General features: G+C 72.7%; 209 protein-coding genes, 1 tRNA gene, 4 pseudogenes and 1 riboswitch (2 of these 215 running past the window's edge). Of the genes and pseudogenes, 100 read left to right on the forward strand and 114 right to left on the reverse strand.

Going from position 1 to position 225262, the window contains the following annotated elements; all coding sequences use genetic code 11:
* Positions 1-2231: the 5' portion of a heavy metal translocating P-type ATPase gene (locus ACFYS8_RS18905; protein WP_387642632.1), read on the reverse strand. It extends 109 nt beyond the left edge of the window; 2231 of the gene's 2340 nt are visible here — the first part of the coding sequence; the start codon lies at positions 2229-2231; the stop codon falls past the left edge of the window.
* A gap of 207 nt (positions 2232-2438) precedes the next feature.
* Between ACFYS8_RS18905 and ACFYS8_RS18910 the strand changes: the two genes are divergently transcribed.
* Together ACFYS8_RS18910 and ACFYS8_RS18915 are read left to right on the forward strand one after the other, a co-directional pair.
* The gene (locus ACFYS8_RS18910) at positions 2439-2930 is read left to right on the forward strand and encodes a glutathione peroxidase (protein ID WP_387643029.1); all 492 of its coding nucleotides are present in this window, start codon (positions 2439-2441) and stop codon (positions 2928-2930) included.
* A 143-nt stretch (positions 2931-3073) separates the two neighbouring features.
* Positions 3074-3652 (forward strand): isochorismatase family protein, encoded by a 579-nt coding sequence (locus ACFYS8_RS18915; RefSeq protein WP_387642633.1) that lies wholly within the window; start codon positions 3074-3076, stop codon positions 3650-3652.
* Positions 3653-3728: 76 nt separating this feature from the next.
* On the opposite strand, the gene ACFYS8_RS18920 is transcribed toward ACFYS8_RS18915, so the two are convergent.
* Positions 3729-3983 (reverse strand): hypothetical protein, encoded by a 255-nt coding sequence (locus ACFYS8_RS18920; protein ID WP_387642634.1) that lies wholly within the window; start codon positions 3981-3983, stop codon positions 3729-3731.
* 186 nt (positions 3984-4169) lie between these two features.
* Here ACFYS8_RS18920 and ACFYS8_RS18925 point away from each other — a divergent pair, with 186 nt between their 5' ends.
* On the forward strand, positions 4170-4556 hold the full coding sequence (locus tag ACFYS8_RS18925; RefSeq protein ID WP_387642635.1) for a YkvA family protein: 387 nt from the start codon (positions 4170-4172) through the stop codon (positions 4554-4556).
* A 12-nt stretch (positions 4557-4568) separates the two neighbouring features.
* Here the strand turns inward: ACFYS8_RS18925 and ACFYS8_RS18930 are convergent, their stop codons facing one another.
* Complete coding sequence (locus ACFYS8_RS18930) at positions 4569-5138, reverse strand: GNAT family N-acetyltransferase (protein ID WP_387642636.1); 570 nt, start codon at positions 5136-5138, stop codon at positions 4569-4571.
* A gap of 152 nt (positions 5139-5290) precedes the next feature.
* Complete coding sequence (locus ACFYS8_RS18935; protein WP_387642637.1) at positions 5291-6163, reverse strand: metallophosphoesterase family protein; 873 nt, start codon at positions 6161-6163, stop codon at positions 5291-5293.
* Positions 6164-6463: 300 nt separating this feature from the next.
* Here ACFYS8_RS18935 and ACFYS8_RS18940 point away from each other — a divergent pair, with 300 nt between their 5' ends.
* On the forward strand, positions 6464-7318 hold the full coding sequence (locus tag ACFYS8_RS18940) for a lysozyme (RefSeq protein WP_387642638.1): 855 nt from the start codon (positions 6464-6466) through the stop codon (positions 7316-7318).
* 67 nt (positions 7319-7385) lie between these two features.
* Here ACFYS8_RS18940 and ACFYS8_RS18945 read toward each other — a convergent pair whose 3' ends face one another.
* Positions 7386-8333 carry a GNAT family N-acetyltransferase gene (locus ACFYS8_RS18945; protein ID WP_387642639.1) on the reverse strand — a complete coding sequence of 316 codons (948 nt, stop codon included), beginning with the start codon at positions 8331-8333 and terminating at the stop codon, positions 7386-7388.
* 332 nt (positions 8334-8665) lie between these two features.
* Between ACFYS8_RS18945 and ACFYS8_RS18950 the strand changes: the two genes are divergently transcribed.
* Positions 8666-9463: a GNAT family N-acetyltransferase gene (locus ACFYS8_RS18950; RefSeq protein WP_387642640.1), complete on the forward strand. Its 798-nt coding sequence runs from the start codon at positions 8666-8668 to the stop codon at positions 9461-9463.
* Between the two features lie 228 nt (positions 9464-9691).
* Here the strand turns inward: ACFYS8_RS18950 and ACFYS8_RS18955 are convergent, their stop codons facing one another.
* Positions 9692-10249, reverse strand: a complete 558-nt coding sequence (locus ACFYS8_RS18955) for a TetR/AcrR family transcriptional regulator (RefSeq protein ID WP_387642641.1) — start codon at positions 10247-10249, stop codon at positions 9692-9694.
* A gap of 76 nt (positions 10250-10325) precedes the next feature.
* Between ACFYS8_RS18955 and ACFYS8_RS18960 the strand changes: the two genes are divergently transcribed.
* A complete protein-coding gene (locus ACFYS8_RS18960) occupies positions 10326-11333 on the forward strand; it encodes a DsbA family protein (RefSeq protein WP_387642642.1) in 1008 nt (335 codons plus the stop codon).
* Between the two features lie 15 nt (positions 11334-11348).
* Here ACFYS8_RS18960 and ACFYS8_RS18965 read toward each other — a convergent pair whose 3' ends face one another.
* Positions 11349-11894 carry a Uma2 family endonuclease gene (locus tag ACFYS8_RS18965; protein WP_387642643.1) on the reverse strand — a complete coding sequence of 182 codons (546 nt, stop codon included), beginning with the start codon at positions 11892-11894 and terminating at the stop codon, positions 11349-11351.
* Positions 11895-11962: 68 nt separating this feature from the next.
* Complete coding sequence (locus tag ACFYS8_RS18970; protein ID WP_387642644.1) at positions 11963-12685, reverse strand: hypothetical protein; 723 nt, start codon at positions 12683-12685, stop codon at positions 11963-11965.
* 98 nt (positions 12686-12783) lie between these two features.
* Here ACFYS8_RS18970 and ACFYS8_RS18975 point away from each other — a divergent pair, with 98 nt between their 5' ends.
* Positions 12784-13419 (forward strand): GNAT family N-acetyltransferase, encoded by a 636-nt coding sequence (locus ACFYS8_RS18975; protein WP_387642645.1) that lies wholly within the window; start codon positions 12784-12786, stop codon positions 13417-13419.
* Complete coding sequence (locus ACFYS8_RS18980; RefSeq protein ID WP_387642646.1) at positions 13416-14309, forward strand: PaaX family transcriptional regulator C-terminal domain-containing protein; 894 nt, start codon at positions 13416-13418, stop codon at positions 14307-14309. Before ACFYS8_RS18975 ends, ACFYS8_RS18980 begins: the two co-directional genes overlap by 4 nt.
* A gap of 366 nt (positions 14310-14675) precedes the next feature.
* Here the strand turns inward: ACFYS8_RS18980 and ACFYS8_RS18985 are convergent.
* A tRNA-Leu gene (locus ACFYS8_RS18985) sits at positions 14676-14759 on the reverse strand.
* A 133-nt stretch (positions 14760-14892) separates the two neighbouring features.
* On the opposite strand from ACFYS8_RS18985, the gene ACFYS8_RS18990 reads away from it, so the two are divergent.
* The gene (locus ACFYS8_RS18990; protein WP_387642647.1) at positions 14893-15981 is read left to right on the forward strand and encodes a hypothetical protein; all 1089 of its coding nucleotides are present in this window, start codon (positions 14893-14895) and stop codon (positions 15979-15981) included.
* Between the two features lie 7 nt (positions 15982-15988).
* Here the strand turns inward: ACFYS8_RS18990 and ACFYS8_RS18995 are convergent, their stop codons facing one another.
* From ACFYS8_RS18995 to ACFYS8_RS19005, 3 genes are all read right to left on the reverse strand, one after another.
* Positions 15989-16870 (reverse strand): Gfo/Idh/MocA family protein, encoded by an 882-nt coding sequence (locus ACFYS8_RS18995; RefSeq protein ID WP_387642648.1) that lies wholly within the window; start codon positions 16868-16870, stop codon positions 15989-15991.
* Between the two features lie 4 nt (positions 16871-16874).
* Positions 16875-17558: an O-methyltransferase gene (locus tag ACFYS8_RS19000; protein ID WP_387642649.1), complete on the reverse strand. Its 684-nt coding sequence runs from the start codon at positions 17556-17558 to the stop codon at positions 16875-16877.
* Positions 17559-17747: 189 nt separating this feature from the next.
* Positions 17748-18413 (reverse strand): DedA family protein, encoded by a 666-nt coding sequence (locus tag ACFYS8_RS19005; RefSeq protein WP_387642650.1) that lies wholly within the window; start codon positions 18411-18413, stop codon positions 17748-17750.
* 311 nt (positions 18414-18724) lie between these two features.
* Between ACFYS8_RS19005 and ACFYS8_RS19010 the strand changes: the two genes are divergently transcribed.
* Positions 18725-19627, forward strand: a complete 903-nt coding sequence (locus ACFYS8_RS19010) for an aldo/keto reductase (RefSeq protein WP_387642651.1) — start codon at positions 18725-18727, stop codon at positions 19625-19627.
* A gap of 2 nt (positions 19628-19629) precedes the next feature.
* Here the strand turns inward: ACFYS8_RS19010 and ACFYS8_RS19015 are convergent, their stop codons facing one another.
* From ACFYS8_RS19015 to ACFYS8_RS19030, 4 genes are all read right to left on the reverse strand, one after another.
* Positions 19630-20571, reverse strand: a complete 942-nt coding sequence (locus ACFYS8_RS19015) for an ADP-ribosylglycohydrolase family protein (protein WP_387642652.1) — start codon at positions 20569-20571, stop codon at positions 19630-19632.
* Positions 20572-20627: 56 nt separating this feature from the next.
* Complete coding sequence (locus tag ACFYS8_RS19020; protein ID WP_387642653.1) at positions 20628-21455, reverse strand: alpha/beta fold hydrolase; 828 nt, start codon at positions 21453-21455, stop codon at positions 20628-20630.
* A gap of 122 nt (positions 21456-21577) precedes the next feature.
* Positions 21578-23977 (reverse strand): glycoside hydrolase family 2 protein, encoded by a 2400-nt coding sequence (locus ACFYS8_RS19025; protein WP_387642654.1) that lies wholly within the window; start codon positions 23975-23977, stop codon positions 21578-21580.
* 123 nt (positions 23978-24100) lie between these two features.
* Positions 24101-24538, reverse strand: a complete 438-nt coding sequence (locus ACFYS8_RS19030) for a hypothetical protein (protein WP_387642655.1) — start codon at positions 24536-24538, stop codon at positions 24101-24103.
* Between the two features lie 152 nt (positions 24539-24690).
* On the opposite strand from ACFYS8_RS19030, the gene ACFYS8_RS19035 reads away from it, so the two are divergent.
* Entirely contained in the window at positions 24691-26520 is a 1830-nt protein-coding gene (locus ACFYS8_RS19035) for a hypothetical protein (RefSeq protein ID WP_387642656.1), read from the forward strand.
* Here ACFYS8_RS19035 and ACFYS8_RS19040 read toward each other — a convergent pair.
* Together ACFYS8_RS19040 and ACFYS8_RS19045 are read right to left on the reverse strand one after the other, a co-directional pair.
* On the reverse strand, positions 26508-27788 hold the full coding sequence (locus ACFYS8_RS19040; RefSeq protein WP_387642657.1) for an alpha/beta hydrolase family protein: 1281 nt from the start codon (positions 27786-27788) through the stop codon (positions 26508-26510). The genes ACFYS8_RS19035 and ACFYS8_RS19040 overlap by 13 nt on opposite strands.
* A 167-nt stretch (positions 27789-27955) precedes the next feature.
* Positions 27956-29071 carry a hypothetical protein gene (locus tag ACFYS8_RS19045; RefSeq protein ID WP_387642658.1) on the reverse strand — a complete coding sequence of 372 codons (1116 nt, stop codon included), beginning with the start codon at positions 29069-29071 and terminating at the stop codon, positions 27956-27958.
* 269 nt (positions 29072-29340) lie between these two features.
* Here ACFYS8_RS19045 and ACFYS8_RS19050 point away from each other — a divergent pair, with 269 nt between their 5' ends.
* Complete coding sequence (locus tag ACFYS8_RS19050; RefSeq protein ID WP_387642659.1) at positions 29341-30624, forward strand: hypothetical protein; 1284 nt, start codon at positions 29341-29343, stop codon at positions 30622-30624.
* 12 nt (positions 30625-30636) lie between these two features.
* On the opposite strand, the gene ACFYS8_RS19055 is transcribed toward ACFYS8_RS19050, so the two are convergent.
* Positions 30637-32583 carry a transglycosylase domain-containing protein gene (locus ACFYS8_RS19055; RefSeq protein WP_387642660.1) on the reverse strand — a complete coding sequence of 649 codons (1947 nt, stop codon included), beginning with the start codon at positions 32581-32583 and terminating at the stop codon, positions 30637-30639.
* A gap of 478 nt (positions 32584-33061) precedes the next feature.
* Positions 33062-34075, reverse strand: coding sequence for a LacI family DNA-binding transcriptional regulator (locus ACFYS8_RS19060; RefSeq protein ID WP_387642661.1), 1014 nt, complete (start codon positions 34073-34075; stop codon positions 33062-33064).
* Between the two features lie 742 nt (positions 34076-34817).
* Here ACFYS8_RS19060 and ACFYS8_RS19065 point away from each other — a divergent pair.
* Complete coding sequence (locus ACFYS8_RS19065; RefSeq protein ID WP_387642662.1) at positions 34818-35795, forward strand: ROK family protein; 978 nt, start codon at positions 34818-34820, stop codon at positions 35793-35795.
* A gap of 414 nt (positions 35796-36209) precedes the next feature.
* Complete coding sequence (locus ACFYS8_RS19070) at positions 36210-37544, forward strand: condensation domain-containing protein (protein ID WP_387642663.1); 1335 nt, start codon at positions 36210-36212, stop codon at positions 37542-37544.
* On the opposite strand, the gene ACFYS8_RS19075 is transcribed toward ACFYS8_RS19070, so the two are convergent.
* The 5 genes from ACFYS8_RS19075 to ACFYS8_RS19095 all read right to left on the reverse strand — a co-directional run bounded on the left by ACFYS8_RS19075 (position 37541) and on the right by ACFYS8_RS19095 (position 40267).
* Positions 37541-38200 carry an NAD(P)H-binding protein gene (locus ACFYS8_RS19075; protein ID WP_387642664.1) on the reverse strand — a complete coding sequence of 220 codons (660 nt, stop codon included), beginning with the start codon at positions 38198-38200 and terminating at the stop codon, positions 37541-37543. The two genes, ACFYS8_RS19070 and ACFYS8_RS19075, sit on opposite strands and share 4 nt — an antisense overlap.
* Positions 38201-38335: 135 nt before the next feature.
* On the reverse strand, positions 38336-38860 hold the full coding sequence (locus ACFYS8_RS19080) for a GNAT family N-acetyltransferase (RefSeq protein WP_387642665.1): 525 nt from the start codon (positions 38858-38860) through the stop codon (positions 38336-38338).
* A 58-nt stretch (positions 38861-38918) separates the two neighbouring features.
* The gene (locus ACFYS8_RS19085) at positions 38919-39095 is read right to left on the reverse strand and encodes a hypothetical protein (RefSeq protein ID WP_387642666.1); all 177 of its coding nucleotides are present in this window, start codon (positions 39093-39095) and stop codon (positions 38919-38921) included.
* A gap of 72 nt (positions 39096-39167) precedes the next feature.
* The gene (locus tag ACFYS8_RS19090) at positions 39168-39506 is read right to left on the reverse strand and encodes a winged helix-turn-helix domain-containing protein (protein WP_387642667.1); all 339 of its coding nucleotides are present in this window, start codon (positions 39504-39506) and stop codon (positions 39168-39170) included.
* Positions 39506-40267: a hypothetical protein gene (locus tag ACFYS8_RS19095; protein WP_387642668.1), complete on the reverse strand. Its 762-nt coding sequence runs from the start codon at positions 40265-40267 to the stop codon at positions 39506-39508. Before ACFYS8_RS19095 ends, ACFYS8_RS19090 begins: the two co-directional genes overlap by 1 nt.
* Before the next feature lie 137 nt (positions 40268-40404).
* On the opposite strand from ACFYS8_RS19095, the gene ACFYS8_RS19100 reads away from it, so the two are divergent.
* From ACFYS8_RS19100 to ACFYS8_RS19110, 3 genes are all read left to right on the forward strand, one after another.
* A complete protein-coding gene (locus tag ACFYS8_RS19100; RefSeq protein ID WP_387642669.1) occupies positions 40405-40797 on the forward strand; it encodes a DUF1992 domain-containing protein in 393 nt (130 codons plus the stop codon).
* A gap of 276 nt (positions 40798-41073) precedes the next feature.
* Positions 41074-42210, forward strand: coding sequence for a Cmx/CmrA family chloramphenicol efflux MFS transporter (locus tag ACFYS8_RS19105; protein WP_387642670.1), 1137 nt, complete (start codon positions 41074-41076; stop codon positions 42208-42210).
* 108 nt (positions 42211-42318) lie between these two features.
* On the forward strand, positions 42319-43011 hold the full coding sequence (locus ACFYS8_RS19110) for a hypothetical protein (RefSeq protein WP_387642671.1): 693 nt from the start codon (positions 42319-42321) through the stop codon (positions 43009-43011).
* Positions 43012-43024: 13 nt separating this feature from the next.
* On the opposite strand, the gene ACFYS8_RS19115 is transcribed toward ACFYS8_RS19110, so the two are convergent.
* The 4 genes from ACFYS8_RS19115 to ACFYS8_RS19130 all read right to left on the reverse strand — a co-directional run bounded on the left by ACFYS8_RS19115 (position 43025) and on the right by ACFYS8_RS19130 (position 47820).
* Positions 43025-43804, reverse strand: a complete 780-nt coding sequence (locus tag ACFYS8_RS19115; protein WP_387642672.1) for an SDR family oxidoreductase — start codon at positions 43802-43804, stop codon at positions 43025-43027.
* A gap of 32 nt (positions 43805-43836) precedes the next feature.
* Positions 43837-45198: a cytochrome P450 gene (locus tag ACFYS8_RS19120; RefSeq protein WP_387642673.1), complete on the reverse strand. Its 1362-nt coding sequence runs from the start codon at positions 45196-45198 to the stop codon at positions 43837-43839.
* A 76-nt stretch (positions 45199-45274) separates the two neighbouring features.
* Entirely contained in the window at positions 45275-46267 is a 993-nt protein-coding gene (locus ACFYS8_RS19125) for an NAD-dependent epimerase/dehydratase family protein (protein ID WP_387642674.1), read from the reverse strand.
* Between the two features lie 65 nt (positions 46268-46332).
* Positions 46333-47820: a hypothetical protein gene (locus tag ACFYS8_RS19130; protein ID WP_387642675.1), complete on the reverse strand. Its 1488-nt coding sequence runs from the start codon at positions 47818-47820 to the stop codon at positions 46333-46335.
* A gap of 219 nt (positions 47821-48039) precedes the next feature.
* Between ACFYS8_RS19130 and thrS the strand changes: the two genes are divergently transcribed.
* The 4 genes from thrS (at position 48040) to ACFYS8_RS19150 (ending at position 51696) form a co-directional block, all read left to right on the forward strand.
* The gene (gene thrS / locus ACFYS8_RS19135) at positions 48040-49254 is read left to right on the forward strand and encodes a threonine--tRNA ligase (RefSeq protein WP_387642676.1); all 1215 of its coding nucleotides are present in this window, start codon (positions 48040-48042) and stop codon (positions 49252-49254) included.
* 212 nt (positions 49255-49466) lie between these two features.
* Positions 49467-50105: a hypothetical protein gene (locus ACFYS8_RS19140; protein WP_387642677.1), complete on the forward strand. Its 639-nt coding sequence runs from the start codon at positions 49467-49469 to the stop codon at positions 50103-50105.
* A gap of 174 nt (positions 50106-50279) precedes the next feature.
* The gene (locus ACFYS8_RS19145; RefSeq protein ID WP_387642678.1) at positions 50280-51074 is read left to right on the forward strand and encodes a DsbA family protein; all 795 of its coding nucleotides are present in this window, start codon (positions 50280-50282) and stop codon (positions 51072-51074) included.
* Positions 51075-51078: 4 nt separating this feature from the next.
* Positions 51079-51696 carry a vitamin K epoxide reductase family protein gene (locus tag ACFYS8_RS19150; protein ID WP_387642679.1) on the forward strand — a complete coding sequence of 206 codons (618 nt, stop codon included), beginning with the start codon at positions 51079-51081 and terminating at the stop codon, positions 51694-51696.
* A 46-nt stretch (positions 51697-51742) separates the two neighbouring features.
* On the opposite strand, the gene ACFYS8_RS19155 is transcribed toward ACFYS8_RS19150, so the two are convergent.
* The gene (locus tag ACFYS8_RS19155) at positions 51743-52354 is read right to left on the reverse strand and encodes a TetR/AcrR family transcriptional regulator (RefSeq protein WP_387642680.1); all 612 of its coding nucleotides are present in this window, start codon (positions 52352-52354) and stop codon (positions 51743-51745) included.
* 27 nt (positions 52355-52381) lie between these two features.
* Complete coding sequence (locus ACFYS8_RS19160) at positions 52382-53215, reverse strand: alpha/beta fold hydrolase (protein ID WP_387642681.1); 834 nt, start codon at positions 53213-53215, stop codon at positions 52382-52384.
* Between the two features lie 183 nt (positions 53216-53398).
* Between ACFYS8_RS19160 and ACFYS8_RS19165 the strand changes: the two genes are divergently transcribed.
* The 4 genes from ACFYS8_RS19165 (at position 53399) to ACFYS8_RS19180 (ending at position 55752) form a co-directional block, all read left to right on the forward strand.
* The gene (locus ACFYS8_RS19165) at positions 53399-53899 is read left to right on the forward strand and encodes an SRPBCC family protein (RefSeq protein ID WP_387642682.1); all 501 of its coding nucleotides are present in this window, start codon (positions 53399-53401) and stop codon (positions 53897-53899) included.
* Positions 53896-54213, forward strand: a complete 318-nt coding sequence (locus tag ACFYS8_RS19170; RefSeq protein WP_387642683.1) for an alpha/beta fold hydrolase — start codon at positions 53896-53898, stop codon at positions 54211-54213. The genes ACFYS8_RS19165 and ACFYS8_RS19170 overlap by 4 nt, the downstream gene beginning before the upstream one ends.
* A gap of 159 nt (positions 54214-54372) precedes the next feature.
* Positions 54373-54984: a YbhB/YbcL family Raf kinase inhibitor-like protein gene (locus ACFYS8_RS19175; protein WP_387642684.1), complete on the forward strand. Its 612-nt coding sequence runs from the start codon at positions 54373-54375 to the stop codon at positions 54982-54984.
* 117 nt (positions 54985-55101) lie between these two features.
* A complete protein-coding gene (locus ACFYS8_RS19180) occupies positions 55102-55752 on the forward strand; it encodes a transcriptional regulator (RefSeq protein ID WP_387642685.1) in 651 nt (216 codons plus the stop codon).
* On the opposite strand, the gene ACFYS8_RS19185 is transcribed toward ACFYS8_RS19180, so the two are convergent.
* From ACFYS8_RS19185 to ACFYS8_RS19195, 3 genes are all read right to left on the reverse strand, one after another.
* Complete coding sequence (locus tag ACFYS8_RS19185) at positions 55749-56285, reverse strand: GNAT family N-acetyltransferase (protein WP_387642686.1); 537 nt, start codon at positions 56283-56285, stop codon at positions 55749-55751. The genes ACFYS8_RS19180 and ACFYS8_RS19185 overlap by 4 nt on opposite strands.
* 1 nt (position 56286) lies before the next feature.
* Positions 56287-57138 carry a DNA polymerase subunit beta gene (locus ACFYS8_RS19190; protein ID WP_387642687.1) on the reverse strand — a complete coding sequence of 284 codons (852 nt, stop codon included), beginning with the start codon at positions 57136-57138 and terminating at the stop codon, positions 56287-56289.
* A 115-nt stretch (positions 57139-57253) separates the two neighbouring features.
* A complete protein-coding gene (locus ACFYS8_RS19195) occupies positions 57254-57760 on the reverse strand; it encodes a GNAT family N-acetyltransferase (RefSeq protein ID WP_387642688.1) in 507 nt (168 codons plus the stop codon).
* A 221-nt stretch (positions 57761-57981) separates the two neighbouring features.
* Between ACFYS8_RS19195 and ACFYS8_RS19200 the strand changes: the two genes are divergently transcribed.
* The 3 genes from ACFYS8_RS19200 (at position 57982) to ACFYS8_RS19210 (ending at position 60522) form a co-directional block, all read left to right on the forward strand.
* A complete protein-coding gene (locus ACFYS8_RS19200) occupies positions 57982-58176 on the forward strand; it encodes a hypothetical protein (RefSeq protein WP_014134294.1) in 195 nt (64 codons plus the stop codon).
* A gap of 122 nt (positions 58177-58298) precedes the next feature.
* On the forward strand, positions 58299-59912 hold the full coding sequence (locus ACFYS8_RS19205; RefSeq protein ID WP_387642689.1) for a hypothetical protein: 1614 nt from the start codon (positions 58299-58301) through the stop codon (positions 59910-59912).
* A gap of 235 nt (positions 59913-60147) precedes the next feature.
* A complete protein-coding gene (locus ACFYS8_RS19210; protein WP_073816413.1) occupies positions 60148-60522 on the forward strand; it encodes an RNA polymerase-binding protein RbpA in 375 nt (124 codons plus the stop codon).
* A gap of 146 nt (positions 60523-60668) precedes the next feature.
* Here the strand turns inward: ACFYS8_RS19210 and fxsA are convergent, their stop codons facing one another.
* The 4 genes from fxsA to ACFYS8_RS19230 form a co-directional block, all read right to left on the reverse strand.
* Entirely contained in the window at positions 60669-61238 is a 570-nt protein-coding gene (gene fxsA, locus ACFYS8_RS19215; protein ID WP_387642690.1) for an FxsA family membrane protein, read from the reverse strand.
* A gap of 244 nt (positions 61239-61482) precedes the next feature.
* On the reverse strand, positions 61483-63060 hold the full coding sequence (gene lnt, locus ACFYS8_RS19220; protein WP_387642691.1) for an apolipoprotein N-acyltransferase: 1578 nt from the start codon (positions 63058-63060) through the stop codon (positions 61483-61485).
* Positions 63061-63156: 96 nt separating this feature from the next.
* Positions 63157-64770 (reverse strand): amidohydrolase, encoded by a 1614-nt coding sequence (locus ACFYS8_RS19225; protein WP_387642692.1) that lies wholly within the window; start codon positions 64768-64770, stop codon positions 63157-63159.
* A gap of 26 nt (positions 64771-64796) precedes the next feature.
* Positions 64797-65237 (reverse strand): Lrp/AsnC family transcriptional regulator, encoded by a 441-nt coding sequence (locus ACFYS8_RS19230; protein ID WP_387642693.1) that lies wholly within the window; start codon positions 65235-65237, stop codon positions 64797-64799.
* 207 nt (positions 65238-65444) lie between these two features.
* On the opposite strand from ACFYS8_RS19230, the gene ACFYS8_RS19235 reads away from it, so the two are divergent.
* The 3 genes from ACFYS8_RS19235 to ACFYS8_RS19245 all read left to right on the forward strand — a co-directional run bounded on the left by ACFYS8_RS19235 (position 65445) and on the right by ACFYS8_RS19245 (position 68698).
* Complete coding sequence (locus ACFYS8_RS19235) at positions 65445-65846, forward strand: hypothetical protein (RefSeq protein WP_387642694.1); 402 nt, start codon at positions 65445-65447, stop codon at positions 65844-65846.
* Positions 65847-65922: 76 nt separating this feature from the next.
* Entirely contained in the window at positions 65923-66546 is a 624-nt protein-coding gene (locus tag ACFYS8_RS19240) for a uridine kinase (RefSeq protein WP_387642695.1), read from the forward strand.
* A 316-nt stretch (positions 66547-66862) separates the two neighbouring features.
* Positions 66863-68698, forward strand: a complete 1836-nt coding sequence (locus tag ACFYS8_RS19245) for an AAA family ATPase (protein WP_387643030.1) — start codon at positions 66863-66865, stop codon at positions 68696-68698.
* A gap of 31 nt (positions 68699-68729) precedes the next feature.
* Here ACFYS8_RS19245 and ACFYS8_RS19250 read toward each other — a convergent pair whose 3' ends face one another.
* Both ACFYS8_RS19250 and ACFYS8_RS19255 read right to left on the reverse strand, forming a co-directional pair.
* Positions 68730-69308, reverse strand: a complete 579-nt coding sequence (locus ACFYS8_RS19250) for a MarR family winged helix-turn-helix transcriptional regulator (RefSeq protein WP_387642696.1) — start codon at positions 69306-69308, stop codon at positions 68730-68732.
* A gap of 63 nt (positions 69309-69371) precedes the next feature.
* A complete protein-coding gene (locus ACFYS8_RS19255) occupies positions 69372-70037 on the reverse strand; it encodes a TetR/AcrR family transcriptional regulator (RefSeq protein WP_387642697.1) in 666 nt (221 codons plus the stop codon).
* A gap of 68 nt (positions 70038-70105) precedes the next feature.
* Here ACFYS8_RS19255 and ACFYS8_RS19260 point away from each other — a divergent pair, with 68 nt between their 5' ends.
* Entirely contained in the window at positions 70106-70993 is an 888-nt protein-coding gene (locus tag ACFYS8_RS19260; protein WP_387642698.1) for an SDR family NAD(P)-dependent oxidoreductase, read from the forward strand.
* Between the two features lie 6 nt (positions 70994-70999).
* On the opposite strand, the gene ACFYS8_RS19265 is transcribed toward ACFYS8_RS19260, so the two are convergent.
* The 10 genes from ACFYS8_RS19265 to ACFYS8_RS19310 all read right to left on the reverse strand — a co-directional run bounded on the left by ACFYS8_RS19265 (position 71000) and on the right by ACFYS8_RS19310 (position 79432).
* Positions 71000-71782 carry a hypothetical protein gene (locus ACFYS8_RS19265; RefSeq protein WP_387642699.1) on the reverse strand — a complete coding sequence of 261 codons (783 nt, stop codon included), beginning with the start codon at positions 71780-71782 and terminating at the stop codon, positions 71000-71002.
* A 153-nt stretch (positions 71783-71935) separates the two neighbouring features.
* A complete protein-coding gene (locus tag ACFYS8_RS19270; RefSeq protein WP_387642700.1) occupies positions 71936-72985 on the reverse strand; it encodes a hemolysin family protein in 1050 nt (349 codons plus the stop codon).
* On the reverse strand, positions 72982-74322 hold the full coding sequence (locus ACFYS8_RS19275; RefSeq protein ID WP_387642701.1) for a hemolysin family protein: 1341 nt from the start codon (positions 74320-74322) through the stop codon (positions 72982-72984). Before ACFYS8_RS19275 ends, ACFYS8_RS19270 begins: the two co-directional genes overlap by 4 nt.
* A gap of 237 nt (positions 74323-74559) precedes the next feature.
* Complete coding sequence (locus ACFYS8_RS19280) at positions 74560-75015, reverse strand: PH domain-containing protein (RefSeq protein ID WP_387642702.1); 456 nt, start codon at positions 75013-75015, stop codon at positions 74560-74562.
* A gap of 57 nt (positions 75016-75072) precedes the next feature.
* Positions 75073-75921, reverse strand: coding sequence for an ATP phosphoribosyltransferase (hisG, locus tag ACFYS8_RS19285; protein WP_387642703.1), 849 nt, complete (start codon positions 75919-75921; stop codon positions 75073-75075).
* A 41-nt stretch (positions 75922-75962) separates the two neighbouring features.
* Positions 75963-76235 (reverse strand): phosphoribosyl-ATP diphosphatase, encoded by a 273-nt coding sequence (locus ACFYS8_RS19290; RefSeq protein ID WP_387642704.1) that lies wholly within the window; start codon positions 76233-76235, stop codon positions 75963-75965.
* Positions 76236-76340: 105 nt separating this feature from the next.
* Positions 76341-76826, reverse strand: a complete 486-nt coding sequence (gene ribH / locus ACFYS8_RS19295; protein WP_387642705.1) for a 6,7-dimethyl-8-ribityllumazine synthase — start codon at positions 76824-76826, stop codon at positions 76341-76343.
* A 46-nt stretch (positions 76827-76872) separates the two neighbouring features.
* Positions 76873-78138: a bifunctional 3,4-dihydroxy-2-butanone-4-phosphate synthase/GTP cyclohydrolase II gene (locus tag ACFYS8_RS19300; protein WP_387642706.1), complete on the reverse strand. Its 1266-nt coding sequence runs from the start codon at positions 78136-78138 to the stop codon at positions 76873-76875.
* Positions 78135-78716 carry a nicotinamide riboside transporter PnuC gene (locus ACFYS8_RS19305; protein WP_387643031.1) on the reverse strand — a complete coding sequence of 194 codons (582 nt, stop codon included), beginning with the start codon at positions 78714-78716 and terminating at the stop codon, positions 78135-78137. Before ACFYS8_RS19305 ends, ACFYS8_RS19300 begins: the two co-directional genes overlap by 4 nt.
* A 56-nt stretch (positions 78717-78772) precedes the next feature.
* The gene (locus ACFYS8_RS19310) at positions 78773-79432 is read right to left on the reverse strand and encodes a riboflavin synthase (RefSeq protein ID WP_387642707.1); all 660 of its coding nucleotides are present in this window, start codon (positions 79430-79432) and stop codon (positions 78773-78775) included.
* A gap of 183 nt (positions 79433-79615) precedes the next feature.
* Positions 79616-79743: riboswitch (FMN riboswitch) on the reverse strand.
* A 149-nt stretch (positions 79744-79892) separates the two neighbouring features.
* Between ACFYS8_RS19310 and ACFYS8_RS19315 the strand changes: the two genes are divergently transcribed.
* The 3 genes from ACFYS8_RS19315 (at position 79893) to ACFYS8_RS19325 (ending at position 82402) form a co-directional block, all read left to right on the forward strand.
* Entirely contained in the window at positions 79893-80144 is a 252-nt protein-coding gene (locus ACFYS8_RS19315; RefSeq protein ID WP_387642708.1) for an SCO4226 family nickel-binding protein, read from the forward strand.
* Between the two features lie 42 nt (positions 80145-80186).
* Positions 80187-80825, forward strand: coding sequence for an MSMEG_1061 family FMN-dependent PPOX-type flavoprotein (locus ACFYS8_RS19320; protein WP_387642709.1), 639 nt, complete (start codon positions 80187-80189; stop codon positions 80823-80825).
* 188 nt (positions 80826-81013) lie between these two features.
* Positions 81014-82402 (forward strand): FAD-dependent oxidoreductase, encoded by a 1389-nt coding sequence (locus tag ACFYS8_RS19325; RefSeq protein WP_387642710.1) that lies wholly within the window; start codon positions 81014-81016, stop codon positions 82400-82402.
* A 115-nt stretch (positions 82403-82517) separates the two neighbouring features.
* Here ACFYS8_RS19325 and ACFYS8_RS19330 read toward each other — a convergent pair whose 3' ends face one another.
* Positions 82518-83825, reverse strand: a complete 1308-nt coding sequence (locus ACFYS8_RS19330) for an FtsW/RodA/SpoVE family cell cycle protein (RefSeq protein WP_387642711.1) — start codon at positions 83823-83825, stop codon at positions 82518-82520.
* A gap of 217 nt (positions 83826-84042) precedes the next feature.
* Here ACFYS8_RS19330 and ACFYS8_RS19335 point away from each other — a divergent pair, with 217 nt between their 5' ends.
* The 4 genes from ACFYS8_RS19335 (at position 84043) to ACFYS8_RS19350 (ending at position 88050) form a co-directional block, all read left to right on the forward strand.
* Positions 84043-84993: a cytochrome c oxidase assembly protein gene (locus tag ACFYS8_RS19335; RefSeq protein WP_387642712.1), complete on the forward strand. Its 951-nt coding sequence runs from the start codon at positions 84043-84045 to the stop codon at positions 84991-84993.
* Positions 84994-85153: 160 nt separating this feature from the next.
* A complete protein-coding gene (locus ACFYS8_RS19340) occupies positions 85154-85543 on the forward strand; it encodes a DUF302 domain-containing protein (RefSeq protein ID WP_387642713.1) in 390 nt (129 codons plus the stop codon).
* Between the two features lie 140 nt (positions 85544-85683).
* Positions 85684-87852 (forward strand): MMPL family transporter, encoded by a 2169-nt coding sequence (locus ACFYS8_RS19345; protein ID WP_387642714.1) that lies wholly within the window; start codon positions 85684-85686, stop codon positions 87850-87852.
* Between the two features lie 30 nt (positions 87853-87882).
* Complete coding sequence (locus ACFYS8_RS19350; RefSeq protein WP_387642715.1) at positions 87883-88050, forward strand: hypothetical protein; 168 nt, start codon at positions 87883-87885, stop codon at positions 88048-88050.
* Positions 88051-88132: 82 nt separating this feature from the next.
* Here ACFYS8_RS19350 and ACFYS8_RS19355 read toward each other — a convergent pair whose 3' ends face one another.
* From ACFYS8_RS19355 to ACFYS8_RS19365, 3 genes are all read right to left on the reverse strand, one after another.
* On the reverse strand, positions 88133-88801 hold the full coding sequence (locus ACFYS8_RS19355; RefSeq protein ID WP_387642716.1) for an endonuclease: 669 nt from the start codon (positions 88799-88801) through the stop codon (positions 88133-88135).
* Between the two features lie 100 nt (positions 88802-88901).
* Positions 88902-89594: an HAD family hydrolase gene (locus ACFYS8_RS19360; protein ID WP_387642717.1), complete on the reverse strand. Its 693-nt coding sequence runs from the start codon at positions 89592-89594 to the stop codon at positions 88902-88904.
* Positions 89595-89653: 59 nt separating this feature from the next.
* The gene (locus ACFYS8_RS19365) at positions 89654-90922 is read right to left on the reverse strand and encodes an ADP-ribosylglycohydrolase family protein (RefSeq protein ID WP_387642718.1); all 1269 of its coding nucleotides are present in this window, start codon (positions 90920-90922) and stop codon (positions 89654-89656) included.
* A gap of 102 nt (positions 90923-91024) precedes the next feature.
* Here ACFYS8_RS19365 and ACFYS8_RS19370 point away from each other — a divergent pair, with 102 nt between their 5' ends.
* Both ACFYS8_RS19370 and ACFYS8_RS19375 read left to right on the forward strand, forming a co-directional pair.
* Positions 91025-91813 (forward strand): phytanoyl-CoA dioxygenase family protein, encoded by a 789-nt coding sequence (locus tag ACFYS8_RS19370; protein WP_387642719.1) that lies wholly within the window; start codon positions 91025-91027, stop codon positions 91811-91813.
* A 50-nt stretch (positions 91814-91863) separates the two neighbouring features.
* Complete coding sequence (locus tag ACFYS8_RS19375) at positions 91864-92064, forward strand: hypothetical protein (RefSeq protein WP_387642720.1); 201 nt, start codon at positions 91864-91866, stop codon at positions 92062-92064.
* A gap of 7 nt (positions 92065-92071) precedes the next feature.
* Here the strand turns inward: ACFYS8_RS19375 and ACFYS8_RS19380 are convergent, their stop codons facing one another.
* Both ACFYS8_RS19380 and ACFYS8_RS19385 read right to left on the reverse strand, forming a co-directional pair.
* On the reverse strand, positions 92072-92815 hold the full coding sequence (locus ACFYS8_RS19380; RefSeq protein WP_387642721.1) for an SOS response-associated peptidase: 744 nt from the start codon (positions 92813-92815) through the stop codon (positions 92072-92074).
* A 69-nt stretch (positions 92816-92884) separates the two neighbouring features.
* Positions 92885-93856, reverse strand: a complete 972-nt coding sequence (locus ACFYS8_RS19385; RefSeq protein ID WP_387643032.1) for an aldo/keto reductase — start codon at positions 93854-93856, stop codon at positions 92885-92887.
* 114 nt (positions 93857-93970) lie between these two features.
* Between ACFYS8_RS19385 and ACFYS8_RS19390 the strand changes: the two genes are divergently transcribed.
* Positions 93971-94633, forward strand: coding sequence for a (2Fe-2S)-binding protein (locus ACFYS8_RS19390; protein ID WP_387642722.1), 663 nt, complete (start codon positions 93971-93973; stop codon positions 94631-94633).
* Between the two features lie 18 nt (positions 94634-94651).
* Here ACFYS8_RS19390 and ACFYS8_RS19395 read toward each other — a convergent pair whose 3' ends face one another.
* Both ACFYS8_RS19395 and ACFYS8_RS19400 read right to left on the reverse strand, forming a co-directional pair.
* The gene (locus ACFYS8_RS19395) at positions 94652-95746 is read right to left on the reverse strand and encodes a serine hydrolase domain-containing protein (protein WP_387642723.1); all 1095 of its coding nucleotides are present in this window, start codon (positions 95744-95746) and stop codon (positions 94652-94654) included.
* Positions 95747-95831: 85 nt separating this feature from the next.
* Entirely contained in the window at positions 95832-96620 is a 789-nt protein-coding gene (locus ACFYS8_RS19400) for a helical backbone metal receptor (RefSeq protein WP_387642724.1), read from the reverse strand.
* A 217-nt stretch (positions 96621-96837) separates the two neighbouring features.
* Here ACFYS8_RS19400 and ACFYS8_RS19405 point away from each other — a divergent pair, with 217 nt between their 5' ends.
* The gene (locus tag ACFYS8_RS19405) at positions 96838-97293 is read left to right on the forward strand and encodes a hypothetical protein (RefSeq protein WP_387642725.1); all 456 of its coding nucleotides are present in this window, start codon (positions 96838-96840) and stop codon (positions 97291-97293) included.
* A 201-nt stretch (positions 97294-97494) separates the two neighbouring features.
* Here the strand turns inward: ACFYS8_RS19405 and ACFYS8_RS19410 are convergent, their stop codons facing one another.
* Both ACFYS8_RS19410 and ACFYS8_RS19415 read right to left on the reverse strand, forming a co-directional pair.
* Positions 97495-99054, reverse strand: a complete 1560-nt coding sequence (locus ACFYS8_RS19410; RefSeq protein WP_387642726.1) for a sensor histidine kinase — start codon at positions 99052-99054, stop codon at positions 97495-97497.
* The gene (locus ACFYS8_RS19415) at positions 99044-99739 is read right to left on the reverse strand and encodes a response regulator transcription factor (protein WP_387642727.1); all 696 of its coding nucleotides are present in this window, start codon (positions 99737-99739) and stop codon (positions 99044-99046) included. Before ACFYS8_RS19415 ends, ACFYS8_RS19410 begins: the two co-directional genes overlap by 11 nt.
* A gap of 175 nt (positions 99740-99914) precedes the next feature.
* Between ACFYS8_RS19415 and ACFYS8_RS19420 the strand changes: the two genes are divergently transcribed.
* The gene (locus tag ACFYS8_RS19420) at positions 99915-101249 is read left to right on the forward strand and encodes a DUF2079 domain-containing protein (protein ID WP_387642728.1); all 1335 of its coding nucleotides are present in this window, start codon (positions 99915-99917) and stop codon (positions 101247-101249) included.
* 90 nt (positions 101250-101339) lie between these two features.
* Here ACFYS8_RS19420 and ACFYS8_RS19425 read toward each other — a convergent pair.
* The 3 genes and pseudogenes from ACFYS8_RS19425 to ACFYS8_RS19435 all read right to left on the reverse strand — a co-directional run.
* Positions 101340-101648: pseudogene (locus ACFYS8_RS19425) on the reverse strand (ATP-binding cassette domain-containing protein); the annotation flags it as partial.
* A 99-nt stretch (positions 101649-101747) separates the two neighbouring features.
* The gene (locus ACFYS8_RS19430) at positions 101748-102545 is read right to left on the reverse strand and encodes a hypothetical protein (protein ID WP_387642729.1); all 798 of its coding nucleotides are present in this window, start codon (positions 102543-102545) and stop codon (positions 101748-101750) included.
* 110 nt (positions 102546-102655) lie between these two features.
* Positions 102656-103675, reverse strand: coding sequence for a transglycosylase SLT domain-containing protein (locus tag ACFYS8_RS19435; RefSeq protein ID WP_387642730.1), 1020 nt, complete (start codon positions 103673-103675; stop codon positions 102656-102658).
* A gap of 311 nt (positions 103676-103986) precedes the next feature.
* Between ACFYS8_RS19435 and ACFYS8_RS19440 the strand changes: the two genes are divergently transcribed.
* A complete protein-coding gene (locus ACFYS8_RS19440) occupies positions 103987-104256 on the forward strand; it encodes a GlsB/YeaQ/YmgE family stress response membrane protein (RefSeq protein WP_387642731.1) in 270 nt (89 codons plus the stop codon).
* Positions 104257-104465: 209 nt separating this feature from the next.
* On the opposite strand, the gene ACFYS8_RS19445 is transcribed toward ACFYS8_RS19440, so the two are convergent.
* The 3 genes from ACFYS8_RS19445 to ACFYS8_RS19455 all read right to left on the reverse strand — a co-directional run bounded on the left by ACFYS8_RS19445 (position 104466) and on the right by ACFYS8_RS19455 (position 107111).
* The gene (locus ACFYS8_RS19445; protein ID WP_387642732.1) at positions 104466-105800 is read right to left on the reverse strand and encodes a hypothetical protein; all 1335 of its coding nucleotides are present in this window, start codon (positions 105798-105800) and stop codon (positions 104466-104468) included.
* A 283-nt stretch (positions 105801-106083) separates the two neighbouring features.
* Complete coding sequence (locus tag ACFYS8_RS19450) at positions 106084-106287, reverse strand: DUF397 domain-containing protein (RefSeq protein WP_387642733.1); 204 nt, start codon at positions 106285-106287, stop codon at positions 106084-106086.
* Positions 106284-107111, reverse strand: coding sequence for a Scr1 family TA system antitoxin-like transcriptional regulator (locus ACFYS8_RS19455; protein ID WP_387642734.1), 828 nt, complete (start codon positions 107109-107111; stop codon positions 106284-106286). Before ACFYS8_RS19455 ends, ACFYS8_RS19450 begins: the two co-directional genes overlap by 4 nt.
* Before the next feature lie 106 nt (positions 107112-107217).
* Here ACFYS8_RS19455 and ACFYS8_RS19460 point away from each other — a divergent pair, with 106 nt between their 5' ends.
* The 3 genes from ACFYS8_RS19460 (at position 107218) to hemC (ending at position 109691) form a co-directional block, all read left to right on the forward strand.
* Positions 107218-107730, forward strand: coding sequence for a hypothetical protein (locus tag ACFYS8_RS19460; protein WP_387642735.1), 513 nt, complete (start codon positions 107218-107220; stop codon positions 107728-107730).
* 526 nt (positions 107731-108256) lie between these two features.
* Entirely contained in the window at positions 108257-108769 is a 513-nt protein-coding gene (locus tag ACFYS8_RS19465; RefSeq protein ID WP_387642736.1) for an NUDIX domain-containing protein, read from the forward strand.
* Positions 108723-109691, forward strand: a complete 969-nt coding sequence (gene hemC, locus ACFYS8_RS19470; protein WP_387642737.1) for a hydroxymethylbilane synthase — start codon at positions 108723-108725, stop codon at positions 109689-109691. The genes ACFYS8_RS19465 and hemC overlap by 47 nt, the downstream gene beginning before the upstream one ends.
* An 80-nt stretch (positions 109692-109771) precedes the next feature.
* Here the strand turns inward: hemC and ACFYS8_RS19475 are convergent, their stop codons facing one another.
* Positions 109772-110590 (reverse strand): NAD(P)H-binding protein, encoded by an 819-nt coding sequence (locus tag ACFYS8_RS19475; RefSeq protein WP_387642738.1) that lies wholly within the window; start codon positions 110588-110590, stop codon positions 109772-109774.
* Positions 110591-110693: 103 nt separating this feature from the next.
* Between ACFYS8_RS19475 and ACFYS8_RS19480 the strand changes: the two genes are divergently transcribed.
* Entirely contained in the window at positions 110694-111113 is a 420-nt protein-coding gene (locus tag ACFYS8_RS19480; RefSeq protein WP_387642739.1) for a winged helix-turn-helix transcriptional regulator, read from the forward strand.
* Between the two features lie 37 nt (positions 111114-111150).
* On the opposite strand, the gene ACFYS8_RS19485 is transcribed toward ACFYS8_RS19480, so the two are convergent.
* Positions 111151-111876, reverse strand: a complete 726-nt coding sequence (locus tag ACFYS8_RS19485) for a substrate-binding domain-containing protein (RefSeq protein ID WP_387642740.1) — start codon at positions 111874-111876, stop codon at positions 111151-111153.
* Positions 111877-111998: 122 nt separating this feature from the next.
* On the opposite strand from ACFYS8_RS19485, the gene ACFYS8_RS19490 reads away from it, so the two are divergent.
* The 9 genes from ACFYS8_RS19490 to ACFYS8_RS19530 all read left to right on the forward strand — a co-directional run bounded on the left by ACFYS8_RS19490 (position 111999) and on the right by ACFYS8_RS19530 (position 119971).
* Complete coding sequence (locus ACFYS8_RS19490) at positions 111999-112766, forward strand: IclR family transcriptional regulator (protein ID WP_387642741.1); 768 nt, start codon at positions 111999-112001, stop codon at positions 112764-112766.
* Positions 112767-112892: 126 nt separating this feature from the next.
* Positions 112893-114110 carry a 4-hydroxybenzoate 3-monooxygenase gene (locus ACFYS8_RS19495; RefSeq protein WP_387642742.1) on the forward strand — a complete coding sequence of 406 codons (1218 nt, stop codon included), beginning with the start codon at positions 112893-112895 and terminating at the stop codon, positions 114108-114110.
* A 49-nt stretch (positions 114111-114159) separates the two neighbouring features.
* Entirely contained in the window at positions 114160-115188 is a 1029-nt protein-coding gene (locus ACFYS8_RS19500) for an amidohydrolase family protein (protein WP_387642743.1), read from the forward strand.
* 18 nt (positions 115189-115206) lie between these two features.
* On the forward strand, positions 115207-115893 hold the full coding sequence (gene ligK / locus ACFYS8_RS19505; RefSeq protein WP_387642744.1) for a 4-carboxy-4-hydroxy-2-oxoadipate aldolase/oxaloacetate decarboxylase: 687 nt from the start codon (positions 115207-115209) through the stop codon (positions 115891-115893).
* Positions 115894-115896: 3 nt separating this feature from the next.
* A complete protein-coding gene (locus ACFYS8_RS19510; protein ID WP_387642745.1) occupies positions 115897-116823 on the forward strand; it encodes an amidohydrolase family protein in 927 nt (308 codons plus the stop codon).
* A gap of 5 nt (positions 116824-116828) precedes the next feature.
* On the forward strand, positions 116829-118130 hold the full coding sequence (gene ligA, locus ACFYS8_RS19515; RefSeq protein ID WP_387642746.1) for a protocatechuate 4,5-dioxygenase subunit alpha: 1302 nt from the start codon (positions 116829-116831) through the stop codon (positions 118128-118130).
* 1 nt (position 118131) lies between these two features.
* Positions 118132-119091 carry a Gfo/Idh/MocA family oxidoreductase gene (locus ACFYS8_RS19520; RefSeq protein ID WP_387642747.1) on the forward strand — a complete coding sequence of 320 codons (960 nt, stop codon included), beginning with the start codon at positions 118132-118134 and terminating at the stop codon, positions 119089-119091.
* 149 nt (positions 119092-119240) lie between these two features.
* Positions 119241-119555, forward strand: a complete 315-nt coding sequence (locus ACFYS8_RS19525) for an ArsR/SmtB family transcription factor (protein WP_387642748.1) — start codon at positions 119241-119243, stop codon at positions 119553-119555.
* Positions 119552-119971 carry an SRPBCC domain-containing protein gene (locus ACFYS8_RS19530; RefSeq protein ID WP_387642749.1) on the forward strand — a complete coding sequence of 140 codons (420 nt, stop codon included), beginning with the start codon at positions 119552-119554 and terminating at the stop codon, positions 119969-119971. Before ACFYS8_RS19525 ends, ACFYS8_RS19530 begins: the two co-directional genes overlap by 4 nt.
* A gap of 59 nt (positions 119972-120030) precedes the next feature.
* Here ACFYS8_RS19530 and ACFYS8_RS19535 read toward each other — a convergent pair whose 3' ends face one another.
* Genes ACFYS8_RS19535 through ACFYS8_RS19550 form a run of 4 tightly spaced genes read right to left on the reverse strand, consistent with a single transcriptional unit; the run spans position 120031 to position 123826 of the window.
* Positions 120031-120486, reverse strand: coding sequence for a MaoC family dehydratase (locus ACFYS8_RS19535; RefSeq protein ID WP_387642750.1), 456 nt, complete (start codon positions 120484-120486; stop codon positions 120031-120033).
* A gap of 21 nt (positions 120487-120507) precedes the next feature.
* Positions 120508-121989 carry a long-chain fatty acid--CoA ligase gene (locus ACFYS8_RS19540; RefSeq protein WP_387642751.1) on the reverse strand — a complete coding sequence of 494 codons (1482 nt, stop codon included), beginning with the start codon at positions 121987-121989 and terminating at the stop codon, positions 120508-120510.
* A gap of 17 nt (positions 121990-122006) precedes the next feature.
* Complete coding sequence (locus tag ACFYS8_RS19545; protein ID WP_387642752.1) at positions 122007-122873, reverse strand: amidohydrolase family protein; 867 nt, start codon at positions 122871-122873, stop codon at positions 122007-122009.
* A complete protein-coding gene (locus ACFYS8_RS19550) occupies positions 122870-123826 on the reverse strand; it encodes an SDR family NAD(P)-dependent oxidoreductase (protein ID WP_387642753.1) in 957 nt (318 codons plus the stop codon). Before ACFYS8_RS19550 ends, ACFYS8_RS19545 begins: the two co-directional genes overlap by 4 nt.
* Before the next feature lie 71 nt (positions 123827-123897).
* Here ACFYS8_RS19550 and ACFYS8_RS19555 point away from each other — a divergent pair, with 71 nt between their 5' ends.
* Complete coding sequence (locus ACFYS8_RS19555) at positions 123898-124338, forward strand: MarR family winged helix-turn-helix transcriptional regulator (RefSeq protein ID WP_387642754.1); 441 nt, start codon at positions 123898-123900, stop codon at positions 124336-124338.
* A gap of 4 nt (positions 124339-124342) precedes the next feature.
* Here ACFYS8_RS19555 and ACFYS8_RS19560 read toward each other — a convergent pair whose 3' ends face one another.
* From ACFYS8_RS19560 to ACFYS8_RS19575, 4 genes are read right to left on the reverse strand one after another with little or no spacing between them, the layout of a single operon-like run.
* Positions 124343-125728: a carboxylesterase/lipase family protein gene (locus ACFYS8_RS19560; protein WP_387642755.1), complete on the reverse strand. Its 1386-nt coding sequence runs from the start codon at positions 125726-125728 to the stop codon at positions 124343-124345.
* A 20-nt stretch (positions 125729-125748) separates the two neighbouring features.
* Positions 125749-126810, reverse strand: coding sequence for a 5'/3'-nucleotidase SurE (gene surE / locus ACFYS8_RS19565; protein WP_387642756.1), 1062 nt, complete (start codon positions 126808-126810; stop codon positions 125749-125751).
* Between the two features lie 25 nt (positions 126811-126835).
* Positions 126836-128602 carry a glycoside hydrolase family 3 protein gene (locus ACFYS8_RS19570; RefSeq protein ID WP_387642757.1) on the reverse strand — a complete coding sequence of 589 codons (1767 nt, stop codon included), beginning with the start codon at positions 128600-128602 and terminating at the stop codon, positions 126836-126838.
* Positions 128603-128650: 48 nt separating this feature from the next.
* Positions 128651-129883: an MFS transporter gene (locus tag ACFYS8_RS19575; RefSeq protein ID WP_387642758.1), complete on the reverse strand. Its 1233-nt coding sequence runs from the start codon at positions 129881-129883 to the stop codon at positions 128651-128653.
* 237 nt (positions 129884-130120) lie between these two features.
* Between ACFYS8_RS19575 and ACFYS8_RS19580 the strand changes: the two genes are divergently transcribed.
* Positions 130121-130762 (forward strand): TetR/AcrR family transcriptional regulator, encoded by a 642-nt coding sequence (locus tag ACFYS8_RS19580; RefSeq protein WP_387642759.1) that lies wholly within the window; start codon positions 130121-130123, stop codon positions 130760-130762.
* A gap of 153 nt (positions 130763-130915) precedes the next feature.
* Here the strand turns inward: ACFYS8_RS19580 and ACFYS8_RS19585 are convergent, their stop codons facing one another.
* Genes ACFYS8_RS19585 through ACFYS8_RS19605 form a run of 5 tightly spaced genes read right to left on the reverse strand, consistent with a single transcriptional unit; the run spans position 130916 to position 136175 of the window.
* Complete coding sequence (locus tag ACFYS8_RS19585; protein ID WP_387642760.1) at positions 130916-131731, reverse strand: ABC transporter ATP-binding protein; 816 nt, start codon at positions 131729-131731, stop codon at positions 130916-130918.
* Entirely contained in the window at positions 131728-132702 is a 975-nt protein-coding gene (locus ACFYS8_RS19590; RefSeq protein WP_387642761.1) for an ABC transporter ATP-binding protein, read from the reverse strand. The genes ACFYS8_RS19585 and ACFYS8_RS19590 overlap by 4 nt, the downstream gene beginning before the upstream one ends.
* Before the next feature lies 1 nt (position 132703).
* The gene (locus tag ACFYS8_RS19595) at positions 132704-133573 is read right to left on the reverse strand and encodes an ABC transporter permease (RefSeq protein ID WP_387642762.1); all 870 of its coding nucleotides are present in this window, start codon (positions 133571-133573) and stop codon (positions 132704-132706) included.
* Positions 133570-134517, reverse strand: coding sequence for an ABC transporter permease (locus ACFYS8_RS19600; RefSeq protein ID WP_387643033.1), 948 nt, complete (start codon positions 134515-134517; stop codon positions 133570-133572). Before ACFYS8_RS19600 ends, ACFYS8_RS19595 begins: the two co-directional genes overlap by 4 nt.
* Complete coding sequence (locus ACFYS8_RS19605) at positions 134517-136175, reverse strand: ABC transporter substrate-binding protein (RefSeq protein ID WP_387642763.1); 1659 nt, start codon at positions 136173-136175, stop codon at positions 134517-134519. The genes ACFYS8_RS19600 and ACFYS8_RS19605 overlap by 1 nt, the downstream gene beginning before the upstream one ends.
* A gap of 169 nt (positions 136176-136344) precedes the next feature.
* On the opposite strand from ACFYS8_RS19605, the gene ACFYS8_RS19610 reads away from it, so the two are divergent.
* Both ACFYS8_RS19610 and ACFYS8_RS19615 read left to right on the forward strand, forming a co-directional pair.
* A complete protein-coding gene (locus tag ACFYS8_RS19610) occupies positions 136345-137427 on the forward strand; it encodes a LacI family DNA-binding transcriptional regulator (RefSeq protein ID WP_387642764.1) in 1083 nt (360 codons plus the stop codon).
* Positions 137428-137498: 71 nt separating this feature from the next.
* On the forward strand, positions 137499-138896 hold the full coding sequence (locus ACFYS8_RS19615) for an NAD(P)/FAD-dependent oxidoreductase (protein ID WP_387642765.1): 1398 nt from the start codon (positions 137499-137501) through the stop codon (positions 138894-138896).
* A gap of 46 nt (positions 138897-138942) precedes the next feature.
* Here the strand turns inward: ACFYS8_RS19615 and ACFYS8_RS19620 are convergent, their stop codons facing one another.
* Positions 138943-143661: a multicopper oxidase domain-containing protein gene (locus ACFYS8_RS19620; RefSeq protein ID WP_387642766.1), complete on the reverse strand. Its 4719-nt coding sequence runs from the start codon at positions 143659-143661 to the stop codon at positions 138943-138945.
* A gap of 294 nt (positions 143662-143955) precedes the next feature.
* Between ACFYS8_RS19620 and ACFYS8_RS19625 the strand changes: the two genes are divergently transcribed.
* Together ACFYS8_RS19625 and ACFYS8_RS19630 are read left to right on the forward strand one after the other, a co-directional pair.
* The gene (locus ACFYS8_RS19625; RefSeq protein ID WP_387642767.1) at positions 143956-144621 is read left to right on the forward strand and encodes a response regulator transcription factor; all 666 of its coding nucleotides are present in this window, start codon (positions 143956-143958) and stop codon (positions 144619-144621) included.
* Positions 144611-145597: a sensor histidine kinase gene (locus ACFYS8_RS19630; RefSeq protein WP_387642768.1), complete on the forward strand. Its 987-nt coding sequence runs from the start codon at positions 144611-144613 to the stop codon at positions 145595-145597. The genes ACFYS8_RS19625 and ACFYS8_RS19630 overlap by 11 nt, the downstream gene beginning before the upstream one ends.
* 20 nt (positions 145598-145617) lie before the next feature.
* Here the strand turns inward: ACFYS8_RS19630 and ACFYS8_RS19635 are convergent, their stop codons facing one another.
* From ACFYS8_RS19635 to ACFYS8_RS19660, 6 genes are all read right to left on the reverse strand, one after another.
* The gene (locus ACFYS8_RS19635) at positions 145618-148671 is read right to left on the reverse strand and encodes an alpha-mannosidase (RefSeq protein WP_387642769.1); all 3054 of its coding nucleotides are present in this window, start codon (positions 148669-148671) and stop codon (positions 145618-145620) included.
* Positions 148672-148743: 72 nt separating this feature from the next.
* A complete protein-coding gene (locus tag ACFYS8_RS19640; RefSeq protein ID WP_387642770.1) occupies positions 148744-150699 on the reverse strand; it encodes a glycoside hydrolase family 5 protein in 1956 nt (651 codons plus the stop codon).
* Between the two features lie 71 nt (positions 150700-150770).
* Positions 150771-151616, reverse strand: coding sequence for a carbohydrate ABC transporter permease (locus tag ACFYS8_RS19645; RefSeq protein WP_387642771.1), 846 nt, complete (start codon positions 151614-151616; stop codon positions 150771-150773).
* Between the two features lie 7 nt (positions 151617-151623).
* Positions 151624-152589: a carbohydrate ABC transporter permease gene (locus tag ACFYS8_RS19650; protein WP_387642772.1), complete on the reverse strand. Its 966-nt coding sequence runs from the start codon at positions 152587-152589 to the stop codon at positions 151624-151626.
* Positions 152586-153866 (reverse strand): ABC transporter substrate-binding protein, encoded by a 1281-nt coding sequence (locus ACFYS8_RS19655; protein WP_387642773.1) that lies wholly within the window; start codon positions 153864-153866, stop codon positions 152586-152588. Before ACFYS8_RS19655 ends, ACFYS8_RS19650 begins: the two co-directional genes overlap by 4 nt.
* Before the next feature lie 306 nt (positions 153867-154172).
* The gene (locus tag ACFYS8_RS19660) at positions 154173-155348 is read right to left on the reverse strand and encodes an ROK family protein (protein WP_387642774.1); all 1176 of its coding nucleotides are present in this window, start codon (positions 155346-155348) and stop codon (positions 154173-154175) included.
* 127 nt (positions 155349-155475) lie between these two features.
* Between ACFYS8_RS19660 and ACFYS8_RS19665 the strand changes: the two genes are divergently transcribed.
* The 4 genes from ACFYS8_RS19665 (at position 155476) to ACFYS8_RS19680 (ending at position 161016) form a co-directional block, all read left to right on the forward strand.
* Positions 155476-157602, forward strand: coding sequence for an alpha-galactosidase (locus ACFYS8_RS19665; RefSeq protein ID WP_387642775.1), 2127 nt, complete (start codon positions 155476-155478; stop codon positions 157600-157602).
* Positions 157603-157757: 155 nt separating this feature from the next.
* Positions 157758-158906: a PP2C family protein-serine/threonine phosphatase gene (locus ACFYS8_RS19670; RefSeq protein WP_387642776.1), complete on the forward strand. Its 1149-nt coding sequence runs from the start codon at positions 157758-157760 to the stop codon at positions 158904-158906.
* A gap of 59 nt (positions 158907-158965) precedes the next feature.
* Positions 158966-160765: a BTAD domain-containing putative transcriptional regulator gene (locus ACFYS8_RS19675; RefSeq protein ID WP_387642777.1), complete on the forward strand. Its 1800-nt coding sequence runs from the start codon at positions 158966-158968 to the stop codon at positions 160763-160765.
* Positions 160766-160782: 17 nt separating this feature from the next.
* Positions 160783-161016, forward strand: coding sequence for a CopG family transcriptional regulator (locus ACFYS8_RS19680; protein WP_387642778.1), 234 nt, complete (start codon positions 160783-160785; stop codon positions 161014-161016).
* A gap of 121 nt (positions 161017-161137) precedes the next feature.
* On the opposite strand, the gene ACFYS8_RS19685 is transcribed toward ACFYS8_RS19680, so the two are convergent.
* Positions 161138-161506, reverse strand: coding sequence for a hypothetical protein (locus ACFYS8_RS19685; RefSeq protein WP_387642779.1), 369 nt, complete (start codon positions 161504-161506; stop codon positions 161138-161140).
* Between the two features lie 158 nt (positions 161507-161664).
* Here ACFYS8_RS19685 and ACFYS8_RS19690 point away from each other — a divergent pair, with 158 nt between their 5' ends.
* Entirely contained in the window at positions 161665-162675 is a 1011-nt protein-coding gene (locus tag ACFYS8_RS19690; RefSeq protein WP_387642780.1) for a hypothetical protein, read from the forward strand.
* A 137-nt stretch (positions 162676-162812) separates the two neighbouring features.
* On the opposite strand, the gene ACFYS8_RS19695 is transcribed toward ACFYS8_RS19690, so the two are convergent.
* Complete coding sequence (locus ACFYS8_RS19695) at positions 162813-163109, reverse strand: PIN domain-containing protein (RefSeq protein WP_387642781.1); 297 nt, start codon at positions 163107-163109, stop codon at positions 162813-162815.
* Between the two features lie 116 nt (positions 163110-163225).
* Entirely contained in the window at positions 163226-163423 is a 198-nt protein-coding gene (locus ACFYS8_RS19700) for a hypothetical protein (RefSeq protein ID WP_387642782.1), read from the reverse strand.
* A 358-nt stretch (positions 163424-163781) separates the two neighbouring features.
* Here ACFYS8_RS19700 and ACFYS8_RS19705 point away from each other — a divergent pair, with 358 nt between their 5' ends.
* The 12 genes from ACFYS8_RS19705 (at position 163782) to ACFYS8_RS19760 (ending at position 174949) form a co-directional block, all read left to right on the forward strand.
* On the forward strand, positions 163782-164837 hold the full coding sequence (locus ACFYS8_RS19705; RefSeq protein WP_387642783.1) for a radical SAM/SPASM domain-containing protein: 1056 nt from the start codon (positions 163782-163784) through the stop codon (positions 164835-164837).
* Positions 164834-165502: an iron-containing redox enzyme family protein gene (locus ACFYS8_RS19710; protein ID WP_387642784.1), complete on the forward strand. Its 669-nt coding sequence runs from the start codon at positions 164834-164836 to the stop codon at positions 165500-165502. Before ACFYS8_RS19705 ends, ACFYS8_RS19710 begins: the two co-directional genes overlap by 4 nt.
* Positions 165499-165702, forward strand: coding sequence for an aroma-sacti cluster domain-containing protein (locus ACFYS8_RS19715; protein ID WP_387642785.1), 204 nt, complete (start codon positions 165499-165501; stop codon positions 165700-165702). Before ACFYS8_RS19710 ends, ACFYS8_RS19715 begins: the two co-directional genes overlap by 4 nt.
* Positions 165689-168754: an adenylate/guanylate cyclase domain-containing protein gene (locus ACFYS8_RS19720; protein ID WP_387642786.1), complete on the forward strand. Its 3066-nt coding sequence runs from the start codon at positions 165689-165691 to the stop codon at positions 168752-168754. The genes ACFYS8_RS19715 and ACFYS8_RS19720 overlap by 14 nt, the downstream gene beginning before the upstream one ends.
* Positions 168754-169608, forward strand: coding sequence for a S8 family serine peptidase (locus ACFYS8_RS19725; RefSeq protein WP_387642787.1), 855 nt, complete (start codon positions 168754-168756; stop codon positions 169606-169608). Before ACFYS8_RS19720 ends, ACFYS8_RS19725 begins: the two co-directional genes overlap by 1 nt.
* A gap of 40 nt (positions 169609-169648) precedes the next feature.
* Entirely contained in the window at positions 169649-170224 is a 576-nt protein-coding gene (locus ACFYS8_RS19730; protein ID WP_387642788.1) for a GAF domain-containing protein, read from the forward strand.
* Positions 170225-170281: 57 nt separating this feature from the next.
* Positions 170282-170467: a hypothetical protein gene (locus ACFYS8_RS19735; RefSeq protein ID WP_387642789.1), complete on the forward strand. Its 186-nt coding sequence runs from the start codon at positions 170282-170284 to the stop codon at positions 170465-170467.
* Positions 170468-170482: 15 nt separating this feature from the next.
* Positions 170483-170641, forward strand: coding sequence for a hypothetical protein (locus ACFYS8_RS19740; RefSeq protein WP_387642790.1), 159 nt, complete (start codon positions 170483-170485; stop codon positions 170639-170641).
* Positions 170642-170646: 5 nt separating this feature from the next.
* Entirely contained in the window at positions 170647-170802 is a 156-nt protein-coding gene (locus ACFYS8_RS19745; RefSeq protein WP_387642791.1) for a hypothetical protein, read from the forward strand.
* Positions 170803-170836: 34 nt separating this feature from the next.
* Positions 170837-170992: a hypothetical protein gene (locus ACFYS8_RS19750; RefSeq protein ID WP_387642792.1), complete on the forward strand. Its 156-nt coding sequence runs from the start codon at positions 170837-170839 to the stop codon at positions 170990-170992.
* Positions 170993-171186: 194 nt separating this feature from the next.
* Positions 171187-173757: a class III lanthionine synthetase LanKC gene (gene lanKC / locus ACFYS8_RS19755; protein WP_387642793.1), complete on the forward strand. Its 2571-nt coding sequence runs from the start codon at positions 171187-171189 to the stop codon at positions 173755-173757.
* Positions 173758-173845: 88 nt separating this feature from the next.
* Positions 173846-174949: a helix-turn-helix transcriptional regulator gene (locus ACFYS8_RS19760; protein ID WP_387642794.1), complete on the forward strand. Its 1104-nt coding sequence runs from the start codon at positions 173846-173848 to the stop codon at positions 174947-174949.
* 4 nt (positions 174950-174953) lie between these two features.
* Here the strand turns inward: ACFYS8_RS19760 and ACFYS8_RS19765 are convergent, their stop codons facing one another.
* Positions 174954-175664, reverse strand: a complete 711-nt coding sequence (locus ACFYS8_RS19765; protein ID WP_387642795.1) for a TetR/AcrR family transcriptional regulator — start codon at positions 175662-175664, stop codon at positions 174954-174956.
* Positions 175665-175757: 93 nt separating this feature from the next.
* On the opposite strand from ACFYS8_RS19765, the gene ACFYS8_RS19770 reads away from it, so the two are divergent.
* Complete coding sequence (locus ACFYS8_RS19770; RefSeq protein ID WP_387642796.1) at positions 175758-176753, forward strand: aldo/keto reductase; 996 nt, start codon at positions 175758-175760, stop codon at positions 176751-176753.
* 85 nt (positions 176754-176838) lie between these two features.
* The gene (locus tag ACFYS8_RS19775) at positions 176839-177390 is read left to right on the forward strand and encodes a GNAT family N-acetyltransferase (RefSeq protein ID WP_387642797.1); all 552 of its coding nucleotides are present in this window, start codon (positions 176839-176841) and stop codon (positions 177388-177390) included.
* Positions 177391-177501: 111 nt separating this feature from the next.
* On the opposite strand, the gene ACFYS8_RS19780 is transcribed toward ACFYS8_RS19775, so the two are convergent.
* The 3 genes from ACFYS8_RS19780 to ACFYS8_RS19790 form a co-directional block, all read right to left on the reverse strand.
* Positions 177502-178320: a methyltransferase domain-containing protein gene (locus ACFYS8_RS19780; RefSeq protein WP_387642798.1), complete on the reverse strand. Its 819-nt coding sequence runs from the start codon at positions 178318-178320 to the stop codon at positions 177502-177504.
* 622 nt (positions 178321-178942) lie between these two features.
* Entirely contained in the window at positions 178943-179629 is a 687-nt protein-coding gene (locus tag ACFYS8_RS19785; protein WP_387642799.1) for a response regulator, read from the reverse strand.
* Positions 179626-181206 carry an ATP-binding protein gene (locus tag ACFYS8_RS19790; protein WP_387642800.1) on the reverse strand — a complete coding sequence of 527 codons (1581 nt, stop codon included), beginning with the start codon at positions 181204-181206 and terminating at the stop codon, positions 179626-179628. The genes ACFYS8_RS19785 and ACFYS8_RS19790 overlap by 4 nt, the downstream gene beginning before the upstream one ends.
* 234 nt (positions 181207-181440) lie before the next feature.
* On the opposite strand from ACFYS8_RS19790, the gene ACFYS8_RS19795 reads away from it, so the two are divergent.
* The 7 genes and pseudogenes from ACFYS8_RS19795 (at position 181441) to ACFYS8_RS19825 (ending at position 190570) form a co-directional block, all read left to right on the forward strand.
* A complete protein-coding gene (locus tag ACFYS8_RS19795) occupies positions 181441-182265 on the forward strand; it encodes an ABC transporter ATP-binding protein (RefSeq protein WP_387642801.1) in 825 nt (274 codons plus the stop codon).
* Positions 182255-183115 (forward strand): ABC transporter permease, encoded by an 861-nt coding sequence (locus ACFYS8_RS19800; RefSeq protein ID WP_387642802.1) that lies wholly within the window; start codon positions 182255-182257, stop codon positions 183113-183115. The genes ACFYS8_RS19795 and ACFYS8_RS19800 overlap by 11 nt, the downstream gene beginning before the upstream one ends.
* 46 nt (positions 183116-183161) lie before the next feature.
* A complete protein-coding gene (locus ACFYS8_RS19805; RefSeq protein ID WP_387642803.1) occupies positions 183162-184217 on the forward strand; it encodes an ABC transporter substrate-binding protein in 1056 nt (351 codons plus the stop codon).
* Positions 184218-184630: 413 nt separating this feature from the next.
* A pseudogene (locus ACFYS8_RS19810) lies at positions 184631-184867 on the forward strand (hypothetical protein); the annotation flags it as partial.
* A 395-nt stretch (positions 184868-185262) separates the two neighbouring features.
* A complete protein-coding gene (locus tag ACFYS8_RS19815) occupies positions 185263-186528 on the forward strand; it encodes a ThuA domain-containing protein (protein WP_387642804.1) in 1266 nt (421 codons plus the stop codon).
* 314 nt (positions 186529-186842) lie between these two features.
* Positions 186843-188267, forward strand: a complete 1425-nt coding sequence (locus tag ACFYS8_RS19820; protein ID WP_387642805.1) for an RICIN domain-containing protein — start codon at positions 186843-186845, stop codon at positions 188265-188267.
* 107 nt (positions 188268-188374) lie between these two features.
* A complete protein-coding gene (locus ACFYS8_RS19825) occupies positions 188375-190570 on the forward strand; it encodes an RICIN domain-containing protein (RefSeq protein ID WP_387642806.1) in 2196 nt (731 codons plus the stop codon).
* Between the two features lie 294 nt (positions 190571-190864).
* Here ACFYS8_RS19825 and ACFYS8_RS19830 read toward each other — a convergent pair whose 3' ends face one another.
* From ACFYS8_RS19830 to ACFYS8_RS19840, 3 genes are all read right to left on the reverse strand, one after another.
* Positions 190865-191596 carry a hypothetical protein gene (locus ACFYS8_RS19830; protein ID WP_387643049.1) on the reverse strand — a complete coding sequence of 244 codons (732 nt, stop codon included), beginning with the start codon at positions 191594-191596 and terminating at the stop codon, positions 190865-190867.
* 248 nt (positions 191597-191844) lie between these two features.
* Entirely contained in the window at positions 191845-192132 is a 288-nt protein-coding gene (locus ACFYS8_RS19835) for a hypothetical protein (protein ID WP_387642807.1), read from the reverse strand.
* Between the two features lie 141 nt (positions 192133-192273).
* A complete protein-coding gene (locus tag ACFYS8_RS19840; protein WP_387642808.1) occupies positions 192274-192441 on the reverse strand; it encodes a hypothetical protein in 168 nt (55 codons plus the stop codon).
* Positions 192442-193211: 770 nt separating this feature from the next.
* On the opposite strand from ACFYS8_RS19840, the gene ACFYS8_RS19845 reads away from it, so the two are divergent.
* Positions 193212-194012: a hypothetical protein gene (locus ACFYS8_RS19845; RefSeq protein ID WP_387642809.1), complete on the forward strand. Its 801-nt coding sequence runs from the start codon at positions 193212-193214 to the stop codon at positions 194010-194012.
* A gap of 918 nt (positions 194013-194930) precedes the next feature.
* Entirely contained in the window at positions 194931-195383 is a 453-nt protein-coding gene (locus ACFYS8_RS19850) for a hypothetical protein (protein WP_387642810.1), read from the forward strand.
* 163 nt (positions 195384-195546) lie between these two features.
* On the opposite strand, the gene ACFYS8_RS19855 is transcribed toward ACFYS8_RS19850, so the two are convergent.
* Positions 195547-198114 (reverse strand): collagenase, encoded by a 2568-nt coding sequence (locus tag ACFYS8_RS19855; RefSeq protein ID WP_387642811.1) that lies wholly within the window; start codon positions 198112-198114, stop codon positions 195547-195549.
* A 431-nt stretch (positions 198115-198545) separates the two neighbouring features.
* Here ACFYS8_RS19855 and ACFYS8_RS19860 point away from each other — a divergent pair, with 431 nt between their 5' ends.
* Positions 198546-199946: a uracil-xanthine permease family protein gene (locus tag ACFYS8_RS19860; protein ID WP_387642812.1), complete on the forward strand. Its 1401-nt coding sequence runs from the start codon at positions 198546-198548 to the stop codon at positions 199944-199946.
* Positions 199947-200014: 68 nt separating this feature from the next.
* Here the strand turns inward: ACFYS8_RS19860 and ACFYS8_RS19865 are convergent, their stop codons facing one another.
* Together ACFYS8_RS19865 and ACFYS8_RS19870 are read right to left on the reverse strand one after the other, a co-directional pair.
* Positions 200015-200659, reverse strand: coding sequence for a response regulator (locus ACFYS8_RS19865; RefSeq protein ID WP_387642813.1), 645 nt, complete (start codon positions 200657-200659; stop codon positions 200015-200017).
* Positions 200660-200742: 83 nt separating this feature from the next.
* Positions 200743-201882 (reverse strand): sensor histidine kinase, encoded by a 1140-nt coding sequence (locus ACFYS8_RS19870; protein ID WP_387642814.1) that lies wholly within the window; start codon positions 201880-201882, stop codon positions 200743-200745.
* Positions 201883-202005: 123 nt separating this feature from the next.
* Between ACFYS8_RS19870 and ACFYS8_RS19875 the strand changes: the two genes are divergently transcribed.
* Positions 202006-202689: a class I SAM-dependent methyltransferase gene (locus ACFYS8_RS19875; RefSeq protein ID WP_387642815.1), complete on the forward strand. Its 684-nt coding sequence runs from the start codon at positions 202006-202008 to the stop codon at positions 202687-202689.
* Positions 202690-202816: 127 nt separating this feature from the next.
* Entirely contained in the window at positions 202817-203527 is a 711-nt protein-coding gene (locus ACFYS8_RS19880; RefSeq protein WP_387642816.1) for a lytic polysaccharide monooxygenase, read from the forward strand.
* A gap of 77 nt (positions 203528-203604) precedes the next feature.
* Here ACFYS8_RS19880 and ACFYS8_RS19885 read toward each other — a convergent pair whose 3' ends face one another.
* The 7 genes from ACFYS8_RS19885 to ACFYS8_RS19915 all read right to left on the reverse strand — a co-directional run bounded on the left by ACFYS8_RS19885 (position 203605) and on the right by ACFYS8_RS19915 (position 212785).
* On the reverse strand, positions 203605-206418 hold the full coding sequence (locus tag ACFYS8_RS19885) for an ATP-binding protein (RefSeq protein ID WP_387642817.1): 2814 nt from the start codon (positions 206416-206418) through the stop codon (positions 203605-203607).
* A gap of 206 nt (positions 206419-206624) precedes the next feature.
* A complete protein-coding gene (locus tag ACFYS8_RS19890) occupies positions 206625-207503 on the reverse strand; it encodes a helix-turn-helix domain-containing protein (protein ID WP_387642818.1) in 879 nt (292 codons plus the stop codon).
* Between the two features lie 577 nt (positions 207504-208080).
* Complete coding sequence (locus ACFYS8_RS19895) at positions 208081-209526, reverse strand: cytochrome P450 (RefSeq protein WP_387642819.1); 1446 nt, start codon at positions 209524-209526, stop codon at positions 208081-208083.
* A gap of 126 nt (positions 209527-209652) precedes the next feature.
* Entirely contained in the window at positions 209653-210270 is a 618-nt protein-coding gene (locus tag ACFYS8_RS19900; protein ID WP_387642820.1) for an ATP/GTP-binding protein, read from the reverse strand.
* The gene (locus tag ACFYS8_RS19905) at positions 210251-210604 is read right to left on the reverse strand and encodes a DUF742 domain-containing protein (protein ID WP_387642821.1); all 354 of its coding nucleotides are present in this window, start codon (positions 210602-210604) and stop codon (positions 210251-210253) included. The genes ACFYS8_RS19900 and ACFYS8_RS19905 overlap by 20 nt, the downstream gene beginning before the upstream one ends.
* 13 nt (positions 210605-210617) lie before the next feature.
* Positions 210618-211025 carry a roadblock/LC7 domain-containing protein gene (locus ACFYS8_RS19910; RefSeq protein ID WP_387642822.1) on the reverse strand — a complete coding sequence of 136 codons (408 nt, stop codon included), beginning with the start codon at positions 211023-211025 and terminating at the stop codon, positions 210618-210620.
* Positions 211022-212785, reverse strand: a complete 1764-nt coding sequence (locus ACFYS8_RS19915) for an ATP-binding protein (protein WP_387642823.1) — start codon at positions 212783-212785, stop codon at positions 211022-211024. Before ACFYS8_RS19915 ends, ACFYS8_RS19910 begins: the two co-directional genes overlap by 4 nt.
* 433 nt (positions 212786-213218) lie before the next feature.
* Here ACFYS8_RS19915 and ACFYS8_RS19920 point away from each other — a divergent pair, with 433 nt between their 5' ends.
* The 4 genes and pseudogenes from ACFYS8_RS19920 (at position 213219) to ACFYS8_RS19935 (ending at position 216370) form a co-directional block, all read left to right on the forward strand.
* The gene (locus ACFYS8_RS19920) at positions 213219-214778 is read left to right on the forward strand and encodes a CehA/McbA family metallohydrolase (RefSeq protein WP_387642824.1); all 1560 of its coding nucleotides are present in this window, start codon (positions 213219-213221) and stop codon (positions 214776-214778) included.
* A gap of 188 nt (positions 214779-214966) precedes the next feature.
* Positions 214967-215320, forward strand: a pseudogene (locus ACFYS8_RS19925) (RHS repeat-associated core domain-containing protein); the annotation flags it as partial.
* A 114-nt stretch (positions 215321-215434) separates the two neighbouring features.
* Positions 215435-215725: pseudogene (locus ACFYS8_RS19930) on the forward strand (DUF6973 domain-containing protein); the annotation flags it as partial.
* Positions 215726-215860: 135 nt separating this feature from the next.
* The gene (locus ACFYS8_RS19935) at positions 215861-216370 is read left to right on the forward strand and encodes a hypothetical protein (protein ID WP_387642825.1); all 510 of its coding nucleotides are present in this window, start codon (positions 215861-215863) and stop codon (positions 216368-216370) included.
* Between the two features lie 46 nt (positions 216371-216416).
* Here ACFYS8_RS19935 and ACFYS8_RS19940 read toward each other — a convergent pair whose 3' ends face one another.
* From ACFYS8_RS19940 to ACFYS8_RS19950, 3 genes are all read right to left on the reverse strand, one after another.
* Positions 216417-218612 carry a WD40 repeat domain-containing protein gene (locus tag ACFYS8_RS19940; RefSeq protein ID WP_387642826.1) on the reverse strand — a complete coding sequence of 732 codons (2196 nt, stop codon included), beginning with the start codon at positions 218610-218612 and terminating at the stop codon, positions 216417-216419.
* A 114-nt stretch (positions 218613-218726) separates the two neighbouring features.
* Positions 218727-220100 (reverse strand): tyrosine--tRNA ligase, encoded by a 1374-nt coding sequence (tyrS, locus tag ACFYS8_RS19945; RefSeq protein ID WP_387642827.1) that lies wholly within the window; start codon positions 220098-220100, stop codon positions 218727-218729.
* A gap of 648 nt (positions 220101-220748) precedes the next feature.
* The gene (locus ACFYS8_RS19950; RefSeq protein ID WP_387642828.1) at positions 220749-221075 is read right to left on the reverse strand and encodes a DUF6191 domain-containing protein; all 327 of its coding nucleotides are present in this window, start codon (positions 221073-221075) and stop codon (positions 220749-220751) included.
* Between the two features lie 311 nt (positions 221076-221386).
* Between ACFYS8_RS19950 and ACFYS8_RS19955 the strand changes: the two genes are divergently transcribed.
* Entirely contained in the window at positions 221387-222061 is a 675-nt protein-coding gene (locus ACFYS8_RS19955) for a DUF5995 family protein (protein ID WP_387642829.1), read from the forward strand.
* A gap of 98 nt (positions 222062-222159) precedes the next feature.
* Here the strand turns inward: ACFYS8_RS19955 and ACFYS8_RS19960 are convergent, their stop codons facing one another.
* From ACFYS8_RS19960 to ACFYS8_RS19970, 3 genes are all read right to left on the reverse strand, one after another.
* Positions 222160-223599 (reverse strand): GuaB1 family IMP dehydrogenase-related protein, encoded by a 1440-nt coding sequence (locus tag ACFYS8_RS19960; protein WP_387642830.1) that lies wholly within the window; start codon positions 223597-223599, stop codon positions 222160-222162.
* A gap of 190 nt (positions 223600-223789) precedes the next feature.
* Positions 223790-224419 carry a hypothetical protein gene (locus ACFYS8_RS19965; protein WP_387642831.1) on the reverse strand — a complete coding sequence of 210 codons (630 nt, stop codon included), beginning with the start codon at positions 224417-224419 and terminating at the stop codon, positions 223790-223792.
* Positions 224420-224765: 346 nt separating this feature from the next.
* Positions 224766-225262, reverse strand: partial view of a BTAD domain-containing putative transcriptional regulator gene (locus ACFYS8_RS19970; protein WP_387642832.1) — the end only. It continues 1441 nt past the right edge of the window; the window shows 497 of its 1938 coding nt (coding positions 1442-1938); its start codon lies beyond the right edge, outside the window; its stop codon occupies positions 224766-224768.

Raw genomic sequence — 225262 nt, forward strand, 5'->3', positions numbered from 1 at the left:
GCGAGGGCGCCGGTGGGTTCGGCGTGGGTGAGGTGGGTGGTGATGCGGTGGGCGAGGCGGTGGATCTCGGTGTGGGTGCGGCTCATGGTGGCGGTGGTTTCGGGGCCGCCGAGGGCGTCGGCGAGGGCGGGGTAGAGCTCGTGTTCCTCGGCCTCCTCGTGCGGGAGGAGCCGGGTGGTGAGCAGGTGGTCGACGTGCCGGACGGCGGCGAGGGCGTCGGCGGAGCCGGGGTCGGCGGCGGTGAGCCGGTCGGCGGCGTCGCGGACGGCTTCCAGGACGTCGCGCAGGTCGTCGTGTTCGGCGGCGAAGCGGCGGACCAGTTCTTCGGTGTCGGCGGTGATCTCCGGTCCGACGCCGGGCCCGGGGCGCAGGGCGCGCAGGGCGTTGAGGATGACGGCGATGTCGATGAGTTCCTGGAGCAGGGCGCCGGCGGCGGGCGGTAGCAGGCCGAATCCGGCGAAGCCCATGGCGACGAGGGAGAGCAGCATGCCGCCGAGCGCGGACTGGACGGCGATCCGGCGGGAGCGGGTGGCGATCTGGGCGGCGTCGGCGAGGCGGTCGACGCGGTCGGCGGTGAGGACGATGTCGGCGGCTTCGGAGGAGGCGCTGGCGCCGCGGGCGCCCATGGCGACGCCGACGTCGGCGGCGGCGAGCGCGGGGGCGTCGTTGACGCCGTCGCCGACCATGACGGTGACGGCGCGTTCGCGTTCGGCGCGGACGGCGGCGACCTTGTCGGTGGGCGACTGACGGGCGCGGACCTCGTCGAGGCCGACCACGGCGGCGATTTCGCGGGCGGGTTCGGGGCGGTCGCCGGTGATCATGACCAGCCGGGTGACGCCGGCTCCGCGCAGGCGGCGGACGGTGCGCGGGGCGTCGTGCCGGACGGGGTCGCGGAGCAGGACGGCGCCGATCGGCCGGTCGTCGACGGCGACCCAGGCGACGGCGGCGCCGTCGAGCGCGGCGCGGTTGTCGGCGGCGCGGGCCCAGGCGGGCAGCTGCGAGGTGTCGCGTTGGCCGACGGTGGCGGTGCTGCCGTCGGCGAGGGTGGCGCGGGCGCCGTGGCCGGGCTGCTCGGTGACGTCGTGGACGGGGGGCAGGGTGAGGCCGCGTTCGGAGGCGGCGGCGATGATGGCTTCGGCGAGGACGTGCGGCGAGTACTGGTCGACGGCGGCGGCGAGCGCGAGGACCTCGGCGGGGGTGCGGCCGGGGGCGGTGGCGATGTCGAAGGCGCGGGGGCGTCCGGTGGTGAGGGTGCCGGTCTTGTCGAGGCAGACGGTGCGCGCCCGGCCGAGGGTTTCCAGCGCGGCTCCGTCGCGGACCACGACGCCCTTGCGGGCGGCGCGCGAGATGCCGGAGACGATGGCGACGGGTGCGGCGAGCAGCAGCGGGCAGGGGGTGGCGACGACCAGGACGGCGACGGCGCGGACCGCGTCACCGGAGATCAGCCAGGCCAGGCCGGCGGCGGCGAGGGCGAGCGGCAGGAACCAGGCCGCGTAGCGGTCGGCGAGGCGGATGACGGGGGCGCGTTCGGCGCCGGCCTGCTGGGTGAGGCGGACGATTTCGGCGTAGGTGCTGTGTTCCTCGGTGGCGGTGGCGCGCAGCTCGAAGGCGCTGCCGGCGTTGACGGCGCCGCTGCGGACGGGGTCGCCGGCCGCGCGGGCGACCTGGGCGGATTCGCCGGTGAGCACGGATTCGTCGAGGACGGCGCGGCTGCCGGTGATCCGGCCGTCCACGGGGACGGTTTCGCCGGGGCCGACGATCAGCCGGTCGCCGATCCGGATGTCGGCGAGCGGGACGGTCTCGGTGGTGTCGCCGGTGCGCCGACGGGCGGTGCGGGGGGCGTGCCGGAGCAGTTCGCGCAGGTCGCGGGTGGCGCGGCGTTCGGCGGCTGCGTCGAGCCAGCGGCCGCCGGAGAGCATCAGGGCGATCAGCGCGCCGGCCAGGTACTCGCCGGTGGCGAGGGTGCCGACCAGGGCGAGGACGGCGATCAGGTCGACGCCCGCCCGGCCGCGCCGCAGGGCCTGGACAACCCACATCAGGGCGGGGGCGATGGCGGCGGCGGTGGCGACGATCCAGCACTGGTCGGCGAAGCCGTGGGCGCCGGCGGCCCAGGCGATCAGGCCGACGGCGGTGGCGACGGCGACCGCGCCGAGCAGGACGGGTTCGATGCCGCCGCCGCTGAGCAGCTGTCGGGCGCCGCCCTGTTCGCTCGGCGCGGTGTGCGGTGCCATGGGGGTCTCCTCCGTCGGCCTGCGGTTTTCCCTTCCAGTGCACCTCGCTCCGCCCGGTCCGGCCAGGGGCCGATCGGCCCGGGCGGCCGGGCCACAAGATCCCGAGATCCTGGGGCGGGTGGGCCGGGCGGGGTAGGTTCGGGGTGTTGGTGTTCCCGTCCGGTGTCCCGCGGTGTCCGGGGGCCGGCGTACAGAGGGCAGGTGGGTATGGAGTCGCTGTTCGAGCTTCCGATCCGGACGCTGGCGGGCGAGCCGTCGTCGCTGGCGGACTACCGGGGCAAGGTGCTGCTGCTGGTGAACGTGGCGTCGAAGTGCGGGCTGACGCCGCAGTACTCGGGTCTGGAGCGGTTGCAGCAGACGTACGGGGAGCGCGGGTTCACCGTGCTCGGCTTCCCGTGCAACCAGTTCGCGGGGCAGGAGCCGGGGTCGGCGGAGGAGATCCAGGAGTTCTGCTCGACCACGTACGGGGTGTCGTTCCCGCTGTTCGAGAAGGTCGACGTGAACGGGGACGGCCGGCACCCGATCTACGCGCGGCTGACGGAGCTGGCGGACGCCTCGGGCGAGGCCGGGGACGTCCAGTGGAACTTCGAGAAGTTCCTGGTGGGTGCGGACGGCGAGCCGGTCGGCCGGTTCCGGCCGCGGACCGAGCCTGAGTCGGCGGAGCTGGTGGCGGCGATCGAGGCGCAGCTGCGCGGCTGACGGCGGGCAAGGTCCTCGGGTCCGGGCTGTCCGGTTCCGCCCACGGGCGGAGAACTGTACAGATAACCTGCGCAGTAAGGCTGGGCAGTCCGGGCCCGTTCCGGCTGCCCCCGTCACGACCGTCACGACGAAAGGCACCCCCCGTGTCCGTCACCGCGCTCGACCCCGCCACCGCCCTGGTGGTCATCGACCTCCAGCAGGCCTTCCTCGGTTTCCCCGGCAGCCCGTATTCGGTGCGCGAGGTGCTGGACCGCAACGTCCGCCTGGCCGAGGCGTTCCGCGCGGCGCGGCTGCCGGTGGTGTTGGTGCGGGTGTCCTTCGCGCCCGACGGCGGGGACGTGATGCCCGGCCGCACCGAGCAGCCCCGCCCCTCCGTGGCCCACCCCGAGGGCTGGGACGCTCCGATCCCCGAGCTCCACGAGCCGTCCGACCTGGTGGTGACCAAGCACAACTGGGGCGCGTTCCACGGCACCGACCTGGACGTGCAGCTGCGCCGGCGCGGGGTGACGCAGATCGTGCTCACGGGTGTCGCGACCAGCATCGGCGTGGAGTCCACCGCCCGCGCCGCCTACGAGCACGGCTACCACGTGACGCTCGCGGTCGACGCGATGACAGACACGGACGCGGAGGCGCACCGGGGCAGCGTGGGGCGGATCTTCCCGCGCCTTGGCGAGACCGGTACCACCGAGGAGATCCTCGGCCTGCTGGCCGGCTCCCGCTGAACCCACTCGGACAGGACGGAACCCGCCGGGCGGTCGCACGGGCGGACCGGGCCGGCGGGTTCCTGGGCAAGTCCGTTCAGGCCTCGCCGGGGTGCCAGGCGGGCCACTGCCAGGGGCGGTCGTCCCAGTGCACCCGGACGGGGTCGTGCGGGTCGAGGTCGGGGAAGTGGTGTTTCACCTCCGGTTCGAACTCCTCGGGGGCGAGCGGTTTCCATCCGGCGTCCTTGAAGTGGACGAGGCGGTAGCGGCTGTCGGTGCGGAACTCCGCGACCCGCACCAGGGGCTCGTCGGCCGTCCCGGTCCCGTTTCCGGTGTTGCTTTTGGTCGTCATGCCGCCAGCTTCGGCCGCGTCCCGGTGCCGCGCGCGCTCGCACCGCCGATGCCGCCGCAGGTGTCACCGTTCGGCCCCGATCGCACCGGGGGTGTCACGGACGGGCCCCGGTCCGGCACGGACGGTGGGAAAAGTGGGCAGTCCCGTACCGTGGAGGGGAGTTCGAGGGTTCCTCGGGAGGACCGCATGGGCAAGGGCAAGGCGGCGGCGCGGGTGCGCGGGCTGGACGGCCTGGCGGTGACGCGCTCCGCGTGGGGGCTGTACCGGGAGACCCGGCAGCCGGGCGCGCCCGGGTTGGCGGCGCGGGTGTGGGCGCTGCCGCGCCTGGTCCGGGACGTGCTGTTGCGCCGCTACTCGGGGGTGGGGCCGGGCAAGCTGCTGCTGCTGACGTTCGTGGTCGCGGTGTACCTGGTCAGCCCGATCGACGCGATCCCGGACTTCATCCCGGTGCTCGGCTGGAGCGACGACACCGGTCTGCTGCTGTGGTTCCTGGTGGGCCTGACGCGGGAGTCCGGCCGGTACGTGGAGTGGACGCGGCGCGCCGCGGCCGGCGAGCTGCCCGCCGGCGGCTGACCACTGCTTCCGTTACAGCGACTTGATCAGCTTCTCGAAGCGCAGGTCGGGCCTGCGCGGGAGGCCGAACCGCTCGTCCCCGTACGGGAACGGCTCGTACACGCCGGTGCGGGTGTAGCCGCGCCGCTCGTACCAGGCGATCAGGTCGGGGCGCTGTTCGATGACGGTCATCTCCATCGTCGTGACGCCCCAGGCGTCCCGGGCCCATTCCTCGGCGCGGGCCAGTACCTGGCGGCCGAGGCCGCCGCCCTGGGCGGCCGGGGAGACCGAGAACATGCCGAAGTAGCCGTTGGCGCCCCGCCGTTCGACGTGGCAGCAGGCCAGCAACCGGCCGTCCTGTTCGGTCAGCAGCACCACCGATTCGGGGTGGGTGAGCAGTTCGGCCACGGCGGCCTCGTCGGTGCGCTGGCCGTCCAGCAGGTCCGCCTCGGTGGTCCAGCCGGCCCGGCTGGCGTCGCCCCGGTACGCGGACTCGACCAGTGCGACCACCTCCGGCACGTCCTGCGCCCCGGCCGGTCGGAAGGCCGGCCCGGAGACGGCGTCGAGGTCGGCGGGACGGGAGGCGGTCGGCTCGGCGATCATGTGGTGCGCTCCTTACAGGTGCTGGAACGGCCATCGTGCCACAGCGCCCTGCCCGGCCCCGGGGGCCGTCCGACGACCGGACGTACGCGTGAAACGCCAGCTCAGGCCGGTCTTGGCACGCGCCCGGCAAGATCGGCCGGACAGGCCCTGGCTCAGGCCGGCTCGCTCGCGGGGACGGGCTGCTCGGCCGGGCCGGGGTAGGGCAGGATCTGGCGGAGCAGTCCGCGCGGGTGGCCGCGGCGGCGCCACTCGCGAGGGTAGCCGAGCGAGACCTCTTCGAAGCGGACGCCCTCGTACCAGGTGGTGCGCGGGATGTGCAGGTGGCCGTAGACCACGGCGGCGACGTTGAAGCGGCGGTGCCAGTCGGCGGTGAGTTCGGTGCCGCACCACTGGGCGAAGTCGGGGTAGTACAGGACGTCGGTGGGGCGGCGGTCCAGTGGCCAGTGGCTGACGAGTACCAGCGGCAGTTCCGGGTCGTGTGCGGAGAGCGCTTTCTCGGTGGCTTCGACGCGTTCACGGCACCAGTCCTCGACGCCCGCGTACGGTGCGGGGCTGAGCCGGTACTCGTCGGTGCAGACCACTCCGTTCTCGCGGGCGCGGGCCAGCGACTCGGCCTTGGTGTGCACGCCGGGCACCCTGAAGCTGTAGTCGTAGAGCGTGAACACGGGGGCGATGGCGCAGGGGCCGCCGGGGCCGGTCCAGACGGGGTACGGGTCCTCGGGGGTGACGACGCCGATCTCCCGGCAGCGCTCGACGAGTTGGCGGTAGCGCTCGGGGGCGTCGATGGGGACGGGATCGCGGGTGGTGCTCCACAGTTCGTGGTTGCCGGGCGTCCAGATGACCTTGGCGAAACGTCCGGCAAGGAAGCGCAGGGTGCCTTCGACGGCGTCGACCTGTTCGGCGACGTCACCGGCGACAATCAGCCAGTCATCCGGGCCTGTTGGTCGGAGTGCGTCGAGGACCGGCCGGTTCTCGGCGACGCCGACGTGGAGGTCGCTCACTGCGAGCAGGCGTCCGTCCGCCACCGCTCCCCCAGTTCGTGTCCACCGGCGCACCGGTTCCGCTTCGCCGGCGCATCCCGGCAGTGGAACGCGCGTTGACACGCTACCGCCGGGGGGTCGGCTACGCCAGCAGGAAGGGGTTTCTGTCGTAGTGTCAACATCCAGTGGAACCCCCGGTGTTCAGCAGTGACGCCTATGTCTGTCCGCTCTACATACGTTCTGACGATGTGTGGCTTCTACACTCTGTTGACTGACGGGTCCATGACTATATGCTCCGCAGCGGCCGAAAATCGGCCTCCCCCTTCACCCCACTGAGGACTCGTCATGCCCGCTTCCGGCACCAGCCGCACGTTCCGTCGCGCCGCCACCGCGGTCGCGTCCGCCGCCCTGCTGGTCGGCGCGGTCGCCGCCGCCTCCCCGGCCCAGGCCGCCAAGCCGAGCACCCCCGCCAACTTCCACCCCGAGCTCGACTACGCGGGTTCCACCGTCGCCGCCCACGAGGGCAAGGACACTTCGACCTCCACCGCGAACTCCGTCGCCGCACTGGCCGCCACCCAGACCAAGGGCATGGACGTCTCCAACTGGCAGGGCAGCGTCGCCTGGAGCACCGCGTACGCCAACGGCGGCCGGTTCGCCTACGTCAAGGCCACCGAGGGCACCACCTACACCAACCCCTCGTTCGCCCAGCAGTACAACGGCTCCTACAACGCCGGAATGATCCGCGGCGCCTACCACTTCGCGCTGCCGAACGCCTCCTCCGGCGCCACCCAGGCCGCGTACTTCGTCGCGCACGGCGGCGGCTGGTCCAAGGACGGCAAGACCCTGCCGCCCGCGCTGGACATCGAGTACAACCCGTACGGCGCGACCTGCTACGGCCTGAGCCAGGCCGGCATGGTCAGCTGGATCCGGGACTTCTCCAACACCGTGCACACCAAGACCGGCCGCTACCCGGTGATCTACACCACCACCGACTGGTGGACCACCTGCACCGGCAACAACAGCTCCTTCGGCGCCACCAACCCGCTGTGGGTGGCCCGTTACGCCTCCACCGTCGGCACCCTGCCGGCCGGCTGGTCCTACCAGACCATCTGGCAGTACGCCGACTCCGGCACCCTGCCCGGCGACCAGAACTGGTTCAACGGCGCCCTGGACCGCGTCCAGGCCCTCGCCAACGGCTGACGATCCGTCAATTCACCTGCCTGCGACCGGACTTTGCCCCGCTCCGGTCGCGGGCAGGGCCTTGCTTTTACGTGGTGGGAACGGTCAACTCCCAGGTGTCGACGGCGAAATCGAGCACCATGCCGGCGTTGCGGTACAGCGCGGGCGCGCCGGTGGCGTTGTCGGTGTCGACGCCGAGGCCGACCCGGGTGCGGCCGCGGTCGGCGTAGAACGCGAAGTAGTGGCGCAGCAGGTAGCTGCCGAGGCCCCGGCCGCGCAACTCGGAGCGCACGCCGATCTGGGTGGCCCAGGCCATGTCGGACCGGTCGTCGCGGGTGCGCAGCACGGCGACGTCGCCGTGGCCGTCGAGTTCGGCGATCCACACCAGAGACCAGTCGGCGGTGTCCGCGCCGGTGTCGGCGCACCACTTCTCGTAGCTGCGGGGCTGGAAGTCGAAGTGCTCGGCGAAGGTCTCGTGGATCAGCCGGTGCGCGGTGCGCCGGTCGTCCTCGGTGGTGCAGGCGCGCAGCCGCAGGCCCGCCGGGGCATCCGGGAACGGGTCGGTCTTCGGGTCGACGGTGCGGTTGAGCGCGTGGTGGCGGCGGACGTGCTGCCAGCCGCGACCGGCCAACGCGCCGGTGTCCAGGGTGGGTTGGGAGTTGAGCATCAGGTGCAGGACGGCGCGGTCGGCGCCGTTGCCGCGGGCGAGTTCGGCGCCGCGGGCCTCCATCAGCGCGAACAGGTGCAGGCCGGCGTCGGTGTACCCGGGCAGCAGGTACTGGTCGAGGTTGATCCGCTCCCCCGCCGAACGGTCCCGGACCAGGCCGTAGCCGACCAGCCGGCCGTCGGCGTCGTGCAGCAGCCAGGAGTCGCGCTCCAGGTCCACCGAGGGGTGGCCGAGATCCTCCTCGACCTCGTGCAACTCGGTGAAGGCGCGGCCCACTTCGATCTCGTCCACCTGATTGAGCAGCGCACACACGGCCTCGGCGTCCTCAACCACCGCCGGGCGCACCGTCATTCCGTCCGGGAGTGCCATGTCCCCCTCCTCCGCTGTCGGCTCCGCTAACAAACCCAGCCTTTCTACCGGCTCCAACGGCCTTGCCCCAAGCGGTTTTTGAGCGCGATACGGGGGCCGGACACGACGACGGGCGGCCCGGTCCGCTGCTCCAGGCCGCCCAGTTGCACCGTCGGCGGGTGCTACCAGCTCAGGTCCTTCAAGTGCGTCGCGAAGTAGATCTTGGCCGCCCAGCGAGAAAGGCATCCGCTGGGGCGGCCGTCTCCCGACGCGTGCCGCGTGATCAGTCACGTCTGCGAGGAACAGGACAGAACTCGATGGCGAGGCCGCCCACCTCATGCTGGAGTGGGCGGATGGATCATGAAGAAGTGCTCGCCCTGTTCGACCGCCAGATGAGGCGCGACGCGCAGCCCGACGGTGCCGGAGCCCGCGTCGAGCGTGACGGCGACGTCGTGCGGCAGGTCGGCGAGGAGCACGACTGGAACGGCGTCCTCTGGTCGGACCTCGACGGTGCCACGGCGGATGCGGCGATCGCGGCGCAGGTGGGCTACTTCGGCACGCTGGGGCGTGAGTTCGAGTGGAAGGCCTACGCCCACGACCGGCCCGGCGATCTCGGGAGGCGGCTGCGGTCGGCTGGGTTCACAGCCGAGCCCGAGGAAGCGGTGATGGTCGCCCGGATCCAGGATCTGCCGGCCGACATCGCGCTGCCCGAGGGCGTCCGCCTGCTCTCGGTGACCGATCCCGCGGGAGTGGATCTCGTGGTGGACGTCCACGAGCAGGCCTTCGGCACCAGCGGCGCCGGTCTGCGGCAGCGGCTGCTCGCCCAGCTGACCCAGGACTCGGAAACGGTCAGCATGGTCGTTGCGATGGCCGGCGACCTGCCCGTCTGCTCGGCGCGGATGGAACTGAACCCGGGCACGGAATTCGCGGGCCTTTGGGGCGGCGGCACTGTGACCGCCTGGCGAGGCCGGGGCATCTACCGGGCCTTGGTCGCCCATCGCGCCCGGATCGCCGCCGGCCTCGGCTACCGCTACCTTCAGGTCGACGCAACCGACCAGAGCCGCCCCATTCTGCAACGACTCGGGTTCACCATCCTGAGTACCACGACTCCATACGTCTACCCGCCCCAGCGCAACGACCGCGAAGCGTAGCGCGGCAACGCGGCCATCGGGCACACCCGGTGAACCTTCTCGGTCGCAGCACTAGTGAGATGCGCCGGCCGAGGAAGCGGAATCTCCTCGACCGCTCGAGGAGCTCATGTGTCGACGGTGCGCCCTCGCGCCCGTTCGGCAGAGAGTTGGCCGCTTTCGACCGCAGGCGGCTCGATCTGTACCTGCACATACACCGGCACAAGCCGACGAATCGTCAAACACGCTCACTCAGGCGCGGAACAGCCGCCAGAACGCCGCCGCCAATTCGGAGGCGGGAGCGGGGCGTTCACCGGTGATCCAGTGCGTGACGACGCCCAGCAGGGCACCGGCCAGGTAGGCGGCGTGCACGTCCGCCGGGACGTCGTCGAACCCGGCGGGGCGCTTGCCCTCGTGGAAGCGTTCCGCCAGGGCGGCGGTCACCTGCTCGCGCATCCGGCCTGCGAAGCCGGCGCTGCCCTGGTCTCCCAGGGCGCACCGGTAGACGGCGGCCCGGGCCGCGATGTGCTCGAACAGCCCGGCCAGGGCCTCGGGGGCCCGGTCTGGCGGCGCGTCGGCCGGGCACACGCGCACCGCCCGGGCGACCTCGGCGATCGGGCCGTCCATCGCGTCCACCACCAGCGCGTGCACGTCCGGGTAGTGCTGGTAGACCGTGGCCCGGTTGATCCCGGCGCGATTGGCAACGGCGGAGATGGTGATCGCGTCCAGGTCCTGCTCGGCGACCAGCTCCAGGATCGCCTCCCGGAGCCGGGCTCGGGTGCGCTGCACGCGCGGGTCGTCCAGGTTCATGGGGCTCACTGTACGACGTCCGTCGCGTAACCGACGAGTGTTGCTTAAACGACAGACGTCGCTTACTGTCATGGGTATGCGAATCGAGATCTGGGCCGACCCGGTCTGCCCCTGGGCGTACATCGGCAAGCGACGGCTGGACAAGGCCCTCGCCGACTGGGACGGCGAACCGGTCGAGGTGCTGTGGCAGCCGTTCCGCATCGACCCGACCGCGCCCGTCCCCGCCACGCCGTTCGAGGGCTCGGCGGCGGACGAACTGCTCAGCGACCTCGGCATCCTGGGCCGCCAGGACGACGCCGGGGCCGCCTGCGCCATCGGGCCCGGCCCGGCGACGCAGACGCCCCCGATCTCCGAGATCGCCGCCGCCGAAGGGCTCGGACCGAACTGGGGCGCCGCCTGGCGCGCCAGCAGCCACGACGCACACCGGCTGCTCGCCCTCGCCCACCGGCACGGCGGCGCCGAACTCCAGCACACCCTCGCCGAAGCCGTCATGAAGGCGCACTTCACCGAGGGCCGCGACATCAGCCACCCCGAGACACTGGCGCAGCTCGCGACCGACGCCGGATTCCCCGAGGCCGCCGCGCTGCTGGCCGACGGCGCCGCCGACCAGCAGGTCAAGGAACTGCTGCTGATCGGCAAGGCCCGCGGCGTCGCCACCTCCCCCACCCTGGTCGTCGCCGGCCAGGCCCTGGCCGGCGCCCAGTCGCCGGAGACCATCACCCGCTTCCTCCGCGACGCCGCCGGCCAGCAGCCCCGACAGCTCCCCGCCGAGGTCGAACGCCTCCGCTACGCCGAAGCCCTGATGGACAAGCGCGACCCGCTCGGCGCCCTGACCCTCCTCCGCCCCCTGCTCGACGAGTACGGCGACGAGCCCAGCGTCCGCCTGCTCGCCGCCCGCGCCTACTTCGCCTCCGCCCAACTCGGCCGCGCGGCCGCCATGCTGGAGGAACTCGTCGCCCAGTCCCCCGACGACTCCTACGCCCGCCTCCTGCTCGGCCGCACCCTCACCCGCCAGGGCCGCACGGAGGAGGCCGCCGTACACCTCGCCCTGGCAGGGGCGATGACCCCCGAGTACGCGAAGTGACCTGCGGCCGACGCGTCAGCTGACGCCCGGCTCCGGCCGGGGCAGCTCGTCCAGGTCGAGCGTGTAAGTCCGCCCATCGGCCAGCTCGATGGGCAGCTTGCCCGAGCCGTACTTGTGCGTGAACGCCGCGATGTAGCCGGAGCCGGTGGGGCGGGTGTGGACGACGACCTCACCGGCATACGGGTCCACGACCACGTAGACCGGGATGCCGTAGCGGCCGTACTTCGCGGTGCAGTCGTCGTAGTCCTTGCGCGCCGAGGAGACCGACACCACCTCGGCGATCAGCAGCACGTCCTCGAAGCTGTAGCGCTTGCCCTGCCGTTCCGCGTCCTCCCGAAGGATCGCGAAGTCCGGGGCGGAGTTTTCGTCGGCCGGGAAGTCCAGGTACACGTCGGAGGCGGTCTTCGCGCGCCTGCCAAGCGAGAGCGAGTCGATCTGCATCGACTTGATCGTGCTGGAGTGCTCAAAGCTCTGCGGAGTCATAACCACCTTCCCGTCCGTGCCGAAAAAGACCACATGCCCCGGAGGGAACTCGGTGCGCATGACCGCGTCCACGCTCATCAACTGCTCCTTTCCGTCGCTCTCAGGGTATGGCGCCCCAGCCCCGCATGGGGCGCCGCGGGGGCGCGCTACGGGCTGGCGGGCGCCCCGATCTCTCGCCACCACTGACGGTCGCCGGTGTCGTGGACGACCAGGCCGAGTCTGGCCAGTTCGCGGCGGAGTTCGCCGATCTCCTTCTCCTCGCTCTTCTGCAGCGCCTCGGCCCGCGCCTTGAACAGCACGTTGCCGCCGGGTGGCAGGCCGGGCATGCCGTCGACCCAGCGGCGGTACGCGTTCTGGTACGGGTCGCCGTCGGGCAGCCACGGGTAGCCCTGGGCGCGGAAGGCTTCGGCGAGTTGGGTGAGCGACGGGAGGTCGGCGCCCTCGTTCTTGTACTCGGCGAGGAGTTCCTCGCCCTGCGCGCCGAGCACCACCAGCCGCTTGCGGTCGGCGAATACGCCGCTGACCGCCACCCGGGGGGCACTCTGGGTGGAGTCGCCGCGATCCGTGGTGATCCGGTCCTTCTCGATGGTGACGGTGACGTAGCCGCGCTCGGCCAGTACCACGACGGCGACGCCGGCCAGGGCGCCGAGCACGAGACTCCCGATGGTGGCGGCCGGTTCGGGCGCCTTGGCGATGAGGTCGACCGGCCCCTTCCACGGGATCCACGGCCAGGTGGACGCCCAGTGCGCCAGGAGTTTCAGCAGGAATCCGGCCCCGGCGCCCAGGACCGGAAATCCGGCCGCCACCAGAACGCGGTCCGAGGTTTTCTGTCGAACCGTGATCGCCGCATCTTGGTCGGTCTTGCTCATACGCCCCTCCCCGAAGTACAAATCTATCGAACGTGAAACGACCGTTCTCAGAACGAGCGTACTACGCCTGTCGTGGACGACGAGCAGCGGAGGAAGCCATGGGCGCACCGAACGAACCGGCGGCACCCGGTCCTGAGCTTCGGCGGGGGATCCCCGAAGGGGCCGAAGAGCAGGTCGCCGCCCTGTACTGGGAGGCGTTCGGGCGCAAGCTCGGCCCGGCGCTCGGCCCGCCCGAGACGGGCCGGGCGTTCCTCGCCGCCCACCTGCGGCACGACCGCGGCATCGTCGCGCTCGACGGCACGGGCGCGGTGGTCGGTGTCGCCGGCTACCAGCTCGCGGGGCGCGGCCTGACCGGCGGCTCGGCGCGCGACGTGCTGTCCGTGTTCGGCCCGTGGGCGGGGCCGCCGCGGCTCGCCCTGCTCGCGCTGCTCTCCCGGAAGCCCGCCGAGGGCGAACTCGTCATGGACGGCATCTGCGTGGCGGCGGCGCAGCGCGGCGCCGGTATCGGAAGCCTGCTGCTGGACGAGATCGCGGCCGTCGCGGCCGAGAGCGGCTGCACCCGGATCCGGCTGGACGTCATCGACACCAACCCGCGCGCCCAGGCCCTGTACACGCGTCACGGTTTCCGCGCCCTGCGCACCCAACGGACGCCGTTCCTGCGGACGTTGATGGGGTTCGGGGCCGTCACCACCATGCACCGGGCTGTCGGCCCACTCAGAAGGGCGCACCTGTGAACCTTTCCCGGCCGGAGATCCCCACCCGGCTGCTCGTGCACGCGCTGGTCCGTGAGGACGGGACTGTCGATGCCGGTGAGCTCTACACCGTCGCCGGACTGCTCGGGATGACCGATCAACAGGTCCGACTGTGTGTCAAACGCCTGGTCAGCGAGGAGAAGTTCCGCCAGGACGGGCGCGGGCGCCGGGCCGTCCTGCGGAGCGTGTCCGACGCGGCGGACGGCGGACTCGCGCCCGACGCGGCAGGTGGCGGGCTCGCGCCCGACGCCGACCACATCCGGTACGCGTACCGGCAGGACGCGGGGCTCGCGCCCTGGGACGGCACCTGGCACCTGTTCGCGTTCGCCGTACCGGAGGCCCGCCGCGCCGTCCGCGACGCGCTGCGCGAAACCCTCCTGCACCTGGGCGCGGCGCCCGTCCAGGGCGGGCTGTACGTCGCGGCCAACCCGATCGGCGAGCTGGTCGAGGCCCGGGCCCGGCAGCTCGACGCGCTCGACTCGGTCACCTTCCTCACCAGCACCGACCTGCGCATCGGCGACCTCACCGACCCCGCCCAACTGACCGCCCACATCTGGCCGTTGGACACCATCGCCGCCCGCCACGAACACCTCGCGGCCTTCGCCACGTCCTGCACCGAGAGGGCCGCCGGTTCGGCCCTGCCCGAAGCCGAACGGCTCACCATGGCCGTGGAACTCGCCTCCGAGTTCAGCGCGGCCATGACCCCGGACCCGCTCCTCCCCCCGGAACTCCTGCCCCCGCACTGGCCGGGCCGCCACGCCCGCCACCTCGCCCGACAGTGCTGGGCCACGCTGAGCGCCCTCCCGGCCCCCGCCACCCCACTGCCTCGCCTGTTCCGCCTCTACGAAGACGCGTTCGCCGCACCCCGGTGAACGCGGGCGCCGACGGCCCGTCCAGCTGAGTCGAGTCCGGCGCCGGTCGCGAGCGCCTCTGCGAAGTGCGGGCACGTCTCGGCGTCGGGGACGGGCGGGGGCCCGGCGTGCGGGGGCGCCCGGCGTACGGGCGAGCTCCGCCCGGGTGTGGCCGACCGTGACCGTCATCGCGGCGTTCAGGACGTCCATGGCGAGGTCGAGCGGCACGTCCTGATGGACGCCATGCTCCGCGGCTGGATCGCCGACGCCGAAGCCACCGGCGTCCGACCCCGGTTGCGCCCGTGCTGCTGACGGCGAACCGGATCTGAGGAGACCTCAAGGGAACGAGAAAGCCCCGCAGATCCGAAGATCTGCGGGGCTTCGCTGTGCGCGAGGGGGGAGTTGAACCCCCACGCCCTTTCGGGCACTGGAACCTGAATCCAGCGCGTCTGCCTATTCCGCCACCCGCGCAAGGGTGTAGTCGCCGGTGGCTCACTTGCTCCGTTCGACCTGCTGAGAAGCTTACCCCATCTCCGGGGGCCGTTCTGACCGGCCCGGAGCCGTCGCGGACCGGGCGGGGGTGGTGGGGCGTCACAATGGCCGGATGAGAGTGATCTTCACCGTGGCCGGAGTCGCGCTGCTGGTCTGGACGGCGGCCAGCATCCTGCGGACGCTGGTGGTGCCGCGCGGGCTGTACTCGGCGATGGCGATCCGGCTGTGGTCCTCGCTGCGGGTGGTGGTGCGGGTGGTGGCGGCGCCGTTCGGTGGGTACCGGGCGATCGACCGGGCGCAGACCTGGCTGGCGCCGCTGACCCTGCTCGGGATGCTGGGCTGCTGGCTGCTGTTCACGTTGACCGCGTACACCCTGCTGTTGATAGGGACGTCCGAACTGCCGTGGCACGTGGCGTTCCGGGAGGCCGGGTCGAGCCTGTTCACGCTCGGCTTCGCCAGCGGCGACCGGCTGCACCTGTCGGTGCTCGACTTCCTCGCGGCGGCCAACGGCCCGCTGATCATCGCGCTGCTGATCGCCTACCTGCCGACGCTGTACTCGGCGTACAACCGGCGGGAGTTGGAGGTCACGCTGCTCCAGTCGCGGGCGGGCGAGCCGGCCTGGGGGCCGGAACTGCTGGCCCGGCAGACGCTGGTGGGGACGGAGGCCGGGCTGCCGGAGCTGTACCGGGACTGGGAGCGGCTGGCGGCTGATCTCGGCGAGGGGCACTCCAACTACCCGGTGCTGATCGCGTTCCGCTCCCCGCAGCCGTACCGCAGCTGGATCGTGGGCCTGATCGCGGTGATGGACGCGGCCGCGATGCAGTTGGCGCTGAACCCGCGCTCGGCCCCGCCGGAGGCCCGGCTGATGCTGCGGGCCGGGTTCACGGCGCTGCGCGACATCGCGACCGCGCTGCGGATCCCGTTCGAACCGGACCCGGAGCCGGAGGAGCCGATCCGGCTGACCTTCGCGGAGTTCGACGCGGCGGTGGCGATGGTGACGGCCGCCGGGGTGCGGCTGGAGCGGCCGATCGTGGACGCCTGGCCGCACTTCCGCGGCTGGCGGGTCAACTACGAGTCGATCGCCTACGAGTTGGCCCGCCGCGCGGACGCGGTGCCGGCACTGTGGACGGGGCCGCGGGACTTCCCCGCCACCCCGATCCCACCGCGCCGCCCGGCGGACCGCCGCCCGGCCAACCCCTGAATCGGTTCTACTTGACCAGCAGTTCCTCGGCCTGCGCCAGCACCTCCACCACCCGCCGCCCGAACCGGACGTCGCACGGGTGCGGGGTGCCGGTCGCGGCAGACGCCAGCAGCGCGTCCAGGGCGCGGCCGTACGCGGTGGTGGGCGGGCCGTCCCGGTCGGGGAGGCGGGTGACGCCGGAGGCGCCGCGCAGTTCGGCGCCCGCGCCGAGCGCGGAGGCCTCGGGCGGGGCGGTCAGGCTGAGCGTGACGGTGCTGGACGCGCCGCCCTCGTGCCGCAGGATCAGGTGCGCGGTGTCGCCGGGGCCGGGCCCGGCGGTGACGTGTTCGACGTCGCCGAGGGCGGGCATCAGCACCGACAGGGCGTGCGGGCCGACGTCCCACAGCGCGCCCTTCTGCTGCCGCCACGGGGAGGCCGCGTAGGGGCTGTCGGTGGTGAACACCGAGCCGATCCAGTGGCAGTGCGCGGTGAACCAGCCACCCCGCTCGGCCTGTTCGTCGATCCAGGGGCCCTGCACACCGTCGAACCGGACGGTGAAGAACACCACCGAGGCGACACCGGCCGCGGCGGCCGCGTCCTCGACGGCGCGGGCGGCGTCCACCGTCGCGGCGACCGGCTTGTCGAGCAGCAGGTGCTTGCCGGCCGCGGCGGCGCGCACCGCGTACTCGGCCTGCACGTCCGGCGGCAGCGCGATGGCGACGGCGTCCACCGCCGCCAGCAGGTCGTCCACCGCCGCGTACCCGGGCACGCCGTGCGCGGCGGCGAGTTCGGCGGCGGCCTCGGGGCGGCGGCCCCACACGCCGGCGAACTCGACGCCGGGGTGGGCGGCCAGCGCCGGGGCGTGCACCAGGCCCGCCCAGGGGCCGGTGCCGAGCAGTCCGATCCGCACGGGCTCAGCCCTCCACCCGGATCAGGGTGAAACCGTCGTAGCCCTTGCGGCCGACGGTCTGCACCGTGGTGGCGTCCAACCGCTTGTCCCCGGCGAGCAGTTCGTGCAGCTGCTGGACGCCGCGCACGGCCTCGTCGCTGCTCTGCTCGTCGGCGAGCCTGCCGCCGCGCACCACGTTGTCGACCACGATCACCGAGCCGGGCCGGGTGAGCGCCAGCGACGCCTCCAGGTAGTGCGGGATGTTCGGCTTGTCGGCGTCCACGAATACCAGGTCGTAGGGCTCGACGCCCTCCTCGGTGAGTTGCCGCAGGGTGTCGCGGGCCGCGCCGAGCCGGACCTCGACCCGGTCGGCGAGGCCGGCCCGGCGCAGGTTGGCGGTGGCGACCTCGGCGTGCGCCGGGTCGATCTCCAGCGTGGTCAGGGTGCCGCCGGCGGGCAGCGCGCGGGCCAGCCAGATCGCGCTGTAGCCGGCCAGGGTGCCGATCTCCAGGATCCGCCGGGCGCCCTGCATCCGGGCCAGCAGGTGCAGCAGCTTGCCCTGGTTGGCGGCCACCGCGATCTGCGGCAGCCCGGCCCGGTCGGCGGCCTCGAGCGCCGCGTCCAGCACCTCGTCCTCGCCGATCAGCCGGGCGGCGGCCCAGTCGTCCACCGCCGTCCAGAGCTGCTGCGGGTTGTCCTGCGGGCTCATTCCCCACCTCCGTGATCGCTTCGCGGTGCGACCCTACTCCCTGCCCTTTGGGTCGCGACGCCGGACGCGACGAGGCCACCACCGCTTTGGGCCCGGACGCGACGAGGCCACCACCGCTTTGGGCCCGGACGCGACGAGGCCGCCGCGTCCGGTGCGGACGGGGCGGCCTCGGTCGGGCAGCGGAAAAGATCAGTCGACGAGCGTCTCGGAGAGCGGCTCACCGCTCTTGCCGCCGGACTGCTCGGGATGCGCGGCCCGGGACTTCTTGGCGCGCCACTTGAGCACCAGCGCCGATCCGACGCCGAACACCGCGGCGGCGGCGAGGCCGATGTACGAGGCGCCCTTCAGGTACTGCTCGGCGACCTTGCCGACCTGGTAGACCAGCAGCGTGGTGCCGCCCGCCCAGACCACGCCGCCCAGCACGTTGGCGATCAGGAACTTCCAGTACGGCATCCGCAGGGTGCCGGCCAGCGGGCCCGCGAAGATGCGCAGCAGAGCGATGAAGCGGCCGAAGAAGACCGCCCACATGCCCCAGCGGTGGAACGCGCGCTCGGCGGTGGCCAGATGATCGGGTCCGAAGTGCTTGGGGAACCTGCGGCCGAGTTTCTCGAACAGCGGCCGGCCGCCCTTGTGGCCTATCGCGTAGCCGATCGAGTCACCGATGATCGCGCCGGCGATCGCGCAGCCCGCGACGCCCCACGGGCTGACGATGCCCTTGGCGGCGAGGAGGGCGGAGGAGACCAGGGCGATCTCTCCGGGCAGCGGAATGCCCAGACTCTCCAGTCCGATGATCAGGCCGATGATCACGTACACCGAGGTCGGTGGAACGCTCTCGATCCACTGGTCGAGGTGCAAGGCGGAGTACCTCCGTCGGGGCAGGGACAGGCGGCCGACACGCGGCGGCACACGGGAAAAGCTTCGGTAAAGGCCCGAACCGGGCCAGCCTAGCCGCTCCCGGGCCGCAGGCCGAGCGGCTGCCTGCACCGCACGTCAGCGACCGTCCGGGGTGCTCCCCACCCGCTCACCCACACCCGGTCCAACTCCCGGCCCCGGCCGATTCGTTCCCGCTCGGCGGGTGACATTCCGCGCACCCGCCGGGCCTGTTCCCGGCTCCTCCTAGCGCCCCATACTCCGTCTCCGAACAGCAGCAATCCCGGGGAGGACGCATGACGATGGCAGCGGCGGCAGGCACCTGGCAGCTCGGCGATCTGGAGGTGAACCGGATCGGCTACGGCGCGATGCGGCTGACCGGCAACGGCATGATGGGCAACTCCGACGGCGCCCCGATCGACCGCGGGCACGCCGTCCGGCTCCTGCACACCGCGTTCGAGCAGGGCGTCAACCACGTCGACACGGCCTCCTTCTACTTCTCGCCGCTGCGCTCCGCCAACGAGTTGATCAACCGGGCGCTCGGCTCCTGGCGGGGCCACGAGGTGGTGGTGGTCACCAAGGTCGGCCCCGGGCGCACCCCGTCCGGCGAGTGGCAGACCATGGCGCGGCCGGACGAACTGCGCGGCCAGGTCGAGGAGAACCTGCGCCAGCTCGGCCGCGACCACCTGGACGTGGTCAACCTGCGCCGCAACGGCCCCGACTGCGCCTCGGTCGCCGAGCACTGGGGCGCGCTGGCCGAACTGCGCGAGGCCGGGCTGATCCGGCACCTCGGGCTGTCCAACGTCCGCCCCGAGCACATCCGGGAGGCGCGGAAGATCGCCCCCGTGGTGTGCGTGCAGAACTCCTTCGGGCTGGACTGGCGGCGGGCCGAGGACACCGGGGTGCTCGGGCTCTGCGCCGAACTGGGCATCGCCTTCGTCCCGTTCTTCGCCATCGCCGGCCTGCACCGCGAGGCCGCCGCGGCCGCCGAACAGGACCGCCGGGTCGCCGCCGTCGCCACCGAACTCGACGCCACCCCCGCCCAGGTCCGCCTCGCCTGGACCCTGCACCGCGGCCCCCACGTCCTCGCCATCCCGGGCACCACCAACCCCGCCCACCTCGCCGAGAACCTCGCCGCCGCGACGCTTCGCCTGACCCCCGCCCAACTCGCCGCGCTGGACGCCGACCCGACCGCCTGAGCTCAGCCTTCCGCCACCCAGGCCGGCAGGCCCTCTCGGCGCTGGAGCCACGCGGGCGGGACGTCGGCCAGGCCGGTGCGGGCGGCGACCACGCCGCCGGTGATGGCGCAGGTGGTGTCGACGTCGCCGAGGCCCTCCGCGGTGGTCCAGAGTGCGTCGGGGAGGCTGTCGAGGTGGTGGGCGGCGGACCAGAGGGCGAACGGGACGGTGTCGGAGGCGCGGATCCGCTGCCCGTTGCCGAGCAGGTCGGCCGCCCGCCAGGGCTCGGTGGCGGCGGGCAGTGCGGCGGCGGCCGCGACGCCGTCGCGGATCAGCCCGTCGGGGGTGCGGGCGGCGACCTCGTGCAGCAGGTCCGCCCCGGTCGGGCCGTCCCCCAGCACGCGGCCGCGGGCGGCGAACGCGGCGGCCAGGGCGACGGCGACGGCCCCGGCGATGCCCTCGGGGTGGGCGTGGGTGACCTCGGCGGAGTACTCGGCCTGCTCAACGACCTCGTCCAGGTCCTCGGCGAACCAGGCGCCGAGCGGGGCGACCCGCATCGCCGCGCCGTTGCCGAGGCTGCCCTGCCCGTCGAACAGTTCGCGGGCCTCCGTCACCCACCGCTCGGGGTGTTCGGCGAGGACGGGCAGCAGCCGCGTCATGCCGTAGCCGTAGCGGCGACCCGGGTCGGCGAAGTACGCGGCGCCGAACATCGCGGCGAGCTGGGTGCGGTTGACGCCGTCCTGGTCGATCAGTGCGCGGTGGACGGCCAGTGCCATCGCGGTGTCGTCCGTCCACTCCCAGGGCGACTCCTCGGGAGTCCGGCGGGCCCTGATCTGCTCGATCGCCTCGGCGGGCGCGCGGAACCGCTTGAACCAGCGCTCACCGAACGCGTCGCCGAGGGCCACCCCCTCCAGGGCGTCGCGCGCAGCCTGCCGGGCGGTGATGGCGGTGGTGGTGGTCGTCATGGCGGTCATCCTGGCAGCCGCTCCCCCGCCTGCCCACCGCATTTCCCGCCCGCCCGTCAGGACTTCAGGAACTCGATCAGGTCCTGGTTGAAGCGCTCCTTGTCGCCGGTCACCATCGCCAGGCCGTGCGACCCGCCCTCGTACACCTTGAGCACCGCGCTGCGGACGAGGGCGGCGGTCTTGCGGCCGGTCGCGTCGATCGGGACGACCTGGTCGTCGTCGCCGTGCACCACCAGCAGCGGGATGTCGAACTTCTTCAGGTCGGCGTGGAAGTCCGTGTAGCCGAACGCGTCCACGCATTCGACGGCGCCCTTGATGGTCTCCGCCATCCCCATGGACCAGAACGCGTCCAGGTTGCCCTGGGTGGCCTTGGTGTGGACGCGGTTGGCGCCGAAGAAGGGCACGGCGGTGTCCTTCCAGAACTGGGCGCGGTCGCGCAGGATGCCGGCCTTGAGCGAGTCGAGGACGCCGGCGGGCACGCCTTCGGGGTTGTCCGGTCCCTGCGCCAAAAGTGGGGTAATGGCGGAGAGCAGGACGGCGGACTTCACCCGGGAGGTGCCGTGCCGGCCGATGTAGCGGGCGAGTTCGCCGCCGCCCATGGAGTGCGCGACCAGGGTGACGTCCCGCAGGTCGAGGCTGGTGAGCAGGTCGTTGAGGTCGTCGGCGAAGGTGTCGAAGTCGTAGCCGTCCCAGACGGGGGTGGAGCGGCCGTGGCCGCGGCGGTCGTGCGCGATGCCGCGGAATCCGGCGTCGGCGACGGCCTTCAGCTGGTCCTGCCAGGCGTCGCCGTTGAGCGGCCAGCCGTGCAGGAAGACGACGGGGCGGCCGTGGCCCCAGTCCTTGTAGAAGAGCTCCACACCGTCGCGGGTCGTGCAGTGGGGCATGTGCGTTCTCCGATCCTGGGCCGGTGCCCGCTCCCGTACGGAACGGCGGGCACCTCGCCCATTCAAGGCAGAACCGGGCCGGGCCCGCACGGCGGCTCAGCTCAACGGCCGCACCCGCGCGGTCACGACGGCTCGACGCAGAACACCGCCTGCCGCACCTCCTCGGCGCTCGGGGTGCCCGCGCCGTGCACCCCGATGGTCACCTGCTCGCCGGGGAGCAGCGTGATCAGGCCCCGGTCGGCGGTGGCGGCGGGGTGCAGGCGGTCGGGCTGGAGCAGCAGGTCGCGGAGCAGTGTGCGGGCGGTGATCCGGACGTCCACCGCGCCGTCCCCGGCGTCCGTCACGTCGAGGTCGAACTCGGGCTGCGGGTAGGCGAATTGCTTGTCGGGGACGGGGAGGTGCACGGCGCGCAGGCCGTCCGCGTCCGCCACCAGGTACTCCTTGGTCGCCCCTTCGTCCGTCAACATGCCTTCCGGCAGCGGAAGTTCGTGGACGGCGCGCGGCGCGACGGTGACCTGTTCGGTGTGCTCGGTGAGCAGCCGGCCGGCGGTGTCGAGGCGGCGCAGGTGGAGGGTGGTGGTCCACGGCTCGGCGGACTGGTTGACCAGGGCGGTGCGGGGTGCGCCGTCGCGGTCGGCGGGCTGGAGGGTGAGCAGCCGGTCGGCGTACAGGCGGCGCAGTTCGTGGTGCAGGGGCTTGAGCCGGCCGTCGCCGTCGATGGCGGCCCAGGAGGAGACCGGCCAGCAGTCGTTGAGCTGCCAGACGATGGTGCCGGCGCAGTGCGGCCAGTGGGAGCGCCAGTGTTCGATGCCGGTGGCGATGGCGCGGGCCTGGGTCACCTGGGTGAGGTAGTGCCAGCGGTCGAAGTCGGTGGGGACGTCGAAGTGCCGTTCCAGGCCGCGGCGGAGTTTGCCGTTGCCGTCGCCGGCCTTCTGGTGGTGCAGCATGCCGGGCGAGTCGGCGGCGAGGGTTTCGCCGGGCAGGGCGCGGCGGAGGGTGGCGTGGGCGGGTGGGGCCTGCCAGCCGAATTCGGCGACGAACCGGGGGACGGTGGCGCGGTATTCGGCGTAGTCCTCGCGGTTCCAGACGTCCCAGGAGTGGTGGGTGCCGTGGTCGACGTCGTTGGGGTGGTGGTCCCAACTGCCGGACCAGGGGCTGCCGGCGGAGTAGGGGCGGGTGGGGTCGAGTTCGGCGACGATCCGGGGCAGCAGGCCGAGGTAGTAGCCCTCGCCCCAGGAGTCGCCGTTCAGCTTCTCCTCCCAGCCCCAGTCGCGGAAGCCCCACTGGTTCTCGTTGTTGCCGTTCCACAGCGCCAGCGAGGGGTGCGGCATCAGGCGGACCACGTTGTCGCGGGCCTCGGCCTCGATCTCGCCGCGCAGGGGCTGTTCCTCGGGGTAGGCGGCGCAGGCGAACGGGAAGTCCTGCCAGACCAGCAGGCCGAGTTCGTCGCAGAGGTCGTAGAACGCGTCCTGCTCGTAGATGCCGCCGCCCCAGACCCGGATCAGGTCGACGTTGGCGTCGACGGCCTGCAGCAGGCGGGTGCGGTAGCGGGCGGGGGTGACGCGGGTGATCAGGGTGTCGTCGGGGATCCAGTTGGCGCCCCGGACGAACAGCGGCTCGCCGTTGACGGCCAGCGTGAAGGGGGTGCCGGCGGCGTCGGGGGTGCGGTGCAGCTCGACGGTGCGGAAGCCGATCTGCCGCTGCCAGGTGTCGAGTTGGTTCTCGCCGTCGCTGAGGGTGAGGGCGAGTTCGTAGCGGGGCTGGTTGCCGTGGCCGCGCGGCCACCATCGTTCGACGTCGGCGGCTTCCAGCACGAGCACGGCGGTGTCGCCGTCGAGGGTCGCCGCTGCCTGCGCACCCGCGACGGTGGCGCGGGCGGTGAGCGGACGGCCGGCGCCGGTGGCGGTGCGTTCGACGGTGAGGTGCAGTTCGACCCGGCCGGTGGTGCCGTCGGCGGTGATCAGCGGGCGGACGGTCGCGATCCGGGCGGTGGACCACCGCTCGAACCGGACGGGCTTCCAGATGCCGGCGGTGGGCAGCGTCGGGCCCCAGTCCCAGCCGAAGCTGCTGGCCATCTTGCGGATGTACTGGAACGGCTCCGGGTACTCGTTGGGCCGCTCACCGACCAGTCCCCGGACCCGCTCGGCCTCCGTGTAGGCGCTGGTGAAACGCACCGTCAACTCGCCTGCCAGGCCGGTGGCGTCGAAGCGGTGGCTGCGGTGCATGTTGCGGGTGGTGCCGAGTTCGACGCCGCCGAGGGTGACGGTGGCGACGGTGTCCAGGCCCTCGAAGACCAGGTCGGTGCGCTCGTGGGCGCCGCCGTCGGCGGGCACGTCGAGGCTGTACGTCCAGTCGCGGCGGCCGACCCAGGCCACGGCCAGCTCGTTGTCGCCCAGGTACGGGTCGGGGATCAGCCCCGCCGCCAGCAGGTCGGTGTGGACGCAGCCGGGCACCGCAGCGGGCAGCAACTCCCCGTCGTGGTGCAGGTTCCAGCCCTGGTCGAGCGGGGTGGTGTCCATCATCGGGGCGGCTCCTCGATCGCAGATGTGCAGCGCGAGCAGCACGGTAACCCCGCCCCGTCAGGCCTGTCCACGAACCGGTCGGGCCGTCGAGCGCGGCCGGGCCGCGACGCCGTCCCGGTCGCGCTACGGCGAGACCTCCGGGTCGTCCGGGAGCGGCCACGGCCACTTCAGGTCCCGGGGAACGGCCAGTTCGCACGGGTAGCACAGCGTGAGCGTGATCCGCCTCCCCTCGCGCCTGAGGCCGACCGCGCCGCACCGCTCGCAGATCGACGCGCTGCGGGCGGCGAAGGTCTCGACGATTGTCCGGAGGCGATCGGAGTCGGCGCTGCTCCGGTTGCCGCCCTGCTTCCACGGCCTCGGCGAGGCCTGAAAGGCCAGCACGGCGAACTTCTGCTTCACGGCCCCGAGTTCGTAGTCGGGGAACTCCGCGACAACCGCCCGATGACAGTCGATCACCAGCTGCCGCCAGCCGGGCCCGATCTCGGGGCGGGCCGACGGCGTCGAGAAGTGCGGCCCGAGCAGCTCCAGAACAGCTTGCTCCGCCGGTACGGTCCCAGTCATTGTGTGCCCCCCTTGTTGATCACCTGGACCAACTCTCCACCCTGGCGTTCCACTTGCGCACCCGAATTCGATCCGTCAGTGCTGTCTGCGCCGCTGTCCTGACCCCCGGATAGGGTTCCGGCCGTACCCGATCCACCCGAGGAGTGCGCAGCATGAGGTCGCCGGACGAACTCGACCAGGTCGACTGGGCGGAACTCTCGCACGCGTACGGCTCGGCCGAGGACGTCCCCGAGTTGATCTGCGGCCTGTACGCGTCGGAGCCGGCGGCGCTCGACGAGACGGTGTACGAGCTGTTCGGCACGGTCTGTCACCAGGGCGACGTCTACGCGGCGTCCGGCCCCGCCGTCCCGTTCCTCGCGCACGCCGCCCGGCACGGGGCCGGCCGCCGGGTCGATGTGCTGTTGCTGCTCGCGATGATGGCCGATCACGAGCCTGGCCAGGTCGGTTCGGCCCGCTGGGAGCGCAACCCGGTGTCCGGGGTCTGCGCGGAGCTGTGCCGGGTGCTGCCCGACCTGCTGCCCTGCCTGACCGACGCGGATCCGGAGCTCCGGCAGGCCGCCCTGCGGGTGGTCGCCGCCGTCGCCGACCTCCTGCCGCCGGACCTCGCCGCCGACGTCACGGCCCGGATCGGCGAGCTGTTCGAGAACGACCCCGTGCCCGAGGTGCGCGCCGACGCGCTGCTGACCCTCGGCACGCCGGGGCGGGCACCGTCCGCCTCCGACGTGCCCGAAGTGCGGCTGGCCGCCGCCGTGTTGACGGCCGAGCTCGACGGCCCGCCGTACCCGCCCGAGCTGGTCGAGACCTTCGCCGTCGACGGTGCGCGCCCGCCGTGGGACATGCCGTGGGCGAACTGCCGGACCCTGGACGACCGGCTGACCCGCCTGCTCGCCCGCGACCCGGACGCGGCACTGGCGGTCGCGGCCCGCTGGATCGCCGCCGGCGACCAGGGCACCCGCGGCACCTGGCTGGCCGAACGCATCGCCGAGACCTGGCGCGACCGCGAACCCGAGGCCCTGGATCTGCTGTTGGCCGCCCTCCCCCACCAGCGCGACGGCATCTCCGCCCACCTGCGCACCATCGCCCACTGGATCGAGCGCCTGCCCGCCCCGAACGCCACCCTCCGCGACACCCTGTTCGCTCACGCGGCCACCGACCCGTCCGCCCTGCTCGGCCTGGTCCGCGCCCGCGACCCGCGCGCCCTCGATCTGCTGTCGCCCCACTCCGATCCCCAACTGCTGGCGGAGGCAGCCCGGTTGATGCCCTCGGGCCGGTTGGTTCCGCTGATCCGCCGCCGGCTCGCCACCGCCCCCGACCTGCACCTGATCGCCGCTCTCCCCGCGCTCGGCGAGCCCGCCCGCGCGGCCGTGCCCGAACTGCTCGACTGCCTGCGCAAGGGCACCAGCTACCTCGCCGTCGCCGCGGCCCGGGCGCTCGGCCAACTCGGCACCCTCGGGCCGGAGTTGCTCGACCACCTCGCCACCGCCGCCCGCAGCGAGGACTCCTCGCTCCGGATCGCCGCCACCGTCGCCCACCACCGCCTGACGGGCGACGCCGCACCCGCGCTCGCCGCGTTCCGCGAGCTGCTCACCTCATCCCCCCAACCCCGTTGGTGCGCCGACGAGTTGTCCTCCCTCGGCCCGGCCGCCGCACCGCTCCTGCCGCTGCTCGAACCACTGCTGACCGCCCGCGACTACATCCGGTTCGCCGCCGCCGACGCCCACCACCGCCTGTCCGGCTCCCCCACCCTGGCAACTCCCGTCCTGGCCGACCTGGTTACCCCCACCGACCTGGGCCTCTCCGCCCTCCGCTCCCTCGCCACCACCGGCCACCTCCCCGACTCCCTCCGCCCCGCCCTCCGCGCCCTCGCCTTCTCCCCGCACCGCCTGATCCCCGACGACCCCCTCGCCTCCACCGGCGGCGGCCAAGCCGACCACCAACTCCGCACGCTGGCACTTGACTTGCTGGCCGGTCAGGGCTCGTAGACCATCTCCGGGAAGCTCCCCGAGGGCCCGTCCAGCAGGTGGTCGTCGTGGCCGCGCAGCCAGCGGTCGAAGAAGCTGCCGACGTACGTCCGGGTCGCGAGCACCGCCCGCTCGGGTCGGATGTCTCCGATGTCGCCGTGCAGCGCCTCGGTGGAGATCGCACCCTGGCGGGCGAGCTGCGGCAGCAGGGATTCGGCGTCGGTGTACGAGCCGTGGCGGGAGCCGTCGAGGGTGAAGTCGGCGTGCCAGCCGGTGCTGTGCTGCCACAGGGCGTCCCAGCCGGGCTGGTTCTGGTAGGGACCGGAGTCGTCGTTCCGGGTGCCGAGCAGCAGGAACGGGCGGTCCAGGCCCTTCTCGGCCACGTCGGTCAGGTAGACGCCGGTGTGCCCGTCCGGGCCGGGGAAGTGCAGCTGCCCGTCCATGTTGACGGCCGCCTTGATCCGCGGATCGTCGTGCATGGCCTGAAGCGCGGTGGAGCCGCCGCCGGAGTGGCCGACCATGCCGATCCGCTCGAGGTCGAGCGCGGCGCCGACGCCGGGCGGCAACGTGCCGGAGTTCTTCAGCCGCGCCAGCTCGTCCAGAACGAACTTGGTGTCGTCCACCCGAGTGCCGATCATTTTGCGCAGCAGCGCGCCGACGTCCAGGCCCGGCTGACCGAACATCCCCGCGACTATCGAGGTGGCCAACTCGCCGTTCGGGAGCGACACTTCGGACGCCTCCCAGGTGTGGTCGACCGTCACCACGACGTAGCCGCGCGACGCCAGATCCTCCACCAGCCCGGTACCCCAGGTACGCGGATCCCCCAGCCCCGCCGAGTACAACACCACCGGCCGGGCCTTGCCCGGCAAGGCCGGCACATCGACCCGAGCGTGCGTGCGCACACCCGACCAGTCGGTGCGGTCGGCCTCGAAGCCCTTGCTCATCTGCCCAGCACTCCCGGCACTACCGAAGTGCGCCCCCGCGTCGGGCGTCATGTACGCCGCCCGCTCACCGCCCGGCGCGGCCCGCCCGGTCGGATACCAGATGCTGATCATCAACTCCCGGGCCCGCCCGGCCTTCCACGGATCCTCCCGCCCCTGATCCACCAGGTGCACGCTGGTGGTCCCCACCGCGAACGGCCCCGTCGGCACCGGCAACGCCGCCGTCGCCAACCGCCCGCCCGACCCCGGCGCCTGCGCCACCGCCACCCCACCGGAAGCCCCGACCACACCCAGCGCCACCGTCGCCGCCAGCACCACCGCCGCCATCGCCCGTCCCCGCCTGCGCATCGCCCGTCCCCTTGCTCTCGTTCCCCGTGCGCTCTTCGGCACGGGTGAGAAGGTACGGGTGGGACGGGTACGAAGCCGTCATACTGCGGAGCCAACTCGCCTGGGGCTACTCCGGTATGACACTCCTGCGGCACCGGTCTTCGCCGAAGCTCCCGGCGTGCTCACAGCTACCCGTCGAACCGCTGCCATTGCAGGCCGAGTTCGAGCAGTGGATGGAGTGCGCTGCGGTGGCGGGCGCCGATCCAGACGTCGACCTCGTCCTCGTTGAAATAGCTCGGCGAGACGCCGGCAACGATGCCCGGTCCGACCAGGAAGTCGGTCGGCGCGACGGGAGCCATGAACGTCCGTAGCGGCACGCCCTGCAGGCAGGGCCCCAGCACGGGCAGCAGGTGCTTGGGGAAGTTCCGCAAGGCAGCGGTGAACGGGGCGGTCGAGGCCGCCTCGTAGAGCGAGAATTGCAGCAGGTACCTGCTCAGCGGCTCCTGCTCCAGAACGGCGGCCCCGCCCAACTCGCCGACCCACACCGCCGGGTCGCTGTTCGTGGCATCGACCTCCCACGGGATCGACCAGTCCCACCCGCCCTGGTTCTCGTCCGCGAAGACCAGGAAGCCCGCACTGCTGTCGGGACGCACCGCGCCGACCGACCTGATCCGGTTCTGGCCTCCCAGGATGCCCGGGTACCTCGCCGCGAGCCGGTAGAAGTCGGCCAGTGCGGGCGGAATGGAGCGGGGTATCTCGCCGACCGCCTGCGGTTCAACCGCCTCCGGGTGCCAGCCCGTGACGAAGAGCTCCAGCGCCCATCCCGGCTCCGAGTCCACATGGTCGAGCCAACCGAGCCCCGGCAGGCCGGGTGGTGCGACGGTCGGGCGGACGATGTCGAGAATCTCGCGGCTCAACGGCGGGTCGATTGCCAACTCGCAGCTGTTGAGCTCGCCGTCGGTCCACGCACTCCCCGAAGGGCGAACGAGGCCGAGGTAGCAGCAGAGTCCGTCCACCCGAGCGAACAGGTGAACCGGCAGATCGGTGTCCAACTCGGCGCTCCCACAGGGCACCACCCCGGTCAGCCTGGCTGCGGCGAGCACAGGCGCCGGACCCTGTAGGCGCAGTTCCTGGTCGTTCCACACGCCGCCGGCCGCCGGGTCGTCCACCGCCCCCGCGATCACCACGGTCGCCGCCGTCCCGAGCGCAACCGTGGCCCCGCCGACGGCGAACACCTGCGGCTCCGCACCCGCGAGGTCGAACGCCGCTCCCACATCGACCAGGTCCGAACGCTTCAGAGGCACCCGCGGAGCATATCGACGACAATGTGCCCGCCGCGTCGCCCGCGGCGGGCAGGACTTGCCGGTCCGACACCACACATCAGCACATGCCCACCTCAAACACACCCACCGCCACCACATGAAGCGCACAACTCTCGACCACCAAAAGCAACATGATGGATCATCAGTCACCTAAATCGGCCGGATCAGTAAACGTTTCGATCTTCCAGAACGTCATACCGATCGGACGGCCCGCCAGCCGGGCGGCCGTACGGCGGAGGGGACGGCGAGCGATGACGGACGGCAAGCGGGCGGGCAGCAGGGGGCGGGTCAGATCGGCTCAGGTCGCGGCGGGTGTGGTTGCGGTCGGGGCGGTCACGGCGCTCGCGGTGGGGCTGACCACGGGTGGCAGTAGCGCCCCGGTGCAACAGTCGCTCTCCGCGACCAACCCGGAGACCACGGCGCCGGGCACCGCCTCGCCCCCGGCGAGCCCGTCCCCATCCCCTTCCTGGGACGGCAAGGTGAGGCTGCTGGGCGACGGGTCCACCTCCGACGCGGGGCCGCAGCCCAATCAGCTGAAGATCGAGAAGCTCAAACCCGGGGAGAAGCCACCGCAGTTCGTGGTGTTCTCCTGGGACGGCGCGCTGGAGAACGACGACCACCTGTTCTCCCGGTTCCGGAAGCTGGCGAAGGAGAACAACGCGACCATGACCTTCTTCCTCTCCGGGATCTACCTGCTCCCGGAGAAGAAGCACGGGCTCTACCGGCCGCCGCAGCACGACGCGGGCAGCGCGGCCATCTCCTTCCCGACCGATCAGCACGTGAAGGACACGCTCAATCAGCTGCGGCTGGCCTGGCAGGACGGCGACGAGATCGGCACCCACTTCAACGGCCATTTCTGCGGCCCGAAGGGCGGCGGCGACTGGAGCACCGACGAGTGGCGCAGCGAGATCGACCAGGCCGTCTCGTTCGTCACCGACTGGAAGACCAACACCGGGTTCACCGGCGAGGCGCCGCTGCCGTTCGACTACCGGAAGGATCTCGCGGGTGGCCGCGCGCCGTGCCTGGAGGGGCAGAAGAACCTGATACCGGCCGAGAAGGAGCTGGGTTGGCGGTACGACGCGAGCTCTCCGGGCGAGTTCCAGGTGTGGCCGTCGAAGAACAGCGGGGTGTGGAACTTTCCGCTCCAGCTGCTGCCGTTCGGTGACACCCAGGTGCTGTCGATGGACTTCAACTTCCTGGCCAATCAGTCCGGCGACAGCACCCACGGCGATCCGAAGAAGTACAACGCCTGGGAGAAGCAGACCCGCGACGGTTACCTGGACGGGTTCGCGCGGGTCTACAACGGCAGCCGGGCGCCGCTGTTCATCGGGAACCACTTCGAGACCTGGAACGGCGGCATCTACATGCAGGCGATCGAGGACGTGATGAAGTCCGTCTGCAAGAAGCAGGACGTGCGCTGTGTGTCGTTCAAGGAGCTCGCCGACTGGCTGGATGCCCAGGACCCGAAGGTCCTGGACCAGCTCCGCCGGCTCGATCCGGCCCAGGCGCCGGACTGGCCGACCTACCTCAAGTAGCCTGCGGCGGCATCATCCTGTCGCTTTCATGTAGGCGGCCCAGATCCCGGCGGGGGTGGTGTAGTCGGGGGTGGTCGGGGCGGCTCCGGCCACCCCGGCCAGGGGGAGGAGTTCGAGCGTCTTGGTGTCCATCCGGAACAGTGAGACGGCGGTGGTGACGGCGCCCCGGTAGCCGACGAACCAACCTGCTGTCCGGGCCTGGTTGACGCCGGTCTTTCCGGCGGCGCCGGGAACGGCCTGGCCGACCTCCTTGCCGCTGCCGTCCTTGACCGCCCCGCGCAGCGCGTTGTCGACTTCGGTGGCGACGCGTGCGGGGGCGGCCCGGACGGCGGTGGGGCGTTCGACGGCGAGGCCGTCGCCGTTGCGGCTGATCCGGTCGACGGAGTAGGGGTCGGTGCGCATGCCCTGTCCGCCGAAGGCGGTGTAGGCGTCTGCCAGCCGGATCGCGCTGGGCGTGGAGTTGCCGAGCGAGAAGCCGGGGGTCATGTCGCCCAGGCTGTCGGGGAGGAGCCCGAAGCCGAGGGCGCTCTTGCGGACGTTGTCGAGGCCGATGTCCATGCCGAGTTGCTGCATCGGGCCGTTGACGGACTGTTCGACGGCGGTCCGCAGGCTGATGGGGCCCCAGTTGCGGTCGCCGTCGTTGGCGGACTTGGCCTTCTTCCCGTCGCGTGCCCAGTAGGGGCCTTCGGGGGTCTGGAGGTCGACGCCGTTGTCGCCGTTGTAGCTGGTGGTGGGTTGCACGGGCGCCCTGGGTCCTTGCCGTTCGCGTTGGACGCCCTGGTCGAGGCCGGCGGCGTACACCAGCGGGGTGAAGGCCGAACCGGCGGGCACGTTCACGGTGTTGGCGTTGTTGAAGCCCTGTTTCAGGTAGTCGGGTCCGCCGTAGACGGCCAGGATGCGCCCGTCCGCGTTGACGGAGGCCGCGCCGAGGTGGACGTTCTGGTCGGCAGGGCGGTGCTCGGGGTCGAGGTTCTTCGCGGCGTCCTGGACGGCCTGGGTGAGCGCGGTCTGCCGGGGCTTCTCGAAGGTGGTGTAGATCTGGTAGCCGCCGAGGTCGAACTGGGCCGGGGAGATGTCGGCGTGGCTCTGCGCGTAGCTCTTCGCCAGGTCGACCAGGTAGCCGGTCTGCCCGCTCAGGCCGGCCTGTTGCGGCGGGGCCTGCGGTTCGGGGAAGACGGTGTAGCGGGCGCGTTCCTCGGCGGACAGCTTCCCGATCTTGACCATCCGGTCCAGGATCCAGCCCCACCGTTCCACCGCCCGGGCCCGGTTCTCGCCGCCGAGCGCCGGGTCGTACAGCGACGCGCCCTTCAGCACGGCGGCCAGGAACGCGCCTTCGCTGGCGTTGAGTTGGTCCACGTCCTTGCCGTAGTAGGCCTGCGCGGCCCGCTCGATGCCGTAGCTGCCGCGGCCGAACCAGCTGATGTTCAGGTATCCGCTGAGGATGTCCTGCTTCTCGACCTGCTGGTCGAGCTTGAGGGCGATGAACGCCTCGTCGAGTTTGCGGGAGAAGTCCTGGCGCTGGTTCAGGTAGGCGTTCTTCACGTACTGCTGGGTGATGGTCGAACCGCCCTGGGTGTCACCGCCCGACCCCATCCGGTAGAACGCCCGGGCGATGCCCTTGACCGAGACTCCGGGGTCGGAGTAGAAGTCCTCGTTCTCTGCCGCGAGCACCGCCCACTGCACCTGCTCGGGCACCTGCTCCAGCGGCACGTCCTGCCGGTTGACCAGGCCGATGCGGGCCATCTCGGTGCCGTCCGCCCAGTAGAAGACGTTGTTCTGCTGGGTGGCGAACGCGTTGAGGTCCTTGGGAATGTCCGTCCGGATGTACATCACCACGGCCGCGACGGTCAGCACGCCGACGCTTCCCGTTGCCAGCAGCAGCAGTTGACGCCACGACGGGAGCCAGCGCCGTAAGCCGCTGCGGCCGGTGCGCGGGTAGTCCGGGCGCAGCTTCGACAACCGACGCCGCGCGCCCTGTTCGGCACCCTCGTGTCCCGCGTCCCGACGCGGTCTCGACTTCGGTGTCCGGACGGGCCATCGCCTGGCGCGTACCGCCGACCCGTCCGTTTCCGTTCCCTCTGCCCCGACCGCTTCGTTCGGCTCGCCGGACACCATGCGTTCCCCGATCTGCTCGACTGGCAAATCTCTCCCTCACTCTGGACGCGCCCAGCACCCCGCAGGTGTCAACCCGTCCGGTGTGATCATCACCACGCCCACCCGTCAGGCTCCGGCCCTCACGGCCCGCCCGCCGCCTCTGGTAGCGTCGCGCGCTTCGCCGCTCGCGCCAGGCGACGGACGTGCTGAAGGTCCTGGAGACGGCGGCCACGACGACCCGGCACCCTCATCCCCGTGGCTGCTCGACCTGCCGGCGGGCCGGATCCGCGCGGACCAGCGGCACTGGCTCGACCTGGTCATCTCCCGCGCCGGACAGGACACATCAGGGGCGGATCTCGCCCGAGCCCCGGGGAATCAGCGTGGTGGGGAGCTCCAGCCGGGTGGGCGCACCGGCGTCCCCGGCCAGGCGGGCGAACAGGCGGCGGGCGGCGAGGGTGCCGAGGGCGGCCGGGTCCTGGGCGACCACGGTGAGGCCGGGGGTGAGCAGGTCGGCGAGCTCCAGGTCGTCGAAGCCGACCACGGCCGGGCGGTGACCGGCGGGGAGGTGGTGCAGAGCGGCCAGGGTGACGCGGTTGTTGGCGGTGAACAGCGCGGTGACGGCGTCCGGTCCGGTGGTGAGACGGCGCACCGCCTCGCCGACCCGGGCGCGGTCGGTGGGGCCGCAGTCCACCCAGCGTTCGTCCACCGGAAGCCCGGCCCCGGCCATCGCGGCACGGTAGCCGCGTTCGCGTTCGGCGGCGGTGTGGATGGCCCGCTGGTCGCCGATGTAGCCGATCCGACGGTGGCCGTGGGCGATCAGGTGCTCGGTGCCGCAGCGGGCGCCGCCCGCGTTGTCGCTGAGCACCGCGTCCGCGTCGATGCCGCCGGCGGGGCGGTCGAGGAACACCACGGGCGTGCCGGACTCGATCTCCGGCAGCAGGTACCGGTGGTCGTCCCCGGCCGGCACGACGATCAGCCCGTCCACCCGGCGAGCGCAGAACGCGAGCGCCAACTCCCGCTCCCGGTCGGCCTGTTCGTCGCTGGAACCGGTGAACAGCAGGCACCCCTCCGCCGCCGCGACCTGCTCGACGGCCCGGGACAGCGCGGAGGAGAACGGGTCGCTGATGTCCTCCAGCAGCAGCGCGACGCTCGCGGTGCGCCCGGTCCGCAGCAGCCGCGCACTGTCGTTGCGCCGGAACCCGAGCGCCTCGATCGCCTCTCGCACCCGCCCCGCCGTCCCGGCCGTCACCCCGGGCTCCCCGTTGACCACCCGGGAGACGGTCTTCAGCCCGACCCCGGCCGCCGCGGCAACGTCCTTCATGGTCGGTCGGACACCGGTGCGGAGGCTGCTCGTCATGCCACGGAGAATAGTGCGGGTACCTCCGGCCCGCTCCGATCGGGCCTCAGCCTGCGGTAACCGAACCTGCCCGGCGTGCTTCGCTTCGGCGTGCTTCGCTCCGGCGAGGACGGAGTCGCGCAGGCCGGGGAACAGCTCGTCTCGGCCTCGCCCCAACTCGGCCACCCGCCACCCACCCTGACCTGGCACCCTGGCCCGTCACCTGACCGCCACCCGCCGCCGACGGCGCGCCCCGAGCATACGACCACAGGCTGACCCGGTCCGCCGCCAACGGCCGCGCACGCGCCTGCCCCCGCGACACCGCCCCCGCTCCGGCCTCACCCCACCCCAACTCGGCCACCCCGCCACCCACCCTGACCTGGCACCCCGGCCCATCACCTAACCGCCACCCGCCGCCGACGGCGCGCCCCGAACACACGACCACAGGCTCACCCGGTCCGCCACCAACGGCCGCGCACACGCCCGCCCCCGCGACACCGGCCCCACTCCGGCCCCACCCCACCCCAACTCGGCCACCCCGCCACCGCCCTGACCTGGCAGCTTGCCGCTCGACCATGGGCTGACGCGTCCGCCACCGCCGACCGTCCATGCACCCGGCCCCGGCCCCGGCCCCAGCCTCGGCCCGCGGCAGCCGACTCGCGCTGGACAACGTTGTCAGAGGCGGTCAGAATCGCAGGACCCGATCCGACGGCGCCCTGCCACGCACCACGGCGCTCCCCGTCCCACCTGTGGAGACGTCACCATGAGCCACCCCCCGGCCGGCACCGCGACCCCCGACGAACCGCTGCTCGCGGCGCTGGACATCGGCGGCACGAAGATCGCCGGCGGCCTGGTCGACACCCGGGGCACCCTGCTGCACCGTCTCCAGGTGCCGACCCCGGCAACCGGCGACCGGCACCAGCTGATGGCCGCCGTCACGCGCGTCCTGGACGACCTGGCCGGGCGGCCCGAGTGGGGCCGGGTGCGGGCGCTCGGCATCGGCAGCGCGGGGCCGGTCGACATCGCCGAAGGCACCGTCAGCCCCGTCAACCTGCCGGGTTGGCGCGGCTTTCCGCTGCGCGCCGAGGCCGCCGCGCACCCGGCCGTCGGCGACCTGCCGGTGGTTCTCGGCGGGGACGGGGTCGCGATGACCGCCGCCGAACACTGGCGCGGCGCGGCCCGTCCGTACCGCAACGCGCTCTGCCTGGTGGTCTCCACCGGCGTCGGCGCCGGACTCGTCCTGGACGGACGGTTGCACACCGGCACCACCGGCAACGCCGGCCATCTCGGCCACATCAGCGTCGACTTCGAGGGCCGCCCTTGCCCGTGCGGCTCGCGCGGCTGCCTCGAAGGGCTCGCCTCCGGCACGGCCATCGCCCGCACCGCCACCGAGAGCGGCTGGCGCCCCGGCCCGGACGGCGACACCACCGCCACCGGCGTCGCCCGCGCCGCCGAGTCCGGCGACCCGCTCGCCCTGGCCGCCTTCGACCGCGCCGCCCGCGCCCTCGCCGCCGGCATCGCCGCCACTGCCACCCTGGTCGAACTCGACGTCGCCGTGATCGGCGGCGGCGTCGCCAACGCGGGCGACGTCCTCTTCGCACCCCTCGCCCGCCACCTCTCCTCCTACGCGGCCCTCCCCTTCACCCGCCACCTCACCCTCGCCCCCGCCCACCTCGGCACCGACGCCGGCCTCATCGGCGCCGCGGCCCTGGCCCGCCCGAGCCTGCCGATCAGCATCTGACCCCGACGACGCCCGACCGCAACTTCCTGCCGCACCGACCAGCCACGCGCCCCTCCCACCCCCCTCACCCCACCCGCCTCTCACCCCACCCGCCTCGGCGCCGCCGGCCATCTCGGCGCCGCGGCCCTGGCCCGCCCGAGCCTGCCGCACTTCCCCTGACACTCCCCCGTCCAAACCCAACGGCGCCAATCGACCGCATTTTCGTGCCGCGCCGATCAGACACTTCCCGAATGCGCGGTGTTACGTTCTGTATTGAATCGGCCGATTCAGCCCCTTTGCGTGGGCGCTTCCGCCTTGCCGATTCACAGAACCGCCCCTCCGGCTAGGGAGAACACCAGCATGCGCCAAGCACCCTTGGAAGCGGCCGATATTGCGCCGGGGCAGATTGTCCAGTGGAATATCAGGTCCTCGGGAGTGGCGTACGCGGACCGCCACGGCGAAGAAATCGACAAGAACGCGTCGTTCAATCAGGACAAGCACCACTCACTCATCGACGAGACCCGCAACAGCCGCGAGCCCCTCGCCTCCTGGCTCGCCGTCACGTTCGAGATCGAGGGCCCGCTCGACCGCCCGGCCCTGGAGTCGGCGCTGCGCCACCTCGTGCAGCGGCACCACGTCCTGCGCTGCGAGTTCCAGCGGCTCCTGGGTGACCTGTCCTGTGCGGTGCACCGGCCCGAGGACATCGAACTGGAATCCGTTCACCTGGGCGAATTCGACACCTCGCAGGAGGTCCGCGACTTCCTGAACGACAGCTTTCAGAAGCAGATCGACACACTGGAGTGGCCGCCGTACACGGTGGGAGCCGTCCTCCGGAACATCGGCCCCACCACGGTCTACCTCGCGTTCGACCACATCGTCTCCGACGGTATGTCAATGCCGAATGTAGTCCGCGACGTACAAATGGCATATGCCGCCTACTCCGCCGGAAAGGACCCCGACCTCCCGCCCGCCGGAAGTTACGTGGATTTCGCCCGCGAGCAGCGCCACCGCTACGCATCCATCGACGCCGACGACGACCGCCTCGCGTACTGGAAATCGTTCATCGAACGAAATGACGGTATCTTCCCGCATTTCCCGCTGGACCTCGGCACCGAGCCCGGCCGCCTGTACCCGGCGGTCAACGAATCCGCGACGCTGCTGGACGACCGGCAGACCGCGGCACTGGAGGCCCGCTGCCAGGACGCGGGCGGCAAACTGTTCATGGGACTCTTCGCCGCCGTCGGAACCGCCCTGCACACGGAGGGCGGCCCGGACCTCTACCGCGCCCTGCTCCCACTCAGCGAACGCGGCCGCGGCACCTGGCGGGACTCCCTCGGCTGGTTCGTCAACACCCTGCCGATCGAGTTCTCCGTCTCCAGGGAGCTCGACTTCCCGCAACTCCTCGCCGGAGTCCGGGACGGGTTCACCACCATGATGGAGAACATCGACGTGCCCTTCGTCCGCGCCTGGGAACTCCTCGCACCCGAGCACTTCACCGGCCGCTGCTGGCCGTTCCCGGTGAACTTCCTCTCCTACATCGACATGCGCAAGTGCCCGGGCGCCGAAAACCACGCGCGCTGGCGCCCCATGGCCCACGTGTGGGTCTCGCGCGTGAACGGCACCACCTCGTGGTTCCAACGGGACGCCGACGGCCTGCACATCAACTCGATCTACGTCGACCTCCCGCAGGCCCACCGCACCATGGCCGGCCTCCACCGCACCCTGCGCGAGACCCTGCTGACGATGTCCGCCGGCACCGACCGCAGCTAACCGACCAGCGCCGAAACCGCCTCGTCCACGGGCGAGTTGCCGCCGATCAGCTCCAACGTCAGCCCGGCCGTCCGCGGTTCGGCCAGCAGCGCGGCAAGGACGGCCGCCACGTCGTCGCGCGAGACCGACCCGCGCCCCGTGTGCTCGGCCAGCTCGACCGTTCCGCCGCCCGGCTCGTCGGTCAGCCGGCCCGGCCGCAGGACGGTCCAGTCGAGGCCGGGGCGGGACCGCACGTCGTCGTCGGCCGCCGCCTTGGCCCGCAGGTACGCGGCGAACACCGGATCGGTCCCCGCCGGCGGCTCCCGGTCCGCCCCCATCGAGGACACCACCAGAAAGCGCCGCACGCCTGCTGCCTCCGCCGCGTCCGCGAACAGCACGCAGGCCCCACGATCGACCGTGTCCTTCCGCGCCGCCCCGCTACCCGGCCCCGCCCCGGCGGCGAACACCACCGCGTCGGCACCCTCCAGGTGCCCGGCCACCTCGGCGACCGACGCCGACTCCAAGTCGCACACCACGGGTTCGGCACCCGCCGCCAGCAACTCCCCCGCCTGCTCCGGCCGTCGGATGATCCCCGCGACCTCGTCTCCCCGCGCGCCGAGCAGCCGTTCGAGCCGAAGCGCGATCTGACCATGACCACCAGCAATGACAATCCGCATGCGCCCGACCGTACGCCCCGCCGATCACTTCCCGTCGGAGCCCAGCCGATCCGCCATGCATACGGGTGAGTTCGGCCCGCACCCGATGCGACGTCAACTACTCCTGAACCCGCGCGAGAATGTCGAGGACGCCTGTCACTCGAGGAGCCGCTCCCACAGCAGTGAGTCGTGCCACCGCCCGTCGAGCAGAATCGACGAATGCGCGACGCCGTACGAGCTGAACCCGTTGCGGCGCAGCACGTGTTGGGACGCCAGGTTGTCCAGATTGGTGGACGCCTCGACCCGGTGCAGCCCGAGTTCGTCCGCCATCACCTTCAGCGCCAGGCCGACGGCGCGCCCGGCGTGGCCCTGGTTCTGGGCGGTGGTGGCGATCCAGTAGCCGAGGGAGGCGCGGCGCAGGTGCGGCTGCGGAAGGATGCCACTGACGGTGGCCTGCCCGATCACCTCGCCGTCGGCGAGCACCACGCCCGGCCAGACCGTCCCGGCGCGGTGGGCGGCCAGCAGTCGGTCGATCCGCTCGGCCTGGCCCTCCGGGGTGAAGAACGCGGCGGGTTGGGCCGGTTCCCACCGCCGGAAGGCTTCGACGTCCCGCGCGCGGTGCGCGGCTATCGGTGCGGCGTCGGCGGTCTCGATCAGGCGAACGGTGGTGCGGCTGCTCATGGTTGAGTCCTCGTCGCAGAAGGTCGGACGGGACGGCAGCCTACGCGCGACGGAAGCGCTAGCGGACGGAGGCGTCGGGGGTCCGGCCCTGTTCGGCCTGTTGGACCCGGGCCACGAACATCCGGGCGAGGGACACCACGGCGGGCTGGTCCCAGCTGTCATCGGGGTTCTGGAGTTCGTAGGTGACCGCGACAACCGCCGTACCAAGGTGGCGGCGGGTGTTCGCATCCACCATCGGCCCGTTCGGCAACCGAACGAACACCACGCAGCCGCGCCGTCCGCCAACTGCCCACCGCCCGAACGGAAATCAGGACGCCGATCCCGAACTACCGCTCTCGATCTGCTGGATGAGCCGCTTGAGCTGGGCAACCTCGTCCTGCAGCGCCCGGTCACCGGCGGGAGTGAGGGTGAGCCAGGTGCGGGCGCGGCGACCCTCGTAGCCCTTCTCGATGGCGATCAGTCCGGCCTTCTCCAGCACCGTCAGATGCTGGCTGAGGTTGCCGGCGGTGAGACCGAGTGCCGTGCGCAGGAAGCCGAATTCGACCCGGCGCGCCTGGTGGGCGACGGTCAGGATGCCCAGGCGGACGCGTTGATGAACGACGTCGTCCAGGCCGATTGCGGGGTGCTGTTCGGGCTGTTCGGTCATCACGCGGCGCGCCCATCGGAACGCCCACCGAACCGCCCCCCGGACCGCTCCGCCAGCGCAAAACCGACCGCGCCGAGCAGCAGGAGCGCGCCGGGGACGGCGTACTGCGGCAGGAAGGCCCAGGGCGAGGTCATCGGGATGCCCGCCCAGCCGGGCGTGAGCGGTACCAGCTCGACGGCCAGGTACAGCGCGGCGAGCAGCAGCAGGGTGCGGCTGCGTTCCACCCGGGCCAGCACCAGCAGCGGCAGCCCGACGGCCAGGGCGCCGCCCGTCAGCCGGGAGAGGAACCTGGCCGCCGGGGACGAGGGGGCGAGGTGCAGGCCCCAGAAGTCGAGCGGCGCGCCGGGCTGCGGTATCCCGTTCCGGGTGACCCAGAGCGAGGTGGCGGCCACCACGGCGAGCAGCGCGAGTCCGGTGAGGACGTAGGGCCGGACGGCCGTGCCGACGCCCCGGCGACGGGCGCGGCGGACGTAGAAGATCGCGGTTGCGAGGTAGGCGAGGGCGAGGCCGATCGGCCAGTAGAGCGGCGAGCCCTGCCGGACGAGGGTGCAGTCGGCGCCCGCGGCGGGTTCGGGGCAGGGGACGGACAGGATCTGGTAGGTGAGGCGGCTGACCAGGATCCCGCCGAGCGTGAGCCCGCCGAGCAGCAGCAGCGGGAACCAGGTGCCGCGCTGGGCGGCACGCACCTTGCGGGTCAACTCGCCCAGGCCGGCGAGGACTTCGTGCGGTGTGCCGTTCGAGGGCACCGTTGCGTCTGTCATGCCATCAGGTTTGCACGACAAACCAGTTGCGACAAGAGACCGTGCGCATCATTTCCCCTCCCCAGTCGCCGAGTTGGGCGAGGACGTAGGCTGGTGGGAGCAGCCGTCCGCACACGGAAGAACGGGAGGAGCCGGCCATGACCGACCGCAAGCCCCCTGGCGTCACCTTCGAGAGCTGGGTCGATCGGCAGATCCGGGAGGCCACCGAGCGCGGCGAGTTCGACAACCTGCCGGGCGCGGGCAAACCGCTCGCCCACGAGAACCGGCCGTACCACGAGATGTGGTGGCTCCGGGAGAAGCTGGAACGCGAGGGCCTGAGTTCTCTGCCCCCGTCTCTCGTCCTGCGCAACGAGCTGCACGAGGCACTCGACGCCGCCCGCCTCGCACCCACCGAGGCGCTGCTGCGCAAGCGTCTCGCCGAGCTCAACTCCCGTATCGACGCAGCCCTCCGCCGCCCCGTCGAAGGCCCACCGCTCGGCGTCGCGCCGGTGGACATCGAGGCCGAGGTCTCCAACTGGCGCCACACCTGAACCGGAAGCCGGAAACCCGTTACCACTGACGCACGTTGGCGGCCGAAGATGACCGCACGGCCGGCGTTCGGTAGTGTGCGCAGCGTGGTGAGCCCCGAGTCGGACGAGGTGGGGGTCTTCGGCCCCGCCGTCGGCCCCTGAGCACCTGAGTCCGCCCTGCCGGGCCGCGCCTGCCCCGCCGAGGGGCCGCGCGGCGCTGAAACGCGACCACAGTTCCTGGACTCCTGGTGACGAGACGGCTGTCCGTTTCCGCTCCTCACCCCGGAGTTCCGCGCGATGCCTCTTGCCCTGTACCTGCTCGCCCTGGCCGTGTTCGCCATGGGTACCTCGGAGTTCATGCTGTCCGGCCTGCTGCCGGATCTCGCCGCCGAGCTCGGCGTCCCGGTCGGCACGGCCGGCCTGTTGACCTCGGCGTTCGCGGTCGGCATGGTCGCGGGCGCCCCGCCGATGGCGGCGCTGGCCCGCCGCTGGCCGCGCCGGGCCGGGCTGCTCACCTTCCTCGTGCTGTTCGCGGCGGCCCACGTCCTCGGCGCCACGGCCGCATCGTTCCCGGTGCTGTGTGTCAGCCGGGTGGTGGCGGCGTTCGCGAACGCCGGGTTCCTCGCTCTGGCGGTGACGGCGGCGGCCGACCTGGTCGGGCCCGAGCGGCGGGGGCGGGCGGTGGGTGTGCTGCTGTCGGGGACGACGGTGGCCACCGTGGTCGGGGTCCCGGCGGGGGCGTTGCTCGGTCAACTGCTGGGCTGGCGTGCCTCGTTCTGGGCGGTGGCGGTGCTCTGCGGGCCGGCCGCCGTCGGGGTGCTGCGGGGCGTCCCGGGCGGAGGCGGATCCGGGCGTTCGGCCCTGCGCGCGGAACTCGCCGAGCTCGCCCGCCCCCGGCTCCTTCGGGTGCTGCTGCTGGGCGCGCTGGTGAACGCCGGGACGTTCGCGGCGTTCACCTTCCTCGCCCCGGTGGTGACCGGCCCGGCCGGGTTCGGGCGGCACTGGGTGCCGGTGGTGCTGGTGCTGTTCGGTCTCGGCACGGTCCTGGGCGTGACCGTCGCGGGGCGGCTCGCCGACCGGCATCCGCTGCGACTGCTCGCGGTGGCGGGCCCGCTACTGCCGCTCGGCTGGGCGGCGTTGGCCGCTTTCCCGATCGCACTGCCGGTCCTCGTACCCGTGCTCGGCACGCTCTCCTTCGCCGTCGGCGGCACCTTGATCACCTGTGCCCTGGCCACCGCCACCGGCGCACCCACCATGGCCGGGGCCTACGCGACGGCCGCCCTCAACCTCGGCGCCACCGCCGGCCCTCTCCTCGCCGCCGCCACTCTTCCCACTCCGACCGGCCCGCTGTACACCGCCGCAGCCCTCACCGCGGTCGCCCTCGTGCTCACTCCGACGCTCCGCAACCACGCCCCGGCCCGTGCCAACACCTGACCAGCCACCAACGCTCCCAGCCCCCGCGTCGCCCCTGGTCAGCGTGCTTGTAAAGTGCTCGCCATCGTTCGATCGGACGATCTGATTTCAGTTCAGTCGGGGGAGCCAGTGACCGGTACCGCGCAGCATCCGCAGTCGGGGTGCGACAGCCCGCGGGCACTCTGGGCGGCGGACGAGGAGCCGCAGCCGCCGGTGCCGTGGTACCGGCAGCTGACGGCAAAGCAGTTCGACGTCGGCGTGGGGGCGGCGGCAGCTCTCGCGCTCGCCGTACTGGCCGCCGGGGCGATGGACTCGGGGGTGGAGCGGCGCAAGGTCGCGCTGCCGGCCGAGTTCGCGGGCCTGTCACGGGTGACGGAGGATCGGGAACTGGCCCAACTGCGGGCCGCGTACGAGTCGGACGACGCCAAGCGCTTCGTGCCCCGCAGCATTCAGGTGGTGGCGTACGGGCCGCCGGGGGCGACCGGCTTCGCGCAGGCGGAGTTGCTGGCGGTGGTGATGAGCGGTTCGGTGCCGGACTCCGACCAGGCGGCCGCCTGGATGCTCCGAGGCTACTCCCACACCGACACCACCACCCTCCGCGACAGCACGGCCGTCACGGGCCTGCGCATGTTCGAGCCCGGCCCGCTCGGCGGCGCGATCGCCTGCGCGGCGGTCTGGGACGACAAGCGCGAACTCCCGGTCTGCGCCTGGGCGGACGGCTCCTCCCTGGGCAGCCTGACGGACGGCACCGCCGGCCTCTCCCTGGCCGAACTCGCCGCCCGCACCCGCGAGTTGCGCGAACGCTCCGAGCGGAAGGCCTGAACACCGCCCACCGTCACACCCCGCGAAATCCCCCGTCGCTCCGCAACAGTTGACCGTTGACCCACTGCCCTGACGGCGAGCAGAGGAAGTCGATCAGCCGGGCCGCGTCCTGCGGCGTACCGAGTCGGGCCAACGGCGTGCGGGCGAGGACGTCGGCGCGGAGGGTGTCGTTCATCCAACCGGTGTCGGTGGGGCCGGGGTTGACGGCGTTGGCGGTGATGCCGAGGTGGGCGAGTTCGTGGGCGGCGGCCAGCGTGATCCGGTCGAGTGCGCCCTTGCTGGCGCCGTAGGGGAGGTTGCCGACGGTGTGGTCGCTGGTGAGGGCGACGATCCGGCCGGTGCCGAACGGGCCGGTGAAGCGCCGCCCGAGCTCGCGGATCAGCAGCCAGCTCGCCCGCGTGTTGACGGCGAAGTGCCGGTCGAAGCTCTCCACACTGGTGTCGAGCAGCCCGGAGTCGACGGATTCGGCGTGGCTCATCACCAGCGCGGTGACGGGGCCGAGTTCGGCCTCCACCTGGTCGAACAGCCGGGCGGGCGTCCCGGGGTCGGCGAGGTCGGCGGGCACCGCGAGCTGCCGGGCGCCGTGCGCGCGGATCGCCGCGCCGACGGCCTCGACGGCGTCCTTTTCCACACCCCAGGGCATCCGGGTGTCGTACGGCGTCCAGTGGGTGTGCGCGATGTCCCAGCCGGAGGCGGCGAGTTGCTCGGCCACGGCGGCGCCGATGCCGACCGTCCGGCCGACTCCCGTCACCAGCGCGACGGGACGGGACGGGGCATCCGAATCGGTCTTCATCAGCGCCGATCCTGACGAACCCGCCGCCCCGCTCACAAACGGTTTTCGTCCCGGTCCCTCGCAGCCCGATCTCCCGCAGCCGGATCCCCCACCGCCCGGTCCCCCGCAGCCCGGTCCCCCGCATCCCGCCGCAGCACCGCCCGGATCGGCCCGTCCGGGTGGACGGTCAGCCGGTACCCGGCCCCACCGGGCCGCTCGCGGATCTCCGGCCGGACGGCGGGCAGCAACTCCTCCAGCAGCAGCGTCATCTCCCGCACCGCGAACTGCGCGCCGATGCAGGCGCGCGGCCCCAGGCCGAACGGGAAGTACGTGCCGGGCGCGGGGCGCCGTTCGGCGGTCAGGAAGCGCTGCGGCCGGAACGTCTCCGGGTCGGGCCACAGCGCCGGGTCGCGGTGCGTCAGGTAGGGGCACAGCAGGACGGTCGCGCCGGCGGGGACGGTCCGGCCGCCGACGGTGCCGGTCTCGGCGGCGTGCCGGGGCATCAGCCAGGCGACGGGGTACAGCCGCAGCGTCTCGTCGATCAGCGCCCGGATCGCGGCCGCCCGTTCCGCGGAACCGGCCGGGCCGGCGGACAGCGCCCAGTCGCGCTGCTCGGGGTGGGTGTCGAGCAGCAGGAACAGCCAGCCGAGGGTGGTGGCGGTGGTCTCGTAGCCGGCCACCATCAGGGTGAGCAGTTCGTCGCGCACCAACTTCTCGTCGTAGCCGGGCAGTTCGCCGGCGGCACGGAGCAGCACGGCGATCAGGGTGGGTTCGTCGGCCTTCCGGGCGAGCGCGATGGCGTGCTCGGCGGCCCGGTCGGCGTCGGCGACGGCCTGGCTGAAGTCGGCGGCGGTCTCGCCGGTGGCGGGGGCGAACGCGGGGATCGCGGCGAGGCTGTCCCCGGCGGCGACCAGTTGCCGGTAGGTGGGTTCGTCCAGCGCCTGCGCGGTGAGCGAGCGCCAGATCACGTCGAGCGAGAAGTACCGCAGGTCGGCGTCGAGTTCGCGCGCCTCGCCGCTGTCTGCGGCGGCCCGCCACCGGTCGGCGAGCGCCGCCACCGCAGCGCGCAACTGCGGCTCGTAGGTGCGGATGCCGCGGACGGTGAACTGCGGTTGCAGCAGCTTGCGTTGGCGCCGCCACGGCTCTCCGGCGGCGCACAGCAGGCCGTCGCCGAGCAGCACCTTCGCGCGGTGCCCGTGCTTGACGTACGTGTCGGGGTTGCGGGCCAGCACGTGCTGGACCTCCTCGGGCCCGGTGACCAGCACCACCTGCCGGTCGCCGATCCTGAACCCGGCTACGGGGCCGAGCCGTTGAGCGGCCGTCAGCAGGTCGACCAGCCGCCCGCCGCCGGCCCGCCAGCGGACGAGTTCCTCGGCGTCGAGCTCCGGAAGGGTGCTGTCCGCTGCCGTCACCATCACGTCTCTCCCCTGCTGGCCCGCCCGGTCGAGCAACCACCCTAACGGAGCGTGGGCGCCGCGCGCCGGTCCGCAATCATCCGGCGTTCAGCAGCCGTTCCTCCTCCGCCGCGCTGAGGCCCTCCTTGTCGGGGGCCGGTCCGCCGCGGGCGGTGTCCCAGGCCAGGGTGTCGGCGAGGGTCTCGGCCAGCGGGCGGAACGTCAGCCCGGCAGCCAGCGCACGGGAGATGTCGGACCGGTTGGCCGCCGCGTAGTCCGGGTCGCCGTTCCACAGCGGGACGCCCATCCACGGCGCGACGCCGGCCTTCAGCAGGGTCTCGGTGCCGATCCAGACCGTCTCCACGTCGGAGCCCGCCACAGCCTGGCAGGCGGTGAAGAACTCGCCGATGGGCATGCTGTGGCCGGTGACCAGGTGGATTCCGCCGCGCTGCCCGGTGGCGCAGCCGAGGATCCACGCCGCGAGGTCGCGGACGTCGATGAACTGGGTCGGGTCGGCCGGGTCGCCGGGCAGCAGCACCCGGCCGCCGCGCCGGAACCGCCGCGGCCAGTACGCGAACCGGTCGGTCGTGTCGTACGGGCCGACGATCAGTCCGGGTCGGACGATGCTCGCGCGCTCGCCGTACGCGTCCAGCACGATCCGCTCGCAGGCGGCCTTGTTGGCGCCGTACAGCTGGATCGGCGGCAGGCCCTCGACGAGCTCCAGCACCTCGCCGTCCTCGTCCTGCACGGTGGACAGGTCGGCGAGCACCGAGATCGTCGAGACGAAGACGTACCGGCCGACGCGATCCCCGAGGGCGGTGACCGAACGCTGCACCACCTCGGGCAGATACCCCGCGACGTCGATCACGGCGTCCCAGCGGCGCCCCTCCAGCGCGGACAGGTCCGCGGTGCGGTCGCCGATCAGCGTCTCGACGCCCGCCTCGGCGAACAGCCCGGGGTCGCTGAGACCGCGGTTGAACATCGTGACCTGGTGGCCCGCGGCCAGCGCGGCCTCGACCACGGCCCGGCCCACGAACCGCGTGCCACCCAGCACGAGCAGGCTGAGCCGGTCGGCGGAAGTGTTCTGCATGGTGAACAACACCCTCTCGGTGACCCGTCATTGGCACTCACACAAATAGCACCGCGCTCACCCCGTCAGCGAGGAATTTCCAACCGGTCCAGCAGTTCGCCCATCTGACGTTCCGTCAGATGGGCACTGGCAGCGGCCCCTTCCCGCAACTCGGGCGCGGCGTCCGGATCGGCGAGCAGCGCGGCAACGGTGCCGACCGGCGTGCGGGGGTTCGCGGCGGCGGCGCGGCGGACGCTCGGGTCGGGGTCGGCCAGCAGCGCGGCCAGGTCGCCGTCGAACTCCGGGTCAGCGGCGGCGAGTTCGCGCACCTCGGGATCGTCGTGCCGGGCGAGTTCGGCGGGCACGCCCCGGCTCGGAAACGTGTCCCGCAGGCGCAGCCGGAGGCGGTGTTCGGGGACGGCGAGATAGGTCTCCAGCAGCAGGGCCGGCGGAGCATCGGGGTGGCACAGGGCGAGCAGCTGACGCACCTCGGGGTCGGGGTCGGCGGCGAGCAACTCGACCGTCGGGGCGTCGAGTTCGGGGCAGGTGGCGGCGGCGCGGCGCAGCAGCGGATGCGGGGAGCGGGCGCAGGCGTGGTACCAGTCGAGGGCGGGACGGTCGAGGGAGTTACGGAAGATCCAGCGATTGGCGCTCGGGTAGGAGTAGTCGACCCAGTTGACGGCCAGGGTCTCGGCGCGCCTGCGCGGGGCGGGTTCGACCTCGGCACGCCGGCGGACGCCCGGGTCTGGGTCGGCAGCGAGCAGGGCGATCAACTCGGGGGTGAGGTCGTCGCGTTCGGCGACGCGGTGGCGCACGTGCGGGTCGGGGTGGGCGGCCAGGCGGTGGATCTCTTCGCGGGTGAGGTGCGGATTTCCGGCGAGGTTGTAGGCGTAGCCGTCGGCGAGGCCGGCTTCGAACAGCTCGGGCGGGACGAGGCGGGTGGCGTACCAGTAGGCGCGGTTGCGGTCGGCGCCGGCGTGGGCGAGGTCCTCGGCGGTCAGCGCCATGGGGGCGCGGTAGCGCCGGGCGGCGGCGCGGACCTCCGGATCGGGGTCGTCCAGCAGGGCCGCGCGCTGCTCTTCGTCGAGCGCGTCGAGGAAGTAGCTTGCCTGGAGGCGCAGTTGGGGTGACGGGTGGCTGGCCGTCCGGCGGCGGAAGGTGGCGGTGATGGCGCCGCAGCGGTCCAGTTCGCCGACGATCTCGTTGAGGGTGAGGTGCGGCGCGGTCCGCTCGAAGGTGGCGAGGTGGATCCGTTCGAGCACCGCGTCGGACAGCGGGCGGGGTCGCCGTTCGGCGTACTTGCCGGAGAAGAGCCTGACCGCCACCAGATCGTTCGGGTCGCCCGCCAGCCTCAGGCACTGCTCGTCGCTGAGCCACGGGTTCCCGGCGATCGCCCTCCGCACGCCCGCGTCGGGGCTGCGCAGCGCCGCCTCGACGAACTCGTCCGGCAGTCGACGCTGCGTGAACACCGGCCACGCGGCCTTGGCCTCGGACGCGAGCAGGCGCAGCAGGACGGCGGTGGGCGCGCCGGGGTTGGCGGCGATGCCGCGCAGCAGGGGCTCGTTGTCGATCACCGGCCCATCCTGGCACGCCCGTTGGCGTACAAACGCCGTGCGTCCCGCAGCCCGTCCTGCTACCGTTCCGGCCATGAAGCGCGCTGCGATGCTGACGACGACGCCGGAGAGTGTCCCGGCGCGCTGACTGCTGTTCTGATCAAGCCCCGGGGCCGAGCGCCCGGGGCTTTCGCATGTGCGGCCGTGGCGGCTCGTCCCCCTTCCGGTGAGGAGACCGCCGTGTTCGACCATCGCAAACTGGGCCGCGAGCTGGACCTGTTCGACACCGATCCGCTGATCGGTTCGGGTCTGCCGTTCTGGCTGCCGGACGGCGCCGTGGTGCGGCAGAGCCTGGAGGATTTCATCCGCGCCCTGGAGCGGCGCGCGGGCTACCGGCACGTGTATTCGCCGGTGCTGGGCAAGCGTGAGCTGTACGAGCGTTCGGGGCACTGGGCGCACTACCGCGACGACATGTTCCCGCCGCTCTCGATGGGCGAGGACGACCAGCTCGTCCTCCGCCCCAGCCTCTGCCCGCACCACGCCGTGATGTTCCGTTCCCGCCCCCGTAGCTACCGTGAACTACCACTACGCATGGCCGAGTTGGGCGGCATGTACCGCTCGGAGCGGTCGGGGGTGCTGGGCGGGCTGACCAGGGTGCGGGCGATCCAGCTGAACGACGGGCACATCTTCTGCACCCTGGACCAGGTCGCGGAGGAGGCGCGCGGCGCACTGGAGCTGATCGCGGTGGCGTACCGGGCGATGGGCATCACCGCGTCCCGTTACCGGCTGTCGCTGCCGGGGGGCGGCGGGAAGTACGTGGCCCGGCCGGAGTTGTGGGAGCGGGCGACCGCGCTGCTGGTGGGGGTGCTGGACGAGCTCGGTGTGCCGTACGAGGAGGGCGTCGGCGAGGCCGCGTTCTACGGACCGAAGATCGACGTGCAGGTGGTGGACGGTGCGGGCCGCGAGTCGACCCTGTCCACCGTGCAGGTCGACTTCCATCAGCCCGAGCAGTTCGACCTGCACTACATCGGCCCGGACGGGGCGAAGCACCGGCCGGTGATGGTGCACCGGGCGATCCTCGGCAGTGTGGAGCGGGCGGCGGCGCAGCTGATCGAACAGCACGGCGGGGCGTTCCCGGCGTGGCTGGCGCCGGTGCAGCTGGCAGTGCTGCCGCTCGGCGAGGAGCAGGAGGGTGCGGCGCGCGAGCTGGCCGCCCGCTGTCTGGAGCTCGATCTGCGGGCCGGGGTGCTGGGTGCGGACCGCGGTTCACTGGGCGCCCGGGTCCGGGAGGCCCGGCTCGCGCCGTACCAGGTGGTGCTCGGTCCGCGCGAGGCCGCCGACGGCACCCTCGCGGTGCGGCTGCGCGACGGCCGCCGGCTCGACCCGCTGCCCGCCGAGGAGCTGCTGGCGCAGATCGACGCGAGGGTGCGGGCGCACAGCGCCGCTCTCTGGTGAACCGACCGGCCGGGAGTGTGGCGCAGACCACAACAGGAGCGTGACAAGACCCACGCCGCACCCCCGGCCGACCAGGCACCAATCGTCCCGGCCGCAGCCCCAGCACACGCCCAAGTCCCCTTTATCCAGGGCTTATCCGCAGGTCGGACGGCCATCGCCGGGGCCGAAGGGCCCTCGTGCCCGGGACCTTCGGCGTGGCATACTCCGGAGCCATGACCGGCATTCACGCGACCAGAGCCCTGCGGGGCGCGGTGTTCACCGCGCTCGCCGTGCCGCTGGCCGCGTTCGGCCAGGTGGTGATCACCGGCCGTGCCCTGCCGCTCACCCTGGTCGCAGTCGCCTGCGTCGCGGTCTTCCTGCTCGCGGTCCTGCTGGACGGCGCACGCCGCCACTTCCTGCTGCTGTCCGCGGTGCTGGTACCGGTCGAACTGCTGCTCAACACCGTCTTCAACCTCGGCCAGGACGCCTGTTCCCGGCCCATGCACGGCGTGGACCTGCTGGTCTGTGGCGGCGACCGGGTCAGCGGCTCCGAACTGTTCGCCGAGTGGACGCACAACTCGGCGAGCATGCTGCGCCTGCTGGTGCTCGGCGTGCACCTGGTGGTCGCACTGGCCGCCGCGGCCTGGCTGCGGCTGGCCGACGCCGCCCTCGACGGGGTCGGCGAGGCCCTGCGCACGGTGGCCCGGCTGCTGCCCGGCCACTGGCGCGCGCTGCTCCTGGCGGCCCGCCCGGCCTGCCCGGCCGAGCTGCTGCCCCCGGCCGGCGTCGAGCCCGCCCCGCGCCGTCCGCAGGACGCCGTCCACACCCCCGCCCCGCGTCGCGGACCGCCGCAGCTGGCCCTCGCCTGCTGACGGCCCCGCCACTTCGCACGACGCGTTCCGCGGCCGTCTCCGGGCATCCCGCTGCCCCTTCACTTTTCATGACCCGCACCCCGCCGGGCCGCCGCCCGCCCCTGCTCCCGTCCAGGTGAGACCACCTGGGAGCCGGGCCGCGCCGCCCGCCGGGTGCAGAGGAGACGGATCACCATGCCCAGCACCCACAAGTCCGCCAAGACGGTCTCGGCCCGCGAGCGCCTGAAGCAGGCCCAGCAGGCGGAGGCGCTGCGCGCCAAGCGCCGCCGCGCCCTCACCATCGGCATCTCGGTCGTCGCGGCCGTCGCCGTGATCGCGGGCGGCACCACCCTCGCCGTGAACGCCTCCAAGAACTCCGACTCCGCGAGCGGCCCGATCGCCGTCCCGGCCAACGCCACCGGCCCCGACAGCACTGTGGTCGTCTACGGCAACCCGGACGCCCCGCACACCCTGGCCGTGTACGAGGACTTCCGCTGCCCGGTCTGCGAGGCCTTCGAGACCTCGTCCGGGCCGGCCGCGAAGGAACTCGCCGACCAGGGCCAGTACAAGATCGAGTACCACATGGCCGCGTTCCTCGACAACAACCTCGGCGGCAAGGGCTCGAAGACCGCGCTGGCCGCGGCCGGCGCCGCGCTGAACGAGGGCGTCGACAAGTTCAAGCAGTTCCACGACGTGCTCTACGCCAACCAGCCCGCCGAGAGCTCGGACGCCTTCGGCGACGTCAACCACATCCTCGACCTCGCCGGCCAGGTCCCCGGCCTGAAGACCGAGGCCTTCACCAAGGCGGTCACCGAGGGCACCTACAAGAACTGGGCCACCAAGGTCGCCGCCGCGTTCAACAAGAGCGGCGTCACCGGCACCCCGACCGTCAAGCTCGACGGCAAGACCCTCGACGTGATCGGCAAGGACGGCAAGGCGCTGAACGGCGAGCAGTTCAGCGCGTTGGTCAAGCAGACCCTGGGCGGGTGACGCGATGACCACGGCCCGGGACACCACCCCAGCAATCAAGGGCGCAGCGAGCCGCCGCTTCTCCTGGCTGATCCTGCTGAGCGGACTGCTCGGCCTGGCCGCCTCGGCGCAGCTCACCCTGGACAAGATCCGGCTGATCGAGAACCCGGCCTTCCAGCCGAACTGCAACATCAACCCGATCATCAGCTGCGGCTCGGTCATGCGCACCGAACAGGCCGAAGTCTTCGGCTTCCCCAACCCGATCCTCGGCCTGGCCGCCTTCGGCGCCCTCGCCGCCATCGGCGCGGGCCTGCTCGCGGGCGCCTCCTACCGCCGCTGGTTCTGGCTCGCCCTCCAGGGCGGCAGCCTCGTCGGCCTCGCCTTCGTCGCCTGGCTCATCCGCCAGGCCCTGTACGAGATCGGCGCCCTGTGCCCCTATTGCATGGTGGTCTGGGCCGTGGTCATCACCCTCTTCTGGTCCACCACCATCCACAACATCCGCACCGGCATCCTCCCCACCCCACCCACCGTCCGCCGCCTGGCCACCCTCAACCACCAGTGGCTGGTCCCGGCCGCCGGCTTCCTGCTGATAGGCCTGCTCATCCTGACCCGCTTCTGGTACTACTGGTCGACGCTGCTCTGAGGCCCTGAAAAGGGCCGGCCCTCCGCGGGCCGGCCCTTTCGGCTTCTCACGGCACCCTTGGCGGGGAGGCCAGCGCGGCCGACACCAGGGCCTGGACGCCCCGCTCGTCGAGGTCGCCGTCGAGGACGATGCCGCGGAAGAGCATCAGGCCGGCCCACATGTCGAGCAGGGTGAGGACGTCGGTGTCGGCAGGGAGGACGCCCCGGGTGACGGCGCGGCGCAGGACGGTGGCGGAGCGGTCGCGGCGGGGCTGGATGAGCTCGGTGCGCAGGCGGTGGGCGAGTTCGGGGTCGGTGGCGGCGTCCGAGATCAGCGCAGGCAGAATGGCCCGGACCTGTGGGGCGCCGTAGAGGCCGGCCAGCGCCTGGGCCACGGCGAGGATTTCGCGCGGGCTGTCGCCGAGGTCGTCCACCGGGATGTCCGGCAGCCGGGTGCGTACGGCGTCCAGGGTGAGTGCGGCCTTGTGCGGCCAGGACCGGTAGACGGTGGCCTTGCCGACGCCGGCCTCCTGCGCGATGCCGCCGACCGTCGCCCTCGCGTAGCCGACCCGGGACAGCACCCGCAGCGTGGTCTCCAGGATCCGTTCCCGGGCCGCCAAGTCCCTTACGGGCGCGCCCTGTTCCTCGGACAGCGGGAGCAGATTCCGCTTCTCCCCCATGAGTGTCCTTGCCTCCGTCTGTTCTCGTCAGCGCCCGGCCAGCCAGCCGGTGATCAGTTCGGCGATCCCGCCGCCGGAGCGGGCCCAACGGACGTGGTCGGCGGATTCGCCGTTCGCGGGCGTGTGGTGGCGGCGCTCCACCTGGGCGGCGGGGAGCTTGGCGACCAGGCGGTCGACCGCGCTCGCGGGGGCGAGGTGGTCGCCCGGGAGCGAGACGGCGAGGACGGGCAGGGAGAGCGCCGCCAGGGCCTGTTCGTAGTCGAGGTCGGCGCCGGCGGGCGCGAAGCGGCCGGTGCGGCCGAGGCGGGCCCAGTCGCGCATCAGCCGGGCGGGCTGGCGGCCGCCGAAGCCGAGCCGGTGGCCGGGCCAGTAACCCCACAACGTGGCGATCAGCGCGAGGAGTTGGGTGCTGGCCAGTACCCGCAGGCGGGCGATGCCGGTGAAGCCCCGGAAGTCCACGGTGCCGGAGGCGACGAGCACCAGGCCGTCCACCGCCTTGGGTTCGCGCGCGGCGGCCAGCACGGCGGCCTGCCCGCCGATGCTGTGGCCGAGCAGGAACAGCGGCACGTCCGGCCCGAACCTGGCCCGGGCCGCCGCCGTCACCGCCGGGAAGTCCCGGGCGGCCAGCGCGTGGTAGCCGTGCGTCGAGCGACGGTCGGCGGGCGGCCCGCTCTCGCCCTGCCCGCGCAGGTCCGCCGCCACCGTGGCGACGCCGCGCGCGGCCAACTCGGCGCAGAACGGCGCGTAGTAGCCGGCCGGCACCCCGAGCGCGGGCCACAGCACCAGCACCGCCGTGGGTACACCGTCCGGCACCGTCACCGTCGCGGCCAGCGCCTCGGCGCCCGGCACCGGTATCCGCACGATCCACCCTCCCGTCTCCACTCGCCCCACAGCTCGGAACGAGTCGTCTCGTTCCAAGCTAGCGAGCACTCTCCCGAACCGTCAAGTACCGTCCCCACCAGCACTTTTGGCGACACCCGCCGCTCTTGCGCCGCTCTCCGCGCACCGATTACAGTCCGGACCCCCACCCCATCGGAGGTACGCATGACCCGCCAATGGACCCTTCGGGAGAGCGTGACGGTGCACGCCTCCGCCGAGTCGGTGTACGCCGCGCTCCGCGACATCCGGAACCTGGCCCGCTGGAGCCCGGAGTGCTTCGCGATCCGGACGCTGGGCCGCGGACCGGTCACCGAGGGCACCCGTTTCCTGGGCTTCAACCGCAAGGGCCCGTTCGTGTGGTTCACCGACTGCCGGGTCAGCACCGCCAGGGCGCCGCAGGAGTTCGCCTTCCGGGTGGCCATCTTCGGTCTCCCGGTGGCCAGTTGGGGCTACCTGATCGAGCCGGACGGGCCGGACGCCGTCCGCGTCACCGAGTACTGGGAGGACCTGCGCACCGGCCGGGGCTCCCGCCTGACCGAGTTCCTCGGCCGTGCCTTCACCGGCACCCGACCCACCGACCGCGCGGAGATCAACCGCGCCGGCATGCGCGCCACCCTCGAACGCCTCCGCGCCGCAGTCGAGTCGACGCACCCTGCCCACCCGTGACCACCTCGATCGTGCTGGTCCACGGCATCCGCCTGTCCGCCACCATGCGGCGCCCGCACGTCCGCCGCCTCACCCCCGACTTCCGCGTCAGCGCCGCGGACCTCCCCGGCCACGGCACCCTCGCCGCCCGCCCGTTCACCCTCGACGCCGCAGGCGCCGCCGCGCACGACGCCGCCCTCGAGACCCGCGAGGCGACCGGCCGCCGCCCACCGCTGCTCGATATGTCCACGCCGCCACCCGCCACTCCCGCCTGTTCCGCACCCCCGGCGGCCACCTACTCTCCCTCCAACACCCGGACCGCCTCGCCACCTTGATCCGCCGCGCCCACCGCACCCTCCACCCGGCCGGCAGTTGTCGCGCCACGAGATCCTCAGTGCGCAAACTCTTGACCGCCCGCCGAATGGCCGGTTAGCTGACGGCCGCCGCACAGCCCGTACCTGACGGTGCGTCAAATCAACGACACGGGGGTCAAGTTGATCATCTCTCGCCTGCCCGCGCTGCGCACGGCCGCCATCGCCGCTGCCGCGCTGACCATCAGCTGCACGCTCACCGCCGCCGCCCCGGCGTCGGACACCTCCTCGACGGCCCGCCTCACGCCGTTCACCCTCACCAGCCCGGACTTCCGCGACGGCGGCAAGCTCCCGGCGTGGACGGAGTTCGGCTGGCCGGGCATCGAGGACTCGCCCTGCCACGGCAAGAACCTCGCGCCCCGACTGGACTGGCGCAACTCCCCTGCCGGCACACAGGGCTACGCGCTGCTGGTGAACGACCCGGACGCGCCGCGGGCCGGCGGCTGGCACCACTGGGTGCTCTACGACATCCCCGGCTCCGCCCGCCGCATCGACGGCCACGGCACTGCCCAGTTCACCCCGGGCGCCAACAGCTTCGGCGACCCGATAGTCGGTTGGGGCGGCCCCTGCCCGCCCGCCACGGGCCAGCCCCACCACTACGTCTTCACGCTCTACGCGCTCTCCACCCCGACCCTCCCGACCGCGGGGCTGACGTACGAGGAGGTCACCGCCGCGATCCAGCCGTACGTCCTCGGGGCCACCACCATCGTCGGCACCTTCACCCGGACCCCCTGACGCCCGCACAACACCGCTGAGCGCAAACGCCGTTCCCCGGTGTGGCGCTCCGGCGGCCGCGGACACCGCCCCTACCATGGGCGGTGTCCGCACCAGTCCCGCCGCCGGAGGTGCCCCATGACCAACGCACGGGAACTGTACGAGCGCACCGTCGCCGAACTCGCCCCGGCCGCCGCCCACAACCGCCTCGTCGAACTGGTGGAGGCCGGCACCGCACCCGTCGAGGCACTGCGCCGGATCGCCGGCGAGGAGTACCGGATCATCCACAGCGACCGCCGCTCCTTCGCCCTGATCGCCGCCCGCCACGCCGACAGTTCCCCCACCTCCGCCGCGTTCTTCCTCGGGCTCGCGGAGGGCGAAGGCCAGGCACTCGACCTGCTCACCCCCTTCGCCACCGCCGTCGGCCTCCCGCCCGCCGACCTGGCCGCCTACCGCCCCCGCCCGGCCGCGCAGACCTACCCGCACTACCTCGCCTGGCTCTCCCAGAACGGCCGCCTCGGCGAGACCGTCCTCGCCCTCCTCGCCAACTTCGGCTTCTGGGGCGGCTACTGCGCCCGCCTCGCCAAGGCCCTCCCCGTCCACTACGGCCTCTCCGCCGAAGCCACCGCCTTCTTCCGCTACTTCGCCACCCTCCCCCCGGACTTCGAACCCACCGCCCTCGGCCTCCTCCAACTCGCCCTCGACGAGGGCGAATCCGCCGAGGACGCCCGGCACGCCGCCGTCATGATGCAGGCGTACGAGGCGTCCTTCTGGGCAGCACTGCTCTAGCGCTTCAGCCGGTACACCACCGTCCGCCGGTGCTCCCCCGGCGGCAGCGTCACATCCTCGAAGTCCGCCGCCGGGTCGTACGTCATGCCCAGGCGTTCCGCCACCGCCCGCGACGGAGCGTTCCCGGCCGCGATCAGTGCCAGGATCTCCGGCAGCGCCAACTCCTGGAATCCGTACCGGAGTACAGCCCGCGCCGCCTCCGTCGCGTAACCGTGGCCCCACGCGTCCCGGTGCAGCCGCCAGCCTGCCTCGACGCCCTCGACCGGCGCCTCCTCGTCCACCGGATCGAGCCCGGCGAACCCCAGGAACCGCCCCCCGTCCCGGAGTTCGACGGCCCACCAGCCCCAGCCACGTTCGGCGAGCTCCGCCCGGAACGCCTCCAGCGCCCCCGCAGACTGCTCCCGGGTCATCACCGCACCGAAATACCGTCGCACCTCGGGGTCGGCGTTCAACTCCGCCCACCGGTCCAGGTCGCTGTCCTGCCACTGACGCAACAGCAGCCGGGGCGTGGTCAGTTCGACGAATGCCGCCATCTCAGACCCCCGCCCCGGCCAGCACCTCGACCGCCAGCTTCTCCGCCGCGTCCAGCACCGCACCGAGCGCCGCCGGGTCGGTCCCGCCAGGGGCGAACAACGCCTGTGCCCGCCGCTCGAAGTCCGGTGGCGCGGAAGGGAGTTGCCCGGCCGAGGCGATCGCCCCCTTCTCGTTCACCAGCCACCGCCCGTCCCGCGCGTGCAGCGCGTGCACCAGCAGACCGACCGCCCGGAACAGGCAGCCCTGCACATAACCGGCATCGCCGCGCCGCGCCCCCTTGCGCGCATTGGCCAGCACGAACGGCACCTCCCACCCGGCGTCCGCCTCCAACCGCCTCGCCAACTCGGCCGGGAATTCCCGCACTTCACCCTGAAGCGCGGCCAACGACCCGTCCCGGTCCGCCAGCACCCGTCCCATCGCCAACTCGCCGACGTACGCGTACGACGGCACCCCGTACGGATGCCCGGCCTGCTGGCCCTGAACGTAACGCCCGCCCCGCGCCTCGGCGGCGTACTCGCGGACCCGGGCAACGTCCCGGTAGATCCAGTCGACCCGCACCGGGCCCAGATCCAGCCACGCCCCGCCGTCCACCCAGGGACCCCAGCCGCCGGGCTCGGTCACCTCGACGGGCCCGCCGCAGAGTTCGGCCGCCAGCCGGCGCAGCGCATCGGTGTCCAACTCACCGGCCCGGTAGTACAACCCCAAGTCGTAGTCGGAACCCGCAACATGCGCCCCACGCGCCCGGCTACCGCCCAGGCAGACGCCGACAATTCCCTCGACCGCCACCAGCCGCGAGGCGATCCGCCCGAGCTCGGCCTCGCTCAACTCGCCATGCCCACTGTTCTCGTTCATCGCCCGCCACGATGCCGCACCGCCCCCTCCCCCGCCAGACGTTTTCGCCCGAACGGCCGCCCGGAAGGCGCGGTGCGGCATGAGCCGAACTCAACCGGCCGTGAGAACCCGAAAGTTACCGTGCGCCGGCGCTCAAGCCGGCCTCCGCGCCGACGAGTTCCTTGCCCATGCAGATGCTGAGCTCGTGGTCCTTGTAGTAGCCGAACTTGCGGATCTCGACGTACCCCTCGGAGCTGTACAGCCCGACCGCCTCGGGCTGCAGGGTGCCGGTCTCCAGCACCAGCCGTGTCCGCCCCGCGGCGATCGCGGCCTGTTCGAGGTGGCGCAGCAGGGTGCGGGAGTAGCCCTTGCCGCGGGCGGCGGGGACGACGTACATCCGCTTGAGTTCGGCGTCACCGTCGCGCAGGCCGTCCGCGTCGCGCTCCTTGACCCGCCATCCGCCGCAGGCCACCGGCTCGCCGTCCACGTAGCCGATCACGAACAGCCCGGTGGGCGGGTCGAAGTGGTCGGTGTGCATGGCGGTCTGGTCGCCGTCGCCGTAGCGCAGGACGTACTCCTGCTGGACGTCGGCGGCGAGCTTCTGGGCGTCGGGGTGTCCGAAGCCGGTGGTGCGGATCTCCATGTCGGTCAAGGGTACGGGCCGCTTCCTGGCGGCCTTTCGGCGGGCGCCCGGCCCCGCGCATCCGGACGGCCGTTCAGGGTGCGCCCGCAAACCGCCGTTCAGGCGATTTCCGGGCGGGCGCCTCGGGGTCAACCCGTTTGCCGCACACCATCATCTATTACTTTTTGTCACCATTAGGGCACTTTCTGTCAACTTGTCCCCGCCCCCGTGAGGAGCATCCCGTGATTCTCTCCATCTCAGGCATCGTGCTGTTCGGCGTCATCGCCTTCCTGTTCTTCCGCCGGGACGGGCTGAAGATCTCGCACGCCCTGGTGTGCGCACTGTTCGGTTTCTACGTCGCGGGTTCCTCGATCGCCCCGAGCATTCAGGCGGGCGGCGCGAGCCTGGCCAGCCTGATCGGCGGCCTGAAGTTCTGACCGGCCCCACCTCCTTGCGGCCCGGGCGCGGAGGTCCCACCGCCCCGGGCCTTTCGCCGACCCGGGCCGTCCCCGCCGGCGACCGACCGACCGTCGAAACACCACCCGCCTCGGGAGCCAGCATGTCCCTCATCCGCCACTTCCACCGGGGCCGCGACCTCGCCCGCACGGCCGGCGACCACGCCGCCGACGTGTTCACGCCGCTGACGCTGATCGGCCGCGGCCTGCTCCGCCACGCCGACTGGGCCAAGACCCGCTGGGCGGCCACCCCGAAGGAGCGCCGCGGCCCGACGCTGCTGGTCGGCGCGGCCGTCACGCTCGGCGTCTTCCTGCTGCCGCACGGCCCACTGATCGCACTGATCGCCCTGGTCGCCTCGGCCGCCTGGGTCGGCCGCAGCCCCAAGTCCGCCGCCGAGCCGCAGCCGGACCACGCCGACGTCAAGCTGACCGCGCTGTACGCGGCGCTCACCCCCTACCTCGGCGGGTTCGACGAGCCGTTCGCGCTGTACCGGCTGGACGGCGAGTGGCGGGCCGCGTTCTCCGGCTGGGAGTTCGACCCGGACGGGCGGCTCACCGCACTGGAGATCTCCTACCCGGCGTACTTCACCGACACCGAGCCCGCCGCCCGGGCCCGGATCGAGCAGGTGGTACAGGGCAAGGCGGGCCGTTCCAGGGAGTACCGCTTCGACTGGGACGAGGAGATCAACCGGCTGCGGGTCACCTCGCTCGCGCCGCTGCCGGCCGACATCGTGGCGCAGCGTTTCGTCACCGCGCCGGGCGAGATCGTGCTCGGCTTCACCGACGGCGCGGGCAGCCACCACCGCACCATCCCGGTCGAGCAGGGCGGGGTGACCGAGCAGCAGCCGCCGGTGGTGTGGCGGGTCGGCCCGCGCTCGGCCGAGCCGCACCTGCTGGCGCTGGGCGCCGCCGGTTACGGCACCTCGACGCTGCTGCGTTCGATCGCGCTGCAGGCGCTGCCGTACGGCGACCTGGTGGTGGTGGACGGCGCGAGCACCGGCGAGCACGCCTGCCTGGTGAACCGTCCGGGCGTGTACACCGTGGAGACCAGCCTGCACGGGGCGCTGGCCGCGCTGGAGTGGGTGGCGAAGGAGACCGAGCGCCGGCTGATCGCGCTGAACGCGGCCCGCCACCACGGGGTACCGGCGCCGGCGGACGTCACCCGGCCGCTGTGGATCCTGCTGGACCACCTCACCGAGCTGTCCGAACTCGCCCACGCCGAGGGCCGCACCGACCCGCAGGAGCTGCTGGAGGTGCCGCTGCGGCACGGCCGGGCGGCGCGCGTCACGGTGGTGTTCGTGGACGACCTGGACGCCCGGCACCGGATCGCCGCCACCGTGCACACCTGCACCCGGGCCCGGATGGTGCTCGGCCCGGTCACCTCCGAGTCCGGCTCGGCCGGGCTCGGCGTCCCACTGGACATCGCGCCCGCCGCGCACACCCCGCCCGGCCGCGGCTACGCCCGGCTCGGCACCGCCTCCCCGGTCCGGGTCCAGGTCCCGGTCACGGTGGACCCGCTGGACGACGAGGCCCCGCCGGCCCTGCGCGAGGCGGTGATCGCGCTGCTGCCGCACCGCGACAGCCCGATCGAGGCGCCCGCCCCGACCGCGGCCGAGCCCGCCGAGTCCGACCCGGAGGTCGCCGTTGAGGTGGCCGCGGAGGTTGCCGCGGTGCAGCTGACCAAGGACGCCGCCCCGACACAGTCGCGTCCGGCCTGACGGACCCGCGCGGTTGCCCCCGATTCACGCCGACCAGAAGTGCACAAAATGTGACACGCCGGGTGATATCACCGCGCAGATGTGACAAATCGGGCGACCATGGGTACAAACAGGGGCGGCACGACAGGCGACGTATGTCCCGGACGGGAATCTTCGTCGGAGGTCGAGCGTTGGACCCATCGACGAAGACAGCGACCACTAGTCCTGTGGGCAAGAAGCCCGGGAGGCACGATTCATGAGCGAGCGAGCTCTCCGCGGCACGCGACTCGGGGCGACCAGCTACGAGACCGACCGCGGTATTGATCTGGCACCGCGCCAGACCGTTGAGTACGCATGTCAGAACGGACACCGATTCGAGGTGCCGTTCTCGGTCGAGGCGGAGATCCCCGTGGTGTGGGAATGCCGCTTCTGTGGCCAGGAGGCCGCACTCCTCGACGGTGAGGAGCCCGAGGAGAAGAAGACCAAGCCCACGCGCACCCACTGGGACATGCTGATGGAGCGCCGGACCCGCGAGGAGCTGGAGGAGGTTCTGGCCGAGCGCCTGGCCGTACTCCGTTCCGGTGGGATGAACCTGGCGGTCCACCCGCGGGATTCCCGCAAGTCCGCCTGACGGACCGCGACACCGCACCACTGCCGAAGGGCCCCGGAAGTTCCGGGGCCCTTCGGCGTTCCCGGCTCCGGAGCGAGGAACAGAAAACTCCCCGCTCCGGAGCGATCCGAAGCGGGGAGAGTGAGAAGCGGGGAGAGTGACCGGGGTCAGGGGGCGATCGGCGGCCGGTACTCGGTGTCCGGGCCCTTCGGGCCGGCCGGCGGGTCGACGACCTCGCCCTGGACGACCTTGCCGTCGGGGCGGTGGATGCGCAGCTGCTCCTGCAGGCGCATCGCGTCGGCGAACCGGTCCGCGCCGACCGGGGCGGTGGAGCGCAGCACCGTGCCGGTGAGCCGGCGGGCGGCGGCGCGCCACACGGCGCGGGTGGGCGGGAGCAGCAGGGTGGCGGCCAGCAGGTCGGACAGGAAGCCCGGCAGGATCAGCAGGACGCCGGCCAGCACCGTCATCGAGGTGCCGGTCTGCGGCTGCGCGGACTGCGGGTCCTTTGACAGTTCGACCGCGGCGCGGAACGCCCGTACCCCGGCGCGCTTGATCACCGTGCCGCCGAGGAACACTCCGGCGAGCAGCAGCACCAGCGTCAGGAACCAGCCCACCCAGCCGGCCACCACGGTGACCAGCCAGATCTCCAGCACCAGCCAGGCGGCGATCATCAGCGGCACGAATCGGGCGATGCGCCCGCGCCGGGTCGGACGGGCCGAGGTTGCTTGCTGGGACACGGTACGGATCCACTCCATCGCGGTGCTCTCAGCGGCGGCCGGCGACTCCGGCCGCGTTCACGGCACCACCCTGGACAACGGCCCGGCACCGCCGGGTGTTCCGCCGCCCCGGCCCTGACCTGGACGGAGCCGGGTGTTCCGCCGCCCCGGCCCTGACCCGCCGCTGACCGGCTCCACGGAGGCCCAAAACGGCCGGGCGCGGCCCAGCACGCGCCAGGACCGCCCCGAGCCGCCGAACGCCCGCTCAGGCCCGCTTGGCCGCCCGGCGCCGCTGCCACCCGGCCGCGGCGGCGAAGCCGCAGGCCAGCAGGCCTCCGAGGGCGAGCACCCACTCCGGCCCGGCGCCGACCTTGTCGGCGACCGTCTGGCCGTCGCGCAGCGGCACCACGGCGCTCAGCACTTCCTGGTCGAGCTCCTTGGTGCGCTGCTCGACCACGCCGTCCGGGGTGATCACCGCGCTGACGCCGCTGGTGGCCGCGATCAGCACCGCCCGGCCGTGCTCGACCGCCCGCAGCCGGGACATCGCCAGCTGCTGCTCGGTCTGCCCGGTGTTGTTGTAGGTGGCGTTGTTGGTCTGCACCACCAGCACCCGGCCGCCCTGGTTGACGGTGTCGCGGACGATCTCGTCGTACGCCACCTCGAAGCAGATCACGTCGCCGATCCGGGCCGGGCCCAGGTGCATGACGCCGCTGCCGGTGCCGGGGTAGAAGTCGCGGGCGACCCGCTGCAGGCGGGTGATCACCTTGGAGAGTTCGGCGCGGAACGGTACGTACTCGCCGAACGGCACCGGGTGCTGCTTGGTGTAGGACTCCCCCGGGCCGGAGTTCGGGTCCCACACGATGCCCTCGTTGCGCACGTGCTGCTGGTCCGGGCCGTCGACCAGGGCGCCGACCAGGGTGGGGACGCCGATGGTCTTCACGGCCTGGTCGATCCGGGCGTAGGCCGCCGGGTCGGTGAACGGGTCGAGGTCGGAGGCGTTCTCCGGCCAGATCACCACGTCGGGCTTGGGTACCCGGCCGGCCGCGACGTCCTCGGCGAGCTGCTCGGTGGTCTTGGCGTGGTTGTTCAGGACGAGCATCGGCCGGCCGAGGAAGTCCATGCCGGGGCGGTCCACGTTGCCCTGGACGATCGCGACCTTCACGGTGTCGGCGGCCGCGGTCGGCACGGGCACCGCGTAGCCGACCAGCACCAGTCCGACGGCCGCCAGGCTGCCCGCGGCGGTGCGCCACGGCAGTACGGCGGTACCGGCCCGGCGGGCCCGCAGCACGCACAGCGCCGCCCAGGCCAGCAGCGCGCCGCAGGAGGCGACCGCGAAGGTCACCAGCGGGGCGCCGCCGAGCGCGGCGAGCGGCGTGAACGGGCTGGCGGTGTTGGCGAACGCCAGCCGGCCCCACGGGAAGCCGCCGAACGGCAGCCGGTCGCGCGCCCACTCCTGGGTCACCCAGAGCATCGCGCCCCACAGCGGCCAGCCGCGCAGCTTCGAGGTCAGCGCCAGGCCCGCGCCCATCAGCGCGAAGAACACCGACTCGATCGCCGACAGGCCGACCACGCCGTCCCAGCCCACCACCCGCAGCCAGGACAGCAGCACCACGAAGAACGGCAGCCCGAACACGTAGCCCAGCCAGGCGCCGTGCCGGGCCCGCCGGCCCCGGGTCAGCAGCGTCAGCGCCGCCACCCCGAGGATCGACAGCGGCCACACGTCGTACGGCGGGAACGCGAACGCCATCGCCGTCCCGCACACCGCGGCCAGGCCGGTCCGGGCCCACCATCCCCCGCGGCCGCGGCGCGCCGGCGCCCCGTCCTCCGGCTGCTGCCCGGTCACGGGGCGCTCCTGCGAAACGGGCAGTGCCACCTGCGCACCATCTCTCTACTCCGTACGACGTCCCCCGAAAGGTACATCACGCGTAGAGAGGGCCTGCTAGGCCTGGTGGGTGTGCACCGTCCGCCCGCGGACGACGGTGCGCAGGCAGGTGGGGAGGGGCTCGCCGGGGGTGAGGTCGGGGAGGCCGGGGGTGCCGGAGCGCGGGTCGGTGGACCAGCCGGCGATGCGGTTGTCGGGGGCCTGGACGACCAGGTCGGTGGTGGCCCAGACCGCGTAGGAGGCGACCGCGCCGGGGACGAGCACGCCGTCGGTGTCGTGGCCGAGGGCGCGGTGGCCGCCGCGGGTGTGGGCGGTGAACGCGGCGCGCACCGAGATCTGGTGCTCGGGGGTGCGGTGGAACGCGGCGGCCCGGACGGTGCCCCACGGGTCCAGGGGGGTGACGGGCGCGTCGGAGCCGAAGGCCAGCGGAATGCCGGCCCGCAGCATCGCCGCGAACGGGTTGAGCTGCGCGGCGCGTTCGGCGCCGAGGCGCTCGGCGTACATGCCGTCGGGGCCGCCCCAGGTGGCGTCGAAGGCGGGCTGGACGGAGGCGGTCAGGCCGAGTTCGGCGAACGCGGCGAGGGTCTCCGGGGTGAGCGCCTCGGCATGCTCGACGCGGTGCCGCATCGCCTTGACGCGTTCGGCGCCGAGCTTCTCCCCGGCGGCGCGCACGCCCTCGACGACGGCGGTGATCGCGGCGTCGCCGATGGCGTGAAACCCGGCCTGCAGGCCGGCCTCGGTGCAGGCGGCGACGTGCTCGGCGATCTGCTCGGCCGTCAGGTAGGCGACGCCGGTGTGATCGGTGTCGGCGTAGCTGTCGTGCAGGCAGGCGGTGTGCGAGCCGAGCGCGCCGTCGACGAACAGGTCGCCGCCGGCGCCGACCGCGCCGAGCCGCTTGGCGGTCTCGACACCCGCGGCGCCGAGCTCGCCCCAGTAGCCGAAGACCTCGGGGCCGTCGGTCTCGGCGGCCAGCGCGAGCAGCGCGGCGAGGTCCTCGGCGGAGGAGATGTCGGGGCCGGCGCACTCGTGCAGCGCGCCGATGCCGAGTTCGGCGGCGCGGCGCAGCGTGGCGAGCTGGGCGTCGCGGCGCTGGGCGGCGGTGAGGTGGGCGAGGGCGGCGCGGCGGACGGCGTGGTGGGCGTCCTGGGTGAGCGGGCCGTCGGCGGAGTACCCGGCGCAGTCGGCCAGCGTCGGGACGAGGGCGCGCAGGGCGCTGGTGGCGAGGCCGGAGTGGACGTCGGTGCGGGACAGGTAGAGCGCGGCTCCGCCGGCGGCGGCGTCGAGTTCGGCGAGCGACGGGGCGCGGTGCTCGGGCCAGCGGGTCTCGTCCCAGCCGTGGCCGAGCAGGATGCCGTCGCCGAAGCCGTCGGTGAAGGAGGCGATCGCGGTGAGCGCGTCGGCGAGCGAGGCGCAGGCGGTCAGGTCGAGGCCGGTGAGGGCGAGGCCGGTGGAGGTGGCGTGCACGTGGGCGTCGACGAACGCGGGGGTGACCAGGGCGCCGGCGAGGTCGACGATCTCGTCGGCGACGTCGGCGTACGCCTCGGCGGCTCCGTCGCTGCCGACCCAGGCGATGTGTTCGCCCTCGACCAGCATGGCGGTGGCGAAGGGGTCGGCGGGGCTGTAGACGTTGCCGCCGCGCAGCAGGACGGTCCGGTCGGTGCGTTCGGTCATGGCGACCAGTCTCGCACCACGGACGGTCAGAGCTTCGGGGGGCGGGCCTCGTACGGGGTGGAGAGGACGACGGTGGTGCGGGTGGAGACGCCGGCGGCGGAGCGGATCCGGGCGAGCAGGTCCTCCAGGTCGCCGGGGCCGGGGACGCGGACCTTGAGGATGTAGTTCTCGTCGCCGGCGACGCTGTGGCAGGCCTCGATCTCGGGGAGGCCGACCAGCCGGTCGGGGGTGTCGTCGGGCGCGCTCGGGTCGAAGGGCTTGACCGAGATGAACGCGGTGAGCGCCAGATCGACGGCCTCCGGGTCGACGATGGCGGTGTAGCCGCGGATGACGCCGCGCTGCTCGAGGCGGCGCACCCGCTGGTGCACGGCCGAGGTGGACAGGCCGGTGGCCTTGCCCAGGTCGGTGTAGCTCATCCGTCCGTCCTGCAGCAGCAGCCGGACGATGCGCTGGTCGAGTTCCTCCACAAGGCGTCAACCTACTCGATCCTTACCGGGCTGTGCAGCGAGCTCGCTGGGGGCGCATTCGGGGGGCACATGCCAACGGAATGTGGCGAGGAACACATGTGGTGCATCACCGTGCGCCGGAGCGCAGGGTTATGACACGCCGTCAGCGGGAAGTGCTGCTGGTGGCCCGGACAACGAGTGACTCCGGCCCGATCCGAGGGGGATCAGATGCCTTCCACCGACCAGCGTTCCGACGTCGAGGACGAACCCGGCGCGCCCGAGCTGTCCCTGGGGACGGACGCGGGTGCGGCCGACAACTGGGAGATCGTCCGGGTGCACTGCCCGGCCTGCGACCGTCCGATCGCCCTGATCGGGGACGAGGAGCGGCTGCCGCAGCACGCGGTGCTGCCCTCCGCGTGGAACCCCTTCCAGTCGGCGATCTGCCGGGGCACCGGCGCGCCGACGGCCGACCTGCCGGAGTCCGAGGAGCAGCCCGAGCAGGCCGGCCCGGAGAACCTGGTGACGCTGCCGACGGCGCTGGACTGGCGCACCCAGCCGTTCTCGCACGCGGGTGCCCACCGCGCGGTGCGGGCCCTGGTGCCCGCGCAGCGCGACCGCCGGGCGGCCTGAGCCGCCGGATCCCGTCGAGGGTGCCGCGGGCCGGCGCCCTCCGGGAGAGCCCTTCCCGGCCACGTAGGCTGGCCGGATGAGCGATGCCTTCCCCGACCTGTCCGCGCTGGCCGCGGGCCTGCTCGCGCTGCCGCCGTCGCTGGGCCCGGTGCGGCTGGTCGCGGTGGACGGGCACGCCGGTTCCGGCAAGACCACCTTCGCGGGGCGGCTCGCGGCGGCGCTCGGCGGTGCGCCGGTGGTGCACCTGGACGATCTGGCGACCCACCGGGAGCCGTTCGGCTGGGTGGGCCGCCTGCGGGCCCAGGTGCTGGATCCGCTGGGGCGGGGCGAGGCGGCCCGACACGGCGTGTACGACTGGACGGCGCGGGAGTTCGGCCCGGTGCGCGAGGTGCCGCCGGCCCCGGTGGTGCTGCTGGAGGGGGTGGGCGCGGGCCGGCGGGCGGTGCGTCCGGCGCTGGCGGCGCTGCTGTGGATGGAGCTGGACGCGGCGGCGGCGCGGGCGCGCGGGGAGCTGCGCGACGGTCCGGAACTGGCCGAGTTCTGGGCGGGTTGGGCGCCGGCGGAGCGGGCGCATTTCGCCGCCGATCCGAGCCGCCCGTTCGCTTCGCTGCGGGTCGACGGGATCACCGGGCGGATCGTCGGGGACACCCTGAGTGAACCGGTTGAACCACTCTTGACCTGCGGCGTCGTCAGGATCTAAGTTCTGCTTGTCGCGGAAATCAGTTGAATCCGCAACCATAGACCGGCGTCTCCGACTTGTTCCCCCGTGAGTCGGAGACGCCGTTTTCCTTCGCGCCGGGCGGCGCCCCGCGCCCCAACACCCGATCGTCTCGCGCCATTTGACACGCGCGGCACCCTTACGGATCAGCTCCGCGCCGGTACCATGCCCACGCAGGCCCGTTTGTAAGCGGCCCGAGGTCTGGCGGGGGGCGTCAGTGACGGTGGAGAGTTCCGGCGGCAAGGGGCCCGCCGCGGCGGGGCCGGATCCGGAGGCCGACCGCTCCTGGTCGCGTGCCATGGACGCCTACACGGCCGGCTCGTACGCCCGCGCCGAGGAGGAGTTCCGGGCGGCGGTGCGGATCGATCCCGGCATGGCGGACGCCTGGTTGGGCCTGCACGCGCTGCGCAGCGACACCGCGGGCGCGCTGCTGGCGATGCACCGGCACCGGGAGCGGTTCGGCGAGCAGCGCGAGCGGCACCGCCGTCCGCTCAGTTCCTGGTACTGGCTGGGCTGGTGGGTGCAGCCGGTGTTGGAGAGCGCGCAGGATCTCGCGCTGGCGTACGCCTCGCACTGGCTGGACGGGCGTCATCTCACCGAGCTGGACCAGGCGTTGACGGAATGTCCGACGCCGGAGCAGGAGCCGGCGGTGCGTTTCCTGCACGCCTGCCGCTGCTACCTGTTGAAGGACTGGGAGCAGCTGATCCGGGACACCGACCGGTTGTTGGACGATCCGGTGCTGGGCATCGAGGCCGGCCTGTTCGCGGGGATGGCCCGGGTCCGGCTCGACATGTGCGCGCAGGCGCAGCGCCCGCTGGCGGCCTCGCTGGCCCGCTGCCGCTCCGAGCAGCCGCAGCGCAAGGAGTTGCGCTACTGGCTGGGCCGGGCGTACGAGGGCGCGGGGCGCACCGCGGCGGCGCTGCCGCTGTACCGGGCGGTGCACCGGACCGATCCGGCGTTCATGGACACCGAGCAGCGGCTGGCGGCGATTTCCGCCGAGGACGGGCTGCTGGACGGCGCGGCGTACGGCGAGTCGTACGGCGAGTCGTACGGCGAGTACCGGGGCGCCGCGGTGGAGGCCGCCGTCGAGTTGGCGGATGCCGCGTTCGATCCGGCGGAGGACGGCGGGCCGGAGCGGGCCCAGCCGCCGGCCGGGGAGCCGCGCGGCGGGCAGCTGGCCGAACGGGCGTCCGGCACTTCGCCGTTACCCCTGCGGCTGGGCAACTGGCCCGCGGCGGCGGCGATTCCGCCCACCGGGCCGAATCCGGGGCCGGCCGCCCGGCTGGAGCTGGACCAGGCGCTGGCGGAGCTGGAGGCGATGGTCGGCCTGGACCCGGTGAAGCGTCAGGTCCGGGCGCTGTCGGCGCAGTTGCGGATGGCGCGGCTGCGCGCGGACCGGGGGCTGCCGGTGCAGCCGCCGAAACGGCACTTCGTGTTCTCCGGGCCGTCGGGCACCGGCAAGACCACGGTGGCGCGGATCCTCGGCCGGGTCTTCCACGCGCTCGGGCTGCTCTCCGGGGATCATCTGGTGGAGGCCCAACGAGCCGACCTGGTGGGCGAGTTCCTCGGGCAGACGGCGGTGAAGGCGAACGAGCTGATCGACTCGGCGCTGGACGGCGTGCTGTTCATCGACGAGGCGTACTCGCTGGCCAACTCCGGCTACAGCAAGGGCGACGCGTTCGGCGACGAGGCGCTGCAGGTGCTGCTGAAGCGGGCCGAGGACAACCGGGACCGGCTGGTGGTGATCCTGGCCGGTTACCCCGAGGGCATGAACCGGCTGCTGGCGACCAACCCGGGCCTGAACTCGCGGTTCACCACCCGGGTCGACTTCCCGTCCTACCGCCCGGCCGAACTCGCGGAGATCGGCGCCCAGTTGGCGCGGACGGACGGCGACGAGTGGGACGTGGACGCGGCCGAGGAGCTGACCTCGATCTGCGGCCACGTGGTCACCGAGGGCTGGATCGACCAGCTCGGCAACGGCCGGTTCATCCGCACCCTGTACGAAAAGTCCTGCGCCTACCGGGACTTGCGGCTCTCCGGCCAGCGCGGCGTCCCCTCCCGGGAGGATCTGGCGACGCTGCGGCTGCCGGATCTCCTCCAGGCGTACGGCGAGCTGATCGACGGGCGGCAGTGACGCCACCCGGCCACGCGCCAGGCCTGAGCCGTCAGTTCTCCTCGGCGAGACCGCCGGCGGCCCCGGGCCGGACGTCTGCGGCCTCGGGCTGGACGTCTGCGGCCCCGGGCTGGGCGTCAGTGGCGAGACCGTCAGTGGCCTCCGGCTGGAAGTCGGCGACGAGACCGGAGGTGGCCTCGCGCTGGAGGCCGGCGGCGCGGCGCAGGAAGTCGAGGATCGTGGCGAGTTCCGCGTCCGGGTACTGGTGGTGGAGTTCGGCGACACCGGCGGCGAAGGGCGCGAAGAGCGGGGCGAGCACGACTTCGAGGCCGGGGACGGTCTCCAGAAGCACCCGGCGCCGGTCCTTGGCGTCCCGGGACCGCTGAATGAAGCCCTTGCGTTCGAGCCGCTCGACCAGCCCGGTGACGGTGGCGGGGGCGAGTCCGGTGCGCGCGGCCAGATCGCCGGCGGTCAGTGGGGCGTCGCGCCGGACGAGGTCGAGCGTCTTCTCCTCGGCCGTGCTCAGGCCCAGCAGTTCACTGACGGCCGCGTGGTGCATCACCGCAGCGTTGCTGAACTCCCGTCCCGCGTCGGCGAGTTCCGAGAGGAGTTGATCCCTTGACGGCTGCACGCGCCCTCCATGCCTTCAGTTCGGCCGAACGAAATGCTACTGGAGGGGCCGCGGCGCACCGTCTCACGCCGCAGGGGCGTCCGGCGCCGTGCCGGTGAGGTAGGCGGCGAGGATGCGGCGCAGCCGGGGTTCGACCTCGACGATCGCGTGGCCGAGGCGGGGGTCGCCCGCGTAGAGAGCCTGGAGGCGCGGGCCGGGGGTGGCCATCTGCCACAGGGCGCCGGCCATGCCGGTGGCGGTGGCGGCCAGGTCGAGCACCTGCTGCTCCGTCAGGCCGAGCAGGCGGTTCAACTCAACGCCTATCAGGGCGACTTCGTCCAGCGTGACGAGCTTGAAGGTGCGCACCGCCTCCAGCGAGACGTTGCGCTCCAGGTTGAGCGGGGCCTGCGCGAGCAGGTCGCAGAACATCGGGCGGGCCGACAGCGTGGCGGCGAGCAGCTCGGCGACCTCGGCGGGCGTGGCCCGCTCCCGGGCCTCGAGGCCGGCGCGCAGCGCGCCGGACCACTCCCGCCAGCCCTGGGCGGTGAGTTCGAGGAAGATCTGCTCCCTGGTCTCGAAGTACCGCAGCAGCGCCGACTTGTGCATGCCCACCTCGGCGGCGATGTCGGTGAGCGTGACGTCGCGGATGCCGCGCCCCTCGCCGAGCACCCGGGCCGCGTCCAGGATCGCCCCTTCGCGCGCCTGCTTGGCCTCGGCACTGCGGGCACGTTGGAAGGCTGGCTGAGTCATGGGGCCATTCTAGGAGTCGCTAACGCAACGGCGTTGCGTTAATAAGAGAACAGTGTTGTACTAAACCCATGAGCGAAGAAACGCGCACCACCCAGCAGCAGGTCTGGTTCATCACCGGTTCGTCCCGCGGCTTCGGCCGCGCCCTGGTCACCGCCGTCCTCGACGCGGGCGACCTGGTCGTCGCCACCGCCCGCCGCCCCGAGCCGCTCGCCGCGGAACTGGCCGAGTACGGCGACCGCATCCTCACCGTCCCGCTGGACGTCACCGACCCCACCGCGGCGCAGGCGGCGATCGACGCCGCGCTCGCCCGCTTCGGCCGCATCGACGTGCTGGTGAACAACGCCGGCTACGCGAACGTCTCGCCGGTGGAGACCTCGGACGACGCCGACTTCCGCGCCCAGTTCGAGACCAACTTCTGGGGCGTCTACCACGTGACGAAGGCCGCCCTGCCCGCCCTGCGCCGCCAGGGGTCGGGCACCGTCGTGCAGTTCTCCTCGGTCGGCGGGCGGGTCGGCGGCTCCCCCGGCATCGCCTCCTACCAGGCCGCCAAGTTCGCGGTGGACGGCTTCACCCGCACCCTGGCCGCCGAGACCGCGCCGTTCGGCATCCGCTACCTGGTGGTCGAACCGAGCGGTTTCGCCACCGACTGGGCCGGCGCCTCGATGACCGCACACCCCGTCCCCGAGGCCTACGACCAGACGGTCGGCGCGATGAACCGCCGGATGCGCCAGGGCGAGGCCGGCACCGCCGGAGACCCGGAGCGCGCCGCCGAGATCATCGTCCGCACGGTCCGCGGCGGCGAGCTCCCCAGCCACCTGCTGCTCGGCGTGAACGCGGTGACCATGGCCCTCGAGTACTCCCGCCGCCAGCTCGCCGAGGCCACCGCCTGGGAGCAGGTCAGCCGCTCCGCCGACTTCGCCGAGCCGTACCCGGTGGAGCTGCCGGCGGCGCGGTGAGCCCGTTCAGGAGTGGCAGTTGACGGCCAGTACCACGGCGTCCGGGTCGATGGCGTCCAGGTAGGCGTCGACGTACTGCTGGTAGCCCTCGGGATTGTCGTGGGGCCAGTCGAGGTAGTCGGTCCAGGTGCCGTCCAGCCGCACCAGCGCGTAGCCGGCGACGGCGGAGGCGCGGGCCCGGGCGACGGTCTCGGCGCGGCTCCCGGCGAATCTGACCGGCCACTTCATCGGATCGTCACCGCGGCCGGGCAGCCACGCGTCGTAGTCCTCCCCGGCGCGCCGACCGAGGGCGTCGCGCAGCGCGTCGAAGTCCAGCAGGCCGCGCGGGCCGCCGTCGCAGCGCCAGGGCAGCCCGCGCAGCGGGTCGCGGTCGGGGTATCCCTCGAACCAGCTGTTCCACAGCCGCGGGTCGCCGGCCGCCTCCGGCCGGTGCAGGAAGTACCGGCCCTCGAGCCGGCCCTGGAGCTTGCGGTCCCACTGGCCGTTCGGGTTCCACTCCCGCTGCCAGAACCCCCGGCCGTTCCCGTCGAGGTACAGCGCCTTGTGGTGCGGCAGTTCGTATCCGTGGGCCGCGTTGTACGCGTCGGCGACCTGTGCCCAGGTCAGTTCGACGTCCTGCGGCAGCGCTCCGCCCGCCCTCAGCTCCTCGACCCAGGGGACGCCGTTGGGGTCCTCCTCGTCGTACCTGCCGTCCTGGGCGTTGTACGGCTCCATCACCTCGGCCAGTGCGGCCTCGTACTGCTCGGGCGGCATCGGCGGCAGGACGACGAGCACGTCGAAGCTGGACATCGGGGTTCCTTCGGTGGCGGACCGGCCGGTCCGTGGGCAATCGGCCGACGCAGTATGTCAGCGGCCGATCGGGCCCCGCACCCCGTTTAGGGCAGGCCCCCGGACACGCCTCGGCCCCGCCGCAGCTGACTGCGACGGGGCCGGGGCGGGTGGTCAGCGCTGGGTGGCCGACGGGGGGCGGTGGTCGGGGTCGTGGACCTCGCCCACCAGTTCCTCCAGGACGTCCTCCAGGGCGACCAGGCCGAGCTGGTTGCCGTCCGCGTCGACCACCGCGGCCAGGTGGGCGGCGGCGCGGCGCATCGCGGCGAGCGCGTCGTCCAGCGGCAGGCCGGGGCGCAGCACGGTGATCGGCCGCCACAGCCGGTCGGGAACGGGCGCGGTCAGGTCGTCGACCTCCAGCGAGTCCTTGACGTGCAGGTAGCCGAGCACGGCGTCCTGTTCGTCGGTGACCGGGAAGCGCGAGAAGCCGGTGCGGACGGCCAGTTCCTGGATCTGCTCGGCGGTGACGTCCCGACCGACGGTGACCAGCTGGTCGGCGGGCAGCAGCACCTCGGTGACGGGGCGGCTGCCCATCTCCAGGGCGTCCTCCAGGCGTTCGCGGCGGGTGTCGTCCAGCAGGCCGGCCTCGCCGGAGTCGGCCAGCAGGTGCAGCAGCTGTTCGCTGGTGAACACCGAGTTGACCTCGTCCTTGGGCTCGACCCGGAACAGCCGCAGCACGCCGTTGGCGAAGGCGTTCAGGAAGCTGATCGCCGGGGCCAGCCAGCGGGCGAGGCGGTCCAGCGGCGGGCCGAGCCACAGCACGGCCTTCTCCGGTCCGGCCAGCGCCAGGTTCTTCGGCACCATCTCGCCGATCACCATGTGCAGGAACACCACCAGGCTGAGCGCGATGGCGTAGCTGAGCAGGTGGATCGCCGAGTCGGGCACGCCGGCCGCGTGGAAGGCGGGCTCCAGCAGGTGCGCGATGGTCGGCTCGGCGAGCGCGCCGAGCAGCAGCGAGCAGACGGTGATGCCGAGCTGGGCGGCGGCCAGCATCGCGGAGACGTTGGACAGCGCGTGCAGCACGGTGCGGGCGCGCTTGTCGCCGGCCTCGGCGAGCGGTTCGATCTGGCTGCGGCGCACCGAGATGACGGCGAACTCGGCGCCGACGAAGAACGCGTTGCCGAGCAGCAGGAACAGCGAGAAGGCGAGTTGCAGGGCGCTCATCGGTGACCGTCCTGGTCGTCGTTCTCGTTCTCGGAGTGGATGCGGCGCACCTCGACCCGGCTGGTGCGGTGCCGGTCGACGGCGGTCACGGTCAGCTTCCAGTCCGGCAGTTCGGCGCTCTCGCCGACGGCGGGGAGCTTGCCGAGCAGGTCGGAGAGCAGTCCGCCGAGGGTCTCGTACGGTCCGTCGGGGGCGTGCAGGCCGATCTTGGCGAGCTGATCGAGCCGGGCCCGGCCGTCGGCGTCCCAGACCGGCAGTCCGTCCTGCGGCTCGAGCGGGCGCAGGTCGGGCGTGTCCTCGGGGTCGTGCTCGTCCTGGACCTCGCCGACCACCTCTTCGACGATGTCCTCGATGGTGGCGACGCCGGCGGTGCCGCCGTACTCGTCGACCACCACGGCCATCGGTTCGCGGCCGCGCAGCAGGTCGAGCAGCCGCTCGACGGGCAGCGTCTCGGGGACCAGCAGCGGCGGAGAGGCCAGGTGCCGGACCTTGGTGTGGTCGCGGCGCGCGGCGGGGACGGCGAGGGCGTCCTTGAGCGTGACGGTGCCGGTGACGTTGTCCAGGCTGTCGCTGTACACCGGGAAGCGGCTCAGCCCGGTGGCCCGGGTGAGGTTGAGCACGTCGCCGGCGGTGGCGTCCTCCTGGAGCGCGGAGACGTCGATCCGCGGGGTCATCACGGATTCGGCGGTCAGCTCGCGCAGGCCGAGGGTGCGCACGAACAGGACGGTCGACTCCTCGTCCATCGCGCCGGCCTGGTAGGAGTGCCGGGCGAGCGCGACGAGTTCGTCGGCGGTGCGGGCGTGACCGAGTTCCTCCTGCGGTTCGACGCCGAAGGCCCGGACGATCCGGTCGGCGGAGCCGTTCAGGAACGCGATCAGCGGGCGGCAGGCGGCGGAGAACACGCGCTGCGGTCCGACCACGGCGTAGGCGACCTGCATCGGGTGGGAGATCGCCCAGTTCTTCGGGACGAGTTCGCCGATCACCATCTGCAGCACGGTGGCGAGCACCAGGCCGACGATCAGCGCGGTGCCGCGGGCCGCCGCGTCGGGCAGGCCGACGGCGGTGAACACCGGCGAGAGCAGGGTGGACAGCGCCGGCTCGGCGAGCATGCCGACCACCAGTGAGGTGATGGTGATGCCGAGCTGGGCGCCGGAGAGCTGGAAGGACAGCTGGTGCAGGGCCTTGGAGAGGCTCTTCGCCCGGCTGTCACCGGTGGCCGCGGCGCGTTCCACGGTGCCGCGGTCAGCGGTCACGAACGCGAACTCGGCGGCCACGAACAGGCCGTTGGCGAGGATGAGCAGGAATGCCGCGAGCAGCAGGAGCCAGGCGGTGGTCATCGGGCCGCCCGCCTTTTCTGGCTCGGAATGTGCGTGGCGGCGCGGGTACTACCGGACGGATCGTCCATCGAGGGGAGGTGTCACTCCTCAGGTCGCGGGTGGGCGCGGAAAGCTGGACACATGGGGGCTTTGCCGCGGTTTTACCAGCGTAGACGATACCGGAACGGTTCTCGGGGCCTGCTCGGCGGACGGCCGGGGCCCGCGTCAGGCCCGCTCGACCGCCTGCCGGGGGGCTCGTCAGGCCTGCTTCGCGCCGTGTTCCTCGACCAGGTCGCGCAGCGTGCGGGCGGCCGTGACGGCCTGGTCGCGGCCGCCGGCGGGCTGGATGCCGACGGCGGCCAGCGCGGTGCCGTCGGCGAGGTCGAGCATCACCCACGGGTCGCCGTGCTTGAGGTTGACCCGGACGATCTCGGCCCAGGACAGGCGGCGGCTGCGGACGAAGTTGACCACGGTCAGCCCGTCGGCGTCGGCGACCACCTTGGGCCGGGCCAGCATCAGTCCGACCCCGGCGAACAGCAGTCCGCTGATCACCATCATCGCCCGGTCCCTGAACAGCCAGTTCTCCGGCAGCGCGACGGCGAGCACGGTGAACAGCACCACCATCACGGCGCACAGCGTGAGCAGCACGGCGCGGTTGCGGCGGGGGGCCCAGGTCACGGGCAGGACGGCGGAGGCGGGGGTGGACACAGACACGGGTGGCTCCCGGAAAAGGGCGGGGCCACCGGAGAGGTGGACCCGCCCGAGGTCGGATCAGATGCGGCAGGCGTGGATGTTGGTGACCAGGATGGCGCGGGCGCCGATCGCCCACAGGTCGTCCATGATCCGCTGGGCCTCCTTGCGGAGCACCATGGAGCGGACCGCGACCCAGCCCGCGGTGTGCAGCGGCGAGACGGTCGGCGACTCCAGGCCGGGGGTGAGCGCGACGGCCGCGCCGACGTTCTCGGCCTTGATGTCGTAGTCCATCAGCACGTAGCGGCGGGCCACCAGCACGCCCTGCAGGCGGCGCAGGAACTGCTCGACGGCGGGGTCCTCGCCGGCGCCCTTGGGCCGGATCACCACGGCGTCGGAGACCAGGATCGGGTCGCCGAACACCTCGAGGCCGGCGTTGCGCAGGCTGGTGCCGGTCTCCACCACGTCGGCGATCACCTCGGCGACGCCCAGGTGCACGGCGGTCTCCACGGCGCCGTCCAGCTTGGTGACGGTGGCCTTCACGCCGTGCTCGGCGAGGTGCTGCTCGACCAGGCCGGTGTAGGAGGTGGCGATCCGCAGGCCGTCCAGGTCCTGGACGGTGGAGATCTCGGCGCCGACCGGCCTGGCGAACCGGAAGGTCGAGGCGGCGAAGCCGAGCGCGAGCACCTCCTCGGCGACCGAGGCGGAGTCCAGCAGCAGGTCGCGGCCGGTGATGCCGACGTCGAGCCGGCCGGAGCCGACGTAGACGGCGATGTCGCGCGGGCGCAGGAAGAAGAACTCGACCTGGTTGTCCGGGTCGACCAGGACGAGTTCCTTGGCGTCCTTGCGCTGCCGGTATCCGGCCTCATGGAGCATCTCCGCCGCGGGACCCGAGAGCGAACCCTTGTTGGGGACGGCGATGCGGAGCATGAGAGGCGAACCCTTCGTCGACTGCGTGCGGTGGTGGGGATTTACAGGTACTTGTAGACGTCTTCGAGCGTCAGCCCGCGGGCGATCATCATCACCTGGGCGTGGTAGAGGAGCTGGGAGATCTCCTCCGCCGCTTCTTCGGGCGACTGGTATTCCGCGGCCATCCAGACCTCGGCGGCCTCCTCGACGACCTTCTTGCCGATGGCATGAACGCCCTGCTGCACGAGCTGGGCGGTGCGGGAGGTCTCGGGGTCGCCGGTGGCGGCCTTCTGCTGGAGCTCGGTGAAGAGCGCCTCGAATGTCTTGGAAGCCATGATGACCTCACCTTACGGGGTGCGGGCTGACGGGCGGTAAACGGTTCCGCACCGTGGACAGTCCGTTGGACATCGGAACGGACCGTCCACGGTGCGATGACCATTTCAACGCCAGGGCTCGACCACCTCGCGCAGCGCCGCGGCGGTGGCGACGGCGGCGGTGGCCGCCTCGTGGCCCTTGTCCTCGACGGAGTCGGGCAGCCCGGCGCGGTCCAGCGCCTGCTCCTCGGTGTCGCAGGTCAGCACGCCGAAGCCGATCGGGACGCCGGTGTCCACCGCGACCTGGGTCAGGCCGAGCGTCGCGCCCTGGCAGACGTAGTCGAAGTGCGCGGTGCCGCCGCGCAGCACCACGCCCAGCGCCACGATCGCGTCGTACCCGCGGCCGGCCAACTGCTTGGCGGCGACCGGAAGTTCGAAGGTGCCGGGGACCTGCACCACGGTCGGCGCCTCGATCCCGACCTCCTTCAGCGCGCGGTGCGCGCCGTCCAGCAGTCCGTTCATCACCTGCTCGTGCCACTGCGCGGCGATGATCGCGACCCGCAGGTCGGCGCAGTTCTTCAGGGACAGGTTGGGTGCTCCGTGGCCGGCCATGTCACGATCCTCTTTCGACGGTGCGTCAGGACTCTTGTTACTACGGTTACTTGCTGTCGTCCTCGAGCCACGGCAGGTCGTGACCCATCCGGTCGCGCTTGGTACGCAGGTAGCGCAGGTTGTGCGCTCCGGTGGCGGTGGGCAGCGGGCGGCGCGCGGCGACCTTCAGGCCGTGCTCGGTGAGCGCGGTCTGCTTGGCCGGGTTGTTGGAGAGCAGGGTGAGCGAGCGCACGCCGAGGTCGGCGAGCATCTGCGCGGCGATCGAGTAGTCGCGGGCGTCGACGGGCAGCCCCTGGTCGAGGTTGGCGTCGACGGTGTCGCGGCCCTGCTCCTGGAGCTCGTAGGCGCGCAGCTTGTGGGCCAGGCCGATGCCGCGGCCCTCGTGGCCGCGCAGGTAGAGCACCACGCCGCGGCCGGCGTCGGCGACGGCGCGCAGCGAGGCGTGCAGCTGCGGGCCGCAGTCGCAGCGCAGCGAGCTGAACACGTCGCCGGTCAGGCACTCGGAGTGCACCCGCACCAGGACGTCCTCGCCTTCGGGGATCTTCCCGTCGGCGTCCAGGCCGCCGGCCACCAGGGCCAGGTGCTCGGCGCCGTCGAGGGTGCCGCGGTAGCCGACGGCGGTGAACTCGCCGTGGTCGGTGGGCAGTGCGGTGACGGCGGCGCGGTCGACGTGCAGTTCGGTGCGGCGCCGGTAGGCGATCAGGTCCGCGATGGAGATGATCGCCAGGCCGTGCTCGCGGGCGAAGGCGTGCAGTTCGGGCAGCCGGGCCATGCTGCCGTCGTCGTTGACGACCTCGGCGATCGCCCCGGCGGGGGCGAGGCCGGCCAGCCGGACCAGGTCGACGGTGGCCTCGGTGTGCCCGGGGCGCACCAGCACGCCGCCGTCCACGGCCCGCAGCGGGAAGACGTGGCCGGGCCGGGTGAGGTCGCCGGCTTCGGTGCCGGGCGAGGCCAGCAGCCGGACGGTGCGGGCCCGGTCGGCGGCGGAGATGCCGGTGTCCACGCCCTCGCGGGCGTCCGCCGAGACGGCGTAGGCGGTGCCCTTGCGGTCCTCGTTGACGTGGGTCATCGGCGGCAGCTTGAGCCGGTCGAGGTCCTCGCCGGTCATCGGGACGCAGATCACGCCGGAGCTGTAGCGGACGGTGAAGGCCATCAGCTCGGGGGTTGCGGCGGACGCGGCGAACATGATGTCGCCCTCGTTCTCGCGGTCCTCGTCGTCGACCACGATCACGGCGCGGCCGAGCGCGATGTCGGCGATGGCGCGTTCCACGGGGTCGAGCGCGAGGGGTTCTTCGGGCTGGTCGGCGCTCATGCGGCAACTTCCTTCGCGAGCGGGACGGTTCGGACGGTACGGGCCTTCGTCCACCAGCTGACCAGGCCGGCCACCACCAGGACGAAGTAGATGGTGAAGGTGAGCGCGGAGAACACGTAGCCGTGGGCGTAGCTGTACGGCACGCTGATCACGTCGACGGCGATCCAGGCGAACCAGAACTCCACCCAGCCCTTGGCCTGCGCGTACATCGCGGCCAGCGTGCCGGTGAAGATGTACGCGTCCAGCAGCGGGTTCCAGGACAGCTTCGGGTAGGCGTTGAACAGCGCGGCGACGGCGGCGGTGCCGGCCGCGGTGGCGGCGATCAGCACGATCCGCTCGCGCCAGCCGGCGAAGCGGACGGCGATCTCGCCGGTGTCACGGCGGCCGCGGCTCCACTGGGTCCAGCCCCAGATCGCGGCGACCACGACGATCGCCTGCTTGCCGATCAGTCCGGGGACCTGCGCGCCGAGGTACACGCTGATCAGCACGGAGCCGGCCAGCAGCTGGGCGGGCCAGGTGAGCACCGAGCGGCGCCAGCCGAAGGCCAGTCCGGCGAGCCCTATCAGGTTGCCGATCATGTCGGCGACCTTCACCTGCTCGTCGAAGGCGTTGAAAGTCCAATTGGCGATCGCGCTCACTTGGATTCCCCCAGGGTGTCGGGCAGTGCACGGTTTTCGAGCAGTCGTTCCACGTACTTGGCGAGCACGTCCACCTCCAGGTTGACGGGGTCGCCCACCGCCTTCACCCCGAGCGTGGTCAGGGCGAGCGTGGCGGGGATCAGCGAGACGGTGAAGGTGTCGCGGGCGGCCTCGACCACGGTGAGGCTCACTCCGTCCACGGTGATCGACCCCTTCTCCACCAGGTAGCGCGAAATCGGCTGCGGCAGGGAGAAACGCAGCACCTCCCAGCGCGGATTCCCGTCCGCGTCCAGGTCGCCCGGGTCGCGCGAGAGCAGGGTGCCGGTGGCGTCGACGTGGCCCTGCACCAGGTGGCCGCCGAGCCGGTCACCGAGCGCCATCGCCCGTTCCAGGTTGACCCGCGAGCCGGGGCGCAGCGCGCCGAGGCTGGAGCGGCGGAGCGTCTCGCGCATCACGTCGGCGCTGAACTCGCCCTCGTGCTTGGCCAGTTGTTCGCTGTCGTCGACGACGGTGAGACACACGCCGTTGACCGCGACGGAGTCGCCGTGGCGGACATCCGCGGTGACCAGTGGGCCACGTAGGCGGATTCGCGAGGATTCGCCGATCTCCTCGATGGAGACGACCTCGCCGAGCTCTTCGATGATGCCGGTGAACACCCGGGTTCTCCTCGCGCTAGGGGCGCGGACTCCGGGGCGGCGATAGGGAGTTGACTGCGGACGTGGCAAGCCGGGAACGCCCCCGCGGAGCCCCGACCGGCATGGTCGTGGCACGGGTTCGACGCCGAAAAGCCGTGCGTCCGCACCCCGGCCCTGGGCCGTGGTGTGAACACACCTGTCCGCCGCGCACGCCTCCCATCCGGACTTTAACCGTCGGTCCAGGAATTTCACCTGGTCAACCGGCCGCTGGCTGCGGACGGGTCGCGGACTGTAACCGCCGGCTCGGAATTTCACCGACCCCGGAGTGCGCTGAACGTCACTGCTACTTCACCAGCATTCTTGCACGCGCATGGACGTCCTAGGCAAGAACGTGTCCTGTGGCCTGCTTCACGTCGCGGTCGCAGGGTGGGAATGAGCCACTTTTCGCACCGGTGGCTCCCGGCCGAGGAGTTGAGCCACGATGACGACGATGTACATGGACGTCCACCACGGGATGAAGGGCATCACCGCCGACCAGTTGAAGGCCGCGCACGAGGCGGACCTGGCGGCGCAGGCGCAGGAGGGTGTGAAGTTCCAGCAGGCCTGGGCCGACCCGGAGTCCGGCACCGTCTACTGCCTGTCGTCCGCGCCGTCCAAGGAGGCCGTCCAGCGCGTGCACGAGCGCACCGGGCACCCGGCGGACGAGGTGCACCCGGTTCCGCTGCAGATCTGACCCCCTCCCGCAGGCGGGTGGGCGGGGGTAGTGTCGGATCACGTGATCTTCGACGCCCTCGCCGCGGACGCGATCCGCGACCCGGCCCGCCTCCGGGACATCTACGAGCAGCCGAGCGAGCTGGTGCGGCGCAAGCAGGTCGACCACCTGCACGACGCGGCGCGCCGGCTGATCGGCTGCTCCTCGCTGGTGTTCCTCGCCACCGCCGACGCGGACGGCAACTGCGACGCCACCCCGCGCGGCGGCCCGCCCGGTTTCGTCTCCGTCCTGGACGAGCGGACCATCGCCGTCCCGGACGCCACCGGCAACAAGCGCCTCGACAGCACGCACAACATCATCGCCACCGGAAAGGCCGGGTTGATCTTCCTCGTCCCCGGCCGGGCGTCCACCCTGCGCGTCAACGGCCGGGCCTGCATCAGCGAGGACCCGCAGCTGCTGGCGCAGTTGACCGCCGTCGGCAAGCCGCCGCGCACCGCGATCGTGGTCGCGACGGACGAGGTCTACCAGCACTGCCCGAAGGCGCTCATGCGCAGCTCGGCCTGGCGCCCGGAGCAGTGGCTGCCCGCCGACGCGGCACCCACGTCCGCCGAGGTCACGCTCTCCCACCTGGGCGACCCGGCGCTGACGCTGGAGCACATCCTGGCCGCAGAGGAGGAGTCGCTGCGGCTGCGCTACGAGTGAGCCGCACCCGCCGGAGGGGTGGTGCGGCGGCTCGTGCATGCTGGAAGGCACAGAGGCGCTGCATAGGCAGAACTTTGGGGAGACATAGCTTCGACTTATGACCACATAAGCCGAAGCACCGTACCGGGCGCGCCCGCACGCCGGAAGGCTGGCGGTACGCGCCCAGAGCCGAACAGGAGTACCTGCCCATGTCCCGCCCCGTCCGGGTGGCCATCGTCGGTGCCGGCCCCGCCGGGATCTACGCCGCCGACGCCCTGCTGAAGTCCGAACTGGCCACCGCCCCCGGCGTGTCCATCGACCTGATCGAGCGGCTGCCCGCCCCCTTCGGCCTGATCCGCTACGGCGTCGCCCCCGACCACCCGCGGATCAAGGGCATCGTCACGGCCCTCCACCAGGTCCTCGACAAGCCGCAGGTCCGCCTGCTCGGCAACGTCGACTACCCCGGCGACCTCTCCCTCGACGAACTCCACCGCTTCTACGACGCCCTGGTCTTCGCCACCGGCGCCGAGGCCGACCGCGACCTGGCGATACCGGGCATCGAACTCGACGGCTCCTACGGCGCCGCGGACTTCGTCTCCTGGTACGACGGCCACCCCGAAGTCCCGCGCGAGTGGCCGCTGGAGGCCGAACAGGTCGCCGTCCTCGGCGTCGGCAACGTCGCCCTGGACGTCGCCCGGGTGCTCGCCAAGACCGCGGACGAACTGCTGCCCACCGAGATCCCGCCGAACGTCTACGACGGCCTCTCCGCCAACCGTGCCGTCGAGGTCCACGTGTTCGGACGGCGCGGCCCCGCGCAGGCCAAGTTCTCCCCGATGGAACTCCGCGAACTCGACCACTCCCCCACCATCGAGGTGATCGTCGACCCCGAGGACATCGACTACGACGACGCCTCGATCGCCACCCGGCGCGCCAACAAGCAGGCCGACATGGTCGCCTCGACACTCGAGAACTGGGCGATCCGCGACATCGGCGACCGGCCGCACCGCATCCACCTGCACTTCTTCGAGAACCCCGTCGAGGTCCTCGGCGAGGACGGCCGGGTCGTCGCCCTGCGCACCGAACGCACCGCGCTCGACGGCACCGGCAACACGGTCGGCACCGGCACCTTCCGCGAGTGGCCCGTCCAGGCGGTCTACCGCGCGGTCGGCTACCGCTCCGACGAGCTGCCGAAGCTGCCGTTCGACGCCCTCTCCTCGACGGTCCCGCACGCCGCCGGCCGCGTCCACGAGAACGGCACCCACCTGCCGTCCGTCTACGTCACCGGCTGGGTCAAGCGCGGCCCCGTCGGCCTGATCGGCCACACCAAGGGCGACGCCAACGAGACCATCGCCTGCCTGGTCGCCGACCACGCCTCCGGCTCCCTGCGGCCGGCTGCCGAGCCCGCCGAGGACGCCGTCGTCGACTTCCTGCGCTCGCGCGGCGTCGACTTCACCACCTGGGAGGGGTGGCAGCGGCTCGACGCCCACGAGAAGGCCCTCGGCGCTGCCTCGGGCCGCGAACGGGTGAAGGTGGTGGACCGGGTCGCGATGCTGGACGCCTCGGCGAGCGACCGGGTTTCGGAGCGCAACCCGCAGTAGCCGCGCGACGAGCGCAGACCGGTCCGTGAGGTCGCCAGCACGTGCAAGTCATTGTCGTGCGTCGCGATCTTGCGGTCCGGTCCTTCCGTTTCGCGCAGTTCCCCGCGCCCCTGGCTTACGCCAGTTGTGCTCGGCCGGCCGCGTCGGAGAGCTTGATCAGCAAGGCCGTGAGCAGCCAGTTCGCCGTCAGTGAGGAGCCGCCTGCGGCGAGGAACGGCAGGGCCTTGCCGGTGAGGGGTATCAGGCCGGTGACGCCGCCGACCACCACGAAGACCTGGAGGACGACCGCGGAGGCCAGGCCGGTGGCGAGGAGTTTGCCGAACGGGTCCGTGAGGGCGATCGCGGTGCGCAGGGCGCGCTGGACGAAGAGGCCGTAGACCAGCAGGACGGCCATGGCGCCGGCCAGGCCGAGTTCTTCGCCGATGGTGGTGAAGATGAAGTCGCTGCGCCCGGCGAACCCGATCAGGAAGGGTTTGCCCTGGCCCAGGCCGGTGCCCAGGAGGTGGCCGCTGCCGAGGCTGAACATCGCCTGTGCGGGTTGGTCGGAGATGAGCGCGGGGTCGTGGTGCTCCTTGTAGTAGTCGAGCGGGTGCAGCCAGGCCTCGACGCGGCCGTGCACGTGCGGTTCCAGGTCGCCGACCACGGACGCGCCGGCGGCAGCCATGAGCAGGCCGATCAGTACCCAGCCGGTGCGTTCGGTGGCGGTGTAGAGCATCACCACGAACACCCCGAAGAAGATCAGCGAGGTGCCGAGGTCGCGTTCGAAGATCAGCACCAGCAGGCTGACCGCCCAGATCGCCAGTACCGGCCCGAGGTTGCGGCCGCGCGGCAGGTTGACGCCCCAGACCTTGCGGCCGGTGAGTGCGAGCGCGTCCCGGTTGGCGGTCAGGTAGCCGGCGAAGAACACCGCGATGGCGACCTTGACGAACTCGTCGGGTTCGAAGGAGAGGCCGCCGAGCCGGATCCAGCGCTTGGCGCCGAAGCTGTCGCCGGGGAAGAACGCGGGCGCGGCCAGCAGGACGAGCGCGCCCGCCATGATCAGGTAGACGTACTTCTGGAACAGTCGGTGGTGCTTGACCACGGCCAGCAGCACGCCGGCCACCACCATGGCGATCACCGTCCACTGCACCTGGCTGGGCGCGGCGGGGATCTTCTGCCAGTCGCCCTTCTGGGCGTGCCAGATCGCGTACGAGTAGTCGAGGCGGTCGAGCAGGACCAGGCCGAAGCCGGTGAGCAGCACCGCCAGCGCGAGGATCAACGGGTCGGCGTAGGGGGCGAAGCGTCGCACGACGAGGTGCAGGACGGCGGCGAGGGCGGTCAGTCCCGCGCCGTAGGGCAGCAGGCCGGGCGGGAGGGTGCCGCGGAGGGCCAGGTTCGCGGTGCACCAGCCGACCAGGCAGACCGTCACCGCGAGTGCCAGCATGCCGAGTTCGATGTTCCGGCGGCGCGTGGCAGCGCGGCTGCCGGCGCTCCGTATCGCGCGTCCCACCCGGCCCCCCTCTCAGTTTTTTCTACAGGCGTGTAGAACTTCAATGCCGGATCCTTGCACGGACCCGGCGCTGCGACGACGCCGGGCATCCCGCTCCGGTTCCGCCCGCCGGGCGCCGCGGCCGAGAGCGAGAGCAAGGAGAGCCACCGCCATGTCCCACCCCGCGGCCGTCGCGCCCTGGCACTGGTCGGCGCTGGCCGACACCTGGACCCTGGAACCGGCGGTCGCCGCCCTGACCGTGCTGCTGGCCGGCAGCTACCTGGTGGGCGTCCGGCGGCGCGGCGGCTGGCCGTGGTACCGCACGGCGGCGTTCCTCGGCGGGCTGGCGGTGTGGGTGTGGACCACCAGTTCCGGCCTCGGTGTGTACGAGCGGGTGCTGTTCACCGACCGCGCCGTGCAGTTGGTGCTGCTGCTGATGCTGGTCCCGCTGCTGCTGGCGCTCGGCGCCCCCGTCTCGCTGCTGGCCGACACCCTGTCGGCGGCCGGCCGGGAGCGGCTGCGGGGCGTGCTCGGCGGCCGGACGTCCCGGGTGCTGATGTTCCCGCTGGTGTCCACGGTGCTGCTGATCGTGCCGCCGTGGCTGCTGTACTTCACGCCCTGGTACACCGAGACGCTGACCAGCACGGCCGGGAACATCGGCTTCCACCTGGTGCTCGTCCTGCTCGGCCTGCTGTACTTCTGGCCGCGCCTGCAGCTGGACCCGGTGGCGCGCGAGTATCCGCTGATGATCGGCGTGGTGATCAGCTTCGTCGAGGTGATCTTCGACGCGGCGCTGGCCCTGGTGCTGCTGTACGGCGGCCACGTGATCGCCGAACCGTACTACGCGGGCGTGGCCCGCGACTGGGGCCCGTCACTGGCCCGCGACCAGTTCGTCGGCGGCAACGCGATCTGGATCCTCGGCGACGTGGTCGGTCTGCCCTTCCTGGTCGCCCTGATCCGCCGCCTGATCGTCACCGGCCGCACCGAGACCGCCGCGGTGGACGCCGCACTGGACGCCGCCGAACAGGCCCGGACCGTGGCCGTCGAGACCGGCGAGGCCGAGGCGGGCGACCGCCCGTGGTGGCTGGACGACCCCAACCTGCGCCACCGCTACGGCCGCTGATCGCCGCCCGGCGGCCGGGTGAGACGCAGCTCACCCGGCGCGCCCGGGAATGCGCCTCCCACCCCTCGGGTTGCAACCGACGTACGCTGAAATACCCTCGGGGGTATCGAAGCCCCACAACACGGACAAACCGCGGCACTGACCAGAGAGGCTCGGCGACATGACCGACGACTTCACCGCCATCCTGAACGGCCCGTTCAAGGACGCGGCCGACCGGGTCCGCGCGGCCCTCGCCGCGCAGGGCTTCGGCATCCTCACCGAGATCGACATGACGGCCACCATGCAGGCCAAGCTCGGCGTCGGGATGGAGGACTACCTGATCCTCGGCGCCTGCAACCCGCCGTTCGCGCACCGCGCCCTGGAGGTCGACCGCCGGGTCGGCCTGATGATGCCGTGCAACGTGGTGCTGCGCGACATCGGCGGCGGCATCCTGGTCGAGGCCATGGACCCGCAGCTGATGGTGCAGTTCACCGGCCGTCCCGAGCTCGGCGAGGTGGCCGACGAGGCCGCCGCCAAGCTGCGCGCCGCGCTGGCCGCACTGAAGGCCTGACGCCAAAACCTCGGCAGGGGGCGCCCCCACGCCCCCCGCCTCCCCACGTATGTGCACCTGGCCCCCGCCTGCCCCCGCATATACCCCCCTAGGTATTACCCTTGATTCGGCGGACCCCCCGCCCGCTTGGAGAAGCACCTGTGAACCGCTCCGCCCCCGCGCCGGCCGCCTCCGCGCCCCCCGCCGTCGCCCCGCCCAAGGACGGGCTGCTCGGCCGCCTCGGCGTCTGGTCCGTCCACCACTTCAAGACCGTGCTGGTCGGCTGGCTGATCATCGTGATCGGCCTCGGCGCGTTCGCCCCGAAGGTCACCACCGCGCTCTCCGGCGCGGGCTGGCAGGCCAACGGCTCCGACTCGGTGAAGGTCCGCACCCTCGCCGAGGAGCACTTCGCGGGCAACGCCTCCTCCGCGATCCAGATCGTGGTGCACGCCGACCGCCCGGTGACCGACCCCGGCGTGCAGCAGGTGGTCGACCGGGCCACCACGCTGGCCTCCGCCGACTCCCGGATCTCCACCGTCGTCCCGCCGCAGCCCGGTGCGACGATCAGCCAGGACGGCCGCACCGCCGTGCTGCTGGCCGGCGCCAACGCCTCGCCGGACGACATGGTGCGCGCCGCCGACGACCTGAAGGAACCGCTGCGCGAACTGTCCGGGAACGGCGTGGACGTCACCGCGACCGGCGCGTCCGTGCTGTGGAGCGACTTCAACACCGCCAACCACGACGCGATGATGAAGTCCGAGATCATGTCCTGGCCGGTCACCCTGGCCATCCTGGTGCTGGCGTTCGGCTCGCTGGTCGCCGCCGGACTGCCGCTGCTGCTGACCATGGCGGGCCTCGCCGCCTCGGCCGGTTCGCTGGTGCTGATCAGCCACCTGTTCCCGGTCTCCATCTGGGCGATGAACTTCGCCATGATGTTCGCCCTCGCGCTGGGCATCGACTACGCCCTGTTCCTGGTCGTCCGGTTCCGCGCCGCACGCGCCAACTCCGAACGCGGAAGCGACAGTTCACGGGCGGTCGCGGAGACCATGGACACCGCCGGCAAGGCCGTGCTGCTCTCCGGCGCCACCGTGCTGGTCAGCCTGTCCGCCGTGATGCTGGTCCCGTCCCCCGCGTTCCGCTCGATGGCCGGCGGCATCATGCTGGCCGTGCTGTTCGTGCTGGGCGCCACCCTGACCCTGCTGCCCGCCGTCCTCGGCAAGCTGGGCCACCGCGTCGACGCCGTCTCGCTGCCGTGGGCCAAGCGTGAGGCGCAGACCTCGCCGCGGTTCGCCGCCTGGGGCGAGCGGCTGTGGAAGCAGCCGCTGCGCTGGGGCGCGCTCGCCCTGGTCGCGCTGCTGGCACTGGCCGCGCCGGTGATCGGCCTGCGCACCGCGATGCCGTCCATCAACGTGCTGCCCGGCGACGCCAGCGCCCGGGCCGGCTACACCGCCGTCCAGGAGGCGTTCGGCGCCGGCGCCCCCGGCACCCTGCAGATCCTCACCCCCACCGACCAGGCCGCCGCCACCGCGCAGACCGTCGCCGGCACCCCCGGAATCGCCGGTGTGATGCCCGCGATGCCCGCCGCCGACGGCACCAACCTGTCGATGATCCAGGCCGTCCCGTCCGTCGACCCGTCCGACCCGCAGCTGGGCCACACCGTGAACACGCTGCGCGCCGAACTGCCCGACCACACCCTGGTCGGCGGCGCGGCGGTGGAGAACCTCGACCTGCAGCACCTGCTGACCGAGAAGACCCCGCTGGTCATCGGCGTCGTGATGGTGCTCGGCTTCGTCCTGCTGCTGTTCGCGCTGCGCGCCCCGCTGATCGCGGCGCTCGGCACCGCCGCCAGCCTGCTGTCCACCGGCGCGGCGTTCGGCGTCGCCCGGCTGGTCTTCCAGGACGGCCACGGCTCCGGACTGCTGGGCTTCACCCCGCAGGGCTTCCTGGACGGCTGGGCACCGGTGTTCTTCTTCGCGATGATCTTCGCGATCGCGATGGACTACACGGTCTTCCTGCTGGCCTCCGCCAAGGAGCAGTACGAGCGCACCGGCGACCCGCGCAAGGCGATGGTCGGCGCACTGGCCCACTCCGGCCGGGTGATCTTCGCGGCGGCCGCCGTGATGGTCGCGGTGTTCTTCACCTTCGCCATCTCCGGCCCGCTGCCGCCCAAGGAGATGGGCATCGTGCTCGGCGTCGCCGTGCTGCTGGACGCCGCCCTGGTCCGCCTGGTGCTGCTGCCCGTCCTGCTCCGCCTGACCGGCCGCGCCGCCTGGCACACCCCCCGCTGGCTGGACCGCGTCCTCCCCAACATCCCCTTCTCGCACTCCTGACACCCCCCTCCCCCGAAAGGACCCACCCCCATGTGCCGTCGTACCACCTGCAAGACCTGCAACAAGCCCTCCTACGCCGGCTGCGGCATGCACGTCGAGCAGGTCCTCGCCGGAATCCCCAAGTCCCAGCGCTGCTCCTGCACCCCGGCCGACAAGGCCGCCTCCGGCTCCTGGCTGAGCCGCATCTTCGGCCGCTGAGCCCCGCCTTCGGCCGCTGATTCCCCCGAACCGCGCCCCCGCCCACCGTCAGGGCGGGGGCGCTCGGCGTTCCCGCCCAGGGTCAGACGGCGGCGGGCTCGGTGGTGTCGGGGGAGGCGGCGAGGACGCGGGCGGCCATGGCGGGGTCGAGGGCGGCGCGGACCAGGGCGTCGGCGAGGCGGTGGAGGTCGGCGGGGTCGATCAGGGTGGCGAGTTCGGCGGGGTCGGTGGGGAGGCCGAGGCGTTCGGCGCCCACGGTGGCGCGGGCGTCGAGGGCGGGGCGGAGGTGGGGCCAGACCGCCTGGGCCTCGCGGCAGAACGCGGCGGCGCCGGCCGGGCCGATGCCGGGGAAACGTTGCAGCAGGGCCCGGGTGCGCTCGGGGCGCCCCTGGGCGGCGGTGGCGAGTTTGCGCAGGTCGCCGCCGTATTCGCCCTGGGCGAGCCGGGCGCATTCGCCGAGCCGGGTCGCGGTGCCGTCGGCGAAGTGCTGGTAGCGGCCGGCGATCAGCGCGTCCTTGCGCTGCTGCCAGTCGAGTTCCAGCGTGCCGGCGGGGGTGCCGGCGCCGGCGGCGACCAGGGAGGCCGTGCCGGTGACGGCGATCTCGGCCTGGATGCGGGCCGAGACCAGGTTGCTGAGCATCAGCAGCTGCCACAGTTCGGCGGGCCGGTCGGCGATTTCGATGCCCGCCTGTTCGGCGAATGTGGTCCCCGCCTCCGCCACCAGTGCCGTCACTCGTTGCCGCGCGTCCATACCGGCCTCCCTGGATCGCTTCGCTGACGAACAGTCAGCCCTCCGGGCCGACGCTACGCGGAGGGGGGCCCGGGCGGCCCGGAGCCACGCCGCACAGGGTTCAGCCCAGCAGTGCGGCGACCTCGGTGAGCGTGCGCACCCGGGGGACGGTGACGTCCGCGCCGGTGGGCTCGCGTTCCAGCCAGATGCCGAGCAGTCCGGCCTCGGTGGCGGCCTGCGCGTCCACGTCCAGCCGGTCCCCGACGTACGCGGCGCGCTCGGGGGCGACGCCGAGGGCGCGGCAGGCCAGGTGGAAGATCGCCGGGTCGGGCTTGGCGCAGCCCGCCTCGCCGGAGGCGGTGGTGTGCGCGGCCAGGGCGCCGAGGCCGACGGCGCGCAGCTTGTCGCGCTGGATGTCGCCCTCGCCGTTGGTGATCACGCCGAGCTGCCGGACCGACCCCAACTCGCGGACGGCGCGCGGCACTTCGGGGAACGCCCGCCAGGAGCGCCGGTACCTGCGGAGGAATCCGGCGAACCAGGCGTCGGCCCGCTCGTCCGACCACTCCCCCAGCCCGAGGTGCCGGGCCAGGCCGATCGCACGGCTCCTGCGCTGCTGCTGCACCGTCAACTCGCCTGCCAGGTAACGGTCGTACTCGCGTCGTTCCAGCTCGCGCCAGAACCGCAGCAGCCCGTCGCGGTCCAGCGGGCGTCCGGGGAGTTCAGCGGCGGCGCCGGCCAGCACGGCGGCCTCGGCCGCGCCGTCGTGGTCCATCAGGGTGCCGTCGAGGTCGAACAGCACCGCCTCGATGCGCATCCGCCACTCCTCCACCGTTCCACCTGGACCGTCACCCTATCCGGCGGGCCGACGGGCCGTCACCAGGGGCCCGGCGGCAGGGGGCCCCTGGTCTGGAGGTGGCCTTCCAGCTCCATGACGGTGGACAGCAGGGCGCCGGAGAAACCGGCCCCGTTGTAGTACGACGGGTGCGCCTCGACCTCGGCGGAGACGGCGCGCTGGCCGCCGCCGGACGGGGCGACGCGGATGGCGGCGACCTCGTCCCCGGAGACGGCGAAGTGCAGGTGCAGGACGCCTTCGTCGGCGCGGGCCACCCAGCGTGCCGCCCGGTAGCCAGCCCGGTAGCGGTTCCACTGCTCCTCGGCGAAGAACATCCGGTCCGGGACGGGGTAGGGCCGGGGCAGCCGCATCGGGGTGAGGTGCGGCAGCGCGGGCGGGATGCTGCCGGGGGCGGGGAACGCCCAGGCGGGCAGCGGTTCGCGGGCCGCCAGCCAGGCGGCCGGGATGCCCGCAGTGCCGGTGCGGGCGGCGACCACGCCGCCGGTGATCGCGGCGACGGTGTCCATGTCGCCGCCGGCGCCGATCGCCGAACGGACGGCCGTCGGGTAGTCGTCGAGCCACCGGGCGGCGCACCAGAGCGCGAACGGGACGGTGTCGAGGGCGCTGGTGCGGCTGCCGTTGCCGAGCACGGCCGCGACCTCGCGGGCGTCGGCGCGGTCGAGCAGTTGCCGGGCCTGGTACAGGGCGCGGCGGACGGGGCCGTCGGGGGTGAGGTCGGCGACGGCGGACAGGAAGCGTTCCGGGGAGCAGCTGCGGGTGCGCCGGCGCACCGCGTGGGCGGCGGCGACCGCCACCGCGATCGCCCCGTCCACCGCGTCCGGGTGGGTGTGGGTGATCACCGCGGTGTCGGCGGCGGGCCGGACGGCGGCGGCCGGGTCGTCGGCGTACGCGGCGCCGAGCGGGGCCACCCGCATGGCGGCGCCGTTGCCGAACGAGCCCTGGCCGTCGAAGAGTTCGGCGGCCAGGCGGCGGGCGTCGCCGCCTTCCCGGATCAGCCGCAGCAGGCGGTTCGCGGCGGGTCCGTAGCCGCGGTCGAAGTCGTGGCGGTACGCGAAGGCGTGGGTGAGGTCGTAGCTGTCGATGGCGCCGCGTTCGGTCTGCGCGGCGTACACCGAGCAGGCCATCTCGGTGTCGTCGGTCCACGGCCAGGGGCCGGGCGGGACGGTGCCGGCGGCGAAGTGGGCGCGGGCGGTCTTGGGGACGAAGAACTGGGCGCCGAGGGCGTCGCCGACGGACAGGCCTTGGAGGGCGTCGAACGCGGGGCCGGTGTGCGGGGCAGGGGTGGTCATATGGCTCCCACCGAAGCGTGCGGAGCACCGGCTCGTCAAGTCCGCACCGGTGGAGAGTAATTGGTTTGCGGCGCCGGGTGGACCGGCCGAGAATCCGCTGCCATGGGTGTCCTTTCCGAGCAGCAGATCGAGGGTTTCGTCACGGACGGCTTCGTCCGGTTGGAGGGTGCGTTCTCGCCCGAACTGGCCGCCGAGTGCCGGGAGTTCCTGTGGCGGGAGATGGGCCTGGACCCGGACGATCCGGCGGGCTGGACGCGGCCGGTGGTGCGCCTGGAGGGGTACGGGCAGGAGCCGTTCCGGCGGGCCGCGACCTCCGAGCGCCTGCACGGGGCGTTCGACCAGCTGGTCGGCGAGGGCCGCTGGAAGCCGCAGCCGTGGCTGGGCAGCTTCCCGATCCGCTTCCCGCACCCGGACGATCCGGGCGACGCCGGCTGGCACATGGACGCGAGCTTCACCCCGGACGGCGAGCAGGGCTATTGGCTCAACCTGGTCTCGCGCGGCCGGTCGCTGCTGATGCTGTTCCTGCTCTCCGACGTGGACGAGGCGAGCGCACCGACCCGGATCAAGGTCGGCTCGCACCTGGACCTGCCGCGCCTGCTGGAGCCCGCCGGGGACCAGGGCGTGGAGATGTTCTCGTTCTGCGCGGAACTCGACCGGGCCGGGCTGCTGGACCACCCGGAGCGCAAGACCGCGCTGGCCACCGGACGGGCGGGGGACGTGTACCTGTGCCACCCGTTCCTGATCCACGCCGCGCAGCCGCACCACGGCACCGAGCCGCGCTTCCTCGCCCAGCCGGCGCTGCTGTCGACGGAAGACCTGGTGCTGGAGCGCGCCGACGGGGCGTACTCGCCGGTGGAGCGCGCCGTCAGGCTCGGACTGGGTCAGGCGTAACGCCGTCCCCGCCTGCGATGATCGGAGCAGGTCCGCGGGAAGGGGAAGCCGTGATCGGCGTGGTGCTGGTGGTCGTGCTGCTGTTGGTGGTGGGTGGCTGCGGCTGTGTGGTGTGGGCGGAACGCGGCGGGCCCGGCTGGGTCCGCATGGTGGCGCGGGCGACGCTCGGCGCGGGCGAGTTCGTCCGGCGGGACGCGCGGCGCCGACGGATCGAGCAGCGCCGCAACAACAGCTCGGGCGACCTGGATTGACGCTGCGTCAGTCGGCGATCCCCAGCGGGTCGGGGGTCTCGGCGAGCAGCTGGGGGCCGTTCTCGGTGACCCGGTTGACGGCCGTGGGGACCGCCCGGACCAGGATGTTGCCGTCGGCGGGTTGGTGCAGCAGGTGGTGCAGGTCGGCCCGGTCGCTGTGTGCCGGGTCGAGCCAACTGCCCAGGTCCTGGCGGGAGATGGTGAGCGGCATCCGGTCGTGCACCCGCCCCGCGCTGTCGGTGGCGTCGGTGGTCAGGATGGTCGCCGTCGCCAGCCAGGCCGCCGGGTCGTCCTCCGGCAGGCTCGCGTCCCGCCAGAACTCGTACAGCCCGGCCATCAGCATCAGTTCGCCGGTGCTCAGGAAGTACGGCTGCTTGTACGCCTTGCGGCCGTCGCCGGCCGGGACGGGACGCCACTCGTAGTAGCCGTCGGCGGGGATCACGCAGCGCCGGGCGGCGAACGCCTTGCGGAAGGACGGCTTCTGGTCGACCGTCTCCGAGCGGGCGTTGATCAGCCGGGCCGCGCCGGAGCGGTCCTTCGCCCAGGACGGGACCAGGCCCCAGCGCAGCGTGCGCAGCTGGCGGACCACCTCGCCGGTGTCGTGGTCCACCCGCTCCAGCACCGCCGGGACTGGGTCGGTCGGCGCGACGTTCCAGCTCGGCGCGAGCGCCTCGGTGGGGTTCCAGCGCGCGACATTGAGCAGGGCGACCAAGTCACCGGGCTCGGTGGTGGAGACGAAGCGACCGCACATGCGCCCCACCCTGCCACCGAACCCCGACAACCGCACGCACCCCACGCGCCGCCGGACGGCTCGGGAGCCTCAGGAGTAGAAGTTCCGGTCCCAGCGGTGCCCGGCCAGCACCTTCAACTCGCCCTCGCCGAGCGGCACTCCGTCGCCGACGGCGGCGTTGCGCTCGACGTTGCGCACCGAGCGCATTCCGGGGATCACCGTGGACACGGCGGGCTCGCTCAGCACGAAGCGCAGCGCCGACTCCGCCAGTCCGTCCGCCTCGATGCCCAGGTCGGCGGCGATCGCGGCGGCCCGGCGCTCGACCTCCGCCAGCCGCTCGCCGCGGAAGTAGCGCCGCCGGAAGTCGCCCTCCGGGAACACCGTGTCGGCGTTCAGCCGGCCGGTCAGCCCGCCCTCGTCCAGCGCGACCCGGACGATCACGCCGACGCCGTGCTCCCGGCAGGCCGGGAACAGCTCGTCCAGCGGCGACTGGTCGAAGATGTTGAAGATCACCTGCACCGCGTCGACCATGCCGCTGCGCACCAACTCGACGGCGCTGTGCGGCTCGTGGTCGTTGATGGAGACGCCGAACAGGCCGATCGATCCTTCGCTCTTCAGCTCGGCGACGGTCTCCAGCCAGTCGCCGCGGCCGAGCCACTCGTCGTGCCAGACGTGGAACTGCACCAGGTCGAACCGCTCCAGGCCACTGGCCCGCAGCGAGGTCTGGACGCTCTCCCGGATGTGCGCGCCCGGGAACGTCTCCGCCGGGTCCACCCCGGTGCGGGCGGGCCACTGGCGGTTCAGCGGCGGGACCTTGGTGGCCACCCGTACCTGCTGCCCGGCCGCGGCGCGCTCCCGCACCACCCGGCCGACCAGCCGCTCGCTCTCGCCGTAGCCGCGGGCGGTGTCGATGAAGTTCACCCCCAGGTCGATCGCCCGGTGCAGCGCCGCCAGCGACTCGTCCTCCTGCGCGCCGATCCAGCCCTCCGCGCCGATCCCCCACGCCCCGAAGCCGACCTCCGACACCTCGACCCCGCTGCGCCCCAACTGCCGGTACCGCATTCGCCGTTCCTCCTCCGTGCGGGTGATCACGCCGTGCGCGACGATAGGTGGCGGGGCCGCCGGACGCCACGCGTTTTCCGGGGCCCGGTCGGGTCCGAACTAGACTCTCGCGGCATGACCGTTCCGCCGCTGTCCGCCCTGGGCCCGTACTTCGCGACGCTGGCCGGCCCGCCGCCCGCCGGGTTCCGGCCGTTGCGTGAACTGTCGGCGGCGGACGGGCCGTTGGCGGGACGGGTCGCCGAGGTCGGGCGGGTGCTTGGTACGGACGAGGTGCGGGTCGCCGCGTCCACCGCGCACCTGGGCCTGGCGGCCCGGCTCTGGTCGGTGGCCCTCGGTACGGCCGTCACCACCGGGCGGCTGCCCGATCTGGACGGTGCCCGCTTCACGCTTCCGCCGCAGGGGCCGTTCGACCTGTGGCTGCCCGCGGCGCCCGGACCGGAGGCGACACCGGCCGCGCTGCACGAGCTGGTGATGGACCGCCACCTGCACCCGCTCGCCGACGCCGTCCGCGCCCTCACCCCGCTCGCCGCCGGCCTGTTGGCGGGCAACGCCGCCTCCGCGCTGGTCGGCGCGGCCCGCCGGCTCGCCACCGCGCCCGCTACCGCGCTGGCCCGCGCGCTCCTCGCGTTTCCCGACCTGGCCGCGACCGGTACCGCCACCCCGCCGGACCGCCCGCTCGCGTTCCGCCGAGCGTCCTGCTGCCTCTACTACCGGACGCCCTCGGGTGGGCTGTGCGGGGACTGCGTGTTCACCCGGGTGCCGAAGTCCCGCCGCTGACCGGGCAGTTCCGGTGACTCAATCGGTGCTGATCAGGGCGCCGATCCGCTCGACCGCGGTGGCCGGGCCGGGGAAGAAGCGGTTCCTGGTGAGAGCGAACGCGATGCCGGTCGCGGTGTCGGCCCAGGCCGCGCTGCCGCCCATGCCGGGCATGCCGAAGACGGACAGGGTCTGCTGCGGGTCGGCTCCGGGGCGGCCGAGGTTGTAGCCGAGGGCGCGGGGGGTGGGGAAGCCGACCATGCGGTCGGTCTCGGCGGTGGCGAGGGCGCTGAGTTCGCGCAGGCGGGCGTCGGGGACCAGGCGGACGCCGTCCACCTCGGTGAGCAGGGCGGCGTACATCCGGGCCACCGCGCGGGCGGACATCGTGCCGCCCGAGGGGATGTCGGAGGTGAGCACGGCGGGGTTGTTGCCGTAGGCCGCGCTGGGGGTGAGGGCGGGCGGGGTGGCCTTGAACAGGGGCAGGTCGGCGGGCATCGCGGCCATCATCTCGGCGGCGCCCGGCGCGTCCACCAGCCGGGCGAGGCGGCCGAGTTCGGACTCGGGGACGCCGAAGTACAGCTCGTCGGCGACGCCCAGCGGCTCGGCCACCTCCTGCCGGAGCACCTGCGAGATCGTCCGGCCGGTGGCCCGGCGGACCAGTTCGCCGATCACGTAGCCCCAGGTCACCGCGTGGTAGCCGGTGCCGGTGCCGGGCTCCCACCAGGGCGCGGAGTCGGCGATCAGGGCGCACATGGCGTCCCAGTCGGCGAGGTCGCGCACCGTGAGGTCGGCCGGCACGGCCGGGACGCCCAGCGAGTGGGTCAGCGCGTGGCGGACGGTCGCCTTCTCCTTGCCATGGGCGCCGAACTCCGGCCAGAGCTCGACGATCGGCGTGTCGTAGGCGAGGGCGCCGCGCTCCGCGAGGACGTGCACGACGGTCGCCGCCACCCCCTTGCCGGTGGAGGCGCTGAAGAACGGGGTGTCCGAGGCCACCGGCCGGCCGGTGTCCGGATCGGCGACGCCCGCCACCGCGTCCACCACCAGTTCGCCGTTCCGGTACACGGCTACCTGGATCCCCAACTCCTCTCCGGACTCCACCAGTTCGTCGATGGTCTGCTGAACGAGCTGCTGCATGACGGTCATTCCTTCTCGGTTCTCGGCTGCGGCGCTCGCGGGCGCCGTTCACCCGACAGTCGGGGCCGCCGGCCGGATCTCTACATCACCGTCCGGGCAATTTTCTGGCGGCGAGTTGTGCGGTGAGGACGGCGGGTGCCTCGGCCAACGACGGGCCGTACCAGGTGAGATGGCGGCCGCTCAGCAACGCGTACGGGAGGGCGGGGAACGCGTCGGGGCCGTCGGTGGCGGTGAAGCGGTAGGGCTCGTCGGGGAGGACGAGCAACTCGGCTCCCGCGTCCAGGAGTTCGGGGAGCGGGACGCGGGGGTAGCGGCCCGGGTGGCCCGCCGTCACGGCGGTGACGCCGAGGCGTCGGAGCAGGTCGGCGGCGAAGGTGTCCGCGCCGAGTACCATCCACGGCCGGCGCCAGATCGGCACCAGCGCGGGCACCGGAACCTTCGGCGGCGCGAGGTCGGCCCATGCTTGTTGTGCGGACAACAGCCAGTGGGGCTCCGGGAGTTGGCAGGCGTCGACCAGCAGGCGGCGCAGCGACGCCAGCGCCTGGTCGAGGTCGCGGATCCGGGTCGTCCACACCGCCGCCCCGGCCGCGCGCAGTGCGGCGAGGTCGGGGGCGCGGTTCTCCTCCTCGTTGGCGATCACCAGGTCGGGGCGCAGCGCGAGGATCCGAGCCACGTCCGGGTTCTTGGTGCCGCCGATCCGGGCCACGTCGAGGTCGACGGGGTGGGTGCACCAGTCGGTGGCGCCGATCAGCAGGCCGGGGGCGGTGGCGGCCACCGCCTCGGTGAGCGAGGGGACCAGTGAGACGACCCGGTGCACCTCCCCGAGCCGCACCGGTTCACCCTCGTCGTCCGTCAACTCCCGCTCCGCGCCCATGAATGCCACGTTACCGCCCCGTATTTCCATCCTCCGGGCGCCCGGGCCAGGGCCGATGGAACGCATACGTACGTTCATCGGCGCACTGCGGGGGCGGACCCCCGGCGGCTGACCTAGCGTGGGGCTCGCCCCGGTGATCCGGGGTGGACATTCGCAGGCGGGCGCCCCCCTGTCACCCAAGAACACTCAGTCGTTCTCTCAGTGAAAGTGGTTAGACATGGCATTCGGAAAGATGCTCGCCGCCATCGGTACCGCCTCCGCCCTGGCCTTCACGGCTGTCGGCACGGTCAGCTCCGTCGCGTTCGCGGACACCGCTCCCGCGACCCAGCCCGCGAACCAGCAGGCGAACCTGCCCGTGATCACGCCGGATTCCGCGGGCGCCAATGAGGTCCAGACCCCGGCGGTGGAGATGGCGAGGCCGTCCAACCTGCCGGCCGTGCACTCCGACGGGTCGATCACGAGCATCACGCCGCTGAACCTCGTCTGCGGCAACTTCAACTTCAACGGGCCGTCCTTCACGGAGACCTGTAACGGCCAGCTCTGGCAGCCCTTCGTGGACTGCTCGGACGGCAACCGGTACGTGTCCACCGTCCTCTTCTCCGGCCTGTTCCGCGTACGTCTGACCTGCCCGGTCGGTGTCGCGGTCGCCGGCGGCGCCTTCGACCTCTCGTAAGCGCCGCTGACGTACCGGACGGTCCTCCCGGCACGCGCGAGCGGAGCCGGATGACGCGCGCGGCTGCGGCCACCCCCTCCGAGTGGACGCGGCCGCGCGGGTCGGACCCGGCTCTCGAGCGCGTGCGGGACTCCCGTCCGTCGATCGGCCCGCTCGCCCTCAACCGCGTTTCCTCCGGCGCTCGTTGTGGCGAGCGGTGCCTCAGGCCGTCGGCCCTGCCCCACCGGGCACGGTCGGCGGCCTGATCCCGTTGTGGGGGGCCACCGGGAGCCGGACCACCAGCCGGGCACCGGGCAGCCGGGTGGGTGGCTTGGCGGCGACCGTGCCGCCGAGGCTGTGGGCGATGGTGCGCACCAGGGCCAGGCCGAGGCCCGCGCCGCCGCTGTGCCGGTCGCGGGCGTCGTCGAGGCGGACGAAACGTTCGAAGACCCGTTCCCGGTCGGCGGCGGGGATGCCCGGGCCGTCGTCCTCGACGGTGAGGTGCGCCCAGCCGCCCGCGACCGTGAGCCTGACGGCGACCCGGCCGTGCGCGTGCCGGGCGGCATTGTCGAGCAGGTTGCGCACCAGGCGGGCCGGCAGCGTCTCGCGGCCTGCCAGCACTGCCTCCTCGAGCTCGCTCTCGTACGTCAACTCCCGTCCACCGTACTGCCGTTCGGCGAGTTGTTCGGCGATCAGGTCGTGCAGGTCGACGGTGTCGTCGGAGCGGTCGGTGTCGCGTTCGGCGCGGGCCAGCAGGAGCAGGTCGTCGGCGAGGTCCTGAAGGCGTTCGGTGTCGGCGAGCGCGCCGCGGACCACCGTCGGCCAGTCGGCGGCGGCCGGGTGGGCGAGCGGCACTTCGAGCGAGCTGCGCAGGGTGGCGAGCGGGCTGCGCAGTTCGTGCGAGGCGTCCGCGACCAGGCGGCGCTGTTCGTCCAGGGCGTGCTGGAGCCGGTCCAGGGTGTCGTTGGTGGTGCGGGCCAGCCGGTGGATGCCGTCCCGCGCGCGCGGGACGGGTACCCGCTCGTGGAACGCGCCGCCCCGCACCACGGCCATCTGGCGGCGGATCGACTCGACCGGGCGCAACGCGAGGCCGGTGGCGAGCCAGGCGATCAGCGCGACGAACAGCGAAGCGACAGGGGCCACGTAGTACATCAGCACGCGAGTGACGGCGGAGGTGGTCTCGTCGGCGATGACCGGGTCGACCAGCACGTAGATGGTGAGCCGCTGCTCACGCATCGCCGCCGCGGAAAGACGCCACTCCGGAGCGAGCAGGGCGAGTCGGTCGCTGCTCACCGGTTCGGTGAGCACACGCAGGAAGGTGTAGGTGCGAGGCTCGGGCGAGGCCAGCCGGTAGTAGGGGGAGATGCCGGCCGGATAGCGAATGGTGACGGTCTCGACGACCGGCACGGATGGCTGCGGGTCGGCGCCGGACGCGGGCTGTGCGAGCCGAAGGGGCGTCAGGCCCACCGCGGGATCGTCCAGGCGGTGATCCGCGAGGTACGCCCCAGTCAGCCACTCGCCCTCCTCGGTGAGGGCCGCGAACGCTTGACCGCCCAGGAGTTCACCGTCGGCGCCGTCCCGGATCCTCGCCTCGATGTTCAGCATGGCGTGCGTGGCCTTGATCTCGGCCTCACGGTAGAGCAGCGCGTGGACGGCGTCGCCGACCAGCGGCGCGGCGACCACGAACGCCAGCGCGGAGGCGACCAGCGCGGCCACGGCGGCCCGGGCCCGCACGCCGAAGGCGGGCCACCAGCGCCACCAGCGCCGGGGGTCAGTCGACATCGGCGGGCGCCGGGACGCTCGGGGTGAGCCGGTAGCCGATGCCGCGGACGGTGTCGATCCGGGCGTGCGCGCCGGCCCGGTCGAGTTTGCGGCGCAGCGCGGCGATGTACACCTCGACGATGTTCAGGTCGCCGCGGAACGCCGAATCCCAGACGGCGTCCAGGATGTCGGTCTTCGGCACGGCCTGGTCCGGGCGGCGCAGCAGGCTCTCCAGGACGCCGAACTCCTTTGCTGTGAGCCGGAGTTCGGCGTCGGCGACGGTGCAGCGGCGGGCCGCCGGGTCGATCCGCAGGTCGGCGACGGCCAGAACAGCGGGTCGCCCTGCTGCGCCGCGGCGCAGCAGGGCGCGCAGCCGGGCCGTGAGCACCACGAAGGAGAACGGTTTGGCGAGGAAGTCGTCGGCGCCACAGTCCAGTGCCTCGGCCTCGTCGTATTCGCCGTTCTTCGCCGTCAGCATCAGTATCGGCACGGAGTTTTCCTCCGCCCGCAGTCGGCGGCAGATCCGGAAGCCGTTCAGGCCGGGCAGCATCAGGTCGAGCACCACCAGGTCGTACCTGCCGGAACGTGCCTGCTCCAGGCCCGTGAGGCCGTCGGCGGCCACGTCCACCGCGTAGCCCTCGGCCCGCAGGCCCTGGCTGAGCGACTGGGCCAGCCTTTCCTCGTCCTCGACCATGAGTAGGCGCATCGGGTAAGAGTAAGTCAATTTGCGCGGTGGAAAACACCGTTGACCGATGTGCCGGTTTTCTCCGGGCTGAAGAAATCCTCAGGTTCTTTCAGAATCGGCTCAGCCGGTCTTTCCTAGCGTCGGTCGGGTGCGAATACCTTTCCGAGTCCGTCCCTGTTTGCTGCCGGTACTGCCCGTGGCGCTGTTCCACCTGGCGCTGTCGCTGCCGAAGCACTGGCGGATGCAGACCACCGGCTTCGACCTCGGCATCTTCGAGGAGGCGGTGCGCGGCTACGCGTACTTCGAGCGGCCGGTGGTGACGCTGAAGGGCGCCGGGTTCGTGCAACTGGGCGACCACTTCAGCCCCGCGCTGGCCGTGCTGGCCCCGTTCTACCGGCTCTGGCCGGCCCCCGAGACGCTGCTGGTGGCGCAGGCGTTGCTGCTGGCGCTGTCGGTGGTGCCTGTGACGGGGCTGGCCGTGCAGTGGCTGGGGAGGGCCCGTGGTGTGCTGGCCGGGCTGGCGTACGGGCTGTCCTGGGGGCTGTGGCAGGCCTCGGGGTTCGACTTCCACGAGATCGCGCTGTCCGTCCCGCTGATCGCGTGCGCGACGGTCGCGCTGGCCCGGGGGCGGTGGCGGGCGGCGGTGTGCTGGGCGCTGCCGCTGCTGCTGATCAAGGAGGACCAGGGACTGCTGCTGGCCGGCGTCGGCGGCTACGTCCTGCTGGTCGGGCGCCGGCGGGGGCTCGGGGTGGCGACACTCGCGGCGGCCGCGCTCGGGACCCTGCTCACCATTCTGGTGCTGATCCCCGCCGCCAACCCGATCGGCACCTACGCGTACGGTGCGACGGCCGCGCCCGGGGGCGGGGATCCGTTCTCCAGGCTGCTGCTGCCCACCGACAAGTGGTGGACGCTCGCGGCGCTGTTCGCCCCGACCCTGCTGCTGGCGCTGCGCTCGCCGCTCGCCCTGCTGACGGTGCTGCCGCTGGCGGCCCGCTACTGGTCGTCCAATCCCGTGTACTGGAGCACCGGTTGGCACTACAACGCGGTGCTGATGCCCATCATCTTCGTCGCCGCGATCGACGGCCTGCGGCGTCTGCCCGGACTCCCTTCGCTGCGGTACGCGCCCGCCGTGATGCTCACCATTGCTCTGCTGGCCGCCCCCGTCCCCGACCTGTCCCGCCCCAGCCCCGACGTCCTGACCGCCCGCCAGGTCCTCGCCACCGTCCCCGACGGCGCGAGGGTCGCCGCCGCGAACCGGCTCGCCCCGCAACTCACTTCCCGCTGCACCGTCTCGCTCTTCCCGTTCCTCACCTTCCCCGCCGACACCGGCTCCACCTACTTCTCCCCCGACGGCCGCGACCCCCTCTTCCGCCCGGTGGCAGAATGGGCCGCCACCCTCGACACCCCCGGCGGCTTCCCCACCTCCACCGCCGACGACCTCACCGCCCAACGTGCCCTCCCCACCGCCGGCTACCGCCCCGTCGCCCAAGGCGCAGGCATCACCATCTGGCACTGGGAGCCGGGGCGTTGACCGCGGGGAGAGAGGTGCCACGCAGGCACGGGGCGCGGCGACCGGCACCGAAGTGGGAGGATGGCGACATGGCCGAGTTCCGTGTTGGTCGACCGTTTTCCGGCCCGTCAACCCGGCGTCGGCGGACAGCTGTTGGGACACGTAGCCGAGCAGGCGGCGCACCGCTATGGGCTCGGCGCGGCAGTCGTGGCCGAACACCGCGACCATGCCGCGGGCGGTGGGCAGCAGGGTGGTGATGGCCCGGATGGTGGTGGTCTTGCCCGCACCGTTCGGCCCGAGCAGCCCGAACACCTCGCCGGCCCGCACCGTCAGGTCGATGCCGTCGACCGCCCGGGTGCCGCCGCCCTTCTTCCGGCCGCGCTCGAAGGTGCACGTCAACTCCCAGGAGGTGCGCGGCAGGCAAGATCCTGGTCGGCAACGGGCAACGGGCAACGGGCCGACCTCCCGGAAGGGTGGCCGGCCCGTCGAAAACGGGTTCCGCTGCTGGTCGGTGGGAGATCAGCAGTCCTTGAAGGCGGTGCAGACCGGCTTGGCGATCGCGCTCAGCACGGCGCTGTCGGCGGGCGCGGACCAGGCGGTCTTCGGGTGCCCGCCCTTGGCTGCCTGCGCGTGCAAGGTGAGTTCGACGAGCGCGCCGCCGGAGGTGGTCAGGTACTCGTGCACCGTCACGGTGCCGCCGTCGGCCTGCGGCACCGTGACGGTCGCGACCAGGTGCTCGCTCTCGTCCACGGTGATCTCGGCCTTGGCGCCGGGCGCGGTGGTGGCGCAGTGCTTCACCTCGTCCTTGACGGCGCCGAGCAGGCCGAACGCGGACTGCACGGCCGCGCTGCTCTTGTTGGCGTCGCCGAAGGTGACGATGCTCTGGTCGGCCTTCCAGTCGTCGGGCGCGCCGCCCAGCGAGGCGGTGTCCACGCCGGGCACGGTGTCCGCCCAGTCGGCGGAGCGCTTGCTGTGGCAGAGCTGCTCGATCTGGAACTGGCCCTTGGCGCCCAGGCTCTTCGCCGCGGGCGCCGTCCAGTGCAGCGCCGCGTTCAGCGGCACCTGCTGCGGGTTGATCCAGGCCGCCGCCGGAACGGTCGAGGCCTTCCCGCCACCGGCGGACTGCGCCGCGCTCGGGTCGGTCTTCGGGCTGCCGGACTCGGTCCCGCCCGCGGACGGCGCCCCGCTGGCGGCGGGCGGCGCGGCGGCCGTCTTCCCGGCGTCGCCCCCGTCCGTGTTGTCGGGGTCGCAGGCGGTCAGAACGGCGACGGCGGTCAGGCAGGCCACCGCGGTGGCGGCGAGGCGGAACGGACGCACGTGGATCCTCGGATTCGAGAAGGAAGAGAAGGGCGGACGGTGGATCGTTCGGACCCCGCGAGCCGCCGCCCGCCGTGAACGGTCGGGCGCGGCGCGCGGGTTGACGACGATCAGTAACCGCGGTGCGGACGGTTCGGGTCGGCCTGCTGCACCTTGGACGCCAGGTCGTGGCCGTCCGGCGAGACGTGGTACCGGTCGCGGATGTAGTTCATCGAGGCCGCGACGTTCGCCACCGGGTCGTAGATGTCGGTGGAGGTGCCCTTGACGTGGTACGCCGCGAAGGTGGACGGAATGGTCTGCCAGCCGCCGCGCGAGCTGTTCAGCGGCGCGCCGTCGGCCTGCTTCGCACCGTGCGCGTTGGTGTCCCACAGGTTCACCTGCGAGGTGGGCGCGTTGAACGACGACTCGCGGTCGGCGATGGTCAGCATGCCCTTCGTCCACGCCGCGCGGGCCGCCGGGTCGGTCACGCCCATCGCGTCCAGCGCCTGCGCGATGTACTCGCGGCAGGCGGCCTCGCCGCTCTTGTACTGGCCCTTGCCGCCGTACGTGACCTCGCCGGTCTTGATCGCTCCGGCATGCGAGATCTCGACCTTCGGGTCGTTGCCGTGCCCGCTGCCGCCGCCGTGGTCGCCGCCGCCGCTGCCGCCGCCGTGGTCGCCGCCCTTGTTCGGGCTCTTCGGCATCGGCGCGCTGGGCTTCTTCGGCGCGGGCTTCTCCGTCGGCTTGTGGTCGCCGCCCTGGCCCGGGCTCTTCGGCATGGGCTGCGTGGGGGCCGGCTTGCGAACGCCCTCGTGGGCGCGCCTCTCGGCCTCCTCGTACCGCTTGATCACGATGCCGATCTTCTTGGTGTCCTCGGCGAGCTCCTTGGTGAGCTTCGCCTTGGTCGCCTCCAGCGCCGCGACCTGCTGGTTGATCGCGTTCACCTGCTGGCGGACCTGCGAGACCATCTCGGCGAACCCGAGGATGCTGCCCATCGCGCCGGCGGCCAGGTCGGTGCTCACCGCCTTCGCGATCGTGCCCTGGATCCGGCCGGTCTGCTGCGTCATCTCGTTCATGCGCTGCTGAATCATCGCGAAATCCCGCTGGATCTTCGCGAGCTCGCCCGCCTTGAAACCGAAGCCTGCTGCCATGTCGTGTCTACTCCCCCGTCGAACCTGACGCCCGTTCAGTCGTTTATCCCACCACAAGGCGTCTCGCGGCAATCACCGGCCCCCACCGCGTGCGCGACTACCCACGGGGCCCGCCGGGCAAACCACCCGCCGGGGGTATTGCCTCGACGCTCGGCTGCCGAGATGCCGGAGTGCGACCGGCGCGCGACCATGGCAGGCGTGGACCGTCCGCGTGCGGTCCACCTCCGATCCGCCTCCGACCGCACCACCGCGACTCACTGCCGAGAGCCGCAGCCGACCGGCCGGTGTCCTACCGGAAAGGCTGGGATTCGATGTTCCAACTCCTCTGGATTCTGCTGATCGGCTTCGTGCTGGGCGTGCTGGCCAAGCTGATCCTGCGCGGACCGCAGGCCATCCCGTGGTGGCTCACCATGCTGCTCGGCGCGGCCGGCGCCCTGCTGGGCAACGCGGTGGCCGGCTGGATCGGCGTCCGCCACACCTCCGGCATCGACTGGATCCGCCACCTGCTCCAGCTCGGCTTCGCGGTCGCACTGGTCGCCTTCGCGTCCCCCGCGTGGGCCAAGTCCCACCCCAACAGATGACACACCGCCCCCGCCGGTCGCCGCTGCCACCGCCGCCGCCCGTCGACCACTGCGCTCGGCGGGCGGCGGCGTGTTTCGGCGAGGGCGCGTCACGAGCTGTGCACCGGGCCGGACGAACGGATCCGGTCGCGGCTACCCGGCTGCCCAGGCCACGACGACGCGAGCGCCAACGCCGCAGCAGGCGAAACCACGCAAGCGCCGGCGCCGCGTCAGGCGAAGCGGGAGCTGCGCACCGGGCCCGACGAGCGAATCCGGTCGCGGTTGCCGATCGCCCAGGTCGTGGTGGCGCGGGTGGCGAAGGCTGCGAGGGCCTCGTTCGGGTCGGGTGGGGTCTGGCCGTCGCCCTCGTCCGGGGCGGCGGTGGCGGTGCGGATCCGGTCTGCGAGTTCCGCCGCCGGGGCGTCGTCGGCGGGCCCCTGCTCGACCTGGCCGTCCTCGTCGACCCGCAGGCGCGGCTCCCACGGCGCGGCCACGTGCTGCACCAGCAGGCCCGAGATGTCCGCCGAGACGGCCGGCGAGTCCGTCCAGCACGTCGCGTGCTCGTACAGCAGCTCGCCGGGCGCCCGCTCGTACAGCGCCTCGACGAGCTCCTGGTCGCATTCGTTCAGGTCGTACGCCACCACCAGCGCGTCCGCCGTCGCCGCGCCCGGACGGTACGGGGCCGCGGGCAGTCCGAACAGCGCCGCGGCTGCCAGGCCCAGCGCCTCGCTGCCCCGATCCGGCAGCAGCGCCACCGAGGACGGGCGGCGGCCGGTCGCGGCCAGCACGGTGCGCAGCCGCTCCAGGCTGTGGTGGCAGTTCTCGTAGCTGTCGCCGAGCATCGCCCAGCGGCCCGTCATACCGGCCTGGAACCCGTGGGTCGAGAGCGTGGCCAGCAGGCCGCCGGTCAGCGTGTAGTGCCAACCCCGCAGGTCCGTCGGCCCGGCGGGCGGGACGGCCGCGGCGCGGGCCAGCGAACGGCGGATCCGGTCGGCGGCGGGCGCCCAGGTGTCGCCGTCCGGCGCCTCCAGCGCCTCGAACACCTCACGGGCCAGCTCGACCCGGCCGTCCATCAGCGCGTTGTGCGCCAGCAGGTACCCGTCCGGCCAGTCGCCGGTGATCGCCCGGTGCTCCTGCAGCACGGCGACGGCCTCGGCGTGCCGCTCACCGTCCTCCAGCGCGACGGCCAGCTCCAGCAGTACCTGACGCGGGTTGACCTGCCGCCCGCCACCCCGCCCGAACAGTTTCCGCTTCGCCGGCACCGCACCCGCCCGCAACGCCTCGCGCAGCGCCGGGACGGCCAACTCCGAGAGCCCGTGCTCGATGCACGCGTACCCGTACGCGTACAGCGCGCCCGCGCCCGCGCCCGCGTCCGCCGGACGACCCGCGAGGGCGCCGGCCGCGTCTGCCAGCTCGTCGATGCCGACGGACTCCGCCAACTTCCTTACCACCGGCGCGAGTTCGGCGGCCGGAAGATTGTCGGCCACCCTCCGGAGCTCCCGCACAGCACCCTGCGGGTCACCGGCATCGAGCAACTCCCACGCCTTGGCGAGGTCGGAACGCAAAACAGTCTCCTCGTGAACGGACGGGCGCCCCCGGACCACCCGGTTCGCACACCCGCCCGATCATCGCTTTCGCGCCGCCACCCCGCCAACCCGATTTCGCCTCCGGCCGTACGAGGATCACCGCCGTGAACCACGCCGGCGGATCGAGCACGGACGACCTCCTCGCCCTGGTCCGCGAGGCCCCCACGAGGCAGGCCCGCCCCGGGGCGTATCCGCCCTCACCGCATAGAAACAGCGAAGCCCCCGGCGAAGGCGTCGGGGGCTCAACTGCGGGGTGTTGCGGTCACACGTTGCCGAAGCGGCCGGCCTTCACGGCGTCGATGAAGGCGTCGAAGCTTGCAGGGCCAAATCGGAGGTGCGCCCCCTCCGGGTCCTTACTGTCCCGAACAGGAACGATGCCCTCGGCGGCAACCAGGTTCCGCGCCACCTCCACGCACTCCCCGCCGTTGCTGCTGTACGACGACTTGAACCACACGGGCTCGGTCACGGCACTTCCCTCCTTAGCTGGCCGATCAGGGCCACAGACTCAGCCTGTGAGAGTGCTGTGGTCTGTAGCTGATAGTAGGCCGTCAGCACCGGTAGGACTGCACCGGTTTCTCGCTCAAGATGACCTTGTTGCGCGGACTCTGCGTAGGACATGAGGGACCTGTCCGGCAGGGTGAGCACATACACAGGAAGATCGAAGGCCCGGTCCTCGCCTATGGCGAGAGGGGCAATCTGCAACACGGTGTGCGGCATCCCGGCGAAAGTCAGCAAAGCATCCAACTGATCGGCCATGACCGCTGGCCCGCCGACCGGGCGGCGAATACAACTCTCATCCAGAACCGCATGGATCTGTGGTGGCGGTTCCCGGCGCAGGGCCGCTTGCCGACGTGCGAGGTAGGCCACCCGTTCATCGGCCTGGCCCTGCGTGATGCTGCCTCGACGGACTGCCCCTGCGGCGATGGCTCGTGCGTAGTCGATGGTCTGGAGTACTCCGGGCACGATGCCCAGGGTGAACAGGCGCAGTTCCACGGCACGAGACTCGTGCGCGACGTACTCAGGGAAGCCTTCAAGCAGTACCGAGCTGTGCAGATCCTGCGCTCGACGCTGGAATACGTTTTCGGTACCCAAAGCCTTGTCAAGTTCCCGAGAAAACCTGGGAGTTGGGGGGCGCCTGCCATTCTCCACGGCAGACACGTGCGTCCCCGAGTAGCCGGTGTGTTCGCCCAACTCCTCCTGAGTCCACTTCCTTGCCTCGCGTGAGCTGCGCAGGAATGCGCCGAACGCTGCTTCGGGCGACTCGGCGGGGTCCAGCTCAGACCGGTTCACCGTCTCAACTCCTTACTCTCCGAGCAACTTTGACAAGTTGAACACTTTGCGGCGCTGGGCCACAGTGAAGCCCCTCGGTAGTGGCTCGACTACGGAAGGGCACGACGTGATGGACGTGGACTCTAGACCCGAACCGCCGTTGGCGAAGGCCATTCGTCAGCAGCGAGCAGAGGCGCGCGCGGCGTGTGACGCCCTGGCCGAAGTTGCCGATGCATTCGACATTGAGTTGCCGGAACTCGGCGTCGACCGGTCCGAGCTCTTCACCGGCGAAGTGCTGGTGGACGTGGGTCGGATGCGGGTGGAATCGGTGCGGTTGCTGGCCGAACACCTGCAACTCCTCAATCAGCATTGGGACACGATTGCTGCCGCCGTCGCCGAGCCCGTCACGCCCGCCGTCCCGCTGTTCCGCCCGAACGTCGGGGACCTGGTGGTGGACACGGCGACGGGCCGAGCCGGCGAGTTCCGCGGCGAGGATGGCGACACGTGGTGTCTCGCCGCGGTGTCCGGTGACAGCGAGCCGTGGACGGCCGACCCGCTCACGGTGCGAACGGCGACCGTCAACGAGCTGGTGCGGGTAGGCATGACGGCGAGGATCAACCGTCAGCCGAAGGCGGGGTGAGCCGTGACGCGCGTGACGCTGGTGACGGGCGTGCTGGTGTTCGGCGTCGGGGCTGTGGAGAAGCCCCGATGACCGACCCGGCAACGGCCCCGCGCACGTGAACTACACCCGGGCCGACGGATACCTGTTGGAGATCGAGGGGACCGTCGAGAACCCGTTCGTCATGTAGTCCGACGCGATCACGCACACGAAGTCGTGCGCCGAAGACGCGGTGCGCAAGGTGCTGGGCATCCTCGCGGACGAGCCGGTCACTCTCCGCATCACCACCGATGACGACTGGCTGTTCGCACGAACGGATGCGGTGGAGCTGGCCGACGACTGACGTTCCACCAGACCCCGCCGATGCCACTCGGCGGAAGGGCGCGTTCTCTCCTGCACGCGCCGCAGTCCCGGTCCGTCCCGACGGCACCGGGCCGGGGCTGCACCTCTCGACTCCCGGCGGGGCCTGTGCCCCGTCGGGCACCAAGACCCCACCCGGTCCCACGCGCCCGGGGCGGGCACCACGAACCGATCCAGTGGAGGAACGTTGGGCACCGCGCCCGGCCACCCGGTCACGTCGTACGTCCTGTGCACCGGTTCCGGTGACCGTCTGCTGATCGTTCAGGCCGCAGGTCTCGGAATGTGGCACCTGCCTGGCGGTGTGGTGGAGGCGGGCGAGTCTCCGCTTGACGCGGTTCGCCGCGAGGCTCGCGAGGAACTCGGCCTGGCGCTCGATCTGTTGCCGGACGATCTCCTCGGGACGGTGTGGGTGCAGGCCCGCCGCGAGGGCGCTCGGGGCCGCATCGTGTTCCTGTGGGCGGGACCGATGCTCAGTGCCGCCGACACCGACCGAATCGCCTTGCAGGAACGGGAGTTGTCGGCGTGGCGCTGGGCGGGCGCGGACGACGCCCACCGACTGTTGCACCCTGCCGTGGCTGCTCGAATCCGGACGCCTCTCCAGTGGCCCGGACGCGTTACCTATCAAGAGACCCGAAACGGAAGGACAGACCCCAATGACGGCCGAGTTCCCTGCCAGGACCCTGCGCATCGGCACGCGTAGTTCGCCGCTCGCCCTGGCCCAGACGGACATGGTGATCGCCGCCCTGCGCGCGCACGTCCCCGAGCTGGTGACCGAGATCGTGCCGGTGACCACCGAGGCCGACCTGTGGCAGGGCGACCTGGCGCAGCTCGGCGGCAAGGGCCTGTACACCAAGCAGATCGACGCGATGCTGCAAGCGGGCAAGGTGGACATGGCCGTCCACTGCGTGAAGGACGTGCCCGGCGACGTGCCCTTGCCCCGCGGGTTGGTGTTCGCCGCGTACATGGAACGTCCGGACGTGCGGGACGTGCTGCTGTTCCCCGAGGGTTCCGAGTGCCGCACGCTCGCCGACCTGCCGCCGGGCGCGATCATCCTGTCGTCGGCGGTCCGCCGGAAGGCACAGATCCTGCGCGCCCGGCCGGACTTGAAGGTCGTCCGGGTTCGCGGGGCCGTCGGGAGCCGGTTGGAGAAGCTGGACGGCACGAGGAAGATCGACGTCCAGGCGCACGGCATGATCCTCGCCACCGCGGGGCTCGCCCGGCTCGGCATCGAACGGCCCGGCCACGTGCTCGGCCTCGACGAGATGCTCCCGGCCGTCGGCGCGGGTGTCCTCGGGCTGGAGTGCCGCCAGGAGGACCATGCCGTCGCCGCGCTGCTGGAGAAGGTCAACCACCCGCGCACGCAGCGCGAGGTGACGGCGGAACGCGTCATGCTGCACGGGCTCCGCGGCCACTGCAACAGCCCCATCGCCGGACACTGCACCACCGAGGCCGACGGGCAACTCTCCCTGCGCGGCATGGTGTTCGACCGCGAGGGCAGCAAGTTCGCCAACGCGATGATGTGGGACGAACACCAGGGCGACCCGGCCGTCCTCGGTGCCCGCGTCGCCGCCGAACTCCTCCGCCAGGGCGCGCGAGAGATCATCTCGGGAATCCCGCACTGACCTGACGCCGCCTGGCCCCGTCCGCATGAGCAGTAGCGTACGGGGCCTCGCCGCGCAGCAGGGCCAACTACCGCCCCCACCTACACGTTCACCACCGGCCGCACCGCCGACGCCACCCCTGCGGCCACCGCCAGCGGGTCCCGCAGCGGGCGGCCCAGCAGCTTCGCCAGGGCGGGTGAAGTCCCGGCAAGGAAGCCGTGGCGGATGGTGGTGGCGAGGGAGCTGAGCATGGGGGGTTGGAAGGGGAGCAGGGCGGGGGTGGCGAGCAGGCGGGTGCGGTAGGTGGCGAGGGGGAGGGTGTGGTGGGGGACGCCGAGGGTGGTGGCGACGGCGGGCGCGGTGAGGGGGGTGCCGGTGAGGTCGTGGATGAGGCCGGTGTGGGGGGTGGGGTCGGCGGCGACCTTTGCGGCGGCATCGGCGAGGTCGGCGCGGGCGACGGCGGCCAACGCGCCGTCACCGAAGGGGGATTCGAGGCCGGAGGAGGTCCAGGTGAGGAGGCCGCCGAAGAGTTCGGCGTAGAGGCCGTTGCGGAGGATGGTCCAGGGAAGGCCGCTGTCGCGGATCAGGAGTTCGGTGGCGCGGTGGGCGGCGGCGAAGGCGAGGTGGTCACCGGCGGTGGTGAGGCTGGTGTAGACGACGTGGCCGACACCGTCGCGGACGGCCGCGTCGAGGACGGCGGTGTGCCGGGCGATGACGACGTCGTCCTCCGCGTAGCCGGCGGAGATGAGCAGGAGGGTGGTGACGCCGCGCAGGTCGAGCGTGGCGGGGTCGTCGAAGTCGAGGTGTCGCATGCCCTCGCGAGGGGTGCGGCTGCCGCCGAGTGAAGGCACGCCGGCCAGGCGCAGTGCGGCGAGCGTGGCCGCGCCGAGGTTTCCGTTCGCTCCGGTCACCAGAATCATGATCAGTCACAGCCTTTCGCGCCGTCGGCCCTGGTTCTTTTCGGTAACCAGTCGTTACGGTGATCCTCGGCCGCGCGACGACCGTCCACAAGGAGGCAGTTCGATGTCACTGACGCACACCGCGGTAACCACCCCCGCCGAGCTCGAATCGTGCGGGCGGCAGGATCATCCGGACTGCGGGATCCGGGACGTGCTGGACCGGATCGGCGACAAGTGGTCGGTCCTGGTGATCGTCGAACTCGCGGGCGGGCCAAGAAGGTTCAGGGATTTGCAGCGCGCCGTCGAGGGCATCTCGCAGCGGATGCTGACGCTGACCGTCCGGCGGCTGGAGCGCGACGGGCTGGTGCTGCGCACGGTGTATCCGACCGTCCCGGCGCAGGTGGACTACCGGCTGACGGAGACCGGCGCGGGCCTGACGCACCTGGTGAAGGCGCTCGCCGACTGGTCGCTGGCGCACCGCGCGGTGATCGCCGAGGCCCGGCACGCGTACGACCTGGAGCACCCGGAGAACGAGATCCGGTGACCCGGGAGGGCGGCAACAAGCCCTCCCGGGCGGTCGGTCAACCGGAGGTCGGGCGGTCCCGCGCGGGCGGCCGGGCGGCAGGGCGCATTCCCCTTGCCCGGGCGGTCTCCGCGGCCTCCTCGGCGGCCAGCAGGTCCAGCACCTCGCCGGCCGGGCCGGGCCGGGCGGAGGCGGTCAGGACGGCGCCGGCGAAGGTGGAGCTGATGCCCGCGTCGCCGGGTAGCGGGCCGACCACGCGCACCCCGGGCAGGTCCATCAGCTCGCTGTGCTGCTGGAAGGCGAGGTCGGCTTCGCCGGAGGCGAGCAGCGTGCCGGCCGGCACCCCGGGCGGTGCCTGGACCAGACGGTCCCGGAGCGCCTCGGCGAGTCCCTGACGGTTGATCAGGTCAAGCACGGCGGTGCCGCTCGGGCCGGTCGAGTAGGCGATCCGACTGGCCGTCAGCAGTGCGGCCCGCAGGGCCTCCTGACTGTCGATGGCCGGTGCCGGGGAGCCCTCGGGGACGGCGGCGACCACCTGGGAGACCCACAGCGGGCGGGCCGTCGCGGCGAGCACCAGACCCTCGGCGGCGAGCGCTGCCAGCGCGTCCTCGGCGAGCACCAGCACGTCGCCCGCCGCCCCTTCCCGGACCCGCCGGGCCACCTCCACGCCGCCTGCCGACTCGAACCGTACCGGTATGTCGTGCGCACGCCCGATCCACTCGGACAGCTCGGCCAGGATCGGCCGGGTCGCCATCGAGGACAGGCCGACGATCTCTTCGTCCACGTCTGCTCCTTGCGTCCGGCAGATGCTACGACGGGCGATCGGGCTGTTCAACGGCGGTCTGCCACACTGCGCGGTTGACTTCCTCCCCGGCTGAAGCCGGGGGTATCCACGAAAGGACCCTGATGAACACCACCCCGAGCACCGCCGCCGGAAAGGTCCTGGACGTCCTGGCCGTCTTCGACCGCGAGCACCCGGTGCTGACCCTGTCGGAGATCGCCCGGCGGGCGGGCCTGGCCGTGAGCACCGCGCACCGGGTGGTGTCCGAACTCGCGGCGTGGGGCGCGCTGGAGCGGTCCGAGGACGGCTCCTGGCACGTGGGACTGCGGCTGTGGGAGGTCGCCTCGGGCTGCCCGCGGACGCAGATCCTGCGGGACGCGGCGCTGCCGTTCATGCAGGACCTGTACGAGGCGACCCACGAGAACATCCAGCTCGCCGTGCGCGAGGGCACCGAGCTGGTCTTCGTGGAGCGGATCGCCGGGCACCGCTCGGTGGAGCTGCTGACCATGGTCGGCACCCGGTTCCCGGTGGCGTCGACGGGCATGGGCCGGGTGTTGCTGGCGCACGCGCCGGCCCAGCTCCAGGAGGAGGTGCTCGGCGCTCCGCTGCCGGCCTGGACGCCCCACACCGTCACCGAACCGAGGACGCTGCGGGCGCAGTTGGACCTGATCCGCCGCGAGCAGGTCTTCGTCAGCGACCGGCAGTTGTCGCAGAGCACGGTGGCGGTGGCCGCGCCGGTGCGGATCGGGCGGGACGGGCCGGTGAGTGCCGCGCTGGGCATCGTGATCGCGGCGCGGGACGCGGACCGGGCCCGGGGGCTGCGCGAGCCGCTGCTGCGGGCGGTGGGCGCAATCTCGGCGGAGCTCGGCCGGCGGGCCCGCACCGGGCGGTGAGCAACCGGGCCCGCACCGGACAGTGAGCAGCAAGCTTTCCGCCTGACGGAAAGCCGGGAGACCGGCCGCGGGTCGGGCTGCCAGCGTTCGGGGGAGGAAATCCCCCGCCGCTGTTCTGGAGACGCCATGGCCGACGCCATCCCCGCCGCCTCGATCGACACCGTCACCCGGGCCCCCGTCGCGATCGTCGGCGCCGGTCCGGCCGGTCTGATGCTGGCTCACCTGCTGGGCCGCGCCGGGGTGGAGGCCGTCGTCCTGGACACCCGGACCCGGCACGAGATCGAGACCACCCAGCGGGCCGGCATCCTGGAGGCCGACGTGGCCCGGGACCTGGTGGAGACCGGGGTCGGTGACCGGATCCTGCGCGAGGGCCACGAGCACACCGGCGTCGAACTGCGCTTCGGCGGCCGGGCGCACCGGATCGACTTCCAGGGCCTGGTGGGCGCCTCGACCTGGCTCTACCCGCAGACCGACGTGTTCATCGACCTGGCCGACGCCCGCGAACGCGACGGCGGCACCGTGCACTTCGGGATCCGCGACACCGAGGTGCTGGACGTCGACACCGCGGCGCCCAGGGTCCGCTGGACGGCGCCCGACGGCACCCGGCACGAGGTGCGGGCCCGGTACGTGGTCGGCGCGGACGGCTCGCGCAGCATGTGCCGGGACCTGGTGCCGGAGCGGAGCCGGGTGCGCTACGGGCACGAGTACCCGTTCGCCTGGTTCGGCATCATGGCCGCGGCCCCGATGAGCTCCCCCGAACTCGTCTACGCCCACTCCGAGCAGGGTTTCGCGCTGATCAGCCAACGCACCGACACGGTGCAGCGGATGTACTTCCAGTGCGATCCGCAGGACTCGGTGGACGCCTGGACGGACGACCGGATCTGGCAGACGCTCCAGGCCCGGGTGGCGGGCGAGGACGGCTTCCGGCTCCAGGAGGGGCCGGTGCTGGAGAAGAGCGTGCTGCGGTTCCGGTCGTTCGTGCAGGAGCCGATGCGCTGGGGTTCGCTGCTGCTGGCGGGCGACGCGGCGCACACCGTTCCGCCGACGGGGGCGCGCGGCCTCAACCTGGCGCTGCACGACGTGAAGGTGCTCGCCCCGGTGCTGCTGCGGGCGCTCGGCGCCGAGGGGGCGGCCGCGCTGGACGACTATCAGCCGCGCGCCCTGGCGCGGGTGTGGCGCGCCCAGCACTTCTCGTCCTGGATGACCAGGCTGCTGCACCTGGCGCCCGGCGCGAGCGCCTTCGACCTGCGGCGCCAACTCGGCGAGCTTGACAGCGTGGTGGGCACCCGAGCGGGTCGCGGCTACCTGGCCGAGCAGTACACCGGCTGGCCGACCCGGGGCTGACCCGGGGCTGACCCGGACCGCTGACGCCCCATCGAAAAAGGACCTTCACGTGATCATCGACTGCCACGGCCATTTCACCACTGCCCCGCCGCAGCTCGCCGCCTGGCGCGAGCGCCAGCTCGCCGCCCTCGACTCGCCGTCCGACGCGCCCGACCCGGCCGGGCTGCGGATCTCGGACGACGACCTGCGGGCGGCGATCGAGCCGAACCAGCTGCGGCTGATGGACGAGCGCGGCACCGACCTGACGGTGTTCTCGCCGCGGGCCAGCTTCATGGCGCACCACCTCGGCGACTTCGCGGTGTCCGCCGCCTGGGCGCGGATCTGCAATGACCTGGTGCACCGGGTCAGCACGCTCTACCCCCGGCGCTTCGCGATGGGCGCGATGCTGCCGCAGTCCCCCGGCGTCGACCCGGCGACCTGCCTGCCGGAGCTGCGGCGCGCGGTGGAGGAGCTGGGCGCCGTCTCGGTGAACCTCAACCCCGATCCCTCGGGCGGGCGTTGGACGGCCCCGCCGCTGACCGACCGGTCCTGGTACCCGCTGTACGAGGCGCTGGTGGAGTACGACGTGCCGGCCATGATCCACGTCAGCACCTCGTGCAACCCGGCGTTCCACACCACCGGCGCGCACTACCTGAACGCGGACACCACCGCGTTCATGCAGCTGCTCCAGGGCGACCTGTTCGCGGACTTCCCGACGCTGCGGTTCGTCATTCCGCACGGCGGCGGCGCGGTGCCCTACCACTGGGGCCGGTTCCGCGGGCTGGCGCAGGCCCTCGGCGGGCCGCGGCCGGAGGACCTGCTGGGCCGCAACGTCTTCTTCGACACCTGTGTCTACCACCGGCCGGGCATCGACCTGCTGACGTCCGTCGTCCCGTCCGAGGGCGTGCTGTTCGCCAGCGAGATGATCGGCGCGGTGCGCGGGATCGACCCGCTGACGGGCCACCACTTCGACGACACCCGGCGGTACGTGGACGCCACCGACCGGCTCTCCGACGAGCAGCGGGCGGCCGTGTACGCCGGCAACGCGCTGCGCGTCCACCCCCGACTGGCCGCCCGCCTCGCCGCGTCCGGCCGCTGACCCCCAGGAGCGATGCACATGCACACCGAACTCGGTGTCGTCCGCACCACGATCGAACGGCCCGATGCGGCCGCGGTGGCCGCGCTGTCGGCGTTCGGCACGGCGACCGTCCACGAGGCGATGGGCCGCACCGGCCTGACCCGCCCCTACCTGCGGCCGGTGTACCCGTCGGCGCGGCTGTGCGGCCCGGCGGTCACGGTGCTGCTCCAGCCCGGCGACAACTGGATGCTGCACGTCGCGGCGGAGCAGATCCGGCCCGGCGACGTGGTGGTGGCGGCCTGCACGACGGAGAGCGAGGACGGGTTCTTCGGCGAGCTGCTGGCGACCTCGTTCCGTTCCCGGGGCTGCGCGGGCCTGGTGATCGACGGCGGCGTGCGGGACGTCGCGGACCTCGCGGCGATGGACTTCCCGGTGTTCTCCCGGGCGATCAACGCGCGGGGCACGGTGAAGGCGACCCTCGGTTCGGTCAACGTGCCGGTGGTGTGCGCCAACGCGCCGGTGCGCCCGGGCGACGTGATGCTGGCGGACGCCGACGGCGTGGTGGTGGTGCCGCGCGAGCGGGCCGCCGAGGTCGCCGAGGCCTCCGCCCGGCGGGAGGCGGCCGAGGCGGGCAAGCGCGAGCGGCTGCGCTCGGGCGAGCTGGGCCTGGACATGTACGGCATGCGCGGCCCGCTGGCCGCGCTCGGACTGCGCTACGAGGACTGAGCCATGACGACCGATCAGCAGAAGACCCCCGGCTGGCTGGACTGGCACCCCTCCCCCGCCCGTCCGGCGCTCGCCCTCCCGGCCGGCGCGGTGGACGCGCACTGCCACGTGTTCGGCCCCGCCGCGCAGTTCCCGTACGCGCCGGAACGCAAGTACACGCCGTGCGACGCCTCCGCCGAGCAGCTGTTCGCCCTCCGCGACCACCTGGGCTTCGCCCGCAACGTGATCGTCCAGGCGACCTGCCACGGCGCCGACAACCGCGCCCTGCTGGACGCCCTGCACCGCTCCGGCGGCCGGGCCCGCGGCGTGGCCACCGTCAGGCCGGGGGTGAGCGACGCCGAGCTGCGGGAGCTGCACGCGGCCGGCGTGCGCGGGGTGCGGTTCAACTTCGTGCGCCGCCTGGTCGACGTGACGCCCCGCGCCGAGCTGTGGGACGTGGTGGAGCGGATCGCCCCGCTGGGCTGGCACGTGGTGCTGTACTTCGAGGCGGCCGACCTGGCGGAGCTGCGCGAGTTCTTCCTCTCCATTCCGGTGCCGCTGGTGATCGACCACCTGGGCCGGCCGGACGTCTCCAAGGACCCGGACGGCCCGGAGTTCGCCGGGTTCCTCTCCTTCCTGCGCGCCCGGGACGACATCTGGTGCAAGGTGAGCTGCCCGGAGCGCCTGTCGCTCACCGGCCCGCCGGCCCTGGACGGCGAACGGGACGCCTACCGGGACGTGGTGCCGTTCGCCCGCCGGGTGGTCGAGGAGTTCCCCGACCGGGTGCTGTGGGGCACCGACTGGCCGCACCCCAACCTGAAGGACCACATGCCGGACGACGGCCTGCTGGTCGACTTCCTCCCGCACATCGCCCCGACCGAGGAGCTGCGCCGGCGGCTGCTGGTCGACAACCCGAACCGCCTCTACTGGCCTTCCCCGGAAGGGAGTTGACGACCATGGCAGTCGACCGCACGTACCGGCTCGTCCCCGGGACCACCATCTTCGACGCCGACCAGTCCGCAAAGGGCTACCACCTCAACCAGTTCTGCATGTCGCTGATGACGGCCGAGAACCGCGCCGCGTACCTGGCCGACGAGCGCGGCTACCTGGACGCCTGGCCGCTGCGCGAGGCACAGAAGCAGGCGCTGCTCGACCGGGACCTGAACGCGGCGATGCGCGAGGGCGGGAACATCTACTTCCTCGCCAAGTGGGGTGCCACGCTGGGGTTCTCGTTCCAGCAGATGGCGGGCTCGATGACCGGCATGACCGAGCAGGAGTACCGGGACATGATGGTCTCCGGCGGCCGCTCGGCCTCCCTCCCCGGCAACCGGATCGACCGCGCGGTGCTGGAGGCCGCCCACGCCGACCAGTCGCCGCCCGTGGCACACGCCGCCGTCTCGGCCGCCGTGTTCACCTCGCACGTCCCGGCGATCGGCGCGGCGATGGACCACGGAAAGACCGAAGAACCGTACTGGCAGCCGGTGTTCGCCGGGTACGAGCACTCCCGGCAGTGGGCCCGGGAGAACGTCCCCGACGTGGTGATCCTGGTCTACAACGACCACGCCAGCGCCTTCGACCTCTCGCTGATCCCGACGTTCGTGCTGGGCACCGGCGCCGCCTATCCGACCGCCGACGAGGGCTACGGCCCGCGCCCGGTGCCGGGCATCGAGGGCGATCCGGAGCTGGCCGCGCACCTCGCGCACTGCCTGATCCGGGACGACTTCGACCTGACACTGGCCAACGAGATGCCCGTCGACCACGGGCTGACGGTGCCGCTGTCGCTGATGTTCGGCGACGTGGAGCGGTGGCCGTGCCGGGTGATCCCGCTCCACGTCAACGTGGTGCAGTACCCGGTGCCGTCCGGGGCGCGCTGCTTCGCGCTCGGGCGGGCGCTGCGCCGGGCGATCGAGTCCTACCCGCGGCCACTGAACGTGCAGGTCTGGGGCACCGGCGGGATGAGCCACCAACTCCAGGGCCCGCGCGCCGGGTTGATCAACCGGGAGTGGGACAACGCGTTCCTGGACCGGCTGGTCGCCGACCCGGCGGGCCTGGCCCGGGTGCCGCACCTGGAGTACGTCGAGGAGGCCGGCTCGGAGGGCATCGAGCTGGTGATGTGGCTGATCGCCCGCGGCGCGCTGAGCGACGTCGACGACGGCGGCCGGGTCGACGTCGAACACCGCTTCTACCACGTGCCGGCGTCCAACACCGCCGTCGGCCACCTGATCCTGAACAACCACCCCCGCCTCGAGGAGAACTGAGATGACCACCCAGCAGCCCCTACGGATCGCCCTGGCCGGCGGCGGCGCGTTCGGCGCCAAGCACGCGGCGGCCCTGCGCCGGATCGAGGGCGTGGAGCTGGCCGCCGTGGTCTCCTCCTCCCCGGAGAGCTCCCGCAGGTTCGCCGCCGAGCAGGGCGTCGACCGGGCGGCCGGCAGCCTGGACGAGGTCCTGGCCATGGACGACGTGGACGCGGTGATCCTGGCCACGCCGACGCCGCTGCACGCCGCGCAGACCCAGGCCTGCCTGGCGGCGGGCAAGCACGTGCAGGTGGAGATCCCGGTCGCCGCCTCGCTGCCGGACGCCGAGGCCTGCGTGGCCGAGGCGGAACGCACCGGACTGGTGGCGATGGCCGGGCACACCCGCCGGTTCAACCCCAGCCACCAGTGGGTACGCCGGCGGATCACGGCGGGCGAGTTCGCGATCCAGCAACTCGACGTGCAGACCTACTTCTTCCGCCGCACCAACCTCAACGCCCTAGGCCAGAAGCGCAGTTGGACCGACCACCTGCTGTGGCACCACGCCGCGCACACCGTCGACCTGTTCGCCTACCAGACCGGTTCGCCGATCGTGCAGGCCAACGCGATCCAGGGGCCGGTCCACCCGGAACTGGGCATCGCGATGGACATGTCGATCCAGCTGAAGGCGGCGAGCGGCGCGATCTGCACCCTCTCGCTCTCCTTCAACAACGACGGCCCGCTGGGCACGTTCTTCCGCTACATCGGCGACACCGGCACCTACCTGGCCCGCTACGACGACCTGTTCACCGGCGCGGACGAGCCCGTCGACGTCAGCGGAATCGACGTCTCCCTGGACGGCATCGAACTCCAGGACCGCGAGTTCGTCGCGGCGATCCGCGAGGGCCGCGAACCCAACGCCTCGCTCGCCCAGGTACTGCCCTGCTACCGCACCCTGGCGGCCCTGGAGCAGCAACTCGCATGACGGCGTGAACCGCCCCGGGCCCGGGCCGCGCTCTGCGGCTCGGGCCTGCGGCGTCCCTGCCGTCGGCCCGGGCCGCACGAACCGCCGCCACGCAGGGGCGCGTCGGAGATTCTTGACGCGTCGGACTTTTCCGACGCATAGTGGTGGCCATGCGAACCGATGTGTTCGGCGCGCTGGCAAACCCGGTGCGCCGCCGACTGCTCGAAACCCTGCGGGAGGGTCCTCGCTCCACCGGGGAGCTGGCCGGCCTGTTCGAGCTCGGGAGGCCCGCGGTGTCCGAGCACCTGGCGGTGCTCCGAGCCTCCGGGCTGGTGAGCGAGGAACCGCGCGGACGGCACCGCTTCTACCGCCTCGAACCGGCGCGGCTGGCCGAGGTGGGCGAGTGGCTGCATCCGTTCGAGCACTACTGGAAGCAGCGCCTGGAAGCGCTGTCCGATCTTCTGGACGAGGACGACGAGACGTGACCGAGAACAACACCATCACCTGCGAGAAGTTCCTGCCCCACCCGCCGGCGGCGGTGTGGAAGGCCCTGACCGACCCCGGGCTCCTGGCCCGCTGGTGGGCCGCCGGGGACATCAGGCCGGTCGTCGGCCACCGCTTCGCCCTCGACATGGGCAACTTCGGCAGCCAGCCCTGCGAGGTGACCGAGGTGGACGACCAGCGACTGCTGGCCTACCGGTTCGCCGAGGGCTCGCTCGACACCACCATCACCTGGGCGCTGCATCCCGAGGGCCGGGGAACCCGCCTCGTCCTCACCCACGCGGGCTTCGACCTCGACTCCCCGATGGGCAGGCAGGCGTTCGACGGCATGGGCCACGGGTGGCCGCACGTCCTGAGCCGCCTCGACTCCGTCCTCGGCGACGCCTCTCCGTCCGTGTGACACGCAGGCCAACGAGGCGTCGGGACCGGAAGGTCCCGACGCCTCGTCATTTTCGTTGGTCAGGCGTAGAACCGGGAGACGCTCTGGAGCACGGCGGCCGGCTTGGTGGCGCCCTCGATCTCCACCGTGCCGTCCACGGTGATCTGCACTCCGCCCGGCACCTCCTCGACCTCGGCGAGGCGGGCGAGCAGGCGGATGCGGGAGCCGACCTTGACCGGCGAGGGGAAGCGGACCTTGTTCAGGCCGTAGTTGACCTTGGTGGTGACGCCCTCGACCTCCAGCAGTTCGGTGAACAGCGGGATGAACAGCGACAGCGTCAGGTAGCCGTGCGCGATGGGGGCGCCGAACGGGCCGGCGGCGGCCCGTTCGGGGTCGGTGTGGATCCACTGGTGGTCGTCGGTGGCGTCCGCGAAGGTGTCGATGCGCTGCTGGGTGACCTCCAGCCAGCGGCTGGTGCCGAGGTCGGCGCCGGCCAGCGACTTCAGCTCGTCGAGGCCGTTGACGGTGAGTGCCATGGGTGTTGCCTTTCGGTGGGTTCAGCTGCCGTGCCGGGCACGGAGCCGGTGCTTGAGGATCTTTCCGGAGGCGGTGCGCGGCAGTTCCTCCGCGAGCACCACCGATTTCGGGAGCTTGTACTTGGCGAGCACCCCGGCCAGCGCGGCGAGCAGCGCCGCCGGGTCGAGGTCCGCCCCGGCCTCGGGGACCACCACGGCCCGGCCGACCTCGCCCCACTTGGCGTCGGGGACGCCGAAGACGGCGCACTCGGCGACGCCGGGCAGGGCGAGCAGGGCGTCCTCCACCTCGGCGGGGTAGACGTTCTCGCCGCCGGAGATGTACATGTCCTTGAGCCGGTCGGCGATGGTGACGTAGCCGTCGGCGTCGGCCCGGGCGGCGTCGCCGCTGCGGAACCAGCCGTCGTGGAAGGACTGCGCGGTGGCCTCGGGCAGACCCCAGTAGCCGGGGCCGACGTTGGGCCCGTGGACCAGGAGTTCGCCGATCTCGCCCGGCGCGGCCGGCCGGCCGTCGGGGGTGAGCAGCCGCACGTCGGTGAAGAAGTGCGGGACGCCCGCGCTGCCGGCCTTGGCGGCGGCGTGTTCGGCGTCCAGGAAGAGCACGCCGGGTGCGGTCTCCGTCATGCCGTAGCCCTGGAGGAAGGCCAGGCCGCGCCGCAGGTAGGTGTCGATCAGCGTGGTCGGCACGGGGGCGCCGCCGCAGTTGAGGACCCGCAGGCTGCTCAGGTCCGCGCTCTCCCAGCGTTCCTGAGCGGCGATCAGGTGGTACATGGTCGGCACGCCGAACAGGTAGCTGATCCGCTCGCGTTCGATGATCTCCAGCGTCGCGGCGGGGTCGAAGGACTCCACCAGGTGGCAGGTGCCGCCCTTGAGCAGGACCGGCAGGGTGAGCATGTTGAGGCCGGCCGTATGGAACAGCGGCGCGCTGACCAGGGCCCGGTCGTCGGCGGTCAGGTCCACGTCCACCAGCACGTTGTACGCGTTCCAGGTCAGGTTGCCGTGGGTGAGCACGGCGCCCTTGGGACGGCCGGTGGTGCCCGAGGTGTACATGATGATGCAGGTGTCGTCGAGCGTCACCGGCTCGTCGATCGGGGTGGGATCGGCGGTCAGCAGAGCCTCGTAGGCGGGGCCGACCTGCACCGTCAGCGACGGGCCGGCGCCCACCAGGCCCGCGCAGTCGGGGGCGTGGATCAGCGCCTTCGCCCCGCTGTCCGTCAGCTGATAGGCGATCTCGGGTGCGGCGAGCCGGGTGTTCAGCGGGACGAAGACCGCGCCGAGCAGGCCGGTGGCGAACAGGGTCTCCAGGAAGGCGGGGTGGTTGGGCCCCAGGTACGCCACCCGGTCGCCGCGGCGCAGTCCGGCGGCGCGCAGGGCCTGGGCGAGGCGGGTGGTGCGGTCGGCCAGCTGGGCGTAGCTGACGGTGTGTCCGTGGTGGACGAGTGCGGTGCGGTGCGGGGTCTTCCGGGCCCGGCGGGCGGGCCAGGAGCCGATTCCCTCGTTGCGCATGGGCGGTTGGGGCCCTTTCAGCTCAGCCCGAGCAGCCGGGCGGCGTTGTCCTTGAGGATCTTCGGCCGGACCTCGTCCTTGATCGGCAGCTTCGCGAAGTCGGCGAGCCAGCGGTCGGGGGTGAGGACCGGGTAGTCGGAGCCGAACAGCACCTTGTCCTTGAGCAGGGTGTTGGCGTACTGCACCAGCTGCGGCGGGAAGTACTTCGGGGACCAGCCGGAGAGGTCGATGTGCACGCCGGGCTTGTGGGTGGCGACGGCCAGCGCCTCGTCCTGCCAGGGGAAGGACGGGTGGGCGAGGATGATCTTCAGGTGCGGGAAGTCGGCGGCCACGTCGTCCACGTGCATCGGGTTGGCGTACTTGAGCCGGATGCCGCCGCCGCCGGGGACGCCCGCGCCGATGCCGGTCTGGCCGGTGTGGAACAGCGCGACGGTGCCGGTCTCCTCGATCAGCTCGTACAGCGGGTAGGCGAGCCGGTCGTTGGGGAAGAAGGCCTGGATGCTCGGGTGGAACTTGAAGCCCTTGACGCCGTACTCCTCGACCAGGCGCCGGGCCTGCCGGACGCCCGCCTTGCCGCGGAACGGGTCGATCGAGGCGAACGGGATCAGCACGTCGGCGTTGGCGGCGGCGGCCTCGGCGATCTCCTCGTTGGGGACGGGCGGGCGTCCGGTGGCGTGTTCGGCGTCGACCGTGAACACCACGGCGGCCATCTTCCGCTCCCGGTAGTACGCGGCCATCTCGGCGACGGTGGGCTTGCGGTCGCCGGCCACCTTGAAGTAGCCGCTGGAGGCGTCGTTCAGTTCCTCGTCCAGCGAGGCGTGGCCGTGCGCGGAGACCTCGGCATGGGTGTGGACGTCGATCGCGGTCAGCTCGGCGAGGTTCACTTCGCGCTCGCGGGGACGACCGGGGCGGGGATGCCGACGCTCTGCGGTTCGCGGCCGACCGAGCCGGCCCAGACGGCGGCGATCGTCTCGGGGCTCCAGCCGCCGTCGGCGTACGCGGTCGCCACTTCCTGCGGGTGCGACCACAGGGCGAGCTTGTCGCCGCCGATGCCGATGCACTGGCCGGTGATGCCGGCGGCGGCGTCCGAGGCGAGGAAGGGCAGCAGCGCGGCGCAGTCCTCGGCGGTGCCGAAGCCCTCGCCCTTGCGCAGGAAGTCCGGCAGCGGCGCGCCCTGCTTCATCGCCTCGATGTAGGGGGCGAAGGCGGGGATCGTCTCGGTCATCGCGGTGGCGGCGACCGGGACGACGGCGTTGACGGTGATGCCGGCCCGGCCGAGCTCCATCGACCAGGTGCGCACCATGGCGGCGATGCCGGCCTTGGCGGCGGCGTAGTTGGTCTGCCCGAAGTTGCCGCGCTGTCCGGCCGGGGAGCCGATCATGATCAGCCGGCCGCCGTCGCCCTGCTCGCGCATCCGGACGGCGGCGGCGCGGGCGCAGGTGAAGGTGCCGCGCAGGTGGGTGGCGATGACGGCGTCGAAGTCGTCGTCGGTCATCTTCCAGAGCACCTTGTCGCGCAGGATGCCCGCGTTGGTGACCATCACGTCGAGCCGCCCGAAGGCTTCGACGGCCCGGTCCACCAGCAGTTGGGCGGCTTCGGTGGTGCCGACCGCGGCGGCCTGGGCGACCGCCCGGCCGCCGGCGTCCCGGATGGTGGCGGCGGCCTGCTCGGCGGTGTCGGCGTCCAGGTCGTTGATCACGACGGCGGCGCCGGCGTGGGCGAGGGCGGTGGCGTAGGCGAGGCCGAGGCCGCGCCCGCTGCCGGTGACGACGGCGACCTTGCCGGTGAGGTCGAGGGGCTTGGCCGGGGTGGCGGAGGATTCGTTGCTCATGGCCATTGAAGCTAAGAACAATGATTGCTCTTGTCAATGATTGCTGAGGACCCAGATTTCCGGGCATGATGGGCCCCATGAGTGACGCCCCCTGGATGCACAGCCTGCAGACCGACGCCGGATACCTGCTGTACCGGCTCGGCCAACGGGCCGGCAGCCTGTTCAACGCCGCCCTCGAGCAGCACGGCCTGCGCCTGCGCCACCACGCGATCCTGCGCTTCCTGGCCACCGTCGACGGCGCCCGCCAGCGCGAACTCGCCGACCGCCTCGGCTACGACCCGAGCGCCGTCGTCACCCTGCTCGACGACCTCCAGCGCCTCGGCCTGACCGAACGCCGGGCCGACCCCGCCGACCGCCGCAACCGCATCGTGGTGCTCACCGAGGCCGGCCGCGAACTGCTGCGCACGGCCGACGCCGACAGCCGCCGGGTCACCGACGACCTGCTGCACCCCCTCGACGCCGCCGACCGCGCGACCCTCCTCACCCTGCTGCGCCACCTCGCCGAACCCACCCCCTGACGGGTCAGCCGGCCCAGATCTCCCGGACGGCGCGCAGCGGGTCGCGCTCGACCCGCGCCTCCGCGCCCCACCGCATGGTGGCGCGGCCGTCGCGGTAGGGCGGCCAGGCCGGGTCGAGCTCCCGGACGAAGGCCACCCAGGCGGTGTGCACCGCGTCGGCGAGGGCCTGCGGGGGCCGGGCGCCGAGGGCCTCCTCGACGCCTTCGGCGGCCAGCGCGTCGAAGGCGAACGGCAGGTCGGTGCAGTGGTAGGCCTGACCGGCGCGGCCGGGGGCGCTGCCGGTCCACTCGAACTGGTAGAGCCAGGTGGGGCGCCCGAGAGCGACCCGGGCCTCGGCGAGGGCCAGCGCGGGGGCCCGGAAGAGCCAGTCGGTGAGCACCTCACCCGAACCGGCCCCCGGGTTCTCGGCGTGGAACCGGGCGGCGCGCTCCGGGTCCAGGCCGAGCGCGGCGAGCATCGCGTCCACCTCCGGGCCGCCCGGTGCGGCAGGCCCGGGCGCGGCGAACTCGTGCGCGGTGAAGCCGAGCAGCAGCGGCACCTCGGACTCGGCGACCGCCTCGGCCACCGGGCGGGTCACCAACTCGCCGTCCACGCACGGGGCGAGGGCCAGCAGCGAGTCGCCGTCGTCGCCCAGCGCGTCCTGGAGCGCGAGCAGCTGCTCGTCGCTCGCGTCCTGGAGGGCTTCGGCGGTGAGCACCGCTCCGGTGCGCTCGGCCAGCGTCCGGGCGACGGCCGGGGCGTCGGGTTCGAGCACCGCACCGGAGGCGGAGATCGCGGCGCGCAGCAGCCCGCGCGCCGCGGGCACCGCCAGCAGGGTCTGCACCGCGCCGCCGCCCGCCGACTGCCCGGCGACGGTGACCTTCGCGGGGTCGCCACCGAAGCCGGCGATGTTGTCGCGGACCCACTCCAGGGCGGCGACCCAGTCCCGCACGCCCCGGTTGTCGGGCGCGTCCGGCAGGTGCAGGAAACCCTCGACGCCGAGCCGGTAGCCGACCGTGACCAGCACCACGCCGTCCCGGTTGAACGCCGCGCCGTCGTACCAGGGGCTGGCGGCGCTGCCCGCGACGTAGCCGCCGCCGTGGATCCACACCAGCACCGGCAGGCCCGCCGACGGGTCGGCGGCGGGGGTGAAGACGTTCAGGTTGAGGGTGCCCGCGCCGGGGATCGTCGGCTCGGGGATGGTGGTGACCTCGGCGAACGGCCGCCGCTGCGCGGTCGGCCCGTACGCGGTGGCGTCGAGCACCCCGCTCCACGGCTCCGGCGCCACGGGCGCGGCGAACCGCAGCGCCCCGACGGGGGGTTGGGCGTACGGGATGCCGAGGAAGCACGCGCTCCCGTCGGCGCGGCGCTCGCCGCGCACCGGGCCGCTGCGGGTGGGGACGACGGTCATCTGTTCTGCTCCTGGACGGGTCACGGGGTGGGCCCCTGGTGTTCGACGTAGTGGCGGACGCGGTTGAGCTCGGCCGGATCGGCCGGGCGCGCGCCGTAGGTGCGGTCGGGGGTGACGGGGGTGACGGAGATCCGGTTGTCGCGCAGCAGCGCGGTGGCGTCGGCGTCCGGCACGGTCTCGGTGCAGCGGTCACCGGGCCGGTGCTCGCACCAGCCGAGGCCGATGGCGTAGGCGCCGCCGGTGGTCGGCTCGTAGGCGTGCCAGACCTCCCGGCCGTGGCCGACGGAGGTCCACCGGGCGGGCCCGGCGGGGCGGTCGGCGGTGATGTCCGGGTAGTCCACCTTGAGGGCGAACGTGCGGCTGAGCAGGTCGTGTCCGCGCAGGCCGGCGATCAGCCGGGCGGCGTAGTCGGCGGTGGCCCGGTAGTCCGCGGTCGGGAAGTACTCGCCGCTGTCGTCGCCGGTGGTGGAGAAGGCCAGCGCCGGAACGCCGTCGTCGACGGCGGCGAGCGCCGCGCCGACCGTGCCGGAGTCGTTGACCTGGGCGCTGACGTTGGCCCCGGAGTTGATGCCGGAGACCACCAGGTCGGGCCCGCCGGACCAGCCGGTCCGGTCCGCGAGGGCGGCCCGCAGGGCCAGGTGCACGGTGTCCACGGGGGTGGCGGAGGGGCTGCCGGGCCGGCACGCGTCGTCCAGGCAGACCCCGTACACGGCCCCGCCGGACGGGGCGGCGGCGCAGTCCGCGCCATACCCGGCGGGCAGCTCGCCGCGGCGGGCCAGCGCCAGCGTGCCGCTGTTGCTGACCGCGGTGCCCTTGCCGGACTGGACCTGCCAGGGCGCCATCACCACCACGTCCGCGCCGGCCGCGCACAGGGCGCGGCGCAGCTCGTACAGGCCGAGGCCGTCGGACTGCGAGGCCTTGGCGGCCCGCATCGAGTCGTCGTTGGTGAGCAGCACCCGCAGGCCCGCCAGCGGCCGGACGGCCGGTGCGGGGGCGTCGGGCGCGGCGGCGGCGGAACCGGTCACGGCCAGGGTGCAGGCGGCGGTGGCGGCGGCGAGCAGGCGGCGGGCGGTGCGTCTCACGTGAGGTTTCCTCTCTGTCCGCGGGTCACAGGTCGAGCCCGTGGCCGAACGCGAAGACCGGGTCGGCGGTGTCGTTGGGCACGTCGGGGCGGGAGGCCGCCACGGCGGCCATCGAGCGCGGCAGTTCGAACGGCAGGCGGCCCTCGGGGCGGGCCCGGCCGAACACCACGTCGAGCAGGGCGTCGTCCTGCGCGCCGTAGTCGGCGACCAGGGCGTGCGCGCGCTCGGCGATCTCGGGGAGCACGGCCGGCCGTTCCAGGTTGATCAGCACGACGGTCGGCACGGCGTCCAGGACGGCGAGGATCCGGGCGAGTTCGTCCGCCGGGAAGTCCAGGTGCCCGGAGTGGAACAGCGACTCGAAGCGGTTCGGGCGCTGCTCGTACGGCGTGTACAGGCGCAGCACGGCGAGGTCGGCCTCGGCCGGGTCCTGGACGGCCCGGCCGTACCGGGCGACGACGGCCGCGTCCAGGCCCTCGGTGTAGAGGCGGGGCGCCGGACGGGTGACGGGCAGGGTGGCGTCGCGGTTGACCAGGACGGTCAGCGAGCGGCGCTGCGCCGCGGCCCCCTCGGCGCGGAACTCCGGGTTGCCGACGATCAGTTCGGCGGCGTCGGGGTCCACGTACCGCCGCTCGTCGAACAGGCCGAGGACGAACTTCTCCCGCAGCAGCCGTCGCACCGAGGTGTCGAGCCGCGCCTCGGTGATCCGCCCGTCGTGCAGCAGGGCGAGCAGCAGTTCGGGGCACTCCTCGCCGCCGAACTGGTCGACGCCGGCGTCGAGCGCCTTGGCGGCGCGTTCGGCCGGGGTGAGGTGTTCGACGCCCCAGGCGCGGGCGCGGTGCGGCTCGCCGAAGATCTCGTCGTCGTTGAGCAGGCCCCAGTCGGTGCACACGATGCCCTGGAAGCCGAGCTCTTCGCGCAGCAGGCCGGTGACCACGTCGCGGTTGAAGCCGAATCCGACCTCCTCCCAGTCGGTGCCGATCGGCTGCCCGTAGTAGGGCATCATCTGGGCGGCTCCGGCCGCGACGGCGGCCCGGAACGGGGCGAGGTGCAGTTCGCGCATCCCGCCGGGGTAGACCTGTTCCTTGCCGTGCGGGAAGTGCGGGTCCTCGCCGTCCTTCTGCGGCCCGCCGCCGGGGAAGTGCTTGACCATGGCGGCCACGCTGTCCGGGCCGAGCCGCTCGCCCTGGAGGCCGCGGATGTACGCCTCGGCGAGTTCGGCGGTGAGGGCGGCGTCGGAGCCGAAGGTGCCGGTCTGCCGCGACCAGCGCGGTTCGGTGGCGAGGTCGAGCTGAGGGTGCAGGGCGACCCGCAGGCCGACGGCGAGGTACTCGCGGCGGGCGATGTCGGCGAAGCGGTGCACCAGTTCGGGGTCGCGGACGGCGGCCAGGCCGATCGGCTCGGGCCAGGCGGAGAACGCGCCGGCCCGGATCGAGGCGCCGATGTTGGCGGTGAAGGAGTGGCGGGGGTCGGTGGAGAGGGTGACCGGGATGCCGAGCCGGGTGCCGTGGGCGATCTCCTGGACGGCGTTGTGCCATTCGGCGATCCGGCGCGGCTCGGCGGTGCCCACCAGGTTGAAGTGGCTCAGGCCCTGGTCCCGGATCAGGCCGGTGGTGTCGGCGGGGAAGTCGCTGTCGTCGCCGTCCTCCACGGGCCGGCCGTCGGCGTGCATCGGCAGCATGGTGTGGAACATCAGGCCGGCCTTCTCCTGCGGCGTCATCCGGCCGAGCAGGTCCTCGACGCGTTCGTCCACCGGCCGGGCGGGGTCCTGGTAAGGGAGGGGGGTCTGGTGCATGGTGTTTCTCCGAGTGCCGGGGGGGGTGAGGGTGGGGGCGAGGGGCGGTCAGCGGACGCCGCGGATCGGGACGACGGCGAGCGCGCCGCCCAGGATGATCAGGGCGCCGGCCAGGTAGAGCGCGTCGTAGCCGGCCAGGCTGACCACCGCGGAGGCGACCAGCGGGGCGAGGATCTGCGGGCCGGCGTTGGCGATGTTCAGCACTCCCAGGTCGCGGGCGGCGTCGGCGGCGCTCGGCAGCACCTGGGTGACCAGGGCGGTGTCCACGGCCATGTAGCAGCCGAACGCGATCCCGGCGAGCACGGTGTACAGCAGGATGCCGGTCCAGGTGGGCATCAGGACGGGGACGGCCATGGTGGCGGAGGCCAGCACGCAGGAGATGGCGATCAGCGGCTTGCGGCGGCCGAGCCGGTCGGACAGCCAGCCGCCGAGGACGGTGGCGGCGAGCGTGGAGACCGCGTCCACCGGGGCGAGGTAGGTCTGGGCGCCGGGGGCGTCCATGCCGTCGGGGAGCCGGATGTGGTCCTGCAGGATGTAGAACTGGAACAGCGAGACGGCGAAGAAGCCGAGCATCATCAGGAACCGGCCGATGAACGCCCAGCGGAAGTCGGCGACCTTCAAGGTCTCGGCGAACGCGGCGAGTTGGCGGCGCAGCGGGACGGGTTCGGTCTTCGTCGGGCGCTCTTCGCGGACCAGTGCGGTGAACAGCACGGCGGCCAGCGCCATGACGGCGCCGATCAGCAGGTAGCCGGTGTCGAGCGAGTCGGGGACGAAGTGGGCGGCGAGCAGGATGCCGACCACCGAGCCGATCGGGGTGCCGATGCCGACCATCGCGGAGGCCACTCCGCGGCGTTCGGCGGGCACCCGGTCGGGAACCACGGCGGTGATGGCGGCCTGGAAGCAGTTCATGGTGGCCTGCACCAGGCACCAGACCAGGGTGACCAGCAGGATGGTGCGGACCTGGCCGAGCAGGGCCAGCGCGCCGAAGGAGGCGAGGCCGCCGCCGAGGATCCACGGGTTGCGGCGACCGGAGCGGTCGGAGAGCAGCCCGGCGAGCGGGTTGAACAGGGTGGCGAACACGGCGGCGATGCCGGAGACCAGGCCGAGGCTGCCGACCTTGCCGTCCGGGTCGAGCAGTTCGATCTGGGCGGGCAGCAGGACGCCACCCACCCCGAGGTAGACCAGGTACAGCGCGGAGTTGCCGAGGGTGAGCATCGGCAGCAGCGCCCGGCCGGCGCCGGTGGCTCTCGGGTGGTCGACGGCGTCGTCGGCGGTGGTCATGACCGGCCTCCTGGGGTGGCCACGGTCCCGTGCGGCGGGAGGGTGAAGGGTGGGGGTGCCCCGCACGCGGTGCGGCACGGCGAACGGGCGGCACGTCAGGTGGCCGTCCGGCCCGATCGGGCACGGCGGCGGGGCCGGACCAGCAAAGCACGAAAACCGAGTGGTCAGTAGGTATTCATTTTGTGACCTGGGTCACATCGGGTGGGGCTCCGTGGAGGGTTGGCTAAGGTGGCAGCCATGGACGTGAAGCACGAGCCGGCCCGCCGCGGCAGCTACGCGGTCGGCGACGAGCGCCGCACCCGCATTCTGGACACCGCCGTCGCGCACTTCGCCCAACTCGGCTTCCGCGGCACCTCGCTGGCCCGGATCGCCAAGGACGCCGGGCTGACCCAGGGCGGCCTGCTGCACCACTTCCGCACCAAGGAGGCGCTGCTGGTCTCGGTGCTGGAGGCCAGTGACGAGCACGACATCGAGCGGTTCTTCGCCGAGGAGTGCGCGAGCGTCGCCGAGTGGTTCCACCGCCTGGTCGACCTGGCCGCGTACAACGCCCGCCGGCCCGAACGCACCCGGATGTTCAACGCCCTGGCCGGCGAGTCCGGCGACCCGGAGCACCCGGCGCACGCCTTCTTCGCCCGCCGCTACCGTGCCCTGTCCGCCGACGCCGCGCAGTCGCTGCACCGCGGCGTGGACAGCGGGGAGCTGCGCGCCGACACGGACTGCCCCGCCCTGGCGCGCGAACTGCTCGCCGTGATGGACGGGTTGCAGCTCCAGTGGGTGCTCGACCCGCAGGCGGTGGACATGCCCGCGCACCTGCGCCGCTACCTCGACCGGCTGTACCGCGCCCTGTCGAGCACCGGCGCGCCGCTGCCGGGCGCCTGACGGCCCGGGGCGCGGCCCCCGGGCGTGCACCCTCCGGGGTGGGCCGGAACCAGGATTCGAGCACTGTGAGGCTCCGGATCTTTCCGAAGTCCCGTTCCCCTTCGCGCAGTTCCCCGCGCCCCTGGTTCCGCACCCACTCGCGTCCCTGCTCCGTCAGGCCGGTGCGGACTCTTCGGCGGTGAGCCTGCGGCGGTCCTCGGCGATCCGGTCCGGGTCCCAGCCGCGGTGCGGCACCGAGTCCAGCAGCAGCCTGGTGTACGCGTGCGCAGGGTCCGTCAGCACCTGCCCGGTGGGGCCGGATTCGACCACCCGGCCGTGCCGGAGCACCACGACCCGCTCGGTGAGGTGGCGCACCACCGCCAGGTCGTGGCTGACGAACAGCAGCGCGATGCCGCTCTCGCGGCGGATCCCGGCGAGCAGGTCGAGGATCTGCGCCTGGATCGACACGTCGAGTGCGGCGACCGCCTCGTCCAGCACCAGCACCTTCGGCCGGGCGGCCAGCGCCCGGGCGACGGCGACACGTTGGCGCTGGCCGCCGGACAGGGCGCGGGGCAGCGCGGCGGCCTCGCGGGGGCCGAGCCCGACCTGGTCGAGCAGTTCCGCGACGCGGGTGTCGGACCGCCCGCCGCCGTGCAGGCGCAGCACCTCCCGGACGGCCTCGCCGACCGGGATGCGCGGGTCGAGCGACAGGTACGGGTCCTGGAACACCAGTTGGACGCCGCGGGCGTGCGCCAGCCGGGCGGCCCGGCCGCGCGGGCGGACCAGCCGGTCCGCGCCGTCGAGGTGGACGGTGCCGCCGTCGGGCCGTTCCAGGCCGACCAGCATCCGGGCGGTGGTGCTCTTGCCGCAGCCCGATTCGCCGACCACGCCGAGCGCGCCGCCCGGCTCCAGCGCGAAGGACACTCCGTCGACCGCCCACCGGTCGGCGAAACGTTTGCGCAGCCCGTGCACGACGAGTCCAGTGGTCACGGCAGGATCCCTTCGTCGGCGCGCAGGCAGGCGGCCAGGCCGTCGCCGTACGGGAGCAGCGCGGGTTTCTCGGTGCGGCAGCGGGGTTCGGCCAGCGCGCAGCGGTCGGCGAAGGCACACCCGGTGGGGGCCTCGGCGAGCGACAGCGGCCGGCCGGGGACGGGCCGCGGCGGTGGCGCACCCGGTTCGATCCGGGGCGTGCAGGCGACCAGCCCGGCGGTGTAGGGGTGCCGCGGGCGGGCGAACAGCTCCTCGGTGCGGCGGGTCTCGACGATCCGTCCGGCGTACATGACGTAGATGCGGTCGCAGACGGCGGCGGCGAGTTCCAGGTCGTGGGTGACGAACAGCATCCCGGTGCCGCGCCGCCGCTGCAGCCTGGTGAGGACGGAGATCACCTCGGCCTGGGTGGTGACGTCCAGCGCGGTGGTGGGCTCGTCGGCGAGCAGCAGTTCGGGCTCTCCGGCGAGCGCGGCGGCGATCACCACGCGTTGCAGCATGCCGCCGGAGAACTCGTGGGGGCGGCGGTGCAGGGCGGCGGCCGGGTCGGGGATGCCGACCGCGGCGAGCAGTTCCTCGGCGCGGGCGCGGGCGGCGCCCGCCGGGGTGCCGGCCGCGCGCAGGCCCTCGGTGAGGAAGTCGCCGATCCGGTGCAGCGGGTTGACGGCGGCGCGCGGGTCCTGGAACACCATGGCGACCCGGCGTCTGCGCACCTCGCGCAGCGCGGCCGCGTCCAGGGTGAGCACGTCGCGTCCGCCGACCAGGACCCGGCCGGTGGCGGTGGCCTTCTCGGGCAGCAGGCCGAGGACGGTGCGGCAGGCGACGGATTTGCCGGAGCCGGATTCGCCGACCAGTCCGACGGTCTCCCCGGCGTCGACGTGCAGGCCGACGCCGTCGAGCAGCGGGCGGGCGGCGCGGCCGCCGGGGAGTGCGACGGTCAGGGCGTCGAACTCCAGCAGGTGCGGGGCTGTCATGTCAGTTCTCCCGTCGGGCGAGCCGGTCGGCGATGCCCTCGCCGACGATCCCGAAGGCGACCACGGCCAGCACCAGGCACCCGGAGGGCGCGAGGGCGGGCATCATGGCGCCCTGCTGGAGGGCGGACTCGCCTTCGTTGATCATCGCGCCCCAGTCGGCGGCGGGCGGTTGGACGCCGAAGCCGAGGAAGGAGAGCGCGGCGAGGTCCATCAGCGCGTAGCCGAAGTTGATCGCGGACTGGGCGAGGACGGTCGGGGCGAGGTTGGGCAGCAGGTGGCGCAGGCAGATGCTCCACCCGGACCAGCCCTGCACCCGGTAGGACTCCAGGTAGGGCCGGGCCTTCTCCTGCTGGGCCAGCCCGCGCACCAGGCGTCCGACGTACGGCGTGTAGGCCACCGCCATGGCGATCACGGGTGCGGTCATGCCCGGTCCGGAGACGGTGACGAACATGACGGCGAGCAGCAGACCGGGGACGGCGAACACCAGGTCGAGCGAGCGCGAGAGCAGCATGTCGGCCCAGCCGCCGCACCAGCCGGCGACCGTACCGAGCAGCGCGCCGGCGGCGGTCGACAGGGCGATCACCAGCAGCGGCCCGAGCAGTCCGGTGCGGGCGCCGTACAGCAGCCGGGACAGCACGTCGCGGCCGGACTGGTCGGTGCCGAGCAGGTGGTCGACGCTGGAGCCGGCCAGCGGGTTGCGCAGGTCGACGGCGTTCGGATCGTGCGGAGCGAGCACCGGGGCGAGCAGGGCGACCAGCACCAGCAGGACCAGCAGCGCCGCGGAAGCGGTGAACAGCGGCCCGCCGCCCAGCGAGCGCAGCCGGCGCAGCAGCGGCCGGCGGACCGGTGCGGTCAGTGCGGCGGTGGTCATGCGGCGCCTCCCCGGGCGGTGCGCGGATCGACCAGCGGCCCGAGCAGGTCGACGCCGAGGTTGACCAGTCCGAAGCCGAGCACCGTCAGCAGGGTGACGGCCTGGACCACGGGCAGGTCCTTGGCGGTGACGGACTGCACCAGCAGCGAGCCGACGCCGGTGGTGTTGAAGGCGGTCTCCACGATCGAGGTGGACACCAGCAGCCCGGCCAGCGTGGTGCCGCCGACGGTGACGATCGGGCCGAGCGCGCCGCGCAGCACGTGGCGGCGGATCACCTGCCGCTCCGGCACCCCGCGGGAGCGGGCCACCTCGACGTGGTCGCGGCCGAGTTCGTCCAGCATCGCGGAGCGGGTGACCCGGGCCAGCAGGCCGGCCAGCGTGACGGCGAGCGCGAAGGCGGGCAGGGTCAGGTGGTACAGCCGGTCGCCGAGGCCGCCGCCCTGCGAGCCCGGTCCGGGGAACCAGTGGAGCTGGACGGCGAACAGCGACACCAGGCCGATCGCGCTGACGAACGGCGGGGTGGCGGTGGCGACACCGGTGCCGAGCAGCACCAGCCGGTCGACCGGGCCGGGTCGCAGCGCGGCGAGCGCGCCGAGCGACACGCCGCCGACGCACACCAGGACGGCCGCGTAGCCGATCAGCAGCCCGGTACCGGGCAGTCGGGAGGCGATCAACTCGCCGACGTCCTGCCGGAATTGCACGGACCGGCCGAAGTCGCCGTGCAGCGCGCCGCCCAGCCACTTGCCGTACTGCACCAGGAACGGGTCGTCGAGGTGGTACTGGGCGGCGATCGCGGCCCGCGCCTCGGGGGTGGCCGGGTGGCCCTTGAGCAGGAAGGACACCGGGTCCCCGGGGGCGAGGTGCACGGCGCTGAAGACCAGGAAGGAGGTCGCCAGCAGCACCGCGGCCAGCGCGAGGACCCGGCCGAACAGGTAGCGGGCCATCAGCGGGCGGCGCCGATCGTCGCGGCCCACGGGTAGTACAGCTGGGCGATGCCGGCGGGCGCGCCGGTGATCCGGCTGCCGAGGAACACCGAGAACGGGGCCTCGTACAGCGGGATGCTGGGCAGTTCGCGCACCGCGATCTGCTGGAGCCGGGCGGTGAGGTCGGCGCGGGCGGCCGGGTCGGTGGTACCGACGGCCTGGTCGAACAGGCTGTCGTACTCGGGGTCGGACCAGCCGGCGTAGTTGGCGAAGTCGCCGGTGCGCAGCGACTGGTAGAACTCCAGCGGGTCGGGGGTGTTGTCGTAGCCGTTGGTGACCACCAGGTCGATGCCGGCCCGGGCGCCGGGGTCGGTGAACAGGGCGGTGTAGGCGTCGGGCGCGACCGGCCGCAGTTCGACGTCGAGGCCGATCTCGCGTCCGGCGGCCTGCACGGCGTTGCCGACGACGCTGATCTCCGGGGCCAGCGAGCTGGTCGCCATCACCAGGTGCTTGCCGCCGGCCCCGGCCTCCGCGATCAGCTGCTTGGCCTTGGCCACGTCCTGGACGGGGTCGGGCAGTTGGGAGAAGTACCCGGCGGTGCGCTCCGGGGCGAGCCCCCAGGCGTCGCGCGCCGCGGGCGCCTTGGCGGGGACGCCGACGCCGCCCGCCGCGGACTTGATCAGGCCGGGCCGGTCGATGGCCAGCGACAGCGCCTGCCGGACCTTCAGGTCCCGCAGGGTGCCCTGCAGGTCGAGCACCGCGAGGTCGGCGGCGGCGGTGTTCGGGCCGAAGTACACCTTGCCCTTGTCGGTGCCGCCCAGTTGGGCCAGGGAGGCGGAGGGCACCATGTAGCCGCCGTCCACGGCGCCGGACAGCCAGCCGTTGGCGCGGGCCGCCGAGTCGCCGATGAACACGAACTTGACCTTGTCGGCCTTCGGCGTGAGCGCGGTGTCCCAGTAGTCGGGGTTCTTGCGCAGCGTGATGCTGTCGCCCTGGGTCCAGCGGTCGATCGCGTAGGGGCCGGTGCAGTCGACGCCGCCGGACGGGCTGCCGTAGTCCTTGCCGGCCTTCTCCAGGTACGCGGCGCTCTCCACGGTGCCGGGCGAGGCGGCGAGCAGTTCGTTGAGCAGCGCGTCCGGCTTGCTGAGGGTGATGGTCACCTGCATCGGCCCGGTCTTGCTGACGGCGACCACGTTCTTGAACGCGGTGCCCCAGGCGGAGCCGGTGGCGGGCAGCAGGTGCCGGGTGAGCGAGGCCACCACGTCGTCGGCGGTCATCGTCGAGCCGTCGTGGAACTTCACGCCCTCGCGCAGGGTGTAGACCCAGGTCCGCGGGTCGGGGTTGGTGAAGCCGGTGGCCAGCCCGGGTTCGATCTTCATGTCCGGGGTGACCCGCAGCAGTTGCTCGCAGACGTTGGCGAGCACGGTGTTCGGCGGGTAGTCGTAGGCGAGCGCGTAGTCGAGGCTCTGCGGCTCCGCGTACAGCGACCAGGTGAACGAGGCGACGGCGCCTTTGCCCGGTGGGGTGAGCGCCGTGGTGGCGAAGCCCGTCCCGTCGGCGGAGGCGGGCGGACCCGGTTTGACGGTGGCGCCCGAACAGGCCGTCAGCAGCAGCGCGCCGGCGGCGAGCAGGGCGATGGTTCCGGAGGCAGATCTGGGGGAGCGCGGCAGAAGGCGCACGGAAGAACCCACCCCTTTCCGAGTCGTGGGGGCTGTGGGTGCTGTGGAGTATTGATGCGGGAACGTTCCCGCACAAGGAGTTTCGGGAGTGCGGTTTCGTCACGGCGCGGAAGGCCCGCCGCTGCCCGAGGGGGTGACGGACCGTCACCGGTGCTGGCAGCATCGGCCCATGAGCGTCGCGCGGCCCGCCGAGGGCCCCCTTCCCCGTGTCCGGCTGGTCGACGTGGCCCGCGAGTCCGGCCTGTCCAAGACCACCGTCTCCGCCGCGCTGAACGGCACCGGCCGGATGTCCGAGGAGGTGCGCCGCCGGGCCCGCGAGACGGCCCGCCGGCTGGGCTACCGGCCCAACGCCACCGCCCGGCTGCTGCGCGCCGGGCACGCCCGGCTGATCGGCTACGCGGTCGGCGAGTTCGCGGGCGAGCCCGGCACGTACCTGACCTCCCCGTACTTCGCCCGGCTGACCAGCGCCACCACCGCGGCCGCCCTGGAGCACGGCTACGCGCTCGTCCTGCTGCCCTCCCGGTGCGGCCCCGAGGAGTGGGCGGACCTGCCGCTGGACGCCGCCATCGTCGCCGACCCGGTCGACCGCGACCCGCTGGTCGAGGACTTCCTCGCGGCCCGGATCCCGCTGTTCACCGACCGCTCCGTGGAGGGCCGCCCCGGCGCGCACTGGGTGGACGTGGACACCGAGGGGGCCGTGCGCGAGGTCCTCGACCACCTGTACGCGCAGGGTGCCCGGCGAATCGCGCTGGTCCTCCCCGGCACCGTCATCCGCTTCCACCGGGCGGCCTCCGACACCCACCGCCGCTGGTGCGACGAGCGCGGACTGACGGCCCGCCAGGCCCGCACCGACGGGGCCGGCGACGGCCCGGTGATCACCGCCGTCGAGGCCGTGCTGTCCGGGCCCGAGCCGCCGGACGCGCTGTTCGTGCTGGCCGAGGCCGGCCCGCCGCTGGTGCTGGAGGCGGTGCGCCGCGCGGGCCTCGCCGTGCCCGAGCAGCTGCTGCTGGTGTGCGCCAGCGAGGAGTCCTCCGCCGAGCACACCCGGCCGGCCGTCAGCACGCTCAGCCTGCAGCCCGCCGCGGTCGCCGAGAAGGGCATCGAGCTGCTGATCGCCGCCCTGGAGAGCGGCAGCCGCGAGAGCACCGGCGCCCTGGTGCCCACCCGGCTGGAGATCCGCGCCTCCTCGCTGCGACGCTCCCCGGGCCCTTACGACAACACGGTTGACCTTGGTGGGCCGGGAACGGTCTGATGACGGCATCCGGGCCCCGCACCCCCGCTCCGGGGCCCGGCGTCCCCCTGCACCGCCGAAGGAGCGCCGCCATGGCCGACCCCGTCCACGCCCTCCGGGACGCCCAGCCCGTACCGTTCTGGCTGGACTCCCCCGACCGGCCCGCGGCCGAACCCGCCCTGGTCGGCCAGACCCGCTGCGACCTGCTGGTGGTCGGCGGCGGCTACAGCGGACTGTGGACCGCGCTGATCGCCAAGGAGCGCGACCCGTCGCTGGACGTGCTGCTGATCGAGGGCCGCGAAGCCGGCTGGGCCGCCTCCGGCCGCAACGGCGGCTTCTGCGAGGCCAGCCTCACCCACGGCCTGGCCAACGGCCACCAGCGCTGGCCCGGCGAACTCGCCGTCCTGGAACGCCTCGGGCAGAGCAACCTCGACGCCATGCAGGAGACCGTCCGCCGCCACAACATCGACTGCGACTGGCGGCGCAGCGGCGCCCTCAATGTCGCCACCGAGCCCCACCAGGTGGACGAGCTGCGGGAGTTCGCCGAGCTCGCGGCCCGCTACGGCAGCCACCTCGACGTCCTCGACCAGGACGCCGTGCGCGCCGAGATCGACTCCCCCACCTTCCTCGGCGGCCTCTGGGACCGCGACGGCGTCGCCATGCTCGACCCGGCCCGCCTCGCCTGGGGCCTCAAGCGCGCCTGCCTCGACCTCGGCGTCCGCATCCACGAGCACACGCCCGCCACCGCCCTCGCCGACACCCCCGGCGGCCTGGCCGTCCGCACCCCCTACGGCCGGATCACCGCCCGCCGCGCCGCGCTCGCCACCAACGCCTTCCCGTCGCTGCTGCGCCGCCACCGGCCGTACACCGTCCCGGTCTACGACTACGCGCTGATGACCGAACCGCTGACGGACGCCCAACTCGCCTCCGTCGGCTGGCAGAACCGGCAGGGCTGGTCCGACAGCGCCAACCACTTCCACTACGTGCGGCTGTCCGCCGACAACCGGATCCTGTTCGGCGGCTACGACGTCGTCCACCAGTACCGCGGCCGGGTCAGCGCCGAGCGCGACCAGCGGCCGGAGACCTTCGCGACCCTGGCCCGCCACTTCTTCCGGACCTTCCCGCAGTTGGCGGGCCTGCGCTTCACCCACGCCTGGGGCGGCGCGATCGACACCTGCACCCGGTTCTCGGCCTTCTTCGACCTGTCCCACCGCGGGAAGGTCGCCTACGCCGCCGGGTTCACCGGTCTCGGCGTCGGCGCCACCCGGTTCGGCGCCGAAGTGATGCTCGACCTGCTCGCCGGGGAGCGCACCGAGCGCACCGCGCTGGAGATGGTCCGCCGCAAGCCGCTGCCGTTCCCGCCGGAGCCGGTCCGCTCGGTCGGCATCGGCATCACCCAGTGGGCCCTCACCCGGGCCGACGCCAACGCCGGGCACCGCAATCTGTGGCTGCGCACCCTCGACCGTTTCGGCCTGGGCTTCGACAGCTGAACGCTCCGGGAGGGCGGCGCAAGGGCCGCCCTCCCGGAGCGGGGCGTCAGCCGGGGATCCGCCGGATCCCGTTGCCCGCCGCCGAAACCTGCAGCGGGTCGGAGACGGACTTGACGGTCATGCTCGGGAACTGCCCGCCGTAGCCGACGGTGTTGAGCGCGACCACCCGGTAGCTGTACGAGTTCGTCGCCGCGGACGTCATGTCGACGAAGGTGCGGCTCTGATGGATGTTGGGCTGGTCGAGCGGCGAGGCGATCGTCCCGACGTCGGTCCAGTTCGTGCCGTCGGTGGAGCGCTGGACGGTGAACGAGGTCTCGGTGATCGAGTTGTCCTGCCACTGGAGCTGGACCTTGGCGTTGCTGCCCTGGCCGACCACGGCGGCGCTCAGTCCGTCGGGTTTGGCCGGGGGCAGGGCGAGCGATTCGGGCCGCATCATGTCCATCTCCTCGTGGCTGAGGATGTGGCAGTGGATGACGTACTCCCAGCCGAAGTTGACCAGTTGGTTGGTGATGGCGTTGGTCGGGTTGCCCTGCGGGTCGGTGTTGTTGAACATCGAGGTGTCACCGGCGGGCATCGCCGGGTCCAACAGCCGTACCGAGTTGGGTACTTCGAAGGGCACGGTGGGCACCACGGGTCGCAGCGCGACGATGGTGTCCTCCAGTGGGCTCATCCGTACGGTGTCCTTCCAGCCGAGTTCGTTGGCGTCCGGCCGGATGATGATGTTGTCCCAGGTCACCCGGTTGAGCACTTGGACGTCGTAGAGGTGGAAGTGGATCGGATGGGTGTCGACGCCGTTGTGGGTGAACCGCCAGATCTGGGTGCCGTCGGCGGCGTTTCCGATCGGGGTGACCTTGACGTCTCCTCTTGGTAGCGAGGTGCCGTCGATCAGTTCGGTCTGTGGGTTGATGTAGGGGTACAGGGTGACGTTCTGGGCTCCTGGGGTGGGTGGTTGGGCTTCGACGCCGAGGGTGGCCTGCATGCGGCCGTAGGCGTCGAAGGTGGTGGCGTTCATCTCGTCGTGGATGGCCTTGGGTTGGAGTGGCAGGGTGGTTTTCGACGTCGGCGCTTTGAGCGTGTTGAAGTTGAACGCCGTGGTGTCGTTGACCCGGACCAGTCCGTCGCAGTTGTTCTGCGTCGAGTTCGCGGTGTTGCAGTTGCTGCCGGCGGAGAAGCTGGTGCCGTAGGCCGAGTTGTAGGCCGCCTGGCCGACGATCACCGGGTGCTGGCCGGATTCGAAGACGCCGGAGCCGTCCGCGTGGTGGCGGAAGGCGGCCTGGAGCTTCGACAGGTTGAACGCGGGGGCGGGGGCGGTGTTGGCGACGGTCACCTGCATGACGGTGCGGGTGTTGGGGCCGTAGCCGGGCATGATCTTCGGGGCGCCGGCCGGGGCGAGGTCGGGGGCGCCGGTGTAGTAGTCGTAGGAGGCGACCCGGGCGGGGTACGCGGCGGGCGCGTCGTTGTAGAGGATCAGGGTCTTGCCCGCGAACTTCGCGAAGTCGACCAGCACGTCGGCCCGTTCGGCGGGGGCGAGGGTCAGGGAGTGCTTGTCCACGTTGCCCACGTCGAAGCGGGTGGGGTCGGTGATCCAGGTGGTCGGCTGCTGTCCGTCGATGACGGCGGGGGCGGGCAGGAAGCCGCCCTCGCTGGCGATCTGGATCCAGCTCGGCCCGGCGGCCGCGTTGTGCGCGTCCTTCGGAGTGGGCGACACGTTGGGGTCGGTCTGGGCGGCCTTCAACTCATCGGGGTTGAGGGCGACTTCGGTGGTGCCGTCACCCTGGTTCGGGTCGGCGGTGTACCACTGGAAGTTGAAGAACCGGTCGTTGGCGGCGTTGAGCATCCGCATCCGGTAGGTCTTCGGCTGGACGGTCAGCTTCGGGTAGGCGACGCCGTTGACGATGGGGGTGTCGTTGAACTGCTCCATGCCCATGGAGATGTTCGGGGTGCCGGGGATCTGTTCCGGCTCGCAGTAGGGCGCGGCCTGGTACTGCCAGGTGGTCGGGTCGTCCAGCTTGCAGTGCGGGTCGTGGTACGGGTTGGGAATCGGCCCGTACGTGGTGTTGCCGGCCGGCGGCCAGAACCACGGCCCGTACATCCAGCGCCCGTAGGAGCTCATGCCGCTGGAGTCGCCGGGGTTCTGCGCGGGCATGTAGACGTGGTGGTACCAGAAGCTGCCCTTTCCGCCCCAGCGTTTGGCGTCCCAGGTCGGGTCCTGGCCGTAGGTGACCCGGTCGCCGCCCGCGTCGAACTGGTCCTTGAGCTGGGTGTCGTCGGGCACGAAGGTGCGGTCCTGGACCAGCAGCGGAATGGTTGACGCGGCGTCGGGGATGGTGCCGCTGCTGATCAGCGCCTTCTCGGTGTCGTCGGTGATGGTGTAGCCGGCCGCTTCGCCCGCGTACACGTTCAGGCGGGTGATGCCGTAGGAGTGGTCGTGGTAGAACATCAGCCGCGCGCTCTGCTGGTTCGTGTAGTAGAACGTCGAGCAGCCGTCGTCGGCGGCGGCGCACAGGGTCGCGCCGGAGCCGTCCACCATGTCGGGCACGTTCTGCACGCCGACGCCCTGCGGCCAGTCGGTGTGCTCGCCCGCGGGGGTGATCCACTGGTGCGGGGTGCCGTCGCTGATCCACGGGGTGATGCCGCCGTGCAGGTGCAGGTTGGCCCGGTTGTCCGTGTAGCAGCCGGACTTGGCGTTGGTGCAGGGCGGGTTGCGCACCTCGTCGGTGACGGTGGAGCTGTTGCCGGGGGCGGGCATCGTCATCGGGCCCATGCCGGCGCCCATTCCGGTGCTGTCGGACGGCAGGAACAGGTCTCCGGCGGCGCCGGTGGGCAGCAGGTTGCGGAACACCACCCGCACCGGCCGGTCCTTGGTGGCGGCGATCAGCGGGCCCATCCACTGCGGTGCGGCGACGCCGGTGTACGGCAGTTGCTGCCGGGTGCCGTCCATCAGCTCGTTGTACAGCGGGACCTTGCGGCCGGGCACCGCGTCGGTGGAGAGCTGGACGTAGCCGCGCACCAGGGTGGGCGGCAGGTCGGAGGAGAACCGGGTGCGGTACTGCACCAGGGCGATGACGTACTGGTCGGCCTGCTTGCCGCCGGTGGTGACGGTCTCCGGCACCGCCTCGGGGATGAACTTGGCCGCCGGGTCGGTGCTCGGGTCGGTCAGCTGCTGCACGTCCGGGCAGCCGGTGCCGTTCGCACCCGGGTTGCAGGTGACGGGCAGCTTGTCCTGGAACTTCTTGATGCCGGGCGTCAGGTAGCCGGCGCCGGGGCTGGTGACGCTGATCGAGCTGATCGCGCCGAGGTTGGTCACGGCGCTCGCCGTGGCCCCCGAACCGCCGTGGCCGGTGGGGTCGGTGACGGCGACGTCGGGCGTCGAGGCGTAGCCGGAGCCGGGCGTGTCGACGGTGAGCGTCAGCAGCTTCAGGCCGCTGGCGGCGGCGGCCGGGGTGGCGCCGGCGATCGGATCGGCGAGGGTGCCGTTGCGGATGGTGACGCCGGGCGCGGCGGTGTAGCCGCTGCCGGGGTCGTCGACGATCACCTTGGCGACGCCGCCGCCCGGGGTCAGGTCGGCCGGGTCGACGTGGCCCTTGGCCACCGTGCCGTCCGGCTGGGCGGGCAGGTCGAAGTCGACGGTCGGCATGGTGTAGCCCGCGCCGCTGTCGGTGACGTTCACGGCCGCCACGCCGCCGGACGCGGTGGCCGCGGCGCCGCTGCCGCCGCCGCCGGTGACGGCGACCTCGAAGCCGCCGTAGCCGCTGCCGCCCGCGCCGACCTTGTAGTCGACCACGCTGCGGGTCTGCTGGATGGCGGCGGTGGCGGTGGCGGCCGTGGTGCCGCCCTCGACGGTGACGGTGGTCGCGCCCTCGGCGTAGCCGTGGCCGGGCGTGGTCACCTCGATGCTCGCGATGCCACCGGTGCGCGGGTCGACGGTGGCGGTGGCCTCCGCGCCGCCGCCGCCGCCGGCCAGCGCGACCTGCGCGCCGAAGGAGTACGTCCGGTCCTGCGTGGCGTAGCGCTCCCAGCCGGGCGCGCCGACGGTGAGGGTGGCGTCCTTGGCGGGGGCGACTCCGGTCGCCGGGCTGGTGCTGTTGTCCGCGCCGGCCGGGTACACCAGGGTGTCGGCCGGGTGCTCGACGCCGGTGTCGACGGGGACGCCCTCGCCGTAGAAGGCGATCAGGTCGCCGGCCTGGACGGGCGTGTCCGGCATGTCGTACGTGGTGATCTCGCCGCCTGCGGTGCCCGCCGCGGGCACCGTGCGCAGTCCGCTGTCGGCGACCACCGTGTACGTGTCGGCGGTGCCGGTCGGGCGCAGCACGTAGCCGTGGAACAGGCCGCCCTCGGAGCTGCTGGGGCTGTTGCCCGGGGTGGTCTGGTTCCAGCTGCGGAAGTTCTTGAGGGTGCCGGCGGGCAGCGGGGTGCTCGTCAGGATGACGAACACCGGCCCGAGTTGGCCCTTCGGGGTGGCGTAGTCGGTGGCGTAGGCCCGGGCGGTCAGCGGGTTGCCCACGGCCACGGTGGTGACGTTGCTGCTGATGTGGACCTTGGCCCGGGACGTCGTGAGCGGGCTGTTCGCCCAGTTCGGCCAGGGGCCGAAGTAGTGCGGGACCTTGCTCTGGTCGGTCGGCCCGGACGGGCCGGCGGCGGCCGCCTGCTGGGTCTGGGCCGGGGGCAGTCCGAGCAGGGCCGCGACCACGGCCCAGACGCCGGCCATCGCGACGAGGTGCCGCCGCTTGCGGCCTGGCGGCCTCGTTGTCTGGCGCGTGAACACGCCTTTTCTCCTTCCGTCGGCACCCGGCCGCCGTCGCGCGGGTCCGTCCCTTCCGGCTCGGCGGGAGCGGCGGGTGCCACGGGGGTGTGCGGGCCGCGTCGCCGGCCGGCCACGAGCGGCGGCGGATGCGGCCCCAGTGTGGGGACGGCCGCCGGGTGGGCCGGGGAAGATGACATTCCTGTCATGAAGCCGTCATGACGGCACATCAGCTCCGCAGCGCACACACAAAGTGCGATAATCATCCGCAACTTGGGCGCGATTGCCGCCCAGCGGGCGGGGGAGGCAGTACCGAGCATGGCACGACTGCTGGTCGTCGAGGACGAAGCCCGCCTGCGGGCCTACCTGACCCGCACCCTGAGCGCGGACGGCCACCTCGTCCACGGCGCCGCCACCGGCCCCGAAGCCGTCCAGCGCCTGCGCGACCAGGCGTACGACCTGGCCGTGCTCGACCTGATGCTGCCCGGCTTCGACGGCTTCGAAGTGATGCGCCAGACCTTCGAACTACGCCCCGAACAACGCGTGTTGGTACTGTCCGCCGTGGTCGACGTGGCCACCCGGGTGCGCTGCCTGCGGATCGGCGCCGTCGACTTCCTCGGCAAACCCTTCGCCACCGCCGAACTGGTCGAACGCGTCCGCTCCCGGCTGCGCACCGCCCCCGCCGGCGCACCCCAGCGCTGGCTGCGGGTCGGCGACGTCGCGCTCGACCTCGAACGGCAGGCGCTCGGCATCGACGGGCGCCAGATCCCGCTCTCGCACCGGGAGTTCATGCTGCTCGGCCACCTGATGCGGCAGGCCGGACAGGTGTGCAGCCGGCACGAACTGCTGGCCGGCGTCTGGGGCTACAGCGACGACCTGGCCAGCAACGTGGTCGACGTGACGGTCCGCCGGATCCGCGGCAAGGCGCCGCGGCCGATCATCGAAACGGTGCGCAACGTCGGGTACGCGTTCAGTGCCTGCTGACCGCACCGCGCGGGATCGCGCTCTCTTCGCGGGCTGGGTGCTGTTCGTCGCCTGCACCCAACTCGTGCTGCTGGTCGCGCCCGAGCTGGAGACGGTGGCGTTCCACCTGGTGTGGATCAGCATGTCCATCGTCTACGGCTTCCAGGCCTGGTCCACCCGCCGGACGGCCGTAGTGCTCACCACCGTCGCCCTGGTCACCGGCGGCACCATGGCCGGGTACGCCGCACACGGCCACCTCGGCTGGGACGAACTCGCCGAAGTCCCGCTGATGGCACTAGTGTTCCTCGCCATGGCCTGGCACGTCCGCCGCCGCGCCGCCGCCCTCGCCGAGGTCCGCGCCGCCGCCGAACGGGAGCGCCGCGCCCAGCAGGACAAGGAACTGTTCGTCCGCACCTGCTCGCACGAGATGCGCACCCCGATCACCGTCGCCCGCTGCTACGCCGAACTCGTCCAGGGCGAACTGCCCGCCGGGGCCGGGCGGGAGGACCTCGACGTGGTCCTCGACGAACTCGACAAGCTCGCCCGCCTGTCCGGCCGGCTGCTGGTCCTCGCCGACGCCTACCACCCCGCCGAACCCGAGCACGGCCCCGTCGACCTCGACGCCCTGGTGCACCGCACCGTCCAGCGCTGGCGGCCCGCGACCGACCGCCACTGGCACCTGGACGCGCCCGCCGTCCGCATCGAGGGCGACGAATCCCGCCTGGAGGCCGCCCTCGACGCCCTGGTCGAGAACGCCGTCAAGTACACCGCCCCCGGCGACGCCATCACCCTGCGCTGCCGCACCGGCCGGGACGGCGCCGAACTCGACGTCGAGGACACCGGCGTCGGCTTCGCCCACTCCCCCGCCACCGGCCTGTCCGGCACCGGCCTGGGCCTGGCCATCGTCCGCGCTGTCCTCGACGCGCACGCCGGCGACCTCACCATCTCCCCCGCCCCGCACGGCGGTTCCCTGCTCCGCCTGCGCTTCCCCGGCTGAGCGGCCGCCGGGCACGGCCCTCAGGACCCGGTGGCGAGGGCGATCCGCAGGGTGCGGATCTCGAACGGGCGGAGGGTGAGGACCGGCCCGGGCCGGTCGGCGGCGTGGACGGGCTCGGCGTCCGGCAGCGGCCGCTCCAGCAGGTCGGTCTCGGTGACGGTGCGCCAGGGGACGGAGACGGCCAGGGTGGTACGGGCCCGGCCGCCATGGGCCTCGTAGAGGCGGACCACCAGGTCGCCGGACGCGTCGTCGGCGAGTTTGACGGCCTCGATCACCACGGCGTCGTCCGCGACGGAGACCAGCGGGGCCACCGCCGTACCACCGGGCACGGCCCGCTCTGCGAGGTTGAGGGCGTAGCCCTCGCGGACGGCGTCGGCGACCGAGGCGCCGAGCAGCAGGCCGTACCGCAGGCGGTGGGTGCCCTGGTCCGCGTCCGGGTCGGGAAAGCGCGGGGCGCGCAGCAGCGACAGCCGCACGGTCGTGGTGGTGCCACCGTCGGGGCGCACGTCGCGGGTGACGTCGTGGCCGTAGGTGGAGTCGTTGACCAGGGCCGCGCCCCAGCCCCGTTCGCCGACGTGCAGGAAGCGGTGGGCGCAGATCTCGAACCTGGCCGCGTCCCAGCTCGTGTTGGTGTGGGTGGGGCGCCGGACGTGGCCGAACGGGATCTCCGCGGTGGAGTGGTCGGCCCGCACGTCCAGTGGGAAGGCCGCCTTGAGGATGCGTTCGCGCTCGTGCCAGTCGATCTCGGTGTCGATGTCGAGGCGCCGGGCACCCTCCCGCAGGGACAGCCGCTGCCGGATCCGCGAGCTGCCGAAGCTGCGGCGGACCTCGACGCCGCCGGGCACGGCCGTCACCTCGTCGGCCACGTCCAGGTCGCGGACGGTGTTGCGGTAGAACGCGTCGAGGTCCCAGGCGTCGTACTCGTTGGGGAAGTCCTGGTGGAGCTGGAGCAGGTTGGCCGCGGCGCCGGGCGGCAGGGCCTCGCGGCCGGCGGCCAGGTCGACGGCGGAGACCACCAGGCCGCGGGCGTCGACGGTGAACCGGACCAGCCCGTTGTCCAGCACCAGGCGGCCGTCCCCGTCCGGCACCGGGTCGACCTCGGGCGCCGGCTCCCCCGCGCGCGGCGCCGAGCCGAACGCGGGGACGCCGCCGCGGGCGTGCGGCGCGCCGTTGAAGACCACCGTGCCGTCCCCGGGGCCGGCCAGCGCCCGCTGCGCCGCATCGACGATCCCGGTCAGTTCGGCGTGGACGGCGGCGTACGTCTCCTCGGCCTGCCGGTGCACCCAGGCGATGGACGAGCCGGGCAGGATGTCGTGGAACTGGTGCAGCAGGACGGTCTTCCACAGCCGGTCGAGCGCCTCGTACGGGTACGGCAGGCCGCGGTGCACGGCGGCCGTGGCGGACCACAGTTCGGCCTCGCGCAGCAGGTGCTCGCTGCGCCGGTTGCCCTGCTTGGTGCGCAACTGACTGGTCAGCGTGCCCCGGTGGAACTCCAGATAGAGCTCGCCGAGCCACACCGGCGCGTCGGGGTACTCGGCGTGGGCGCGCGCGAAGAACGCGGCGGGCGGTTCGATCTCGACCCGCGGCGAGCCCTCCAGGTCGGCGAGCCGCTCGGCGCGGGCCAGCATCTCCCGGGTGGGCCCGCCGCCGCCGTCGCCGTACCCGAACGGCAGCAGCGACCGGTTGGCGGGCCCCTTGTCCTGGAAGTTGCGGACGGTGTGGGCGAGTTCGGCGCCGGTCAGCTCGCCGTTGTAGGTGTCCGCGGGCGGGAAGTGGGTGAAGATCCGGGTGCCGTCGATGCCCTCCCACCAGAAGGTGTGGTGCGGGAACTTGTTGGTGGTGTTCCAGGAGATCTTCTGGGTGAGGAACCAGCGCACCCCGGCGAGTTTCAGCAGCTGCGGCATCGCCGCCTGGTAGCCGAAGGTGTCGGGCAGCCACAGCTCCTCGGTCTCGACGCCGAACTCCTGCGCGTAGAACCGTTTGCCGTGGACGAGTTGGCGGACGAACGCCTCCCCGCCGGTGATGTTGGTGTCGGGTTCCACCCACAGGCTGCCCACCGGGAGGAACTGCCCGCTCGCGGCCTTCTCCCGGACCCGGGCGTAGAGCGCCGGGTGCTGCTCCTTCAGCCAGGCCAGCTGCTGCGCCTGGGACATCGCGAAGCGGAAGCCGGGGTGATGATCCATCAGGTGGGTGACGTTCGAGACCGTCCGGGCGACCTTGCGGGCGGCCTCGCGCAGCGGCCACAGCCAGGCGGTGTCGATGTGGGCGTGCCCGACCGCGGAGATCCGGTGGGCGCCGGCGGTCGCGGGCGCGGCCAGGGCCGGGCGCAGGACGGCCCGGGCGGCGGCCGCGGTGGCCGGGACGTCCTGCACGTCCACGGCGTCCAGGGCCCGTTCGAGGGTGTGCAGGAGCTGCCAGCGGCGCTCCGCGCCCTCGGGCAGGGCGTGCATCAACTCGCCGAGCACGTCGAGGTCCTGGGCGAGCTCCCAGACCTCCCGGTCGAAGACGGTCAGCTCGGCCCGGCGCAGCCGGTAGAGCGGGTCGCCGCCGGCGGCCGCCGCGCCGGTCAGCCAGGCCGGCCGGTCCCCGGCCCGGGTCGGCGCGTGGTGCGCCTCGCCGGGCAGCGGCACGGTCGGGTTGGCGGCGGCCTCCACGTAGTACGTGAAGCGCTCGCCGCCGCTCGCCGGGTCGGCGACGGGGATCCAGGCGTTGCGCGGATTGAGCGCCTTCACCACGCTGCCGTCGGGGCGGTGCACCAGGCCCTCGGTGGAGAAACCGGGGCCGGTGACGTCGAAGCCCAGGTCGAGCACCGCCTCGATCCGCTGCCCCGCCCAGTGGGCGGGGACTTCGCCGCTGATCCGGAACCAGCTGGTCGACCAGGCCGGCCCCCACCGGTGCCCGACCGCGACGGGCCGGTACGGCGCGGCGATCGCCTGCGCGGCGGGCACCGGCTCTCCGGGGGCGTTCCAGATCTCCACCGTCAGCGGCAGCGCGCGGGCGTGGACGGCCGGGCGGACGCGCTGCGACAGGACGCGGGCGAGCCGCTGCTCGGTCAACCGCTGCTTGCTGTGCACGGGGGTGCTCCCTTCGGGGCGGGGCGGGGCGCGGGCGTGGGCGGGTCGGTTCGGTTCCGTTCGGTGGACGGGTCAGTTCAGCGGGCGGCACAGCAGCGCGTCGGGCACGCCGCCGTGGTTCCACTTCCAGGTGTAGGCGACGCCCGCCAGGTACTCGTTGTCGGCGCACTGGCCCTTGTAGTAGCCGGGCGCCCAGTCGCTGGCCGCCGAACCGCCGGTGGCGGGCCGGTTGTCGCCGCTGTCGAACCACACGTTGCGCCCGGTCAGGGGCAGCGCGTTGGCGGCGGGCGCGCACAGCAGGGCGGACATCGCGTTGCGGTTGACGCTGTAGCCGACGGCGAAGGTGTTGTCCGGGCACTGGAGCTTGTTGTAGCCGCTCGCCCAGTCCCCGTGGGTGACGTAGCGCTCGTCGGTGACGGTCGTCCAGGCGCCGGCACCCTTGGCCGGCCGGCCGGCATCGGTGCACAGGCCGCGGCTGTCGCTGCGGCCGAGGCCGGCCAGGCGCTGGGTGTCGGGGCAGTTGCCCTTGCGGTTGCCGTAGGACCAGTCGGGCCCGGCCAGCATGGCGGCGGACAGGTTGGCGTCGTAGTGGTCGAGGTTGAGCATGTTCCAGCGCGGGCCGTCGGCGACCGGTCCGCTGCGGGCGGGGGCGCCGATCAGCTTGTTCCAGTCGGCGGCGCGCCAGTCGCCGGTGTCCATGACGCCGAGCCGGGTGCCGTCCGCCGTGTAGTTGACCATCGCCCAGTTGTCCTGCGGCGTTCCGGTGTTGTCGCTCCAGCCGACCAGCGGCCAGATCGCGAAATCGGTGTCGTTGCGCACCAGGATGTCGGTGAAGTTGTCGAACCAGGCGCGTTCGCGGGCGTCGGCGGGGCCGCGGCCGGCGGCGCCGAACTCGCTGATCCACACCGGTGCGGTGAAGTGCTGGCCGGTGCGGGTGACGAACAGCGCCTCGTCGTCGACCGCCTGGGCGAGCTGGTCGGGGGTGAGTTCCTCGTAGCGCGGGTCGTGGGTCTCGCCGGTGCCGGTGGCGCCGGTGTGCCTGGGGCCGGTGTAGCCGTAGAAGTGCGCGGAGTAGACGAGTTTGTCGGAGCGGATCAGGGTGTTGGACAGGGTGGCGACGGGGGTGAGCATGGGGCGCCAGTGCGGGGTCAGGTCGGTCGGGATGCCCTGCCAGTTGATGCCTTCCATGACGATCAGCAGGTCGGGGTCGGCCTGCAGGATCCGGTTGCCGGCGTCCTCCAGCGCCTGGTTGAGGTCGTGGTCGTCGCCCCAGCCCCAGTTGGCGTCGTTCCAGGTGTCGCGGCGGACCTCGTTGCGCAGGTCGGCGCCGACCACCCGCTTGTTGTCCTGGTACCGCTTGGCCAGGAACACCCAGTCGTCGATCCACTGCTGGGTGGACTGCCCGCTGTTCCAGCGTTCGTTGCCGTCCAGGCCGCAGCAGAACCGGTAGCTGGTGGTGTGGTTGTTGAGGATCACCGCGAAGCCGTCCGCGGTCAGCGCCGCGACCACGGCGTCCATCACCTGCAGCGGTGTCTTGCCCCTGAGCTGCGGGTTGGCCGCGACGGCCGAGTCCGGGACGGCGGTGGTGTCGTGGACGAGCGCGTTGGCGAACGGCAGCCGGATGCTGTTCAGGCCCATGGTGTGGAAGTCCGCCAGGATCCGGGCGATCGGGGTCCGGTCCAGGCCCAGCGGAATGTTGTTCGACATCTGCCGGGCCTGGTGGTTCGCCGGGTCGCGGACGTCGCCGCTGCCCTGCCAAGTGCCTTGGGCTCCGGCCCAGTTGCCGGACTTGAGCTTGAACCGGTCGCCGTTCGCGTCGACCACGTACCGGCCCCGGGTGGACAGCGGGCCGGCCCAGGAGGCGGCGAGCTGCGGGCCGGTGAGGACGGGCGCCGCGACGGTCGGAGTGTCGGCGGCGGACGTGGTGGGCGCGGCGGACGCGGTGGGGGTGAGGGTGCCGAGCACGAGGGCGCACGCCGCGGCGAGGGCGGCGGACGTGCACCGGAGCACGGTGGGGCGAGGTTTCACGGAACGCTCCTGACGAGGGGGAGAGGTGCGTCTTACCTTGCGCGATGCGGTGGTGCGGTGGTGACGCCGGGTCAGCCCTTGAGGCCGCTGGAGGCGATGCCTTCGACGATGTACCGCTGGGCGACCAGGAACATGACGACCAGCGGCGTGATGGTGACCACGGCGCCGGCGAACAGCCCGGGAAGGTTGATGGTCTGCGAGGTGAGGAAGGTGGACAGCGCGATCTGCGCGGTCCAGGCGGACGGGTCCTGGCCGATCACCAGCGGCCACAGGAAGGCGTTCCAGCTGTCGATGAAGGCCAGTGCCCCGAGCGAGGCCAGCATCGCTCCGGAGCTGGGCAGCGCGATCCGCCGGTACAGGCCGAGCCAGCCGAGGCCGTCGAGCCGGCCGGCGTCCTCGATCTCGCTCGGGAACTGCAGGTAGAAGTTGCGGAACAGCAGCACCGCGAACGGGTTGAACAGGCCGGGCGCGACGATGCCCCACAGCGTGTTGACGCCCCCCATCGAGCCGACCACGACGAACGTCGGCACGAAGGTCGCCGAGCCGGGGATCATCAGCGTCGCCACCACCAGCGCCAGCACCACGCCGCGCCCGCGGACGGGAATCCGGGCCAGCGCGTACCCGGCGGCCGAGGCGAGCAGCGTGGACAGCGGCGCGGTGACGGCGGCGACCAGCAGCGAGTTGCCGAGCGCCGGGCCCATCGCGACGGACGGGTCCTGGAACAGCGCGGTGAAGTTGTCGAAGTGCATGGTGGACGGCCACCACGTCCACTCCGGCGCCGTCAGACCCCGGCTGTCCATCAGCGCGTTGCGGAGCATCAGGTAGAAGGGCGCCAGGAAGACCGCGGTCAGCAGGCCGATCAGCAGGCCGCGGACGGTGACGCGGGCGGCCCGCAGCGGGGCGGACAAGGTGCTCATGCGGCGCTCACTCCCCGGCCCGGCCGAAGCCGGTGACCCGGCCCTGGATCAGCGTCACCCCGACGATCAGGGCGGTCAGCAGAAACGCCCCGGCGGAGCCGACGCCGTAGTTCTGGCTTCCCAGCGCGGTGTTGTAGAGGTGGACCAGCGGGGTCTGCACGGGCGCCGTCCCGGTGCCGGACATGCCGCTGCTGAACAGGTTGTAGAACTCGTCGAAGGCCTGGAACGCGGCGATGAACAGCAGCATCAGCACGGCGACGGAGGTGTTGCGCAGCATCGGCAGGGTGACGCCGGTCAACAGCCGTCTGCCGGAGGCCCCGTCGAGCGCCGCGGCCTCGTACACCTCCCGCGGAATGGCTTGCAGGCCGGCCAGGAACAGCACCATGTAGAAGCCGACCTGGAGCCAAAGCCGCAGCGTCACCAGCACCACCCAGTACAGCGGTGGCGAGACGGTCTGCAGCCAAGGCACGGGCTCGGCGCCGAACCAGCCGCCGATCAGGTTGGCGACACCGGTCGGCAGCCCGTTGAACAGGCACATCTTCCACAGCAGCGAGGCCGCCACGTACGAGACGGCGGTCGGGATCAGGAAGGCGGTGCGCAGCAGTGCCCGGCCGCGCCGGACGCGGTGCACGAGCAGGGCGAGGCCGAGCGAGGCCGCGAAGGTGACCGGCACGATGAACGCGGTGAACAGCAGGATCGTCAGCAGCGAGTCGCGGAAGGCATGGTCGGCCAGCAGCGTGCGGTAGTTGTCGAGTCCGACCCAGTGGCCGAGGGCGATGCTGCCGCGCGCCTCGCTGAGGCTGAGCAGGAAGCTCCAGCCGATCGCCAGGTACTTGAAGAGGCCGAGCCCGATCAGCATGGGCGCGGTGAGCAGGGCGAACGCGAGCCGGCCGGAACGGCTCGCCCGGGCGGCCCGGGCGGTGCGGGCCCGTCGGCCGGCCGCGGGACGGGTCCTGTCGAGGGCGGGGATCATCGGCCGAGCTGCTTGTCGATCTCGCTCTGGGCCTTGCCCGCCGCGTCGGCGAGCAGGGCGGCGGGGTCGCCCTGGCCGGTGGCGATCTTCGCCGCGGCCGCGTTGAAGGCGGTGCTGACCGCGGTGTTCCAGGTGCCGGGGTTGTGCCGGCCGTACTTCAGGGCGAGGTCGACGGTCTCCTTCGCGGGGCCGGTGGTGAGCTTGGTCGCGGTGGCGGCCACCGAGGTGCGCGGCGGCACGTGCAGGCCGTAGCTCTCGGCGAAGTCCCGCTGCAGGTCGGAGTTCTGCACCCACAGCCACTGGACGAACTTCTTCGCCGCGTCCACGTGCTGGCCCTTGGCGTTGACGCAGCTGGTCCAGCCGCCGACCCGCAGCACGGGGGTGCCGCCTTCACGGAACGCGGGCCACGGCATGACGCCGAAGTCGTCGCCGAGCGCGGTCCGGACGGCGGGCATCGCCCACAGGCCGCACCACTGCATCGCCGCCATGCCCTGGGTGAACGCGGACGGGTCCCACCAGTCGGTGGTGAAGCCGAGCAGCAGCGACTTGTCGTCGTGCAGGCGCTTGAAGGCGGTGAGCGCCTCCAGGGCCTGCGGCGAGCCGAACGCCACCTTGCCCTCGCGGGTGACCAGTTCGCCGCCGGTGGACATCACGGCGATGGCGGGGCCGTCGCCGGTGCCGTCGGTGCCCAGGTACAGGCCCTTGGACTTTCCGGTGCTCAGCGCCTTCGCGGCGGCGGCCAGGCCGTCGAAGGTGGTGGGCGGGGTGATTCCGGCCGCGGCCAGGACGCTCTTGCGGTAGTAGACCATCAGCACGTCGTCGATCATCTTGACGCCGTACAGCTTGCCCTCGACGGTGACGGTGTCGAGGGCGGCGGCGTTGAAGTCGGCCTTGGCGTCGCCGTAGAGGTCGTCGAGCGGGGCTATCTGCCCGCGGTGGGCGAGGCCCTCGTCGAAGTCGCCGATCTCGAACACGTCGGGGGCCGCGTCTGTCAGCAGGCTGGCGTAGAGCTTGCCCGCGTAGTCGCCCGGGACCCAGGTCACCTTGACCGCGATGTCCGGGTTGGCCTTGGTGAAGGCGGTGGCGTAGCGGAGCACTGCCTGCTGGGTGCCGGCCTCGCCGTAGGCGTGGTACCAGACGTTGAGGGTGGTCCTACCGCCGGAGGACCCGCCGGTGGGATCGGTACTGCAGGCGGTGCTGACGACCGCTCCGGCGGCGATCAGCAGCGATCCGGTGAGGAACCTGCGTCGGTCGATCTGGGGCGCGGGGGTGTTCATGGGGCGCGTGTCCTTGCTGTGAGGGGGTTGCAGGGCACTTGCTCACCCCGACCGGCTCGTCGCCGCTGCCTGCCGGCCCGGGCGGGCGGCGGGCGGAGGTCGGGGGTCAGGAATCGGGGGCCGAAAGGTCGGCGGTCGGACGGTCGGGAAATCGGTGGACGGGGGCCGGCGGTCAAGGGGCCGAGAGGTCGGCAGTCCGGCGGTCGGCAGTCGGGAATCGGTGCCGAGGAGTCAGCGGTCGGGCAGTCAGAGACCGGGAAGTCGGGGGCGGGGTCGGGAAGTCGGAGGGTCGGGCGCGGCTGCGGGTCAGCCGCCGGCCGGAGGTTGCGGGAAGAGCGCCTGGATGGCCACCGCCGCGCCGCCGCGGGCCCATTCCTGCCAGGGCAGCGGGCGCAGCGACAGCGGGCAGCGGGAGGCCGCGCCGAAGGCGTGCGCCGCGTACGCGTCCTGGATGTGACGGCTGAACAGGTCGTAGGCGTCGACGCCCTCGCCGCTGACCACCACCCGCTCCGGGCCGATCAGGTTGACCAGCGCGGCAATGCCGGTGCCGATCGCCTTCCCGGCCCTGGCGAACGCCTCGCGGGCCTCGGGCCGGCCCTCGCGGGCCATCCGGACCACCTCGGGGAAGGTGAGCCGCGGATCTCCGGCCGCCTGCCGGACGGTGTCGAGGATGACGTCGATCGATCCGATCGCCTCGACGCAGCCCCGGGCGCCGCACCGGCAGCGCGGCCCGGCCGGGTCGACGCACAGGTGGCCGACCTCGCCCGCGACGCCGTACGCGCCGCGCATCAGCTGGCCGTTGACGACCAGGGCGGAGCCGATGCCCGAACCGATGGTGACCAGGGCGAAGTAGCCGGTGCCGATGCCTTCGCCGAACCAGTGCTCGGCGACCGTCAGCGCCCGCACGTCGTTCTCCACGGTGACGCTCAACCCGGTTGCGGCCTCCAGTAGTTCGGCCAGCGGGACGTTGCGCCAGCCGAGCAGGCCGGAGTGCCGCAGCCGTCCCCGGTCGCGGTCCACGTCGCCGTTCACCGCGATCCCGAGGTGGCGGGTGCGGGCCCGGAACCCGGGCTCGGAGTCGAGCAGTTCCTCGACCAGTTCGGCGAGCAGCGCAGTGACGGCCTCCGGGGTGCAAACCTCCACCGGCCGGACTGCGGTGTCCCGGATGCCCGCCCTCAAGTCGCATACCGCGCCGAAGAGTTGGTCGGCGCTGATTTTCACGCCGAGGAAGTACTCGCGGTCCCGGTCGACCGCGAGCGGGTACACCGGCCGGCCCGCACCGGGGGCGGTGCGCTCGGGTGGCAGTTCGTACAGGTAGCCACCGTCGATCAGTGGTCGGGCCGCCTTGGTGACGGCCGTCGAGGAGAGCCCGGTGCGGCGCGCCAACTCGACTCTGCTGAGCGGCCCTTCGGCCAGCAGACGGGAAAGGATCGCGGTCTCGGCCGGGGCGCTGACAAGGGGTTGCGAGCGTTGTCGGGACACGTGGGCAATCTAGAGCAAATAAATAACTTCCGACAGTATTGATTCGGGAACCGGGACCGCCCTACGCTCGGGAGCCGCCTCCGGCCGGACGCCACCCAACTCCCTTCGCGCGTCAGGGGTTTCACTCGTGCCCGCCACGCCTCCGCCCGTCAGCTTCGACCCCGACCGCGGCCTCGCGGTCCTGCGCACCCCGAACAGCGTGTACGCCCTGCGCCTGCACCCCGACGGCAGCCCCCGGCACCTGTACTGGGGCGCCCCGCTCGACACCGCCGCCCTGGCGGCGCTGCCCGCCGCCGGCTCCCCCGCCGACAGCAGCTTCGAGGACGACGCCGCCGCCGACGAACTCGCGCCGCAGACCGGCGCGCGCTTCGGCCCGGCCGGCCTCCAGGTCCGCTTCGCCGACGGCACCCGCGGCGCCCAGTGGCGCTTCACCGGCCACCACGTCGACGGCGGCGAACTGCGGCTGCGCCTCCAGGACCGCCGCCGCCCGCTGCGCGCCGAACTCTGCTACCGCGTCCGGCCCGACAGCGACGTGATCGAGCGCTGGACCGAACTGACCCACCTCGGCCCCGCGGACGGCCCCGACGAACCGATCACCGTCGACCGGCTCGACTCGGCCGCCTGGCGGACCCCCGCGCTGGCCGACTACCGGCTCAGCCACCTGGTGGGCGGCTGGAACAGCGAGTTCCAGCTGCGGCGCGACCGGCTGCCGGTCGCCGAGACCGTCCTGACCAGCCGCCGGGGCCTGACCGGGCACCACGCGAACCCCTGGCTGGCCGTGGACGACGGCACTGCGGCCGAGGAACACGGCGAGGTGTGGAGCACCGCACTGGCCTGGAGCGGCAGTTGGCGCATCACCGTGCACCGCGACCCGGTCGGCCGCACCGGCTGGACCGGCGGCTTCGGCCACGACGGCACCGCCTGGACGCTGCGGGCCGGCGAGCGGCTGCACACCCCCGTGTTCGCCGGCCTGTACACCGCGCACGGCTTCGGCGCGTCCAGTGCCGCCTGGCACGACCACGTACGCAGACACGTCCTGCCGCGGCCCGAACAGGACCGGCCGGTGCTGTACAACTCCTGGGAGGCCACCGGCTTCGACGTCTCCGAGGCCGGCCAGCTCCGCCTGGCGCGGCTCGCCGCCGGGCTCGGCGCCGAACTGTTCGTGCTGGACGACGGCTGGTTCGGCACCCGGCGCGACGACCGCTCCGGGCTCGGCGACTGGACGCCCCGGCCCGCCGCCTTCCCCCGCGGGCTGCGCCCGCTGGCCGACGAAGTGCACCGGCTCGGAATGGAGTTCGGACTCTGGGTGGAACCGGAGATGGTCAACCGCGACAGCGAGCTGTACCGCACCCACCCCGACTGGGTGGCGCACTCCCCGCACCTGGACGCCACCGAGCTGCGCCACCAGCTGGTGCTGAACTTCGCCCGGCCGGAGGTCGAGTCCTGGGCCCACGGCACGCTCGACGCCCTGGTCCGCGAACACGCCGTCGACTGGCTGAAGTGGGACGCCAACCGGCCCTTCACCGAAGCAGGTTGGGACGGCCACCCGGACCCGGACCGGCTGTGGATCGAACACACCCGGGCCGTCCACCGGATCATGGACCGGCTGCGCGCCGACCACCCGGGCCTGCGCATCGAGGCCTGCGCGGGCGGCGGCGGCCGGGTCGACCTCGGCATGCTCGCCCGCACCGACCAGGCCTGGACGTCCGACAACACCGACCCGGTCGACCGGATCGGGATCCAGCACGGCTTCTCACAGCTCTTCCCCGCCCAGGCGATGGCCGCGTGGGTCACCGACAGCCCCAACCCGGCGACCGGGCGGAGCACCCCGCTGCGGTTCCGCTTCCACGTCGCGATGGCCGGGGCGCTCGGGATCGGCGGCGACCTGACGTCCTGGTCGGCGGAGGACCTCGCCGAGGCCGCCGAACTCGTCACCCGCTACAAGCAGATCCGCCCGCTCGTCCAGCGCGGCGTCCAGCACCGGCTCGCGCCGCCCGGACCGGTGGGCGCCGTCCACTACGCCTCCCACGACGGCCGGGACCACGCGCTCCTCGCCTGGCGCCCCACCACCCGCTTCGGGCACCCGCCCGCCCCGATCCGCCTGCCCACGCTCGACCCTGCCGCCAACTACCTAGACCTGGACCGGAACCGGGAGTACAGCGGCGCCGTCCTGGTCCACCACGGCATCGAGCCACCGCTGCCGGCCGGCGACTACGCCAGCTGCCTGGTCCGCCTGTGCCGCGCCGACGACTGACCACCGGCGGCTGACCGGCTGCCGCGCAGCGGTCTGCCGCGCAGCCGTGTAACGCGCAGCGGTCTGCCGCGCAGCGGTGTGGCGGCGCGCCCAAGGCCCCTGCCTCGCGGGAGGATTGCGCGGCAGTTGTGCGGGCGGGTGGGAGGTGAGTGCCGGTGTGGACCGACCGCGGTGAGGACGGCGCGGGGTACGGGGTCGGCAGGGTGGGGCGGGTGGTGTCGCTGGGGACCGCCGTCCTGATGTACTGCGTGATGGTCGGCCTGCAGTTCGCGCCGGACGGCTGGCAGACGCCGTCGGTGGTGGTCGCGGTGCCGGCCCTGGTGTCGATGGCGTTCCGGCCGCCGATGATCCTGGCGTCGGCGGTGCTCGCGATCGGCACCCGCTGGGCCTTCGTCCCGGACGAACCGGGCCGGATCGGCGCCGCGATCGGCACCACCTCGGTGATCGTCATCATCGCCGCGCTGGGCGTCTACCTGGTGCACCGTCGCGAGCAGGCGGCCGCGCACCTGGTGGAGGTCAGTTCGGTCGCCGAGGCCGCCCAGCGCGCGATCCTGCGGCCGCCGCCGCCCGTCGTCGGACCGTTCCGCACCGCCGCCGCGTACCGGGCCGCCGCACAGTACGCCCGGGTCGGCGGGGACTTGTACGCGGTGGCGGACACCGCGTTCGGCGTCCGCGCCCTGATCGGCGACGTCCGCGGCAAGGGCCTGGACGCCGTCGCCACCGCCGCCGTCATCCTCGGCTCGTTCCACGAGGCCGCCCAGGACCACGCCCGCCTCGACGACCTCGCGGACCGGATGGACACCAGCCTGCGGCGCCACCTGAACGACTCGGAGGCGTTCGGCACCGCCTTCCTGGTCGAGATCGCCGCCGACGGCACCGCCCACGGGCTGTCCTGCGGGCACCCGCCGCCGCTGATCCTGCACGGCACCGGCGTCGCCGAACTCCCGGTCTCCCCGCGCCCGCCGCTCGGCCTGAGCGGCCTGCTCCCCGACCCGGTGGCCGCGGAGCCCGCACCCGCCGTCCCGCTGGGCCCCGGCGACACCCTGCTGCTGTACACCGACGGCCTCACCGAGGCCCGCGCCGCCGACGGCGCCTTCTACCCGCTGCTCCCCCGCCTGACCGCCCACCTGGAGTCGCAGCCCGACGGCCCCGACCCCGTCGCCCTGCTGGACTGGCTGCACCGCGACTCCCGCGCCTTCGCCACCGGCGGCGCCGACGACGACGCCGCGCTGCTCGCGCTGGCCTGGCCGCGGGTCGTGGAACATCCCAGAAACCTGGGATACCCGGAGCGCCCACCCCTCTGACAGGCTGACCTGTCATGGACGCGCGCAGCAACGATGCTCCGTGCGGGTGAGGAGGCTTCGTGATCGCCGGACTGAATCACCGCCCCGCCACCCCGAACCCCGAGCGCCCACCGCTGCGCTTCCGCCTGCTCGGCCAGCTCGCCGCCGAGACCGGCCACGGCCCGCTCGCCCTCGGCTCGCTCAAACAGCGCGCCGTCCTGGCCGCCCTGCTCGGCCACCCCAACACGCTGCTCTCCACCGACCTGCTGACCGAGGCCGTCTGGGAGGACGAACCGCCCCGGTCCGCCCGCAAGAACCTCCAGGTGTACGTCTCCGGCCTGCGCGGGGCACTCGGCGCAGGGCGCCTGGTGCACCGCCCCGGCGGCTACGAACTGCACGTCGCCGACGAGGAGTTGGACACCCTGCGGTTCGCCGCCCTGGTCCGGTCCGGCCGGGAGGCGGCGGCCCGGCAGGACGACGAACAGGCCGGCCGGCTGCTCGGCGAGGCACTGCGGCTGTGGGCCGGCCCGCCACTGCCGGAACTGCGGCACTCCTCCGCACTGCGGGCCGTCGCCGAACGACTGACCGCCCGCTACCTCGCGGCCGTCGAGGACTGGGCCGAGGTCGAACTGCGGCTCGGCCACGCCGGCCGGGTCGCGGGCGCCCTCACCGACCTGACCGACCGTCACCCCCTGCGCGAACGCCTCCAGGCCGTCCACCTGCTCGCCCTGCACCGCGCCGGGCGGCGCGCCGAAGCACTCGCCGCGTTCGCGCAACTGCGCCAGCAACTCTCCCGCGAACTGGGCCTGTCCCCCGGCCCCGAGCTGGAGGCCTGCCACCGCGAACTGCTCGCCGACCGCCCGACGCCCCCGCCTCCGCCTGCCGCCGCGCGCTCGGGCCGGACCGTGCTGCCGCCGGACACCACCGCGTTCACCGGACGGGAACAGCAGGTCGCGGAACTGGTCCGCGCCGCACGCCGCGCCGAACGGCCGGTGGTGCTGACCGGACCGATCGGCGTCGGCAAGACCGCACTCGCGATCCGCGCCGCCCACGCACTGCGCGACGACTTCCCCGACGGCCGCCTCTTCATCCACCTGCGGGACGCCACCGGCCGCGCCCGCGAACCCCGGGCCGTCGCCGCCGACCTGGCCCGGCTGCTCGCCACCGACACCGCCGACCCCCTGCAGACCTGGCGCGAATGGCTGGCCGAACACCGGGCACTGGTCGTCCTGGACGGCGCCTCCGACGACCACACCACCCACGCCCTGCTCCCACCGCCCGGCCCCGCCGTCGCCCTGGTCACCGGCCGCACCCCCCTCCCCGGCCTCGGCGCCACCCACCGCACCGACCTCGCCCCCTTCACCCTCCCCGAAGCCCTCGCCCTGCTGTCACTCCTCGTCGGCACCCACCGCGTCGACGCCGCCCCCACCGCCGCCGAACGCATCGTCACCGCATGCGGCCTCCTGCCCTCCGCCGTCCGCCTGGCCGGCTACAAACTCGCCGCCCTCCGCCACCTCCCCCTCGACGAATTCGCCGACCGCCTCACCGACCCCCACCGCGCCCTCGACGAACTCGCCGTCGGAGAAACCCGCCTCCGCGACCGCCTCGACACCCAATGGCACGCCCTCACCCCCGACCAACGCACCACCCTCACCCACCTGGCCCGCCACCCCTGGACCCCCACCTTCGACCTCACCCACGCCCGCCACACCCTCGACCTCCCCCCCGCCCCCGCCCTCGCCGCCCTCGAACACCTCATCCTGGCCGGCGTCCTCCTCTGCCCCACCGAAGAAGCCCCCGCCCACATCGCCCACTACTCCCTCCCACGCCTCACCCACCTCCACGCCCACCTCCAACAGCCCGCGCCTGACCGACCGTGAGCACCAGAATGAGGAGCATGAGCGAGCCCACCCAGAAGCACTCGATCACCACGCCTCGCGACATTGCCGAAGCGGCCCGACCCGCAGCGACCCCTCCGGCTGTCCGCCGGCTCGAACGGGACAACCTCGACGAGCTCATCACCCTCGCCGAGGCCGAACACGGCCCGATCACCCCCGAAGAGATCCACGAGCGTCGCGACCTGCTGCGCCGCACGCGCGACGAGCAGCGCGCCTCCGACACGAGCAGCTGAACGTCATGCCTGGCGAGCCCGGCCTCACCACTTACACGCCCACCCCGGCCCGCGTGACGGAACGCAAAAGCGCCGACCACCGTTATGGTGGCCGGCGCTTTGCGGCTGGTGGGCGGGGCCGCTACTGGACGAAGAGGACGCTCTGGCCGAGCGTGAGGTCCTTGGTCTCGCCCGGCAGCATGGCGCCGAGTACGTGGCCGGTGCAGTCGGGTGCGTCGAAGATCAGGGCGACCCCTTCGGTCTGGTTGGTGACGGTGGAGGGGGATGTGTCGGCCTTGACGCAGCTCTTCGCGTCGGCGTCCTCCGTCTGCGTCCCGGCGGGGTCCTGAGCCGGGTCCTGAGCCGGATCCTCGGCCGGGGTCTGCGTCCCGGCCTCAGCCGGGGCCGGGGCCTGGTCGGGCTGCTGGGGGATGTCCGCCGACGCTGTCGGGCCGGCGGCCAGGACGGCCGCGCCGAGGGTGGTCGCGATGAGCATGCCGATACGACGCATGAAGAACCGCCTTCGAGTACGAGGGGAATGGTTCGAGACCGTTCCCCGCCGCGAACGGCCCGGTGCGGGATCCGCCCCGTGGTCACCCGCGCGCCGTGCAATCGCCCACCGAACGGATCCCGGGCCGGTGTCGGCGGCGGGCGCTACGGTGCGTCGCCATGAGCGCTGATGATCTTGACCAGTACGACGGAGAGTGGGCGGACGTCATCGCGAGCTGGCAGGTCGAGAAGGACACCGCCGCGACCTGGGAGGAACACCGGCCGGAGTTCCACGTGGACACCTCGCACGACGTACGGACGGTCATGGCCGCGATGGCCGCCGAGGTCAAGGACGGCCCGCAGTACGACGCGGTGCCGTGGGACTGGTTCGACGGCGCCGAGATCCCCCACCTGCTGGAGCAGATCCGCCACGGCGACACGGAGAGCGCCGACCGGGCGCTGTCCCGCCTGTGGAACAGCGTCTGCCATCAGGGCACCCCTTCCACAGCCGGCACCCTCGCCGTCCCCTTCCTGATCCGCACCGCCCTCACTCGTCCCGACCCCGATGTCCTCCTCCTGGTCGGGAGTCTCGCCCGCCGCCCACACTTCGGAAGCGGCTCCCGCACCGGACTGCTACGGGCCGGCGAACCTGCCGACCGCGTTGTCTTCGATTGCAGCGGCCACAACGCCAACTGGTCCGTCCAGGCCGCCCAGCAGGCCATCGCCGACGACACGGACCTGCTCCTGCCCCTGCTCGACCACCCCACCGCGACGCTCCGCGCCGTCACCGCCTACGCCCTCGCGGCCGCCGCCGTCCCCGCCCGCGACCGGATCACGGCCGCCCTGCACACCCGCTTCGCCACCGAGACCGACCCGATGACCCGCGCAAGCCTGGTCCTCGCAATCGCCCAACTGGCCTGGGAGACACGCGATCCCACCACAATCGCCCACACCCGCACCTGGTGGCAGGACCCCACCCGGCCGACGGAGGTACGAGTGAGCGCGGCCATCGCCTGGCTCTGCCTCGTCGACGACCCCATCCCCGCCGAACTCGACCCCCTCCTCGACGCCGCGGCCGCCGACGAACTCATCGACACCGTCCGCTGGATCCACGACGCCGACGGACTGCGCAACATCCTCGACCAAATGCGCAACCCCGACGACCACCCCTGGATCGCCCACCTGCACTGAAACCCCGACCCGGCCCCCACGCCCTGGCGGTCGCGTGCACTCGATGGACCGCCCCGCGCACCCTGGCGGCATGCGACGCGCCCAACTGCTGCGGTTCGTAAGGTCGTTCGCGCCCAACAGTGCGCCCGGAGGAGTAGCTACTCCGCGCCGAGGATGCGCAGGCCGTGATGGGCTCGGAAGTCCTCGTAGTCCTTGAGGTTGAGCGTGGCGAGCGGCAGGTCGTAGGTGAGGGCGCAGGCCGCGATCCACATGTCGTTGATCGGGCGTGGGCGTCCGCGCTGGATGCCCGCGGCTGACAGGCGGCCCCAGGTCGCGGCGACGGCTTCGTCGCCGGGCAGGAGCGGCATTCCGGAGAGCCAGTCGGCGAGTTCCTGGCGGCTGCGGGTGCCCCAGTGGCGGATCTCGGTCCACTTGGCCAGTTCGCCGAAGGCCACGAAGGTGATCAGCGGCTTGCGGCGATCAACCTGGTGGCGAGCGGGCCGGTGAGCTTGCGCTTGTGGGAGAGCGAGGCGACGTCGGTGTCGAGGATGACAGGTTGCACGGCGGCGGCTCAGGCGACGTCGCGGTGACGCTCGGCGTACGTGAAGGCCAGGAACTCCTCCAGTTCCTCGTCCGACTCGAAGGTGTCGGCGGCGAGGTCGTCCAGGGACCGGATCGGCTGGGCGTTCTTCGCGGCCAGCAACTCCTCGACCGAAACGCGGGGCCGCAACGGCGGGTAGCCGGAGTAGTCCGCGTCGAGTGTGCTCATCGGGGACCTCCAGCAGGGACGGGACATGGCTACCGAGGCCAGCGTACGGGGGACTGCCCCGCGCTGACACCGACCTTCACCCCATGGAGCTGCTCTCCGAACACAGGTGCTCCCGCCCTCGCGGGCATTGGCAGGACGGTGGATCGACGGCCTCCGGCCCGGGGCGGGACCGCCCTCGAGCAGGCGTCCGAACAACCATGCGCCGCCGGCCCGGAGCAGCCTGCGCGGCCGCGCGACGCTGTTGTACGGCAAGGTCACCGAACGGCCCGATGTACCGCCCCTTATGCGGCCCTGTACCGGCCCGCAACCGGCGCCCCCCACAGTCCTGGTGACACTCGCTCGGAGGGGAGGGACGGACGTGGAGCTGTCGGAGATCCTCGGTCTGCGTCCGGAGCCGGCCGCCGGGTTGTTGGTTGCTCTGACCCGGCGGTGCCCGTTGAGTTGTGCGCACTGTTCGACGGCCTCCTCGATGGACTCGGCCGAGCATCCGGACGGTACACGGCGCGTTCAACTCCTGCGGTTCGTAAGGTCGTTCATGCCGGAGCAGCGCCCGGAGGTGGTGCTGCTGACCGGCGGTGAGCCGCTGCTGCTGCCGGGGCTGGCGTACGAGCTGACGCGCGCGGCGCAGCACACCGGGGCGCGGGTCTCGTTGCTGAGTGGGTTGTTCTTCGCGCGCGACGGCGGTCGTATCCCGGCGCCGATCCTGCGGACGATCACGGCGCTCGACCACTTCTCGGCCAGCCTGGACGCCCCGCACGAGCGCGAGGTTTCGCGTGCGGACGTGTTCCGGGTGCTGGCGCGGGTGCTGGACGCGGGGGTGGCCGTCAGCCTGCACCTGACGGGTAGCGGCCCGGACGATCCGTACCTGGCGGAGGCGACGGCTGCGGTGGTCAAGGAGTTCGGCGATCGGGTGCCGATGCTGGTCAACGAGGTGCGCGCGGTCGGCCGCGCCACCAGCGGCCGGACGGTGGCGGGGCCGGGCGGGCCGTGCGCGATGGCGGCGTGGCCGACCGTCGCGCCCGACGGGACGGTGCTCGCCTGCTGCAACCAGCGGACGGTGGACCTGCGGCCCGTCCCGCCGCACCTGCGGCTCGGGCACATCGCGGAGGACGACTGGCCGACCGTCCGCCGCCGCACCCTGGACTCGCCGCGGCTGCGGCTGATCCGCACCCTCGGGCCGGACCAGTTGCGTGCCCGCAGCGGCGCCGACCCCGCCGAGGGCGGCTACTGCGCCGGCTGCCGCGCCCTCCCGGCGGCGCCGGGCCCGGACGACGCCGCCGCGGCCGGCGCGGCCGGCCGGCTGCTGGACCAGCTCTCCGCCGCCCGCCTGCGCGCCCAGGGCCCGGTGGCCCTGCTGCGCCGCTACGGCTGCGCGCCGTACGCGCATCTGGTGCGGCCCGGGAGCCCGGTGTGAGCGTCCCGGCCTCCCGCGCACTGGACGCCCGGCTGGCGCTGGTCGCGCCCGCGCTGCATCGGGCGAGCTCCCGACTGTGGCGGCCAGAAGGCGATCTGACAGGCCGCTACATCGACTACCTGTGGGCGATGCACGCGCTGACCGTCGCCTCCGTCCCGCTGCTGGAGCGCGCCGCGGCGGCCTGTGCGCGGCTGGACGAGGAGTGGGCGCCGCGGTTGGCGGCGTACTTCGCGGTCCACGCGGAGGAGGAACGGGGGCACGACGCCTGGCTGTTGGCGGATCTGGTGGCGGCCGGGGAGCAGCAGGAACCGCCGTTGCCGCCGCCGCTGGTGGTGGAGCTGGCGGGCGCGCAGTACTACCGGATCGAGCACCGCCATCCGGCCGCGCTGCTCGGCTATCTCGCGGTGCTGGAGGGCCATGCCCCGTCGCCCGCCCTGGCGGGGGTGCTGGCCGCCCGGACGGGGCTGCCGGAAGCCGCGTTCCGGACGGTGCGCGAGCACGCGGCGCTCGACGCGGGGCATCTCGCCGAGGTCCGACGTCAGCTCGACCGGCTCGAGTTGACAGCTGCGCAGCAGACCGAGGTCGCCGTCAGCGCCCTGCACACCGCGGGCATCCTCGCCCGGCTCTTCCACCAGCTCGCCGCGGATCCAGGAGGACAGCAATGACTGACCGCACCGACCCGGCCCTGGCGGCCCTGGCTGCCGCCGGTTTCGACCTGAGCGGCCTCACCGAGGAGCAGCACGCGGTGCTGCGTTCGCTCACCGAGCAGGAGCTCGGCCTGCTGACCGATCTGCGGGGCCGGCTGGAGGAGGCCGGGCCGGAGGTCCAGGGGCATGCGGAGGTGGCGGGCGGTGCTCTCTTCTGACGTGTTCGGCCCGGATCCGGCGGGCGGGCGCTGCCCGGGGTGCCACCGTCCGCTGCCGGTGGAGGCCCGGTTCTGCGCGGCGTGCGGGACTCCGCGCGCCGACGCCCGGGGTCCGGAGACGGCCGGCCGCAAGATCGTCACGGTGCTGTTCTGCGACCTGGTCGGTTCGACGGCGCTGTCGGGGACGCTCGATCCGGAGGCGCTGCGCGGGGTGACGCTGCGCTACTTCGACGCGATGCGGGCGGCGATCGAGGAGCACGGCGGCACGGTGGAGAAGTTCATCGGCGATGCCGTGATGGCGGTGTTCGGCGTGCCGTCGGTGCGCGAGGACGACGCCCGGCGGGGGCTGGCCGCGGCGCTCGGGATGCTGGCGGCGCTGCGGGCGCTCAACGAGGAGCTGCACGCCGAGTTGGGTCTACGGCTGACGGTCCGGATCGGCGTCAACACGGGCCGGGTGGTGACGGGTTCGGACGCGTCGGCGCGGCAGGCGCTGGTGTCCGGCGAGGTGGTGAACGTCGCGGCGCGGCTGGAGCAGAACGCCGGGCCGGGCGAGGTGCTGATCGGTCCGGACACCCTGCGGGCCGCGGGCGAGGGGGTGCGGGCGGTCGAGGTCGGGCCGCTGCGGCTCAAGGGCAAGGAGCAGGAGGTGACGGCGCACCGGCTGCTCGGGCTGGAGCTCAGGGCGCCGGAGCGCCTCGACCTGCCGTTCGTCGGCCGCGAAGCCGAACTGGCGCTGCTGGACACGGAGTTCGAACGCACAGCCACCGAGCGAACGGCCCGCCTGCTGGTGCTGGGCGGCGAGCCTGGTCAGGGCAAGACCCGGCTGCTCCGGCACTGGCTCGAACTCTCGAGCAACTCCGGCCGGTTCGGTGCGGGCCGGTGCCGCCCGCCGGGCGAGCAGGCGGGCCTTCAGCCGCTGGCGGACGCCGTCACCGCGCTGCTGGCCAAGGCCCCCGACCACCGGCAGCTGCCCGGCCTGGAGGTGCTGGCGCAGGGCCTGCTCGCGGACGGCACGCCGACGCCGTCGCCGGAGGACACCGGCGCGGCGCTGGTCGAGCTGCTGGGCGCGCTGGCGGGGCGCGCGCCGCTGGTGCTGGTGATCGACGACGCGCACTGGGCGGCCGCGTTGCTGCTCGACCTGCTGGACCGGGTGGTGGCGGCACTCGCGGACGCCCCGGTGCTGGTGGCGGTGCTGGGCCGGCCCGAGCTGCTGGACGCCGGCCCGGCCGGTCCGCACCGGGTGCTGACGCTCGGTGCGCTGTCCGACCGGGAGGCGCGGCAGTTGGCCGGGGCGCTGGGCGGGGCGGCGCCCGCGCACCTGCTGGAGCGGGCGGGCGGCAATCCGCTGCATCTGGAACAGCTGCTCACGGCCCCGGCGAACAAGAGCGAGCGCGGCGACGGGGTTCCGCTGACCCTGCAGACGCTGATCGGAGCCCGGCTGGACGCGTTGGACCCGGCCGAGCGGCGGGCGGTCGATCTGGCGTGCGTGCTGGGCCGCGAGTTCGCCGCCGATGAGTTGGCGGCGCTGGACACCGCCGGTCCCGATCTGTCGGCGGCGCTGCGGCGGCTGGGGCGGCACCGGCTGGTGGTGGCGGACGGTGCGTCGTTCCGGTTCGCCAGCGGCGTGGTGCAGGAGGTCGCGTACGAGTGCCTGTCCAAGCAGGGCCGGGCCGAACGGCACGAGCGGGCGGCCGCGCTGCGTTCGGTGCGGGCGGGTGGCCCGGCGGTGGTCGGCGGCCATCTGGAGCGCGCGCACCGGTACCGGGCCGAGCTGGGTCTGCACGGCGAGCGCACGGACGCGCTGCGGCGGGGCGCGGCGGCCGCGCTGGCCGAGGCGGGTGCCCGGGCGGCGGCCCGGACCGACCCGGGCTGGGCGGTGGAGCTGCTGACCAGGGCGACCGCGCTGCTGCACCCGGGCGAGGACGGGCGGCTTCCGGCGGCCCGCCGGCTGGGCGAGGCGCTGCTCGCGCTGGGCCGGATCGAGCCGGGCCGGGTGCTGCTCGCCGAGGTCGGTGCGAGTGCGGACGATCCGGTGGAGGCGGCGCACGCGCGGCTCAGCCTGGCGGCCGTCGGCCAGCAGCGGGCGCCCGCGCCGGTGGCCCGGGAGACCCTGCCGGTGTTCCAGCGGGCGGGCGACCAGTTGGGTCAGGCGCGGGCCTGTCTGCGGCTGGCGCAGCAGGAGCAGATCGACGGGCGGCACGCGGCGGCGACCCGGTTGCTGGCGCGGGCGCTGCGGCATGCCGAGCGTTCGGACGGCGAGCAGGAGCGGGCGTCGGCGCTGGGTGCGATCGGGGTGTCGCTGTGGCGCGGTCCGGTGCCGGCCGCCACCGCGATAAAGCGCTGCCAGGACCTGCTGGCCGCACAGGGCCGGGGGCGGCGGGCGGTGCGGGTGACGTTGAACTGTCCGCTGGCGGTGCTGCTGGCGCTCGGCGACGACCGGGCGGGGGCGGCGGCCTGCCTGGCGGAGGCCTCGCACCACGCCGAGCGGCTGGGGTACGCGGAGGCGGCGGCGTTCCTGCCGCTGTTCGGCGCGACGGTGGCGGCGCTCGGTGGTCGGCCGAGGGAGGCGCTGGAGTTGCTGGCGGCGACGGCCGCGGCCGCCCGGGAGTTGGGCGGGGGTGCGCTGCTGAGCGGTGCGCTGCTCGACATGGCACGCCTGCACCTGGACCTGGACGAGCGCCGGGCCGCCAGGGCCGCGCTGGCCGCGCTGGAGGAGGAGCGGGCCCGCGCCGGCGGCCGGTTGTCGTTCGCGACGCTGGCGGAGCGCGACGGCCTGCGGGCCCGGCTGGCGGCCGCCGGCGGCGACCGGGTGCCCGCGCTGCGGCTGGCCCGCGGCGCGGTCGAGGTGGCCGGCCGGACGGATTCGCCGATCCTGCAGGGCCTGGCCGCCGCCGACCTGGCCCGTACCGCCGCGCTGCTCGGCCTGGACCAGCAGCGTCTGCTGTCCGCCGCCGCGGCCGGCGGCCGATTCGCGGCCAAGGGGCACGGCCCGGGCGTGCGGCTCGCCGAGGCCCTGGCCGGCCACCATCCCCGCAGAGAGGCAGTTTCGTGATGACGACCGTGCCCCACGCCGTGCCCCCGCGCGGCCTGACCTGGCGCCTCGCCGGCCGGACCCCCGAGGACGTCCGGACGGAGGCGGACGCGCTGCCCGAGCGGCCCGCGGCGGGCACGCTGGTCGGGGGTTCCGGGCGGGGCGTGCGGGTCTGCGTGGTCGACTCCGGCGTGGACGGGTCCCATCCGCTGGTCGGACCGGTGGCGGGCGCGCACGTGGTGCGCAAGGACGAGGCCGGGACGATCCGGGTCGAGGCGCTCGGCGCGGACGACCCGGGCGACGTCTCCGGCCACGGCACGGCCTGCGCGAGCATCGTCCGGCGGGCCGCGCCGGACTGCGAGATCCACAGCGTCCGGGTGCTCGGCGAGCGCTTCACCGGCAGCGGCGACGTGCTGCTGGCGGGGCTGCGGTGGGCGATCCGGCAGGGCTTCGACGTGATCAACCTGAGCCTGTCGACCACCCGCACCCGGTACCTGGAGGACCTGCACGTGCTGGCCGACGAGGCGTACTTCGGGCGCAGCACGATCGTCGCGTCCGCCCACAACGCCCAGGTGGAGAGCTTCCCGTGGCGGTTCTCGTCAGTGATCTCGGTGGGCAGCCACCGGGAGGACGACCCCGATCTGCACCTGTACAACCCCGAGCCGCCGGTGGAGTTCTTCGGCCCCGGCGTCAACGTCGAGGTGGCCTGGCTCGGCGGCGCCACCTTGCGCAGCAGTGGCAACAGCTTCGCGACGCCGTTCGTCGCGGGCCTGTGCGCCCGGATCCTGTCCGAGCGGCCCAGGCTGACGCCGTTCCAGCTGAAGCACGCCCTGTACCTGTCCGCAGCGAACGTCCATGTCGGCGGCACCCGGTGAGCGCCGGGCCGCACGTCGTGAGAAAGGGACCGTGGTCGAGATGACCCAGTCAACCGCCCCCGCCGCGCCGTCGACCGATCCCGTGGTGGCGGAACTCCTGCAGTCGGTGGTCGATGTGGCCCGCGCCATCTTCGGCGCCCAGGCCGGTTCGATCCTGCTGCTCGACCACCAGTCCTTCGAGCTGGTCTTCCAGGCGGTGTCCGGCCAGGGGCAGGAGTTCCTGATCGGCCGCCGCTTCCCCGCCGGCCAGGGCATCGCCGGCTGGGTGGCCGGTTCGGGCGAGCCGATGATCGTCGACGACCTGCGCCGCAGCACGTCCTTCGACCAGGAGGTCGCCGAGTCCACCGGCTACGTCCCGGACGCCCTGATGGCCGCCCCGCTCATTCACGGCGACCGCGTCCTGGGCGTCCTGGAGGTGCTGGACCCGGCCCCCGGCCCCACCCGGGCCTGCCTCCCGGAACTCGACCTGCTCGCCCTGTTCGCCCGCCAGGCCGCGGTGGCCCTGCGGGTCGCCGTCGACGGCCCGGCCCCGGCACTCGCCGCGGGCGACCGCGACCGGGCGGTACGACTGCTCGCCGAGGTGCAGCGGCTGATCGGCGACCGCGCCGACTGGTGATGTACCGGCCCTGAACCGGCCCTGAAGCGGCGCCAACTACCCTTTCCGCCAAGGCAGTTGAGCCATCTGAGTGACGAGGAGACCGCGATGGGCACCGACGACCGCACCCCCGAGGACAGCGCCACCGAGTCCGAGGCCGTCCTCTCCCTCCAGGAGACCGCCACCGCCGACGACATCGAGGCCCACGGCCTGGTCCAGAGCGTGTTCTGCTCCCCCGAGACCATGACCATCACGGTCGCCTAGCCTCCGGAGGCCAATATGAGCACCGACCGCATTCCCGAGGACGCCGCCGCCGAGGCGGAAGCCGTCCGCTCCCTCCAGCAGGCACCCGCCGCCGAGGCCGAGGACGTCGAGGGCCACGTCTTCAGCGTCCTCAGCGTGGCCTGCAACACCATCATCGTGACCGAGACGCTGTAGGGCCCGTGAGCACCGACGACAGCGCCGCCGAGGCCGAGGCCGTCCGCGTCCTCCAGGAAGCGCCCGGCGTCGCGGACGACGACGTCCGGGCCCACGCCGCGTTCAGCGTCCAGACCGGCGACCTCACCAGCTTCACCGCCACCCACCTCCCCCAGGCCTGACCGATCCACCCCCATCCGAACACGGGAGACCGCGATGAGCACCGACCGCACCCCCGACCACGACGCCGCCGAGACCGAGACCGTCCTCTCCCTCCAGGAGACCGCCACCGCCGACACCGGCGACGACGTCGAGGCCCACGACACCGCCTGCCACAACTGCTGGCCGCCGACCACCGAAATGGTGTTCTAGTGCCGCGTCAGGCAACCTTCGCCCCGTCGCGACGCCCGGCACGCACTCTCGCCGCACCGGTCGAAAACCCAAGTACATCCAGTACGAGGGCTTCCGTCCGGCACGCCGATAGCACGCACCGGACGCCGCTCCTTGACGGGCAAAGGCTGCCTGACGCGGCACTAGCTCCCGCCATCACCCGACAGGAGACGTTCATGGCCGAGGCGCCGGCGGAGTTCACCGTCGCGGACCGGGAGTACTACGCGCCGCTGGACACCGCCGCGCCGAAGGGCGACCCGTTCACGCCGGGCCGGCCCGCCGAGGGCTGGCTGGGGGTGGCGAGCGGGGTGTGGACGATGTGGCACCGGGAGGGGATGCCCGCGCTGCCCGCGGACGGCTGGAAGGTGCACGTCTCCGCGCGCCGGTCACGCGCGGCCGCCGTGCTGGACACCGTCGCGGAGATCTGTTTCGCGCAGGACGTCGCGTTCAAGCATCTCGCCACCGACCACTGGTACTGGTGGATCCACCGCAAGCACGCGTCCCGGCCGCAGAGCGGCAAGTTCATCGTCGCGTACCCGGCGGACACCGCCGCCTCCCGCCGCCTGATGGAGGCGCTGCGGGAGGCGCTGGACGGCGAGCAGGGGCCGCTGATCCTGACGGACCGCCGTTTCCCGGGCAGCGAGACCGTCCAGTACCGGTACGGGGCGTACCGGACGCGCGAGCGGCTGGACGCGGACGGCACCCGCACCCTGCTGACCCGCGGTGCCGGTGGCGAGGAGGTGCCGGACCGGCGCGGTGCCTCGTTCCAGCTGCCGGCGGGCATCGCCGACCCGTTCGCGGTGCGCCCGGTCCCGGCCCGCCCCGAGGGGCCGGTGGTGCTGCGCGGCTTCTCGGTCGGGGACGCGATCGTCCACTCGAGCGGCGGCGGCGCCTACCAGGGGGTGGAGGTCGCCACCGGCCGGAAGGTGTTCGTCAAGGAGGCCCGACAGTTCCACGGTCTGGGCGAGGGCGAGGACGACGCGGTCTCCCGGCTGCACCGGGAGTGGCGGACGCTGACCGCCCTGCACGCTCTCGCGCCCGGCCTGGCGCCGGAGCCGATCGCTCAATTCCGGGCGGGTGGGCACGAGTTCATGGTCACCGAGTTCGTCGGGGGCAAGGCGCTGAACCGGATCCCGCCGACCGGCCACCCCGGGCTGAAGACCGGCAGCACCGCCGAGGAGTTCGCGGCCTACTACGCGCGGTGCGAGCGGATCCTCGCCGCGATCGAGGCCGCGATGGAACGCCTGCACGCCCTCGGCTGGACGTTCGTGGACGTCAGCCCGGCCAACGTGCTGGTGACGCCCGACGACGGCATCAGGCTGATCGACTTCGAGACCGCCTGCGGCCCCGGCGACACCCCCGGCCGGATGGGCACGCCCGGGTACGTCGCGCCGCGGCACGTCGTGGAGCGTGACGGCCGCACCGCCCACGACGACTTCGGCGTCAGCGGCCTGGCGATGCTGCTGCTGGGCTGCCTGCCGAACACCCCCGGCCGCACGCCCGACTCGCTCACCCACTTCCACCACGACCTGACCGGGAGCGCCCCGATCAGCGAGGTGCTGTGGAAGCGCGCCACCCGCTACCACCCGCCGAGCGAGAACCCGGCGCTGCCCTCGCCGGAGGAGGTCGCCGCCGACCCGCAGCGCCACCTCGCCGAGCTGCGCGACGCCACCGCTGCCGGGCTGCTCGCCGCCGCCGACCCGGCGCACCCGGCGCGGACCTTCCCGACCGTCCCGCAGGGGTACACCGCCAACACCCTGTGCGTGCTCTACGGTGCGGCCGGCGTGCTGCACGCGCTGCACCGCTGCGGCATCGCCGCCCCCGAGGGCGCGCTGGAGCGGCTGCGCCGCGACGCCCTCGCCGCCGGCCCGGAGCTCGCGCCCGGGCTCTACGTCGGCCTGGCCGGGATCGCCTGGGTGCTGGCCGAACACGGCCTGCTGGACGAGGCCCGGAGCCTGCTGGACACCGCCGACGCGCACCCGCTGACCGGGCGGAGCGCCACCCTGTCCGGCGGCGCGGCCGGCCTGGCGATGGGCCACCTCGCGCTGTACCGCCGCACCGGCGACGCACACCACGCCGAGCGCGCGCACGCCCTGCTGACCGCCCAGCCGGACGGGGCGGACCTGTCGCCCCGGCTCGGCCCCGACGACGCCACCGGCCTGCTGCACGGGCGCGCCGGACTGGCCCTGGCCCACCAGCAGTTCGCCCGGGTCACCGGCGACACCTCACTGCTGCCGAGGGGCCTGGCCCTGCTGCACGCCGAACTCGACCGGGCCACCGACCCGGACGCGCCGGGCCTGCTGTTCCCGGTCTCCGCCGAGGACCGGCGCGCCATGCCGTACCTGGACTGCGGCTCGGCGGGCCTGGCCCACGTCGCCGCCCGGTACCTGCGCACCGTCGCCGACGAACGGCTGGCCGCCGCCGTGCCGCGCCTGCTCGCCCCGCTGCACGGCACCCACACCGCGCTGCCCGCCCTGTACAACGGTGCCGCCGGGTTCGCGTTCGTCCTCGCCGAGCACGCCCTGCTGACCGGTGACGAGCACTCCCGCACCGGGGCCGTCCGCGCCGCCCGCGGGCTGTACAAGCACGCGGTGCCGCACGACGGGACGGTGCGCTTCCTCGGCATGGGCCTGCTGCGGTACAGCACCGAACTGTGGACCGGCTCGGCCGGCGTCCTGCTCGCCCTCGACCAGGTCCTCGCGCCGCGCGCCGACCTGCTGTTCACCCTCGACGCCCCGGCCGGGTGAGCCGGTGGCCCGCACCGACACCGTCGCACAGTGATCAGCTGCGCACACACCGTCGCCACAACCCGAACACGGATGCTAGCGTCCGCCCATGGGATTACGCGGACCGCAGCGCGCCGCCGCGCGCGCGGCGATCGAAGGCCTGCGGGAACTCACCGCGCAGCGCCTGACCACCAGTCAGCTGTTCCGCCATGCCGATGAACTCCTGCGCCCCGTACTGGAGTTCGACGCGGTCTGCTGGCACACGACCGACCCGGCCACCGGGCTGGTCAACTCGGTGCAGAGCGACGACCTCAACCTCGGCCAGTTCGAGGACGCGGTGCACCTGGAGGTGTGGGCGGACGACCTCGCCACCTTCCCGAAGATCCGCAGCAGCGGGGTGCAGGCCGAGACGCTCAGCCGGGCCAGCCGCGGCGCGCCGCAGAACAGCATCCGCTTCCGCGAGCAGATCTCCCGGTACGGCTTCGGCGACGAGCTGCGCGCGGTGTTCGACGCGGCGGGCGGCATGTGGGGCTGCGCCGCCTTCATGCGCGCCACCGACCGCGGCCCGTACCCGGCGCGGCAGCGCGAACTCGCCGACACCGCAGCCCGGTTGCTCGGCCAGGCGCTGCGCACCAGCCACCTCCCGCCGACCGGTCCGGCGCCCGCCGACCCCACCCCCGCCGTGCTGCTGCTCGACCGGCACAACCGGCCGCGCACACTGTCCGGCCCGGCGGAGGAACTGCTCTCCCGGGTCGCCGACCCCTCCCCCACCTCGCTCGACGTGCCGACCGCGATCGCGATGGCCGCCGAGCACGCCCGCCGCGCCGCGCACGGCTTGCCGACCCCGCAGATCCCGGTCCGGATCCGCACCCACGACGGCCACTGGTACCTGCTGCACGCCTCACCGGCCCGCGACGCCCGCGACGCCCGGGCCGGCGGTTCGGCCGCCGACGAGGTCACCGTGGTCGCCACCCCCGCCTCCCCCGCGCACGTCATCCCGCTGCACCTGGCCGCCTACGGCCTCACGGCGCGCGAGCAGGACGTGGCGCTGCTGCTGATCCGCGGCGCCGACACCCGCGAGGTCGCGCAGCGCCTGGCGATGGCCCCGTACACCGTCCAGGACCACCTCAAGTCGGTCTTCACCAAGACCGGGGTGAGCCGCCGCCAGGAGCTGACCGCCCTGATCATGCTGGCCCTCAACCCCGGGCCCTGAACGGTCAGTCGGCCTCGCCCATCAAGCGGTTCAGCCACTCGCGCAGCAGCGCCGTCTCGGCCGCCGTGAACCGGTTCGGCCGCTCGGGCAGGGTCGCGTCCAGGGCGATGGCGAGGGCGGCGGGGGTGAGCTGCTCGGGAGCGGGGGCCGGGGCGCAGGTGATGGCGGCGAGGACGGTCTCGCGGGTGCGGACGGACAGCGCGACGTCGCGGGTGGCGGGCGGTTCGGCGATCAGCGTCAGGGTGACGCCGAGGGCGGCGGCGCGGAGCATCTGCGCGGCCATCGGCACGGGCAGGCGCAGCCGGCCGTCGCGGGCGACGCGTTCCAGCATCGCGGTGAGCATCCGGCCGGCCCGTTCGGCGGCCTCGACGGCCTCGCCGGGGCGGGCGGCGTTGTACATCAGCGTGTAGAAGGCGGGCTGGGCGAGGCCGAATCCGACATGCAGGTCCCAACCGCGGCGCAGGTCGTCGACCGGGTCGGAGCCGGGCGTGCGGGAGGCCTTCTCGGCGAGGTAGCGGGCGAAGCCGTAGTTCACCACGGCGTCCAGCAGGCCCTGCTTGTCGCCGAACAGCCGGTAGAGGGTCGGCGCCTGCACGCCGGCGGCGGCGCCGACGGCGCGGGTGGACATGGCCTCGCTGCCGCCCTGGGCGAGGAGTTCGGCGGCGGCGGCGAGGATGCGTTCGCGGGGGTCGGCGGGGGTGTCGGCGCTGCTCATGTGGAGCAACGTTACCGGAATCTTGTTAGCGCTGGATTATCAGTGCTACGGTCCTCTCGTTAGCATTGATACCGAGCGAACGGGGAACCTCTCATGGACACGCGCACCCTCGGCACCGACGGCCCGGTCGTCTCCGCCCTCGGACTCGGCCTGATGGGCATGTCGGACGCCTACGGCGCCGCCGACGACACCGAATCCGTCGCCACCGTCCACGCCGCGCTCGACGCCGGCATCACGCTGCTGGACACCGGCGACTTCTACGGCATGGGCCACAACGAGATGCTGCTGCGCGACGCCCTGCGCGGGCGCGACCGCGACAGCGCCGTGATCAGCGTCAAGTTCGGCGCCCTGCGCGACCCGCTCGGCGCCCCGCTCGGCGTGGACGCCCGCCCGGCCGCCGTGAAGACCTCGCTGGCCTACTCGCTGCGCCGCCTCGGCACCGACCACATCGACATCTACCGCCCGGCCCGGCTCGACCCGGCCGTCCCGATCGAGGAGACCGTCGGCGCGATCGCCGAGATGGTGCGGGCCGGACTGGTCCGCCACATCGGCCTGTCCGAGGTCGGCGCCGAGACGCTGCGCCGCGCCCACGCCGTGCACCCGATCGCCGACCTGCAGATCGAGTACTCGCTGCTCTCCCGCGGCATCGAGGCCGAGATCCTGCCGACCGCCCGCGAGCTCGGCATCGGCATCACCGCCTACGGCGTGCTCTCCCGTGGCCTGCTCTCCGGCCACTGGAGCCGGCAGCGCGAGCTCGGCGAGCGCGACTTCCGCGGCTTCAGCCCGCGCTTCCAGGGCGAGAACCTCGACCACAACCTGGCCCTGGTCGAGGCCCTGCGCGCCGTTGCCGACACCAAGGGCGCCACCGTCGCCCAGGTCGCCATCGCCTGGGTCGCCGCCCAGGGCAAGGACGTCGTCCCCCTGGTCGGCGCCCGCCGCCGCGACCGCCTCGCCGAGGCCCTCGCCGCCGGCACCCTCGACCTGACCGCCGCCGACCTCACCGCCATCGAACGGGCCGTCCCCGCCGACTCCGCCGCCGGCAGCCGCTACGCCGCCCCGTTCATGGCCCAGCTCGACAGCGAACGCTGACCGCCCCCGAGGCCGTCGCATGGCCGCCATAACAGCAGGCGTAAGTCAGTTGATCACCTGCCGCCCGTGCCGATACCAATTGCCCGTGATTCAAGGCGAATTGATCGGGCTGCGCGCCCGACACGACAGCGACATCCCGGTCCTGCACTCCGAGCTGTACGAGGACGTGGCCACCCGGTCACGCGCCGACTCCCGCCCCTGGCAGCCCATCTCCGCCGCGTCGGGCCACTCCCCGTTCGTGGTGCCCGGGCCGTCCGACGAGGCGGCCTGCTTCTCCGTCGTCGAGCTGGAGTCGCAGGAACTGGCCGGCGAGGCCCTGCTCTGGGGCATCGACACCCACAGCCGGACGGCTCATCTCGGCCTCGCCCTGCGCCCCGCGTTCCGCGGCCGCGGCCTGGCCGTCGACATCGTGCACACCCTGTGCGAGTACGGATTCCTCGTCCGTGGCTTCCAGCGCCTCCAGCTCGAGACACTGACCGACAACACCCCGATGCTCGCCGCCGCGGCCCGCGCCGGATTCGTCCTGGAGGGAACCCTACGACGCGCCGCCTGGGCATACGGCGGGTACGCGGACCAGGCCGTCCTCGGCCTCCTCTCGGACGAGTGGAAGCCCCGCGAAATCAAGCCCACCCGATAACGAAACAGCCTCGGAAGCAGCCCCGGGCACTCCCCTGCGGAGTGTCCGGGCACGCTCTGCGATCCGGCCGGTCCGGTGGTTCCCCAACAGGTCGCAACCGTGTCCGCGTGCTCAGCCGGGGCGGTGACCCACGGCGGCGAACATCGTCACCGACAGGTGAAAGGCGCCCCGGTCGGCGGCGGCGGTGAGGTCGGCGTACAGCCGGTCGCGCTGTTCCTCGGAGATCAGACCCCGGTCCAGGGCGGCGGTGGCGAGGCCCTGCACGATCGGCAGGCTGACAGTGCGCGGGTCGTGCAGGAGGACGTCGGCGCCGGTGCGGTCGACGGTCAGGCCCGCGTCGGTGAGCCACTGGGTGAGACGGCGTCCGGCGTCGGAGGTGGCGGCGGTGCCCTGGGCGATGGTGGCCAGCGCGGGCAGGACCGCCGGGTCGACGGGGTGGAGCACGAAAGTGGACCAGTCGGTGTCGAGCAGCGCGACCCTGCCGCCCGGGCGCAGAACCCGGGCGATCTCGGTGACGGCCCGCGCCGGTTCGGACAGGTGCTGGAGGACGCGCTCGCACCGGACGGCGTCCAAACCCGCGTCGGGCAGCGACAGGGCGAGCGCGTCACCATCCACGAAGCGGGCCCGGCTGCCGGCCTCCGCCGCGCGCCGTTCCGCCTCGGCGCGCAGGCCCGGGTGGGGTTCCACGCCGATCGCGGAGCCGTCCGGGCCGACGTCCTCGGCGAGTACCTGGGTCTCCGAGCCGGTGCCGGAGCCGATGTCCACCGCCCGCTCGCCCGGCATTGCGGCGAGGCCCGCGCGGGCCCAGGCACGCAGCCGACGCACGCCCGGGTTGGCAGCCTGGGCGTCCAGCGCGGCGATCAGCCGGTCCGTGACCGCCGGGTCGGTGTTGGCCGCGTGGAACGCCGATGTGGGGCGCCGATCGGTCATGGCTCCACTGTAGGCATGCCCGCACCGGCCGGCCCCGCGCCTCCAGTGCACAGGCGCGGTGACGCGCCTCCTCCGCCTCGTTCAACCGCTTCGCATCCCGTCCCGGCGCGGCCGTGCGCGCCCGGGCCGCAACCGGCGCACCCACTCCCGCAACCACATCGAACGCCTGCCGGTGAGCACCTTCGAGCGCTCCCGCTCCCAGGCCCGGCTGCCACTGCGGCGGCCGTGGACCGCAGCCCGCCCGCAACGCCGGGTGCGCCGCAGGAGTGCTGACCGGAGCGTGAGTGCGGGAGCCCGAGGCGGAACTGCTGAACCGCGTGCTGCGGGACGCGCTGGCCGCCGTCGAGGAGGGCGTGCTCGTCCGCAGGTGAGCTGCGGGCTCAACCGGTGAGCCGCAGCTCCTCGGCCCGGCAGCTCGGGTGGAGGAGCTGCCCGTGCCGCTTGACCGCGTTCCCGGCGACCAGCACGGTGTTCACGACGGCGCGGTCCATGGCACAGACCACCGTGCCCACCGGGTCGTGCGCCGGCAGTACGCCCGACCGTCCGGGGCGCCGCCGAGATGCAGGGCGGAGCAGCGGGAGACCTGGCGGGCCATCAGTCACGGGACAGCCTTTGGTCGGCCTCAGCGGGTGGCGAGCAGGTATTCGTGCTCGGGGCGGCCGGTGTCCCCGTAGCGGAGGGACAGGCGCAGTCGGCGGTCGCGGGCCAGGTGCTTGAGGTAGCGCTGGGCGGTGGAGCGCGACAGGCCGGTGGCGTCGGCGACCTGCTGGGCGGACAGTGGCTGCCCGGCGTCGCGCAGGGCCCCGAGGACGAGGTCGGTGGTGGGCGCGCTGTGGCCCTTGGGCAGGGCGGTGGCCGGAGAGGCCGCGGTACGCAGGGCGGCGAACATCCGGTCGACCTCGTCCTGGGAGGTCTCCCGGGCGGCGGGTCCGGCCAGGGCGTGGCGCAGGTCGGCGTAGGCGGTGAGTTTGTCGCGCAGGCCGGCGAAGCTGAATGGCTTGACCAGGTACTGCAGGGCGCCGTGTTGCATCGCCTCGTGGACGGTGGAGACGTCGCGGGCGGCGGTGACCATCATGACGTCGCAGCGGATGCCGGCTTCACGCAGGCGTCGGACCAGGGCCAGGCCGCTTTCGTCGGGCAGGTGGTGGTCGAGCAGCACCAGGTCGACGGGGGCGCGTTCGAGGACGGCCAGTGCCTGGCCGGCGCTGTGCGCGGTCCCGGTGACCCGGAACCCCGGGATCTTCGCGACGTACGCGGCGTGTACGTCCGCGACCCGGAAGTCGTCGTCGACCACGAGGACGTCAATCATGCGTTCTCCACGGTGTGCAGGGCCTCGGGCAGTTCGACGGTGAAGCGGGCCCCGCCGAGAGCTCCGGTGCCGACGGCGAGTCGCCCGCCGGAGCGTTCGACCAGGCGGCGTACCAGGGCGAGGCCGAGGCCGCGGGGGCGGTGCGCGGGGGCGCCCTTGCTGGTCCAGCCCTCCTCGAAGATCCGCTCGCGCAGGTGCGCCGGGACGCCGGGGCCGCTGTCGGCGACCTCGGCCAGCACGGTGGGGCCGACGGCGCGCAGCCGCACCTCGACGGCGCCGCCCGGCACCGCGTCCAGGGCGTTGTCGACCAGGTTGCCGACCACGGTGACCAGGGTCCGGGCGTCGACGGCGGCGTCGGGCAGGTGGCTGTCGGAGGTGACGGTCAGCCGGATGCCGCGTTCGGCGGCGACGGCGGCCTTGCCCGCCAGCAGGGCAGCCAGGTGCGGGTCCTGGACCTGTGCGCCGATCCGGGCGGCGAGCGCGGCGTGCGAGCCGGACTGCTCGGAGATGAACGCGGCGGCCTGGTCGTGTCGGCCGAGTTCGAGCAGCCCGAGCAGGGTGTGCATCCGGTTGGCGTGCTCGTGGTCCTGCGCCCGCAGAGCCTCGGTCAGCCCCCGGGTGTGGTCCAACTCCCTCACCAGGTACTCCAGTTCGGTGCGGTCGCGGAGGGTGATGACGGCGCCGCCATCGGCGGGGGCGGTCCGGTTGACGACCAGCACCCGCTCGTCGCGGACGGCCGGCAGGTCGGCGCCCTCGATCCGCCCGGTCAGCGCGTCGGCGAGCCGGCCCGGCGGCAGGACCTCGTCGACGGTGCGCCCGGCGCAGTCGGCCGGCAGCGCGAGCAGGCGCAGCGCCTCGTCGTTGGCCAGGCGGATCCGGCCGGAGGCGTCGAGCGCCAGCATGCCCTCGCGGATGCCGTGCAGCATGGCCTCGCGCTCGATCAGCAGGGCGGCGATGTCGGCGACCGCGATGTTGTGGGTGCGGCGCTTCAAACGCCGGGCGAGCACCAGCGTGGCCGCGAGGCCGACGACCAGGCCCGCGCCCGCGCACAGCAGGATGCCGCCGGCCATCGACAGCAGCTGGCCGCGGATCGAGTCGTCGCTGAGGCCGACCGACACCTCGCCGACGATCCGGCCGTCGGCCAGGCGCAGCGGCACCTTGCCGCGGGCGGTGCGCCCCAGGGTGCCGTCCTGGATCGCGGTGACGCTCTCGCCGCGCAGCGCGGGTTCGGGGTCGGTGGAGACCCGCAGGCCGATCCGGGTCGGGTCGGTGTGCGAGAGCCGGATGCCCGCGGTGTCGGTGATGACGACGAACTCGGCTCCGGTGGAGCGCCGCACCCGTTCGGCGACGTCCTGGGCGGTGTCCGAGTCGCGGGCGGCCGCGGCTGCGGCGACGTTCGGGTCGGTGGCGGTGACCTGGGCGATGGCCAGCGCCCGCTGCATGGCCGCGCGGTCGAGTTCGCGGCTGACCGGGGCGAGGAACAGCCCGGCGGTCAGGGCGCTGACGCCGACGGTCACGACCGTCTGGGCGAGCAGGAGCTGGGCGAAGACCCGGCGGGGCCAGTGGGGGCGCCTCATCGCGGTCTCCTTCCGGCGCGGCGGGGCGAGGGTGCAGGTCACCCTATGTTTCCGGGGTGTTTCTGTCAGCCCCCGCCCCCGTTGTTGTAGCGGAAGCAAAACGAGCACAACACCCCTCAACGCCGCAAAGCCGCGATACGCCCGCAAGGCTCCCGCGCCGCTCCCGCTGCTCGTAGCGTCCCGGTCCACAGCAGCGGGCCGGCGTGGGAGCCGGCCGAGGAGGAGGTGGTTCACGTGGACCCGCACAAGGCCGGGGCCGTCCCGGCGATCGAGTTGACCGGGGCGACCAAACGCTTTCGGACGCCGTCCGGCACCCTGCACACCGCCGTCCGGGAGCTCGACCTGACCGTCGCCCCGGGCGAGTTCGTCGCCGTCGTCGGCCCGACCGGCTGTGGCAAGTCCACCACGCTGACCCTGGTCAGCGGCCTGGAGGAACCCACCGAGGGCGAGGTGCGGGTGTACGGCGAGCCGGTGTCCGGCATCAACGGGCACGTCGGCTTCGTCTTCCAGCAGGACGCCGTCTTCCCGTGGCGCACGGTGCTCTCCAACGTCATGGCCGGTCCCCGCTTCCGCGGCGTCCCGGCCGAGCAGGCCCGGGAGAAGGCCCGCGACTGGCTGGCCCGGGTGGGCCTGTCGGCGTTCGAGGACCGCTACCCGCACCAGCTCTCCGGCGGCATGCGCAAGCGCGTCGCGCTGGCCCAGACCTTCGTCAACGACCCGCGGATCCTGCTGATGGACGAGCCGTTCTCCGCACTCGACGTGCAGACCCGGGCGCTGATGTCCGACCAGTTGCTGGAGCTGTGGGCGGGCACCGGCTCGTCGGTGGTCTTCGTCACCCACGACCTGGACGAGGCGATCGCGCTGGCCGACCGGGTGGTCGTGATGACCGCCGGCCCCGCCACCGTCAAGGAGATCTTCACCGTCGACCTGCCGCGCCCGCGCACCGTCGAGGCCGTCCGCCTGGAGCCGCGCTTCGTCGAGCTGTACCGCGAGATCTGGGCCTCGCTGGGCGAAGAGGTCCGCATCACCCGTGAGAGAGGAGCGGGTCGTGCCGCTTGAGACCGCCCCCGCCCCTGCCGCGCCCGCGGCCACCCGCACCGAGATCCGTGAACGGGCCGCCCGCAACCGCAAATTGGGCGTGTACGGGGCCCGGGCCACCGTGCTGGCCGCCTTCCTCGGCCTGTGGGAGGTCTGCTCCCGCACCGGGGTGATCGACCCGTTCAACTTCTCCCAGCCGTCAAGGATCTGGGACCAGATCTGGCAGTGGATCACCCACGGCACCGCGCAGGGCTCGCTCGGCGAGCAGATCGGCTACACCCTGTACGAGGCGCTGACCGGCTGGGTACTGGGCGTGGCCGGCGGTGTGCTGCTGGGCATCGCGCTGGGCCGCGTCCGCTTCCTGGCCGACGTGTTCGGCCCGTACGTCAAGGTGCTGAACGCGATCCCGCGGATCGTGCTGGCACCGATCTTCCTGATCTGGTTCGGCCTCGGCCCCGCCTCCAAGGTCGCCTCCGCCGTGGTCCTGGTGTTCTTCCCGGTGTTCTTCAACGCCTTCCAGGGCGCCCGCGAGGTGGACCGCAACCTGGTCGCCAACGCCCGCATCCTGGGCGCCGACAACCGCAAGGTCACCCTGCAGGTGGTCATCCCCGCCGCCACCACCTGGATCTTCACCAGCCTGCACGTCAGCTTCGGCTTCGCCCTGATCGGCGCGATCGTCGGCGAGTACATCGGCGCCACCAAGGGTCTGGGCCTGATGGTCGCCGCCGCCCAGGGCACCTTCAACGCGGCCGGCGTGTACGCCGCGATGACCATCCTGGCCGTGGTCGCGCTGCTGACCGAGGGCCTGCTGACCTTCGCCGAGAAGCGGCTGTTCCGCTGGAAGCCGGCCGACACCGGCGACGGCCGCTGACCCCACCCCACCCGTTCCCCCTTCACCCCGAGAGGCTCCCCCCACCATGCGCAGAACCGCTGCCGCCGCCCTCGCCGCCGTCCTCCTGCTGCCGCTGGCCGCCTGTGCCAACGACGCCGCCACCTCGCACAACGGCGCCGCCCCCGCGGGGAAGAAGGTCGACGGCCCCACCGTCAAGATCATGGTCGGCGGCCTGGACAAGGTCATCTACCTGCCCGCCATGCTGACCCAGCGACTCGGCTACTTCGCCGACGCCGGCGTCAACGTCGAACTGCTCAGCGAGCCGGCCGGCGTGAACGCCACCACCGCGCTGCTGGCCGGCGACGTACAGGGCGCCGTGGGCTTCTACGACCACACCATCGACCTGCAGGCCAAGGGCAAGAGCGTCGAATCGGTCGTCCAGTTCGCCCAGGCCCCCGGCGAGGTCGAAGTGGTCTCCGCCAAGCAGGCCGACGCGATCAAGACCGGCGCGGACTTCAAGGGCCGCAAGCTCGGCGTCACCAGCATCGGCTCCTCCACCGACTTCCTCACCAAGTACCTGGCCGTCAAGAACGGCGTCAGCGCGAACGAGTTCAGCCCGATCGCGGTCGGCGCCGGCCAGACCTTCATCGCCGCGCTCCAGCAGGGCTCGATCGACGCCGGCATGACCACCGACCCGACGGTGGCGAACATCCTGTCCAAGCAACTCGGCACCGTCCTGTACGACATGCGCACCCCCGAAGGCTCCCGGGCCGCGCTCGGCGGCCTCTACCCCTCCTCCTCGCTCTACATGAACACCGCCTGGGTGAACGGCAACAAGGACACCGTCCAGAAGCTCGCCAACGCTTTCGTGAAAACCCTGAAGTGGATGAACACCCACACCCCGGAGGAGATCGCCGCCCAGATGCCCGCCGACTACGCCCAAGGCGGCGCCGCCGAGTACGCGGCCGCGATCAAGGCCACCCTGCCGATGTTCACCACCGACGGCCTGATGCCCGCCGGCGGCCCGGAGACCGTGCTCTCCGTGCTGGCCGCCTTCCACCCGGACGTCCAGGGCAAGGAGTCCACCGTCGACCTGTCCAAGACCTACACCACCGAGTTCGCCACCAAGGCCACCGGCTGACCCTCCCGCCACCGGTGACGGTCCCGAGCCCTCCGCACAACGGGCGCGGGACCGCCGGGCGGACAGTGGCGAAATCGGATCAGCCGAACAATCGGCGCACGGCAGGCGGTTGAGCGCCGAACCGCTGGCGATCCTGCGGCGGTCGATGGGCGAGGAGAACGGGTACGGGCCCCGCCGGCATCGCCGAGCGGGCCTGTCAGCCGTACACCGGGTCGCCGGGCTCGGGGTGCGGGTAGGCCTGCGTGCTCGCCGCCCCCGCACCGGGTGTCCTGCGGGCGGCCCTCGGTCCGGGGGCTCTTCACCTGGTCACGGCCCCGCCCCTTCGGGTGCGAGCCGCCGCCCTTTCCCCGCCCGCCACTGCCCGAACGCGGGTGATGGAGACCGTCGCCACGCTACGCCCTCCTTCGTGACGCGAGCGCAAGTGCCCGCCACCGGCGTTCGTTCTGACCGAGGGTCAGGCCGCCGACAGCCCGCAGTTCATCCCCGTGCTGCGGAAGGTTCGGGCCCGCGGGCCGGTCGGCCGACCCCGCACCCGTCCCGACGCGGCCGCCGGGGACAAGTCCTGCGACCGCGGCGTTCATGCTGCCGCACATAGTCCAGCTCTGCGATCACTTCCACGCCGGAGCCGGTTCCGGACCGGCCTCCCCGAGTGAACCGCGCCCACACCTCGGCGTCAAGACTTAACGGCAACGCTGATGAAATGTCAAAGGCCAAGCCCTGAAAGCACATTGAGCATTCAAGAACCGAATCCACAGGGCTTGACGTGACTGGTTCAGACCTTTTAGGTTCACGCCACAGCCAGCCCGAAGGCCACCGCAGAATCCGGGCACCGCACCAGGAACTCCCTCGCGCCGCCGATCCGCCCACTGCACGACCAGGCCCCGCCGATGTACCCGTCCAACCCGCCGACAGGCCCCGGCGGCCCCTCCCGCCCCATGGCTTCGCACGCCCACACGACAGGCGGCCCCACCGCCGGCGCATCCCCCAGGCACCACGCCATGAACGTCCCCTTCCCGCGGCTCACCCCCACCGAAGGAGCGACACCATGCCCCGCCGACCCACCCCCCGGCGGCTCCCCCGAGCCGTCCTCGCCCTGATCGCCCTCCTGCTCGGCGCCCTCTCCCCCGCCGCTCACGCGAGCGCCGCCGCACCGGACTTCAAGGTGATCGCGTTCTACAGCGGCACCTGGGACGCCGCCCACATCGACTTCGACAAGGAAGCCAACGCCTGGTTCCCCCAGGCCGCGGCTGCCAACAACTTCACCTACACCGCGACCACGAACTGGGACCTGCTGGCCAACGGCGGCGTCGACGCCTACGACGTCGTCCTGTTCCTCGACGACGCCCCGCAGAGCGCCGCCCAGCGGGCCGGCTTCGAGCGGTACATGCGCGGCGGTGGCGCCTGGCTCGGCTTCCACGTCTCAGCGTTTACCACCGACGCCTCGAGCTGGGACTGGTACTACAACCAGTTCCTGGGCAGCGGGAACTTCCGCTCCAACACCTGGGGCCCCACCACCGCCGTCCTGCGCACCGAGAACGGCACCCACCCCGCCGCGGCGTCGCTGCCGGCGACCTGGACCTCGGCCGTCAGCGAGTGGTACGCCTGGTCGAACAACCTGCGGGCCAATCCGAACATCAAGGTCCTGGCCTCGGTCGACCCGTCCAGCTTCCCGCTCGGCAGCGACCCCAACCAGGCCTGGTACAGCGGCGACTACCCGATCATCTGGACCAACACGCAGTACCGCATGCTGTACGCCAACTTCGGCCACAACGCCATGAACTACAGCACCAACACCCGTACCTCCTCCACCTTCGCCTCCGCCACCCAGAACCGGATGCTGATCGACTCGCTGAAGTGGCTGGGCAAGGCTCCGGCCACGACCGACCCCTGGTACACCCTCACCTCGCAGGCCAACGGCCTGTGCGTGGACGCCCGCGCCGCCGCCACCGCCAACGGCACCGCGATCCAGCAGTACACCTGCAACGGCACCACCGCCCAGCACTTCCGCACCACCGCCACCGACAGCGGCTACGTCCGCCTCGCGGCCCGCAACAACCCCGACCAGGTCATCGACGTCACCGGCGTCTCCACCGCCGACAACGCGCCCCTGCAGCTGTGGACCTACGGCGGCGGCGCCAACCAGCAGTGGCGGCCCGTCACCGAGGCCAACGGCGCCCAGCACTTCGTCGCCCGCCACAGCGGCAAGTGCCTCACCGCCGCCACCACCGCGGCCACCAACTCCGTCCAACTCGTCCAGCGCACCTGCGACAACTCCGCCGCCCAGAGCTTCCGCCTCACCGCACAGCCCTGACCCGCCGGGCACACCGCCGGGCGGGTCACCGTACGCCCGGCGGCGCTGCCGCACAGCCCGCACCGGCGCGTAGCACACCACCGCGCGGGCCGGGTGCGCCTGGTGTTCACCGCCAACACCGGCCGGCCGGCGGGCCAGGTGTCCCAACTCCAGGTCTACGCCTCCTGATCCGTGCCCCTGCGCCCTGTCGCACGGGCTCCCGGTCGGAAGAGCCCCCTGTCCGGTCCGTGGACGGCACCAGACCTCCTCAGCCCAGACCTCCTCAGCCCAGACCCCGCTCATGTCACAGACCTGCCTCTCTGTAAGGAGTTGCCTTGATCCGCTCCGTTGTCCGCCGCACTCTGGCGGCAGCCGTCGCGCTGCCCGCCACCGTCGCGGCCATGCTGGTGGCCGGCGCCGGCCCGGCCTCCGCCGCGGCCAACCCCGGGCCCGGCTTCCCGGCCCACTTCGCCGCCCCGTACCTGGAGACGTGGAATCCGACGTCGGTGCTGACCGACGTCCGCAACGCCGGACTGAAGTACGTCACCCTCGCCTTCGTGATCAGCGACGGCAGCTGCAACGCCACCTTCAACGGCAACGTCTCGATCACGGACGTGTCCTGGACCAACGCGGTCAACGCGCACCGGGCGGCCGGCGGCGACGTGATCGCCTCCTTCGGCGGCGCCGGCGGCACCGAGCTGGGCCAGGCCTGTACCAGCGTCTCCGCGCTGCAGGCGCAGTACAAGCGGGTGGTGGATGCGCTCAACCTGACCCGGATCGACCTGGACATCGAGGGTGCCGCCCTCAACGACACCGCCGCGAACGACCGCCGCAACCAGGCGCTCGCCCAGCTTCAGCAGGCGCAGGCCGCGGCCGGCAAGCGCCTCGACGTCAACTACACCCTCCCGGTCAACCCCACCGGTCTGGAGTCCAACTCCCTCAGCCTGCTCAACAACGCCAAGAGCCGCGGTCTGACGGTCAACGCCGTCAACATCATGACGATGGACTACGGCCCGGCGATGGACATGGGCCAGGCCGCGATCAACGCCGCCAATGCCCTGCACACCCAGCTCGGGCAGATCTGGAACACCAAGACCTCCGCGCAGCTGTGGGCGATGGAGGGCAACACCCCGATGATCGGGGTCAACGACTCCACCGTCGAGGTGTTCTCCACCGCCAACGCGCAGGCCCTGGAGTCCTTCGCCGCAGCCAACGGCATCCAGATGCTGGCGTTCTGGGCCCTCGGCCGCGACAAGGCCTGCGCCAGCAACGGCACCCTGTCCGACAGTTGCAGCGGCACCTCGCAGTACCCCTGGCAGTTCGCCCAGACCTTCAACCAGATCACCGGCGGCACCACCACCCCGCCGCCGAGCGGCCGGACCGGCCAGATCACCGGCTACGGCGGCAAGTGCGTGGACGTCGCGGCCGCCAACTCGGCCAACGGCACCGCGATCCAGCTCTACGACTGCAACGGCACCGCCGCGCAGTCCTGGACGGTCGGCACCGACGGTACGATCCGCGCGCTCGGCAAGTGCCTGGACCTGACCTCGGGCGGCACCGCCAACGGCACCCAGGCCCAGCTGTACGACTGCAACGGCACCGGCGCCCAGCAGTGGCAGGCGCAGTCGAACAAGACCCTGGTGAACCCGGCCTCCGGCCGCTGCCTGGACGCCACCGGCCCGTCCTCCGCGAACGGCACCCGGCTGCAGATCTGGGACTGCTTCGCCGGTGCCAACCAGCAGTGGACCCTGCCCGCCTGACAGCCCGCCGACCGGACGCCCGGCACGCACCTGCCGGGCGCGCCCCACCCCCTGTTTCGGCACCGCACGTCCTGACGCTCCATCACCCCTGAACAGGAGCACAGCACTTGAAACCCACTCCGCCGCGCCGACGGGTTCTTCCCCTGAGTGCGACCGCCGGCCTGCTGGCCTCCACCGCGGTCCTGCTGGCCCCCGCCCCCGCCGCCCTCGCCGCCGTCCCCACCACTGCGAGCACCCTCGTCGCGCAGAACTCCGGCAAGTGCGTCGATGCCGCCAACGCCGCCACCGCCAATGGCACCGCCGTCCAGCAGTACGCCTGCAACGGCACCGGCGCCCAGCAGTGGCTGGCCCAGGACCTCGGCAACGGCTACGTCCGCATCAACGCCTCCGCCAACACCGCCCAGGCCCTCGACGTCACCGACGTCTCCACCGCCGACGGAGCCAGGATCCAGCTCTGGGCCTACGGAGGCGGCCTCAACCAGCAGTGGCAGGCCGTCCCCGAGGCATCCGGTGCCTACCACTTCGTCAACCGCAACAGCGGCAAGTGCCTGGACATCCCCTCCGCCTCCACCGCCGACGCCGTCCAGCTGCAGCAGTACACCTGCAACGGCACCGCCGCCCAGTCCTTCACCTTCGGCGCCACCTCCACCACCCCCAACCCGCCCGGCACCCCCGACTTCGGCCCCAACGTCGCCGTCTTCGACCCCAGCACCCCCCAGGCCACCATCCAAGCCAAGCTCAACCAGGTCTTCTCCCAGCAGGAGAGCAACCAGTTCGGCACCCAGCGTCAGGCCCTGCTCTTCAAGCCCGGCAGCTACAACGTCAACGCCAACGTCGGCTTCTACACCCAGGTCGCGGGCCTCGGCCTGTCCCCCGACGACGTCACCATCAACGGCGCGGTGCACGCCGAGGCCGACTGGTTCCAGGGCAACGCCACCCAGAACTTCTGGCGCTCCGCCGAGAACCTCTCGGTCAACCCGACCGGCGGCGCCGACCGCTGGGCGGTCTCGCAGGCCGCCCCGTACCGGCGCATGCACGTGCGCGGCAACCTGCAGCTCGACGACGGCGGCTGGTCCTCCGGCGGTTTCATCTCCGACTCGAAGATCGACGGCCAGATCAACTCCGGCTCCCAGCAGCAGTGGCTCTCCCGCAACTCCCAGTGGGGCAGCTGGGCCGGAGCCAACTGGAACATGGTGTTCGTCGGCGACGTCAACGCCCCCGCCAACACCTTCCCCAACCCGCCCTACACCACCGTCGGCCAGACCCCCGTCGTGCGCGAGAAGCCCTTCCTGTATGTCGACGCCGCCGGCGCCTACAAGGTCTTCGTCCCCGCGCTGCGCAACAACACCACCGGGATCACCTGGGCCGGCGCCCAGCAGGGCACGTCCCTGCCGATCGACCAGTTCTACATCGTCAAGCCCGGCGCCGGCGCCGCCGACATGAACACCGCCCTCGCCCAGGGCAAGAACCTGCTGGTCACCCCCGGGGTCTACCACCTCAACCAGGCCTTGAACATCACCCGGCCCGACACCGTCGTCCTCGGCCTGGGCCTGGCCACCCTCGTCCCCGACAACGGCATCACCGCCGTCAACGTCGCCGACGTCGACGGCGTCAAGGTCGCGGGCCTGCTCATCGACGCCGGCACCGTCAACTCGCAGACGCTCATGCAGATCGGCGCCGGCACCGCGAGCGCCGTCGACCACAGCGCCAACCCCACCTCCTTGCACGACGTGTTCTTCCGCATCGGCGGCGCGGGCGTCGGCAAGGCCACCCAGTCGCTGGTCGTCAACTCCAACAACGTCATCGGCGACCACATGTGGCTGTGGCGCGCCGACCACGGCAGCGGCGTCGGCTGGACCAGCAACACCGCCGCCAACGGGCTGATCGTCAACGGCAACAACGTCACCCTGTACGGCCTGTTCGTCGAGCACTACCAGCAGACCCAGGTGATCTGGAACGGCAACAACGGCCGCACCTACTTCTTCCAGAACGAGCTTCCCTACGATCCGCCGAACCAGGCCGCCTGGATGAACGGCGCCACCCGCGGCTTCCCCGCCTACAAGGTCGCCGACTCCGTGACCAACCATGAAGCCTGGGGCCTGGGCTCCTACGCCTACTTCAACGTCAACCCCGCCGTGGTCGAGGAGCACTCCTTCGAGGTGCCCTACCGCTCCACGGTCCGCTTCCACGACATGGTGACCGTCTCGCTCGGCGGCACCGGCACCATCGCCCACGTCATCAACTCCACCGGCGGCCCCTCCAACTCGGCCACCAACGTGGCCAACCTGGTCGCCTACCCGTAGACCACAGCGCACCGGTCGCCCCCTCCCCTTGCCGGGGGGCCGACCGGTGCACTGCCGCAGACCCGTCGTCGATGCCGACCCCCACTTTTCCAGGGCTTCGCACGGTAGAGCACAGAGACGAGGCAGGACATGAAGGTCGCGTTCGGGTGGAAGCTGCACGGGGACGGCCGCGCCCCGCAGCCCGGGGCGGTGGTGAAGCCGAACGAACGGCTGTCGTGGGGGCGCACGATCGGGCTCGGCGCGCAGCATGTCGTGGCCGGAGGCCTCCTCAGGTCGGCCGGTTGTGCCTGCCGGTCAGGGTGTCGTGCAGAACACCGAGGCCTCCAGGTTGCGGGGCCCCTCCGAGTGGTTCGTGCCCTGGGCGGTCCAGCCCGTCGCGGTCGGGCCCGACCCGTTCAACAGGGCATCGAGACCGATGTCTGCGCCCCCGCCCGTCGGCACCTGCCCGGCGGGGCACTCCGCATGGGCCGTCCCCACGGCTCCGGCCGCCACGCTGACGACGCTCACCCTGAGGGTGGGCTGCGTGTCGGAGCAGACGGCGAACGCCCGGACGTACGACAGCGGGGCGTCCGGGGAGAAGTCCGTGTACTTCGCGCCCGCCGTCCATGACCTGACGGAGGACCAGTCCGACCACATGACGAACGTCTTGGGTCCGGCCTGCACTCCGCCGCCCACCACGAACTGGGTATTGCTGCAGCCCGCCCCGTTGGCCGAGTTGAAGTCCCCGGGGTCGATGGAACTGTCCGGCCCGACACTGAAGTTGATGCTGCTGTCCGTCGTGCAGATCACCCGGGGGTGCACCGTCTGCACCTCGTCGCTGGCGTTGTAGGCGTGCACCACCCACCTGTTCCGCTCCGGGTCGGGAGCCGACTCCTGGAAGTAGACCGGGGCCAGCGGGTCGGACTCGACCGCCGCGCCTCCCCCGCTGGGCTTCGTCCCCTGCGGGCAGTACGCCGCCGCCGTCCCTTCCCTGCCGGGATAGAGGATGATCGGATGGCCCGGTTCCTGTCCCACGGAGCGGGTCACCGATGCCCCGCTCCCGTCCGCACGGGCGGACGGGAGCGAGACGGGGAGCAGTGCGGCAAGAAGCACACTGGTCGTCAGTGCGATGTTTCGAAAACGCCGGATTCCGATCATTTGCGACCTCCTCGCGGTCCGGTTGTAGAACAGACGTTCCCCGCCGCCCATCCGCCGAGAGTGGTGACCGCCCGGATGCCTCCCTCATTCACCCGGTCGAACGCGAGTGCCCGAGCGCCGTCAACTCCGCTGCGTGATCACCCAGCAGGCCATGCTCCCGATTCCACGCACCGAGCGTCCGGGCGCAGGCCGAACGCCCTGGTACACCGTGGGTGGGCGATGGGCCACTGAGTGGCTTCTTCGACGGTGCGCAGGGTACTGGTGGCCTTGTCGAGGTCGGGGTGGCTGGTCCAGCCACAGTCGTAGCCGTCGAAGACCTCAACGAACCGGACGCCGTGTTCGCGGGCGACGGCAGGGGTGCCGGCGTTGTAGGCGACGGCGGTTCGGGCGAGGGTCGCGGCTTCGGCCCACGCGCGGACGGGCATTCGTGCGCCGCCCCGGTGGACGACCCGGTCGAGTGAATGCGCGGCGGCGAGTTGATCAGCGAGTGCCTTGGCGGCCTGAAGTGCGGTGCAGCCGGTCAGGGCGGTGGGGATCTGCTGGCGTGCGGCGGCACGGGCGGCCCGTTAGAACTGGCCGGAGCGGCGGACGGTCTGCTGGGAGTGGCGGAGCATGTCCGTGTAGGTGTCGGTGGTGAGGGCTTGCAGGGCGTGCTGGTGGCTGCTGGTCCAGGTGAAGGCCGTGCCGAGGGTGGCGGCCGCGGTGGCGGCTCCTTGCTCGTAGATGGCGGGCATCGTCTGGTGGGCGAAGTCGGGGGCGGCCGTTTCGACGGCCCATTGGAAGCTTCAGGCGTTCTCCCAGCCCGGCCGCCCGGCCGCCGACCCAGGGGTCGGCCGGTCGGCGTCTCGGGTGGGCGCGAGGAAGCGAGGCGCCCGATTCTACGAGCCGAGCCCCGAGCCCCGAGGGGGGTACGGCGCCGCCCGGCCGCCATCCAGCACCTTCAACTCCCATTTCATGGAAGGTCTGGTCGACTGTGCATGGAAGTGGGGTCTCCCGCACAGCTCGTGGGTATCGAATCCAACCGAGCGACAGGAAGCGTCTGGTACCGCCGCCTTCCATGTCCGTCTCCGCGCCGTTGTCGTCCCACTCCGCCGCTGAGACGTACTCGCGGCGATCGTGTTCGTCGCCAGGTCGGGAAGCATCTGGTGCCGGCACCCGCCTCGGGTCGTGGTGGCAGACCGCCTGCCGGTGCTTCGCCCGCTGGAGCCGCGCCCGGGCGACCCCGGGGCGCGCCGACCGGTCCAATCACGGCTGCGGCTCGGCTCCTTGAGGCTGGATCGCCGAATGTCGTCCTTGGTTCGGGCGGGCTCCGCACAGGCCGGCTCGGATGCCGCCGATGCATGACTGCACCGACCCAACTGGTCCCTCCCACGGCCCATTTGAGGCCGGACATTTCTCGCCCCACGGCCTCCTCCCGACGTACCAGCACAGGTTGCGGGCGGCACCGGCCGGGTGTGTTTTGAAGGCACAACCCCCCTTCCACTCGCCGAAAGGTGATTCGACGATGTTCAGAAGCCGTCCGCACCCCGCCCCGAAAAGGCTCCTCGTCGCCCTGACCGCCGTCGCACTCCTGCTGGTCGGGTTCGGGGTGTACGTGACGGACCGGGCACCGTCCGCCTCGGCCAGCCCGAGGTCCGCCATCGTCACCGGCGGGCTGTCGGTCAGCGTCATGCCGAGCAGTGTCACCGTCGGCGTCGGCACCGTGTCCGCCACCATCCTCTACACCTGCACCGACACCGCCGCCCCGGGCGGAAACGCCGCGCTGCGCGTCGAGTTCGACCAGCACGGCAACGACGCGTCCGCGGAGGTCGCCGTCCCGTGCGGCATCGCGAACGTGAACAAGACGCAGACCGTGACCGCCACTCAGGTCGGCATGAGCGGCACCCAGGAGATCACCGTGGTCGCCGGCCTGACCGACGGCCCCGTGACGGCCGTCGACACCGCCGACACCGTCACCGGCGGCATCTACGTGCACCTCGACCCGTCCGCGACCTTCCCGGGCAACGGCACCGTCACCCGCACCGGCTACTACAACTGCGCCACCGGCACACCCACCCCGACCTCGGCGATCATCAACCTCGACCAGGTCCAAGCCGGCAACCTCGCCGCCGCCGGAGAAGGCGTGGTCACCGTCCTCACCTGCAACGGCGCCAACCAGACCTTCAACATCAACATCACCAGCTGCACCGGAAACGGCTTCACGGCCGGCACCCCCCTTGCGAGCCAGGCTGTGATTCCCACGATCGGCGGGGGCGGCAGCTTCACCGGCCGCAGCACCATCGACTACTCGCTCCTCATCGGCTGACCGAGGACGTCCGGGCACGCCGACCGGATACCGGCGCGCCGACGCCCGGGCCGCCACACGACCCGCGCCCCGGTGCCGCCCGGTCACGGCTACAGCGGGCGAAGTCGGCGCCGTCCCGCTGATCCGCTTGCGGCGCGGCCCCGGACGCCGCAGGCCCGGCAGGCTGCACGGCGACAAGACGACCACCGGTTCATCCCGCTCCTACCTGCGCCGACGCCGGATCCGGCCCGCGTCACCCGCCAAGGCACCGAATCCGTCCAGCGTCTCGGCCGGCACCGATGGGTGATCGAGCGCCTCGTCAACACCGGGGAACTGCTGTGGTCCGGCAAACCGGCCGTCCCGTTCGACGGCCCGGCCAACGGCTGGTCCCTGACCGGACAGGAGTTGACGGAGTTCCGGGAGCCCGTGACCGCCACGATCAACGCGATATGGGCCAACGGCACTCTTGCCGAAGCGAATTGGCTGCGGTGGAAGGTCGTGATGCCCGGGCAGGTCGATCGACTCCTCAAGTGGGCCGAAGACCCCAGCAGCGAGGGCCAGTTCCGCGCGTGGATGGGCTGGCGGTCACTCCAGCTGGGCTGGCGGTCACTCCAGCTGCTGGCCTTCGGAGGCTTCCGCCCGAAGCGGCCCTGTCAGGCTGCGGTCTGGGCCACCCTCACGTTCGTCAGGAGTTCTTCGACGCCGTGGTTCACCCGGCGTTCGACGCGGGTTCGCCCGAGGTGGTGGCCGCATTGGCCCAGCCGGGCGGATTTGCGTCACCCAGGATGCACTTTCAGACGGGCTGGCACTTCGAAGGCAGGAATGGCCCGGAGCCTTGGAATCGCATGGCAGAGTTGGGGTCATGGCACACGTGAAATGTCACATGGCTAACGGTGCCTGCCTCCGAACGGTTTCTCGCATCGTCTGAAGGAGAAGACCATGAACCGCATCACCCGCATCGCGGTGGGCGCCGCCGGTGCCGCCGCCCTGCTCACGGCGCCCGTGCCGGCCTTCGCCGCCGCGAGCGGCGCCGACACCGCCGCCGCCACGGTCACGACTTGCAAGTACGCTCTCCAGGCCGGGTTGGCGACGTACGCCTGCGCAGACGTCACCGGCAGCAGCGTCGTGATCTACGGGAAGATCGGCCTTGCCGGCCCGCCCGACGGGCCGGTGTCGTGGCAGACCCTGTACACCAACCTGTCGGCCGAGGTGGTCGGCGGCAACTCGCTCGGCTCCGTGAGCGGGAGCACGCCGTTCCACTCCACCACGGTGCAGGTGAACGGCTTCACCGCCACCGCCCCGTGCGGTTCGACAGTGCGTGCGACCTTCTCGGTGCAGGGAAGCGGCCCATACGGCACTCGGCCGGTGGTGGAAGTTCCGGTGACTTGCTGACGCTTCATCAATGTGCGAGCTGAGCCCGGGAGTTGTCGGCATCCCGGGCTCGGCCGCCGTGGCGGCCCGCATGGACCTCGTCCGCCGCAGAGGCCCACATGGATGCCCCGGCTCACACATCCCCGGGGATGCGTGAGCCAGGGCATCCGGGCTCACGCGCCGGTCAGTACCGGGTGGTGACGGTGACGCCGCTGAACGCGGTCTTGCCGTAGAGGGTGATATAGCGGTAGCCGGCCGCGGTGTTGGTGACGGTCACGGTCTGGGTGGTGCCGCTGTTCGTGGAAGAGGCGGCGTAGTCCGTGTTCGAGGCCCAGCGGTCCGGACTGTAGTAGAGGTAGGCGGTCCCGGTGCCGCCGGTGGTGGAGACGGTCAGCGTGGTGGTGCCGGCCGGCATGTAGATGTACATCAGGTCCGAGCTTCCGGCGTCGGCGGAGCGGCCGCTGCGGAAGCAGTTGTAGTCCATCTTCCGGGCGTCGGGGTCGGTGCAGGCCGCCGGTGCGGCCGGCGCGGTGACGGTGACGGTCCGGGTCGTGGTGGCCGTCCTGCCGTTGCTGTCGGTGACGGTGAGGGTGACGGTGTAGGTACCGGCAGCGCGGTAGGACTTCGACGGGGAGGCCGCGGTACCGGTGGTGCCGTCGCCGAAGTTCCAGGCCCAGCCGGTGATGCTGCCCTTGCCGGCGGTCTCGGTGGAACGGTCGGTCAGCTGGACGTTCAGGTCCCGCACCGCGACGTCGAAGGCCGCCTTCGGGGTGCCCGCGGTAAGGCAGGTGTCGGCGGCGCAGGTGTCGACCCACCTGGTGAAGTCGGCGTCGTAGGCGGTGCCGATGCCGTTGTAGTACGCGTAGGCGCGGGCGTAGTCGCCGGTGCGGAAGTAGCCGAGCATGGTCTGGACGACGCCCGGGTAGCGCTCGATCATGTAGCGGGCGGCCAGGTAGCCCCAGTGGTAGGTGCGGACGACGTCGCTGTTCAGGTACGTGCTCTGGAGCAGGGTGCTGAGCGCGTAGGTGTGCTTGGGGGCCCAGGAGACCGCGTTGAGGTCGGTGACGCCGCGGTAGGTGTAGGAGACGTACTCGGCGACGCCCTCGATCCACCACAGGTCGGGCACGCTGGTCTGCTGGTAGAAGTCGCCCTTCATGTCGTAGCGGGCGTCCAGGACGTGGGCGTACTCGTGGTTGAGGTTCCAGATCCGGGCGGTGAAGCCGTTCTCGTTCGGATGCCGGTACATGAGGGAGACCGGCTGGTTGGCAGGGTCGGTCGGGATCCCGGTGAGGGTGACCCCGCCGTTGTTGGTGTTCGCCTCGTACATCGCACCGGCGTAGGTCTGGTAGTCGGCCTGGCTCGCGAAGACCACGAGCTGCACGGACGACTCGTACTGGCCGGGGATGGGGCCGTTGTCGCGGACGAGGTTGTGGAAGTACGCGTCCTCGCCCTTGAGATCGGCGCAGACGGCGGCGAGTTCGGCCGCGGTGAGGTCCTGGGCCAGGACGGTGAGGGTGGCGTTGCAGGTCTGCCTGATCGGCAGCACGGCCTTGGTCAGCTGCTGCTTCAGGTCGCAGACGCCGTAGTAGGAGCACTGGTCCTTGTCGAAGAAGGCGGCCATGTTGGCCGTGCCGACCCACAGCGGGGCGGTGGGACCGGTCATCGACGAGCTGTCGAGCAGGGCCTTGGCCAGCGGGCGGATCCTGGCCTGGAACGCCGGGTACTTGACGAACCGGGTCAGCTCGATGCCGGCGTTGGAGACCAGGAAGCCGGGGTAGGTGCCGAGCAGGTCGTGGTGGGTGCGGGTGAACGCGTCGAGGGTGTCGATGATGCCCGGGTCCGCGGTCACCGCGTCGACGAAGGACTTGTTCTCGTGCCCCCGGTCCAGCGCGGCGAGGGCGCTGTTGACGTACGTGAGCAGGTTCTTCGAGCTGTCGTACGCGCTGGTGTAGCCGTTCAGCACCTGCCGGTAGGTGTTCAGGTAGCGGCCCTGCTGCCCGGCGCTGTCGGTGAGGATGATGACGTCGTTGGCGACCTGGCCGTTCGCGTCGGTGACGTCCGCGGCGTGCGGGCCGGCCAGGAAGGCGTCGATGCCGCGCGTCACGGCGGCGGTCAGCGTCGCGTCGTAGGGGCCGACGTGCGCGAGGTCCCTGTCCTGCACGTAGTAGCCCGCGCGCAGGTACAGGACGACCTGCCAGGTGGCGGCGGAGTTGTCGCCGGGGTAGGAGGCGGCGGCGCTCTGGAAGGCGTCGGCCATCGTCGCCATCTGGCTCTGGCGGAACAGCGCCGAGGCGTACGGGCTTCCCGCGGTGTAGAACAGCGAGCCGATGCACTGGGGGGTCGAGGCCTTGACGTAGGACACCAGAGCGGCCCCGGTCCTACTGGCGAAGTCGGCCGGGGTGCACGACTGGGCGGTGGCCGACCCCTCCGCGAGCGCGCGCGGTGCGGCCTTGGCCAGGCCCTTGTCCGGGCCGGTCTCCACCGGCGCCGTGACGGACAGCGGGTTGACCAGCGGCAGCTGCGCGGCCGTGAGCCGGCGGGACTGCGGCGCGCCCGGGCTCTCGGGATCGGCGAACGGACTGCCGGGAACCTCCGACGAGCTGCCGGAAGGCTGCTGCGGGCCGGCAGCGACCGGTGCGGGGGTGACCGGCATGGAGGCGGCCTGGCTCGGTCCGACGGATATGCCGAGCAGGACGGTGCCTGCCGCGGCAGCCGCGGCCAGCAGCCTGGACATGCGTGAGAGCTGACGCATCGTCTATTCCTTTGTGGGGGAAGCACGAACGGAGCGCCCCGGACATCGGGACGTGGGAGGCATCCGAAGCGCGTGACGCACCGTCTCACAAGACCGGCGGAGCTATCAATAGGGTGTGACATGTCACCTGTCTCGGTTCACCTCTGCCGAGAACGGCGGCCCTGGCACACCAGGGGATCCGAACGGCCCGGCCCGAAGCCGAGAGTTGGTCGACCTGACCGTCCCGGTCGTATTCGTCGTCGATGCCGACCCCCACTCTTCACTGCCGCTTTCAGCGACGGTGGGTAACCGGGGACGGTGGGTTCTGCGATACCGCCGGTCGGGTGATCCCCCGAGGTCAGGGCGGTGGGAGCGATAGGAGATCATGTCGCGACCGGTTGCATGGTCGCCCACCAGGGTTTCGCACGGTACAGCAGAGACGAGGCAAGGACATGAAGGTCGCGTTCGGGTGGAAGCTGCACGGGGACGGCCGCGCCCCGCAGCCCGGGGCGGTGGTGAAGCCGGACGAGCGGCTGTCGTGGGGGCGCACCATCGGGCTCGGCGCGCAGCACGTGGTGGCCATGTTCGGTGCCACTTTCGTCGCCCCAGTTCTCATGGGCCTGGACCCGAACCTGGCGGTGATGGTCTCCGGTGTCGCGACGATCTTCTTCCTGCTGGTGACGAGCGGCCGGATCCCGTCGTACCTGGGTTCCAGTCTGTCGTTCGTGGGTGTGGCGGCCGTGATCAAGGCGCAGGGCGGGGACGCGGCGACGCTGACCGGTTCGCTGCTGGTGGTCGGTGCGGTGCTGGCGGCGTGCGGTGCGGTGGTGCAGGGCTTCGGCGCGAAGGTGATCCACGCGGTGCTGCCGCCGATCGTGACCGGTGCGGTGGTCATGCTGATCGGTTTCAACCTGGCGCCGGTCGCGGCGGGCGTGTACTGGCCGCAGGACCAGTGGGTGGCGCTGCTGACGATGTTCTTCACGGGGCTGGCCCTGGTGGTGCTGCGCGGGTTCTGGTCGCGGATCGCGATCTTCCTGGGTCTGGTGTTCGGCTACGTGGTGTCCTGGCTGTTCGACCGGATCTTCGGCCAGATCCACTCCTCGGTGGGCGGCGGCCCGGCCGCCGATCACTGGCGGCTGGACTTCTCGGGCGTCGGCAAGGCCGACTGGATCGGCCTGCCCTCGCTGCACGCCCCCAGCTTCTCGCTGTCCGCGATCCTGGTGGCGCTGCCCGTGGTGGTCGCGCTGATCGCCGAGAACGCCGGCCACGTGAAGGCGGTCGCCGAGATGACGGGTGACCGGCTGGACGACAAGATGGGCACCGCGATCATGGCGGACGGCGCGGCCACCATGATGTCCACGGCGGTCGGCGGCCCGGCGACCACCACGTACGCGGAGAACATCGGCGTGATGGCGGCGACCCGGGTGTACTCGACGGCGGCGTACTGGTGCGCGGCCGGTTTCGCGATCCTGTTCGGCCTGTGCCCGAAGTTCGGCGCGGTGATCGCGGCCATCCCGGGCGGCGTGCTCGGCGGTATCACGGTGGTGCTGTACGGCATGATCGGCCTGCTCGGCGCGCAGATCTGGATCCACAACAAGGTGGACCTGACCAACCCGCTGAACCTGGTCCCGATCGCGGCGGGCGTGATCGTCGGCATCGGCAACGTCAACCTGAAGATCACCGACAACTTCGAGCTCGGCGGCATCGCCCTGGGCACCCTGATCGTCCTGACCGGCTACCACACCCTGCGGGCCATGGCCCCGGCGCACCTCAAGCACCCGAGCCCGGCCAACGGCCCACTGCTCGACGAGGGCACCAGCACCTACGACGACAACAACCGTTCGGACAGCTGAACGTCCGACTGCCTGTGCCGCCAACCCCGTCGAACGCACCCCTGCGGTCGGCGGGGTTCGCCGTTCCGTCAGCCGGCCGCGTCCCGGGCCAGCAGCGCCGCCTGGACGCGGTTGGTGACGGCGAGCGCGGTGAGGATCCGGCTGACGTGCGCCTTGACGGTGCTCTCCCGCATCGCGAGGCGCTCGGCGATGTCGGCGTTGGCGAGGCCCTCGGCGAGCAGCGCCAGCACGTCGCGTTCGCGCGGGGTGAGCCGCTCCAGGCGGGCCCGGGCGGCGGTCGCGGCGGTGCGGCCGCTCGCGTGGTAGCGGTCGATGACGCGGCGCGCGGCGGCGGGGTGCAGCATCGCGGAGCCGGCCGCGACCAGGTGGACGGCGCGCAGGATCTCGGCGGGGTCGGTGTCCTTCAGCAGGAACCCGTCGGCGCCGGCGGCCAGCGCGTCGTAGACGTACCGGTCGAGGTCGAAGGTGGTCAGCACGATCACCTTCGGCGGCGACGGCAGGGCGCGCAGCCGGGCGGTGGCGGTGATGCCGTCCATCCGGGGCATCCGGATGTCGACCAGGGCGACGTCGATGCGGAAAGCGCTTGCCCGTTCGATCGCCTGGAGGCCGTCGGCGGCCTGCGCGGCCACCTCGATGCCGGGGTCGCCGTCGAGCAGGTCGGTGAGGCCGAGGCGGACCAGTGCGTCGTCGTCGACGACCAGGGTGCGAATCATCGAAGCCGCCCTTCGAGCGGTGGAACGGAAAGCATGTGCCGACGCGAGCACCCCCACACCCGGGCGGGCCGCCGGAGTGCGGCTCATGCGGAGCCGTCCTTCGCCGCGGGGTGCGGGAGGCGGGCGGACAGCCGCCAGGAGCCGGTGCCGGCCGGGCCGGCGTCGAGCCGGCCGCCGAGCGCGGTGACGCGTTCGCGCAGGCCGACCAGGCCGTAGCCGGAGTCGACGGCGGTGGACGCGGCGGTGCCCGCGCCGTTGGTGACCTCGACCAGGGTGGCGGGCGGCCGGTAGTCGACCCGGACCTCGACCTGCGCCCCGTCGGCGTGCTTGCGGGCGTTGGTGAGCGCCTCCTGGACGATCCGGTAGGCGGCCAGCCGGTGCGTGGTCGGCGCGTCCGGGCCCCGGCCGGTGACGGTCAGCGCGACCTGCTGCCCGGCGGCGCGGGCGTCCTCGACCAGCGCGGCGACCTCGCGGACGGCGGGCGCGTCGGCCGCTACCGCTTGCGGGTCGTGGAGCGCGCCGAGCACCTCGCGCAGGTCGGTGAGCGCCTCGACGGAGGTGGTGCGGAGGATGGCCAGCCGGTCGGCGACCGGGCCGGGCAGCTGGGCCCCGCGGGTGGCGAGGACGCCGGTGTGCAGAGCGATGAGGCTGAGCCGGTGGGCGAGGACGTCGTGCATCTCGGCGGCGATCCGGGACCGTTCGGCGGCACGTGCCGCGTCCTCCCGCAGCCGGGTCTCCACCCGCAACTGTTCGACCTGCCCGCCCAGGGTCTGCACCAGGCGGCGCCGGTTGCCCTGCCACAGGCCGAGCACCAGCCCGAACAGCAGCACCGTCAGCGTGGACATCCACCGCTGCCCGACCCACACCGAGGCGGCCCGCGGGCCCGCCAGGTTGCCGGCCAGCGCGAGCGCGGCGCAGAGCAGCGCGAGCCTGGTCCGCCGGGCCACCGCCAGGTCGAACATCACCGCGGCGAGCAGCAGATCGACCAGCCAGCCCCACCATGCGGTGAACACCACGGTCACCACCGGCGCTACTTTCAAACGTAGTTGAGGAACCGTCAGACACGCGGCGCAGCACGCCGCGGCCAGGGTGAGCTTCAACCGCTCGCTCTCGTAGCCGAGTTTGGCGCTGTTCTGGTTGATCGCCACCACCAGGAAGGTCAGCACCGCCGCCCGTCCGGCGATCGCCCACAGTGGGCTCTTCCACCACGTCACGGCGTCCATGCTAGGCAGTCTTCCCGGCCGGTGGGATCGCCGAACGGCCGTACCCACCACCGACTTTCGTCGGTACCGACGGCCGCCCGACGGCGGATCGCCGAAGCGCTTCGCGTTCCTAGCGTCGAAGGCATGACCGATCAGAGCATTCCGCCGCCGCGGCCCCGGGCCGACGGTCTGGCGTTCCTCCGCGAAGCCGTCCGCGACCTGCGCACCACCGGCGCGGTCGCCCCCAGCAGCCGGGCCCTCGCCCGGGCGCTGACCGCCCCGGTGCGGGTCCGCGCCCCGCACCCGATCGACGTCCTGGAGGCCGGCGCGGGCACCGGCGCCGTCACCCGCGTCCTGCTGCCCCAACTCCCGCGCGGCAGCCGCCTGGACGTGGTCGAGGCCAATCCGCGCTTCGCCGCCCGGCTGCGCGACCTGGTGCCCGCGCAGGCCGCCACCCGGGTGACGGTGCACCAGGCGTACGTGGAGGAGCTGGCCACCGACCGGCGCTACGACGTGATCGTCTCCGGCCTGCCGCTGACCAACTTCACGCCCGCGCAGGTCGATCGCATCATGGCCCGCTACCTCGAACTTCTGCACCCTGGTGGGACGTTGACCTGGTTCGCCTACCTCGGCACCCGTCGCGCCCGGGCACTGTTCGCCACCCGCGCCGAGCTCCACCGGCACGCCATGGTGGAGCGCACCGTGGCCGCCCACCTGCGGGCCGGCGCGACCGGCAGCCGCACCGTGCTGGCGAACCTGCCCCCGGCCCGGGTCTGGCAGCTGCACCTGCCCGGGTTGCCCGAACACCCGTCCGGCGCGACCTCTTGACCGCGCCCGCCACGCCGCTATCGTCTCCCTCGGCGCATCCGGTCTAGACCTATGACCGCTCTCCCGGCCCCGCCCCGATCGGTTGCCGGGAGGCGCGCCCTGACCCCACATCAGGAGGCAAAGAGAGATGAAGGCAGACAGAAAGGTGACCGCCGCGATCGGCGCGCTGGTCGCCCCGCTGCTCGGGCTGACCATGTCGGCCGGCACCGCCAGCGCCCACGGCTGGGTCACCGACCCGGCCAGCCGCCAGGCGCAGTGCGCCAACGAGGTCGTGGTCTGCGGGCAGATCAAGTACGAACCGCAGAGCGTCGAGGGCCCGAAGGGCCTGTTCAGCTGCTCCGGCGGCCACTCCGAGTACGCGGAGCTGGACGACGACTCCAAGGGCTGGCAGGTCGCCAACGTGTCCTCCACCCAGACCTTCAGCTGGCACCTGACGGCCCGTCACGCCACTGCGAACTGGCAGTACTTCATCGGAAACCGGTTGATCGCCCAGTTCTCCGGCAACAACGCCCAGCCCCCGGCGGACGTCAGCCACCAGGTGAACTTCGGCAGCTACACCGGCCGGCAGAAGGTCCTCGCGGTGTGGAACGTCTCCGACACCGCGAACGCGTTCTACTCCTGCATCGACGTCAACATCGGCGGCACCGGCGGCGGCAACCCCGGTGGCGGCAACGGCAGTTGCACGGCCGCGGCGTGGGACCCGGCCCGGGTCTACAACGGCGGCGACAGCGCCTCCTACAGCAACCACAACTGGCGCGCCAAGTGGTGGACCCAGGGCGAACAGCCCGGCAGCACCGGCCAGTGGGGCGTCTGGGAGGACCTCGGGGCCTGCAAGTAGCAGCCGCCCCTGAATCGGAACGGCCGCCCGGCGACCCCCTGTGGGGGAGGGTCTCCGGGCGGCCGAACGAATGACGGTCAGTCGATCCCGCCCAGCGCGTCCCGCAGTTGGGCCCGCGCCCGGATGCCGAGCTTGGCGAACACCTTCCGCAGGTGGTAGCCGACGGTGCGCGGCGACAGGTACAGCCGGGCGGCGATGTCCCGGTTGGTCAGCCCCCGGGCGGCGAGTTCGGCGATCCGCTGTTCCTGCGGGGTGAGCGGATCCTGCGACGCGCCGGCGTCGGCGGTCGACACGTCCGCACCGGCCGCCCGCAGTTCGGCGGCGGCCCGGTCGCGCCACGGCCCGGCGTCCAGGCGCCGGAAGGTCTCGAGCGCCGCGCCGAGCAGCGGTCGGGCCTCCGCAGACCGGCGTCGGCGCCGCAGCCACTCCGCGTGGTCCAGCTGGGCCAGCGCCCGCTCGAACGGCCAGTTGTCCCCGGCCGGATCCGCCAGCGCCGCCCGGAAGTGCCGTTCCGCGTCCTCGCCCTCGGCCAGCAGCGCCGCCGCCCGCTCGGCGATCGCGTGCAGTCGCGGCGAGCGGTCCTCGCCGAGGTCGGGCTGGACGGACTCCAGCACCGCACGGGCGTCCGCGGCCTCGTCGGCGTGCACGGCGGCCGCCGCCAGATCGCCCAGGTAGTACAGCGAGGCGTGGTAGTGCACCGGCCGGGGCCGGATGTCCCTGGTGAACACGGCCCGGATCTGCCGGTACGCCTCGGCGTGGTCACCGGCGGCGGTGGCGGCGATCGACAGTGCCACCCGATGGCGCACCTGGAGGGCCAGCGAGCGGCGCAGGTCGAGGCCGCGCACCGCCGCCTCGGCCCGCTCCCGGGCCGCCGGGTCGCCCTGCCGGGCATCCAGGGTGGCCTGCAGGATCCGGGTGCCGGTGGCGGACAGGTCGGCGCCCGCCTCGGCGGCCATCCACAGGGTGTCCTCGGTGCTGTTGCGCGCGGCCGTCCAGGCCCCCGACTCGTACTGGGCGAGCGCGAGTGCCTGCGAGACGGTGGCGTTGGTGCCGGCCGTACCCGCCCGGCGGAGCTGGTCCAGGGCGCGGCCGAGCAGCTCCATGGCGGGCTCCGTCTCGTCCAGGCACCAGGCGGTGCCGCCGAGGACGACGAGGTGGCCCAGGTCGTCCTCCCGCATCGTTGCGCGGGCCGCCACGAACAGCTCCAGCGCGCGGGCCCGGTCGGCGGTCGCGGCGGCGAGCCAGGCGCGGCCGACCGCGTCCGGCACGTCCGTCAACGGCTCGGCCAGCCGCCGCAGTTCGGACCGGTAGAAGGGGTCTCCGGAGGCGTACGCGGAGGTTGCGGCCACGCTGAGCGCGTTGAACGCGAGCCCGGGCAAAGTCGCCGAGTGCTGCTCGGCGACCGCCAACAGGGACTCCAGGGCCGCATCATGACGGAGAGTCACGCCGAGCGCCCAGCCGGAGTGCACGCCCGCCTGGGCGCGGAGCTCCGGCCGGTCGGTGGTCGCGGGCACCCGGGCGGTCAATTCGCCCACCCACTGCGGATGCCCGCCGAACATCGCGGACTGGGCGGCCGCCAGCAGCCGCCGGCAGCGCAGCTCCGGGTCCGGTGTGAGGTCGGCGGCGCGTTCCAGGGCCGCCGCGGCGGCCGCGTGCCCGCCCCGGCTGCGGGCGCGTTCGGCGCTGCCGGCGAGCGCGTCGGCGACCTCGGCGTCCGGGCCGGTCGCGGCGGCGGCCAGGTGCCAGGCCCGCCGGTCGGGTTCGTGGCCGAGCGCGCCCGCCAGCGCCAGGTGGGCGGATCGGCGTTCGGTGAAGGACGCCGCCCCGTAGATCGCGGACCGGACCAGCGGGTGCCGCAGCCGCAGCAGACCGTCCTGGACGCGGACCAGCCCGGCGCGTTCGGCGGGCTCCAGCGCCGCCAGGCAGTCCAGGCCTCCGGCCGCGCCGACCACGTCGGACAGCTCGCCGGTGTCGGTGGCCGCGGTGAGCAGCAGGGCCCGCCGGGTGTCCGGCGGCAGATCCGGGAGGTCCGCGGCGAACAGGTTCTCCAGCCGCTTGGTCAGCGGCAGCGTCCGGCTGCCGCCGGACTCGGCGCGGCCGTGGGCGAGGGCACGGCTGAGCTCCACCAGGGCCAGCGGGTTCCCGGCCGCCTCCTGAAGGATCCGGGACCGGGCCCGGCCGGACGGCGGAACGGGCTGGGCGTCCAGCAGCAGCCCGGCCGAGGCCCGGTCCAGCGGCCCGGCGGCCAGCTGCGGGAAGTCCCGGTCGAACCGCAGCGGAACGGTGTCCTCGCGGGCGGCGGCCAGCAGCGCGGCGGCCTCGCCGTCCAGCCGGCGCGCGACGAAGGCCAGCAGGTCCAGCGAACCGAGGTCCAGCCACTGGAGGTCGTCGACCACCAGCAGCAGCGGCTGCCGGACGGCGGCGTCACCGACCAGGGTCGCGACACCGACCCGCAGGTGCAGCGGATCGACCGGCTCCCCGGCCCGGGCCCCGATGCCGAACGCGCCGCGCACGGCCCGGCGCTGGATCTCCGGAAGCCGCCCGGCACCGGCCAGCAGCGGCCGCAGCAGCTGGTGCAGCGCGGCCAGGCCGATCCCGTGCTCGCTCTCGCTACCGCGGGCCCGCAGCACCAGCGCACCCCGCGCGGCCGCCTGCTCGGCGGCCTGGTCGAGCAGCGACGTCTTCCCGGCGCCGGGTTCACCGGTCAGCACCAGCACGGACGGTCCCCGGCCCGCGCCGACCGCCGTCTCGACCAACTCGCCGATCCTGGCCCGCTCGCCTTCGCGGCCGAGCAGTGGCTGCTCCGCCGGCAGCTGGGGTCGGACGGCCGCCGATTCCCCGGACGGCCTGCGCGGGCCCCTCAGGTCGGCGCCGGCAGGGGCGGTCGTCACGTCGCTGGCCTCGTCGTTCTTCGGATCCGTCTGGTCCCGGCCATCCTGCCACGCGGCGCCCCGGCCACCCGCCGGCAGCTGTGCGTGGACGGCACCGGACGCCCCGCAGTGCGCTGTGAGGCCAGTTCTGTGCACGGAGAGTGCGCGGAGAGGTCGGTTCCGCGCGCGGAGAGTGCGCGGGAGGTCGGTTCCGCGCGCGGAGAGGATCAGGCGGGGCGGGTGTCGGCGCGGCCCTGCCACTGGCTGGGGGTCAGGCCGTAGACCTCGCGGAACACCCTGCTGAAGTGCGAGGCGCTGATGAATCCCCAGCGACCCGCGACGACCGCCACCGGCACCCGGCGGTTCGCCGGCCGGTCCAGGTCGCGGCGGCAGGCTTCCAGGCGGCGGTGGCGGATCCACTGGCCGACCGTCGTGCCGTCCTGCTGGAACAGCCGGTGGAGGTAGCGGACCGAGATGCAGAGGGCGCCCGCGACGGACTCCGGCGACAGCTCGGGGTCGCCCAGGTTCTGCTCGATGTGGGCCCGGATCCGGGCGAGCAGTTCGGCGGAGCCGCCCGCCCGGCCCGGGTCGTCCTGGTCCAGCAGGTCCGTGATCAGGAGTGCGAGCAGGTCGGCAGTGCTGCGGGCCAGCCGGATCCGGGCCAGCGGGGCGAGGCGGTCGGAGTGTTCGCCCAGCGCGGCGAGGAACTGCGAGGCCAGCGCCCCGGTCCCGGTGGAGCCCGGGGCGAGCAGGGTGCCGGCGGCCCGCACCTCGGCCGCGGAGATCCCCAGCACCTTGCACGGCACCCGGTACATCCGGCTCGCGCAGTCGGCCCCCCGCAGCAGGTTCGCCGGGTACCGACCGCCACTGATCACCAGATCGCCCGGTACGACGGGCAGTTCGGCGTGCGGGCGGCGCAGGACCGCCCGCCCGGCCAGGTGCAGCGTGACGTAGACGCACTGCTCGGCGGCGGCGCCCGCCGATGCGGGCAGCAAGTCGAGGATGCCGCCGCCGGAGCCCGCCTCCGGGGCAGGCCGCGGCGCCGGGACGAATGCCGAGAGAGCGCTGGGGGCGGACAGGAGTGCGTTGGTGCCCGAGTGGTGCATGGAAGGGTCCCATCGTGTCGTTCCAGAGGTCGGTACAGGCCCCGACCGGCTCTCGCGCCGCGTGAAGGTTCGAATACGTCCGACCGGTGCGGGATCGGTGCTCCGAAGGTTCACACCCGGCAACGGTCCGAGCCTGGAAGGGGCGGCCGAGGAGCGCACCGGTCGGATTCCGTCCGGGCTGCGTCGCGCCCCCTCGTCCTGACAGCATTCCTATCCGCCCGGAACGGCGGCGGCCAACCGCCCGCCCACGCGGACCGGCGACTCACCGGCCACCCGCCAAGCCGCCGAAACCCGCCCTGACCTGCGACGATGCCATCCCACCCGGGGCCGGCCGGCGGGCGGAGCAGGTCACGGCGACTGGTCATTCGACCGATGCCCACCGAATGCCGCACGACTAGGTTCTTTCCGGCCGATCTTGTCGGATCAGCGCGTCTCCCCAGTCGTTGCGGACTGGGGGTGGGGTTCCGGCGGCACGCACCCGGCAGGATCGGCCGGACAAGCCCCGGGCCCCGCGCCGACGTCAACGCCCCGGGCCCCGCGCCGACGTCAACGCCCCGGCACCGGGGTCGGCCGCGTGTCAGCCCACCAGCTTCGCCCACAGGCCGGCCCACCAGCCGCGACGCCGCTCCGGCACCGCGCGCACGGGCTCGACCGGCGGAGCGTACCCGGCGGGCGGGGTGGGCGGCGCGGGCACGGGGGTGGAGATCACCGGGGCGCTGGCCGTGGTGGTCGGGTCCTGCGGCTGCAGCGCGTTGCGCGGGGTGAAGCTGACCGGCAGCCCGGTCAGGTGCCGCGACATCCAGTTCCCGCGCCAGACCAACTCGTCCTCCTCGACCGCCAGTTGGAGGTCCGGCAGCCGGGTGAGCAGAATGTCGATACCGGTCTCGGCGATCGCCCGGCCGATCTCCTGGCCGGGGCACTCGTGCGGGCCGCTGCCGAACGCCAGGTGCGAACGGTTGCCGAACAAGGGCTTGTTCAGGTCCGGCCGCACCGCAGGGTCGGCGTTTCCGGCGGCGAGGCCGATCAGCAGCATGTCGCCGGCCTTGATGCTACGGCCCGCGAGCTCGGTGTCGCCGGTCGCCCAGCGGCCCGGGACCAGCATGAACGGCGGCGCGTCCCACAGGACTTGGTCGAGCGCGTCCGGCAGGGTCATCTGCCCGCCGGACAGGTGGGCACGGAAACGGCCGTCGGTGAGCACCATCTTCAGCGTCTCGGAGATCAGGTTGATGGTGGTCTCGTTGGCCGCCAGCAGCACCGATCGCAGGTGCTGGAGCACCTCGTCCTCGCTCAGGCCGGACTCGTGCTCCATCAGCCGGGTGACCAGGTCCGATCCGGGGGCGGAGCGCTTGCGGTCCATGGTGCGGCGCAGCGACTCCACCACGTACTCGTTGGAGGCGACGGCGGTCTCGGTGCCCCGGACCAGGTCGCGGGCGGCCTCGACCAGCCGCGGGCCGTACTCCTCGGGCATGCCGACCAGTTGGGTCATCACCAGCATCGGCAGCTGCTCGGAGAACTGGGAGACCAGGTCGGCCCGGCCGGTGCCGCCGAACTCGGCGATCAGCTGGTCGGCGAAGCGGGTGACGTAACGCCGCATGCCGCGCCGGTCGAAGCCGTTCAGGCCGTCGGTGACGGCGGTGCGCAGCCGCCGGTGCTCCTCGCCGTCGACGAACGAGCAGGTCGGCTGCCAGGCGATCACCGGCAGCACCGGCGAGTCGGGGGCGACCCGGCCCTCCTGGAACTCGGTCCAGCGGCGGGAGTCGCGGGAGAACCGGGAGGGGGTGCGCATCGCGGTGAGGTTGGCGGAGTAGCCGAGCACCAGCCAGGCCGGCAGGTCGCCGTGCAGCAGGACGGGCGCGACGTCGCCGTGCTCGGCGCGCAGCTTCTCGTACAGGCCGACCGGGTCGGCCTCGGCCTCCGGCCCGAACAGCCGCCGCAGGTCGCTCCGTTGGAGCGGGGTGGCGCCGTGGGCCGGGCAGCCGGGCGGGGGGACGGCGCCGTTGTACGTGCGCTCTTCGGGGATCACGGGAGGTCTCCGATCGGTACGGTGCAGGGCGTCAACGGACGTGTGGGGCTTCAGCCGGCAGGCCGGGCTTCAGCCGACGGGCCGGGCTTCAACCGGCGGGCCGGGCTTCAACCGGCGGGCCGGGCTTCAGCCGACGGGCTGGGCCGCGAGGTCGTACAGGTAGCGCATCAGCGCCATCAACACGTCGCGGCCCGACTCCCGGGCGCGGGCGTCGCACTCGACGATCGGCACGTGCGACGGCAGGTCGAGCGCGGCGCGCAGTTCGTCGAGCGGGTAGGCCGGGGACTCGGGGAAGGAGTTGACGGCGACGACGAACGGCACGCCGCGGTCCTCCAGCCGGCCCAGCACGTCGAAGCCGGCCTCCAGGCGGCGGGTGTCGACCAGCACGACCGCACCGAGTGCGCCTTCGAACAGGCCGTTCCAGAGGAACCAGAAGCGTTCCTGGCCGGGGGTCCCGAAGACGTACAGCACCAGCTCCTCGCTGATGGTGATCCGGCCGAAGTCCATCGCCACGGTGGTGGCGCGCTTGCGTTCCACCCCGGCCAGGTCGTCGATGCCGACGCCGGCCTCGGTCATGGTCTCCTCGGTGGTCAGCGGTCGGATCTCGCTGACCGAGCCGACCAGGGTGGTCTTGCCGACCCCGAAGCCGCCGACCACGACGACCTTGACGGCGGCGGCCACCGTGGCCGGGAGCAGGTCGGCCTCGCGCGGCCCGCGCACCGGCTCAGAGCCGCTGAAGTCCATGGATCACTGCCTCCAACAGGGAAAGGTCGGGAAGGTCGGCCGGCGGGATCGGGGCGCGCGCCTCGATCCGGCGTGCGCCGAACAGCTCGGTCAGCAGGTCGATGACCAGGCTGTTCGGCAGTCGCAGGTACGCGGAGATCTCGGCCACCGACAGCGGCGAGCCGCAGATCCGCAGGATCGCCGCGTGCTCGGGCGGCATGGCGGGCTCGGGCCGGGAACGGGCGAGGATCAGCGTGACCAGGTCGAAGTCCGTCGCGGCGGGCTGCCCGTCGCGCCCCCGGCCGATCACGAAGTACCGCTCGGGGCCGACCTGTTCCCAGTCCTGGTTGCTCATCGGGGACGCCGACTCACGCGAGCTGTTCGCCGGTACGGGCCGGTGTGGTGAGGTGCTCGCCGATCCGCGCGACCAGGTCGCGCATCCGCTGGCCGACCAGTCCTGCGTCCACGCCCTCGTCGGCGAGCACCGCGAGGAACGCTCGGGAGCCGGCCGCCATCAGGTAGAAGAAACCGCCGCCGACCTCGATCACCACCAGCCGCATCCGGCCGTCGCCGTGCGGGAATTCGCTGCCCACCGCGTGCGCCAGGCTCTGCAGTCCGGCGCAGGCCGCGGCCAGCCGGTCGGCGGTGTCCGGGTCGGTGCCGTGCTGGGCCAGCCGCAGGCCGTCGGCCGACAGGACGATGGCGTGCCGGGCGTGCGGGACGCTCTCCGCGAGGTCCCTGAGCATCCAGTCCATGTTGGTCCGTTGCTGAATCACTTCTCGCCTTTCCCTGCTGACTCTTCACTGGCGTGGTGGCCGTCCGCCGGGGCGCCGGGCGCGGTGCCGTTGACGCCCTCGGTGAACGCGGCCAGCCACAGGCCGGGCTGAACCGGCTCGGCGACGGGCGCGGGTGCGGGTACGGGTGCTGATGCCTGCGCGGGAGCGGGTGCGGTGGCGGGTGCCTGTGCGGGGGCCCGCCGAGGCCGGGGGGCGCCGAGCCCGACCGTGCCGCGCAGCGGCGGGGCGTGGCGGCGGCGCTGCGGCAGGCCGTTGGCGGTCCGCTCGGTCACCACCGGGTAGTCGTCCTCGCCCGGGAACGGGGGCGGGGACGGGAACGGGGACGGGGACGGCGCGGGCACCCGCGGCCGGGCTGCGGCGGAGCCTCCGGCGGCCGGGAAGGCCGAGGCGGCGGCGAATCCGCCGGACGGCGTGTGGGTCGGGACGGCCGGGGCGGGGACGGGGGCCGGGGCCGGCTCAGTGGCCGGCTCGGTGGCGGGCTCGCCGGCGGGCGGCGTCCACACCGGGTTCCCCGGGTGCATGTCCGTCCTGCGGTTCGCCGCCGGGTGGCCGCTGGCCATCCGGCCGATGCCGTGGGCCCGGGCGGGCGCGGGCGCGGTGGTGATGTACCGCTGCGGGACGATCAGCACGGCCCGCACGCCGCCGTACGCGGACGGGCGCAGCGACACCTGGAAGCCGTACATGCGGGACAGCCGGCCGACCACGGCGAGGCCGAGCCGCGGGGTCTCGCCGAGGTCGTTGAGGTCGATGCCGGACTGCGCCTCCTCCAGCATCCGTTCGGCCCTGGCCCGGCCCTCCTCGCCGAGGCTGAGGCCGCCGTCCTCGATCTCGATCGCGATGCCGGTCTGCACCTCGACGGCGGTGAGGTGGACGTCGGTCTGCGGCGGCGAGTAGCGGGTGGCGTTGTCGAGTAGTTCGGCCAGCGCGTGGATCAGCGGTTCGACGGCGGGTCCGACGATCGCGACCTCGGAGACCGGGTGCAGTGAGATCCGGCGGAAGTCGAGGATCCGGGACATGGCGCCGCGCAGCACGCTGTACAGCGGGACGGGCCGGCTCCACTGGCGGCCGGGTCGGGCACCCCCGAGCACGGCGATCGAGTCGGCGAGGCGGCCGATCAGCGCGTTGCCGTGGTCGAGCAGCAGCAGGTCGTTGAAGACGGCGGGCATGTCGCCGTGCCGCATCTCCATCTCGCGCAGGTCGACGGCCTGCCGGTGGACGATCGCCTGCACGCGGCGGGCGATGTTCACGAACGCGCGCTGGGTGGACTCGCGCATCGCCTCCTCGTTGTCGACGGCGTCGAGGACGGAGCGCACCACGGTGTGCCGGGCCTCGTGGAAGTCCTCGCCGACGTCGGCCAGGTGGCGCTGCTCGTAGGAGCGGAGCACGTCGGTGATGAACTCGCCGCGCTGGAGCCGGTTGATCGCCTCGGGCAGTTCCCGCTTGGCCAGGTCGATCATGCCGGCCTGCTGGCGGGCGAGCCGCCGGAGCACGTCCTCCTCCTGCCGCGCGCCGGCCGCGCGCGCCTCCTCCAACGCCCGGCCCCGGCGCACCGCTTCGAGCCCTGCCGCCGCCACGGCCGCGGCGCCCACCAGACCGCACAGCAGAATCCCCGAGATCGCCTGCCCCGGCCCGGCGGTCGCCGCGAGGGCCACCGTCACGCCGGTCACGACCGCGGGCAGCAGGCCGACGAGTACGGCTGCGGGCAGCCGGTTTCCTGGCGACGATCCGGGTCGAAGCATCGGTGTCCTCATACGGTCAAAGGGATGGAGACGCGGGTCCGGGCGGTGCGGCGGGGCCCGGGCGCGAAGCAGCATAGCCGGTGGCTCGAATGGTTCTGACGGTCCGTCAGAATGCCTTTCCACCAACGGAGTTACCCCTTCCAGCAGGGGATTCCCGAACGCGCGGACGAACGGTTCGTGCGCCCCCCGCCGGGACTCTCAGACTTGTCGCACCACGCACCCCGCGACGGCCCCCCGCCCCGGATTCACCCGGACGAGCGGCGCGCGCGGCGATCCTTCAGCGCCGCGTCCCGGATGGTGCTACAGCCGCGTTCGGCCATGACCGGTTCGCCATCACCACGCCGAGTACTCACCTGCCGGTGGGCCACGCCTCACCGGCGGTTCACCCCGGCGGGTAGACAGCCGGGCGACGCCGACCGCTCTGGAGAACGCCATGCCCGCCGATCCCCATCTCCCTTCCACCGACCGCCAGTTGACCGATCGCCGCACCGTGCTGCGCACCGGCCTGGCCACCGGCGCCGCCGCCGCCCTGACGGGCACCACCGGCCAGGCGCACGCCGCCGCCTCGGACCAGGTGCTCACCCTGACCGGCCAACTACCCACCGGCGCACCGGACTTCGTCTACCTCCCGTTCGACGTACCGCGCGGTGTACGGGAGATCGCGGTCTCCTACAGCTACGACCGGCCGGCCGTCCCGCCCGGCACACCCGGCAACTCGTGCGACATCGGCATCTTCGACGAACGCGGCACCGCCCTCGGCGGCGAAGGCTTCCGCGGGTGGTCGGGCGGCTTCCGCACCGAGTTCAGCCTGTCCCGCGAGACCGCCACCCCCGGCTACCTGCCCGGACCGATCAACCCCGGCACCTGGCACGTCGTCCTCGGCCCCTACCAGGTCGCCCCCGCCGGACTCGCCTACACCGTTCAGGTCACCCTCCGGTTCGGCCCGCCCGGCCCGGCCTTCGTCCCCGCCTACCCGCCGGAGCGGGCCCGCGGCCGCGGCCGCGCCTGGTACCGGGGCGACTGCCACCTGCACACGGTGCACTCCGACGGCCGCCGGCTGCCCGCCGAGGTCGCCGCCGGGGCACGCGCCGCCGGCCTCGACTTCATCGTCTCCACCGACCACAACACCTCGTCCTCGCACGGAAGTTGGGGCCCACTGGCCGGCCCCGACCTACTGATCGTCCCCGGTGAGGAGATCACCACCCGCAACGGCCACTGGCTGGCCCTCGGCCTGGCCCCCGGCCAGTTCGTCGACTGGCGCTACCGGGCCCGCGACGACCAGTTCCCCCGCTTCGCCCGCCAGGTCCACCGCTCCGGCGGCCTCGTCGTCGCTGCCCACCCTTACTGCCCGTACGTCGCCTGCCAGTGGAAGTTCGGCTACCAGGACACCGACGCCGTCGAGGTGTGGAACGGCCCCTGGACGTACGACGACGAATCCACCGTCGACACCTGGGACGCCAACCTCGCCACCGCCCTCCGCGAGGGCCGCAACTGGCTCCCCGCCCTCGGCAACAGCGACGCCCACAGCGCCCCCCAGCCCATCGGCACCCCCCACAACGTGGTCCTCGCCGACGACCTCAACCGCACCGCCATCCTCACCGCCCTCCGCGCCGGCCACACCTGGCTGGCCGAATCCGCCGCCGTCCAGCTCGAGTTCACCGCCACCGGCCACGGCCGCCGAGCCACCATCGGCGAACGGCTCACCGTCCCCGCCGACGCCCCCGTCGACGTCCGCCTCACCGTCACCGGCGTCCCGAACGGCACCGTCCGCCTCATCACCGACGAGGGCCAACTCCACCAGGAGCCCCTCCCCACCACCGGCACCGCCACCGTGACGTGGCGCACCACCGCCTCCCTCGCCACCTACGTCCGCGCCGAAGTCCGCCACCCCAAGCCGGACGGCACCCCGGGCAAGGGCAACTCCATGGGCCCCGACCTGCCGTGGGGTCCGATGGCAGCACTCACCAACCCGATTGTGCTGCACGCCTCCTGACGATCCATCAGCCAGGCTCACCGGTCGACGCGCTCGACCGGTGGCCGGTGGCGCTCAGGCCTCAACCCTGCGCAACATCAGCTCATGACCCGCCGCCTGCACCAGCCGCTGCGCTGCGCGGATCCTTTGCAGGCTTCGCGCACGAGCTGAGCGCAGGAACCGTCACCCGCAACCTCCAGGGGCCGGACGGAAACCTCGTCGCCACGACGGGCAGGACCGGCGGTACCGTCCTGCAGTTCACCAACCTGCACGTCGACGTGGCGCTTCAACTCCCCGCCGACACCGCCCAGGCTCCAACCGTGCTCGACGCAGACGAGTACGGCAATCCGCGCGCCGGACAGCAACCGGCCCGCTACGGATGGTTGGGCGGAAAGCAGCGATCGGACGAGACCGCCACCGGCCTCGTTCTGATGGGGCTGCGCCTGTACGATCCGGCGACCGGACGATTCCTGACCAAGGACCCGGCCCCCGGAGGGAGCGCCAACGCCTATGACTACGGCAACGGCGATCCGGTCAATCACTACGACCTCGATGGCAGGACCAGCAAGACGAGCCAGGAATGGAGCGCGTGCATGAGCCTCGGCTATGCCCGCTGCGTCATGGTCTCCTGCTTCTCCCAGATCCTCGTCTGGAGGATCGGCACCAGCGAGTCCCGGAACAATGCAGCGCGCCACTTCATCTGGATGGCCACTCTGACGTACTTCGTCGGCGCCACAGCAGCTCAGAGGCTCGGTGACGCCCATGAATACGGAGAAAAGGCGAAATGCCGCCCCGGTAGGCGGTGCGACACGGACATCGACCAGTACAACAACCGAAAGGCGCGCATCTTCGTCAGCAGTTCCTGGAACCGTTCGCAGATGACCTATTGGAACAATCGCGGCCTTCTGATCCAGTACCTGCACAAAATCGGGAACTGGCTCTATGATCAAAACCACCTGGCAAGGTAGGCTGACAAGTAGGACCTGATCTTCGAACTGAGCCATTCCGATCGGCGCCCGCCACTTAGTGGCGGGCGCCGTGCATTTGTGCATCGCTTTCTATCGACTGCAGGGGGAAATGTGCCACACGGCAAATTCAGTAAGATGGTTGTGCTCATTTCTATGGCGCTCGCGATCACCCCACTCAGTGGGTGCTCGACTACGCAGTCGTTGAGCTGTGGGGGAAGTGGCGCGCAGCTCCAAAAGCTCGAGGAAATTCCTATCCTCGGCGCCATGCCTCCCGGCTCATCCGTGCCGAATGAGCCGACCGAGCCAGATCCTCTCGGGTATTCGAACAATGAATCCGAATGTGTAGACGGCGACTCCGGGAAGCCCTGGATCTACGCATCGCACACCTATGCACACCCTGGGCCACGGGCGGAAATTCTGTCCTATTACAAAAAGGCGGCCAGCGAAGCGGGCTGGACGCTTGGCGAGAATGTGACCGGAACGCCGGAGGATGTGGCGGGAATATGCCTCACTAAAAAAATCGATGGCCGTAGCGCCCAGCTGACCATTGACTTCAAGGTGAGATCTGGATACCAGCCCGAGGCTGGGGCGTACCGAGTTCAGGTGGGATCGAATCTCGATGGTTCACCGCTCCACTGTTACTGATGCGACGATGAAATCCGCCTCCACGAAGCAGGCGCGGCCTGAGCCGCTAGAACCGCCGGAGCGGGGGCCGGACGAGGGCGACGTCGCGGCCGAACCCGATGGCCAGGGCGCCGTCGGGGGTGGTCGCGAGGGTGGTGGCGGGGATCGGCAGGCGCAGGGGGCGGGCCAGCGGGTGGCCGGTGCTGAGGTCGGTGAGGCTGACGGTGCCGTCCGTGCGGGCGATGTACGCCTCGGGCCAGGTGCGGGCGGCGAATGCGGTGACGGGCGCGGCGTCCTCGATGGCGGGTCCGGCGGGGCGGCCGTCCCGGTGCCAGGTGCGGATCACGGTGGCATCGGGGGCGGGCGCGCTGTGCGGGTAACGCCGCCAGTTGCGCACGCGGGCGCCGAGCACGTGGCCCTGGTCCGACCGGACGGCCACGAAACGGCCGTCGAGTACGGCCAGCAGGGGGTGACCGTCCGTGCCCGGGACGCTGTCCGGCGGGGCGGTGGGGTCGTCGGGGTTGTACAGCCGGATCGGTTCCTCGGAGTGGGAGGAGACCACCGCGGTCGGGCGTCCGTCGAGCGTCGCGACAGCAAGACCGGTGATGCCCGACTCGACGTCGGTGGCGACGATCCGGGCGAGCAGGGTGCCGTCGGCGGGGTGCCAGAACCGGATCTCGTTCTCCCAGCCGTGGTCCTCTTCGGCCTCCTCGTCCTCGTCCGGGCGGGAGTCGAAGTCCGCGGGCGGGTACAGGCCGGCGGTGGCCACCGCGTCGCCACCGCGCAGGCGCAGGTGGGCGATCCAGTGGACGACGGCGGTGCCCGTGTCGACCGGTTCGCCCAGCGGGCTGCCGGCGGCGAGATCCCAGCGGTACAGGCGCTGGTTGGGGAAGATGTGGATGCCGTACCCGGTGGCGGCGTACGGACGGCCGTCCGCCGACCAGGCAGTCAGGCTCCTCGTCACCTGGACGCCCGTGCGCAGGGGCGGGGCCAGCGGGGTGCCGTCGGCGGCGCGGCGGGCCAGCAGGGTTCCGCCCTCGTCGGCGCTCACCACGGTGCCGTCCGGTGCGGTGACGGCGAGTGCCGCCAGCCGCTGGGTGTGGCCGGGTTCGCGGTGCACCGGGACGGCCGGGTCCCAGAGCGCGACCACACCGTCCCGCTTCGAAGAGGTGAGCAGCAGGTCGCGGCCGTCCCGGCGGACGGCGGTGGTCTCGGCCAGCGCGACGGGGCCGGTGATCGGCGGGCCGAGCGGCCGCAGCGTCTCGACGTCCCAGAGGTGGACGTTCCACATCGTCGGCACGGCGACGGCGGATCCCACGACGGTCGGGTTGTGGTGCGGCCCGATGCGGCTGTGCGTGTTCGTCAGGCTCTCCCCCTGGTAGCCCACGTGTGCGTCGAGGAGGCCGGCCGTGGGCTGCCCGGTCGCCACATCGACGGTGCCCAGGACGCGGGACTCGTCGGCGACGGTCAGCAGTTCCCGTCCGCCCGCCAGTGACAGGGTCGCGCCCCGGATATCGCGCATCCCGGCGGGCACCGGAAGCCGGGACGTCCGGCCGTCCTGCGGGTCCCAGCACAGGACACCGTCATCGGTGACCAGGGCGACCTGGCGCCCGTCGGCGCGGGTGGCGGTGCTGAGGTTGGAACCGACCGGCAGGCCAGCGCGGTCGAGCGGCACACCGGTCGCCAACTCCCATTGCTGGAGGCCGTCCCTGCTCCAGTAGGTCTCCATCAGCAGTCGGGCATCGACACCACGGCCGAGGACGGTCATGCGCCAAGGGCTCCCGCCTATGTCGGCCAACCACCGCAGGGCGAGATCGTCGAGGCCCCAGACCCGTACGGTGTCGTCCCAGTGGGCGGAGATCAGCAGCGGTTCCACCGCGTCGGCCGCCACCGCCAGCAACGTGACCGGCACCTCGCAACCGACGGTCCGGACCCGGCCCGTCGGGACGTCCCGCACCTCCAGCCGGTGCCGGCGCAGCTTCGCGTCGACCGGCGGGTACTCGTCCAGCGCGATGGCCAGCGCCAGCACGGGCCCGTCCCCGGTCTCGCCCCAGGCCGCGGTCTCGACCGGTCCGACGTGCGCCTGCCACACCAGCCGGGGGTCCAGGTCAGTACCGCTGGCCCAGTCGGCCCGCCACAGTGCACCGTCCGGGTCCGCGGCGGCCTCGGCGTCGCCCCGACGCACGGCGTCGAGGTAGGCCGCCTGCCGCCGGTCGATCTCGTCCGGGCCCGGGTACGGACTCGCGGCGGTTGCCTGCTCCAACTGACGCTCCCCTGTCGTCCCGCCCCCGCGCGGAGGCGGGCTGCCGGGAGCCGATCGTACGGATCTCCCGGCCAGCCCGCCTCGGCGGGCGGCAGTTGACCTGGTGACGCCGTCTCAGCTCAGCTCCAGCACCTTCCGCCCGCAGCGCAGGAACACCCGGCGCTGTGCGCTGGCCCGAGTCAGGTCGTGGGCGCCGAGCACCACCAGCAGACGCTCGTCGGCGTCCGCGCGGGACAGCGGGACGGTGCGCCCGCCGCCGTCGGAAGTCTCCACCACCAGGCGGAGGCCGCCCGCCTCGGCGACCCGGCGGACCTGGTTGAGGCTCGGGAGTTCCCCGCTGATCTTCACCAGGAGCTCGCCGAGGGTCGCCGCGCCGTGCTGGGCCGCGTCCACGGCGGGCAGCGGGCCGGCGTCGGAGAAGCGGCGCTGCGAGAAGCGGGCGCGGAAGGCGTCGCGGGCGGCGAGTGCGGCCGGGGCGCCGTGCACGGTCGCGGTGACGGCGGCGGCCAGCAGGGTCTTCACCGCCATCGGGTGGCGGCGGCCGTCGGCGGCCTGGGCGAGCAGCAACTCGACTTCCTCGTCGACGAGTTCGGTGAGCAGCCGGAGGTAGTCCGGCAGCAGCCGGTCCGCGCAGGCCATCAGGCGGCCGAACATCTCCTCGGCAGGGAAAGCCAAGCCAACGTAGTTGTTCTTCGACTTGCTCATCTTGGCGCCGGTGCCGTCGGTGCCCTCGATCAGCCCGGTCGCCAGCACCACCTCCGGCTGCTGACCGGCGGACGTCTGCACCCGGCGGCACATCTGGAGGTTCAACAGCTGGTCCAGGCCGCCGAGTTCGATGTCGGCGACGAGCTCCACCGAGTCCAGTGCCATCACCACGGAGTACACCAGCTCGGCCAGCGTCAGCCCGCTGCCCTCGGCGAGCCTGGTCCGGAAGTCCTCCCGCTGCAATGCCGCCGAGGCGGGCAGCCGGGACAGCACCGTGAGGAAGTCCGGCAGCGTCAGCGGCGCCAACCACTCACTGTTGAACCGGAATTCGGCCCGCTCGAAGTCGAAGAACGGACCGACCTGCGCCTGGTACGTCGCGACATTGCGGCTCACGTCCTCGGCCGTCAGCGGCGGCCGCTCCGCACTCCGGCCCGACGGGTCGCCGATCCGCGCCGTGATGTCCCCCACCAGGAACACCACCCGGTGCCCCATCCGCTGCAACCTGCTGGCCAGGATCATCGGCACCGCATGCCCGAGATGCACCTCCGCCCCGGTCGGGTCGATGCCGTACTTCACCGTCAACACCCGCCCCTGACCGAGCAGTTCGGCCAGTTGCCGCTCCCCCGGCAGCACCGCCGCCGCCCGCGCCCCCAGCAGCGCGGCCTGCCGCTGCGGCTCCAGCCCCGAGAGATCGGCCCGCTGCCGCCCCGCCAGCACCTCCAGCAACCGGCCGAGCGCCGGGCCCTCCCTCAACTCCTCTTCCTTCTCGATCAGTTCACTCATCAACGCAATGCTGCGGTCGAACGCGGTGGCGGCCATGGCCATCCTCTCGGGGTACAGGAACAACAGACGTCGGACGCACCCGCCCCGCGATACACGGCACCACCAAAAACGACGACCGCACCCGCGCCGACACCTGCGGTTGAGCACACGCAGACAGCCGGACAGGCATTCGCAACAGGTCGTTCAAGAAATCCGGAGGCCCGGCCGCCGTCACTTCAGGCAGGCCGGAGGGCGGTGGGGACCGCCACTAATATCGCTTCACCACGTGAAACCTCCGGGAACAGGAAGCGGCAGCAGCCCCTCGGCTCCACCGCAGCCCCCATCATGCACCATCCCCACACCACCCCGCACCCGGCTATCTCGCCGCCCGGGCCACGTGCGATCAGATCTCCCATACCTCACTTGGCAGTTGGTGCCAGACGTCGTCCATGAGATCGGCGGCCAGGAAGACAGGCCTGGTGAGTAGCTGGTCACCGGCCCGCTGCACGCACAGCACGACTCCGAGCGTCAGCGATCCAGCCGCCGCGGCCGACCGGAGGTCGCAGGCCCCCTGCACTCGGCCCGATCGATCAGCCACTGTTCCAACCGGGAGAGAACCCGACCGACCAGCGCCACCCCACCGCGGACCGGACATGACCTGACCCCTGGTCAACCTTCCCCGACCGCACCGTGATCGGAACCCAAGGCCCGCTTCGGCAGCACGATGACGGCGCGGCCCGACCCCAGATCGACGGTCGAACGGGGCGGCGCGGCGTCCCCCTCCTCGTCCCGACGCATCGCCTCGGCGGAGCGTTCCTCCAACTCGGCCGCCTTGCCGGCGTTCACCGAGCCGGTGAATACGTCCAGGGCCGCAGTGGACATCGAAGGCGCCTTACCGACCCGGCCCGGCCGCCTGCGGAACCGCGCCGGGACAAAGCCCGAACCGGCCAGCCGCCCCACCGTCTTCGAGGCCGCCATGAACAGCACCACCGCCACCGCCACTCCGGGCAACGTGAGCGAAAAAACCAGACCCATTCGTCCACACCCCTCCTGCGCGGCCCTCCCCGGGTCGTGCACCCTACCGCCCAACGGCCGTGTCCCACACGGGAGTTCCCTGGCCGCGAAAGCCGCCCGGGCCGGCCACTGCGGCAGCGGGACGCCCACCACCGGGCCGAGGCCGGTTCGCCGCACCCGCCGAAGTGCTCGTGGTCTCCGCCCGGCCCGCGCGTCGTGTCTTGGCAGCCTCCCGGCCCCCTGCCATCGTGGGCGCATCATCTGCTTGTCGGTTCGTCACCGAAGGAGGATGGATGCCCATGACCACACCGGTGCTGACGGTCGATCAGGTGGTCGACCGGATGACGGAGCTCTCGACCGAACTGCCCGCCGCGGACGGTGTCGCCGTCTTCAACGCGATGTACCTGACCGTGACCCGCCTGGTCCGCGACCATCTCGCCGTCGCGTACTTCGACGACCCCGCCACCATGGCGGAGCTCGACGCCGTGTTCGCCGCCCGCTACCTGGCCGCCGTCGAAGACGACCGGGCGGGGCGGCGGCCGGCGGCCTGCTGGCGGCCGTTGTTCGAGCTGCGCGGCGCGGCGAACGTCCACCCGCTGCAGTTCGCGCTGGCCGGCATGAACGCCCACATCGAGAACGACCTGCCGCTCGCCGTCCTCGACACCTGCCGGCTGACCGGCCACCGGCCGGAGCAGCTGCACGCCGACTACCTGCGGATCAACACCCTGCTGGCCGAGGTGGAGGCGCAGGTCCGCGCCACGCTGCTGCCGCTCCCGGCCGGTGACCCGCTGTTGCACATCGTCGGCGTCTGGAGCATCGACCGGGCCCGCGAGGCCGCCTGGGCGTCCGTCCTGGCGCTGTGGGAGCTGCACCGCCTGCCGCCCGCGTACCGCCTGGTGGCGGACGCGCTGTCGGGGTCGGTCGGCATGGTCGGCCGGGCGCTGCTCACCCCGCTGTCGCTCAACTGAAGCCCCCCTCGTACAAAACCCGGGCGGGCCCCCGCGAGGGGAGCCCGCCCGAAAAGCCCGAAAGCCCGAAAGCCCGAAAGCCCGAAAGCGCGAGACCGTCAGGCCCAGCTGGAGTGCAGCGGCTTGCCCTCGGCGTAGCCGGCCGCGCTCTGCACGCCGACGATCGCGTTCTGCCGGAACTCCTCGAGGTCGGCCGCGCCGGCGTAGGTGCAGGAGGAGCGGATGCCGGCCACGATCGAGTCGATGAGGTCCTCGACGCCGGGGCTGGCGGGGTCGATGAACATCCGGGAGTGCGAGATGCCCTCCTCGAACAGCCCCTTGCGGGCCCGGTCGTAGGCGGACTCCTCGGAGGTGCGGTTGCTCACGGCGCGGGCCGAGGCCATGCCGAAGCTCTCCTTGTACTGGCGGCCGTCGGCGGTGGTCTGGACGTCGCCGGGGGATTCCAGGGTGCCGGCGAACCAGGAGCCGATCATCACGTTGGACGCGCCGGCGGCCAGCGCCATCGCCACGTCGCGCGGGTGCCGGACGCCGCCGTCGGCCCAGACGTGCTTGCCGAGCCGGCGGGCCTCCTCGGCGCACTCCAGGACGGCGGAGAACTGCGGGCGGCCGACGCCGGTCATCATCCGGGTGGTGCACATGGCGCCGGGGCCGACGCCGACCTTGAGGATGTCCGCGCCGGCCTCGACCAGGTCGCGCACGCCGGCGGCGGAGACCACGTTGCCGGCCACGATCGGGACTCGCGGGTCGAGGGCGCGCACGGCGCGCAGCGCGGCGATCATTCCCTCCTGGTGGCCGTGCGCGGTGTCCACCACCAGCACGTCGGCGCCGGCCTCCAGCAGGGCCTTGGCGCGGCCGGCGACGTCGCCGTTGATGCCGACGGTGGCGGCGACCCGCAGGCGGCCGGACGCGTCGACGGCGGGGGTGTAGAGGGTGGCGCGCAGCGCGTTCTTGCGGGTGAGGATGCCGACCAGGGTGCCGTCGGGGGCGACCACGGGGGCGAGCTTGCGGTGCGCCTCGTTGAGGCGGTCGAACGCGGCGCGCGGGTCGATGTCCTGGTCGAGCAGCAGCAGGTCGCGGGACATCACCTCGGACAGGCTGGTGAACCGGTCCACGCCCTGGCAGTCGCCCTCGGTGACGACGCCGACGGGCCGGCCGCCCTCGACCACGACCACCGCGCCGTGGGCGCGCTTGGGCATCAGCACCAGGGCGTCGGCGACGGTGTCGCCGGGGGCGAGGGCGAGTGCGGTGTCGTGCACGAGGTGACGCTGCTTGACCCAGCCGATCACCTCGGCGACGACCTCGATCGGGACGTCCTGCGGGATGGCGACCAGTCCGCCGCGGCGGGCGACGGTCTCGGCCATCCGGCGTCCGGCGATCGCGGTCATGTTGGCGACCACCAGCGGGATGGTGGTGCCGGTGCCGTCGTGGGAGGAGAGGTCGACGGCCTGCCGGGAGCCCACGGCGGAACGGCTGGGGACCATGAAGACGTCGTCGTACGTCAGGTCGTACGCGGGCTTGAGGTCATTCAGGAAGCGCATGAAGAGGCTCTCTGGCTGGGGAGGAACGTTTCACCTGGGGCGCAGGTACGGCTGTGCCATGAGACACACCGGGCGCGCCGCACCCAGCGTTCAATCCTCACCGATTCCCTGATCGGAGGCCAGCCCGCACGGGAATCCTGAAGATCGACACAAGCGGACGGCCACCGTTCCACAAGCGGTTTGGAGGAAGCTACAGGGGCTCGGAGGCGAGCCGTCGGCCCTCCGCCAGGAAAGCCGTGGTCGCCGACAGATCGCCCAGCTCGGCGAGGGTGCGGGCGGCACCGAACGGGGCGTTCCAGAACGCGCCGGTGCGCGGCGCCGGCGGGCCGACGTACGCGTACGGCTCGGCCAGGAAGGTGTCGCCGGGCGAGACGCCGTAGTTCACCTCGTCCATCGTCACCGCCAGATCGAAGTGCTCCGGCCACAGCACCGGATCGGCCTGCGCGAACAGCGCCCGCAACGCGGCGTCGCCGTGCGCGAAGCAGGCGGCGACGGCGTCCGCACCCGCCGCGTCCAGCTCCAACGGCTGGTCGAGGGCCACGCCCGAACCGTCCCCGTACAACCCCTCGGGGCGGCCCGGCACGATCCCGACGAGCGCCCCGAGTTCCGCGCAGCTCGCCCCCGCGAGCTCCAACGACCGTCCGGCGCTGAGCAGTTGAGCACCACTGACCCGCAGCCGAGGCTCGAAGCGAGTGGCGAACCCACCCGGATACGCACGCAACCGCACCGTCCCCGCCGCCCGGTACTGCGGACCGGCCAGCAGGTGCTCGGCCACCGCGTGCAGCGCGGTGCGGGCCTTGGCGAACCGCTGCGCGTCCATACCGCCATCCTCGCGCGCGAGCCCGCCCGGGGCCAGGGGCGACGGCGACGGGATCCGGCCCGGCTCCGCTCAGGCTCCGCCGGGGCGCAGCTCCGGGTGTGAGTAGTTGAGGTACAGGAAATCCCGGTGAGATTGATCTTGCTGTGCTCCCCTACCTGTCGCCGTTCCGGGCCTGCGCGAGCAGCTGGGCCACCAGGTCGTCGGAGCCGCCTTCGGCCTGGCGGGCCAGTTCGTCCAGCACGGTGTCGCCGTTGAGGACCTGCACGGTGAGCCGGTCATGCGACCTGATTCCGCCGGGGCCGTGGGGTGAGCGCGGACGGGCCCGGCGTTCGCGGATTGCGGTCGCTTACCCCGCTCCGGCGCATGCCTCCGCCTCGGCCAGGTACCGCGCCACCGGGCCCAGGGTCAGCATTCCGCTAGCGGCGCCGGCGTGATCTGCACGGGCATCACGCAAGGCAGCCGCAGCGCGCGCGGCGATTCCGCGCTCGCCGAGGCGCACGGCGGCGCGGGCGGTCAGGCACCACAGCGCTTCCTGCATGTGGTCACGCGGTGGTTCGGGCACCGCAGCGAGGGCGGTACGCGCCTGCTCGCCCCGGTCCTGGGCGAGCAGCACGAGGGGGCGAGTCCAGGGCCTGTACGGGCCCCAGTCGAGGTGCGGGTCGGTGGGCGCGGGCCGGCCGTGCAGCAGGCGCAGTCCCAGTAGGGCGAGCGGGAACAGGCCGCGATGCAGCCCCGGCATTCCGGCCGTCCGGAGGGCGTCCTCGGCAGCGCGGTAGTGCGCTGCTGCCGTGGCGGCAGTCGGTCCGCCCGGTTCGGCGCTGCGGGCGGCCGTGGCCCGGGCCC

It is taken from the genome of Kitasatospora sp. NPDC004615, from assembly GCF_042873545.1.
GTDB lineage: Bacteria > Actinomycetota > Actinomycetes > Streptomycetales > Streptomycetaceae > Kitasatospora.

Coding starts and splice junctions, on each gene's coding strand:
- ACFYS8_RS19510 (WP_387642745.1), top strand. CDS start 115,897: ATGACGACCGATCAGCAGAAGACCCCCGGCTGGCTGGACTGGCACCCC.
- ACFYS8_RS19150 (WP_387642679.1), top strand. CDS start 51,079: ATGACCACGGCCCGGGACACCACCCCAGCAATCAAGGGCGCAGCGAGC.
- ACFYS8_RS19490 (WP_387642741.1), top strand. CDS start 111,999: ATGAACACCACCCCGAGCACCGCCGCCGGAAAGGTCCTGGACGTCCTG.
- ACFYS8_RS19210 (WP_073816413.1), top strand. CDS start 60,148: ATGAGCGAGCGAGCTCTCCGCGGCACGCGACTCGGGGCGACCAGCTAC.
- ACFYS8_RS18940 (WP_387642638.1), top strand. CDS start 6,464: ATGCCCGCTTCCGGCACCAGCCGCACGTTCCGTCGCGCCGCCACCGCG.
- ACFYS8_RS19840 (WP_387642808.1), bottom strand. CDS start 192,441: ATGCCCGCCATCTACGAGCAAGGAGCCGCCACCGCGGCCGCCACCCTC.
- ACFYS8_RS19185 (WP_387642686.1), bottom strand. CDS start 56,285: ATGGCGGCATTCGTCGAACTGACCACGCCCCGGCTGCTGTTGCGTCAG.
- ribH (WP_387642705.1), bottom strand. CDS start 76,826: ATGGCCGGCCACGGAGCACCCAACCTGTCCCTGAAGAACTGCGCCGAC.
- ACFYS8_RS18925 (WP_387642635.1), top strand. CDS start 4,170: ATGGGCAAGGGCAAGGCGGCGGCGCGGGTGCGCGGGCTGGACGGCCTG.
- ACFYS8_RS19760 (WP_387642794.1), top strand. CDS start 173,846: ATGGGATTACGCGGACCGCAGCGCGCCGCCGCGCGCGCGGCGATCGAA.
- ACFYS8_RS19155 (WP_387642680.1), bottom strand. CDS start 52,354: ATGGGGGAGAAGCGGAATCTGCTCCCGCTGTCCGAGGAACAGGGCGCG.
- ACFYS8_RS19780 (WP_387642798.1), bottom strand. CDS start 178,320: ATGACCGATCGGCGCCCCACATCGGCGTTCCACGCGGCCAACACCGAC.
- ACFYS8_RS19805 (WP_387642803.1), top strand. CDS start 183,162: ATGCGCAGAACCGCTGCCGCCGCCCTCGCCGCCGTCCTCCTGCTGCCG.
- ACFYS8_RS19245 (WP_387643030.1), top strand. CDS start 66,863: ATGGACGCCTACACGGCCGGCTCGTACGCCCGCGCCGAGGAGGAGTTC.
- ACFYS8_RS19040 (WP_387642657.1), bottom strand. CDS start 27,788: ATGCGCAGGCGGGGACGGGCGATGGCGGCGGTGGTGCTGGCGGCGACG.
- ACFYS8_RS19340 (WP_387642713.1), top strand. CDS start 85,154: ATGACCGACGACTTCACCGCCATCCTGAACGGCCCGTTCAAGGACGCG.
- ACFYS8_RS19955 (WP_387642829.1), top strand. CDS start 221,387: ATGCCCATGACCACACCGGTGCTGACGGTCGATCAGGTGGTCGACCGG.
- ACFYS8_RS19875 (WP_387642815.1), top strand. CDS start 202,006: ATGACCGATCAGAGCATTCCGCCGCCGCGGCCCCGGGCCGACGGTCTG.
- ACFYS8_RS19255 (WP_387642697.1), bottom strand. CDS start 70,037: ATGACTCAGCCAGCCTTCCAACGTGCCCGCAGTGCCGAGGCCAAGCAG.
- ACFYS8_RS19535 (WP_387642750.1), bottom strand. CDS start 120,486: ATGGCACTCACCGTCAACGGCCTCGACGAGCTGAAGTCGCTGGCCGGC.
- hemC (WP_387642737.1), top strand. CDS start 108,723: ATGACGGCCGAGTTCCCTGCCAGGACCCTGCGCATCGGCACGCGTAGT.
- ACFYS8_RS19575 (WP_387642758.1), bottom strand. CDS start 129,883: ATGACCACCGCCGACGACGCCGTCGACCACCCGAGAGCCACCGGCGCC.
- ACFYS8_RS19560 (WP_387642755.1), bottom strand. CDS start 125,728: ATGACCGTCGTCCCCACCCGCAGCGGCCCGGTGCGCGGCGAGCGCCGC.
- ACFYS8_RS19850 (WP_387642810.1), top strand. CDS start 194,931: ATGAACCGCATCACCCGCATCGCGGTGGGCGCCGCCGGTGCCGCCGCC.
- ACFYS8_RS19115 (WP_387642672.1), bottom strand. CDS start 43,804: ATGAAGACCGATTCGGATGCCCCGTCCCGTCCCGTCGCGCTGGTGACG.
- ACFYS8_RS19100 (WP_387642669.1), top strand. CDS start 40,405: ATGACCGACCGCAAGCCCCCTGGCGTCACCTTCGAGAGCTGGGTCGAT.
- ACFYS8_RS19125 (WP_387642674.1), bottom strand. CDS start 46,267: ATGCAGAACACTTCCGCCGACCGGCTCAGCCTGCTCGTGCTGGGTGGC.
- ligK (WP_387642744.1), top strand. CDS start 115,207: ATGCACACCGAACTCGGTGTCGTCCGCACCACGATCGAACGGCCCGAT.
- ACFYS8_RS18990 (WP_387642647.1), top strand. CDS start 14,893: ATGAGAGTGATCTTCACCGTGGCCGGAGTCGCGCTGCTGGTCTGGACG.
- ACFYS8_RS19865 (WP_387642813.1), bottom strand. CDS start 200,659: ATGATTCGCACCCTGGTCGTCGACGACGACGCACTGGTCCGCCTCGGC.
- ACFYS8_RS19395 (WP_387642723.1), bottom strand. CDS start 95,746: ATGCAGCAGCTCGTTCAGCAGACCATCGACGAACTGGTGGAGTCCGGA.
- ACFYS8_RS19380 (WP_387642721.1), bottom strand. CDS start 92,815: ATGTGCGGTCGCTTCGTCTCCACCACCGAGCCCGGTGACTTGGTCGCC.
- ACFYS8_RS19265 (WP_387642699.1), bottom strand. CDS start 71,782: ATGTCCAGCTTCGACGTGCTCGTCGTCCTGCCGCCGATGCCGCCCGAG.
- ACFYS8_RS19030 (WP_387642655.1), bottom strand. CDS start 24,538: ATGACTGGGACCGTACCGGCGGAGCAAGCTGTTCTGGAGCTGCTCGGG.
- ACFYS8_RS19015 (WP_387642652.1), bottom strand. CDS start 20,571: ATGACGACCACCACCACCGCCATCACCGCCCGGCAGGCTGCGCGCGAC.
- ACFYS8_RS19815 (WP_387642804.1), top strand. CDS start 185,263: ATGCCCCGCCGACCCACCCCCCGGCGGCTCCCCCGAGCCGTCCTCGCC.
- ACFYS8_RS19960 (WP_387642830.1), bottom strand. CDS start 223,599: ATGCGCTTCCTGAATGACCTCAAGCCCGCGTACGACCTGACGTACGAC.
- ACFYS8_RS18920 (WP_387642634.1), bottom strand. CDS start 3,983: ATGACGACCAAAAGCAACACCGGAAACGGGACCGGGACGGCCGACGAG.
- ACFYS8_RS19350 (WP_387642715.1), top strand. CDS start 87,883: ATGTGCCGTCGTACCACCTGCAAGACCTGCAACAAGCCCTCCTACGCC.
- ACFYS8_RS19765 (WP_387642795.1), bottom strand. CDS start 175,664: ATGAGCAGCGCCGACACCCCCGCCGACCCCCGCGAACGCATCCTCGCC.
- ACFYS8_RS19305 (WP_387643031.1), bottom strand. CDS start 78,716: ATGATCGGCAACCTGATAGGGCTCGCCGGACTGGCCTTCGGCTGGCGC.
- ACFYS8_RS19525 (WP_387642748.1), top strand. CDS start 119,241: ATGCGAACCGATGTGTTCGGCGCGCTGGCAAACCCGGTGCGCCGCCGA.
- ligA (WP_387642746.1), top strand. CDS start 116,829: ATGGCAGTCGACCGCACGTACCGGCTCGTCCCCGGGACCACCATCTTC.
- ACFYS8_RS19290 (WP_387642704.1), bottom strand. CDS start 76,235: ATGGCTTCCAAGACATTCGAGGCGCTCTTCACCGAGCTCCAGCAGAAG.
- ACFYS8_RS19145 (WP_387642678.1), top strand. CDS start 50,280: ATGCCCAGCACCCACAAGTCCGCCAAGACGGTCTCGGCCCGCGAGCGC.
- ACFYS8_RS19190 (WP_387642687.1), bottom strand. CDS start 57,138: ATGAACGAGAACAGTGGGCATGGCGAGTTGAGCGAGGCCGAGCTCGGG.
- ACFYS8_RS19275 (WP_387642701.1), bottom strand. CDS start 74,322: ATGACCACCGCCTGGCTCCTGCTGCTCGCGGCATTCCTGCTCATCCTC.
- ACFYS8_RS19785 (WP_387642799.1), bottom strand. CDS start 179,629: ATGATTGACGTCCTCGTGGTCGACGACGACTTCCGGGTCGCGGACGTA.
- ACFYS8_RS18965 (WP_387642643.1), bottom strand. CDS start 11,894: ATGAGCGTGGACGCGGTCATGCGCACCGAGTTCCCTCCGGGGCATGTG.
- ACFYS8_RS19790 (WP_387642800.1), bottom strand. CDS start 181,206: ATGAGGCGCCCCCACTGGCCCCGCCGGGTCTTCGCCCAGCTCCTGCTC.
- ACFYS8_RS19590 (WP_387642761.1), bottom strand. CDS start 132,702: ATGACAGCCCCGCACCTGCTGGAGTTCGACGCCCTGACCGTCGCACTC.
- ACFYS8_RS19415 (WP_387642727.1), bottom strand. CDS start 99,739: ATGCGCCTACTCATGGTCGAGGACGAGGAAAGGCTGGCCCAGTCGCTC.
- ACFYS8_RS19600 (WP_387643033.1), bottom strand. CDS start 134,517: ATGGCCCGCTACCTGTTCGGCCGGGTCCTCGCGCTGGCCGCGGTGCTG.
- ACFYS8_RS19180 (WP_387642685.1), top strand. CDS start 55,102: ATGACCAACGCACGGGAACTGTACGAGCGCACCGTCGCCGAACTCGCC.
- ACFYS8_RS19580 (WP_387642759.1), top strand. CDS start 130,121: ATGGACGTGAAGCACGAGCCGGCCCGCCGCGGCAGCTACGCGGTCGGC.
- ACFYS8_RS18930 (WP_387642636.1), bottom strand. CDS start 5,138: ATGATCGCCGAGCCGACCGCCTCCCGTCCCGCCGACCTCGACGCCGTC.
- ACFYS8_RS19235 (WP_387642694.1), top strand. CDS start 65,445: ATGCCTTCCACCGACCAGCGTTCCGACGTCGAGGACGAACCCGGCGCG.
- ACFYS8_RS19000 (WP_387642649.1), bottom strand. CDS start 17,558: ATGAGCCCGCAGGACAACCCGCAGCAGCTCTGGACGGCGGTGGACGAC.
- ACFYS8_RS19405 (WP_387642725.1), top strand. CDS start 96,838: ATGGCATTCGGAAAGATGCTCGCCGCCATCGGTACCGCCTCCGCCCTG.
- ACFYS8_RS19855 (WP_387642811.1), bottom strand. CDS start 198,114: ATGCGTCAGCTCTCACGCATGTCCAGGCTGCTGGCCGCGGCTGCCGCG.
- ACFYS8_RS19645 (WP_387642771.1), bottom strand. CDS start 151,616: ATGAGCACCTTGTCCGCCCCGCTGCGGGCCGCCCGCGTCACCGTCCGC.
- tyrS (WP_387642827.1), bottom strand. CDS start 220,100: ATGAGTGAACTGATCGAGAAGGAAGAGGAGTTGAGGGAGGGCCCGGCG.
- ACFYS8_RS19400 (WP_387642724.1), bottom strand. CDS start 96,620: ATGGGCGCGGAGCGGGAGTTGACGGACGACGAGGGTGAACCGGTGCGG.
- ACFYS8_RS19540 (WP_387642751.1), bottom strand. CDS start 121,989: ATGCGCAACGAGGGAATCGGCTCCTGGCCCGCCCGCCGGGCCCGGAAG.
- ACFYS8_RS19410 (WP_387642726.1), bottom strand. CDS start 99,054: ATGTCGACTGACCCCCGGCGCTGGTGGCGCTGGTGGCCCGCCTTCGGC.
- ACFYS8_RS19625 (WP_387642767.1), top strand. CDS start 143,956: ATGGCACGACTGCTGGTCGTCGAGGACGAAGCCCGCCTGCGGGCCTAC.
- ACFYS8_RS19080 (WP_387642665.1), bottom strand. CDS start 38,860: ATGAGCAGCCGCACCACCGTTCGCCTGATCGAGACCGCCGACGCCGCA.
- ACFYS8_RS19770 (WP_387642796.1), top strand. CDS start 175,758: ATGGACACGCGCACCCTCGGCACCGACGGCCCGGTCGTCTCCGCCCTC.
- ACFYS8_RS19205 (WP_387642689.1), top strand. CDS start 58,299: ATGTCCCTCATCCGCCACTTCCACCGGGGCCGCGACCTCGCCCGCACG.
- ACFYS8_RS19845 (WP_387642809.1), top strand. CDS start 193,212: ATGTTCAGAAGCCGTCCGCACCCCGCCCCGAAAAGGCTCCTCGTCGCC.
- ACFYS8_RS19385 (WP_387643032.1), bottom strand. CDS start 93,856: ATGCGGTACCGGCAGTTGGGGCGCAGCGGGGTCGAGGTGTCGGAGGTC.
- ACFYS8_RS19690 (WP_387642780.1), top strand. CDS start 161,665: ATGAGCGCTGATGATCTTGACCAGTACGACGGAGAGTGGGCGGACGTC.
- ACFYS8_RS19085 (WP_387642666.1), bottom strand. CDS start 39,095: ATGGTGGATGCGAACACCCGCCGCCACCTTGGTACGGCGGTTGTCGCG.
- ACFYS8_RS19655 (WP_387642773.1), bottom strand. CDS start 153,866: ATGAACACCCCCGCGCCCCAGATCGACCGACGCAGGTTCCTCACCGGA.
- ACFYS8_RS19890 (WP_387642818.1), bottom strand. CDS start 207,503: ATGCACCACTCGGGCACCAACGCACTCCTGTCCGCCCCCAGCGCTCTC.
- ACFYS8_RS19440 (WP_387642731.1), top strand. CDS start 103,987: ATGTTCCAACTCCTCTGGATTCTGCTGATCGGCTTCGTGCTGGGCGTG.
- ACFYS8_RS19225 (WP_387642692.1), bottom strand. CDS start 64,770: ATGACCGAACGCACCGACCGGACCGTCCTGCTGCGCGGCGGCAACGTC.
- ACFYS8_RS19360 (WP_387642717.1), bottom strand. CDS start 89,594: ATGCGCATCGAGGCGGTGCTGTTCGACCTCGACGGCACCCTGATGGAC.
- ACFYS8_RS19615 (WP_387642765.1), top strand. CDS start 137,499: ATGGCCGACCCCGTCCACGCCCTCCGGGACGCCCAGCCCGTACCGTTC.
- ACFYS8_RS19035 (WP_387642656.1), top strand. CDS start 24,691: ATGAGGTCGCCGGACGAACTCGACCAGGTCGACTGGGCGGAACTCTCG.
- ACFYS8_RS19300 (WP_387642706.1), bottom strand. CDS start 78,138: ATGAGCGCCGACCAGCCCGAAGAACCCCTCGCGCTCGACCCCGTGGAA.
- ACFYS8_RS19900 (WP_387642820.1), bottom strand. CDS start 210,270: ATGGACTTCAGCGGCTCTGAGCCGGTGCGCGGGCCGCGCGAGGCCGAC.
- ACFYS8_RS18955 (WP_387642641.1), bottom strand. CDS start 10,249: ATGAACCTGGACGACCCGCGCGTGCAGCGCACCCGAGCCCGGCTCCGG.
- ACFYS8_RS19965 (WP_387642831.1), bottom strand. CDS start 224,419: ATGGACGCGCAGCGGTTCGCCAAGGCCCGCACCGCGCTGCACGCGGTG.
- ACFYS8_RS19715 (WP_387642785.1), top strand. CDS start 165,499: ATGACTGACCGCACCGACCCGGCCCTGGCGGCCCTGGCTGCCGCCGGT.
- ACFYS8_RS18975 (WP_387642645.1), top strand. CDS start 12,784: ATGGGCGCACCGAACGAACCGGCGGCACCCGGTCCTGAGCTTCGGCGG.
- ACFYS8_RS19685 (WP_387642779.1), bottom strand. CDS start 161,506: ATGCGTCGTATCGGCATGCTCATCGCGACCACCCTCGGCGCGGCCGTC.
- ACFYS8_RS19555 (WP_387642754.1), top strand. CDS start 123,898: ATGAGTGACGCCCCCTGGATGCACAGCCTGCAGACCGACGCCGGATAC.
- ACFYS8_RS19060 (WP_387642661.1), bottom strand. CDS start 34,075: ATGACGAGCAGCCTCCGCACCGGTGTCCGACCGACCATGAAGGACGTT.
- ACFYS8_RS19480 (WP_387642739.1), top strand. CDS start 110,694: ATGTCACTGACGCACACCGCGGTAACCACCCCCGCCGAGCTCGAATCG.
- ACFYS8_RS19550 (WP_387642753.1), bottom strand. CDS start 123,826: ATGGCCATGAGCAACGAATCCTCCGCCACCCCGGCCAAGCCCCTCGAC.
- ACFYS8_RS19370 (WP_387642719.1), top strand. CDS start 91,025: ATGGGTGTCCTTTCCGAGCAGCAGATCGAGGGTTTCGTCACGGACGGC.
- ACFYS8_RS18910 (WP_387643029.1), top strand. CDS start 2,439: ATGGAGTCGCTGTTCGAGCTTCCGATCCGGACGCTGGCGGGCGAGCCG.
- ACFYS8_RS19935 (WP_387642825.1), top strand. CDS start 215,861: ATGGTTGTGCTCATTTCTATGGCGCTCGCGATCACCCCACTCAGTGGG.
- ACFYS8_RS19595 (WP_387642762.1), bottom strand. CDS start 133,573: ATGACCACCGCCGCACTGACCGCACCGGTCCGCCGGCCGCTGCTGCGC.
- ACFYS8_RS19870 (WP_387642814.1), bottom strand. CDS start 201,882: ATGGACGCCGTGACGTGGTGGAAGAGCCCACTGTGGGCGATCGCCGGA.
- ACFYS8_RS19270 (WP_387642700.1), bottom strand. CDS start 72,985: ATGAGCGCCCTGCAACTCGCCTTCTCGCTGTTCCTGCTGCTCGGCAAC.
- ACFYS8_RS19680 (WP_387642778.1), top strand. CDS start 160,783: ATGAGCGAGCCCACCCAGAAGCACTCGATCACCACGCCTCGCGACATT.
- ACFYS8_RS19140 (WP_387642677.1), top strand. CDS start 49,467: ATGACCGGCATTCACGCGACCAGAGCCCTGCGGGGCGCGGTGTTCACC.
- ACFYS8_RS19195 (WP_387642688.1), bottom strand. CDS start 57,760: ATGGAGATCCGCACCACCGGCTTCGGACACCCCGACGCCCAGAAGCTC.
- ACFYS8_RS19335 (WP_387642712.1), top strand. CDS start 84,043: ATGTCCCACCCCGCGGCCGTCGCGCCCTGGCACTGGTCGGCGCTGGCC.
- ACFYS8_RS19570 (WP_387642757.1), bottom strand. CDS start 128,602: ATGCACCAGACCCCCCTCCCTTACCAGGACCCCGCCCGGCCGGTGGAC.
- ACFYS8_RS19880 (WP_387642816.1), top strand. CDS start 202,817: ATGAAGGCAGACAGAAAGGTGACCGCCGCGATCGGCGCGCTGGTCGCC.
- ACFYS8_RS19325 (WP_387642710.1), top strand. CDS start 81,014: ATGTCCCGCCCCGTCCGGGTGGCCATCGTCGGTGCCGGCCCCGCCGGG.
- ACFYS8_RS19835 (WP_387642807.1), bottom strand. CDS start 192,132: ATGCCCGTCCGCGCGTGGGCCGAAGCCGCGACCCTCGCCCGAACCGCC.
- ACFYS8_RS19700 (WP_387642782.1), bottom strand. CDS start 163,423: ATGAGCACACTCGACGCGGACTACTCCGGCTACCCGCCGTTGCGGCCC.
- ACFYS8_RS19920 (WP_387642824.1), top strand. CDS start 213,219: ATGCCCGCCGATCCCCATCTCCCTTCCACCGACCGCCAGTTGACCGAT.
- ACFYS8_RS19520 (WP_387642747.1), top strand. CDS start 118,132: ATGACCACCCAGCAGCCCCTACGGATCGCCCTGGCCGGCGGCGGCGCG.
- ACFYS8_RS19860 (WP_387642812.1), top strand. CDS start 198,546: ATGAAGGTCGCGTTCGGGTGGAAGCTGCACGGGGACGGCCGCGCCCCG.
- ACFYS8_RS19610 (WP_387642764.1), top strand. CDS start 136,345: ATGAGCGTCGCGCGGCCCGCCGAGGGCCCCCTTCCCCGTGTCCGGCTG.
- ACFYS8_RS19120 (WP_387642673.1), bottom strand. CDS start 45,198: ATGGTGACGGCAGCGGACAGCACCCTTCCGGAGCTCGACGCCGAGGAA.
- ACFYS8_RS19915 (WP_387642823.1), bottom strand. CDS start 212,785: ATGCTTCGACCCGGATCGTCGCCAGGAAACCGGCTGCCCGCAGCCGTA.
- ACFYS8_RS19475 (WP_387642738.1), bottom strand. CDS start 110,590: ATGATTCTGGTGACCGGAGCGAACGGAAACCTCGGCGCGGCCACGCTC.
- lanKC (WP_387642793.1), top strand. CDS start 171,187: ATGGCCGAGGCGCCGGCGGAGTTCACCGTCGCGGACCGGGAGTACTAC.
- ACFYS8_RS19725 (WP_387642787.1), top strand. CDS start 168,754: ATGACGACCGTGCCCCACGCCGTGCCCCCGCGCGGCCTGACCTGGCGC.
- ACFYS8_RS19025 (WP_387642654.1), bottom strand. CDS start 23,977: ATGATGGACACCACCCCGCTCGACCAGGGCTGGAACCTGCACCACGAC.
- ACFYS8_RS19020 (WP_387642653.1), bottom strand. CDS start 21,455: ATGCCCCACTGCACGACCCGCGACGGTGTGGAGCTCTTCTACAAGGAC.
- ACFYS8_RS18970 (WP_387642644.1), bottom strand. CDS start 12,685: ATGAGCAAGACCGACCAAGATGCGGCGATCACGGTTCGACAGAAAACC.
- ACFYS8_RS18960 (WP_387642642.1), top strand. CDS start 10,326: ATGCGAATCGAGATCTGGGCCGACCCGGTCTGCCCCTGGGCGTACATC.
- ACFYS8_RS19095 (WP_387642668.1), bottom strand. CDS start 40,267: ATGACAGACGCAACGGTGCCCTCGAACGGCACACCGCACGAAGTCCTC.
- ACFYS8_RS19730 (WP_387642788.1), top strand. CDS start 169,649: ATGACCCAGTCAACCGCCCCCGCCGCGCCGTCGACCGATCCCGTGGTG.
- ACFYS8_RS19330 (WP_387642711.1), bottom strand. CDS start 83,825: ATGCTGGCACTCGCGGTGACGGTCTGCCTGGTCGGCTGGTGCACCGCG.
- ACFYS8_RS19010 (WP_387642651.1), top strand. CDS start 18,725: ATGACGATGGCAGCGGCGGCAGGCACCTGGCAGCTCGGCGATCTGGAG.
- ACFYS8_RS19355 (WP_387642716.1), bottom strand. CDS start 88,801: ATGGACGCGCGGCAACGAGTGACGGCACTGGTGGCGGAGGCGGGGACC.
- ACFYS8_RS19905 (WP_387642821.1), bottom strand. CDS start 210,604: ATGAGCAACCAGGACTGGGAACAGGTCGGCCCCGAGCGGTACTTCGTG.
- ACFYS8_RS18950 (WP_387642640.1), top strand. CDS start 8,666: ATGGATCATGAAGAAGTGCTCGCCCTGTTCGACCGCCAGATGAGGCGC.
- ACFYS8_RS19495 (WP_387642742.1), top strand. CDS start 112,893: ATGGCCGACGCCATCCCCGCCGCCTCGATCGACACCGTCACCCGGGCC.
- ACFYS8_RS19065 (WP_387642662.1), top strand. CDS start 34,818: ATGAGCCACCCCCCGGCCGGCACCGCGACCCCCGACGAACCGCTGCTC.
- ACFYS8_RS19740 (WP_387642790.1), top strand. CDS start 170,483: ATGAGCACCGACCGCATTCCCGAGGACGCCGCCGCCGAGGCGGAAGCC.
- ACFYS8_RS19105 (WP_387642670.1), top strand. CDS start 41,074: ATGCCTCTTGCCCTGTACCTGCTCGCCCTGGCCGTGTTCGCCATGGGT.
- ACFYS8_RS19075 (WP_387642664.1), bottom strand. CDS start 38,200: ATGCGGATTGTCATTGCTGGTGGTCATGGTCAGATCGCGCTTCGGCTC.
- ACFYS8_RS19390 (WP_387642722.1), top strand. CDS start 93,971: ATGACCGTTCCGCCGCTGTCCGCCCTGGGCCCGTACTTCGCGACGCTG.
- ACFYS8_RS19750 (WP_387642792.1), top strand. CDS start 170,837: ATGAGCACCGACCGCACCCCCGACCACGACGCCGCCGAGACCGAGACC.
- ACFYS8_RS18945 (WP_387642639.1), bottom strand. CDS start 8,333: ATGGCACTCCCGGACGGAATGACGGTGCGCCCGGCGGTGGTTGAGGAC.
- ACFYS8_RS19315 (WP_387642708.1), top strand. CDS start 79,893: ATGACGACGATGTACATGGACGTCCACCACGGGATGAAGGGCATCACC.
- ACFYS8_RS19365 (WP_387642718.1), bottom strand. CDS start 90,922: ATGACCACCCCTGCCCCGCACACCGGCCCCGCGTTCGACGCCCTCCAA.
- ACFYS8_RS19435 (WP_387642730.1), bottom strand. CDS start 103,675: ATGGCAGCAGGCTTCGGTTTCAAGGCGGGCGAGCTCGCGAAGATCCAG.
- ACFYS8_RS19650 (WP_387642772.1), bottom strand. CDS start 152,589: ATGATCCCCGCCCTCGACAGGACCCGTCCCGCGGCCGGCCGACGGGCC.
- ACFYS8_RS19240 (WP_387642695.1), top strand. CDS start 65,923: ATGAGCGATGCCTTCCCCGACCTGTCCGCGCTGGCCGCGGGCCTGCTC.
- ACFYS8_RS19050 (WP_387642659.1), top strand. CDS start 29,341: ATGACGGACGGCAAGCGGGCGGGCAGCAGGGGGCGGGTCAGATCGGCT.
- ACFYS8_RS19260 (WP_387642698.1), top strand. CDS start 70,106: ATGAGCGAAGAAACGCGCACCACCCAGCAGCAGGTCTGGTTCATCACC.
- hisG (WP_387642703.1), bottom strand. CDS start 75,921: ATGCTCCGCATCGCCGTCCCCAACAAGGGTTCGCTCTCGGGTCCCGCG.
- ACFYS8_RS19165 (WP_387642682.1), top strand. CDS start 53,399: ATGACCCGCCAATGGACCCTTCGGGAGAGCGTGACGGTGCACGCCTCC.
- ACFYS8_RS19090 (WP_387642667.1), bottom strand. CDS start 39,506: ATGACCGAACAGCCCGAACAGCACCCCGCAATCGGCCTGGACGACGTC.